Below are 230686 nucleotides of genomic sequence, written 5' to 3' on the forward strand. Positions count from 1 at the left end.
AGCCACTCAACTCTTTCGCCATCCAAAAACTGCCGATAGGGTTCTACGCGGGGACGTTCAAAAATGCGCAATTGATGACCATCTTTAAGCAATCGATCTGCGATGGTTGAGCCGATAAAGCCACCACCGCCAAAAATAGTAATTTTCATCGGGTTAGCCCAATAACGTTTGTTGTAGCATAATGCAAATTATTTAATGAAAGCGTCAAAGGAAACAGTCTTTCCAGCGCATGAAGTGACGTGCCATCGTAAGGCAAGGGTTCTTCAGGATAGTCGTCCCAACCCAGGTTTAAATTCAGTAATGGAACCAAAGCTGAAGCCTTGGCCCAAAACATAGTGCCCACAGGAAAAATAAAATGTTCGGGTAATGTTTCAAGCCCCATTCGTGCTGCTAATGGTTTAGCAAAGGCAAGATTAGTCCCCCAGCCTACTATATAAGGGTCATCAGGAAAAATCATCCCAATTGACACATCGTTATTCATGTGTGTCAAGATGGTATCTGCCATTGGGCGCGATTCACTACCGAGCAAATTTTCCAACAAGAACTGACGCCATGTTTCACCCATCGAAGGATCCTTTACATCGACAGTTTTTTTTGTATGGATATGCCCGATAAAGTCATAGTTAGCTAATATCCCCTGACCGAAAGCCGTAAGCAACGGCCCTATATCCCGACCGCGATTAGGGACAAGCTGTATATCAACAACTTTGCCTTTATAATTTATTAGCTCGCTAACAATCAACTGACGAGTGTTTTCATCGGTGATGCTAACAAACAAGTCAGGGCAAATCCGATTATATGCAAGTTGAGTAATTATTTCATCTAACAACTCAGGGTAGTAAATATGTAAATGCAATGCAATACGATGATTTTCCGGTAAATTATCTACCATGACTTCCGGTGCGACAATCACCGGATAATTCCAAGATCCTTCTGGATGAGCCTCTCGTAAGTAGTCCGCAAATGGGTCTGTACCATGAGTTGCAAGTCCATGCTGCTCTTGGTAAATGCCGGGATGAAAGCCCGGGAAAGGTTTTCGGCGGTTAATCCCGCTTGCCCAGGCGCGAACATAAAGACGAACTTCATCTTCAATCGAATGCACTTGCTGATGTTGAGGGCACGAGAAGTCTTGCCGAAACAGGCCGGCATCGAGAATGGTTTTTGTATCTACCTGCTCTTGCCGCGTACGATTGCAAATCCCTTGTGCCAAAACCTCAAGACGGGTAACGTATTTTTTCATATTAAAGTATGAAATCGAGGCTACACGGCATTGCTCTCCAACGTCCTCACGTAAAAGCTGCGAAGCGGCCAAGGCCAGAATTTTTTGAGCCATATCAGATGAGTCAAGATATTGTGCAACACAATGATCTCGCAGACCACTGTGAATAAGAAAATCCGCTATTCCGGTTGTCTTATCAAAACAAAGTACCGGCATCCCATAAGCCATTGCGTCAATCGCAACATTCGGCAATGGGTCTAGCCGCGACGAAAGCAGTAGCAGATCAGCTTCCTCATAAGCAGTTTCGATAGCGGTGGTTTCATTAATGAACAAAATATGTTCCTGAAGACCTGCACGGCGAACCTGGTCTGCCAGATAAACAGAATACCCGATGTCATTTTCCGGATCATAGCCATTTCCGATCCAAATAAAACGACACCTAATTCCATCGGGCGCACGAATAACACGGGTGGCACATTCGATAAACAGGTCAATACCTTTACGTAACTGCACAGACCCAGCTCCAAGCACAATCACTGTGTTCTCTGCAAGGCCCTTAGGACGTATTAACCGGTGTATATGCTCACTCTCTATCTGGCGTTGCCCCTCACTGAATTCGGTCGGCAACAAACATCGGCCTTGGGGGAGAATATGAGCGGCCCGCTCGCTCAGATCAGGATACTCAGCGAACGCGTTTTCCATAGTTATATTCGCCGAGAAAACAACCTCGCCAGACCAAAAAATGGCGTCTCTGAACGCATCCCGAGGGCGGGTGTAAGAAGCGAATTCATGAATCAAACTGATTGCAGGAACAAAGAATTTGCCCAGAGCTGGCAGCACTACGCGAGATTCTATGCTGTTAACCAAAGCGAATTTGAAATTAAAACTCGCACAGAGTTGGCCAACAATAGCATTTGCTAGGACTGGATTTCTCCTCAGGCAAAACGATTCAATCACTGCTGCCCCCGACAATTTAAAGGCATCGGAAAGTGAACCACCACCCAACAATAATGCAACAACGTTATGATGTTCTGCGAGAGCTTTAACGAGATTAAGACTTAGCACCGGTGCCCCAGTTCTGGATGCATCGTGGCTTACCACCAGTATCGTCTCGCGATCGGCTTTAAAATCATAAACGCCACAAAGATCCATCTCGGGTAGCATGTAAATGCGATCCTCATGATATCCATAAAGTAAATAATGAGTTGCTGGATCCATTCCAGCGGCAGCCACTTCTGGATATAACTTAAGATAAAGATCCCGATTGAAATTATCCGGAAGCTTGCCATACTCGCTACCAATATCCATCTCCGGCAGAGTGTAAGCACGACTCTCTCGACAGCCGTCCAGCAAATAGTGTATTGCTGGATCAAACCCCGCCTCGGCTACGTCTGGATTAAGTTTGAGATAAGCATCCCGATCGAAGCTCTCTGGAAGCTTATCGAGGTTAATGGTTAATTTCCTATAAGCACGCTTCACTAGCAATACTAACTTCAGTCGACTGACTCGGCGTGAAATAAACCGTAATGGTTTCGTTATCTGCCAACTGGTTGAGCGCCGCAAAACAGCAATTTCATGAGCATGGATTGTTAAGGTTTGATTGAGATTGACGATCTGTGCATTTGCAGTTCGTAATAGCGCATCAAATTTTTCTGCCTGGAGCTTGTATGCATTTATCTGTTGTTCGCGTTCAATTAACTGAGACTGTAACTTGTTAGCTGCAACAGAATCGATGGCGTTGATTTCAGCCGTTTCATCAAGAAATATCTGCAGGTCATCAGCGGTATATTGGCGTAATTTAGGTACAGCATCTATATCTTGGATTTTTGAGAAGTCAGTAGCGTTGATAAGCGATTTGTCAGAGTGATATTTGCCGTAATGCGCTCTGGCCAAAAGTGAATGACGCATCAAGTCATCAACCGATATATTACTTGCCATATCAAGCAGATCAGCCTCAGTTCGCCATAGCCAGGCATCCGGATAGGCAAGATCACCGCCCCCATGGAACCGGGAGCGATAGCTTTGATGCATCAGTAAAGGAGTGCCGGCCGCCATGGCCTCAAGAGTCGCTTTTCCACCACCTAAAGGAAACGACGAAATATAAAGATCCACATGGTATTCAATGAGTGCTCTGGCAACCGATGGCACCCACGGGATATTAGTGAAACGCGCAGGGTCGACACCCTCAGCCATAAGCGCATGTTGTAAACCAGCTTCCATATCCGCTGTTAGGCTACCAATGTGAATGTGGCGACCACTGGTCGCAGCCAGTAACTTTGGTATCAGTTTAAAATAGTCGTAAAGGTAATAACTTGCGTTAAATTTATCCGGGCGGCCACTGGAACAAGTCACAAGATGCCCTTCACTTAAAAATTGATCAGACCTTGGCTCTAATGAGCCAAGGTTGATCGTAAGCGGCCAATAGTAATTATTCTTTATACCTAATTCATTCTTGCAATGGAAGAATCCTATATTGTGCGGATCTATATGGATAAAATCCTCACAGGTAACTCCCAAGCATAAATGGTGATCTGCATGATGAATGAAAACCACTTTGCCTGCAACATAGGAGCTTGCGGCTGCGATACCCACACCATCCTGATTATAAGTTAGCAGAACCAATGTAGTCGGTACTGAACTTCGCAAACGATCAAAAAGCCACATCAATCGATCATTAGTGGAGCATACCTTCGCAACCTCAATAGTGACTCCATAAGTTACCGAGAAATTAGTTATTATGTCTTCTTGTGCTCTGTCGAGAATATCTGTTAATAGAATACTAATAGGGGCATCAAATAATTTAAGTCTGATGATATCCTTTATTAACTCTACATGCCCGCCTGCATTAACGAGTTCAGTGGCGAGGATAACAGTACCTTTTCTCTCTAAAGGACAAAGGGAACCAATTCCTGCTTTGCTCGCCGCAATCTTGCCAATATATCGACATAACTTATCAAGATCAGCGCTTGCAAAGACCTTGCCGACTGATCTTTGATTATTAATTACCGCTTCTGAAAACTGGCGGATTGCATCCAAAGCATCTCCAAACTTGCCGCATTCTACCAAAGCGTATACTTGCGACTCCAAGTCAGTAATTGAAGCCCTTTCGGCCTGATGTGTTGTCATTATTTATAGCGCCTTAGTTAGAATTTTACATACTTGATCGATTTGCCAGGCATTGATGTGCGGCCCCATAGGTAAACTCAACAGCTCATTGGCCATTTGTTCCGCAATCGGAAAGGATCCTTTCGTCCAACCATTGTCTTGGTAAGCCATTTGCAAATGAGGAGGAATTGGGTAATGTACCAAGGTACCAATGCCCGCATCGCCCAAAGTACGTTGCAATCGGTCACGGTAAGGGTGACGGATGACAAATACATGCCAGGCCGGGTCACACCAATCAGGGACATAAGGGAGATTTAACGATTTATCAGATAAACAATCAAGATATTGTTTTGCAATTTTAGCTCTGCGCTCATTCCAAGCGTCCAATGGTTTCAGTTTTTCACGCAAAAACGCAGCTTGCAACTCATCAAGCCGCGAGTTAAAACCTTTCACTTCATTGTGATATTTGACACGCGAACCATAATTACCCAGCACACGTATCTTATTCGCCAGATCGGTATCATTGGTTGTAACTGCTCCGCCATCACCGAGCGCTCCAAGGTTTTTTCCCGGGTAAAAACTAAAGCCTGCGGCATCGCCTAATGAGCCTGTACGTCTGCCTTTGTAGCGTGCGCCATGGGCTTGGGCAGCATCTTCAATTACTTTGAGATTATGTTTTCTGGCAATCGTGTTAATGGCATCCATGTCAGCGGGTTGCCCATAAAGATGTACCGCAATAATGGCTTTTGTTTGCTTAGTTATAGCCGCTTCAATAAGAAGGGGATCAATGTTATAAGTCCGTTCATCGGGTTCGACCGGGACCGGTGTGGCACCCGCATAGTTTACCGCCAGCCAGGTAGCGATATAAGTGTTGGAAGGCACAATCACTTCATCACCTTCACCGATACCATAAGCACGCAATATCAAATGTAGCGCTTCCAATCCGTTGCCCACTCCAACGCAATGTTTAGCTTGGCAATAGTCGGCAAACTCTTGTTCAAACTGCTTGACCTCATTACCGAGAATATACCAACCGGAATTAAGCGTGCGATCAAATGCTTCTCGTAATTCTGTTTTCAGCTCTTCGTGCGGAGCCATTAAATCTAAAAAGGGAATAATCATAATTTAGGGTTGGTCAGTGCCAAAAACTCTGAGTAGTCACGAATGTAGTCAGTCGCGTCATATAGTTCTGATGCCAATACCAAACAGACTGAGCCAGGATCAAAATCAACCTCAGCAGCCCAAATCATGGGTGGTATATGCAAGCCTTTCCAGGGACGGTTTAAATGAATTTTTCCTTGAAATTCACCATCGTCAATTTCAACATCAAAGCTGCCTGCAAGGCAAATCAGAAACTGGTGCAGTGTTTTGTGGGCATGGGCACCACGACTTTCTTCGGTCGGAACATCGTAAAGGTAAAAAACACGTTTTATGTCGAAGGGGACGTGATTATTTCCCTCGATAAAGGTTAAATTACCTCTTGGATCTTTGGCTTTTGGTAAAGTAACAACTTTACAGTCGCTAATTGTTATTTTTTGCTTCATTAGATAGCTCCCCTTAAAAAATTGTCTTTGTGAAAAGGTACATAATCGCTACGGGTATGATCACAAAAACCAACAAAGAAATTTACCCAAAAAATAATTCCCAACTTTTTAATTGTAGAACTGATTAACATAAATTTACCTCATAATATTCGTGTGCTATTCCACCACCGCCAAATTCCGATTTAAAACGATATAAGCCATCATTTAGAACCTTGCCGCCATCTTCGTTACTTGTTCCAAAATCGAAATAACGCACACCCACTTGTTGTGCGTCGGTTATTGCCGAATCAAACACAGCATCCAGTGCCGACACGTTGTAGGCAATTTCACTTGCGGCAATATATTGTGCATGCCAGATAGAAGGGGAATTAAAAAATACCACGCCTGCTTCAACATGCCCGTCCATCAAGGCGCAGCGGATAGTAATTAGTTGTGAAAAACGATCCTTAAGCAAGGTAAGTTCAGCCAAAGAGTGTACTGGTTTTGCATTGTGTTTATGTGCCAAATTTTGTGCAATGACAGCCCACAACTCACCTAGTAACGCAGGATCACTTGATAATGTAACCGCTTTTAGTGCCTTCTTTAGTCCGCGCCTTCGCCGCTCACTTAGTGGCTGGCGATTGGTCAAATCTATAGTGCAAGAAAGATCACAACGTATTCGCTGCGCGCCTAAACGAAACAGTGCATATAAATCATCTTGAGCTGGGGTTTTCGTATAAATGAATGGAACAGGCTTATATTGCAATCGTTGATAGCCGTTTTTTCCATAATATTCAGCTAAGGCAGTTAACACCTCAATCATACGCGTTCCGCTGAGCCAACCCTGATGCACAATTCCACCATAAGTGATGCCTGGGTGACTAATAACTAACGTAGTGTCCGATGGAGATTCAGCCGCTGGAAAAACACCTACCAGCTTTCCCGATTGCATTATCAGTACAGACAAATCTTTAAAGCGATCTACGTGATAACTCAGAAAGCCACGTGTATGCAATAACGTAGAATTTACCGCACCTGCGCAGAAGCCTTCCCATGCTGTTTCATGCGCTTGAGTGTAAGCAATAATCTCAATACTCACTTAATCAATTCCGCTACGCCAAAGCCCTGCTCACCAAAATTATTGCCGTTATAGAAACAATAAGTTTTATCGTCAACCGAAATTACTGCCGAATACATAATTGCCTCCGAGTCGAATTTACCCGGCGATACGTCAAGGCCCATTTCTTCATCCTTGCGAATCCAGTTGATACCATCAGTTGATTCGGCATAGCCCAATCTATATGCGGAGAAGGAACGACGACGGATAGAATAGAAAAGTTGGTAATCATTTGGTCCACGCTTGATCACCCAAGGACGGCCAAAACCATGCTCATCTTCGCCTGTGATTGCCATGGAAAGTTTTCCCTCATCAGCCCAGTTAATACCATCCATGGATTCCTGATAACGCAGATCATAAACTGGCATTGATTTACCATTAATATTTGTCCATTCGCTTCCCGCGACATACCAGATCTTGAAGACGCCATCGTCAAACATTACAAATGGACCACCACGAAAAAAAAGTTCATTATCAGTGCGGTCCAATATTGGTGACTGGCTGTACCGAATAAAAGTCATGCCACCATCTTTACTTACTGCAAGACCTGAAAAAATACGGTAGCGGATGTGTGTACAGATTTCGAATCCGGCGTAATACATATACAAGGTATTTGGCTCGGACTGCACGATGCTAATGGCCATCAGACCATTATCGTCAAAGGTACCTGGCTCACCTATATCAAGGATCGCACAAGGAGATACACCAAGCACATGAGTTGGATCATTAGCGGCCACATCAACATAACCAGGTCGACCACGGCCTTGATCATCAAGACAGGTAATAAAAACGCGAATCACCTCATCGTTTAACCGAAATGGGGTAGGCCCCATGCCGTGTGTTTTTGCCCATGCATGTGTGCCATCCGTGTTCCAAACTACCCCTAATTTACGCCACTTCATTCTTTCACCTTAAAAAAGCGTAATGCTGAAATCTTGGCCGGTTCCGGTTGCTCACCTTTGAATAACTGATTTGGCGCGGTATTACGGACAATAGTGACGCCAAGGCCAATCCAGTTGTCTTCGCCGATAGTCACATTATTGGCCAACGTCGCATTAACACCCATGAATGTGTTTCGACCAATATTACAAAATCCTGAGACCACAACATGGGAAGCAAGGAAGCAATTATCATGAATAACCGAATGATGCCCTATGTGGTTACCGCTCCACATCACAACATTATTACCAATCGTTACAAATGGCTGAATTGTGTTGTCTTCAAAGATGAAGCAATGTTCCCCTAATTGCACATTGTGCCAAACGAAAGCACGCGAGCTGACATAAGAGGCAAGCTGATAACCTTTTAGCTTGGCAGCTGCTGCTAAACGTGTACGAAGACGATTAAGTTGGGTATAAACTGTAGCGACATATACCTCATGAGTGCCAGGTGGAAAATGTGTTTCCAGCTCCTCGAAAGGTACAATGGGTAGGCCTCGCATTTCATTTCGTTTTAGAAAGTCACGCTCCACCGCAAACGCTACGACTTCATAGTCAGAATCAATATCAAAATATTCGTGGGCAACTTCTGCAAAGGCAGAATCGCCCACAATGACCAATTTTTTAATTTTATTCACTACAAGCACCTATGGACGGACAATTAAAATATCTTCACGCCGATTTGCCATCGGGAGATTAGGAGGTTGTGGTACGACGAATGCATGGAATCCGGCAGTCCGTGCTCTGGATATGATTGCCGCGATTACCGAGTCATCAATGTGTCTGGGTTCAACACAATTGAATTTTACATCTGGAATCTCGTCCGTACCGGTATAATCCTGATGATGTTTTATCCCGTTTTCACTGGCAAAAAAACGTTTTCTCATCGATACATTGGGGATATCACCGATAAGCATTCGGCCAGAAGGAGCTAGAAGCGCCAGTGACTTGTCAATGAAATCAAAAATATTTCCATCCGCGAAGACATATTGAATGACCGAATAGATAATAATTGCATCTACGCGACCCTGTAATTCAGCCAGTAAATCTGAACAATCGGGGTATTTAGCGGGCACTTTCCTGACGCATGCTACTGAAACATCAGGCAGTTGACTCAGCATTTCAGCAGAATCGAGTAAAACCAAACTCTGATGATTGAGCTCAGCCCGAGTCATAAGCAAGGTCGGCAAATCACTACAGCCACAACCAATATCTAAAATCACACTATTTATTTTGGTTAAAGCAGGAAGCTTTGACTCTATATCATTAAATATAGCGATCTCTTGATCGGCACGATAAGCATCCGGAAACCCAATTTTTTCATAGCGAGACATTTCACGATTAAGTGCCATTTCACGAAAATCTTCAAAATTAAGATTTTCAAACAAGGAATGGTGTTTTTTCATATTCAATTACTCATAGATAGCAAGTACTGTTTGGGATTGTTTATTTGTAATTTGATCTGCATTTGGTCAATTTACATCAATCTTCTGAATACTAATATCAACGTCTTGCCATACTAATGCGGGGAAAATGTCATGAATATCGCTACCAAAACTACTTCGAAACACAATAGCATTTTCAACCACATCAATATACTCATGTGCGATATTTCTTTCCACGATACTTTCAATCCCAAGGGTGAGTGTATATGCTCCTTGAGCGAGTATGTTCTGGCCACGTATTTCAATAAGATAGTTATGGCCGGCTAGCAGATCAGGGACTGTAATACTCGAGTGATTTGTAGTCATTGAGCCTATCAGCTGATTACCCTTAAGATCCTTAAACGAAAATCCAAAAACCGGATTTTCTACATCCACTTCAGCCCACACCAGAAAACGGATCAAAAAATCTTCTCGTAAACAGATTGTTTCGACAGGTAGGGAGTTACTGTTCAGAAGAGCTACATTAAGAATACTGGCTCTACCGTCTCCATAGCGCCGCCAACCTTCGGAAAAAGAGCTATAGTTTTCCAGATCAGCTAAAGGGTCTTTAACTTTAATGGCAATGGAAGATTCCAATTTTATTGAGTCCTCACGGCTTTTTGATAATTCATTATTAATAGATAAATGTGCTTCTGCAACATATTTGCCTATCGTTAACTCGGGATCACCATAGGCTTTCATCTCCCCATTACTCAACCATAGAACTTTTTGGCAAAAATTTCTTACGCTCGACGTGTCATGACTGACAAATAGCACAGTTGTACCCGTGTCCATTAGTTTTTTAAGCCGTGTCATACATTTTGCCTGGAAGGTAATATCACCTACAGCGAGAGCTTCATCAATAACCAATATGTCAGGTTGTACATTTATCGCGACAGCAAAAGCGAGCCGTAACATCATTCCACTTGAATAAGTTTTTACCGATTGTTCAATAAAGTCACCGATGTCGGCAAAGGCAACGATATCATCAAAACGCGCATCTATTTCTTTGTTGCTTAAGCCTAGCACTGAGGCATTCATATACACGTTTTCGCGCCCGGTAAATTCTGGATTAAAACCGGAGCCAAGTTCCAGCAAGGCGGCTATGCGACCATAGGTTTCAACGCTGCCAGCGGTGGGGTTGAGGGTGCCACAGATCATTTGTAGCAGGGTTGATTTTCCGCTGCCATTGCGTCCGATAATACCGACAGTCTCGCCTTTTTTGACTTCAAAAGAAACGTCTCTAAGCGCCCAGAACTCGTGAAAATATTGTTTAGGTGTCTGCCAGGTTAATCGTTGCAAACGTGGGGCGACAAATTGCTTAAGCCGATCACGCGGATTGTCATAGATTTGGTAGCATTTGCTAAGATTTTGAACTTTGATGGCGATGTCGGTTGTGCTCATTTAGTTAATCCGTTGTCATCAGCTGGTTTTGGTTTTGTAATCGCCATATCAGGTTAATTGCGGCGCAGCCATTTTTAAAGAACATCAGCAAAGCCTTTTCTGGTTTTTTGGAATAAAGCAAAGCCTGCCCAAGCAATTATGGTGGCTGCCAGAGTGTATACGCCCAATCCTGCCCAATTTGGCAAATGACCCCAGATGAGCACTTCTCGAGCCTGTTCAATAATAAAGGTGAGTGGATTAGCCATGATAACTGCACGAAATCGCTCTGGCACTGCAGTTATCGGGTAAAAAACAGGAGAAAGAAACATTAAAACGGTGGTAATGATGCTGATGGTTTGTCCAACATCACGCAGAAATACACCGATAGATGCGAGTATCCAGGCAAGTCCTGTGGTTAAGATAACCAGTGGCAGTAATACCAGTGGAGTAAAAACTGCTGTCCATTGTAAGTAGCCGTTAAAGAGTGCAAAGGCAGCCAGTAGTACGCAAAGACTGACAAGGCTATGGAATAATGCCGCTCCCATGGTGATGATGGGCAGAATTTCCAAGGGAAAAACCACTTTTTTGACGTAATTAACGTTGGCAAGGATGAGTGACGGTGCGCGATTTACGACCTCGCTAAACAGACTCAGCACAATCATGCCGACAAACAGCACGACTGCGAATTGTGTTTTACTGTCATCACCACCGACGCCACCCCAGCGGGATTTGAAAATTTCCGAGAATACAAATGTATATACGATCAGCATAAACACGGGATTAAAAAATGACCAAGCCAAACCCATGGCAGAGCCTTTATAACGGCCGACTACTTCGCGTTTGGTCATTTGCGCAATAAGCTGGCGGTTACGCCAGAGGCTTTTGATCAATGCTACTGGGGATACAAGCTGCGCGGCGTGCGGGTTTATTGCTGTTGAGGCATCGTTCATGCTTAATGTTTCACTCTTATTAATAATTTGGCTTGCTGGAATTTTTCAGACAAAAATTGTTTACTGAGATAAATACTTTCCAAGCCGTCAGGTTAAAAAACGCGCAGAGTCTGTCAAGTACATGCCTGGATGAGCCTAAGCTTCGAAGGTGTTTTTAGCAAGCCTTGGGAAACTGTTAAATACCAACTTTTCAATGGAAGGCTTACAAAGCAGAACAATTAGGAAGTAAAATAACTTATAGAAAATCAGATTATACCGTATTCCTGAAAACATAATGAAAAGCTGATTATAGTTCGATAAATTTAATGTATAGCTTAACTTGTATTAACGCTATTTTATCCGATAGCCTTACCTATGTATTTTTCATCATTGCAACAAATTTTGCCAACACTCGGTAAAAGATTCCTTTGAGAAATCCTCGGAGCGGATTCGGGTGCGCACCCTCATTTCTGATAGCCCCGGTTCTGGTTGCAGAAAAATCCCTTGGGTTAGCTCAATCAGCCTGTCTTCTGTATCATAGCAGTACCCGTTCCAGTTATCCTGAATGATAATAGCCGGACCACCGTTGTTAACGACTAAAGGGATTACTCCTGCAGACATCGCCTCGACAACGCTTAGGCCAAACGGCTCGCATTTTTCAGGCTCTGTTGTTGCGTCGACACCAAAACCGACTCCGTGCCAGTAGACGAAGGAGCTTGCATAAAGTGTTGCCAATTTACTTGGTGATGCATCTACATGAAAATGTACGGGTAGCCCCTGTGCCAGGCGCTGACATTCAAGAAAGTACTCTCGATGCTGAGGTTCTGGGTGGATCGAGCCAACCAGATGAAGTTCTGATCTGATACCGGACTCGTATAGTTTTCTAAATGCACGAATCAAGAAGTCTTGTTGTTTGCAATGTCCACCAGTGAAAAATCGGCCGACAGAAATAATGCCGCTACGCCGAATGCCTAAGTTAAAGGCTTGCATATCAACTGGCGGATTAATGATATGTATTACCTGGCTGGGTATACTGTATCGAACTAGCTGTTTAATTAAATGATTTTTAACAAAGTCCGAATAAACAATGAAAGCCTCGTAGTCATCCATCCAATTCGGTTGCTGATTGATTTCATCCTGTGTACACGGGAAGGGAAGTTGGCAACAATAGAAATTTCTTTTTCCCAATGCCTTAACTGGCGCAGTAACTTCGTTACCCATGGCGACAAAAATATCGAAACGCGGCATCGCCTCTGCCATTGTAAGTGTGGTTATAGACAAACCTTGGAGATTGAGTCCTAAAATTGCAGCAATTTTGGTAATGCGGAGATAAGAATATTTCTCTGGAGTTACCAGCCATACCTGATAACCAGCCTGGATCAAGGCTTCTGTTGCGGCTAATAAATATTTTACTTCTCCACCCGGGATGATGCTGCAGAGCGTAAAAACAGCGGCTGTTGGTTTTTTACCCGGTTGCCCTTTTTCGATAATAAGTGTTGAATCTAATATTATGTCAGAGTGCTGGTCGGTCTTTAAATAATTGCCCCAGCGCTGCACAAATTTTTCACGGTTTATTGCGAGAAGGCTATTCAAACGTAAGCCGTTTTTAGGATCGGCGGTAGTAGCATTTTCATGGTGAACGACACAGGCCTCTGAAACATAGTAGGTTTTAAGTTCTAGCTGGGCAATCTTGAGGCATAAATCAACATCCTCGAAATAGCCTGGTTCGTATATAAAATCGAAGCCGAGAACCTTCTCAAAGGTCTTTTTCCGCAGCAGTACCGCAGCTGCTGAAACATAATCGACTTCGCGTCTGTGATTAAACCGGGGGGACTCCGGGTCTTGGAATTTTCCAATTTGAATCGAGCCGCCTTCTTCATCCAAAAGGGCTCCGGCTTCTTGAAGAAGTCCATTAGGATAGATGAATTTTGGTCCGGCTACGCCGCAATCCGGGTAATCGTTAAATGCTGCCATCAGAGGAGCCAGCCAGCCAGGCGTCACGATTACATCATTGTTCATAAAAAGAAGAAATTCTCCCTTTGCCAATTCAGCGCCAATATTATTTCCCTCGCCAAAGTAACGATTCACGTCGAGGCGCAAGAGTTTATAAGCTCCTTTGAATGCCGAAAGAACCTGAAAGTCATCTGATTGGCTTCCATTGTCAACCACTATGATCTCGTAATAATACCCGGAAGTGTATTCCCAGATACTTTGCAAGCAGTCAATTGTCAGATGAGCCTTGTTAAAATTTAAAATAACGATAGAGACTTGTGGGGTATTTTCGCTGTACCAACAAGAAGCAGATGCCATATTTGCAGGATTTATTTGCATATTGTTATCTCTATTGTTTATCGCAGGCGGCGAACAAGATCGTTTAAGTCTCGCAATGGCTTGGTAATTCGCATTGAAAGCGATTGCATAAGCATTTCATTCCCGCGATGGACTTCTTCAATCTCTTGATTTTCTTCACGCAAAGCATTAATTTGTCTTTGGAGCTCTTCGGTTTGCTGTTTCAAAGCAGCGGCAAGCTCCATTTCATACTTATAGGACTCAATCTCAGTTTTGCGTCGGTCAGCAATCATCTGCCTGTTAGCGGAGTCTATTTCGTTTAATTGTGATCTCAACATCGATTCGGTTGCTTGTGCCTCAACAAATTTTCCAAAAGTGGAAAAAGCAAGTCGCACATATGTGGTATCTTCATCTTTCAGGTGACACAAACGCTGAAGACTGTCTGGCACTTTATCGCCAATTATTAGCACCCCAAGACCATCACTATGGATGAACGAGAAGGTGCATCCCGGATACTGCTGTGATAGCTCGTGAAATAATTTCCAAACACCAAATTCTTTTTCCCGAATATTAATATCATGAAAAAGAACGACAGCTTGCGAGCTTAACTTCGGAAGCCAAACTTCAAAATTGTGCTTCACCTCTTCATAATCGTGTTGTCCGTCAATATGGAGCAAGTCGACGCTGCCATCTGCGAAATAGTTAAGCGCATTATCAAATGTGGAACGAACAAGCCGGGAGAAACTGGCATATTGTTCATCGTGATAGTTGGAATACTTTTGATAAATGACCTCGTTGTCTGTGCCTGCTTGGTCATCTTCTTTCCATGCAGCTACTCCGTAGCATGCCGTGTCAAGAGAAAATAACTGAACTGCTTGACAGAAAGCGCTGTAAGAATCACTTTTATGAATCCCGAGTTCAACGAAAATAGACGGTTCTAGTTTCTTTACCAGCCAAAATGCAAATGGAATATGTCCGTGCCAGCTATTGGTTTTAGTCAGGCGTTTGGGTGCAATCTGAAGGGCTTGCAATTCACCAAAAACTAGCTCGCTAGTTGAAGAGTGTGGTTTGGAATTCATATTTCTCTTTGAATAAAAATAATGTGGGATTGGTGCAAGAAAATGCTTTTTTGGCATGATCGATATTCAATTTTCGCGGCGCGACTATCTTGTTTGGTATTGAAGTGCTTATCACTCGAAAATAGATAGCTATAACAGAATCGATATCACCATCCATTCGGATTTTTCCGTGCTCAAGCCAGATGGTACGGCTGCCAATATGCAAAATATCTTCACGTAAATGGCTGGTAATAACGAGTATTTTTGTAGCCTGAACTAACTCCGTCATACAAAGCCCATCATTATGCTTGAAGCCTTTATCATCTAGGTGCCTGTCCGAGAATAGGAACTGTCGCGAGGGAAGACAATTTTGAGTCAGATTTTTTAACCATTTGAAGCATATAGTTGTGCTATTAAACGAAAATGAGCGGAAAACAGGGCTAAAATAGCTTTTCCACTTTAGGTTTTCTATTCCCGGACAGTCTCCTAGCGATATCTCCCAATTCATTATCGTTGGCAATTATCCAAGTAAGGGTGAATCAAGAATTTCAAGTAGATGATTAAATGGATTTAAATCAAGCAAATATAGGCCAGTTTGATGCGGTAGAAGGCTCGTTATCGCTATCCACATGTGGCGTTAGGTAAAATACGAATTGCAGAACACTGGACAATTTGCCGAATATTGCAAAATTTCGCACCAAGACCCCTTAAAATCAAGGCTAGATTAAAAATGGCCAAATAAGCCCAAGGATGCTAATAAATACCAGCCAGCCTACTGGGTTTGCCAATAGCGATAAATAAGAGCCGGATTATCACAATATTATGAGCAAGAATCAACAGATTCTGCCAAATCATGCGTAAGATATGCAAACATAACGGGATGGAGAGTTGTTTAATAATTCCTTCCGCCGCAATAAAGCTGGTGCATCCTTCAATCATAACTGAAGACATAAAACTCTAGCAAATCATACCTGCTGTAAGAAATGGTAGAAACTCTAGTATTATGAGAGTTGAAAATTTGTCCGAAGTATTATTACTAAGGTTCATAACGTTTTGCGTGCTCATGTAATAATAGAGTATAAATCATACCAGTTCGTCCAGCTATTTCAGCGGTACTGATCATGGTGCTGACTTATAACATCATTATAGAGATCAACATACGACCTTACCATCTGATCAGCAGTAAAGTGCTGCCAATATCGCTCCTCAGCACGTTTGCCCATGTCAGCGGCTTTCTCAGGATGCTCCCACAAATAACGCATTGCTTGTCGCAGAGCCAACGGGTCACTGGGTGGCACAACCAGTCCTGTGTCATCCTCAATATTGATAAATGTCGTTCCTGTCCCAATCTCACTGGAGATCATCGGCTTACCGTACATTGCACCCTCCAGCAGCGAAACACCAAAGGCCTCCGAACGTAAATGTGAAGGAAAAACCACCCCATAACATAGTTTTAGTAGCGCAACTTTATCCCCATCAGACTGGTATCCCAAGAAGTGAATATTGCGTAAACCAAGCTGAGTTGCCTGCTTTTTTAGTTGTACTTCAATTGGACCTGCTCCGACAATTACTATCGGGTAATCAGTTCCTTGAGCTGCCTCCAATAAAATATGTAGCCCCTTGTAATAACGGATAAGTCCAACAAACAAGAAAAATTTCTGGCCAACTATCTCTAGCCAAAACCGCATTCGATCTGGTAACGGCTGAGGATAGGTGGCTTTGTCCAACCCTATCGGAATCACGCAGACCTTGTCTTTGAAAAGTTGAAGTACATTACTGCTGGCCAAATAGTTTGGTGAGGTCGCTACAATGCGATCCACACTTCCCAGAAATCTTCGTTTCAATGGCCGATAAAGCTTGATTAGATGTTCTTGGCGAATAATATCTGAGTGATAAGTCACCACTGTCGGCTTTTTTACCCGGGTCGCAAAATGCACCACATCCATAAATGGCCAAGGAAAGTGGTAATGTATGATATCTGCCTTCTTGGCCAATTGCGAGAAACGAAAAAAAGCGGAGGCAGAAAAACCTGTAGAAGCAATTTGAAAATCCAATGGGGCGCGATGCGCCAGATAGCCATCAATTTCGACGGTGCATGCGTTACGGTCGGGTGTCAGTGATAGCACTTCTGTTTCGATGCCCAATTTATTGGTTCCTCTGGCAATCTGGTTGATAACTTGCTCAATACCGCCCATCGTATCCGGAAAGGATGTTCTATAAAAATGTAGAACCCGCAGCGGTTTTTGGCTCACTAAATCACCTCCCGATATACCGCTAAAGTCTCTTCAGCACAGCGTTTCCAGCTAAAACCGGCTGCCTGTAACAAACCCTTTTTTATCGCCTTACCTCGCCAGATTTCATCTTCTAACCCCATTACGATTAAATTACTTAAGGCTTCCACATCCTGCGGTTCACACATTGCTGCAGCATCTCCGGCTACTTCAGGTAATGTTGAGGCATTGGAACAAACGACCGGAATACCAGAAGCCATTGCTTCAAGTACTGGTAAACCAAAGCCCTCATATAAAGAAGGAAACACAAAAACACGAGCGCCTGCATAAATCAATGGCAACTCATCAGTATCTACAAAACCTAAATAATGGACCCAACCCTCTGACACTGCGGCTTTAATGCGGGCATGTAAATGTTCACTACGCCAGCCATGATAACCAATCAACACGAGAGGCCATTGCTGTCTCACAGATGGAGGCAGCAGGGTATAGGCATCCAATAATACGTCCAAATTTTTTCGCGGCTCAATGGTACCCACATATAAGCTGTAGCCATGTAAATTTAAACCATGCTTCCTTAGTACAGGTATTAATTCATTAGCTGTTCTTGGTCGAAAATCAGCTGAACACGCAAGGGGAACCGCACGGATTTTCTCCAGCGGCCAGCCAAAATAAGCCGCGACCTCCTGGCGAGTATATTCTGAATCCGTTATCAACATATCAGTTCTCTTAAGTGTCAGTGTGATTTCTTTACGCATATATTTTACTCGCTCAGGCGGACTACAATGCGCCCAAGTAAACATAGAAAGATCATGAAAAGTGCATACACTAGGCCCTTCAAACGAAGGTAAATAAAAATTTGGCCCGTGATAAACATAATCCGAATAGCCGCGTAATGCATAACGCTTGATGGGCGTTGAAATCAATCGATACATTTCTACCGTTAACGAATTCTTGAGAATTGTCCGACCCAAATTGCTTGGAGAAAAAATATTGGGTTTACTTGATTGCACGGCTTTAGGAAGATCATCAGTAAAACGATAACCAGAGAAAAAACGCAATTGCTCAATTTGAGCTATTTCTTTAAGATGCCTGGCAAGTTCAAACGTATAACGACCGATACCCGTAAGAGGAAATCGAACCGGATCAATTGATAAAATAATTTTCATGCTATACCTGCCGACGTTAACCAGCGTGATGTAACTTCCATAGTTTCAGTCGCATCATTCAGGAGTTGTTCCATGTTAAAAGAAAGTACAGTAATTGTTATCAATGACACTCCGATGTCGTTAACGTAAAAAAATGCCCACATCAGTTTACCAAAACATCATGCTAAAAGTTCTTTATTATCATGAACATTGGCAATTACATAAGGCTCGTTGGTCGATTCCAAATAGTACGGTTAGAAGGTATTCCTTCTTAATGAGTTGCAGGCAATCGTGTTGGCAAATAAAATAGCTCAATAATTATTATTGGAGTAAATTCCGGCTATTTCTACAATCGTTCAAATAGTAGCAGGTTTCTCAAAGTAGATCTGCTGTATATCGTTTGCGGGTAATAAGGTTGGGCTTTTGATTTCGTGTCAGGGCCTATTCTATCATCACTCACGCCCTACCGAAACGTTAAAGGCCTAAGCTATGTTGTCTAACTTGATCAAGTTCATGGAGCCACCATTTCTTTAATCATATCGTCCAGCGTAATTCTATTTAATATTTAACCAATCCAAGTTATTTTGGTATGTTCAGCAATTAAAAGTTATTTACCTGAAAAATATATATGTGAAATATTATAGTGGGTAATTACAAAAACTTTAGTTGTCAGAGTATGCAGAAATGGAATCATAAGTTATTGTTTATCGATACTAATAAAAAACAGCGGACAATGAAGGATAGAGCTTTAATGGCGGGCTGTCAGTGTTCTCCCGTTACTGCCTGACATTGGAAGAAGGGGGGTAAGTCTTCACTACGCGCTAGTGGAAGGCTGGGCGGAAATGGCTGTAGACCATAAGCACCAAGGCTCTCAGAGGATTGTGTTTTACCGGACGACTAATACGCGCTAGCGGAAGGCTGATACTCATGTCTCGACCATAAAAGTGTGATGGTAGTAAATAAAATAGCACGCTGCAATCTCCTGTTCGGCGGCAAAACGTGGGCGTCCTAAAAAAGCGAAGAACGCATTAAACCGTTGACCCGTATTGAGCGGCAAGCCAGTGTTATGGATATGGCGGACATGCTTAACGATTTGCCAACAGCTTACGACGTAGACACCAAGAAAAACAGTAAGGGTTATAAAATCAGTTGGATCGGCTATAAGTTGCACATCGATGTGGCGGATGGCGGCATTCCCATCAGCGTGGTATTGACCTCCGCCTCTACCCACGATAGCCAGGTTGCTATTCAATTAGCAATAATAAGTAATGAGCGCGTTACTAATCTTTATGATGTCATGGATTCTGCTTATGATGTGCCCAAAATTCACGACTTTACCGGCTTTATCCAAATAATAGGCTGAACTTAAGCCGGATAAGCCGGCACCGACAATTAAAACATCTGTGCTATTATTATCGGCATAAACCCAGCCTGATCGGAGATCAAGCATGAGAGTCAAAAAAGAAAGCCATATCAAACGCTGCAGGATATTGAAAAAACCGATTGTAATTTTAGCCTGAACTTGATTAAGTTTATAACTACTCGCCATTTTATTGGAAAATCCATTATTTTTACGAGGCAATACTATTAACTAAAATTCGGGTTTTACCTGTTTCGTTTAAATAATCCCTATAAAAATCATTGTAATTTATCCAATTCATTAGGCAGCAATAGCTGTCAATAAACTACCTTAACTTTTTTTTCAGTCCATAATTTAAAGGGCTGCAAGGCATTTGGCAAGTTTATATGATGCATTGCAATACTGCGTTCAGATGGCGAAATTAAAATCTCATCATAAATAAAACTATCATCAAAATTTGCGGCAGCGGCATCAAAACGACTACAGGCATAATAAACTTTTGAGAGCCTAGCCCAGTAGATTGCGCCTAAACACATAGGACAGGGTTCGCAACTGGTGTAAAGAATACAGTCGTGAAGCTGAAAATCATTAAGCGCTATACACGCCATGCGAATTGCCGAAATCTCCGCATGAGCGGTAGGGTCAAGGGAACTGGTAACTTTATTGCCACTGGCCGCTATCAGGCGTTTATCTTTAACAATAATCGCACCATAAGGACCACCGTCGCCTGAGCTCACATTGTCTGCTGCCAGATCAATGGCTTGCTGTAAAAATCCGTCGTGCATCTTAAAGACCCAAAGGATTATTAGGGTCAACACCCGCCATAAAAGGCAGGCGCCTATCCTGATGTGTAAGTTGATATATCTTGCCTAACCAGTTATTGAAAACAGCCTTTGCCGTATCGCTCCAGGTATTATCAATATGCTCCAGAACCTCGGCCTCAGGAAATACATCCAGTGGTTTACCGGAATGTCTGACTGATCTGACATGTATCTCATAATCGAAAAAAATTTGCTGCACAATTTCATTAAAATAATGTTCGGGGAAAGGTGGATAGTCTGCTATTTCCTTACGATAAAAGCGCATTACTTCGCGTTTATATTCCTTTAACAAACTAATATCATCATATTCGGGATGACCCTGAAAGAAAACAATACGAAAACCATCAGGACTCACCGCAAGATGAACTCCGGCTTCTTTGCTGGCAGCCAAAATTTTAAGCCCACACCGTTCCATATCACTTTGAAATATTTCATTAAACCGGGAATGGGGTACATCAAAGCGGGTGTTAATTTCTGCAACCAGGGGATGGGTACGGTTGATAAGCTTATGAGCAAAAACCCCCCAACGTTTAGCCGATAATCGGGTGCGCTCAATACCATAAAGATATTGAATGACGGCATGAGTGGCAAGGCATGAGCAAAGCACAGAGGTGACATTTTCATTGGCCCAGGAAAAAACTTCCATCAGCGGTTGCCAAAAATCCTCTTCAGGCAGACTGGGATGAGTGACATTGGCACCACTGATAATCAAGGCATCCAGACCATCCAGCTTGATTTGCTCAAAGGACTCATAATATTTATCAATATGTGCCTGAGCTTGGGTGCTTCTTGTAAGACCTGCCACGGTAAAAGGATGAACATGAAATTGAACAATTTGGTTACAAGCTCCCACCAGTCGAAAGAATTGTCTTTCTGTCGCTTCCAGTGCAGCATCCGGCATTATATTAAGAAACCCGATATGCATTTCCCTAATATCCTGTTGGCTGGCTCGATCCGGCGCTAATATTTCTTCACCTTCTTCACGCAGACGTTGAAAAGTGGGCAAATTAATATGAGCGACTAAAGGCATAATAACAACTCTTTGGTTATCATGACTGTTTAGCCAGTGCGTCGGTAATCAACCGGATAAAATCAGCTTCATTCCTGACAGCAGCGGCATCATTAGCATCAACGGTATAACCGTACTGGTCGGCGATGGCCTGATAACGAGGCAATCTGGATTTGAATAACTCAGGAAAAACCCAAGAAACAAAATCATCCGGAGGCATAACATCGGTAGAGGCATAGTTTTTAAGACACAGAAATTCAGCAAGCTTTTCATCAAGAAACGCTTCCCTGTAATACAATGGCTTGGGATCAGTTTTGGCACGCTCAATAATAGTTTGCTCCAAAGCTGGCGGTATTTTGATATAAATAATTAGCGTATTTTGAGCCAGCGTTTCCAACACATCAGGACTGTCCAGTTCACAAACGCTGCCTCCAGCATCGTTGATAAAATGATGGTAACCGTAGATATCTTCAGCTTTATGAATAAATTCAGGGACATCATTCATGGCCGCAATTTCAGCCTGATGATGCAATAGTTGACGACGCTTAAACTCCCGTAAAGATAATCCGGCATGAGCCGGATCACCAAGCTTTCCCAAAAAAGAAGATACCGGGGCCAGATTATCAACGGTTATTTTGTTGGAAATATAAATAGAATCCGATAATAATAAATCACGCAAAAAAGGCACGCTCATTGCCTGACGTTTAATATTATCCAGAATGGGTTCTCGTAAATATTTAGTACCTATCCGATAATCACCTGAATAGTGAAACCATTTGGCTTTAGGTAATTTATTGGCTAATGTCGTTTTTCCGGCGCCTGACATAGCCAGCAAAGTAATTCTTTTTGATGGCCAGTCTAAGAATTCCTGTGGACTCATTTTCATGCAAAAGTTTCCTTACTCGTCCAGATAATTTTCAATGTCCACGTCCTCATCATTAGGCTTGTGGGAATCCGTATCTGAATAGCCCAGATCATCGGTTTCAATATCATCAAAAGGAGCGCTCCAGTCTTCAGGGGCTTCGATGTAATCAAAGGTTGAGTTATACCAACTATCATTATCATATTCGCCAATATCACCATTAAGGTATTGAACTTCAATTGAATCGTCATTTTCATCGATAGCAACAACTTTAAATTTCAGTTTGTTTTCTACGTCTTTGTACCAACTATCGATGATAGGGTCTGTTACTGTTGTCATTATGCTCACCTTAAATGTTAGTCAGAATATTCGATAAGATATAAATTAATCACATGAAATAACTTTAGCGATTTAAAAACACCTATGTCGTTTATCCTAAACCTTTGTACAAAGATGAACTAGCCAAAATTATAAAATGCACATTACCCGGGAGGCTGTCCGAAAATAGAAAACCTACTGCAGAAAAGCTATTTTGGCCATATTTTCCGCTCATTTTGGATTAATAGAATAACTATTTACCTCAAATGACCAAACAATCTGACTCAAAATAGCTTTCCATCGCTACGATTCCTATTCTCGGGCAGCCTCTTGGCAGATATTATTAACCCACTTTAAGCAAAAAAAAATATTATTTTTCAGGAATTGAAATACTCTTACTATTTTTTATTTTTACCTTAAGATATTGCCAAAAACTATCCTGTTTAGAGATAGTTTCATCAGTTATAAAGGAAGTCCGGCTTGCTTGCAAGTATGTAGTCTTGTGCTGACGTTTGTCTGGCGTTTTCATCTTCTGTCAAGCAACAAAAACATTGCCATGAAGACTGCTTACTTGCATTGGATAATCTGAATTTAGCCATTTAAGGAAGCGATAGAGCTGTCGTACGGATTTATAAAAATTATAAAGCATGCTATTGGGTTGGTTTTTACTGATTGACTCTCTACGTACCGGTTTACCTACGCAATACTGGTAAATTTATGATTATAAAAGACCAGAATTTTTCCGGATAAATTTATGAAAATTCATCATTATCCTGTCAAAAAACAAAGACCCACCCGGAAAAATGTTCAGCAACAATATTTAGATTAGTCGGTGCATTGCAAAATAAATATTATGATGGTAAAAATATACGCGCCGAACCACCGGTTTTAAATTTTTATAATACGTGGTATCGACAATCTAAATATTCTAAATAATACCGAGGAGAAAAATAATGAAAAAAATAGCATCCGTATTTGCAGGTTTATTGTTGTGTTTAAGCACAAACGTTTTCGCAGAAGAACACCTTGACGCTGCGTTGGAACATGCTAACGCAGCTGTAGCTGAAGGTAAGGCAGGTAAAGCACCAAGCTTGGTCACACATGCGAAAGCAGCCCTGGATCATTCTCTGGCTGCTTCCCTCGTTACCAAGAGCGTACAAAAAAACCATATAGACGCAGCCTCTGATTCTTTACAAGAAGCCATTGATCATGGCAATTTGAATCATGCACAACCCGCTACAAAATCTGCCGAAGAAGCAGTAACTCACCTTAAAGCGGCTAAATAGTAATACCATCAAGACTTGTAACGAGAAGGCGGGCAGAATATTTTGCCCGCTTTTTTATCGTGCCATGATTTCTGTTGGTAAACAGGATTTAAATCATGCCATTCAAAGCCAAATAATTTTTCCAAGGCTGACTCAACTATTCATAGATGACAAATCCACCGGGCGGAACCGTTAAGCGAACTGCTTTGCCATTTCGTGCTTCAATCCTGACTTCTAAACCTTTCTGTTTGGGATCAGTTGAATAAAGGCATTTTAAAAACGTCGAATTATCCCCATGCAAATTGTTATCAATGGTCACCCAAGCAGTTCGGGATTGATCAACATCGGTGTTAATTGCCAGTACCATTTCGTGATTATTGAAGATGCGCGACCAAGGTACGACAGACAGAATAAGGCCACCAATCATTTGTGGATAACCAAAAGTACCGGCATCACCACTATCAGAAATTTGCCGAAGATACTGCCGCCCTCTACGCAGAGCAATAAACTCTTGTCTGATTTTATTAATGTCCGCAATTATTCGGTAGATTTTATGATCCTCATTAAAAAAATGCAGACCACTACTTTGAATGGAGCCAAATTTTCCACCAAACATACATTCACGCAAATAACGGTCATTATCTCCAGCACCGTTAAAGGCTTGTTCCGTGCCGTAAAACAGACAGGGAATGCCCATCGTGGTGAGATTAAGAGCAACAACAGTTGATAAATGTGCGTAACCATTACTTTCAGCGCAAAAGCGTGCCTTGTTATTACCTTTACGAACTTGATCATGATCATCAAAAAGCGTGACGATATGCTTGCCAAACCACACATGAGAATCTTTTCTGACCAGTATCGAATTTCTAAACAAATTAAAGTAGGATTGCGGATCACGATAACCTTTTGCCAGATATTCCATCTTGTCCGGTATATCATCAATACCCAAAGCCGCATTGAGCCCCGTCGTTTCCATCGTATCAAAGGCAAATTCACGACCTCCGGTGATTTCACCAATCAGGTAGAAGTTTTCCTTACCCAGACTTTGAGCATATTCTTGAATGACTGCGGTGAAGTAACGGGTAGCCCCTGGCTCCATATGTTTGACTGTATCAATACGATAGCCGTCAATGTCGGCGAATGCGATCCAGAATTTATAGATATCACAGAGTGCTGCAAGAGCCGCAGTGGGATGAAAACTATCAATAATCCTGTTGCCATAGACGTCACGATCATGTTCTCCGTGATTAATATCTTTCAGCGTCATAAAATCGCCTTCCCGATATTCAGGATCATAATCCCAGCTTGAAATACGACCTTTGCGGGTGAAAGTCTCTGGATACTGCAACTCTGTCGGCCAGATAGCTTGATCAGGCCACGCTTCAGGATGGGCAACTGTATCAATCCGTGCAAATGGAACATCAGGATTTCCATCAGCATTACGGTAGCCTTTAACCCGATAGGGATTATTATCCCAACGCGGATCCATGAAATGACCTCCATGCCCATCGCCAGTGTAATAGCGGTCAGCATCATAAGCGAATACATCGCCAGAATGATTAAAAATAATATCCAGAATAACGTAGATACCTTGCTTATGAGCGATATCTACCAAGTCCTGCAAATCTTGTCGTGTGCCAAAATGGGGATCGACATCCAAAAAATTCTGTATTGCGTAACCATGATAGGAGTGCTCGTCTTTAGGTTTTTGTTTAAATACCGGACTAATCCAGATCGCAGTGACCCCAAGACGTTTCAAATAACCTATTTTGCTTGCCAGGCCTTTCAAAGTCCCCCCCAGCCAACGGTTACCCTGTTCTGACCATTGCTTCCGATCGGTATTATAGGCATCCCGGTCAAATTGAAAAAGCGGCGTTATTCCGGTAGCTACCGACTTACCGTTATTGTCGACATAACCCTTTTCGTTGCCATCAGAAAATCGATCCAGCAATAAAAAATAAAGAACCTGATCTTCCCATGCCGCCGGTGAAGGATGAAATTCAGGTTTTTTATAAGCCGCCCAATCTATATCGGCAATTGATGATTCAATTTTATTATGGGTTTTATTATCTGTATTTTTCATGATTTTTTAACCTTCATTCTTTAAAAAAGTCATTGCAAAAGGAGCTAAAACGATCTGAAATTACTGCAAGTGATGTTACAATTCCGAAATAGTGAAAAAAGTTTACGAGGTGTAATTCTTGCCTTGTATCAGCATCTATTTCTCATGGTGACTTTCAAAAATTAAACTTCCGGTAAGATCATACAGATAACATCCCTTGAAGGGATGGTATCTGTTAACATCAAAATTATTTATCTGAGAATCTATAGAAAACCTAGAGCCCGAATTTCGTTGTTTGGACATATTTTTCACTGATCAGTGTCCACCAATCCACGGCCAGTCCTTTTAGGACATATTCATACGGTAGCCAACCATAACCCCCATCACCCCAACTGGTTCCCCAGGAATTTCTTATTAATAAAGCCCCTGTGGTTGTCGTACTGCTATTGGCGTTCTTGATGGTCAAGGCATCGTCATAACCGACCGCCATAATGGCATGTCCACCTGCTATCTTATCTTTAGAGGAAGGATAAGGAATTTTGCCTTTGCCTGCACCGTTCGCTTGACTCACAGAATTATAAACCGTAAAGCCAAACATGGAGGGTAAATTAGCCGCCAGATTAGTCTTGATTTGACTTAACAGATTTGCAGGAGTGGTGCCTACAGGATCGAGTCGGTAATAATTAACAGCCTGGAAAGATTGGGCAAAGGCATATAAAAATGCCGAAGGCTCTACATCAAAACTGGCAATTTTATAAGGCCAATACTTTTCCGGTGGAACCCCAAATAATGCCATGGCTCCCATAGTGGTTCGCAAATAGGCACCGGTATCACCAGTCCAGCCCAAAAGATTGCGGGTTGCTTTGTAAAGAAACAATCTGGAGCCGTCCAGCCATTCACCATAGGCTTTTTTTTGATAGAACTCGATCATTCCAACACCGGCATTAGCTGTGCATGACCCCAACTGCCCCTGATCCTCAATAGGAGCACACCACGCACGGAGATCTACTTTAGCGGCTAAAGTTGCAGGCTTGGTCAATACATTGAGCTGTTTAAGCAGTGGTTTAATGTCTTCATGTTCGGGTGAATAATCTCTAAAATCAGGCAGATCCCGTACCCATCCCAAACCATAATTTTCATGTGCTTCGTTCATCATCTTATCTCCAAAAATTAAGTAATATTCTTGATTATTTTTTTAGAAGTTGTTGAGCCACTTTAGTACCTCCTTATAGACTATTTGTTGTCTTGAATTAATTTAGCCGAATAATCATTTCTTTATAACAAGATTCAATTCAAAAATTTTTAAAGGCAGTCTATTTTGCTCAAAGGGTCGATGGAATATCAGCCTCACTATGCTTGTTCCTGCCGCAAGCGCATGCAGTTTTATAATTTCCATCCCAACAGATCCAGGTGCTTTATCGTTGGCAAAAAACTCTGCTTGACCAAGCCCCAGTTTGTTCATATCCAGTGAAACAGGCTCCCAGACATACCCTGTAGTTGGATTTCCTGGTAATATAATTTCAAGTTCGTCGCCAACGAGTATTTCAACTATTTTACCGGTATCGTTCTCTGTTAATTTCATGGATTCGCCCATAGATATATCCATAGATATATAATATTAATCGCATGTTGGAATTCAGAATTTCCCGATGAATAAGGTTATATCAAAAAAATTAATATACCCAAGTGGCCCAGTATCTTTGATTATTTACAAAAACTGCAAGGATGCAAAAGCAGTTGCCAAGATTGAAAAACATTTACGTAGCGTGCTACATAACCGTTTTGACAACTCGGGAAATCACCCAAGTACGTTTCTACGACTCCCCAAGAAATACAATCCATCAAATACAATTCGCATTGATTCGTTAAATCTCCTCTGTAATTTTTTTGCCAGTTTCATAAACCTTGTTAAAAATACAGTCAAAGACTTTTAATCCCGCTTTTGTTATTTTCTTTTCTATGAGCTCTTTTATATAGATTAATTAGAATCATGTCGAATAATGTGCTGTCCGTATTTCAATACCTGTTTTATCCCATAAAGCCTCAAAATAGTCTGTCTTGAGAAGTTACTGACCCAATCCATCAGCAATAAAATGCTTGATTTTTTAATGCCACCGTAAGTAATGTACCCAAAAATTAACTTTGCAACTAAATGTGCCTAACGCATAAACTGCGCCTATTCTATCCAAAGCCTCACTAAAAAAAATTGATGCAGGTTAATTTTTTTAACAAAAAATTTATTTTCATTTAACAGCCATTGATATATTCCAAAAAAACTAACTGAAAGCTATCCGTATTTATACCTATTAAAAACAGATCATTAATCATGTTAGACTTGCGCTTTATAGCTTTTTCATATTGCTATCGGGATATAGGTCACATGTATTTTCGTTCAAATGGATCAAAAGGGCTTTGCTGTACATGCCCTAACCGATATTTCCGCTTTTGCAAAAGCCTGTTAAACAGCTCTTCAACAGAATTTGATCCGCATGCTGTTAAAAATCTGGCAGTTACTGCAAAACAATATTTATATCACCAAGGCGATTTGAATAACGAGTTATTTGTCTTGCAAGAAGGTTGGGTAATGCTGACGAGGCTTTCCGAAGACGGTAAACGTCAGGTGTTTCGATCAGTCCTGCCAGGAGAACTACTCGGATTTCAACAACACTTGCACGGCCCCGCTATCTATTCAGCTATCGCGTTATTGGACAGTTTACTCTGCAAGGTTCCAAACAGTGTTGAGTACTATTCTACACAGCCAGAACTGGCTTTAAGCCTTGCTGTTACAGAAGCTTGTGACAAGATGCTGACCGAGATGTATCTTGGATTCATCACTCATCGAAATGCACGTGAAAGGATCGCTTTTATGGTGCTGGAGCTTTATCATCGACTCATGATGCGTGGCCTGAATAAGGAATACTCCATTCAATTTCCACTCAAACAGGAAGATATAGGAGACACGCTTGGGCTGACTACCGTACATGTCAACCGAACCTTGCACGCCTTTAGGGACGAAGGCGTGTTGCTAATACACAAGCATGAATTAACTATTCTGGATTACGATATGCTTCATTCTTTAGCAGGGTCTACTTTTAAAATTTTAGCACCTGAGGGGCTTGAAAATCCGGTTGAAGCGAGCAAAATTAGCAGTCAGGTCTTTAAATACAAAAGCCCCGAAGACCATTAAGATCGACGAGGCTTCAAAGCGCTGTCGAATAATAATGGTTCAATAGCTATCAAGCTTTACGACATATTGGCAATTCACTTAGTGTGATTGCAATTTATCGAACCATTCTTTTTGACGAGCCACAGAGGTGAGAAATGTTGCATGGTGATCACCTGATTTAACCGGCTCGGTAACAATTGACTGACTACCCATGCTTTTTTGATAAATAGAAGCTAGCTTACCTATTGGAATAGCTATAACTTCATCCAACATACCGTAATACATTTTTACCGGTGTTTTAAATACCCTGCGATAAGTTTGCATGTCGGACAAGATTTTGCCATAGTCAGAATCAACAAAATAGCCGGGGTCTGAATATTTATCATTAAGCAACTTTTTGAAGTCAGTCGGGAGGCTTTTAACTATTGCCTTAAGTTCATCTATGCCACTGTAATCCCGCTCATATATTTTTCGCATGTCGTTATAGTAGGCGGCCTTTATAACGTCTCTGGCAAGACCCTGCTTGGAAAAATAGTTTTCATAAGAGAAAGCAGTAAGGCCAACCAAGGTATTTAACCACACGGCATCGATTTTTCTTGGGTGATAAATCCACCCGTTCAGCGCAGCAAAGATATCATTGGGGGCTGAGGCAGTCGATGCGGCTTTAACAGGGATGTTTCGGCTTTCAAGTTTCTCCAGAAAGGCTGTCGTAACAAAGCCTCCTTGTGACCAACCTGCCAGAAAGAGGTCTGTCTGGCTTAATTTTTTTTCTTGTTTAAGAAATTGAATGGCAGCCTCATACAAATCAATACACGCTTGCTGTTCGCTGGCCTTGACTGAATAGGCTTCAGGTTCTATAGAATCCCCCATACCGAAGTAATCAGCAGCTATTACCATATAACCTTGGCCGGCAAACTGGGCAACCATAAGCCGTGTTTCATAAGCGGCAGGATTAATAGGGTCAGAAAATGAATACGACGGCACATCATGCTTTCCAAATACGGTTCCGTGCTGATAAGAAACGATAGGTAGCGCTGAGGCATCACGAATTTTAGGAATAGCCAATAAGCCAAAAGCCTTGGTTGACTTATTGGCCTGCTCCGGAATAACCGAATCGTAAGCCACTTTAAAAAGCTCTACATCATACTTGGCAGGCGAATAATGTGGCAACTTATAGGTCTTCGGTGTTCCGCTCGAAAAAACATCACGCTCTTTAGTCAGTATCTTATTAAGTTGCGAAATAGTTTGTGGTTCGAGAGGCGTGAATGTAAAGTCCGCATGCACACTCGTGGTAAAAACAAATAACAGTAAGCCAACATATAATTGCATAGTCATTCCAATAAATTATTTTCTGTGATCTTGCCTTATTACGAATCGTCGACCTTATCGGCAAGCAGGGTCAACTGCTTGATTAAGGCCGATAATTGCTCGGTAGTTTCAGTACGTACCGTAGCATGCGCAACTTTACGACCTTGGCGGGGTGCTTTATCGTAAAGATGCAAATGCGCATGAGGTACTGCCAATAATTCTTCGATTTTTGGCAGTCCACCAATAAAATTAACCATCGCAGCATTACTAACGGCGGTAGTTGCACCTAAAGGCAAGTCCAGAATGGCACGCAAATGATTTTCAAACTGGCTGGTTTCTGCGCCTTCAATCGTCCAATGGCCAGAGTTATGTACGCGCGGAGCAAACTCATTGGCAATTAATTTTCCGTCCACTTCAAATAATTCCAGTGCCAACACGCCAACATAATCCAGCGCTTCCATTAAACGAGAAATATAACTCTCGGCTTGTTGCTGCATAGGATCATTATCACAACTTGTCGAAACACGCAAAATTCCGCCGCGATGTAAATTCTGGGATAGCGGATAAAAAACGGTAGCACCGGAAACATTTCGTGCGGCGATGATGGATACTTCCCTGTTAAACGGAACAAAAGCTTCAACAACTCCCTGCATACCGGCCAACTGCTCCCAAGCGGGTTTTAAGTCAGCAACCGATTTGAGCAAGGATTGACCTTTACCGTCATAACCCATTGTGCAGCTCTTTAAAATGGCTGGCCAGCCAATAATTGCCATTGCCTGTTCCAGGCTCTCAAAACTGTCCACAGCGACATAAGGCGAAACAGGAATGTCAATATCATGAAAAAAAGCTTTTTCGATTAACCGATCCTGCGCGACTGCGAGAGCTTTGGGGGCAGGATGCACTTGAGTGTGTGAAGCAAGAAATTCAGCCACATCAGCGGGTACATTTTCAAACTCGTAAGTGACTACATCAGCACGCTCTGCAAGTTGCGCGAGCAAATGCGGATCGTTATAATCGCCGAGTAAATGTTCACCCAGACTGCTGGCACAGGAATCTGCCGAGGGATCAAGAAAAATAAAATCCACACCTAAAGGATAACCTGCTAAAGCAATCATTCTGGCAAGCTGTCCTGCACCCAGTACACCGACTATCATAAAATTTCCTCACGTGGATCAGAATGCGCCAGCACGTTTTCAGTCTGCTCATTTCTAAACGCATTCAATGCGGCCCGAAAATGCGTATGTTTATTGCTGATAATTGCTGCCGCCAATAATGCCGCGTTAATAGCGCCAGCTTTACCAATTGCCAGTGTGCCTACCGGGATTCCTGCCGGCATTTGCACAATAGACAGTAATGAATCCATACCATTCAGAGTCTTGGACTGCACCGGGACACCCAAAACAGGAATCGCTGTTTTTGCAGCGGTCATGCCCGGCAAATGTGCCGCACCACCGGCACCCGCAATAATAACTTCCAGGCCTTTGGACTCTGCAGTTTCTGCGTATTTAAACAGTTTGTCGGGGGTTCTATGTGCAGAAACCACTTCAACTTCATGAGGGATGCCCAGACGTTCCAGTGTTTCAGCTGCAAAGCGCATAGTTTCCCAATCAGAGGTCGAGCCCATGATGATGCCAACCAGTGCTGTCATGCATTACTCCTTGATAGTATCAGTACGATTTGGATAATTTAAAAGGCGCGTAGTATCGCATAAATGGCGTCATGATGCTTTCTAAGTTACAGAAGATTTTTATCGGCTAAACCGGTGATTATTAATCGGATGTGGAAAAGTATTAAAAGGGTAATAACCAATCAAAAAATCATTGAACCAGTACTAATGAATATCAACAATCTAAAGAGAACTAGAACGAGTGCTTATAAAATGATAAAGTCGTTAGATTATTCTGTGACAGATTCAAGGTCCGATTGGTAATCCTTGAGCCTATTAACCCTTGTGATGCAATCTATGAAAACACACACTTTTACAAAAAACTTTTTTTTGGCTGCTTTAACCAGCATTATTATTGCGCTATTAATGACTGGTTGCTCAGATGACAATGATGTCAATAAGGGAAAAAAACCACCGGTTAAAACCGTGTTTAACCCGTTTGATCATTCTCATGATGTCCCTGTGACTGATATTCAAAAGCATAAATTTGAGCATGATTTTGCTGCACAATGTGTGACAAGGGAATTGAAAAATTCCGTGAATGTAGAAGAAGACAAAGAACGCTTTTCTAAATCATGCGAATGTGTTGCGTCCGAGATGATGCAAGATTTAACGGCTCAAGAAGCTGAAAAATTTCTTACCGAACATGAAAATCCACGGTCATTACAAATCAAATATACTGCGGCTGTTTATCATTGCACCCAACAGAGCTCAGTGAAAGGCTTTAAAACTTTTAATACACCCAAACCTGAACCTAAAAAAGAGGAAGGTTTTTTTAGCAAGTTTTTTTAGATCTTTAAGACTTTTACAAGGTAGGGGCAATTCCTTGATTGTCCTAATACTTGCCTCGAACTCAAGCTAAAATAATAATCGTTTTTTCTGCCAGTTCTTTTAAAATCTGCAAACCGCCAGCAATAATGATTTCCGGGTCAGGGTGATTGGATTCTTTTGCGACCTGCTGCAAACAATCTTCCACCAACAGCTTTTCATGTTCCTGAATAATTTCCAGTAATCGGTAAGTCATTGGCGTAATTTCAATAAAATTAACATTATCTTCACTGTTACGGTAAACAATCAAAAATGTTAGTTGTTCAGGTGCTGCCAAAGGTAAAAAAACAGGGGCTATTTTATGAACAGGATATTGATAAGCCAATGGCCAAGCTAACGGTGACAAAGAAACAGACTGTTTAAGGAAATTATTTAAATCCGGGTTACTGCTAACGACCTCCTCTTTGGCAATGGATAAGGCCATTTCTACCCATTCATAATGAGCCAACTCAAGCATAAAGGGAAAATCATCTGAGCTATTCCGTTCATTTTGCAAGTAATCCAGAAATTCTTCCGGAATTTGTGAAAAATGCGGCGATTGGCACGGATGTTTTACAAAAAAATCCTGAACCAAAGCCAACCATTGCTGATCGTTAAGTATCTTTCTTAAAACCGGAAAATTGCCCGACAAAAATCCCTCAATATTATTAAAAAATAACTCCCTGTACATAACCATACGTGACTCTTTAACATCTGCCGGAACAGGGTTTTTTTGAGGATCTCTAATATAAGCAGCAAATTCATCCTGTTTGCTTTTAAAGTCAACACGACCATCGGCTTTAAGCGGATTGTTTTTCATGCTGTGTTCTCCACGCGTTTTGCATCGTTCTGATCGTATCGACTTCTGTTAATAACTCAGGCATAGCGGGAATATTAAAGTCGCGTTCCAACAAAGTTGGAAATATGCCATACAGCTCGTAGGCTTTGCCCAACAATTTCCATACCGGGTCAACAATATCGGCACCGTGCGTATCAACCAGAAAATCCTCAGCTTCAACGTAATGTCCGGCAATATGGGCATAAGCAATACGGTGTGCCGGCATAGCCTTTAAAAAAGCCTCGGCATCGTAATGGTGATTAACACTGTTGACATAAATATTATTGATATCGATCAATACATCGCAGTCTGCTTCTTCAATAACGGCATTGAAAAATTCTATCTCAGGCATTTCCTGTCCTGGAGCGGCATAATAAGAAACATTTTCAATGGCTATTTTTTGCTCAAGAATATCTTGCACACGCTTAATGCGTGCGGCGGCATGTGAAACCGCTTCAGAGGTAAACGGAATCGGCATCAGATCATACATGTGCCCGCCTTTACTGCAGTAGCTCAAATGTTCACTATAAAGTTTCATTTGATGTTCAGCCATGAACTGTTTGACATCATGGACAAATTTTTCATCCAGCGGATCTGTGCTGCCTATCGACAATGACAAACCATGACAAACAAAATCAAAACGTTCAGTCATTGCACGAAATTGTTTACCAAATTTACCACCGATAGTGATCCAGTTTTCAGGAGCAACTTCATAAAAATCGATATTTTTTGGCGTCGTTTCAACAAGCTGACTTAACAAAGGTCGGCGCAGGCCCAAACCTGTACCATGAACGAGATGTTGAGTTGTGTCCATAAGAACACCTGTGATTGATTTACTGGAAACTGGAAGGCATGATGTCATGCCTTCACTATTGCAAGTGTTAGTTGGGGCATAAACTAAACCCTATTAACACTTTTTTATTTTGCTGGAGCAGCTGGAGTTGCAGGCATATTCATTTTATCGCCGCAAGCGCCTTCTTTGCCCTTCATTGACTCGCCTTTGTTCATTTCACCGCAGGCACCTTCTTTGCCTTTCATCATGGCACCACAAGAAGCTTCCATACCGGGCTTCATTTTACCGTCTTTCATCATGTCACCACATGAGCCTTCGGTAGCTTTTGCTGCTGCTGGTGCAGCCGCAGCATGATTTTTAGCACCTGCACAGGCGCCTTCCGGAGCTTTAGGTTTAGCCATTCCGCCCATAGCAGCGCCACAAGACATTTCTGCGGCTTTATCCGCTTCAGCAACCTGCATATAACCAGCCGACAGCTCGGTCATGCCAAATGGATTAACTTCCGCATTAGCAGCAGTTACAGCAAACGTTGAAATTAAAACAGCACCCATAGCAGCAACTAAAGGTGTTTTATTGATTTTTTTCATTTTGACTCCCAAATATTATTATAAAGGTTCGATAAGTAAAACTTATCGAATAAAACCATCATACCAAAGACCGATAAATAAATATCCTTTTACCCGAACATAGTAGCTTCATCCTGACTGTAAAAGTCTTAAAGAGTTCAGCCATCATCACTAAACAGCACTCGGACAAGATGCTAAATAGATACAGATACAAGGCCTATCGCTATCTTTAGCTTGAAAATTTAGCTTGTTTTCTCGTTAAAATCACACAGGTCTTGAATGACACAACTGTAGCACTTTGGTTTTCTTGCAATGCAAGTATATCGGCCATGCAAGATTAGTAAATGGTGAGCGTCTTTTTTATGTTGTTTAGGCACCCATTTATTTAGCTTACGCTCCACTTCCAGAACATTTTTACCCGGCGCAATACCGGTGCGGTTAGAAACCCTGAATATATGGGTATCCACAGCAATGGTAGGATGGCCAAAAGCCGTATTAAGAATGACGTTGGCCGTTTTTCTACCAACGCCTGCCAAGGCTTCCAGTTGCTCCCGGGTTTCAGGAACATGACCACCATGTTGTTCCAGTAACTGCCGGCAAAGCTTTATTATATTTTCACCTTTGGTATTGTATAAGCCGATAGTTTTTATATAGTCTTTTAATTTTGCCAAACCCAATGCCAAAATGCTGTCAGGCGTATTGGCAGCGGCAAATAATAGGGTGGTTGCTTTATTAACGCCCTTATCGGTCGATTGCGCTGATAAGACGACCGCAATAAGTAATTCAAAGGAACTGCTATAATTTAGCTCTGTGGTAGGTTCCGGTATTGCTACCGACAGCCTGTCAAAAATAGCCTGGCGTTTTTGTTGATTCATAATGAGTTTTAAAATAATCCCGTGCGTCATGAACAGTTATTATGGCAAAGATTCTATTCTACACGATCACTATCTTGGCTTTTAGTGGATCAAAAAACCATCAAAAAGAACAGAAAGCATTATAAATAAAATTTTTTCAAGCATTATAAAAAGTACCCCTTGTTCAGATAAATTTCTCTACGGATAGTCGATGGACTCTTAACCTTATCTCGGAACAACTGGAATTTTTTTTCTTATACTGCATGGGTATGGTATCTTTCTCGTCAAATTAGACGGTTGAATGTTCTCAGTGGACGCCTATTTGGTTTTTTTGATCGATAGAGTCTATACCCTCTAAATTTTTTAACAGTCGTTATATTTACCATATGAATTCAAGTGAATTCATAACCATTTAATCACTTTGAACTGTTACAGGGTTTTATGAAAATCACTCAAAATCTGACTTTATTCAACAGATATCGCTCCAGTCGTTTCCCCAATACGATCTTGTTCTTACCTGCTATTTTTGGATTATTGATCAGCGGCTGCGAAAAACCCAAACAACCGGTCGCAGCAAGTTTACCCACAGTCAAAGTCACCCAAGTCGTTCAGCAGGATGTACCCGTAGAGCAAGTATGGATAGGTACACTGGATGGCATGGTTAACGCCCAAATCAATGCACAAGTTACCGGTTATTTAATTAAGCAAAATTACAAAGAAGGCGAGTTGGTTAAAAAAAACCAACTCCTCTACCAAATTGACCCTCGCACTTTTGAAGCGACCCTCGCACAATCAAAGGCTAATCTGGCGCAGCAACAAGCAGTACTGATAACCAATCAACTTGCCATGGACAGAGTCAAACGCCTGTTACCCGAAAAAGCGGTCAGTGTCCTGGACCGTGATAATGCCGTGGGTGCAGTGGCAAGTTCACAAGCACAAGTCTTGGCGGCACAAGCGGCCGTTGAAAGTGCCCAGTTAAATCTGGGGTTTACTAAAATCACCTCACCTATTAGCGGTATAGCCGGCATATCAAAAGCGCAACTTGGTGATTTAGTGGGACCTGGCAGTACCAGTAATGCGCTTACCCAAGTATCCCAGGTAGAACCTATTCGCGCTTATATCGGCTTGAACGAAAAACAATATTTTCATTTGGCTGAGAGCGAAAAACAACGTGGTACAAACCAACCTGAACCCGTACCTTTACAGTTAACACTAGCCAATAACTCTATTTACCCTCATAACGGCACGTTTTACTTTGCCGACCGGCAAGTGGATGTTAATACCGGCACCATTAAAATTGCCGTGCTATTTCCAAATCCCGATAACATTCTGCGCCCCGGGATGTATGCGCGCATTCGTGCCACCACATCGGTCAAGCATGATGCTTTAGTCGTGCCGCAACAAGCCTTGATCAAGTTACAAACAGCGACTCAACTGGCCGTGGTCAATGCCGATAAAAGCATCAGTATTCGTTCGGTAAATCCGGGTGAAACTACTGGTTCTATGGTTATTATTGACGACGGCTTGAAACCTGGTGAGCAGGTTGTCGTTGAAGGCCTGCAAAAAATTCGCGATGGTATGAAAGTAAATCCGGAGCTTTATAAAGAACCAATGCCGACGACTGGCAACAGCGCGGAGCAATAATTCAATGGCCAAATTCTTTATAAATCGACCTATCGTAGCGATGGTAATAGCCATTCTTATGGTTATTCTTGGTCTGGTGGCAATGGCGGGTTTGCCGATTGCCCAGTTTCCCAATTTAGCGCCGCCTGAAATTCAAGTGAGCACCACTTATAACGGTGCTGACGCCCTGACCATGGAACAATCGGTGGCAACCCCTATTGAACAGCAAATGTCAGGGGTCGATAACATGACCTACATGTATTCCATTAACACCAATAGTGGTAATACCAATTTACGGGTCGATTTTGATGTCAGCACTGACCCAAATACCGACCAAATTCTTGCGCAAATGCGCGAAACTCAAGCAGCTTCCCAGCTTCCTTCTGCGGTTAATAATTTCGGCGTAACCGTGCAAAAGTCTACCGTCGCCCCACTATTGATGTTTGCCTTGTATTCACCCAAAGGCACATATGACAATGTTTTTCTGGCTAATTATGCTTACATCAATCTTAATGACAAGCTGACCCGTATTAAAGGGATCTCCACGGTTTCAGTTTTTGGTGCCGGTCAGTATGCCATGCGTATTTGGGTAAAACCCGACAAGTTGGCATCGCTGGATATTACTATCCCGGAAATTGTTAATGCCATTCAAGCGCAAAACACGGTTAATCCGGCCGGACAAGTCGGCGGCGAACCCATACCTAACGGTCAGGAATTTACCTATGCCTTGCGCGCACAAGGACGTTTGCAAACCGAAGAGGATTTTGGCAACGTTATTTTACGTGTAGATAAAACCGGCTCAACGGTACGTATTAAAGACGTTGGTCGAATTGAATTAGGAGCACAAAATTACGCAGTTTCCAGTCGTTTAAACGGACAGCCCACCGCACTAATTGCGCTTTATCAATTGCCCGGCTCCAATGCTCTCGATGCCGCTAACGGTGCCAAGGCCTTAATGGCCGAACAAAAAAAGAGCTTCCCGGCTGATTTTGATTATGCCGTAGCGCTGGATACTACGCTGGCAGTGACTGAGGGGATTGATGATATTGTGCAAACGCTATTTGAAGCCTTGGCGCTGGTTATTATCGTCGTCTATCTGTTTTTGCAAAGTTGGCGGGCTACGCTGATTCCCTTACTGGCTGTGCCGGTGGCTTTAATCGGTACATTTGCATTTTTTCCAATGTTTGGTTTTTCCATTAATACGTTATCCCTGTTCGGTCTGGTACTGGCTGTCGGTTTGGTGATTGATGATGCGATAGTCGTAGTGGAAGCAGTAGAGCACCATATCGAGGAAGGTCTATCGCCTAAAGATGCTTCGTTTAAAGCCATGGAGGAAGTTTCAGGTCCGGTTATTGCCATTGCCATAATTCTGGCTGCGGTATTTGTGCCAACGGCTTTTATTCCAGGCATTACCGGACGTCTTTATCAGCCGTTTGCATTAACAATAGCCATATCAGTGGCACTGTCGGCATTTAACGCCTTAACCTTAACACCGGCTCTGTGTGCCTTACTGCTTAAGCCAAAACCAAAGCAAAAAAGCACCAATCTGTTACAACGATTTTTTGATAGCTTTAACCGTATTTTTGGTCGCATTACCGACGGTTACGTTGGCGTTTGCGGTACCCTCATTCGTCGCAGTTTTTTTGGATTAATGCTTTTGCTGGCGCTAACGTTGTGTGCCGGTTTCTTAGGCAATAAAATCCCTGCCAGTTTTTTACCGGATGAAGACCAAGGCTATATCTATGGTGCCTTACAACTGCCAAATGCCTCATCGCTGCAAAGGACTAGTGAAATGGCCAGCCAAGTTGAAGAAGTGTTAAAAAACACCGCGGGTGTTCAATACTATTCAACCGTACTTGGCTACAACATGCTTAGTCAGGCCAACACGACCTACAACGCATTTTTCTTTATTACCCTAAAAGATTGGGCAGAGCGTAAAGCGCCAAATGAGCAATACACGGCCATTAAATTAGCCATTAATAAAGAATTAAGCAAACTGCCCGGAGGTGTCGCTTTAGTATTTCCACCGCCTGCCATTCCGGGTGTAGGAACCTCGGGCGGAGTCAGCTTTGTGCTTGAAGACAGAAGCGGTGATACCGTTCAGTTTTTAGCCGACAATACTGAAAAATTTATTAAAGCCGCGCAACAACGTCCTGAATTGGCGGGGGTTTTTACGACACTGATAGCCGCAACTCCGCAATTATATGTCGATGTCGATAAAGATAAGGTTATTAAACAAGGTGTAAATTTGGCTGATGTTTATCAGACCATGCAGTATTACATGGGTAGTGGTTTTATTAATTACTTTAACCGCTTTGGTCGGCAATGGCAGGTTTATCTCGAAGCTGAAGGCGAATACAGAAAAACACCAGAGCCCTTGGGTCAGTTTTATGTCCGCAATAAAAATGGTACAACCGTGCCTTTATCGGCATTGACCACTGTTCGTGAAACCAGTGGCCCGGAATTTACCATGCGTTATAACCTGTATAGAAGCGCCCTGATTAATGCCTCAGCCAAGCCGGGTTATACCTCGGCACAAGCGATGCAGGCACTGGAGGAAGTCTTTGCCGAAACCATGCCATCAACAATGGGCTACGACTACATGGGCATGAGTTATCAGGAAAAAATTGCCCAGCAAGGACTATCACCAATGGTTATTTTTGGTTTTTCATTACTGTGTGTATTTTTGATTTTAGCGGCGCTTTATGAAAGCTGGAGTTTACCGTTCAGCGTTTTATTGAGCACGCCTGTTGCCATATTTGGTGCCTTTGCAGCCTTGATGCTGGGACAGTACGCCAATAATGTTTATGCACAAATCGGCTTGGTCATGCTGATTGGTTTGGCGGCCAAAAACGCCATTTTGATTGTAGAATTTACCAAGATGGGTGTAGACCAGGGCAAGCCGTTGGTTGAAGCAACCTTGGCAGGAGCGCGTTTACGACTACGACCTATTTTAATGACCAGTTTGGCGTTTATTTTAGGCTGTGTACCTTTGGCTTTAGCCGATGGTGCCGGTGCTTTGGGACGACAAGTTATTGGTTACGTGGTCATTGGCGGTATGACAGCAGCCTCGTTTATTGCTATCTTTTTGATTCCCTTAAGTTTCTATACGGTTGAAAAGCTGTCGAATCGAGGCAAACCGGAAGCTGTAGCCGACAGCCAACAGGAGCACAAAAATGACCAGGAATAAATTACTGTTGTTGTTACTTGGCATCTCACTAACCGGTTGTTTTAAAGTAGGGCCTGATTATAAACGTCCCGATATTGATACCCCCAGCCATTGGCGTAACAATGAAACCGATGCACTGCTTAATGCAACCAATAATCAATGGTGGCAACAGTTAGGCGACCCGGAACTGAATCGCCTGATAAAACAAGCGATTCAGGGCAATTATGATTTAAAAATAGCCATTGCCAATGTTGAACAATATATGGGTTTGTACGGCTCAACACGCGCCAATTTATTTCCACAGATTACCGGCTCGTTTAAAACCCAACATCCACAACCGGCTACCTCGCCACAATTTAGGCCGGACGGTGATTCTTATAATCTGAACGGAGGCATGAACTGGCAAATTGATATTTGGGGGGAATTAAGACGTGCCAACGAAGCGGCAATGGCAAACCTTCTCAGTCAGGAAGCAACGCGCCAAGGCGTAATGTTAACCCTGGTCAGTCAAGTTGCCAAAACTTACATTAATTTACGTGAACTCGACAAACAACTGGAAATAACCAAAGAAATCGTGGCAATTCTTAAAGAAGGCTTGCGCATTAACACCATACGTTTTCAAGAAGGCTACACCTCTGAACTGGAAGTTGAACAAACGGATTCTGAATATCAACTACAAAGTGCGCAAATCCCCCTATACGAGCAGCGCATCGCCTTAACTGAAAATGCCTTAAATGTTTTATTGGGAAAAAATCCAGGCCCCATTGCACGCGGCTTGACCCTGGATAAACTTAAACTTCCGGCGATACCGGAAGGCTTGCCTTCCGATCTGTTAATAAGACGACCTGATATTGGCCGGGCAGAGCAACAATTGATTGCTGCAAATGCGCGAATCGGCGTTGCCAGAGCACAATATTTTCCGAATATTTCCCTGACGGGTAGCGTAGGACAAATCAGCTCACAACTTGGTAGCCTTTTTGCACCCGGTGCCAATTTCTGGACAATAGGCTCGGCGATAGTCACGCCTATATTTACTGCGGGTAAAATTGCAGGACAAGTACAAGCCGCCGAAGCCGTTCAAAAAGCCGCGTTAGCTAATTACAAACTAACCATTATTACCAGCTTTAGCGAGTTTGAAAATGCACTGGTTAGTCTGATTAAAACGAAAGAACAAGAAGGTAAGCAAGTTGATCGAGTGGGTGCCAATAGTCGCTATTTCAATCTATCACGTATTCGTTATCAAGAAGGCTATGTTGATTACTTGAATGAACTGGATGCGATAAGACAATTAGTCAGTGCCCAGATTGATCTTACCACTGCGCGCGCATCGACTTTTAACTCTGCCATTGCTTTATACCTTGCCATGGGTGGCGGATGGATAGTTGCCGAGGAGAAGTCGGCCAATATACCCAAACCAAAACCGGCCGCCTATTTTCCCTAGCTTTTGCAGTTCCTCATAGCGCCAGTTATTATCCCTGGCGCTATGGCACTTTATTTCTGCTAATTACGATTTATCGTCGCTGCCGGATCTTGTAGATCTCCGGCTAAATGCGCATCGCGGGCTGGCAGGACATCTGCAACCATTTCCAGACGCTTCCAGTCTGGTGCGGGTGTTTGACAATGTTTTTTGGGAACAAAAGATGACTCTTCAACCAATACCATTTTGTGAATATAGCGGGGGCAATTAGGAAACATTTCCCGCAAGGTTACCCGCAAGACTATTTCTGCCTCAGGCCAGTGAGCCAATAACGGGTCGTTTTCCTGTATAAAAGCACTGCCGTTTAAGCGCAGGCGTGCCTGTCTTTGAAAATCGATGAACAATAAACCAACATGTGGATTGACCAAGACATTGCCAGCGGATAGATACATGCCGTTGCCATCGTAAATTGGAAAGGCCACCGTGTATTCATCGATAACTTTAACGAGGCCGACACCACCGCCTTTATAGGAACAGTTTGGCCGTCCCTCCTGATCAACCGTCGCCAGAAAAAACATGTTTTGTTCCTCGATGAAAACCTTATCTTCGGGGCTGATCTGATGAGAAATAATGGTCTCGGCCAGACGATCAGCCATGGGCTGCGTTTCAAACTGATTTTGTAATTTACGACTACCTTCATGAAAAAATTTACTCATCGCTCCTCCCGGGAGTTAACTATTGTGGAGATCTGTTAATTTAAAAATGCTTACCGCAAGTTGTCCTCAATAAGTATGATAGCCGCCTGCTTGGCTTGTATAGCCGTACCCGAATGACGCTCTATTTGTTCCCAGACAATAGCGCCTTCAATCAGCAAGCTTAATTACAGAGCCAAATTCTCAGGAAACTTGGAACCGCATTGCCTTGCCAAGTCGGCAATATAGTTCCGAAATTTATCATAGAACTCTATGGACACTTGAGGCACAGGATTGCCTTCAAGCGGAAATTCAGCGGCAGCGTTGATAAAAGCGCAACCTCAAGCCACATCAAAAATCGCCAATAACTTGGCTTTTGGGTTATCCGCTTTGCCGTCAACCTGACCTGTAAACTACGTTCGAAAATCCTCATCTCGTTTCCGCAGGAAAGCTATCACCAGATCAACCTTGGAAGGAAAGTACTTGTAAATGCTCATTTTTGTGGTGTTTGCAACTTTGACAATCGCATCAACTCCTGTGGCTCTAACACCTTGGTTATAAAAAAGTTCTGATGCAGCAACCAAAATTTTTTCTTGAATAGTTATAGGCATAAGCAAAAAGACGGATGACTGATAATGTTTCGGCTATACCGATCGGTATACCACAGTCAAACAATTTGACCAGTCAGTCTACATAATTATAACAAACAATTTAAACAACAAGAGACGTAATGAAAATATTCTTAATTGGTGCTGGCTGGTTGTCATTGGCGGAATTGCCAATCCTTGTGTCTTTGTTATCGCTGCATTTGATACCGGTTTTTGGGAGAAAACCCTTTGGAAAGTCTATACAGCGCTTAGTTTTATTATTACAACCATTGGCTTTGCCTGGGTTGGCATAACATTATTAAATTACGCCTTGTCAATATAGCAATTAACTGCTGCACAGACCTTTCATTAAGGTGATTTTGCAGCCTTTTACGACTTGATACCGGATATCGTAGATTTTCTCAATCATCTATCAACTGCACTTTCAAGTTTAATCGACAATAATCACCTGAATCTGGCATCATAACGCATCAAGACACCTTGTATCCCACTTGGTTGAGACAACCTATGTTAAGGTAAAAAGTAATGAGTAACCTCCCCAAATGCCCTGCCTGTGATTCAGAATTCACCTACGAAGATGGTAGCCAATATATCTGTCCTGAATGCGCACACGAATGGCCAAAAGACGGGGCAACTGAAGATAACACCGATGCCAAAATTATTAAGGATGCAAATGGCAACGTCCTGCAAGACGGCGATACCATCACCGTCATCAAAGACCTTAAAATCAAAGGTACATCACTGGTTGTCAAAGTCGGCACTAAAGTCAAAAATATCCGCCTGGTAGACGGTGATCATGATATTGACTGCAAAATTGATGGTATTGGTGCCATGAAACTTAAATCAGAGTTTGTTAAAAAAATCTAATATCTGAAACTCTCCTGATTATAAAAACAAGCGGTGGGAAACTTCTCCACCGCCTGCCATTTTTAATATGGCAGTTCAAATCGTTTGGAAATCAAGCTGTTTTCTGTCAGAGAATTTGTAAGAACAACCTGAAAATATTTAAAGACTGATAAGGTTAAAAGGTCAATCATCGGCTATTGATGTGTCCTCTTACCTCAATAGCATCTTATTACTTTATTACCTTCGCTATTCGCTCCAGTTGATAAGTATAGAGCTGAATCAGCCGCTCGTTGCCGTGAGATGGTGCAATATATTGAAAACCAATACGATATTTGGTAGAGCCGTCTTTAACAGGCATTGGCTGGATACGTTGTACTTGCAGGGCGAGACTAGCCATCCCTATCTCTGGACAATCCATTTTGCAACCAGTAAATACAGTGCCTATTGATATTGCAAGATCTAATGGATCGGCGGCTATCATGCCAACACCACCCACGCTAATATCAACAAGAGGAAGTTCTAATATCTTACTCATCTCCGCATTAGTTTCATCTAATATAGGTATATGGCACAGCACAGGTGTTTCAATCGGAGTGTCAATACGATAAAACTCGCGGCGCTGCAAACGGACCATACTTTTAGGTAAATCTATTTTGATTGCGTTACTGCCAGCCAGATTGGTCATGGATAATTTTGTACTGACCCATCTGATTTCGATGCCATCTTCTTTGATGAACCTGACATGTTGACTCGCTATTAACCTGTTGTTAAAAGCTTCGTCGCAGCCAATATCAAGATGCACGGAAAGGTTTTTCTCATCGAGAGAAATGACTGTAGTTGAACAGACATCATTGACGTTATTGGCGTTGTTGAATGACACATTAAGCATGGTATTGTCATTCAATAACCCGGTCAATATTTGGATGATGGCTTTCACATTGCGAATAACGTACTGCTGTTCATCCGGAAACTGGGTACCGTCTTCCATCAATTTCATCTTATATTTTCTCTATTACTGTTAACGGCTACAGTATAAAAGGTTTTATTGACTTAGCCAGCATATTAAATTGCATCAGTTGTTTATCATCAAAACCGTTCTGATATTCAAGGCATTTGTTTGAATATCAGGCATCTGGTTTGGTCATCTCATCAGTCGTTAACAAGTACCATACCTACACTATATTCTTCAACCATCAATCCAATAAAAAATTGACCTGCTGCTGATCATCCAGTCCCGTGTCCGTTGTTTCGTCTTTTAAATTAACACCAGAAAACTGACATTTTTCAGACTTATTGATTAAAAACAGCAATTTCTTTAACGCCTGCTCATAACTTAATCCGTTGTTATGAATATTGGAAATACAATTGCGGTCGGCATCGGTGCTTATACCCAATTTGGCCTGATAGGTGTAGTAAATACCCATGCTGTCAGACGAGCTTAAACCGGGGCGTTCACCAATCAAGATTATGCTCAATCTGGCGGCATAATATTCTGCGATGGCATCGCCGATGGCTACCCGACCGTGTTTAACGAGACACACGGGTGCTAGTCTGTAGGCGTTTGCATGCAGTTGTGGTAGCAATAAACTTAAGAAAGGTTCTGCGTGACGGGCTATGGCTTTTGACGATAAGCCGTCGGCAACCACGACAACCGCATCCACATGGCTTTTTCCGGTATGCAGTAAACAGCCCATCGCCAAGGTATTTAACAAGCGTCCAAGATCAGGGCGTTGAAGGTACATGGACTGGTTTTCTGCCTGAGATTGCAAGATCTGCGTTTGATAACCCAGCAAGTTTACCTGTTTTTCCAGGCGCGTAAAATCTAATGGAATATGGACGGCATCGCGGGCCAGAGCATGCGCTAACTGAAAGTCCAGACAGGCGCGGGTTGGCAGGCTTATACCTGTGCGTCCCAAGGCAATACGCGCGGAAGTAAATTGGCTTAAGTTGTGCCAAGGATCAAGGGCAATCCCTGTTTCATTATTTTTACTCATCGCCTTACTCACTTAAGTTTTTGCACGGCCGATTTAAATAATGCGGGAACATCCGCATGTTGAAGTAACTGATGATCTGCATTGAAAATTTGATGTTGTTGTAACCATTGCTCAAACTCGGGCGCAGGTCTAAGTCCCAACACTTGGCGCACATACAGTGCATCATGAAATGAAGTCGATTGATAATTAAGCATAATGTCATCAGCCCCCGGAATACCCATAATAAAAGTACCACCGGCTGCGGCAAAAGCAGTCAGTAACATGTCCATATCATCCTGATCGGCTTCGGCATGGTTTGTATAGCAGACATCACAGCCCATCGGCAGACCCATTAATTTGCCACAGAAATGATCTTCCAGACCGGCGCGGATAATCTGCTTGCCGTTGTAAAGATATTCCGGTCCGATAAAACCGACCACAGTATTAACCAATAGTGGTTTAAATTTGCGAGCGATGGCATAAGCCCTGACTTCACAGGTTTGTTGATCCAGTCCTTCATGAGCATTGGCAGACAGCGCACTGCCCTGTCCGGTTTCAAAATACATGCAATTATCGCCCAACGTTCCTCGTGCCAGTTCCAGTGCAGCACTATGGGCTTCTTGTAATAACGTCAAATTAATGCCAAAGCTGTCATTGGCTTTTTGCGTTCCGGCTATGGATTGAAAAACCAAATCAACCGGCGCACCGTGTTCGATGGCTTTTAAGGTGGTGGTCACATGGGCCAGCACACAGGATTGCGTCGGAATTTGATAACGATCAATCACGTCACTCAGCATGTGCAGCAAACGTAAGGTTGCTTCAAGATTATCAGAAGCAGGATTAATGCCAATGACTGCATCGCCGCAACCATACAACAAACCATCCAGAAGACTGGCAGCAACACCGGCGGGATTATCGGCAGGATGATTGGGTTGCAAACGCGTAGACAAACGGTTTTCAAGGCCGATAGTGCCTCGGAAGCGGGTAATCACTCGACATTTTTTGGCAACCAGAATCAAATCCTGGATTCGCATAAGCTTGGATACAGCGGCCACCATTTCCGGTGTCAAGCCTGGGGCGATGGCAGATAAAATATGTGTGGTCGCGTGCTCAGATAATAGCCAGTTACGAAAATCGCCGACTGTCAGATGACTGACAAGGGCAAATGCAACACTGTCATGCTCGTCAATGATCAGGCGAGTCACTTCATCTTGTTCATAAGGCACCAGCGCCTCATTAAGAAACTGTTTTAACGGGACATCAGCAAGTACCCATTGCGCAGCGACCCGCTCAAGATTATTGTCAGCCGCTACCCCAGCTAAATAATCGCCCGAACGAGACGGTGATGCCTTTGCCATTAAATTGCGCAACGTTTTAAAATCGTAGGTCAGATTTGCTATATGCACTTTATACATGATTGACTTATCCTGAGCTATTCGGGATATTCAAGATAGCATGATATTGTAAAAATGTTATTACATAGGGCTATAGGCGTTAAACTTGTAGCAGAAAAATACACGGCCAGCCAAATCAATCAGATTATTTTTGCTGGCGTTATGTTAATCAAGCAAAACTGGCCACGATAATTGTGTATAACGTTGATAGAATGGCTAATGGCCGGCACATAACCACCCAGGCATTCGGGTTGCGCTGGATAGCGGTTGAATTGACAAAAATAAGTTAAGCGAAGTAATCAGTAGCGCCAAACCAATCTACCGTATTTTGATGAGTAGTCGCCGGATTTTCACTAACTAACTCATCAAGGACATATTCCAGCCCATAAAAATTACCATTATCAAAAGCCTGATTTATAAATGCGACAAAATTACTTGGCGCTTCTACGTTTTGATTAATCATCTTGTACCTTCCTGTTTTACTAACTAATGAGCAGATTTAAACGATATACAGATAAATTATCCAGCCATGATCAGCGATAATTTCTGTAATTACGGTCTACAATATGCTTTGTTAACTGAACAGAAACTGAAGGTAGTTTTATAGAGCGAAACTTAAAATGCTCTATCTTTATCTTAAATAACGGAGATATCGGTGCAATACTGCCAATACCTGTTACACCCAATGATTATCACGGGTTTCACGCATCAGATATACGGCAAAAAGACTGATAATAGCCGCCAGCGAAACATAGCCACCAACCCAGGCTAAACCGCCTACGGTAACCAGGCGTTGCGCAATATAAGGCGCAAACGAAGCACCCAGTATGCCACCCAGATTATAGGCAGTTCCGGCACCGGTATAGCGTAAAGCAGGCGGGAATAGTTCCGGCAATAAAGCTCCCATGGGCGCGAAGGTGGCTCCCATTAAAAACAACTCCAATGACAAAAAAGCGGTAATTATCAATGGAGAGCCGCTTTCCAACATGGGTTGTAAAGCAAAACCGGACAGAAATGCAGCGCTACCGGCGACCAGCAAAACAGGACGGCGTCCGAAACGATCACCAGCCCATGCCGATAAGGGCGTGGCGGCTGCCATAAACAATACCGCCACACTTAACATACCCAGAAATTGCTGACGTGGGATATGTAAGGTAGTGGTGCCATAACTTAAAGAAAACACCGTTGAAATATAAAACAAGGCATAGCAAACTACCATCGCCAATGCTCCCAACGCCAAGGGGATAAGATGATGCTTGACTATTTCTTTAACCGGTAAAGCTACCCGTTGGTGCTGCTGCAGTACGTTGGTAAATACCGGCGTTTCCGCCAAAGCCAGCCGGACATAAAAACCGATCATTACCAAAACCGAACTGGCAATAAACGGTAATCGCCAGCCCCAGTCTTTAAACTCTTGTTCACTCAAGAAATTAGCAAGCAACAAAAAACTGCCGGTTGCGAAAAGAAATCCAACTGGCGGCCCTAATTGGGGAAACATGCCGTACCAACCACGCTTGCCAGCGGGTGCGTTCTCGGTAGCCAATAGCGCCGCACCACCCCATTCTCCGCCCAAACCAATACCCTGACCAAAACGTAATAAACACAACAAGACGGGAGCCCATGCGCCAATCACATCATAGCCAGGTAAAAAGCCTATTAATGTTGTAGAGATACCCATTACCAGCAATGATGCGACTAGCGTTGTTTTGCGGCCGATACGGTCGCCAAAATGCCCGAACAACATCGCACCCAAAGGCCGGGTAAGAAAAGCGATCGCAAAGGTAAGAAAGGCACTTAATGCTTGAGTAGTTGGATTACCGCCGGGGAAAAATACCGGCCCAATAACCAATGCCGCTGCCATGCCATAGATATAAAAATCATAGAATTCAATGGCAGTACCAATAAAACTGGCAAAAGCAATACGTGTAACGGAGGTGGTTTTGGACAATTGATCGCCTACTGTTTGATATTATGAAGTAAATGAAGGGAGTCGCTATTTTTGCGAAAGATTTTTCCGGGCTTCCTGCTCGAAAAATCAGCAAAAAATTACGCGACCGCCAATGCCTTCGGCTGCCCCGATTCGTCCTCGTCACCTCGTTTCTACCCAACAAGGGGGCGAAACATAGGTTCCAAAGACTTGACGCTGTTTCGTAAAGCCTGCATTTTATCGGGTCAGAGGAGGCCGCAGCCTCCGACTGCCCACAGAACCGTGCGTACGGATCCGTACACGGTTCGTCACGTAAGGCGTATCCATTGTGAAACTTCAAACCAATGTGCCATTTTCTGGTCGGATCGTACTTTCTGTCCTTTCAGGTTAATAAACCAACTGTTGGGATAAGCCCGCGTTACCGCTCGCTCGGCTGAGAGCACCCAACGGCTGTTATTTGAAAAGACGGCATTAGCTGCCTGTTTTAGTGGTACAGCCTGCTTGACCAGCGAGTGATAAAGAGGCTTTTTACGCTTTTGCTGATAAACCAACCGTTACCTTAATCGTCGCCGAATGTGGGCTTCAATTTTCATCAATTGGGATGGGTAATTGGTCAATCAGTAATAATTTGACCAACCCACGTACCATTAATTGATTTCTTTCAAAGTGGTATCTAGCGTTTTATAGGTGCCTCGCGGCGTTAGCACCTTGACTTTAGCCATGGCAGTTTGCTGGGCTTTATGCTCAATGGCAATCGTCCCATTAACCACGGTAAAACCCAATAACTTTACCTTATCAGATAAAGCGACTCTGCTTTTATCCTGATTCACCTGAAGTTTAAGCGTCTTTTCAATGAACCGGCTGATCGTTTCCATCACTCGCTCCGCCGCCTTTTTCGACTTGACCAAGAGGTTACAGTCATCGGCTAACCGACAAAATTCCAGTCCGTGTTTTTCCAGTTCCTGATCAAGTTCATCCAGAACGATGTTGCTCAGCAAAGGGCTTAAGGGGCTGCCTTGCATCGCTCCTTCCTTGCTGGGATTGACGACACCATTGATCATAACACCACTACGCAACAATAGGCCAATTAAGCGTAGTACGCGTTTATCGGCTATCTTCTGCCCCATACGGGCTATAAGCCGATCATGGTGAATACGATCAAAGAATTTCGATAGATCAATATCCACCACAAAAGGCTTACCACTGTTGATAATCTGTTGCGCTGCCTGCACCGCTTGATGCGGACTCCGCCCAGGGCGGAAGCCAGAGCTGTTCGGTGAAAAATTCGGCTAAAAAATCGGTTCCAGCAGCAGTTTTAAAGTTGTCTGTACCACACGATCCCACACCGTCGGAATACCAAGCAAACGTATCCCTTTGCCATCCGGCTTCGGGATTTCTACTCGGCGTACTGACGAGGGTTGATAAGTCCACGTTGTCAATTCCTGTTGCAACTGGCTTAGCTCTTCGTCCAAAGTGGCTTCAATGTCCGTTATACCCACGCCATCAATGCTGGGTGCGCCTCGGTTTCTTCTGACCAATTCTCGGCAATTGCTCCTGCATTGCTCTACCTCCTGCATCCATGCAGTCGAAAGCCTACGCCCAAATATAAAGTTGAGCAGAGGGTTTCAAAGAGTCTGGGTTCTTCAATTAATTGGCTCATGGTCGCTTACTTCACGCTTGTTTACAGAGGGCTTTCATCAATCTCGCACGGCTAATTCGTTCACTGTTTACAACGCGAATAGTTAACCGCTCCTATCAGGCTAATCTCAGTCCTCCAGTCTCTAATCAACGGCCATAGCCGCTTACGTGTTTCGCCCTTCACCTCCAACATCCTGTCGCTGATTCGATGCTTTACCCTCGTCCATGTCACCATAAATTCATCGGCACCGAACTTTACGATTACTACGGCTTCATCTGTAGATCCCCGATTCATAACGTCAACATCACTGCTGCGCTTAGGGCTTAAGGTGTCGCAGTTACACCGACCCAAACCGACGGCCCTTCACTGGGTAAGATAGTCACCTTTGTTTCGATCCACCTACCTTCAATACGACAACTCGTTACGGTGAGAATATCGGGCTTCGGTGGTTGCGGGCACCTTACCCCCTTGTTGCCGCCTTACGAAGATTCACTTTCGTTTAGGTGAACGATTTGGTTTCAGCTTCCTTCAGATTCCTCATTGGCTCTCAATAACCGTGCTTCCCTATTGGGTAGCTACGCAGAGTTTCTTTGGACACCCTTGCCTTCGCCTACATTTTCCCTTCTCACAGGGCAATGGCTGGACTTCCACCAGCTAGCTGACTAACATGCCAGTCGCACCACTGTCGCTCCGTTTCCCAGATTTTCAGATTTTCAGATTTTCAGATTTTCAGATTTTCAGATTTTCAGATTTTCAGCGAAGGAGTTTAAACGGTACTATTACCGTCAGCATTCCTTAATTATAGCAATGACTGACGGCACAAAGAATATCTTAGGAACAGCCCCTTTTTTCTAGGTTCTGTTGACGTTTCACCTTAGCTATAAAAGCACCGAGGAAAATGACAACATCCCCATGTAGTTAATAGCTTTTTTATCATATCGTGTAACAATTCTGCGATAGTGTTTAAATTTACCAAATATACATCAATGGCATGCCGCTCCTTATAATGCCAATAATCGCACTCAATATCTTCTTTTCGGTTCGATTTAGGTGGGATAACCGCTTTTATTTCACGACTGGCTAACCACTCCCGCAACTCGTTCGTGTCGTAGGCTTTGCCTGCTAAAACAGCTGAAGCATTAACATTTTCCAATAAAGATATGGCTTGCTTGCATTCAGTCTCCTGCCCACCCGTCAGGAAGAATTTGATGGGCATGCCCAAGGCATCACAAAGTGCGTGAATCTTACAACCAAACCCACCTTTGGAACGCCCAAGCGCTTCATTCTCAGCAGAACTATATGCCGCTCCAGTTGCGCAGGCATGTGCTCTAATAACTGAACCATCCATGGAAACATCCTGTAAATCAGCGTCTTCAGCAAGATGGCAGAGAATTTTACCCCATATACCATTGATGCACCAACGTGAAAAACGCTTGAAAATGCTATTCCATTTACCATACGTTGACGATAATACACGCCACTGTGATCCCGTACGTAATATCCACAAAATGGCATTAACAAAATGTCTTCAAATATCGGGTAATCCGATATGAACTCCAGGCAATTTTTTTAAGCTTGCCAAAATACAAGCCCACTCTTCATGGCTTAATTTTATCCGCTTCATTTCATTCGATACTTCGGATAGTTTACGCGGCGATAGCCCCATAGTTACAGAGGGCTGCAAAGCCCGGGCTGGATTTTATGACAGTAAAGTCGCCCCCTAAGTGGCAAGAAAATCTTTCCAATAAATGGGCATTGAATTTACGGGTATTTCAAATGGCGATGGAAATGACGTTACGGCCCACACCTTCCAAAGCTTGCTGCCGGTCTTCCAGACGCAGCAAATTCAGTGCGGTCAGTGAAGCATTGAATCGGAAGTCGCTTGGCAATAGCATAGTCCAGTGTACTGCTTGGCATCGCGAAACACGAACTCAATCTGAAATCTTGCTTTGTAATAGCGCAGGATGTCCAGCGCCGCACAGCCAGTGTCAGTGCAGAATAATAATGCCGTGTAGGTTTTGCCTTTTTCTTGTCGCACGATATAGACAATCCGCAGATTACGTTTGAACGTCGGCGAATTGACGGCAGCGGTATAGACGCGCTGGCCATCGATTTCTCCTGCCAGTTCAAAGCGTGACAAATCATCAAAACACACTTTGCCTGCAAACTTGCGAGGTCGACCTTTGGCTTTTTGTTCACCGGTATATAACCAGCGCAGATCGGCATCATGCCGTAACTTACTGGCCACGTACAGGCCATGTTCCACCACGCTATTAATAAACTTGGTCTTGGCGCAAAAACTGTCAGCAACCAGATAACGGATTTTCCCCAACAGTTGCTTGGTATCACGTTTGAGGTGATCAAGGTTAATTTCTATCCGGGTGATCCGACGTTCTTTAGGTGTTTTCATTGGCTTTGGTCTTGGATTTCTTATCGGCGTCTTGAGCCACCTTGTCTTCAGTATTGACGGCCGATTCTTTGACTACTTTAGGTACTTTGGGCAAAGCGGGAGCTTGGTAAGCAGATAAGGTATAGGCCATTTTGTGTGTTACATCCACCAAGGCCAGCAGTGAAATTTCCAGTCCACGTTCCGCTTGTCCCTGTGAACCGTTGCAAAACCAGTCCAGTCCGTAACTGCTGCGACCGCTTTTGGGTAAAAATGGCATCAATTGCTGATATCCATTCATCCTTATCCGTTAAATCTTTCAAGCTCAGCAAACTGAAGGTAACAAAATCGAACGAGCGATGAAACCATCTTGAAAAGGTTTTTTCATTCAGAGAACTATAACGGCCAAGGTTTCGGAAATTCATCCGTCCCGGCAGATATGTCAGGGCTGTTAGCAAGATGAATATAAACTTACGCTGCGGTTTTTTGCTACACTAGACATTTAGTGCAGAATGGGTTCTATTAAGTTCATGGAGGCCTTTAGCGTGTTGGGCTGTTATCGTCTTTGACTACATCTTCCCACGCTGGAGGCTTCCAGACTATTTTTAATCAAATCAAAACTGTCCGAAGTATTGATACCCAAATGGCGCAGTATATTTGTTGATTACCAGACGTAAAGTAAGTCTATATTGTGATTTGGGTAATTGTTTTTACCACGTAGGGAATAGATAAAATGACCACCAAGTAAGGTATATTCTTTGTAGAAAATTACCTTAACCCTTCTTTTAAATTTTAGCGAGGATTTATGACCGCTCCAGAAGCCCTATATCAATCAGCACTGTCGTCTCTAAAGCTACGCGCTCGCGGAAAAGTGCGTGATATTTACGATATTGATGATAAGCATATGTTGATCGTGACCACCGACAGACTTTCAGCCTTTGATGTGATTTTGCCTGATCCGATTCCGGGTAAAGGTCGAGTATTAACCCGAATTTCAAATTTCTGGTTTGATAAATTACAATCCATTATGCCCAATCATATTGCGGATATTCCGTTGGAGCAGGTAGTTCCTGATGCGGTTGAACGTGCTGAGATTGAAGGCCGTGCCATTGTGGTCAAGCTGTTAAAACCACTGCCGGTTGAAGCCATTGTGCGTGGTTATCTTATCGGTTCCGGCTGGAAAGATTATCAAAAATCAGGGGAGGTGTGCGGTATCAAATTGCCTGCCGGTCTGCAGCAAGCCCAGCAATTACCGGAAGCTATTTATACGCCATCGACAAAAGCCGCTGTTGACCAGCACGATGAAAATGTTGCTTTTGAAAAAACCGTTACCTTGATGGGGGAAGAACTGGCAGGACAAGTACGCGATGCCAGTTTGAAGTTGTACAAAATCGCCGCAGACTATGCCAAAGAGCGGGGCATTATTATTGCCGATACCAAATTTGAATTTGGGGTTGATGATGCCGGTGTTTTATATTTAATTGATGAGGCTTTAACGCCTGATTCATCAAGATTTTGGCCTGCAGATCAGTATCAGGTAGGCATTAGTCCACCCAGCTTCGATAAACAGTATATTCGTGATTATCTGGAAACGCTAGACTGGGATAAAACAGCTCCCGGCCCTTCACTCCCTACCGAAGTGGCAGCATTTTGTGCGGAAAAATATCGCGAAGCGGAAATCAGGTTAACTCAAAATTCATCAAAATGAGCAAAAAAATATCACAACAACAGCCATTATCCAGTAAAAGCAACGTGCCTGATGATTCTGTACCGCTTTTTGTCGATCTTGACGGAACACTTATAAAAACGGATTTGTTAATGGAAAGTGCTTTTATCTTATTAAAAAAGCAGCCGTGGATGTTGTTGGTTATGCTGTACTGGCTGGTATTTGGTATAGCTCGTCTTAAAGAAGAAATAGCGATACGTGCGGTAGTGGATTTTAGTGTTTTACCGTTACAAAAAGAGTTTATTGCTTTTTTAAAAAATGAGGCCAGGCAAGGGCGGACTTTATATCTGGCGACAGCCTCTGATCGTGGTTTGGCTGAGCCGGTGGCAAAACAACTGGGTTTTTTTAAGCAGGTATTAGCCAGTGACGGGCATCGTAACCTAAAAGGCTCAAACAAGCTCGAAGCTATCCTGACTTGCTGTAATGATGCCGCATTTGACTATGCGGGCAATGCGCGTGCTGATCTTGCTATTTGGGCTAAAGCGCGCCGAGCTATTATTGTTAATCCGGATGTTGGCGTAACTGCTACCGTCAGGAGGCGTCATTATCGCGTCGAAAGAGTATTCGATGATCGTCCTCCGCGTATAAAAACGTGGCTGCGTGCCTTTCGATTGCATCAGTGGGGCAAAAATGTGTTGCTTGGTGTACCTGTTTTTACCGCACATGTCTTTGATTTTTCTGCAATCACTCAGGTCGTGGTGGCGTTTATGGCTTTTGGCCTGATTGCATCCGCTACTTATTTATTAAATGAGTTGTTTGATGTCTCATCAGATAGGCATCATCCGCTTAAATATCAGCGCCCGTTTGCAGCAGGAGATATTGGACTGGATGCCGGTGTCTTGGGGATGGTCATGCTGTTCGGCGCAGGGCTTGGCTTGGCAGCTCAGATATCCAATAGTTTTCTGTTTATACTGTTGGCCTATTTTGGCTTAACGGTTAGTTATTCATTTTACTTCAAGCGGTTTGCGTTGATAGATGTGTTGATGCTCGCGATACTTTACACTTTTCGGATTATCGCGGGGGCTTATGCCATAGAAGTGCCGGTATCATCCGGGTTACTCGAATGCTCCCTGTTTATTTTTCTTAGTTTGGCACTGGTTAAGCGTTGTTCAGAATTAATAGCCATTCAAAGTGGCTCGCTGGAAACCGTCAAGGGCCGCGATTATAGGGTTTCCGACTATCCCGTACTTGGTGCAATGGGTATTGCCGCAGGGTACATATCAATATTGGTATTGGCTTTATTTATTGGCAGTCCTGAGAGCGCTGCAGAATATACCTACCCAGATTTATTATGGCTGTTATGTCCCTTAATGGCTTATTGGGTGTCCCGCTTGTGGCTAAAAACAGCGCGTGGCCAAATGCATGACGACCCACTGGTCTTTAGTTTAAAAGACCAGGCAAGTTGGATTGTTTTAATTATGATACTGATGGTTACTCTCGTATCGATATGAAAAGTGATGACCATTTTCTGAGCGATTGTAACGCTGATTTTTATCAGCGTTACAACAATGAAGGTCATAACAATACGAATTGTTTTAAGTTATTACAATTACAATACTTCGGATAGTTTACGCGGCGATAGCCCTATAATTACAGAGGGCTGCAAAGCCTTGGCTGGATTTTATGACAGTAAAGTCGATCCCTAAGTGGCAAGAAAATCTTTCCAATAAATGGGCATTGAATTTACGGGTCTTTCAAATGGCGATGGAAATGACGTTGCGGCTCGCACCTTCCAAAGCTTGCTGCCGGTCTTCCAAGTGCAGCAAATTCAGTGCGGCCAATAAGGCATTGAAATGGAAGCTCAATTTTGCTTCGGAAGTCGTTTGGCAATCACATAGTCCAGTGTATTGCTTGGCATCGCGGAACACGAATTCAATCTGAAATCTTGCCTTGTAATAGCGCAGAATGTCCATGGCGGCACAGTCAATGTCGGTGCAGAGTAATAATGCCGTATAGGTTTTGCCTTTTTCTTCCCGCACGATATAGACAATCCGCAGATTACGTTTGAACGTCAGCGCATTGACGACAGCGGTATAGACGCGCTGGCCATCGATTTCTCCTGCCAGTTCAAAGCGTGACAAACCATCGAAACACACTTTGCCTGCAAACATGCGAGATCGACCCTTGGCTTTTTGTTCACCGGTATATAACCAGCGCAGATCGGCATCATTCCGTAACTTACTGGCCAACGTCAAAATAATATTTTTTATCACCAGTTAGAAAAATATATATCAACATGAAAAGGTGGCTGTGTTAAGTGCATTTCTTTTTTTATTATTGAATATTTCGAAGAAGACGCGTTTAACCTATTAATAAATATGCCGTCTTGATTCAGACAAGGCTTTACCGTCAAGTAATGTTTAGGAAAGCCTAAAGGTCGTTTTACCCTATTTCATTACCGAAACGGATTAGCTTTTTAACCTGTTCAGCCACACAGAAAACCTGTAAGGCTGAAGCATTCCTTGCAACCGCTTGATTATCAAATTTGGTTTTAAAACTTGCAATCAAGGGATGTGGTTATGCCTTCTTTGTCAGTAGACAACAGCGCTTTACCGTTCTGATAAGTGATAACCCAAATACTGTCAAAATCCTTACCATCCCAAGTCGGCGGATTATTTACTCCCAGCTCCTCAGCCAGCGGTGCAATGGCGCTATGCTCCCAGACCATAAAAACGGTACCGGTTTTTTCCAATATTTTTTTGGCTATCGTTGAATAATCCTTTTCATCGTATTTACTGTTGATCGTCAGATTATACTTAATGGCAAACGGGGTGACGGTCTGAAACATTCTGGCGTGCTTTGTCGATTTATCCAGCCCCAGTGACGGCACGTAAGTATAGTCCGGTACGTTAAATTTCTGGTATAAAACAGCAGGAAGTTGCAGAGCTCGGCTCTCTCCCTGACATGACAGATTATCGCCATTTTCCGGCTTTTCTCCATGCCGGATGATAACTATCTTCAAGTTATTATCCGGTGCTGCTTGCACCATACCGGAAAACGCCATGACTGATACGGCGACTCCAGCCCAAACAAGTCTTAAAACAAATTTTTTCATAACAGGTTTTCTCTTTAATTAATGCGGTATGCGATACATATAGTCTTTTAGAAATTAAATTTCCATTCACGTCGTTGTAAGCTCATACAGATAACATCCATTGAAAGGATAGTATCTGTTGGCATCGAAATTATTTATCTGAGAATCTATAACTACGTTACAGCCTCGTTATTATTATCCTCATCATCCAGAACTTTATCGTAAACCTCGCGCAGACTGAGAATGCAATCAATGCTTTCCAGTGGCATGGAAGCATCTAACCCTAACGCTTCCGTTAATATCCAAACCTCGTCTTGTCGTACATAACGCTCTATACTCGCCTGGTCTTGCGTCACCAACAAATATTCCTGCAAGGACGCTATTTTACGATAATGAGCGAACTTACCGCCCCGGTCATAAGCTTCAGTAGACGGCGACAGTACTTCAATCAGCACGGTAGGGTTAAGTAAAGTATCAACAAAGGCATCCTCAAATTGCGGTGTGCCGCACACAACAACTATATCTGGGTAATGGTAACTACGTGCCTGGACTGCCTTGACCCGCATATCATTCATATAGGCTTCGCAAGGACGTTTTTTGAGTTGCACACTTAGTTCTCGTGCAATATTAACCGTTATCAAATTATGCTTCCGGCTTGCACCGGTCATCGCATAAATTTCACCATTATGAAATTCACTTTTAGACGATGCACTCCGTTCCAGTACCAAGTATTCTTCTGTGCTGTAATGGCTTGGGTTAAGTACGGCAAACATAAAACACCTCGATTAAGAAATTATTTACCAAGCGTTAAGCATATCATGGCGCTTGGTTACGATATGACGACTATTTTCAGCTGTTTTATAACGCTTAACGCGATTGTTATAAAGGTCTGGTTATAATGGCCTTATTATTTTTGCCTGCTTTTTTTATCGCCATAATCCTAACACATGCAAATTTCATCGAAAAATTATTGGGATTTGCTCCCGGCTATTGCGGGTATTTTCTTCACCCTGGCTTTTTCTCCTTTTAATTATGCCTATCTGGCACCCCTAGCACTGGGCTTGCTGTTTACTTCATGGCAAAACGTCACCCCCAAACGTGCGCTGTTGAGAGGATATCTATTTGGCTTGGGCTCGTTTGGCTTGGGCGTATCCTGGGTCTATATCAGCATTCATGATTTTGGCGGTGCCGATAGTCTAAGTGCCGGCTTGTTAACTTGCCTGTTCTGTAGTTTTTGGGCTTTGTTTCCGGCGCTGGCAGGTTATCTTTCCGTAAAGATACTGCCGGTTAACAAAGGGCTTGTCTCGGTGATAGTGATGCCGGTTATTTGGCTGTTAGTTGAATATCTTCGTGGCTGTCTGGTGCTTAATGGTTTTCCCTGGCTACAAATCGCTTACTCGCAATTGGCAACGCCTTTGGCAGGTTATATCCCTATAGTGGGTGTTTATGGTACCGGGTTTTTAACAGCATTAACGGCAGCTGCCCTGGTAGCTATGTTACAAAGCAAAAAACACCGGCTGTTATTGACTGCGGTGCTTGCTGCCTTGTGGATTACAGGCAGTGTTTTACAAACAATAAAATGGACTGATGCGATAGGCGAGCCCATCCGTGTGTCATTGATTCAGGGCAATATTACCCAGGATAAAAAATGGCGACCGGAAAATAAGCTTGGTACCCTGCAATACTATAAAACGATGACTGAAGTACATTGGGATTCTGACGTTATTGTTTGGCCTGAAACCTCCATTCCGGCTTATTTATCGGAAGTTAATGAGTGGTTTTTACTACCTTTAAGTAAAGCTGCCCGCCAACATCATACCGATTTAATTGTCAGTCTTCCGGCGCATGGAGACTCAACGGCTGAAAAATATAATGCCGTTATGACACTGGGTAAAGAAACCGGCATGTATCGAAAAAAACATTTATTGCCTTTCGGTGAATATTTGCCCTGGCAACCGGTGTCCGGTTTTATTTTAAACAGCTTGGGCATAAAACTGGGTAATTTTACTCCAGGCAGCATCGACCAACCCTTATTAAAAGCCGGTGGTTATGCGTTTATAACTTCTATTTGTTATGAAGATGCTTTTGGTGATGCCGGTTTGATAAACTTGGCTGCTGCGGCTTATCTGGTTAACGTGACCAACGATGGCTGGTTTGGCGATTCAATAGAGCCACATCAGCATCTGCAAATTGCCAGAATGCGAGCTATGGAAACCGGACGCTTTATGTTGCGATCTACCAATACCGGTGTCACAGCTATCATTGCACCGAATGGCAAAATTATCAGCCAGGCTCCGGTATTTAAAGAGGCGGTATTAACTGATTGGATAACGCCCATGCACGGCATGACTCCTTATGCAAGACTGGGCGATCAACCGGTTATTATTGCCCTGATAATACTGCTTTTTTGCCTGATTGTTTATCTGCGCTTGTTATCGAACAAGCCGCTATCAACAAACCGGTAACCGATCAGGCTTTAGTCAAACAGGGAATTGCGAAAATCCGGTTACATGTTATGGAACAATATTATAAAAATGTTAGAATGGTCGATTGTTTGCAATCTGAAGACCATCGAACTTATCCATGCCTACTACCTTACAGCTTCCACTTGAGTCACTGAAATTAAACGTCGATTTGACCGGCTATGAATTCCCGGAAGCACCCCGGTTGCAAAGTGGCATTTTAGGGCAACCAAGAGCGCAGTCAGCATTGGAGTTTGGTGTTGCCATGCCCAATCCCGGTTACAATATTTTTGTGATGGGTGAGCCTGGCTTGGGTCGATTGACTATGATTACCGACCATCTTGGCGCACTCGCCCAATCTCTGCCAGCACCGCCATGCTATGCTTATGTGGATAATTTTGAAAACTCCAGAGAGCCTGTTGTCGTTGAATTACCTGCCGAATACGGTCAGGTGTTCAGTAAGGATATTGAAAAATTAGTTGATGATTTATTGGCAACTTTTCCGGCGGCTTTTGAAAGCCCCGCTTATCAGCAAAAAAAATCTGCACTTGAGCGGCAGTTTGGCCAGTGTTACAACAACGCCATTGATCTGGTTGATAAAAAAGCCCAGAAAAACAGCATCGCCCTGTTCAGGGAAAGCGAGTCTATTACCTTTGCTCCAATCCGGGATAATAAATCCCTCAACGAGGAGCAATTCACTCAATTACCGCAAACTGAACGCGAAGCTTTTCACAGTCACGTTGAAAAACTGGAAGAATATCTGAGTGACGTCTTGCTGGAATTACCCCAGTGGCGCAGAACGATGGTTGAAAAAATTAAGCAACTTGATAATGACACCATTAATTTGGCAATAGAGCCGCTGTTTTCGGAATTGAATGATAAATATCAGAATGTTGATGATGTCATCACTTATCTATCAGAAATCAGAAAAAACCTGGACAACACGATTGCCGATTATCTGATGCCGGGGCGGACACTGGAACCCCGCGAGACTATCGCAAAACGCTTGACGCTAACTGAACAATACGTGCCCAATATTCTGGTCGATAATAAACAGGAAAGCGGCGCGCCGGTTGTTTATGAACCACATCCCATTTACCAGAATCTGTTTGGCCGTATTGAATATGTCAGCGATCAGGGTACTTTAATTACCAATTACCGAAAAATTTGTGCAGGTTCTCTGCATAAAGCCAATGGCGGTTATTTAATTCTCGATGCCGAAAAATTATTGACCTATCCCTTTGTATGGGAAGGGCTTAAACGGGCCTTACAATCAGGTCGCATTGAAATTGAATCGCCATATTCCGAGCTGGGCATCAACACCATTACCTTAAAGCCGGAAGTAATTCCGTTAAATGTAAAAGTGATACTGGTCGGTTCGCGGGATATTTATTATCTGTTGGAAGAAATGGATAGTGAATTTAACGAGATGTTTAGAATCCTTGCCGACTTTGATAGCCATATTCCACGGACCAATGAATCCATGCAGGGATTTGCCGTATTAATGCTTAAACAGGCAGTCGATTCGGGCGCCCATCCATTAACACGAGCAGCGATTGAAGGCTTGATTGAGCACAGTTGTCGACTGTCAGAAAATCAACACCATTTTTCTGCACACATCAAAGATTCCTTGGACATTATTGCTGAAGCCAATCTGTTTTGTAAGCAAGCCAAGCACAATGAAATCGACAGATTCCATATTGAACAAGCTCTGGCAGCGAGAGAACACCGTAACGGCAGATTATCTCAGGCCATACTCGATGAGATGCTTGATGGTACCATCCTTATTGATACTGAAGGTGCAGCAGTTGGCAAAATAAACGGCTTAACCGTACTGGAAATAGGCGGTAGCAGCTTCGGCGCACCGGCACGTATCACCACGACCGTTTATCCCGGCTCCAGAGGTATCGTTGATATTGAAAGAGAAGCAGAACTGGGTCAGGCCATCCACTCAAAAGGCGTATTAATTTTAACGGGTTATCTGGGCCATTCTTACGCGCAGGAATTTCCTTTAGCCATATCCGCCAGTATCGCCATTGAACAATCTTATGGTTATATTGATGGCGACAGTGCTTCGCTGGCTGAGCTATGTTGTCTTATTTCTGCACTCACACGAATACCCATCAAGCAAACGTTTGCGGTTACCGGTTCAATTAATCAATACGGTGAAGTGCAAGCGATAGGCGGGGTAAACGAGAAAATAGAAGGTTACTTCAGGCTTTGTAAGGCAAGGGGACTTAATGGGCAACATGCCGCTATTATTCCTGCCGCCAATAAACGCAATCTGATGTTAAAACAGGAAGTGATTGATGCCGTTGCCAATGGCTTATTTGCGGTTTATGCAGTAGCGAGTGTTAATGAAACCCTAGAACTATTAACGGGAGAACCTGCTGGCGAGGTAAATGACGAAGGTTTATATCCTGATAACAGCATCAATTTTAAGGCGATATCCCGATTAAAAGAGATTTCCGATATGACCTCTGATGATGATAGCAGTGATAAAGAGGAAGGCACGTAAGTAAGGCAACCCGAAGAGACGCAACATTCTGCGTCTCTTCGATAACTCTATTTTGTCCCGGCTTTTTAAGTTACCGCTACTTATTGGCCGGTTTCAGTAACAAGCACATCAATACCATTCTGCCTTAGCCTCGCCCTGATAGCATTGACGCTATCAGTCTGGGCATAAGGCCCCATTTTAACGCGATACCAGTTTACGCTACCGACTTTTGCTTTCTCGACTTTGGATTCTATCCCCATTAAAGCAAGCTTTGCCCTTAACCGGTCAGCTTCTTTAAATGTCTTAAAAGAACCGGCCTGCATAAGGTAATGAGCTTCTTTGGCCTTACCCACACGTTCTTCGCGTGTTCGGGTTTTAATTTCGTACTCCGGCACAACCACTTCTTTGTCAGGCAAAATCGTGTAAAAATCAAACTGAGGCAGTTTAGGGCCTGGCTTAACTTCAGGTTTTTGTCCTTCTTTAGGTGTTACTCCATTTTCCACACCTGTCTTATTGGCTATCGTTTGTGAAGCCTGCTGAAGATTGTCTTGTTCCGATCCTGAGCTACGTAAATAAACCAAAAAAACCACAAAGGCAATAATTATTGCGGAAATCAGCATCCATTTCCACAAACCAATACCTGATTTCTGGTCGAATTTTTTTCTGCTCTGGCTGGCAGATCTACCTTTCGGTCTTGGTTTATAATCTCTGGACATTACATGGATTCAGGTGTGTTGATATTTAACAAGCCCAAGCCGTTTGCGAGAACCTGTCTTACCGCACACACCAAATTTAATCTGGCATCGCGAATACAAACATCTTCAACGAGAAACTGATGGGCATTGTAGTAAGTATGAAATTCATGAGCCAAATCACGCAGATAAAGAACCAGTTGGTGCGGCTCATACTGCAAAGCCGCACGTTCAACAACTTCAGGATACCGCGCCAAAGTACCCAGCAACGAAATTTCGTGTTCTTCAGTTAACTTCGACAGGTTTTCCATGCCCTGTAACTGATTTCTTTCCAGACCTTTTTCATCAAGCTGACGTAATACACTACAAACTCTTGCATAAGCGTACTGTACATAAAATACCGGATTTTCATTGGATTTTGAGGTCGCCAATTTCAAATCAAAATCCATGTGCTGTTCTGACCTTCGCATCACATAAAAGAAACGTGCCGCATCCTTGCCAACTTCACTACGCAATTGACGCAAAGTAACAAATTCACCTGAGCGGGTAGACATTTGTACTCTTTCCTCACCTCGATAAAGGACTGCAAATTGTACCAACAATACCTTTAATTTGGACTCGTCAGCACCCAGAGCCTGAATGGCTGCCCTGACTCTGGGGACATAGCCGTGATGGTCTGCGCCCCAAATATCAATCACTTGATCAAAGCCGCGATCCAGCTTGTTCATATGATAGGCAATATCTGAAGCAAAATAAGTATATTGGCCGTTCTCTCTAATCACCACACGATCTTTTTCATCGCCTAACTTGCTGGACGCAAACCAGGTCGCGCCATCTTGCTGATAAAGATGACCGCCAATGCGTAAGCGTTCAAGGGCTTTTTCAACCGAACCGTCATTCATTAAATCGCGTTCTGAAAACCATTGCTGGTAATCAACCCCAAATTCCTTCAAATCAACCTTGATGTCATCCAGAATACTGTTGAGCCCGATTTGAAAAAAATCACCATACAGCGGCATACCCAACAAGGTTTTCGCCCGGTCAATAAGCGCATCAATATGCGTATCTTTATCGCCACCTTGGGGCTCATCAGGTGGTATGTTTTCCAATACCAACTCTATCGGTCTGCGATAATCATTGTTGTCGTTTTTATGAATATCCCTGGCAATTTCACGCACATAGTCGCCGCGATACCCATTGCTGGGAAAATGTACCAGTTCGCCGCATTCTTCAAGATATCTTAGCCAAACGCTGGTAGCCAATATATCCATTTGCCGGCCGGCATCATTGACATAATACTCACGATGCACGTCAAAACCGACCGCTTTTAATAAATCAGCTACCGCAGAACCATAAGCCGCTCCCCGACCATGACCTACATGCAAAGGCCCGGTAGGATTGGCTGAAACAAACTCAACCTGAACTTTTTTGCCAGCACCCACAGTGCTCAAACCAAATTCTCGTCCCTGATCATGAATCTGACTGACAATCTGATACTGGGAATTGGGATTAATAAAAAAATTAATGAACCCCGGTCCCGCCAACTCCACTTTAATGACTGCATCATGCTGAGGTAATGCCGCGATGATTTTTATCGCCAGTTCCCGAGGATTTGCTTTCGCTGGTTTTGCCAGCATTAAAGCCAGATTTGAAGCAAAATCACCATGTTGTGCATCACGGGTGCGTTCTATCGATATATTCGGAATAATTTCCATACCAAGAATACCCTCAGTCTTAAGAGTTTCAACGGCTTGTAAAATCAGTTCCTCTATTTTTTGTTTCATTGCTTCACTGCGTAGTTAAATCGGATAAATAGTCGCTTATTATCCATTAAAACCCCCCGATTATCCATTCAAACAATATCAGTACAAATCCACCGGATCAACATCCAGCGACCAGCGTACTTTTTTTGCCTGTTTGAGCTTGGCAATTTCCGGTATTAATAGCGCCAGTAAAACATGCAACTCCTTGCGGCGACTGTTTTGCAGCAATAATTGATAACGGTAAAGCCCGGCACGTCTGGCCATGGGAGCAGGTACGGGACCCAAAACCTGGGTATGACCCGGATTACATTTCTGTACCAATACGCTGACGGCTTCAAAAAACAACAGCGGCGTCTCCTCATTGCCTGCTTGTACGCGCAATAAGGCCTGATAACTAAAGGGCGGCAACAATGCTTCTTTACGCTCTGCCAGCGCTGTTTTGGCAAAACTGCGATAACCTTGTCGAATTAACGTTGTTAATAAAGGATGTTCAGGCTGACGGGTCTGCATAATGACCTTACCCGGTTTTTCAGCGCGTCCGGCACGGCCTGAAACCTGAACAATCATTTGCGCCAGTTTTTCGGAAGCATGAAAATCAATACTGAATAAGCCGCTATCCACATCAATAATCGCCACCAGGGTTACATTAGGAAAATGATGACCCTTAGCCAACATTTGCGTCCCTAAAATAATATCGACTTTACCTTGATTTATTTGCTGTAAATAGTTTTCTAGCGAACCTTTACGCTGCGTGGAATCACGATCCAACCTAACCGTTACCTTATCTTTAAAAAGCTCCGCCAATACTTTCTCGACCCGTTCGGTACCCAGTCCCAACGGTGTCAACTCACCGACCTTGCAGGCAGGACAATGCTTAATCAAGCGTTGTTCCTTACCGCAATGATGGCAACGCAGACACTCTTCATCGAAATGAATGACCAAATTGGCATCACAGCGTTGACAACGTGCAACCCAACCGCAGCCATGACAAATAAGCGTGGGTGCAAAACCGCGTCGATTTAGAAACAGCAAGACCTGTTCATTTTTTGCCAAGGTTCTGCGCATTTCCTCAATCAGCCCTTCAGACAAGCCTTCCCGGATTCTTTTATTTCTGATATCCATTAATTGCAGAACCGGCTCTATTGCATTTCCGGCACGCTCCGGTAAATGTAATAATTGATAACGCTGTTTATCAACGTTATGCAAGCTTTCCAGGGACGGTGTCGCAGAACCCAACAAAACCGGAAGATGTAACATCTTGCCACGCACAATGGCAATATCCCTGGCAGAAAAACGAAAACCTTCCTGTTGTTTGAATGAGCCATCATGCTCTTCGTCAAGAATAATCAATCCCGGGGTTTTTAATGGCGTAAACAATGCAGAACGAGTACCCAGCAAGATCGAACATTCACCGCTCTGCATCTGCAACCAGGCTGTTTGTCGTTGAAGATCGGTGAGTTTGGAATGCGATAAGGCAATATTGACGGCAAAGCGCTGCCTAAACCGATCCTCAAGCTGCGGAGTCAGGGTGATTTCCGGTACCAGTACCAAAATCTGTTGTCCTCGCTCCAGCACCTTGTGAATAATCTGTAAATAAACTTCTGTTTTACCGCTACCGGTAACGCCCTCCAATAAAAAAACTCCAAATTGCCCGAGACTTTTACAAACCGCGTCTATCGCCACTTGCTGCGGAGGATTGCAAAGCAAGGCAGTATTTTTTATTAACACCTCCGGTCTACTCACCTTGGCATCGCTCAATTCAACCTGAAGCAATTGCCTGAAAATTAACTGTTTCACCGCAGATCGCCAGTTATTATTCCATAGCGAGAGCTCGGCTTCTGATAAACAAACGGGAGAGGATTGAAACTTTTCCAACACACTTTTCTGTTTGGGTGTCCGAAGCAAGTCGGTACCGGGTGTTATTTTGCCTAAATCCGTCAGTGCATAATGTTTTTCTGTTTTTAAGACTACTGACTTTCCCTGCCGGAGTGCCGCCGGAAAAGCCGTACTGATCACTTCGCCCATGGGATGATGATAATAATGACTAGCCCACGTCAACAACCGCAAATCTTTGCTCGATAATAACGACTTATGATCCAAAATTCGTAAAACCTGTTTTAATTTACCGGTTTCAATCTCGCTGTGACCAACAACTTCAAACAGATAGGCAATCTTTTTACCTAAGCCAAAAGGGACTTCCACGCGCAGTCCGGGCTTAATGTTATCGAGATCAACATTATCAGGAGCCAGATAATCAAATAAACGATAAACAGGGATGGGAATAGCCACTCTAAAAATCAGTAAGGCGCCGGAATGCAACTTAGCCATTATTGGTAGAGTCTCGCTTTTGTAATCCTAACTGTCGCATGTATCCGGGATTCCAATAAATCAATGGGCCGTCATTTAGGCTGGGCTGAACAACAGCCGTAACCCATGAAGACGTTAAATGTTGGGTTATTAAAGCAATTGGCTAATAATTAACGGGGTACAACCAAATCGCTTCTTGTTCCAATGCCTTGCCGTAACGTTGCGATAGACTACCCAATTTAATAAAATCAGAGTTCAATGCATTCTGCACAGTCAATTTTGCAAAAGCATTTTTAAATTGTACCCGAGTTTTCAACCAAATTTCGGTGTTGCCAAATTTTTCCAATTTATTTTCCCAATCCGGTAACCAGTAAAACTGTAACGCAGATTCAGGGTGAAGTGCACTAACCAAGCGGGCGTAGTTGGTCAAACCAATACCGTCATAATCCGGAAACAATGTCACTTCATCAGTGCGTTTTTGTTCAGAAAGCCATTGCAACAATACCTCAGAAAGCTGACCGGCATAATAAGCCAAACACCCCTTAAAATCTTGAGGCAACCAATCACACTGGTCAAACAATGCCTGATTTTCAACCAATAACAACGGTCGGTTACATTGCCAACCTAGCCCTGAACTTAATCCCGCATTGATTTGTAAGGCAGCAACGCCAAAACGCGCAGTAAGATCAGAAGGCCGCATCCGGTCATTGGCATTCTGCCAAACGACGTCAGAATCCCACGCTTTCATCAATAAATACCAACAATCGTGACCGATTTGACCGGTCTTGCTATTGCGATCCATGCCAATATTGCGGCTGCGTGTCGGCAAACCGTCAGGCAAGGAAGCCTCATCCAGAGGATGCAACTGACGTAGATAGTTAAGAACACTTTGCCGATTAATGACCTGATAAATAGTTGCCCGACCTTGCTTTTTAAGTTCAATGAGACGGGTTTCACGCGCAAACTGCTCAAGACATTTTCTCTGGCCAGGTGTAAAAGCCGATACCATTAACGGCTGGTCAATGCTTACCAGACGTTTTAATGCATCGCTTAACATGCTCATGATAATGGCTTGAGATCAGCATTATTAATAGGTTCCAAAATTTGCCAATTAAACCGACTGATATGATTTTTGCCATTGGTTGTGCCGATGGGTACACAATACCGTGCGGTAATTTGTGGTTCAGGTGAAGCAAAAATCAATGTAAAACCAAATTCCGCCGCTATTTCTATCAAATTGCGCTGATTGTGTTGATCCAATGACGCCGCTTCATCGAGATAACATGCGGTTTTTATGGTTTTGCGAGGGTCTTGCATTTGATTGAGCATCGCCAAACCAGTAATCAGCTTTGCCATCAGCACGGTACCGTTGGAAGCAGCGCTATCGATGTCTTCAAATTCAGCAGGCGTTTGATTTTCTTTGGCGATAATAAAAACCAGCCGGAATAAATGTTCAACCCGCAGTCCGCCTCGCGCTTCACCTTCCTTGATTAGCGTATCCTTGGCATTATTGAGTTCTTTATCATCCAGCACCGCATTATGGTCGAACAAATCGAAAGAGTTTCCCGAGTCAACCTGTTCAGACGTGGAAATTAGGGTCTGTATCGCCTTGACCAAGGCTTCTTCTTCACGGGGTTCGATTTTAAACACCTTAAGATCAGAAAGCTGGCGGCGATTGATTTTGTTATTAAACTCGCGCATCCGCCGTTTAAGCGTTTCCAGACTGTCCCGCAAATCCCGCAAAATAGCCGCAATCTGTACCACCGCAGAACGCGCCTTGCGTTCAATAGCTGATTGCTCCTGACTTAAATTTACCGTATAGGCAAACAACGCATCAAGCTCTTGTTCGGAAGAATCCTGCGTTTGAAACTTACTCAAACCGTCCCGGTGCAAATCCATCAATTGCCGGTTAAGCTCATCGTCAAGCGTATTCAATTTTTGGCAATTGCGGTTATAACTTTCAATACGGTCAGCCAAGACGGGCATAGCTAATTCAGCCATTTCCATGCACGGTAAAAAAGGCAACTGCTCCAAAAAATCAAACGGTGCGTATTGATCCAAACGCTGATGACGGGCATTTTTAATACGTTGATGCTGACTTTGTAGCTCTTTTTGTGCGACTTTATTATTATCCTGATATTGGGCGTTGCTACTTTTCTTATCGGTTAGCGTTAACTCTTCCCGTTTAAGAGATTCCAGTTTTTGCAGCACATCCGCTATGGTTTGCAGCCGTTCTGACCGATTGGCCTGCATCAACAGTAATTCTTCGTAGTCTTTTATATCGACATCCAATGCAGCGATTTGCCGCTCCAACTCCTGTTGCTGATGTTTTTGTTGGGCCAACGTTTCAACTGTCAGTAACAGATTTTGCCATTCGACCAACTGACGCTCACAATCGTTGATTTCCGTTTCCAGTTCTTGTGCTGTTTTAAGCGTCAGATTGGGCTCCAACGCCGACAAATCCAGCGACAAACCAGGCAGTTCCAAGCGTTTGGCGGATAATTTGTTTTCCAGTTGTGCAGCAAACGACGTAAAAGCAATGGTGTCGTCCAGTTTAACTGCACTATTTTCAGTGACCGGTAAACTTAAAACAGACTTTGCCAGCAAGCGGGTTAACAGCCCAAAACTGTTTATCGACAACAATTTTTGCAGTTGCAGATATAAATTATTATCCAGACTGGCTAACTGGCGTTGCAAATCGGCTTTTTCTTTACCAATTTTTACAATATTGCGCTTGATCGAATCAGATGATTGTTGCTGCTCGGCATTTTTAATAACCCTAACCCGTTCGTCGCGTTGTTCTTGCAAGTTTTGTCGTTGGTTTTGCAATTGCGGCATATCGCTAACAAACTGAAAACGCAGCGTGAGTTCCTGGCAGCGCTGTTCTATTTTTTGCTGACCTTTTAAAAGATTATCCGTTTCAGCTTGATCTTTATAAACGGCTTTCTGGCGATTTTCCAGCGCCTGAATATCTCCAACTAAAGCCTTAAGCTCCTGTATCAGTTGTTCAAACGTACTGTTGTAATAAGCTTCCCATTCATTCAAGCCTTGATCAATTAAAGGTCGCCACAAAATAACCTTACCACGTAAAGTGCGGCGTGTTTGCTGGCTATCTTCCATACCGGCAATACGCACCTGGTTGCGAAACACCGCGTCATACTGGGATTTGTCGTAGTTGACATCGGCAAAGGACTTATCCCATTCATTTTTAAAATCGACACTGCGATCCTGCAAGTCGTTTTTAAAAATTTCCAGCAAATAGTTTTTCACTTCCTTGCTGTCCAAACGATCCAGGCGCAACGTTCGGGTCAGAATCCGTTGATACGTCACTGCTTGTGACGTAAATTCCAGTGAGAAAATAGTAAAATCGGGGTCGTCCGAACGTTGTTTTTGACGATTACCGTACAACAAGGCGCGTAACTCGGCTTGTGGGTATATTTTGGCCGGCTTGCCCCGCTCAAACAGACGGCCGATTAACTTGGGCTGGGTAACCAACTTACCATCATCCAACCGGTAATCATCAAGATCAAGATTACCTTGATAGGCAAAGTACTCATAATCATGGCTTAAGCCCTTGCCGACACAGCCAATCACTGCCATGCCTGACGGCAATAACACTTCCAGTAGAATATAGGCACTGTTGTCCGGAAAATAAAAACGTCGGGTATTTTCAAAGCTGTGCGCCCCAAATTCCATGTGCTGTTTATTAAGGATAAGCAGAAACTGCAAGGCATTAATCAAACTGGTTTTGCCGGTATTATTCGGGGCGATAATCGATACTGAATCGTCCAGCGGCAATTCAGCACGACTGTAACCTGCGCTGTTTAATAATACCAACTTTTGAAAGCCGTACTGTAAAAGGCTCAAAGTAAATCCTCCTCAACGTATTCCGCCTGAAGCTGATCAGGTCTGTCAGCTTGCGCCAGTTCCTCAAACAAATCCAGGTAACGATGCACGGCGGTCAGCAGGCGATAGGCTTGGTCTTCAAACACCAAAAAACCGACGCGTGCCGCACTGTCCAAAATGTCTTTTAACATTTGCGGACTATTCATTTCTTCGGCTTCCAGGATGGCGTGATATTGCTGCCACAGCTTTTCAAGCAACGACGTATCAAGCCGCCACTGCTGAAACTGGAATAAATGCAAACCTTGATCGGCTTGATATTCAAACAGCAACATCAACAGCAAAGCGAGTCGACGGGTCAGCTTACCGGTATAAGAACTGGCTTGATCGGTTTTAAAATAAGCAAAACCCCGCCCATCCACTACCAATACAAAACCTAACGCGGCAAACAAGTCCTGATAGTGGCTTTGCTGATTTTCCAGTTCAACCCAAAGTTCGGTGTCCTGCAAACGGTTTAAATGAGTCCCTGAACTTAATAGTTTAAAGAGTGGCTTTAGCTGGGTCAGTTGAGTCGAATGAAGTGTCATAAAGACGTAATTGTATGGCTGTGTAAGCGAATCGCGACCTGCTTGAGAGCAATGCGTGTTTCTTTGGGGTCGGGAATGGCGACAATATCCGCCAAGCGAATAAACGTGTGGTAAAGCCTTAACAAAGTGATGTCCTGATAATGTCCATAATGGCCGGTTAACCAGTGCATCAAGTCCTTTAACGGCAAGCTATGATAAAGGTGTTCCCGGATGGCGTCCTCATCAACCTGTTCCAACTGAATATGGGTGTCCTCAGTGGTCAACTCCGGAAAATCAACGGCTTTAGGCTGATAATGCCGCACTTGTTCCATTAACGTCAATAACTCCGGCCCGATGGCAACAGATACCGCGCGCTCTTTACGCCAAATTGGCAAATCCTGTTGCGAAAATGTTCTACGCAAACCTTTTTTGCGCACGTCACCCAATAACTGCCCAATCGCGGCGCTTAGCCGGTTATGTCGACGCAATTCTTCTCGCAGTGGCATCAAGGTATTGGTGCATTGTTTCAAGGCGAGAAGTCCGCTTTGCCGTAATTCCTTAACCCTAAAACCTATTTGTCGCAACAAACGCTGATGACTGTATAAACCTCCTTGAATAAGTAATTGCTGTGCCAGCGCTTCCAATACTTTTTCAGCATCTTCCAGCAACGGATAAAAACTCCCCCCCGCGCCGGTATCCATTAACTCTGTCATGGGTTGAACATAACGGTCATAAGCTTCCAGAACCTCACGATAACGCTTGGCCAACGGCATTTTCTCGTCAGCGGCTTTGGCGCGTTCAGCAATGTCCTGAATGGCATGGGTATCTTGGTCAAGTTGTTGTAAAATTTGCCGAAGTTGATTGTCAATACGCACTGCACCTCGTTGCAATGCCACCATATCCCGATCCTGCACGGCCTGCTGTAATTGCTCCAGACCGGTTTTAATATCAACAATCCGGGCTTTTAAAATATCCGACAACCCCAATTCATGCTCATGTAACAAACTACCGACAAATTGACGGACATTTTCGTTAAGCTGCAACGTATTGCTATGCGACATTTCAACCAACAATTCGGCGTTAACCAACTGTTGCAAACGCTCTACATGCTGTTCAGATGATTCATGAACATAGACTTTAGCCATTAACGCCAAAATCTCGTTACGCTCATAGGCGATTTGATCGCGGCCCAATAACACGATACGCTCTATTACGTCCCAATGTTTTTCAAGTGCTCGAATCAGGCTGCGAGGGTTAATCATATTAAAATATCAAGCTCTGGTTCAATAAAAAATACGGTAAACATAAAATATTTTTTCCTGTTGTTTTAATGCCAGCAGGATTTAAAGACTCTGCTCTACTGCTTCACGTTTTAAGTTAATCCCTGTCAATTTTAAAACATTCGCCAAAAGATCATCATTGATCATAATATTAATAGACATAATAATCTCCTGTGACTGTTTTATAATTATACACATCAAATCTGAAAATCAGCTCATCAACGGGATGCAACTTGGCCATAGGAGTTAAATTATTTTTGAGGTTTTATGGCTAAGTAACTATGCCACCTAAACTATTTGAGTTACCCACAGAAGCTGTGGATAACTCTGTGAATAACTTGTTTTTAACCAGCCTTACTAGCGGTTTTTATTACATATTTGTCAGATTGAACAACTTTAAGCCAGTAATTATTTTTACTTTATTTTCAATTAGTTAGCAAATAATTGTTGACAGAAAAACGACCTGTATTGATTTTCTTGTGTTATTATTTTTTACAGGTCTTGATATGTGTATAAGACCGACCATGAAAAGGCCGTAGAGCGTTTTTTTCTGATGCCCATACTTCATGTTAGACAGCACTACATGATGATAAGGCTTACTGAAGGCACCTAGATTCATTTCCATTTCTTAAAGCAAGGGCAGTGATACAAAAATGTAGATTTAAAATCTCTATATCAATTTCATCTTTATTCGACTATTATTTAGTGTCGAATGATTTTACGGATAGCATCCTTTCAAAGGATGCTATCCGTCGCAACTTAAGTTGGTAGTCTTTATTCAGGCTTGATAAATTTAATGGTCATCCGGTCACTTTCACCGATGGCAAGGTATTTATCACGATCCTTATCTTTTAGCGCTAAAGAAGGCGGCAACGTCCAAACGCCTTCGGGATAATTTTTGGTATCCTTACTATTGGCATTAATTTCAGATTTCCCCAAAAATTCAAAACCGGCATTTCTAGCCAATGCGATAACATAATCTTCACTAAGATAACCGGACTCTGCTTTGGTATCTTGTGGCTTTAACAGGTTATTTCTATGCTCCACAACACCCAAAATGCCTCCCGGTTTTAATGCTTTGTACATGGCTTTAAATACCGCCGAGGCTTGATCATTTTTCATCCAGTTATGGACATTACGAAACGTCAAAACTCTATCTGCGGAGCCATCCGGCGCAACTTGCAATGATTCCGGTGGCTCTAGTGCAGTTAGCTCAACTTTATCGTAAACCTTAGGCTGTTTGTGCATTTTATCAACAAATTTTTCCAGGCCTTTTTTGTGATAGGCCAGTTCTGCATCGGCTGAAAAATGCGCCGCATAAAGTTTACCCTTATCTTTTAAATAAGGTGCCAGAATTTCGGTATACCAACCTTCACCCGGCCAGATTTCAACCACGGTCATATTTTCTTTAACATCAAAAAATTTCAACGTTTGCAAAGGGTGCCGATAGCTATCACGAGCTTTATGTTCCGTAGATCTCTGTTTTCCCGAGATTGCACTCTTTAAAGAATTTGAATCCCCGACGGCCTGTACAGATGAACAATTTATTGCCAGCAACAATACCCATAAAATTTTTTTCATTCAACTATCTCAATTAAAAAATGACTACAAACAAAAAATTAAAAACACTATACCTTGAACCTTGAACCTTGAACCTTGAACCTTATTATTTTTTTTCACAATTCCAGATTTGCAATAAACTTAATGTTGCCAACATTAAAAACGCCAGCAAAGTCCAGACGGGCATACTAAAACCCAGTAACGTCCAGTCTATCTTGGCACAATCGCCGGTACCACTTAACATTAATTTGAGAGTATCGAATAAGGGGAAATATTGAAACATATAATCTAATCCAGGGCCGCACTCCGGCACTTCATCGGGCGGTAAATGTTGTAACCAAACATGTCGGGTTGATATGGATGCGCCTAATAGTGAGGTGATGGTACCCAAAACAGCATAACGTGTTACCCCTGTCTGTCCGGGATTATGTAGCCCCGCAATTAAAAAAACCAGTCCAGTCAATAAAATAGCCAGACGCTGGGAAATACATAAGGGACAAGGCTCCAAACCATCAACCAATTGAAAATAAGCCCCCATACCCAACAAACCCATGCAACCTGTGAAGCCCAATAAAAACCAGATTCTCGAATTAAATTTTAGCACTCTACACATGATCAACTTCTTTTATTAAAATACCTACAACCCAAGATGGGACCAATGTAACTTTATGATAACTTGTATCTCACCACTAACAGGCGGCACTGCAATCTCACAAAAATATCAATTTTCAGACATTTTCTTTCCTAAACGGCCTCAACTTCTTCTTTAAAAGCTCTGATTTCTCTTGATGGCCCCAGCACAATCAAAACATCACCTGTATTGAGGGTATACTCTTTTTCACCAATGGCAAAATGTAGTGCTTCACCTGAGTCGCTATCGACTACGCCGACGAGAATTAAATTATATTTTTCATTTAACCTTAATTCACTGGTTCTGGTATTTTCCAGACAAGATCCTTTACCAATTTCTATTTGCGCAATATGTAAATCATGTCGCCCAAACACCGTGGCATCGAGGATATTGGTAATATCCGGTTTGGCCAACATGTCATGTGTTTTTCTGCCACAAATTTCATAAGGATCGATAATCTTGTTAGCCCCGGCCGCCAACAGTTTTTCTGCGGACTCGGGGTCATCAACAATAGCAACAATAGTCAGCGATTTATCTATAGCTCGCGCTGAGATTGTTAAAAACACATTATCAGAATCTCTCGGATAAAAACAAAAAATGATATCAACATCAGCGCCTATACCAATTGATTTTAGTTCGTCATCATTACGAAAATCAATGATTTTAACTTCAAAACCTTTTTCTGCGACCAAATCTGCTTCGAACTCATCTTTCCCGATAAAAACAAGGCTGTATTCATCCTCATTTAACCGGCTCATTACCTCTAAAGACATAATACTATAGCCAAATATGGCAATTCTCTTCATCGTCTGTGCCCGTTTTTTACCTGGCTTTTTTCAATTTGATCCCGAAAATAATCAATACCAATCTCTCTGCCTAAAACCACCAATAAATCACCGCCCCGCAAGACAAAGTAAGGTTCAGGGTTAAAATAAAAATGCTCATTTTTTAATTTATAGCTATTTTTATGCTTACGATGTGCCGGATTAGCACTGATTACACCGATCAGCATTAATTTTCTGCTCTCAAAGTCAACCTCAGAAATTTTCATGCCATCAATTACAGAACCTGAATAGACGCACAACGCTTCCATGATGAACTGTTTTTCTTCGCGAATAATACCTAAAATAGCCTCAAAAGCAACCGGTTGACCAATGTACTCGGCTACAACCATTGCCGCTATTTCAAAAGGCTGAATAACATTATCAGCCCCCGCCTGATAAAGTTTTTTAACATTTTCCTGATTATTTGCCCTGGAAATAATGCGAATATCCGGATTTAGATGCCGACTGGTCAGGGTAATATAGACATTAATCACATCATCACCGGTCGTGCATAAAACAGCGCTCGCTTTATTTTTAATACCGGCATTGATTAAAACTTCATTTTTGCTGGCATCTGCATGAATAACCAAGTAGCCAAGCCGCCTTGCCTTAGAGGCATTAACTTCTTTGCTATCAATGATAACGAAATGTTGTTGGTGTTTTTCAAGCTGCATGGCGATATGCCGTCCGACCCTGCCGAATCCGCAAATAATAACAAAACTCGGATAGCCTTTTAGTTCAGCATAGGTTCTGTTTTCCCGTAAGTCCTGCATTTTGTCACTAAATGCCGAAACGATAATGGAGATAAAAAAAGATAAAACACCCAATCCGGTCAAAATCAATGCCATGGCAACTAACCGGCCGCCTGTAGTTTGCGGTGCAATATCTCCATAGCCGACCGATGAAACGGTCACTATCGACCAATAAGCCGCATCAAATAAATTACTGACCTGTCCGGCATTAGTTGGATGTTCAAAAAAATAAATCCCGGAACTACCGATAAATATCAGAAAACCCAACAAAATCGCCAAATTATAAAGCTCAAAGCGCTTGCTGTTTAAGACTTCGGCAAATAATTTCAGGCTGGTAAAATACCGTAATAACTTAAATAATCGAAAAATAAGTAATACGCGCAGCATGCTTACTGGTCGGTAACTCGGCAAAATAGCTAGTAAATCGATCACCGCCAACGGCGTAAAAACATACTGTATTTTCTTGGCCAAAATTAGCCGGGCAACCTCACTCAGTCGAAAAGGACTATTTAAATACTTGGCCTTTTCGTAATGCTCCAAAACAATTTCATGGGAATCGTTATAAAGCCAGACTCGCAGTAAGTATTCAATGATAAACAAAAAGATGATGACCTGTTCAAATAGTTTTTCAAACCGGGTCAACTGGGTATCTACTTCGTAAATTAGTAAAATAACACTAAATAGAACCAGGCAAATCATCACAATATCAAAATTTGATTTAATTCTACTATCCGGATTGTCCAGTAGATTATAAAAAAAACGCTTGGTATTTTTATAATGCGAAGATGTTTTTAAAGAGTAGGCAAAACAAACAATCAATCGAGTTAACATAGTATGAGCATTTCTTAAGGCAATAAGCTTACCTGTCAGTCAATAATAACGAATGTAGCGTTTTCAATAACTCTTCATTAGTAAATGGTTTGGCTAAAAAACTACAAATAATACCATCATCAATGGCATGACGAACTACGGGATCATCTTGATAATGATAACCCGAAACCAACACTACCCGAGGTCTGTTTTGTATCATGGTACTTGCGCGTCTGGCGACTTCCAAACCATCCATATCAGGTAGTTTGGCATCCAAAAATACCACCGAAAAATCGCCATTGGCTAACTTAAAACAGGCATCTTCACCGCTATAAGCGGTGACAACATTCAAGCCTTGTGATTCAATGATTTGGGAGATAACCCAGCACATGTCAGGCTCATCATCAACGATGAGAATAGGTGTGATCATAATTTCAAAGCAGCGGCAGGGTAACAATAATGGTAGCGCCTTGGCCATAGCGGCTTTCCGCCTGAATAGAGCCAAGATGTTGGCGAATAATACTATAACAAATAGACAAACCCAAACCGGTTCCTTGCCCTACCGGTGATGAAGTATGAAACGGGTCAAAGATTTTATCCAAATCACCGGCAGGAATACCGACACCCGTATCCAAAATACGCACAATAACACGATCTTCGACCATATTAACTGTAATACTTAATACACCACCGTTTGGCATCGCATTAATGGCATTAAGAAAAATATTCATGAATACTTGCTGTAATAAACCCGATACACCCGACACCAATATAACTGTTCTTTGTAAGGTTAACTGAATTTGAATTTTCTGCACTTTGGCTTGATTAGCGACAAGCTCGATGGTTTCGTTCAGTACGGTAACCAGATCGACTTCGCCCATTTCAGTATCCAGAGACGAACGCGCAAAACGGAGCAGATTCTCAATAATCGCGGAGGCTTTTTGTATATTGGCCTGTATTTTTCGTGCGCATTCTTTGTGAAATTCAACGGTGATATTATTTTCAAGTAAAAATTGTGCCGATGACGAACACACCGCCAACGGATTACGAATTTCATGGGCAATCCCACCGGCCATTACACCTAGTGCCGTTAATTTCTGTGATTGTCGCAGTTGTAATTCCAACTTACGTCGTTCCGCCAAATCACGACCCACGACTACTGTGCCTACAGCTTTGCCATAATCATCCAGCATCGGTGAAAATACCCAGGAAATCAAAATACTACCGCCTTTACTAGGCGTTAATAAATGAAACTCTGTGGTATGCGGTTCATTACTGGTTTTCATCCGCTGAAAAATCAACCGTACCACCTGTTTTTGATTAGCGTCGCAGAGATCATAAAAAAAGCGACCATGAACTTCCTGTACACTTAAACCCGATAGTTTTTCCGCCGCTGAATTCCACGTCAATATTCGCCCTTCCGTATCAGTCGAAAGCACAATATCACTTGCGCTTTCGACTACTGATGCCAGATGCCGCTCAACTCGACGTACTTCTTCAGAGAGCCGAACCTGCTCAGTCACATCTTCCATAATCAGCATCACCTGATCATTGGGAATGGGTAGAATAGAGTAATAATAAATTCGTAGCGGCACTCCCGGAGCACGATAAGTCATTTTCTGTCCCTTGATTGCCAAGCCACTACGAAACACGTTGCGTATGCTTTCTTCAATTCCGGTACTTTGCAAAATAACCATGGGAAATACTTCCGCTAAAGGGCGACCAACGGTATTCTCTTTGCTGCGTTGACTTTTTAATAAAAAATTATCATTTACTGACAGCACCTGTAGCTTTCTATCCACCATCAACACGGAAGACGGAATAGCGTTCAAGAGCATATCGTAGCGAACTTCAAAGTTCTTTTTAAGGGAATTATCTGACATAACGGTATCTTGTTAGTTAGCCAGTTAACTGGCGAAATTATAGGGTGGCCAAGGTCCACTAATAAAACCCAGGTCGGTTATGCTTTCAGCCAAGGTATTGAAGCGCTCACAAAACTCTGGTAACTTTATGCGTGGCACTAGATAGCTCAACAGATAAGTATACTGTCCATTAAAAACACTAAGATCCGCGCAGTGCTGCCTATAAAGACCTGCCAAGGCCTTATTGATTAATATGGCTTGCTGCTCTGCCTGTTCAGGTATGGCGTAAGCACGTTTTCGTGCCAGTAAATAGTTATGGCCACTAACAGGCAAGGGCTTGGTAATAACTTCATCCTCGGCAGTCAAGTCTAACGTTATCCGTATACCCATTTCTTCGCAATTATCCAGCTCAGCCAAACGTACTTGGTAACGCACCTTATATTCGTGTAAATGCTGTATAACTGTGTCTTCGTCTGCCAACACACTGCCGTAGCGCATGGGAATTACTGTAGTTTGTTGATGAATACGCATTACCTGATCACCAAAAGCCAACACTAAAGCCGGCTCTCGACTAATTTCTGCTTCGCAGACAGTAAAGATTGCTGCCAAACCTGCCGCCTTAATTAGTCGCATGGTTGGGTCAACAACCAACAGTTCATCGTCGTCAGCAATAATGCCATACAGTAACAAGCTCATCATTCAGTAAGCTGCGAAAAACTATAAGCCGCCCACGGACCTGTCACCCGAAAATTAAAACCGTAAGCTTCATAATGTCTGCTAATGGCATTGACCTGCTGTTGAAATACCGCGACTTTTTCCACCGGCAATAAATAGGCCCAATGCAACACTTTATCGTCTGATAGACGCCGCGAATGAAAATCGCGCATGAAGGGGCTCAATTTATCTTGCAAAGAAGTCAGGCATTTTGCCAACCAGGTATTTAACTCTCCGGTCAGCGTGCGGCGTAATTTCTGCTCTTCCAAATGGCGGCGACCGGCACTGTCGGACAAACAAAAGCGTCCCGATTGCAAGCCTTCAGCCAACAAAGTATCAACTGCCTGCTTACGATCCAGCGTTGCCTCCAGTGACCATTCCTGACAACCCGCTATGTGCTGCAACACTGCCAATACCTGGGTAGAACGACGCTTCATTTCCTGTTCTAATGCACTCAAATTGGAAAACAAGGTACCGAATGATAACGGATATACGGCACCTTGCTCCATCAGTTTATCGATGACCAGCCCATGTCGGCAGGCACGTGGCGTTAACCACGCGATATTCTGTACATTTTTTTCTCCAACATCACCAGTATAGTCGCCTAACACCACGGAACTGAACACTGCATTCAAGCCAGCGTATTGGTGGGCGCTGATTAAATGCTCATCATCAACGCCTAAAATAGATGGAACTACTAAATCGGGCGAGGTAAAACCGTACAAATAAATAGCCAGTTCAGGTTGTGCATCAGCGGTCACCGAATAGCCTCATCGCCAAACATCTCTGCAATCACAGTATAAAAATCATATTGCTCTATACGTACATCGAGTTTTATTGGTACTTCATCATTGTAATTTTGTTGTACCGTGCGACGTAATGCAGCAAGGGCTGCACGGTTACATAGCGCTGCTAATTCAGCACCACTGGCATCAATGCAACGAGCAGCCAAGTCTTCAACATGAATATTTTCCCCCAACGGTTTATTACGCAAGTGCACTGCCAGAATTTGTTGCCGCGCCTCTTCATTGGGTAAACCCAGCTCAATGATCTCATCAAAACGCCCTGGACGTAACATCGCAGGATCTATCAAATCCGCACGATTGGTCGCCCCCATGACAAAAACCCCTTTAAGCTCTTCCAAGCCGTCCATTTCCGATAAAAATTGACTCAATACACGCTCGGCTACATGAGAGTCAGTCGAGCCTTCGCCACGCGCGGGCACGACTGAGTCCACTTCATCCAGAAAAATAATACACGGTGAAGCTTGACGGGCTTTGTGAAACAGTTCTCGCACACCTTGTTCAGAATCACCAACATAACGCGACATCAAGGCAGGACCTTTAACCGAGATGACGTTAACGCCACTTTCGTTGGCAATGGCTTTAGCAATCAGGGTTTTACCAACACCTGGAGGGCCTGCCAACAACAAGCCTTTAGGTGGTTTAACGCCAGCTTGTTGATAAAGCTCAGGGTATTTAATCGGCCATTGCACAGATTCTATCAAACGACGACGTAAATCATCCAGGCCACCGACATCTTCCCAACGCACATCAGGAATATCAACAAATAGCTCACGAATGGCTGATGGTGAGACTTCACACAAAGCGGCACGAAAATCGTCCATCGTTACCGTCAACGCTGCCAGTCGCTCATAAGGTATTTCTGCCGCACTAAAATCAATTTCAGGCAGTAAGCGGCGCAACGCACTCATCGCAGCTTCGCGGCATAAGGCTTCCAAGTCAGCACCGACAAAACCGTGGGTGACATCGGCAACGACGTTCAGATCAACATCGTCATTAAGCGGCATGCCTCTACTATGAATTTCGATAATTTCACGGCGACCTTCGCGGTCTGGAATAGGAATAGTAATTTCTCGATCAAAACGCCCTGGACGGCGCAAAGCCGGATCAATAGCATTAGGCAGATTGGTCGCCGCAATAACAATAACTTTGCCCCGGCTCTTCAAGCCATCCATTAATGCCAGTAATTGAGCGACGATACGTTTTTCTACATCACCGACGACCTTATCACGATGCGGAGCAATGGAATCAATTTCATCCAGAAAAATAATACTGGGGCCTTTACTCCCTGCTTCCTCAAAAATTTTGCGTAAATGCGCTTCACTTTCACCGTAAAACTTGTGCACGATCTCCGGACCGCTGATAGTAAAGAATTGGGCGTCTGTTTCTTGTGCAATAATGCGGGCTATCAGCGTTTTACCACAACCTGGAGGGCCGCTAAGTAGCACTCCTTTGGGTGCATCTATACCTAGACGTTCAAATACCTCAGGATAACGCAAAGGCAGTTCAATCATTTCCCGAATACGTCGTACTTGACCTTTAAGACCTCCAACATCTTCATAAGACAAGCGTTGTTTACCAGGCCCCGCTCCCTTAGCTTGACCCGAACTTCCAATCACCAACGTTGTGGTTGGATTAATCAGGACAGCTCCTTCGGGTACAGTGCTGTCGACTTTAAATTCTGCAGAACGACTACCAAATAAATGTGCGCGTAACAAATCGCCTTTTTGTACCGGCAGGCCATCAAGTAAACTGCCAATATAATCCATGTCTCGGGGACTCGGTGTAATCGTCGTTGGAATTAAGGTAATTCGCGTCGCGTGTTTACAGGGAATCGATTTAATGTCAGCTTTGTCATCCAAACTCAGACCTGCATTGCTTCTGGTCAATCCATCCAACTGCACAACGCTTTTACCGCGCAGGTCAGTATACGTTGGCATTAATTTAGCAATGCCTTTACCTTTATTACTGCTTAATTGAACGATATCACCGACTGACAGATTTAGTTTAGCCATATCAGCAGGATCTAAACGTGCGTAACCCCGTCCTATATCTTTTGGCAAAGCCTCAACGACTTTAAGTTTAAGTTCTTCAGACATGACCGCCTCACATTAGTAATTTAATTTCCAAAATTCCGTTATGGCAAGAACTTTTCATAGCCTTGCCGTCAAACAAACGCGGCAACACAATTTCTTTATGATATTTCTTGCTGTCTTTTTCTGCATTTAACACCAAAATATCTCCATTTAATTCTAAATGGACATCTTCATCAGCGACCCCCGGCATTTCTGCCAATATTAAAAGATGGTCACTTTCTTCAATAATATCAATCAGCGGCTCAGAAACCTCCTGGACAGTTGTTTCACCTGTTTCTTCATCACGATGGACATTGCCGAAAGGTTCTACGCGTACTTCCTGGTTACCATCCAGGCCCATTTTTACGGAAAAACCGTAGACTGCCTTGGTATTTTTACCGCCCCCCGTGTCAATATCGAATGACCCACTGCGCTTCAATTGTTCGCCTTTTTCTGCCAAATTACCTAATTTTTGTACCAAATCGCCCAAGCCACGTAAAATGCCTTCGACATTACTTGTTACGTTATCTTTTTTGCTGCTCATAATCATTTCACCTCAAGGTTATTAATTTTTTTGAGTTTGGCGCGCAATGTTTTATAGTCAATATTTAAACGCCGCGCAGCTTCCGCTTTGTTGTTCCCAGTTTTTTTTAGGGTATCTTGAATAATAATCCGTTCTATTTCATCAATGTTTAACTGAGTAATTTCTCTGAGAGTTGCCCCTTCCGGGTAAAAATTTTGCATCAAATCGGGATAATTTTTTTTTGTTGGTGACGGTAATACACTCTCTCTTATCACCAAGCCCAAATCATCAATACCAACCGCTATATCAGAAACCAAGGCAGCACGACGAATAACCGTACGTAACTCTCGCACGTTACCCGGCCAAGGATAACGTAGTAACGCCTCTTTAGCGGTAACCGAAAAATCAAGCGGTGCTTTACCTAATTCGATACAAGTTTCTGTCAAAAAACGATGCGCCAAAAATAGAATATCCTCATGACGGTTGCGTAACGGTTGAAGACGAATGACGTATTCATTCAGACGATAATACAAATCCTCACGAAATGTGCCGTTAACGACTGCCTCCAGCAAATCTTCATTACTTGCAGCGAGTAAACGTACATTAACGGGGATGGATTTAATTGCTCCAATACGATAAATAACACGCTCTTGTATTACGCGCAGTAATTTGGCTTGTGCCGATAAAGACATGTTGGCGATTTCATCTAAAAACAAAGTACCGCCATTGGCAGCTTCAAATTTACCTACGCACACATGATCGGCACCGGTATATGAGCCTTTTTCATGGCCAAATAATTCGTTTTCGATTAACGACTCAGACATGGCACCACAATCAATTGGAATAAAATCAGCGGCGGCACGACGACTGGCCAAATGAATGTTTTTTGCGATCAATTCCTTGCCTGTTCCTGTTTCACCTTGAATAATAACGGAAAAATCTGTTTGCGCCACACGTACGATATCTTTTATAATTCTTTGAGTTTCCGAACTATTTCCCATTATGGCAAGAATACGATCAGAAGTATCTTTACTAACTTTGTCATTCGCATCGCATTTTTTCTCGCGCGTTAGCACAGCACGATTCACTAATTCCAATACGCGATTATTATCAAATGGTTTGGGAAGATAATCCCACGCACCTGCCTTGATGGCACAAACTGCACCCAGAATACCTGCAGTACCCGTAATAATGATTACGCGAAGTTGCGGGTACAAGACGCGAGCCTTAGCCAAAACAGCCATACCATTAGGCTCAGGAATAACGCTATCGAGTAGCAATACATCAGGTTCACGTTGTGATAATAATTTTATCGCCGTAGCACCGTCATAACCTTGTTGGGTATGATAGCCAGCCCGCTCCAGCAGATGCGCCAGAACATCACAAATATCTTTGTCATCATCAATTATTAAAACATAACCTGAATCAATAGCTTTCATTGACTACATTCCTTTGTTAATTTTTTTCATTGAAAGTGTTTATAGCGTTCTTAAGGGCAACAGCAATATAATCCCCGATAGATATAAGGCATGCATGAACTATAATTTGAGTAGTTATATAAAGATTATTTTTTAAATACTTATTCACAATAACATCACAGCCCTGTTCAAATAAGTTACAAATACCGGGGTAGAAGTTAAGAGCTTATTATTTTGACATAGATTATAAGTTAATTACATATAAAAACGGACTCTAACTGTTAGGCAAAAGATACTGATTTACCTATGATGTCAAATGCTGCTTACGAAACAAATATGCTGATTTATTTCCAAGTGATTAGATATTCCCTACTGAACCAAGTGGTTTCCCTAATGGTTGAATAAGAACAATATCTTTGGGCAATTTCGTTTCAATATTGTGCATCAACCCCAGAAAAAGTATAGCCATTTCATTATCTTGTAACGTTTTATCAATACGTTGAGCAATATACTCATCTCTCTTGTTCAATAATATTTGCGCTACTTCCAAAGAGGATTCGGTTGACTTCCGGGGCTGTAGCAATTTCGTCGCCAAAGCATGTTCTTGTACCAGCAGCTCAGGCGATTCTGTTCCCATAAGCACGGCACCTTTTTGCATTAAAATTTGCAGTAATTTATAATTTTTACTACCAGACTCAGCGACATCAACAACTATTTGCTTTTCTTTTCCGCACACAGGCAGACCATCCTGATAAAGTTTCAAACTTGTATAATCCAGGCCAAAATCTTCAATGGTAGTTTCGACCATTGCCCAAAAATGTTCAACGGCAGCAAGATAATTGTCCGTTTGTTTATCCGTTCGCAAGTCACTGACTGCTTTATCTAGCGTCCCTAAATCCTCAGGGCTATGTATAATGGGAAAATAAATCAACGCGCGCATGAGAAAAATAATCCTTACTTACGTGTTTCTTCGATGATGGGCAATACGGCTTCCAAACGAGCTTCCAGGCGCTGCAAGCGATCCTCTAGCTCTATAGTCGGTAATGGCGCGGTTATTCTGGCTCTGGAATCAAACGCCGGGTTGCCCGTCCACCAATCTAAACCCATTTCCAGAGCTTTGTCTACCGAGCAAATAAGCAGGCGGATTTCCAGTGTCAGCAATTCGACCTCAACCAAGCGAATGCGAATGTCACCGCTGATAACGATACCTTTATCAAGTAGTCGCTCCAACAAATCGGCCACGGTAGTTGAATTCGTTGAGTGGGTTAATTTCTTATTGTCGTTCACGGTGTAAATCCTTAAAATTAGTTGTCCTAAAAAACAACGCAAATGCTGTCCCTTACGCCACAATGCCGAGCTTTAGTCCTGATTAAACAGAACGCTACAGTAAACTAAAGCTTATACAGCCGCTGTTAGCGCTTGCTCAAGTCGCTCAAGCACATCCATGGATAATCGTAACAAGCCGTCCTGCTCGTAACGTTGGGCAATGGTTAACAGCGTAGTTTGAGCGGTTTGACTTTCCTCACTGCCAGGATATTCCTCAATAATTTTTAAATAAACATCCAAAGCTTGCCGAAGTTCATCTTGTTCAAACCAAGCATTACCCATACGCAAAAGAAAGCCGCGAGTTGCCAAACTTGTATCAATAGTCGTATTAGCCATAAAACACCTCCCCTACCGGAAATGTACTAACGGTGCACCTATGGGCAATCCATAATAGTGGTATATTTTTGTTCATTATATGCACCTTTATAATAATCGGCCCAAAGGGCCTAAATTAAAATTCAAATCTTCGTCTTTGAGTCCAAAAAGCTCACGCAATTTATCCAATTCCTCAGCTTGATGCATTAGCGTCGTCCCCAACTGTTCAATTTCTTCATCACTAAGTGATCCGGAATCCATACGTCTGATAGCCTGACGCTCCAGTAATTCGTGCAACAGTTTGATCAGCGTCAGGACAAGTTGTGCCAAACCATTACGAACGCGATCACCATCGATTTCTAATTTGTGCTGAGTGCCCTGAGCAACTAATCGTTGTGTTATTGGTGGTGATAATTCCTTCATGGAAGCATGTGGTAACTGTTTATTCGTTGTCATTATTTTACTCCCTACCCCGTAAACGTTTACCGGTTTCTACAGAAGCTACCAAAGCCTGCAGGCTTAAATAAATCAAATCAATATTAGCTACAGAAATGGTTACATCAGCAACGACAACCGCACCTTTGTTCAATAAGCGATCCAGCGCCTCGCACAGGGAAACTTGCTGCTGTTCATCCTCATACTGCGTATTTATTGACATAATATTTACTCTTGCCGTCTATAAAAACAATACCGAACCCAAAGCCATTAGCTCAGTCACACCAGTAGGGGCGTTTTGTCGAAAAATAAATGCTTGTGGTTGGTTAGGAAAAATGTCGTGCACCTGTTTAAGCTGCTCTGATTCGCGAATGGTAATTGCCTTGCATAACGGACAATCGCTGTCAGGAGTAATCTGATTGATAAATAACGCTTTAACCGCTATATCCAGACGCTGCAAGGCGCATGTCATATCGTAGGTTTTTACTATTGCCAAATGAGTGGGGATAGTCACTGCATATAATTCTGTTTGTTCACTATTTTGCAAAAGAGCACGTAGATTTTTCAATTCCCGTGAGAGCTTTACCAAGCGTTCAGATAGATGAGGTACGCGCATAACTTTACGATATTTAAGTAATAATGAAAAGAATATTTTTAGCCAATCTCGAATCAATTCAGGCAGCTCCAGTAAACGCAGTAGATGTCCGCTAGGCGCGCCATCTACAACTATCATGTCATAGCGACTACTGTCGAGATGATCCATAATCGAGGTTAATGCCATAATTTCATCCAGTCCGGGGGGAGCCAGATCGAGCAAGTGTTCCATCACTTCACGATCAAAAGTAATGTCTATATTAGGTAAAATATCCTGTAAAAAATTTTCTAGTTCTGCCCGATAGTCGCGCCGAATTTTATCAAAATCTGCTTGTGCATTTATTTCTTGTGCATCGATTTTAAGCGAGACTGCTGTAGGATAGGCTTGTACACGCAAACCCAGACAATCGCTCAGCGAATGCGCAGGATCTGTCGAAAATAATAAAATACTTAATTGTGGATATTCCTTGTGCAAGCGCAATGCCGTTGCACAGGCCAACGTTGTTTTTCCCACGCCGCCTTTTCCTGCGAAAATCAATAATCTCAGAGTATTAGCAGGTAGCGGGATAGATGTTTCCACATATAAGGGTAATTTATGGCTACCGTTAGTAACGTTAACCTTACTTTGATCAAGTAAATGTAACTTGGACCATAATGCGTTAAGTAACTTGCCGCATGGTTCCTCGGCAAGTAAAGGCAGTGTCCAAAAAACCTGTCCAGGTAATCGTCTGAGTACGCTTTTAAGTGCCTGCATTTGCCTGCTACGTTCAGTACAACAGATGGGACAGTCATTTTCGGGAAACAATTGATTAACGATCAAATCGGGCATGAATACCCGCTTTTGATTTAAAGCCGTGACGAGATCAATGCTTTCTTCCACAATCATGGCTTCCGCTAACATCACTACAATAAAACAGCAGCGCTCGGTATCGGTCATTACAGATTGCATAGTTTTTAAAGAATCATTCATATCCAACAGAAAAGAATCCAAATGATCCAGGCGTTTATCACCGCCAAAATGGCTGCGCATATAGCGGTGTTTAGCCAGTAACGTATCCAGTGCAATTAACCAACGATGAATTAAATCAGGCATTTCCAGAAGCCGTAATGTATGACCTGTAGGAGCCGTATCTATAATAATACGATAGTAGGTATCTTCTTTAATCCATTTGGCAATTTCAAGATAAGCCGCCAATTCGTCCATACCAGGTATTGCAGAATCCATTAAACTTTGAATGTCTTCCTTATCAAGGAAGGTGCCACGATCAGCTATTTCTTTCAGGAGCTTATCATGCTGTAATTTAAAATCATGCAAAGCAATGGCGGCATTTAACTCCCGTACCTCCAAATTCTTGGGCACCACTAAATTAGAGAATAAATTTTTCAGGGAATGCGCTGGATCTGTAGAAACTAATAAAAATAGATGCTGTGGCTGTTCTTGCGCCAACGTTAAAGCGGTTGCACTTGCACAGGTGCTTTTTCCTACACCACCCTTACCGCCAAAGAAAACTAACTTCAGTGATCCTTTCTGTAAAAATTTTGGATAAACCATCGGTTTCATTTTGCCTCATCCTCATCCTCATCCTCATCCTCATCCTCATCCTCATCCTCATCCTCATCCTCTTCTATGTCATCTTCATCTCGACTATTATCACCGATAACATCATCCTCTTCATCTAACGCATCCAGCCTGTCTAGTAACACAGCTTCCTGCTGCTCAAATTCTTCTTCGGTAATATCACCTGTTTCTAGTTGCATGTAAAGCTCAGTCAGATTTTCACGAATACAATCTGCCTCCCCGGATAATTCTTCTTCCGCCAATTCATGAATTTTTTTAAAAATCCAATTAATGCCCTTGATGGGAGAAAATAGTATGTCATCGACCAGCAACATTGTTAATCTCAATCAGAATGACCAGTACTGCCAGCTAACACTTTCTTTTTTGTTGGTACATGTAAATCCAGAGTAATGAAATTATGTGGTGCCCATGGCCCTGTATAATCAAACAAATAGATGTTATCAAATAGCTTGGAGGCTTCAAAAACGCCTTTGGCAAAATCATCCAAACGCTGCCGCTCTACTAAACATGCCAGATTCATTACATCTTTTTCTCGTTTAACCGGTGTTTCAACAATGTCTTCGCAATAATCCAACAACACGTCTTTTACTTTTTCGGTAAATTCTTTTCTATCTGCATTACGTAATGACTGATATAAATTACCTAACCGTATCTTTTCATCGCGGTAATCAGCGTTATTGGAGTTTCTATCCCAGATTTCATCCCGTGCATCCCTTAGAACTGGATGTGAGGCAACATAATATTCATAAATATTAACGACATCCCAAGAAACACGTAAACCCATTTCTACACACCCATTCAGGCGTTCAAAATGTTCTCTAATAGTTTCTTGATTAGCGGCCAGTAAATTCTGTACAGCTTCAGCACTGCGAGCAATGACACCAAAACGCATGGGTAGTACGGTCTTATCTTCTGTCAGCGAGTGCAATACAGCCTGATGCGCACTGATATTACGTCGATCCGGACGTAAGCGGGTGCTAAGCGTATCACTAACCACCGCTCTTAAACCATTTTGATCAATCGCATAAACCGGTGCAGATTCCAGTCCCCGTATGTCGTATCTAGGCTTTGCATCATCGGAAGCACACAGAGCATAAAGTACTTTAGCTCGACCGCTTCTGGATTTATCAATGGTCACAATGCTCTCCTCAGTAAAATACATTTGTCACGGGCTTGTTGAAGGCGATTTAAACGCTGATATTCTTGTGAACAAATTCGTCCGAAATCAGCAAGAATTTGTGACTTACCCGTCATGTTGATACAACTACGAAAACCTTTTAGCATGCGCGGTGTACGGATATGAGCGATGGTAGAAATTTTGTTCATGATGACAACCTCAATACTTGATACGCAAACCGGAAGGCTTTTTACTCTCAGTTGATTCTTCCGATTTACCTTTGTTGTAAATCGTTGCACAGGCTGTTGCTGCATCTGCCAGCAGCTCCTCTTTTTCTTTATCAATATCCGTGATACGACTATCAATGCTGGCAATACGCGATGCAGCAACATTACGCTCGAGTGTTCTCCGCCAACGCTCCAACTCAAGTGCGCCAACCTGAAAATAGTCACGGTATATTTGATGATCACGACTCGCTCGTCCTGAATGTGTCTTTATATCTGAGACTGATCGCGGAGGACGTGTAATTATTGTCATAACTTACTCCACTACTTTTATTTTTGTCGAAACTTTAATAGCCTCTGAACCCACTGGAGGACAAATTTTACGAATAACATCATCAACCATTTTATGAAATATCGACTGTCCGGCATGTTGTATTTTGGCAGTTTCCATACTCAAAACATCTTGGCAAATAGCATGAAATAACTTGTCGCCATAACGCGCTTTCATACCTTGTATTTGTAGAATACGAGCGATAGCAATGCCTGCACGTAATCCATGCTTGGTTTCGTGATCATTACCACGCAGCTCTCTAACTATATCCACAATATACGCGGACTCTTTCAAATCTAATTCGGAACGCGCATGAAGTATCTGTAATTCGGTATCCCTATCTGCAAGACCAACATTAATAGTAATCATGCGATTCATCAGGGCATCCTGAGTTTTATGCGTACCCGCATATTCTTCCGGATTAGAGGTAAAAATAGCACGAAAATCAGGATGTACATCCATATAACCCTCTCCAGCACCACGTAAACCGGGTAAGTTTAAAATACCTTCTGACAAAACTGATAACAAAACATTGTTAGTGTCTGCCCTGGAACGATTAAACTCATCATAAATTAACGTATCGCCATTTCGACAGGCGGTAGTCAGGCGATTATCCACCCACATGCGGTTCATTTGTTCTTCAGTTTTAAGCACTGAATGAATGTAATTATCAACTAAACTGCTTTTGCGATAGCCAATATCTTTTCCTGTTAAATCGGAACTGACGAATTCCTCATTACCTTGCAATAAGGTAACAGGCCGTCCCCATTGTGCTGCGAGATGAAAGGCTAACGTTGTTTTTCCAGTTCCGGATGGCCCGGCAAAATGGACGGGATAGCCCGCGTTCAAATAAACCAATGAGCGCTCTATAATCTCTTTCACATACGAAGTTACTACAAAATGATCACTCGCTTCTGGCACGATAAGATCGTCTTCTACTTCATAATGTGAACTTGAAACGGTTTTATTCTTAATCATGAATGCTCCTGTGCCAAACGGCCTCTGTCCATCCCAATAACAAGGGATAAAAAAATCATCAGAATTATCTTGGTAAAGTAATAATGCAATTGCTCAATACACATGCCTATAAAACCATAAATGGTTAATTAAAACACTAACATCTTAAAAGCGCCGCAATATTACTGACTAGACCTTTAGCGACATGAATGACACTAAAGGTCTATAAAATAAACACTAATCGGCAATTGTCCTCAATTTGCATCAAGTCACTATTTGCCTTTCTTCATGCCTAAAAAATTTTTAGGTGGTTTATTAGGTTTTTTGATTTTACTGCCTTCTTTATGCTCAAAAATAGCAGCTTCTACTTTTTGATCGGTGACCTTCGTATGTGGTGAGGATACATTTGTGTGCGTCTCATCAATAATACGAATAGCTATACTAGGAATGCCACTTTTTTTTTACTAGCTCCAAAAAAAACAGTGTGAGCACCTGCTCTATCTTGTGAAGCTTCGCCAATAAAAGCCCCAACACTTTTCTTGTTAGTCGCAACAAAATGGGCTCTTTCTTTAGCGCTATGTTTAGCCATGCTTTTATGGGCAGCATGGAAATCGTTTAATAAGCCTAGTGTTTTCTTTGATACATCATTCACGAAGGCAGCACGCTCTTCACGGCCTTGCCGACCCATCATTTGATGGTGATGATGAAAAGAATTTAGCAAGCGACTAACATCATTTGCGTTATCAGCGACAAATGTCGCGCGAGCATTGGCATCTTGCAATCCATTTCTTACACGAGTTAAAGCAAAGTCAGCTATCTGAGCACTGACACTTGAAATCCGTGCATTTTGTTGAGCCAAGCGATTTTCACGTGTATTATCAATGTTTCTTCGCAATTGCCCCATATCATCTGTTAAGCGTCCCATAGGTTTTCTCCTTAGGTTATCACTTTAAACAAAACCTCAATTAACTATCTTGAGGCGGTGGAAAGTGCCCACTGTTGAATAGACAACACTTGGGCACTCTTGCTCTTTACCTTAATCAGGCTGGTGTAGCTGCGCTGGCGGTAAGGCCAATTGCTTCTGCGTATTTCAAATAAGTTTCAACAGAAGCAATAACAACGCGAGCTTCTATGGATAACAATTCGATACCGACCAGTGAAACTTTAACCCAAGCATCAATAACAATACCTTTGTCAAGAATACGGTCTACGACTTCAGCCAAGCTGGAAGAGTCGGTTGATTTTTGTACTTTGGCCATGATGGCGTCTCCTGTAAAATATTAATTTACTATTTACGCTGGAGTAGCTGCACTGGCAGTAAGGCCAATTGCTTCTGCGTATTTCAAATAAGTTTCAACAGAAGCAATAACAACGCGAGCTTCTATAGATAACAATTCGATACCGACCAGTGAAACTTTAACCCAAGCATCAATAACAATACCTTTGTCAAGAATACGGTCTACGACTTCAGCCAAACTGGAAGAGTCGGTTGATTTTTGTACTTTGGCCATGATGGCGTCTCCTGTAAAATGTTAATTTATTATTTACGCGGGAGTAGCTGCGCTGGCGGTAAGGCCAATTGCTTCTGCGTATTTCAAATAGGTTTCTACAGAAGCAATAACAACGCGGGCTTCTATAGATAACAATTCGATACCGACCAGTGAAACTTTAACCCAAGCATCAATAACAATACCTTTGTCAAGAATACGGTCTACGACTTCAGCCAAGCTGGAAGAGTCGGTTGATTTTTGTACTTTAGCCATGGTGTGAATCTCCTAAAAGTGTTACCACATTACAAATAAAGCTAGTTTTTATGCAATAAAAAATTGCATATTAAATAACAAAGCAAGCAGTGCGCCAAGCGATCTCAGTATCGATTTTTTAGACAGGATAGTTTTTATTTTCCTCATTTAAAATTTAATAACCCTATGAAAATAAATAGATTTGTTATTTATAACCACTCAAAGAATAATAGTAAATAAACTATTATTCCTGAAAAAATCCTGGGGTCACGCGACCAATCGTTGATTAATATTACCCTATCAGTAGGGCGTTAATTACCTATATAGGTAATTAACGCCCTACTGATAGGGTAATAACTTAACAGTGGTTCAATATAAGATACTGCCTTAAATGCGCAGAAACAGAAGATGAAGCATACTATGGGTGCCGAAACAAATATCTTCCCAAGCATTTCTTATTTCAAGATATTTTTATCAAAAATGGTTGTAAATAACCTATCACCCTACTCTTTAATTTAAATTTTTTTAAATTTCACAACTTTGTTTAAAGGACTTAAATTAATTTCATCAATCACCATCTGCGTCCGTGAGCCAAGCACATAAGATACTGCTGCAGCCACATCCTCCGGTAAAATAGCGTTACTTTCATGATCGCCCGGTTCAAAAGCCAGCTCTTCAAAAAATGCTGTTTTCACCATACCAGGATTAATCAAACAAACCCGCACATTACATTTACCACAATCTTCGCGTAACGCTTGGGTAAAGCCACGTACAGCAAACTTGCTGGCACAATAAACAGCGCCTTTTCGACTACCTTTTAACGCTGCTTCAGAACCAATAAAAATTAAATCACTGTTAGCTTTACGCTTTAAAGCTGGCAATAAAGCCTTTGTTAAAAAGACCTGACTGGTAAAATTTATAGTCATTAAAGCTTCAATTTGTGGATAAGAAAACTCTTCCACTGAACCAAACTGTCCGATCCCTGCCGAAAAAACCACGGCATCAATTTCCGGAAATCTTTGCTGTAATTGACGAATTTTTTGCGGTAACTCACTTAACTGACTTAAATCTATTTCCACGGAACTAAAGTGTTCCATTTGCCGGGTAAATTTCCGGCAATCGCGTGATACACCAATAACCGTGTGCCCCTGTTGCAATAAGTTTTGAGCAACGGCCCGACCTATCCCGGAACTGGCACCAGTCACCAGAACGGTTCGCTTTATAATGTGCATGGGAAAAACTTGATCTCGGGAATAAACGTTAGTAATTGTTTGGTGCAAAAATGCATCATTTCCTGTTCCAGCTCTTGTTTGTAGGAAATCATCCCCTGCTGATTTTCTAACGGACTGGCAAATAATTTTTCATCGGGATAAAGTTTATGCACTTTTTTAAAGTATTTCTCCGGCAACCTGAAAGCTCCAAGACTGACTGAATGCAACTGATCCAAATTAATGAGCGAAAATACCTGCTCAAATAATTGCTGGTACTGCTGCTGGTAACCGGTCTGATAAATCATCGGATCAAAACGCAAGCCTATTTGCCAACCATGTTGCTGTAATTTACTCAACGCATCAAGACGACGCTGCAATGAGGGTGCTTTAGCCTCAACTTTTGTCGCTATTTCATCGGGCGTCAAACTAAAAGCGACAATGCAGCGAGGAAATGGCTCACGATTTAACAGACTTCTAACTTGAGTGCTTTTCGTTCTCAGTTCCAGCCAGGCATTCGGGATTTTCTCAAAAAACGGCAAAAACTGTTCGGCAAATCGAGTTACCGGTTCCAAAGCCAGGCTATCACAATCATAGCCTGAGAAAAAATGCATTGCCTCAGTCGGCGTTTCGGCACACAGTTGTTTTATTTCATCCTGAAAATCTTCATAATTAACAAACAGCACGTAATTGGCTGATTGGTACATACCTTGTAAAAAACAGTACCGGCAATCGTATAAACAATTAAGCATGTGGGAAAAATAATAATTTTTACTTGCCCCAATGCCATAACCTGATGGTACGACCATCGCAAAATGTTTGTATTTTTCTGCCAATATTAATGCCGGCTTTTGTTTTTGTAGTCTAAAATCTTGTGCTTTAGGATTAAAAACTTCGCCATACCGACCACAGGTAATTCTTTTTGCTTGCGGAAAACGGGTAATAATCTCGACAACACGCGGATGTTGCAAAATCGCTTCTTCTATATAAATCGTTTCAATCATAAGCTCTGTTTATCGCCGATAAAAAAGTACCGTAGGAGTGCATTTTATAGGAAAAGTATTGTGATTGTTTACGCTGCCCTCATATAGGTTAAAATACTTTTAACCTCACCCACAGATAACGAACATGAATATACAAAAAATTGGTTTTATCGGCGGCGGCAATATGGCGTCTAGTCTGCTTAGCGGCTTGATTGCCAGCGGCCATTCTCCACAGCACCTTTGGGTATCTGATATTAATCCGGACACACTGAAAACGCTGGCAAAAAATCTTAATGTTAATTCGTCGGCAAGCAATGATGAGCTGATTAATGCCGTTGACGTCGTAGTACTGGCGGTTAAGCCGCAGGCACTCAGTTCGGTAGCCAAAAGTTTAGCCACTTTAATTCAGAAAAAAAAATCGCTGGTCGTTTCTATTGCCGCAGGTATTAGCCAACACAGCCTTAGTCAATGGTTAGGTGCTGATACCGCAATTGTTCGCTGTATGCCCAACACACCTGCATTGGTTCTAACAGGTGCTACGGCACTCCATGCCAATGCCCAAGTAAATGTTGAACAACATGATTTGGCAGAAAATATCATGCGTTCTGTTGGTATTGCACTGTGGGTTAATGATGAAAATGAATTAGATGCCGTTACCGCCGTTTCCGGTAGTGGTCCTGCATATTATTTTCTGCTCATGGAAGCGATGGAAAAAGCCGCTTTAGAATTGGGTTTAAACGAAGTGACTGCACGTTTGCTGGTTCAACAAACCGCCTTGGGTGCAGCCAAAATAGCACTGGAATCATCAGAATCGCCTGAACAATTGCGCAAACGCGTCACTTCACCAGGCGGTACCACGCAACAAGCCATAGAAACGTTTGAGAAAGGCGGATTTACTGAACTGGTTTCAAAAGCATTACACGCCGCACGAGACCGCTCTATCGAAATGTCCAAACATTCGGAGAATAACTGATGGGTTCTAATTATATGAGCGATCCGATTATTTTTTTAATCGACACACTGTTTTCTCTTTATATTCTGGCGGTGTTGCTGCGTTTTTTATTGCAATGGTGCGGAGGTGATTTTTATAATCCTATCTCCCAATTCCTGGTCAAGATAACCCATCCACCCTTAAAAATCCTGCGTCGATTTGTACCATCTATCGGAAAAATAGATACATCAGCGCTAATTCTTGTACTTGTCTTACAAATGCTTGCTGATTTTTCCATATTGTTGCTGAAAGGCGTCACTATCAACATCGGTGCATTGACTATTTTATCCATTACTCAACTAATATCTTTACTGATTAATGTATTGGTATTCGCCGTCTTTGCCAGAGCACTACTTAGTTGGATAAATCAGGGGTCTTTTAATGCCGCCGCGTCAATTTTGGCTACATTGACAGAACCTTTACTTGATATGTGCCGCAAAGTTATTCCCAGCATGGGTGGCATAGACTTATCACCGTTAGCAGCGTTGTTACTGTTACAGCTGGCAAAAATGGTCATTTTGCCGCCACTACACGAATTAGCAAATTTAATTGGTTAAGCCTCAATTTTTAAGTTGCAAGGTAAACTTTCAACTACTTAATCAATAAAACACCAACCTAAATTCCGCACTTGAAGCCGTTGGTTTTTAGGTTTATGGTAACGCTTAAATTATCTGCCTAACTGGCCGTGTTACAAACCTGTAAAATCCAAAAACCGTGTCAGTAAAGCAAAAAAAATTTATATCGACTACCTTTATTCTATAATTTTGAACTTGATAAGCAATTATTGAAAACTATGCGAATACGTATTTTTCGAACTATTATTTTTTCGGCCTGTTTGATTTGCCTGCTGGGAAGCCAATCAATACTCGCAAAAAAAATGTACCGATGGGTAGATGAAAATGGCAATACTTATTTCTCCGACCAGGTGCCACCAGGACAAGCCAAACACAGCAGAGCCTCTCTGAGTAAAACCGGTAGGGTTCTTGAAATCACCGAAGAAGCAAAAACAACAGAACAACTGGAACAGGATAAGCGCCTGGACGAACTTAGAAAAGAACAGGGAAAGCTTATTGCCAATCAAAAAACCTATGATAAGGCATTATTAAGCACGTTCCGCTCCAAAGAAGATATGCTCCTTGCAATGCAAGTAAAAACAGAATCGCTTAACAAGCAAAAAAATATTATTGAAGGCAATTTAAAGCGCTTTACCGAACAACTTAAAAAACAACAAAAAGAAGCGGGTGAATTCGAGCGTAATGCACAACCTGTCCCAAAGAAACTACTTGATGAAATTGTATTAACCCAGCACCAAATTAACTATACACAAAGTGCACTACAAAGCCATGTTGAAAAACATAATCAAATCAAGAAAATTGATGAAGCGGATATTGCACGGTTTTTATTTCTGACCCAATCGACAAAAGACAAGCCCCCCAGAGCAAAAATACCCAGTATTAAAGAAGCCAACGAACTGGGCTTGTTTTATTGCGAAAATGATCATCAATGTAGAAAAGCTTGGGAGATTGGACGTATTTTTGTCAACTTCCACTCAACTACAGAAGCGGATGTTTATAACGAAGAACTGATCATGAATCGCCCGCCACCCACTGATGCAGATATTAGTTTGTCGTTATCCAAACTAGCCATCAATGAAGATGACTATCAACTTTTTCTCGACATCCGCTGCAGAGACTCATTGGCTGGCAAACAATTATGTGCCAGCCAGAAAGTCAAAGACATCCGCTCTTCATTTAGGGCTTATGTCAATGATGCTTTATCGCGTGATGCCCTTAGCAGTAAAGTGCCGACACCCTGATTGGTAAAAAGCTCAAGCAATACAGCATGTTCCACTCGTCCATCAATAATATGGACACTGGTTACGCCCCCATTTAGCGCATCAGTAGCGCAACGGGTTTTAGGAATCATGCCGCCCGATATGGTGCCATCATCAACCAAATCGTCAATGTCCTTGATTGATAAACCTGTAAGTAGATTTCCCTCCTTATCCAGGATACCGGCGGTATTGGTTAATAACATCAATTTTTCAGCTTTTAATACTTCAGCAATCTTGCCGGCAACCAGATCGGCATTAATATTGTAAGATCGGCCATCATCGCCAACACCGATGGGTGCAATAACAGGAATAAAATCACTACGTCCGAGCATATCAACAACCGCAGGATCTATGCTGGTCACCTCGCCGACATAACCCAAATCAATTATTTCGGAAACATTTGCTTCCGGTGCCGACTTTTTCAGATGAATTTTTTTGGCCCTGATAAAATCACCATCTTTACCGGTTAAACCCACGGCTTTACCACCATTCCTGTTGATCAAATTAACAATTTCCTTATTGACCAGGCCACCCAATACCATTTCAACCACATCCATAGTCTCGCTATCGGTGATGCGCATTCCATCAACAAAACCGGTTGTTTTTCCCAATCTCGCCAATAATTGGCCAATTTGAGGTCCGCCACCATGAACGACAATCGGATTCATACCAACCAGCTTCATCAAGACAATATCCCTGGCAAAACTTTGCTTAAGCGCTTCGTCAACCATCGCATTACCACCAAATTTAACCACGACGGTTTTGCCTTTAAAGCGCTGAATATAAGGTAGCGCCTCGATTAGCACATCAGCTATTTGGTGAGCGGTTCTTTTTTGCATCATTTTCTGGCTTTCCATTATTAAAAAGGGGCTACTAACGTATTGCAGGACTGTTTTGAAGTAATACACAATAATCTGACTATTGCCGGTTATTGAAAAACTGCTCTTTCTACCCAGAGTTTAATAAAAAATACCACTACTTATGATGGGTTCTTAACATCATTTATTATCAGTATTTTTTGGGTTCTTTGATATCGTCATCTGTATCCGTTACCAAACCTTTAAATTCATTTTTTTCACTGGCCTGCTCATCAAACTCCATAACAAGGCCACCATTGACTATAGCTTTATCGTTATTATGTACCTGAACCCGTTTAAATTTAACCAACGCAGTAATAATGACCCGGGTTTCAGTCAAGTTCACGGGATAACTACCCAGTGGCTTACGTGTCATCATATCTTCAAAGGCAGTTAGAACCATGCTTAAATCTTGGACTATTAACCCTGAAATCCGCAGATAGCCAATAAAAGAAGCCAGAATAACCAATAATAGGGCAATAAAGATAGCACTAACCATGAGTATAATTTCAGATAAAGCTACTCCGCCGGGATAATAGTAAAAAATATCCCAATTAGTGCCGGCAACCTTCTTTTGTAAACTTTCACTCTGCCAGGTATCGACTCGCTTTCCTGATGAACCTAACACCAGTTGCGCTTGCCTTAATTCTATATATCCGTCTTTGACTGCCGCTGCCTCTATGCTTTTATTAAAAAAGTCATAGTTCAAACTAGCCAAAATAACACCAACAACCTGATTATTGACCATAATTCTACGGGTCATCGCCAGATGCCGGTCTGCACCGGCATAACCCTGTATTCCAGGCGGCTGATTGTTAGTCAACGTTTCACGTACCATATCAAGATCAGCAAATCCCATACGGGGCGCAGTCTTTTCATCAAGCTGACTAACTCCGGGCAATAACAATCTGATTTTTAAGGCATCCGGAAAATACTTTTCAAGCTTTTCGGCTACCGTGATGATTAAAGCAGGGTCTGCACTGGTAACGGCAATCAAAACATCTGGATCCTGCGCCATTTTGTTCAGAGTTCTGTTCAGCAGATCTATCTGCTCGGATAGCGTTAATGCCACAGCATTGACAACCGTAGTCGCAGCGTCTCGCTCAACTTCAGTGACCCTTGAGCCAGACCACCAATAAATACCGCCACCAACAATCAAAATCATGAATATCGCGAATGTCGTTAGCAAAAAAAATACTCGCCTCATCAACCTACCCCATCAAAAAATCAGCTTAGGAACGCATATAAAATTAAGTTGAACAACTTGAAATACCGGCTTGGTTAGTCCCAATCCCTTAATTTGTAATCAGGAGAACCTTGCAAAAGATCAATTTGCTCAAGTGATGTTATACACGTTATTCAATGTCGACCAGTATGACCAAAACCACCCTCGCCTCTATCGGTCATCGTGGTAAAATCTGTAACCAGTTTAAAAGCGACTTGAACCACCGGCATAAACAGTAATTGTGCAATCCTTTCGCCTGGCTGAACAATATAATCATTAATGCCGTCATTGTGTAGAATTACGCCTATTTCACCAAGATAATCTGAATCGATAATACCCAAGCCTTGTCCTACACGAACCTGATTATTCAGACAAAGTCCGCTTCTACTTGCAACCACTGCAACTAATCCGGGATCCTGAATGTTGACAGATAAACCTGTTCCAATCAATTTACTCATGCCCCCGGCAATCACTATAGCTTCTTCAATGCAGGCAACCAGATCAACTCCTGCAGAGCCTTTAGTTTTATACGCAGGTATACCGTATTTTTCAAGTAAAGGGTTTACTATTTTAGTTTCGATTAGTCTTTTCATCTACTACAAGTCATTAAAAAAAGGGTTATTATAACCCACTCTTTACGGAACACTATTAAGGTTACAGTTATTTAAAACTCCATAATTTGGTAATTTCAACCTAGGTTCTGTTGACGTTTCACCTCAGCCATAAAAGCACCGAGGAAAATGATAGCATCCCCATGTAATTAATAGCTTTTTTCTCATATCGTGTAGCAATTCTGCGATAGTGCTTGAGCTTACCGAACATACATTCAATGGCATGCCGCTCCTTATAATGCCAATAATCGCACTCAATATCTTCTTTTCGGTTCGATTTAGGTGGGATAACCGCTTTTATTTCACGACTGGCTAACCACTCCCGCAACTCGTTCGTGTCGTAGGCTTTGTCTGCTAAAACGGCTGAAGCATTAACATTTTCCAATAAAGATATGGCTTGCTTGCATTCAGCCTCCTGCCCGCCTGTCAGGATAAATTTGATGGGCATGCCCAAGCCATCACAAAGCGCGTGAATCTTACAACCAAATCCACCTTTGGAGCGCCCAAGTGCTTCATTCTCAGCAGAACTATATGCCGCTCCAGCTGCGCAGGCATGTGCTCTAATAACTGAACCATCCATGGAAACATCTTGTAAATCAGCGTCTTCAGCAAGATGACAGAGAATTTCACCCCATATGCCATTGATACACCAACGTGAAAAACGCTTGAAGATGCTATTCCATTTACCATACGTTGACGGTAATACACGCCACTGTGCTCCCGTACGTAATATCCACAAAATGGCATTAACAAACTGCCTGCAAATATCGGGTAAACCGATATGAACTCCAGGCAATTTTTTTAAGCTTGCCAAAATACGAGTCCACTCTTCATCACTTAATGTTATCCGCTTCATTTCATTCAAAACGACTTATTCTACCGGATTGGTGAAACGTCAACAGAACCTAGCTATTTATAGAAAAAAACTGCTTAAAAACCATTACAAAAAATAGTAAATCCTGTCCGGTTATTTTAGTCAAGCAATCTGCCAAAAACTATAATAAGATAGCGCCAGTATTTACCATAAAAGAGCCACTACCATGCGTCGTTTTATTCTATTGAGTTTCCTTGCTTTTCCGGCATTTGCCATTGATGAAAAACCTCCGACTCTTGAAGCCGTCCCAGAAACTCCAGAACTACCTCTACCGGTACAAAGTGGAGAGACACTGGAACCTGACATTACCATTATTCGTAAAGGTAAAAAAACCATACAAGAATACCGCAGAGGCGGGAGACTTTACATGATTAAAGTAGTACCGGATATTGGCCCTCCATATTATTTTATCGATAATGATGGTGATGGCAAAATGGATGTTCGAACTAATGATCTGGATAACGACAGTAACATTAATATGTGGAAAATCTTTGAATGGAATTAATCTGATTCAGTGTCCGTTTATACACCAATAACCCATTCACAACTTGAACAATTCTTTAGTAACTTCGCTCTCGGTGAAGTCATCAGTTTTGAGGGCATACAAGATGGCATTAACAATACCAATTATTTCGTAGAAACCACCAAGGGCTATTTTGTTTTAACCTTGTTTGAAACACTAACAGCCAATGAGTTAACGCATTTTATGCGACTACTATCCCATCTTGTCAAACACAATATCCCCTGTCCGGAACATCAGTCAGACCGACAAGGCAAGGTATTGCATGAACTTAATAATAAGCCGTCAGCAGTATTCAAGCGATTATCCGGCATAGCAACCCTGTCACCATCAATCGAACAATGTCAGCAAATTGGCAGGCATTTGGCCAATGTACATCAGTGCACACAAGACTATATTTTCCCGGTAAAAAATAACAACGATCCGGGCTGGTGTAAAACACTATTGCACAGAATCAACGCCCGGTTATCGACTACAGACCTTGCCTTGATTAAAGACGAACTGCTTTTTCAAGCCGCAAACAGTTCGGCAGATCTCCCTCAGGGCTTTATACATGCTGATTTATTCAGGGATAACGTCCTGTTCGTTAATAACCAACTCAGCGGCATACTGGATTTTTATAGTGGCTACACGGGAACACGATTATTTGATATTGCAATAACGGCTAATGACTGGTGCTGTGAAAACGGAAAGATTAATCCCGATAAACTAACCACATTACTCTCTGCCTATGAAAGCCTGAAACCGCTGGAACCACTGGAAAAACAACATTGGCAAACCATGCTCAGAGCCGCCGCCTTACGTTTCTGGCTATCCCGATTGGAGCACCAAATTTATCCTCGCTCCGGTGACCTAATCCAGCAAAAAGACCCGCTGTTTTTTCGACAACTACTACAGCAGCATAGACAACAAATCTGTTGATAACCTGCGTCCACTCAAAATAATCAGTGTATTTCAGACAACAACATTGCCGTCATACTCTCGGCTTGTCGCAAATAACTGCCACCAAATAAATTCAGGTGGTTTAAAATATGATACAAATTGTAGAATTTTTTTCTAACGGCATAACCATCGTCTAACGGCCAAACAGCCTGATAAGCCGCATAAAAATCCCTACTAAAACCACCAAACAATTCCGTCATTGCCAGATCAGCTTCCCGATCCCCATAATAACAGGCAGGATCAAAAATAACCGGAATTCCCAACTTATCAACAGCCGTATTACCTGCCCATAAATCGCCATGCAATAACGAAGGTTGTGGCTGGTAATGTTCAAAAAATGCCGCGCTATTGCAACAAAGACGCTCACCATTGGCTTGCAGTCTGCCGCCATAACCGTTATTTTTCGCGAGTTTTAATTGCAATCCCAAACGCTGTTCACACCAAAAAGCCGGCCAATCACGGCTTTGACTGTTAATTTGTAAGGTACTGCCAATGGTATTATTCCGATGCCAGCCAAAATACGGCTGCTGTTGCTGATGCATAAGCGCGAGTTGCTGTCCCAATAAACGCTCAGCGCCTTTACCGGGACAGCCAAATTCAAGATATTCCAGCACCAAAAATGAATGCTCGCCGGTTTTACCGCAAACAACCGGCGTAGGGACACGAACTGATTGAGTTTTTGCCAGCTCCTGTAATCCTGTAAATTCGGCTTCAAACATGGCCAATAAATCAGCATCATTCAACTTAATAAAATACGAGCTATCTGCACCTTGCAGTCGAAAAGCAGAATTTATGTCGCCGCCAGAAAGCCTGTGAGCAGAGACAACGTTAAATGGCTGCCTGCTCACTGATTCAATCTGTTGTGATACAGCTTGCCAATGCATCGATAAAAAATCCATAACCGTTAAAGCGATTTCCTGCGAATAATATACCCGGCTTGCCCGTTTTCTTAATTCTTGGGTATCACCAAAGTTGACTAATTCGCGAGATTTTTTTTATAAATAATAGATGACAGAACCGACAACCCAATCATAATGGCACCAATCAGCCCCGTAATTACTTCAGGAATATGATAAGTCATGCTGATTAACATGATGGCAGCCAGTGAACCAATTGCATAATGAGCACCATGCTCCAAAAATACATATTCATCCAGAGTACCTTTACGCACCAAATACACTGTCAAACTTCTGACAAACATTGCGCCTATCGCCAAACCCAACATAATAATAACGACATCTTGGGTAATCGCAAATGCACCGATAACGCCATCAAATGAAAATGAGGCATCCAATACTTCAAGATACAGAAAACTCATTACACTGCCTTTTTTAATGACTTCCGAAACTTCTTCGCCTTCTTCTTCATCTTCAAATAAAGTCGCCAAACTATCGACGATAACATATAAAATGACGCCGGAAATACCGGCAACCAAGGCATCCAGGCGAATCGCATCGGGCAACCAGTTTGGGGTAATTAACAGCACGCCTAATGCCAGAATGATTTCAATCGATTCAAGCTTGCCAAATGATGCCATTTTTTTTTCTATATACCCCAGCCAATGCAATTCCCTGTTTTCATCAAAAATAAACGAGAAAAAAACCATTAACAAAAACATCCCGCCAAATGCGGCAATTTGTACATGCGAGTCATTCAAATGCTGCGCATAAGTGACAGGATCGTGCAGCGCCATATCGGCAACACCTAAAAAACCAAGCCCTGTCGCAACGGCAACAATTAAAATGGGAAACAATAAGCGCATGCCAAACACGGCAATTAAAATTCCCCAGGTTAAAAAGTACTGTTGCCAACGCTCATCCATGCGCTTTAATATCGAAGCGTTCACAACAGCGTTATCAAATGATAAACTCACCTCAAGAACTCCCAGAATAAGAGCGATTAACGCGCCCATTATTCCACCCCAATAAACAGCTACAGCCAAGCAAATGGCCGTAACGATAAAAGAAAGACGAAAATACTGCATAAAATACCTTTTGGTTAGTGTTTTTGTTCTGCAACTATAAGACTATTTAACTGAAAATCAACCTAATGAATGATAACGACGCTTTTATTTACGCCACCCTGCAATTGATTGATGCCGGACGCTTTATTGACAGTAAAGGCTGGGTTCCGGCAACCAGCGGTAATTTTTCCGCGCGATTGCCTGACGGGACTATTGCCATTACCGTTTCAGGCAAACATAAAGGCCAGTTAAAACCTGAAGATATTATGCAAATTGATGCCGAGGCCAATTCTTTGGACGGAAAAAAACCGTCGGCAGAAACGGTACTACACACCACCTTATATAAACGTTTTCCAGATATTCAGTCTATATTGCATCCGCATTCTCTTAATGCTACCTTGATTTCAAGAATTTTTACATCTGAAATCGTCCTGGAAGATTATGAGCTGTTAAAAGCGCTTCGTGGTATCACCACACATGAATCCCGATTTGTAGTGCCGATTTTCCCCAACGACCAAAACATCCCTCGCCTGGCAGAGCTTGTAGAGTATTACCTGGATAGCCACGGAGACTGTCAGGCCTATATCATTGCCGGACATGGGCTTTATACTTGGGGCAACTCGGTACAAGAAACGCTACGCCATCTTGAGGCACTGGACTTTTTATTTGATTGTGAACTACGACTGCATGGAGTCAAAAACTGATGAGCGCATTAACTATTTATCCTGATAACCAGCCCCAATACGGTGAACAATACACCGACTTTAGCTCTATCCAAAAACAACTTGGCAATATAGGTGTGCAATTTGAACGCTGGGAAGCCAAGTATACACTGACTGACACTGCCGATCAGAAGTCCGTACTTGAAGCTTACGCTGACTCAATAGACAAATTAAAGCATCAGTGCAGCTTCCAATCGGTAGATGTAATGAAACTAACGCCAGATCACCCGGAAAAAACTGCCTTTCGAGAAAAATTTCTGGCTGAACACATCCATGATGACTTTGAAGTGCGTTTTTTTGTCGAAGGCCGTGGACTATTTTATTTACACAGCGAAGATAAAGTCTATGCCGTATTGTGCGAACAAGGTGATTTAATTAGCGTACCTGCCAATACTACACACTGGTTTGATATGGGTGAAAACCCTAAATTTACCTGTATACGCCTGTTCACCACAGCCGATGGTTGGGTAGCCAATTTTACCGGTAGCGAAATCGCCAAAACATTTCCGACATTTGATGAATACGTTGCCGAACTCTTATGATTAAAGCCATCGTCACCGATATTGAAGGCACAACCTCATCATTGGCTTTTGTCAAAGAAGTATTGTTTCCTTATGCACGGACAAATCTGGCGGATTATGTCCACCGTCATGCACAAGAGCCAAAAGTTAAAGCATTACTCGCAGACTCTTGCCGGGAAGCAGGTACAGAACTTGATACCGGGCAGATAATTACACTGCTTATACAATGGCTCGATGAAGATAAAAAAGTGACGCCATTAAAGTCATTACAAGGTTTGATCTGGGAAGCAGGTTATCAAAAAGGTGATTTCAAAGGCCATATTTATCAGGATGCCGCAGCTTGCCTCAAGATATGGAAAGCCAAGAAACTGGACTTATACATCTATTCATCAGGCTCCGTGCAGGCGCAAAAACTATTATTTGCCCATACTGAATATGGCGATTTAACCCCCTTATTTTCGGGTTACTTTGATACTCATATCGGTGGCAAAAAAGAAGCAAAATCCTATGAAAACATAGCCCGACAGATAGGTTTTCCTGCAAATCAGCTATTGTTTTTATCGGATATTAAAGAAGAACTTGATGCCGCCAAAACCGCCGGCTTTAAAACTTTGTGGTTAACCAGGGATAGCACTCCCGATCCACAAGCCGAACACCGGCAGATAAGCAGTTTTGATCGCGTAGTTTTGAATGCTGAAACATCCAAATAAGTGATTAAAGAACTTAAAAGCATCTGCGGATAGTTGGCGCGTACGGCACACGCTAAGTATTCCTCTTTGTGCTGTAACTGGAATCGCTATCGCCTTTACCCATAATTCCGCTGAGTCTGACTGTAATACTGACGGTAATTAATCCTTATCAATGTCATAATTTATTTTTACCCGTTGCGAGGTGCCTGCCTGGGTTTCAATATTTATGGCCTTGGTAATTTTATATTTTGATACCATGCCACCCTGTTTGTTAAATAAACCTACCTTGGCACCCACGTAAAAATCCGGGGTCAGATATTGACCAACAGCAACCAGGGTATCCTGTAGCGTCTTACCTTCTTGAACTTCAAACTCATCTATCCCCAGCTTATCGGTAATCCAGGCAGCCTTCCCGCCACCGTAGGATATTGCCGCAGCAGCCAGCATATTTCCTTCTGACTGGCTTACCTGATTTAATGGCCCACCGGTAACCAAATAAGCCAGTGCTTCCGATTCCGGTAATGCTGGCTCTGAAGATATTCGGGTTTGCGGCGCTTTTAGAGAACCCGTCAATTCAAGAATGGCAGTAAACCTTTTACTTTTTGAAATGCGAATAGCCTCTACATCCAGCCAGGGATTATCAACAGGGCCGTTAAATATAAAGCGGCCCTTGCGTACGGTAAGATCCTGCCCATAACTTTTGTAACGGGCTTTAACCATATCAACATTACCGCGCATGGCCATTTTCTCGCCAGCCGTTACAATATTTAAATTACCGGTCAGGTTAGTTTCCAGTCCTTGCCCGGAAAAACTGACTTGCTTGCCAAGATCAACAGCTATATTCGTATCAATACGGATAGCGACAGGTACATTTTCCTCAACTATTTTTTGCCCGAGTATAATTTCATCCGGACTGACTTTTACGGCATTTTCAGGAATATCCTCCAGCAACATGACCGCTTTTTGTACTTTTAATTTACCGCTAACCATCCCTTGTGCATCAGCAAATACCAGCTTTAAATCCGGCGAAACAGCTATTTGCGCTTCAGGCAACTTGGCAATCTCAAATTTCTCACCTTTTAGCATTAATTCAACAAGCCCGCCTGCTTGCGCCTGCAAACTTGCAAAACCATCAAGATTGATTAACCCTTCACCCGACTTTGCCGCACCGGTTATCTGAATGCGGTCACTACTGTCGCCCGATGCCAATACCTGAAATTTAACGTCACGAAGGCTGATACCTAAATCACCAACATCGGCACCACCCTCTGTAAAGCTTATTGCACCACTAGCTCCCGGTTTGTTCAAAGTACCTTGTAAAGCCACATCTGCATTCAGTTGTCCTTTAATATTCGATAACTGGAGTACAAAAGGATTTAGTAATGCAAACTCATGCATTGATGCGGCTATGTGACCGGACAGGGCCTGCGTTTTACCGGTATCGATTTGCACTTGGGCTCGTAAATAATCCTGACCGACCAGCTTCATATCCATATCTGCCGATACCTTATCACCATTAATGGTGCCTGAAAGAGAAGATGCTCCCAAGGGAATTTTTGTTACCGCGCCACGCGGGCCTGATAAAATCGTCATCGGCGGACTATCAATTCGATAATTTCCGGAAAGCAGTCCTGCTTGCTGCTGCAGATCTGCATTGATATTAACCAGACCGTTTAGCTGCACTTGTTCAGATGAATCAGCCGACTTTAGTAGCGCAGGTAACACAGAACCGTTAATTTGAATACGATTGACTTGTCCGCCTGAGGCAATAGCATGAAGATTAAAATCACGAAGGCCAAACTCCTGCCCGGTAATATCAACAGATCCATTAGTAAGGTCTATCTGACCCGATATAAGCGGTTTTTTTACAGAGCCTTTCACGCTTAAGTCTGCGGTTAATAAGCCTTTAGTCCCGGACAATTGTGGAACAAATGCTTCCAACAGGGCAAACTCACGTAGTGATGCTGATATCTGACCACTAACAAACTGACTTTTACCGGTATCCACCTGTAACTGACTACGCACATAATCCTGGCCTGCCAACGCCAGATCAATATCTGCGGAAACAATATCATTGTTAAGTTTCCCTGACAGCCTCGATACATTCAATGCGACTTCTTTACCTTGTAATAAAAACCGGCTCGGTGACAGTTCAAGTTGATAATCACCCGTCAACAAACCCTTTTGTTTTTGTATTTCCGTATTGGCATTAAGTGTCCCATTTAGCTGTATTTGCTCAGGTAAATAAGCCTTAATTAACGTAGAAGGTAATGCCATCGCTTTAAGCGCAAAATTAAGATCACCGTTACCAAGATAACTTCCATGCGTACAAAGTGAGGCAGTTTTTTGAATCAGACAGGCTTCATCAACAACCACATCAAGCCCTGAAGAACTTTGAGTCAGATTAACAACCAGATTTTTTTTCAGTCGCCAAAAACCTAAATCCCGGGAATCTAAATCCAGATTGGAAACGTCACCATGCCAGTTACCCGCGTTGAGACTCCCGGTTAATACTGTCGATAATTTCCCCTCGACGGAATTGATATCCGCTTTAAAACTGTGCTGTAGTTGTGTACCCAAACCATCAAGCCGGATTGAGTCAACTTGCACGGCACCACTTTTTACCGCGCTTGCTGACAACTGTATTTTCGAGGTTTTTTGCGGCTCTTGAGAATAATCAATATTGATGGCTAACTGCCGGGCGCTGTGTTCAGCGAAACGCAAGCGCTTGCCCTGAGCCTGAAATTTTACAGTCGGATTACTCCATACCCCCTGCAATTGCCCTTCACCTTTCAGACTACCGCTCAAAGTTGGCCACAACGCCTGTAAATCCGGAGTATCAATAGACAGTTCAAGCTTAGCCTGCTCTTGTCCCATGGTGCCATTGACAGCAATTTTATTGGTACCGGAATTAATGTGCAATCCATCAACTTTCAGCACATCACCGTTTATAACCAAGTTACCGTTTGCACTAACGGGTTTGCCACGTAATTGCCCCGACAGCTTGTTTATAGTGGCGTCAATTTGTAACGCCTTGGCATCCAATTGACCTTTAACATGACTATTGAAAGTCAGGTTTCCGGGCAATTCGGGAAGTAATATTGCCGGATTAAAATCCTGTCCCGTTGCAAGTAAATCAAAAAAGGGCGAATCCTGCCAGGAAACATCCCCACTGATTTGAAATAATCCGGTCTTTGATTGTAGTGCCAATTTTTCAATGGCAAGAGCAGTCTGGCTACCTTTACCCTTAAATGACACACTGGCCTCAGGTAAATACTGCTGGGTTAATTGCCCATTTAAGATCACCTGGTAATCGCCAAGCAAACCCGCCAGCTCCACACTACCCTGTTCACTTTTTATCTGGGGTACTGGACTGGTAATTGGCCAGACGACTTTACTCCAATCCGCACGCGCAGTTATTCGTGGCCTGGTTTGTAAATCATCCAAATGACCTTTTAAAGCCACTTTAAAGGGCGAGGATAAGCGGTTATCGAACAAAAGCTTGTTAATGTCACCAGTAATTGTTGTTGAACCTTGCCATAAGCCGTTTTGTTCGGCTTTAACCTGCCAATCAGACGTTACGCTAAAAGGAAAGCCTTTACCTAACGTCATCTGCCCTTTTACTGTTGCCGCAATAGCTTGTGCATTAACAGTCAGTGCAGTGATTTTAAGCTGATCACCTTCAGTCGCCAGCGCTAGCTGTAGTTTTTCAAGTTTTTGCACAGCATCATTTTGATGAAACTGCATATCCGTGAGCAGAAAATTATCGATAACAATCTGTAGCGGTATCAACCATTTGGCATTCAAATCAAAAGTACTTTTTTCTTGCGGCTCTTTTGTTTCGGTAACACTGACATTTACATCTGTGACTACTACGTCAATAATTTTTAAAATACCCGAAAAAAGTTGCTCAGGTTGCCAGGCAAAAACAAAGTTATCAATGGCTATTGTTTCCGTAGCACTCTGATAATGAAAACCTTTCAACGACACGCGATCCAGAAACCGGCCTTCTATTGTTATAACCGAAACTTGTGCAGGAAAAACCAGAAAAACCCTGCGTAACAGCCAGTCAGTGCCGGTTTCACTACTCATCAAACCCAATAAGCCAACAGGAACAACCAGTACTATCCAAATAATCATCAAAAGAGCCAGGCGCTTTTTCATATTCTTGCACCTGCCGCAAAATGGATCTGAAAGGAAGAATTCGATTCATTCATGGGCATGGCAAAATCAACCCGAACCGGGCCAAAGGGCGAATACCAGCGTACACCCAAGCCTACACCGGTTTTTAACACGATATTGCCCAGATTAAAGGCATCACCACTATCAACAAAAGCAGAAACTCCCCAGTCATCAAAAACAGCCTTTTCATATTCAAGGCTGAGTACCGTTAAAAACTTACCACCCATGACATAACCCTGACTATCCTTTGGCCCCAGTTCTTTATAACCATATCCGCGAATACTGTTAATACCACCGGCATAAAACCGATAGGTTGGTGGTAATTTATCAAACTGATCAACCAATGTTGCACCCAGTTCTGTTCGTCCAATAAACGTACTTCGCCAAGGTAACGGGTACATCCATACTGCAGACAAATCGCCTTGAAAAAAGCTGACCTCGGACAACGGATTTTTATAACTGCCACTAACATCAAACTTTGCCCGATAGCCTTTATTTGGACGTAGCAAGTTATTCGAGACCGACTTAAGCCAACTGCCGCCTGGGACCAATAATAGTGTCTGGGTTGCTGTTGTCCCTATTGTAAAATCTTCATAATCAAGATCGAGAAAAAGCGTCTGCTTCCAGCCACTGTCCAGAGCATGTTTTAAACGCCCCGAGATTATCACTGAAGCCATCTTGAAACTGGAAGTATCTTCACGTTTGAGTCCGCCGCCAAAGCTAAAGAAATCGCTAACCGGATTATTTAAAGGGACATTGTATTCTACGCTGGCAGTCGATAATACCGGTGAAAGATCAAACTCTGAGGTAAGAAAATGGCCTTTACGATTCAAGCGTCGATTAATATACGATGCACTCAACAACGGACCGATATCGGTATCAAAACCGACTCCAAATGAATAATGATGCTTCTTCTTGGGCTGTAGATTAATCGTAACCGGCACTTGCCCATCAACAGTGTCAGTATCTGGATCTATGTCTACCATCTCAAAATAACCGGTTTTCGACAGATTGTTATGCGTTTTAGCCAATTGTTCGCTGGTGTAAAATTCTCCACTTTTTATCGAAATGTATTTTTCTACAAACTCAGGATTCAAAATATCCTGCTTAATGACAATCTTGCCAAAAACCATGCGTTTTCCGGCGTCAAATACTAACTTGATTTGCGCTTTATTAAGCTGTTTATCAATGATCAATTTTTTTTCTGTAAACGTCCCTTTCAAATAGCCTTTTTCCAGGGCCAATGCTTCAATTCGACTTTTCATCTTTTCGTATTGGCTATGATCAAGAGGACTACCTGTTACTTTAACAAGTTTATCTCGCAACTTTTGAAACTCAGGGGCGTCATGGGCAGTGCCATTAATAGCGATATCAACATCAGCGATATAAACCTGTGGACCTGGATCTATAGTAAAATCAGCGGTCCAGCACGCCTCACCAAAAGCCAATGATTTTTTAACTACCGCATGGTAATAACCTAATGCTCGTAACCCTTTATCAATTTCTTGATCGGCTTTGACATATAAGCGACGTATTTTCCATTCCGGTGCCTCACACTTTTCCTTTTCCATGGACAACATAAGGCGAACATTATCGTTAACGTTACCTTTAAGCCCTGAAATATTTACTTCTGCAAAAATAGCAGGTGCGATAAAACTCAACACCATTAATAAAAATGCTATCCTCATTGATCTCGAAATTTTCCACATTAATAGTGTATGACATGTTGTTTTTTATATTACCAACGCCAACTATACCCTTCTTTTTGATCAGCAGGGAAAGGTAAATAGAGGATTTTCCTGCAAGTGACTAAATTATTATCAATGAAAAAAACATTTTAACGGGCACCGTTTTCTATGTAGCAGGAAGGTTTACAAGGTAAATCACTATCCATCTAAAGAGCATTTATTTTCATGTAAAAAACAACAATACCAAAAGAAAATCATCCGGTTTTATTTACATAAAGCTTAAGCCTTATATTTTTTATAAAAAAATAAGCATGTACATAGAAACTGACATCCACCCAGTAATATCAGCCTTATCGTTTAAAATTTGTCTCAACAATCAAGGTAGCTTTGCCAATGAGCATTAACAAAAAATTTATTCCATTTCTTAATAAATTGCCAATCAACTTAGCTTTATTAACTTTTATTGCCTTTTGTCTTTCTAAAAACAGTTATGGAGAACCCTCTCTTGCAAATACCTTGGCAGCCCTAAAACCGGGTATCGTCGCAGTGGGAACCTATATGCCAAAACGCAATCCCAAGGCAGTTTTTCTGGCTACGGGGTTTGCAGTAGGTGACGGTAGCCTGATTGTTACCAACGCACATGTCATTCCAGACAAGATTGATAATGAGCATATGGAACAACTTGCGATTTTCTATCATAAAGATAATGACGATAAAGCTATCCTGGCAGTAGCGGTAGCTATAGATAAAGAACATGATCTGGCAATTTTAAAAATTACTGAAGAGCGCTTGTCACCACTCAAATTAGGCTCTGTGTCATCAGTACGCGAAGGACAATTGTATGCTTTTACCGGTTTTCCTATCGGTATGGTTTTAGGGCTTTATCCGGTTACTCATCGAGGCATAGTTTCGGCAATCACGCCTAATGTTATACCGATGATCAGAGCAGAACAGATCAATGCAAAAATACTCAAACGACTGCAAGATCCGTACAATGTCTTTCAGCTAGATGCAACGGCTTATCCTGGAAATAGTGGCAGTCCTCTTTATGATCCTGATACGGGACTCGTTATAGGAGTCATTAATAAGGTTTTCGTACAGGAAAGCAAAGAAAACGTCTTATCAAAGCCTAGTGGAATTTCTTATGCAATACCGGTTAACCACGTTGAAAATATTCTTAAAAAAGCGTTGTAGTGACCACAGCCAATGTCTTGTCAGTACTTCATTTCATAAATACCAAGAATAGAGAAATGAGGTTACTTTACAGATAACATCTCTTCGAGGGATGTTATCTGTCCGGACTGAAGGTGATAGCCTAATCCATTACAAAATAGTTCTGTTCAGATCAAGAATAATAAATTATTTTCGTTCAAACAGGTTATAGGCAAAAAAACCCACATAAATTGTCACCACCAGTATAACCGGCTCCAATGACAATAATCCAAGTCCGGTAACAGCAGGGCCGGGACAATAACCACTCATACCCCAGCCAATGCCAAAAATGGCGGCGCCCAATACCAGTGATTTATCAACCAACAATTTTTTTGAAAGGTGAAAACTCTCTGCCAATAATGGAGTCGGGCGTTTAAGAATCCACCGGAAAGAAATAAAAGCAACCGCCAATGCACCGATCATGACAAATATAAGACTGGGATCCCAGTTACCGGTAATATCCAGAAAATTGATTATTTTATTTGGATTAATCATCTGTGCAAGCGACAGGCCTATACCGAATAGTATGCCGCAGAGTAAAGCGATTAGATTTTGCTTCATACGGTAAGCTCCAGGCTATGACGAATAATGTAAACCGTTATCATGCCTGTCACCATAAAGGTCAGTGTGGCAATTAATGAACGAATCGATAAATTGGCAATGCCACAAATACCATGTCCACTGGTACAACCGCCGCTCATACGCGTACCAATACCAATCAGAATGCCACCTGCCCCCAATAAAAACAGCGGATAATTTTGGCGGGGTAGATTAAAATTCGGCATCACTAATTGAAAAATAACAGCGCCAAGAACCAGCCCGAACAAAAAAATCAATCGCCACATCCGATCGTTTTTTGGCGCAAAAAAAACGCCGTTCATGATACCGCTAATTCCTCCAATACGGCCGTTAAAGAGTAAAAGTAAAGTAACGCTGATGCCAATCAAAGCACCGCCGCCTAATGCCGAAAAAGGCGTAAAATTTTCCATATCTATCTCAAAATAAAGGTTAATATCAAGTCTGCCAGGTCGTTAAGCTTATACCTGGCAATAAAAACAATATTAGCATACACTACTATACTTATTGAAATTTATCTCATTACTCATGCCCTGCCTTGGTTTTAAGCCCTACGCTATAAACTCAGACCTGCTTGGTTACAGTTATACCTCAAGTTAAAAGTCGACAGCTTAAAAGAAAATGTCCGTTCTATCCGTTAACCATAAAATCAAGAATTCTAAAAAAAGGTGTATCCAGCTACAATAGCCCCATTTAAACCCAGACCAGAAGTTAAAAATGGACGTCATCCAACGTATTGCCGAAGAATTATCTGTTAATAGCAAACAAGTCAAAGCAGCCGTTGCGTTGCTTGATGAAGGAGCTACCGTGCCTTTTATTTCCCGCTATCGAAAGGAAATTACCGGAGGACTGGATGATACGCAATTAAGGCAACTGGAAGAACGTTTACGTTATTTACGCGAACTCAACGAGCGGCGCAAATCTATTCTGGCCAGTATTAGCTCGCAAGATAAACTGACGCCTGAACTGGAAAAGGCTATTACCGAGGCTGATACCAAAACGCTATTGGAAGATTTATATTTGCCCTACAAACCCAAACGCCGAACCAAAGCACAAATCGCTCGTGAAGCAGGGCTTGAGCCACTGGCTGATTCCATTCTTAATGACCGCAACCTGATTCCCGAAGACATCGCCCTCGCTTATATTGATGCCGACAAAGGCGTAACAGATACTGCTGCCGCTCTGGATGGCGCAAGACAGATCATTATGGAACGCATTTCTGAAAATGCCGAATTATTGGCTGAACTACGCGAAAGGGTCTGGCAAAAAGGACTTGTTCACGCCACCGTCGTCACGGGTAAAGAGCAAGTTGCCGAAAAATTTAAGGATTATTTCGATTATCAGGAAGCTATCAACAAAATTCCTTCGCACCGGGCATTGGCTTTATTTCGGGGACGTAATGAAGATTTATTATCCCTAACACTTAAACCCGGCGCAGAAGACAAAGAAGAGCATACACTTTGTGCCCAGTTTGTTGCCCGGCATCTTGCGATTAAGGACATATCAAAACCGGCTGATGCCTGGCTGGCAGAAACCGCCCGCTTTGCCTGGAAAGTTAAACTATTCACACGTATAGACCTGGACTTAAAGCTCAGACTCCGTGAAGCCGCTGAACTGGAAGCTATTCGCGTTTTTGCCAGTAATTTAAGAGACTTGCTATTGGCTGCCCCTGCCGGCCCCAAAGCCACGATGGGTCTGGACCCAGGCATACGGACCGGAGTTAAGGTTGCCATTGTTGATCCTACCGGAAAAGTGCTGGCCACCGAGACTATTTATCCACACCCGCCACGTAAAGATTGGGATGGGGCAATGGCTACCCTGGCAAAACTGATTCAAAAACACCGTGTTGATCTGGTTAGTATCGGTAATGGTACTGGCTCCAGAGAGACAGATCAACTGGTTGCCGATGTTATGAAACAGCATAGTGAACTTAAGTTTACCAAAATAACTGTTTCAGAAGCCGGTGCCTCGGTTTATTCGGCCTCCGAACTTGCTGCCAAAGAATTTCCCAATATGGATGTGTCACTGCGTGGTGCAGTTTCTATTGCCAGACGCTTGCAGGATCCGCTGGCAGAGCTGGTTAAAATTGATCCAAAATCCATCGGTGTTGGTCAGTATCAGCATGATGTCAATCAGTTTCAATTGGCCAGAGGGCTTGATGTCGTCGTCGAGGATTGTGTTAATGCAGTCGGTGTCGATGTCAACACGGCCTCCATCGCTTTGTTAAAACAGGTCTCCGGTTTGTCAGCCAGTGTGAGTGAAAATATCGTGGCTTTCCGCGATGAAAACGGCCCCTTTATTAACCGCAAGCAATTGAAAAAAGTACCTCGATTGGGCGATAAAGCTTATGAACAAGCCGCAGGATTTCTGCGTGTCATGAATGGGGATAACCCGCTGGATGCCTCTTCAGTCCATCCCGAAGCTTATCCGGTTGTTGAAGCCATCATAGCCGACACGGGTAAATCTATCCGTGATCTTATCGGCCAAAGCGGTTTTTTACGTACACTAAATCCTGCAAACTATACCAATGAGAATTTCGGTCTACCGACTGTTACTGATATTCTACAAGAACTGGAAAAGCCGGGACGCGATCCACGGCCGGAATTTAAAAGCGTGGAATTTAAAGCCGGTATCGAGAAAATGTCCGATCTTAAACCGGGTATGAGACTGGATGGGGTAGTGACCAATGTCGCCAACTTTGGAGCCTTTGTTGATATTGGCGTGCATCAGGATGGCTTGGTACATATCTCTCACTTGTCAGATACTTTTATCAAAGATCCCAGAGAGGCCGTAAAAACCGGCGATATGGTGAAAGTTAAAGTACTGGAGGTAGATATTGAACGCAAGCGTATATCCTTATCCATGAAAACCAATGCCGATAGCGTTGAAGCCAGACCTGAACGAAATAACCAAAAACCGGTTACTAAACCCCGGCAACAACAAGTGCCGGCGCAAAATTTAATGGCCAATGCTTTTGCAAAAGCATTGAAAAAATAAATAACAATAGCTCTGCTATGCTTGAATCTAATTAACATACCCGCAGGATTTGATATGATTAAATATAATCGCTTTTATGTTTTTCTTCTTTTCATCTCCCTGTTTATGGCCTATATGCCAACAGCTCATGCAGATATGCCGCAACAAAGCTATGGCAATCAAGCCGGTGTAAACTTACAGCAGTCAAGCTATGGTGAAAAAATTGGTAATAAAGCACTAAATGCCTTTGCCAATTTAGCTACCAGCCCGTTGGAAATACCCAAAAATATTATTAACACCATGAACCAAAGCAACTTTTTTTATGGTGTATTTGGCGGGTTTATAAAAGGTCTGGTTAATACTTTGGGGCGAGCCGGTTGCGGCATTGCTGATTTAATAACCCTGCCAATACCGACCCGGCCGATCGCTCACCCTGTGTATATTTGGGATGATTTTGATATGGATACAACTTACGGTGAAGTATTGCGTCTTGATAACACCAAAAAAACAGATCAACCGATTATCGAAACCCCCATAACACAGGCAGCTCCAATCTCAATACCTGTAGCAACACCAGCAAAGACAGCGGTAGTTGATCGTTCAAATCAGTACAATCATCAAACCAATAAAAATCTGGATATGCTATTTAATAATAAAATGCAGAAATAACCTCAGTGCAACCCGAATCATGCTGATAATTAAAAAACAAAATAACTGAAAACCTCTGGTTTAATTTTATGTTGCTTATTTTTGCATTGGCGTGGCATTGAGATTTAAAGCATCAAGTGATGAGTACATTCAGTAGTTTCGTTACATGGGCTACAAATTCGACAGCGCAAACCGCAAGTTTTAATTCTGAAGCTGTTCGGATTCGATAATACATTCACCCGATTGTTCTATCAAAACTCCTTCCAGTAGGGCAAAAGCAATACGCTCTGCTTTAACTGGCCGATAGTGAAGCGGGACCAGTGACCGTAAAATTCGTGCAACGATCAGGCCTGTTTTTTCCCCAAGACGCACTTCTTCACGTACAGCGTCAATCAACGATGGCCTTACTATCGTAAAACTTGGATAGTTGATATTGCGAATGCCTGCTTCTGCTTCAGCCTTGGTACGTAGGTAAAAATTTCCGGCAGGATTAGCACCCAGAGAAGAGTTTAGCGCAAAATGCGTAGCACCCGCAGCTCTTGCCAGCGTTGCCACTTGAATTGGAAAATCGCGGTCAACCGCAGCAAAGGCCAACTGCGAGCCAGCCGCCTTAATTGTCGTACCTAACGTGCAAATTACTGCATCAACATTCCACCAGGATGCATCAACGGGTAAATGGGCAAAATCAATAATTGGATTGTATAAATTTTCATGGTTGGGCAACGGACGACGAGTAGGTGCAATCACCTGCTTGATACGCGGGTCGGCAAGGGCCAAAGTCAGTACCTGTCTGCCCACGGCACCGGTAGCACCGACCAAAAGTAGACTCAATGGCTTATTAAAATGTGTCATGTCAGTCCTTCAATAGTTGGTAAGGGGATTAATGTCTAAAAGACTTTTCCAACAGGTGCCATTCTCAATAGTTTAACGCTAAATGACCTGATTAATTGAAAATCATCTAAAGGCAACCGGTAATTGATACCGCCCAATGTGCCTTATTTACTGGTTTTTACTGCGAAAGAACGGTTGGGTGCTTACTAAAAAACAGGGACAAGAAGGCTTTAGGAAACTCATAAAGCCTTCTTCATCACATAATAAATATCTATCAAGAAGCTTTTTTCAACTCACTCATACCATTCGGTTTTTTAACCATTTGAAGCTGGGTTTTAAAGCGTTTTTGTATGGCTTCAACATGAGAAATTACACCGACGGTTTTTCCGTGAGTATGTAAATTTTCCAGGGTACTGATTACGGTATACAGTGAATCGGCATCGAGATTACCAAAACCTTCATCGAGAAACAGTGAATCGACAGAGCGCCCGTTATTGGCTAATTCTGAAAGTCCCAAGGCCAACGCCAAACTGACTATAAAGCTTTCGCCACCCGATAACGTCTTGGGTAATCGCCGCACATTAGCTTGATAAGTATCCTCAACTTCAAGCCCGAAGCCTTGCTCACCAAGTGCTTTTCGTATATAGTAACGACCGCTAATTTTTTCCAAAATGCTATTGGTTTGAGATAATAATTTATCGGCAACCTGTCCCTGAACCCGACGACGAAAAGCCATACCGTTTTCTGCTGTTATAAGCGCTGCGTCAACCAGGTAGGGCTGTGACAAAGCTTCTTGCTGTTGCACTTGCAACTGCACGGCATCATAAGTCTGTAGTAGTTGCTGTTGTTCGCTGAGTAAGCGCTCCAGATGTTGAACTTCCATACTCGCTATCTCAACCTTCTCGGCAATAAGCGTCAACTGTTCATCAACATCGGTTTTATTTAAGGTCGCATCTGGTAGTGAGAAATCAGCTTGTAACTGCTGATGACTGGCTTCCAATGCTATATTTTCGGCATCAATTTCTTGCTGCAATTCTGCTTTTCTGCGCTCCAGTTTTGGCTGACTTTCTATCAGCTTTAGTGCTTGGTTAATCTCATGCAAACCGGTAAATTGAGTACCTTGCATTTTTTCCTGCAATGCCTGATGCAAGTTGGCGGCTATAAGCTCCTGCTGAACAAGAAATTGTTCTTTATCAGCAATCAGCTTTTGCTTTTCAATGAGTGCCAAATGCAGTGCGATAGTTTCTTCACTTTGTAGTTGACTGGTATAAATTTCCAAAAACTCATTACAGCGTGTTATTTCGGCTTGACAAGTCACCTGTTTCAATTCCAAAGCTGCGAGTTCTTCTGTCAAATTTTTGTGACGGAAAGCATAACCATGGTAATCTTGCCGACGCATATTAAGCTTGTCAAACAACGCATCTTCCTGGCCCTTGCCAGGCATTTTCTCGCCCAACAACGTCAACTGCTCGAGCACTTTATCGGCCAGCTGTTTTGCTTCCTGCTCGCGCCTCGCCAATGCTGCTTTAAGGTCTGTCTCCTCCTGAGTAACTCCTTGACTATTTGAGCCCATTTGCTGAGCACTTATTTGCAATTGCTCAATAGTAGTAACGCTCTTGGCAATTGAAGTCTTTGCTTTTTCAATACTCGCCAGTTTACCCCAATATTTCGTAGCCAAACTGGCAATATCGGCTAATTCAGCTTTCTCTTTTTTTACCAACTCCTTCATCAATCCCGACTTTTTGATATCAAGATCATCACTGACGATATTTAGTCGGTTGCACAGAGTTAACCACTGCGCTCTAATCTGTTGTAGTTGCATTTGCCTTGCCTGATTTTTTTCAGACTGATTTTGTGCATTACTAATTTTAAATCCTATGTTGGCGGACTTCTCAATTAACGCTCTTATTTTTGTTTTTTGATCAATCAAGGCCTGCCTGGAATTGCTCACTACCGGCGGGTGTTTGGCGTAAGGGTGTTGCAAGGCTCCGCAAAATGGACAGGGTTTACCATCAATAAGATGGATTCTGTCGGGTGCCATTTTTTTTAATAACGATTGATGGATAATCGACTCATCAAGTACGCGTTTAATATTTTCTTCGCGCTTTATTTCCAACTTTAGTTTTTCAAGCTCAAGACTTAGTACATCAACATCATGCTCCGGTTGTTCTTTACGGGTAAATAAAGAGAAAAAACCACCCCCGCCAGTTAATGTTTGATGTTTTTTGGCCAGATTGTAAAGTGTTTCAAAGTCCTTGACACGCTCTTGTTGCTCTAACCTTAAAGCATTAATCTCATCAATGTTCTTGCCTTGTGCTATTGTCTCAAGCTCTTTTTCATCAGCCTGTAACTTGAGTTTTAATTCGGCCTGTTTGTTAATTTCTTTGGCAAGAGCGGCGTTATTATTATTGAGTGAAGAGGTGGTTTTTTTTGATTGCTTGGTAAATAATGTTTTCTTTGTGCTGAGTTCAACCATCTCGGTGCGAAGTTTTTTTAATTTACCCAGTTCAGGAAAATCTGTTAGCAGTAACGCTTCCGGTGCATGTTCTTCCAACCATGTTGATACCGTTACCAGCACAGCCTTCTTTTCCTCTGCCTGCGCCATCAAAGACTGCCTTTGGGCTGTTTCTGACTGCTTGTTTAAGCCAAAGCGACCAACCTGTTCCCGGGCATTATCCAGTTTTTTCTGCTGTTCAGTAAACGATAGCTCTGCCAAGTTGTCAGGCGCTGTTTTATTATCGCCAAGCTGATCTTTTAATTGCTTAAGTTCACTCTGAAAATCATCCAGAGTTGCTTTGCCTTGATGAATAACGTGGCTTATTAACTTGTGGGCTTCAATGTCATCCTTGAAGATTAACGCGCCTTGAGCGGCAGCAATCTGGTCCAATAAATCTTGTGTGTTTTCAACCTGTTGTTTGGCTTTTTCCAGGTTCTTTTCCTGCTCAACAATTTGCTTTTTTATCGCAGTTATTTCTGTTAGCAAGGCTTGCTGTTGCTTTAACGTATTTTGTTCAGCCTGTAACCCGGAAAATTGCTCTTTAAAATCGCTTAAATCATGCTCACTGGCTTCCCTTTTTTCAGGATCCATAAACTGAATAGCCGCTAACTTTTGTTTTAAAAGATCCAGTTCCTGTTGTGCATTTTCAGCCTTATCAAGTATGTCTTTTTTATAATCGGCATAAATATCGGTGCTGATTATTTTTTCCAGTATATCCATACGCTCACTGTCCAGCGCATTCAGAAAAGCCGAAAAATCACCCTGTGCCAACATGATTGAACGCGTGAAGTTACGGAAATTCATACCGGTAATTTCAGTCATCTTTGCACACACCTCATGATGCGTGCGGGCTAAAATCTCGTCATCTTTCAAGCGGATTAATTGCATTTCCGGCGGCATCAATTCACTGTCCGGATTACTCTCGGTACGTTGCACATGCCAACTGGATTTATATCTTTCACCACCCAGAGAAAACTCAATAGCTGCAAAACACTCTGTCGTGCGCTTGGTCATTACATGGCTTGCCGGCCGATTAAATCGAAAAGTTTCACCATACAAACCCAAAGTAATCACATCCAAAATACTGGATTTGCCTGACCCGTTAGGCCCGGTAATCGCAAAAACCCCGGTATCGGAAAAGGGCGCTTGCTCAAAATTGACCTGACTCTCGCCTTCCAGTGAGTTGATATTCTTGAAATGAATGTTGAGTATTTTCATAAACCTTTGTTTTATATAGCGATAGATCGGCACTATGTAAAAGTTGGTACCCGCATTGGTACTCAATTTTACCGTGCTTACATCATACACGATGCGAACGCCTGAGAAAACACAGCATAAAAAAGCAATTAATCACTAAGAAGATTCCGCAATCGCTGCCAAAACACCAGGCATAAAAAAGCCCATATTACATGGGCTCCATCTTGTTAGTATTCTGTAAAAAGACGGCCGCCCAACTAAAGCGCCGTTTTAATTGTCTTGCTATAATAATAATTATTTTGCCGCCTCTCTGTAAGCTTGTTTGACAAGTCTATCTTTGAGGTCTTCAGGTATGGTTCTAAAAGTTTCTAATCGTTTTTCTGCTTGTACTTTTTCCGTTGAAGATCATCCTTCAACGATTGGGCGGCAGAAACTACGGTATATACCGGCGAAGTCGTTGAAATGTGTTTAGCGCACACCATAAAAAATCAAGCAGAAGCGGCTTACAGGCGTGGTGACTTACTAGAAAAACGTATGCATTTAATGAATGACTGGGCGCGGTTTTGTTACACTAAAAAAGCTCAAGGCAACAATATTACATCAATCAGAAAAGTAATATAACACCATTAATAATTAGCGTAGCAACCAATATCCAAGATGCTCCTTAGCCGACAATTACCAGCCACTTGGTCAGATAGGTCATCTTTACCGACAGATTTTTCCCCAAAACTTTCAGCATGTCGTCCGACTCACGCAAATTGATGCGGCCATTGATTTTGAATTCACGCAAAGCATTGTCCTTGTAAACTACCACACCTGTTCTATAGCGACGAATCTGGCCAATGACGCTTTCCAGTGTGGCATTTTCAAACACCAGAAAGCCGTTCACCCAGGAGGTTTTCAGCGCCGAATCCAATAACAGCGTTTCACCAAGCCCTGAGACATCTACTGATACAGACTCGCGATCATGCAAAATTACCGACTGACTCAAAGTACGCAGATCTGTTACTTCAACGCGACCTGATACTACTTTAACTTCATCGCTATCGCTCTTTTCATGGACGAAAAATCGGGTTCCCAGTACACGGGTCGTCGAATGATCGGCTTGGACAATAAACGGCCTGTTGGGATCGGGTTTAACCTCGAAGTAAACCTCGCCCTTAAGCAAGTCTACCCTGCGTTGAGGGCCATCCATGCTAACTGCGATGGAACTGTCGGTATTGAGCATCGCAGTAGAACCATCACCGAAATAGACAGTTTTTCGCTCACCTACTCTGGTCGAGTAATCGCTTTCCATCAAGACCGCAAAATCGTTGCGGAATAAAAAGGCCAAAAATAGACAAGCCGCTATCGCTAATGGTAGTTTCACATAAGTGTAGGTTGTTTTCTTTTGCGGTGCAATATGATGTTTTTGAGCAGCATCATCAAGCGCTTTCAATAGGTCTGTGTCGCCCCACAGCTTACTGATTTCATTAAAAGCATCGCGATGCATATTGGCCTGATTCAGCCATCGCAGAAATGACGCCTTTTCATCGCTGGTAACATTATCCGCCCGTAAACGTATAAACCAAGCCACAGCTTGCTCGTCAATGTCATTATTAAGTTCTGATTCCAAGCTGTTCGTCTCGTTGTTCTGATTCATAGATAACTACTCCAGTCTCTGTATAGAAAGCTCGCTATAGCTCGAAAACATATGCAATATTGTACAAAATATTGCATTTTATATGACACCCTTCATTTTGAAGCAAAAGTAGTGAACAGTTTAGACATATAGTCTTGTCAGATAAATAATTTTCAGGTCAACACGGTAAGTATGACGTCAGTAATCGCAAGATTCTCGCGCATTTTCTCATCACACACAACACTTTACTGGCATTATGCAAGTACGTTTTGAAGGTCGTTATAACTATCGCCATTAAAGCGTCCCGCTACTTTGGTATGCTGTAAGATAACAGCTTGATATTGGCTGATTAACTGGCTATCAGCCATCTCCCTTAACGCTTTTAGGAATAACCGTTGGATGGGATATTCATCACTTTTAAGGTCTTAAGAAGCGCCAACAATTCGGTAGGTAACTCAGCCTCTTTCAACAACTTCAGTGATTTTGGTTTTAACCGATAAGCCAGCGATTATTGGTATTGAAAGTTACCGCTTTTAAAGCTCAATAGTACCGAACATGTTCAGGCCTTTACGGATACCTGTTGTTTTAACCATGGGTTGCTGGCCTATCGGTGCCCGATGTTCGCGGCAATGTCCCCCACATAGCAAATGAAACTTCATCACCAAATAAAACCACACTGTTGTCTTTGCATCACTTTACATACTACGGTAACTAGAAAAGTCTTCTATTACTCTCGAATAAAACCGTATTTTATTGGCGTTCTTTCGGAAAGAAGACTGCTTCCTTTTTTACTCTAAAGGGAACCTTGTAATATTTCGCGGGGCAACCGTAAAGGTTCAACTTCTTTACGTAACCGCGCTAACTCACCTTTGATCAATCAAGTTCAAAACACTTTTCTTGGTGGCCGATGGTTATATCGGTTCTTGCTCGGCTCTCACCCATCGTCCAATAGCGCTAAGAGAAACGCCTGAATTATTGGCTGCTTGCTTTTGCGTATAGCCTTTTCCATTAACTAACTTGGCAGCATCTTCTTTAAACTCAATCGTGTAATTGGGTCGTTTTTGTTTAGTTTGATTACTCATGTTCACCTCTGTTGACATGATAAAACTGTCTTTAGAAGTGCCCCATTCAATTAAACCATTTCAAAAAATCCATATCACAACACTTGGGAAGATTTTATTAATCTGTTAACTGAAAAATGAAGGGGCTGTTATATTGCTCACGCTATCTAAAACCCATTACTTATCATATTCAACCGGAATTTTATCAACACTTAAGGCTGCAACAGCAGCCTATGTTCGGGCTTTCCGGCCGTCAATGGCATTGATAACCCCTTTAGCCAAAAGTCCTGCTGATCCCGATAATAAGGCGACAAGGGCTGGCCCGATTGGCCGCCAGGCATATGCAAAATGGCATCGTCGAAATGGCCTGGTGCAACCACCAGTCTCTCACTAGCTCCGAAACCGGGTCCTCCCGAGCGCACGCAAAAAACGCAGCCCGGTAAAGCTTCGCTCGGCATATCAAGCAAACTACCCAGTATCGGCAAGGCCTTGGAAAACGGATGCATGTTCTTGACCTTATTTATACTACCCCAGTTCAACTCCATTAGTGCCACCCCTGGATGCTGAGCTTGCAGATGCTTTATACTGCGCTGCAATTGACTAAGAATAAAGCTGTCCCAGTTTGGATAATGTGCCGCATCGGGCAACGCGTGTAACGGTTTCTCATTCAGCAGGGCCTGCAACGGCGTATCGATATAACTCCATCCATAACTGAAATTTTTATCAGCCTGTCGGCTGGCCGATAAAAACGGCGTGAACACCGACTTGATCAATTCTTTGCGGAACTCGACCAACAAGGCAAAACCTAGACTGTCGACATCACCGCGTCCGTCCCAAGCCAGCAGGTAATCGCGCACTTGAGCCAGCTCCGGTTGCCCCGCAATGGCTTCCTTGGTCAGGATACTTAAGGCCAACTGCTGATAAAAGACATAAAGCTCGCTTTCGGTATCCAATTGCAAATTGAACATAGCCCATTCATCTATCTTAGGCGTTTGCCTAAGCTGCTGGGTAATCCTGTAAGCGCGGTAGCCGTTACCGAACTGGTGACCGATTACATACGGATATTTTTTGCCCAGGCGGCGATCATTGGCCGATGCCAAAATACCCTCAGGCGGATCGATGACCCGCGGTAAATTTTCAGGCTCAACATACCCGTTCCAGCCCACGCTACCATCTGCCCAAGAGCGGCTAACCAGACCGTCATTGCCAAAGCGTTTGGGGACTTTACCCATTAACGTCCAAGCGATGTGACCTTTATCGTCAGTCAACAAAACATTCAACTGCGGACCACCGGTGCTGTTAACGATTTTTACCGCCTGCTCCAGAGTTTCGCCCTGCTCCAAATCAAACAAATTAAGGTTGATGGCATCAGCATCCAGCGCCACCCAATGAATTGCCACCGGCCGATCTAGCAACGGCTGATTGGCAACCGGCCCCCAGATCGTCTGTTTGACCAAGATCTGTTTAGCTGCACTTCCTTTGACGACTATGGTTTCCGGATACTCGTCAAAATGTTGCCATCGGTCACCTATCCGGTATTGATCGGGATAGTCGGGATTGATGTCGAGCTGAACCAAATCCAAAAAATCACCGGTCAGATTGGTTACTCCCCAGGCAACATGTTGATTACTGCCGGCAATTAACAACGGCGTACCGGGCAACGTTAATCCTGCAGCATGTGTATCTCCATAATTCAGCTCGATGCGATACCATGTATTGGGTACCGATATACCCAAATGCATGTCGTTAGCCAGAATACCACGCCCATCCTTAGTTTTCTTGCCACTGACCGCCCAGGCATTGGAACCGGCCATGAAGTCGGACTGCTGCACCAACTGCGCCAACACCGTTTTATCCATCGGCTGATCAGCCAATGCGGTCGCCAAAGCCTCTATGGGAATCACTTGTGCCGGACGCAACGATTCGGCCTGTTTCAACAGCTGTTCGGTATAAAAATCGGTATCCGGCGTCAGAAATCGCACTAAAGCATCCGGCAAGGTTTTTTCCATCACACTCAACATACGCTCACTGCGCTCCTCCCAGACAGTTAAGTTATCGCACATACCTAATACCACTAGTAAACTATCATCAGGCGTCCAAGGCTCCGGTTGATAACCCAAGACTGTAAACTCGAAAGGTAGCTTACCGGATTCCGTCATATAGCTGTTGACGCCGTCTGCATAGCTTTGCAGATACTGCTGATGGGCTGGCGGCAGTTTTGCTAATATAGCTTTTGTCTCCCGATGAAAACCATAAGTCCGAGCCTTGATGTCGCTGTCCAGCGCCATGTCGCCAAAAATTTCTGCCAGCCGCCCCGCGCTTTTACGGCGCATCAGCTCCATCTGAAACAAGCGGTCGCGGGCGGTGACATAGCCTAATGCCCGAACTGCATCGACACGATTAGCGGCATTGATAACCGGCATGCCGTGCGCATCGGTCTGTACGCGAACCTCCGCCGTAAGCCGATTCAACTTCACTACGCCGTCAAGTTGCGGCATGGACTTATGCAAAACCCAAAAACCGCCGCCGATGGCTATCGCCGCAATGCTTACCAGTCCCAATCCGGTATATAAAACAAATTTTAGAATGTTCACTGTTGCCTTCTAATAATGTGAAATTGTAATTTACCTGGTTCCCACGAACTACGTTTATAGTTATACATAATTTTCTCGGTGCATCGTCATACCGGCATTCCTGCCAGAATGAGGTGTCCCGTAGGCACTTGTACATAAAGACAAGCGTGCTGCTAAATAACCATTTAGCCTCACCATAATTAACTTATCTGGATTGACTGCTTATATCCGTCACTACCGGCTTTTCCATGGCGACAATCTGACCTTCTTCCAGCTTGATACAACGATCCGCCAAGTAGAAATAGCGATCGTCATGGCTGATGGCCAATACTGTTTTTCCTCGGGCTTTCAAGGCAGGCAAAAGCTCCGTATAAAATAAATGTTTAAATTCCGGATCTTGGTCTGCCGCCCATTCGTCGAAAACATAAAAAGGCCTGTCTTCCAGATAAGCGACCAATAACGCCAAGCGCTTGCGCTGGCCTTGTGATAAATCTACCGAGGAAAATCGCCCGCTTTCAATCCGAACTTTATGGTGCAAATGCAAGCGCTGCAAATAATCGTCAATCATCCTATCGTTGTTCCCATTATCAACCCCATACAACTCATCAAACAGATAAAAATCCGAAAAAATCACCGAGAAATTTTGCAGGTAATCATCCCGATTAACGTCGTCGACGATCTTGCCGTCCCAGCGAACAAGCCCATTTTCCGGCGTGTATAGCCCGATCAGCAGCATTGCCAATGTCGTTTTTCCGCTACCGTTGCCACCGACTAAAAATACCAACTCTCCGGGCTTAAAGGCCAGATTTATAGGCCCCAATATGAAATTGCGATTTTCCTTTTCCCGATGGAAACTGTGCGTCACATCTTGCAGAGACAGCCCGGAAAAACTTTGACAAGTCTCCATTTTACATGGTGTATCGACCTGGGCCACCTGTCTTTTGAGCTGATCGCCTAGCTGCCCGACTTTTTGTAACGAAACATTGGCTCTACTGAAAATAGGCAAACTGGTAGTGAGTATGGTCAACGGCGACATCATGAACAAAAACACCAGTGCATAACCTCCGATCACCTTTTGATCGATATCCTGCCACACAGGAAAAACATAGAGAATCACACCTATGGCCACGTAATACAGTAACTGCGCCCACTGATTAACCACCAAAAAAGCCATTGCACTTCGGAAAGAATACTGGCGATAAGCCAGTGTACTGGCGGCCAGTGATTGCGCCATAAACGCATCGCTACGCTGCCTGTGTAATTTCAGCTCGCGAATGCCTTCCGTCAAAGCCCGGAAATTGCTGCTAAGCACATCGTATTCATTCCTTGTCTTGACCACGGCTTTTTTCGGCCACTCCCTGAATAAGCTTGAACTCAGTACCCCAAAAACAATCACACCGCCCAAAATCAGTGCTAGATGCCAGGACAGCAAACTTAGATAGACCATACAACCAACCACGACCGCTAAATTAATACAAACGACTGGCAATACCTGACTAGCCATAGCTATCGCCGTAATATCCTCGGTCAAATTAGCCAATAACGCCGACTTACCGAGCTTTTGCAGACAGGGATAAGGCACGGTCAAGATTAAGCGGCTGATGTGAATACGAAGATCGCAAACAATCTTGGTGCTGAGCAGATTAAGTAGATAATGCGATAGAAAACCGCTGGACAATACCACAATAGACAATCCGCAAAATAGCCATGGTAAGAGCTTGGCATCCAAGCTATTCGCCAACGTCGCATTAATCAGCGCAACCAAAGCCGCACTGCTTAAGCCACTGATAATACCCGCAAGCATTACGATAACAATCGTTAGCCAGGAAGAACGGCACAAAAAAACTATCATAAAATATTTTCCTTTAAACTTGCATGTGCATAATTAAATACGTTAATACAAATTCTATGTCACGCATCAGGACTCAAAGCCAAAGTGAGTATAAGTAGGCTGTCAGAGAATAAGAATCGTAGCGAGTAAAAGCTATTTTTAGTCAGATTTTTTGGTCATTTGATATAAATATTTTGTGCGTGTAACAAAAATGGGCGGGAAATCTGGTAGAAATGGCTTTTCCGCAGTAGATTTTCTATTCTCGGACGGCCTCATAGTAATAAGACGCCTTATGGCTTATTTAACCTCATTCGTTCGACTAAAAAATTCTGCCGAATACTGAACCCTACACGGTCAAATTCATGAAAAAAGTCCGCTATTATTTGCTGTATCGTATCGTCCGCAAGAGTAACGCCCATACCCCGCTTTAAAAAACTCTGTTATTTAACGTATTAAAAATACGTCATATGCCTTGTTTTTCAAATTCACGGCCTGCACTTATAGCTAACCTATTGTAATTACTTAACTTAAAAACTGGCATACTAATTGCTTTATTAAATCGTGACTATGCAATAAACACATCAGTAAACTCCGACAACTCGGCTTGCCATGCAGACTCGACATATTACAAACTGCTTGCCTATGTGGCGCTAGCCACAAACTAATAAAACAAAAACTGGATCCACCTATGTTTAATCAATCCAATGTCAAACAGCCGAGGCAAATCACAATGCGGCTAGAACCAAATATACTAAATCGCGCCCTTATCCCAATACCACCAGAGTAGCAAAATAAACATTCCTAAAACCATAAAAGAGGGATTTGAACTTGAACCTAGAAGCCATTTACTTAAATCACCAGTCCGAATTGCAGTTTCATTTGACCCGGATTGTTAACTGCCCGGAAATAGCTGCCGATATCGCTCAAGAAAGCTTCATTATTTTTTTCCGCGAAAGACAAAAACAAACCATTGTTCATCCACGCGGTTTTCTGTTTAAAGTTGCAAAAAATCTTGCTTACGATCACATCAAGCATCGAAAAGTAACCGAAAATTACATTCAAACGAAAGAACAATCTCTACCGTCTCCAAACGAATTCCCATCTGCCGAAAAACTCGCATCCATTGATGAAAGGTTAGCCGCTATCATCCGGATACTGGATGAACTACCTTTGCGCACCCGTGAGATATTTGTCCTGAATAGAGCTTACGGCATGACCTATGCCGAAACCGCTAAAGAACTCAATATATCCGATAGCGCCGTTGAAAAACACATGGCTAAGGCCCTGTTACACTGTCGAAAACATTTCAAGACCCTCTGCCTTGATTAACACGACAACTGAGGTATTTTAGCTCTTCCATCGTCTGCTTTATGGAAACCATCCCATCGCACAAATGACAGGGTGTGTTACAGCAACTACATAGCAACGGAGAAAAACAATGGCTTGGAACGACGACGAAGACACAACCATTTATCAGGTTGTAGTCAATCACGAAAAGCAATACTCAATTTGGCCTGAATACAAAGAAATACCGGGCGGCTGGAGAACAGCCAGCAAAATCGGCAACAAACAGGAGTGTTTGGATCACATCAAAGAAGTGTGGACGGATATGCGTCCGTTAAGCTTGCAAATACATATGCAAGAAACGGCATCGCAATAGTCAATGAATGGTAAGAGGCGGGGATTACACCCCGTCCTTTTTACCTTGGGTTGAGCCGTCTAAGCTCGAATCCTGCATAACATTTCGCAGGAACCGTCAGCGCAGCGCCAATACCGCGGCCAAAATCTAAATCGACCAACGCCCAATCTCCAGCCGAACCATACTCCTCAGGCACCGACAAAAATCTCGCAGCCCCAATCACCGAAGAAATAACCTTGGAAACATCTAATCCAAGGCCTACACCGACGGCTTTTACAAAGCTTTCCTTCCTTGTCCAGAGTCGATAGAAAAACTCGTCTTTACCGCTTTTTGGCACCCCCCAAAAAAAATGGCGTTCAGCTTCGGCAAAACAGAGATTAGTAACCGAAATCGTATCAACCCTATCGTTCCAGACTTCAATATCGACACCTATGTTGGTATCCAAGCCCACTGCCACCAGCATATTATCTCCGGAATGCGAAAAATTGAATTCAATGCCCTGCTCCAGGCCATTAACAATGATAACCGGCTTGCCAAAGGCCTGCTCCGCATAACCGATCTTTTCAGGAGGCATATCCAGATATTCTGCCAAGATCAGTCTGAGCTTACCATGACTGGCAACATAACGCCTGCCATGCATTGTCTGTACAAAACGCACGGATTTATCTTGTTCAACCTTGTCCAACAACGACCAATAATATCTATACTCTTCATCGGTAACTGTTAATTGTTCAAACCATACATCGATAGCCATGCACTCATCATTAATACTCATATGATGGAATTTCACTTAATTTACAAAAATAGTGCTCGAAATAAATATTAATCCAACTTGATTCTTTTCGAAGCCTTTTTAAATAATGTTTCGCTACATTCAATTTCAAGAAAAAAGCAAACGGCCTAAATTGGTTAACGCCCCGTTATCGTTAACACCTGTTATTTCGATCACACCTTGATTAATCGCTTCGACCGAACTTCTTTTGCCATTCATAATATCGATTAACAACGCAGCAGAAAGGGACAATGAAAAGTCCGCCTTGGAATCACCCGATTTAATCACGCCTTCTTGACCTGATAAATCAATGGTCCAAACTCCATTTGGCACACCAGTGACAATTACCTTCCATATGCCTTGAAGTGTAGGGTAGAGATGCCGGTTTCTTTTAACTGCATTCATAAAACGGACATCAAATATTTCCGATATTTCAGAAAACTTAGAGGTTTCGCACTTTTTCTTGGAGCTAGCGACAGGCAGATTATTCTGGGAGTAATAAGCGTCTATTGTCAGGTAACCCAGCTTACTGAGCAAATCGTCAAGCGCCGGTAGAAATTTGTTTGGGATGCCCGATCGCGGCACTTCCTTGCCTCTCCCTACAGAATCCTGTCGGATTTTGCTGGATAATGTAGCTTTACCGTCACCCTCCCCCGCATCATGCGCCACAGAAAAGACACGCTCCGACAGCCCAGCTTCCCAGCCAACACCTAAGAACTCAAATAAAGGTTCCAGTGTTTCTTCAAACTGCGTAACTACAGACTCATACTTTACCCGATAGCAACGTTCTGGATGCGCAGCTTCGAACTCCAACAACCTACCGGTTTTTTCCAGCCAATTTTCCGTCATTGCCGCAATAATATTTTCCGGGTTTCTATGCACATACGGCATATGTTCAGGAAGAAAACGGAATTTACTCATATTAAGACTGGAATTAACCACATCCATACAATTACGGTACAGACATATATATTTTGCATCAGGGAAATGCGCTTCTAATACAGACAGATATTCCAAATTCATCGGCGTCTTCTCGCACCAAATTTGCTTGCCTTTGGCTGTGGTATAACGCTGCATGATATTAACAACCATGCTGCGAGTTTCGCTTAGCGCGTACTGTCTTTTAGATTCTTCGTCTCGCTCCCCATGAGTCTGTGCAAGTGTGCCGAACAAGGTACGATTTAGACCTTCACACAAGCTGCCAAGATACAAATGACCGGGACAGGCTATTTTTGAATGCGTATCCATGATGTACCTGAGCATGGTGGAACCGGAGCGCTCGCAAGAGAGAATAAAAATGGGTAGGGCAAAGGTTTCTTTCATCATTTTTCTCCATAAAATAAAATTCATATTGTTTTGATCCATGTTTTAATACTCCCCATAAACCAAAAAAATCAGTTGGAGCGTGTAAAACCGTACCTGCTGAACTTATCGAAATAAGAGCAGTTTTTTTCACACTCTAGTACTCAGTCAGTATTGATATATCAGGGAAAATTAGCGTTACAAAGCAGTAATTTTTCATACCCCACCCATCAAAACAAAATTGACTAAGTTCTTTATATCAACGGAGAAGACACCACTCCTTATCGAGTTGTGGTTAATCACGAAGAGCAATATTTAATTTGGCCTGAATATAGGAAATACCGGGCGGTTGGCGAACGCTCGATAAAATCGGCAACAAGCAGGAATACCTGGATTACATCAAAGAAGTTTGGACAGATATGCGCTCGTTAAGCTTGCAAATACACATGCAACAGACGGCACAGCAATAGCCCATGAATGGAGAGACGCAGAAAACATGCCAATATGCGAGACCTTCCAGGTTTTCTAAACTTGAAAGGTCTGCTCGGTTATTTCAGAGCACGCGGCGGCTCGTGACCACCGGCTGTTTTGCTCTGATCTCTTTTAATTGCTTTACCTTGCGTTTCTGCTGCCAACGAATCAGGCCGGTGATGTACAAAACGAGTGGCGTCAGGCCTGTGACACACCACAAAACACGGCCAAAAACCCCGAATGCTTCGCCACTGTGCAGGGGCCACAGCACATTTAAAAACGTTTCGCCGGCAGTGAACTGATTAGGATCCTCGACGGCCAGCACTTTACCGCTGTACTGATCTATCCAGACCTTGCTGCGTGGCCGGGTATGGCTGGCTTCGCCATCCTGTCGTTTCTCGATGACGTAAACACCATCCTTACTGCCCGGAGTTTCTAGCCAGCGTAATACTGCGCCCGGAAAAATCTGGTCAGCTATCGCAACAGCGTTATCGATGGAAATTGCTTTGGCTTGATTCAGATAATCGGATTTAACCGTTGTAGGCACTTTGAAGCGTTCGGCCTTAACCTCTGAAAAACAACTGACCAGCGATTTGACTTGATCATGGTAACCGAACGCAAAACCGCTGAATGCCAGAATGAGCAATATGATAGAACTGTAAAAACCAACCGTTTTGTGCAAATCAAAGAAAAACCGCTCAGGACTCGCTCCACTTTTAATAGTGACTGCCTGCCTGTATTTGCCAGAGCGAGGCCACCACAGGTAAAGCCCGGACAGGGCCGAAACAAACAAAAACACACCGAGAAAACAGATAACCTTGAAGACCACCTTCGCAATTCGGGCATCCACTTTACCCATCGCCAAAGTGGCATGTACTTCGTAAACCAGGCTCCATATAGTGCGCCCCCAAAAGTTTTCATGAACTATCTTTCCCGTATACGGATCAATTAATACTTGCAGCGGCGCAAATAGCTCACTAGCAGTTTCTTCGGGTTTTGCATACGATGCCCATAAATACTCATGATTATCGCCTGGCAGGTACAGATTCCATGCCCCCTGCCTTTGCGGATGAGTAGCCCTGACGATCTGCATAATGTCATCGAACGAGAGCGGCTGAGCGTTCACTTCTTTATGCACGCCCGGTAATCCCAGCTCTTCCAGTTCATAATAAAACACATTTAAAGCGCCGGTCAGGCCGAGAATAACAAACATAAATCCCAGCGACAGAGCGATATAAATATGTACACCCAACCAGAATTTGCGTACAGTTTTAAGCCATGACCGCCGGTATATCGGTTTTCTGTCATCAGGAGCGGATTGAGTGTTTTCAAAAATAATCTTCTCTTTCATCGATTCATCTATTAGCCAATAATTAACCTCATCCAGCGATAAGCAACCCGCCCGTAGCCTATGAGTATTAATGCGCTTATCCGGCACCACTTGGAAATAGATGCGCGAACGAGGCAATATCCTCACCTCGAAAAAAATATCAGGCTGGCAGGAAAGAAAGATAGCACCTTCGCAGCATAAACCTGTCGAACCGTTAAAGCGGTTCTCCAAATAGCAGCCTGCCAAACTCCAGTGCCAACTGCGTATTGCCATCACCCCATATCTCTCCATTTTCATAGGCATTGACCACCGTCCTTTTGCCTTCAATAAGCTCGCAAAAAACACTGTATGTTGTGGAAATTGTGCAATCGCTGAGTTCATTATCTTCTTTTATCGACAACCCGGAAGTGTCGCTCCCGATAATCCATACCCCTCCTTTTAATCCGGTTACGACTAATTTACAAACACCACGCAGCCGAGTGAACTTATCAACTTTTGCCAAGGCTTGCTGCATAAGCCAATTCCGAAAAAAATCATCAAAGTCCAACAATTGATCCGTACTTTCTTTTTTTCCGGGCCGTTCAGCATATAAAGAATTCAGCGTTAGATACCCTAACTTTTGATGCAAAGTATCAATATCCGGGATCAGTTCCTCAGGAATGGCCGCCAATGGAATGGTTGTCCCGTTGCCGACAGAATCTTTATTAATTCTGCCGGAAAACCAAACTTTTGGATCACCATCACCCAAGTCATGAGGAACTTGAAAAACCGAATCAATCAACTTTTCATCCCAAGATTCCCCCAAAAAATCAAACAGTTTCGACAGGACATGTTTAGGTTGCTGAACCAAGGACTCATAGTTAACCCTGATGCACTGACCGGCATGAGCCAGTTCGAATGCTATCAGCAAATTGCTCCGCTCCAACCAGTTATCAATCATCGCCGCAACAAAATTACCCGGCCGTTTACGTATATAAGGAGCTAATTCGGGCATATAACCAAAGGGGCTAATTTTAATACAGGAATGTACAACATCCAGGCAATTTCGAAATAAACAGATATAGTTGGCATCTGGAAAAACTTTTACCAATATATCCAAATACTCAATATTAATAGTCGATTTTTCGCACCAGTTTTTTTTGCCTTTCCCTAGTGCGTAACGATCTAATAAATCCTTGACCACGCGCCGGGTTTCTTTAATCGCTAATTGCTCCCTCTGCTCTTCAGTCGTTATATCCGGCAATTGCCCCAAGGAAAAATACGCCGTTTTGTATAAATCGGTGCATAGAGGACCCAAGTGTAAATGGCTGGGACTGCACAAATTAGGATGTGTATCGATAATGCAACGCAGCATAGTTGACCCGGAACGAGCACAAGACAGAATAAAAATCGGTTGCTTACCCGATACCAGATGATCATTTATGTTTGCCATTATTCATGTTCTCTTATTCAAGTTTCCAGCCAGAGCAAAAATCATTTCCTCAAAGCCGAATATTTTCGTTGTTTTGGAAAATTCCCAATATCAGGCACCCCATCTAAAACTCAGGAAAAAAGTAAGCGCCCAAAACTAATTAGCTGTGTTTCATCGTTAATTCCATCTGTTTGAATTTCACCCCTTATAAAAGCCTCTATCGCGTCTCTACGGCCATTGACCATGTCCATCAGCAAAGCTCCTGAAAGGGAAAGCTTAAAATCCGCTAATAAATCATCCCGCTTAATCACTCCTTTTTGATTCGAAAAATCTATACACCATGTCTTGTCCGTCCGCCCATCAATCATTATTTTCCACATACCATCAAGCATCGGATATAGCGCTCTGTTCATATCGATTACATTCTGAAAACGGTTTTCAAATAGATCGGTGATAGCATCGACATCAGTTCTATCAGCTTCAAATTTATGTGGCACAATTTGGGTACTATTTGAATAATAAGCATCCAACGAGTCATAGCCCAATTCATTAAGCAAATTGTCGATTTCTTTTAAAAATTGATTTGGAATTCCCGAACGCGGCACTTCCAAACCTTTACCTACCGCGTTTTGCCGAATAGTGCTTGATAAAGCCGCTTTACCGTCGCCCTCACCTACATCATGCTTGGATTGAAAAACTCTCTCCACCAATCCGTCTTCCCAATCAACCTCTAAAAATTCGAACAAAGGCCTTAGCGTTTCTTCGGACTGCATGACAATGGACTCATAGGTGACGCGGAAGCAACACTTCGAATGTGCCGCTTCGAACGCCAAAAGCCTTGCGGTTTTCTCCAACCAATTCTCGGTCATGGCAGCAATAATATTCCCAGGATTTTTATGCACGAAAGGCACATGCTCGGGAAGGAAGCGATACTTGCTCAAATTAATACTGGAATGGACCACATCCATGCAATGCCGATAAAGACAGATATATTTAGCGTCTGGAAAATGGCTGTCCAATATGGATAAATAATCCAAATTCATCGGCGTTTTCTCGCACCAGAATTGCTTACCTTTAGCCTCTGTATAGCGGGACATTATATTGTCAACCATGTTCCGCGTTTCAGTTACTGCAAACTGTTTTTGTGCTTCTTCGTCCAAGCCAAAATGTATCTGAGCAATAGTTCCGAATACCATACGGTTTAGATTTTCCAGCAAACTTCCTAGGTATAAGTGACTGGGACTGGCAATCTTTGAATGGGTATCAACAATATAACGAAGCATTGTTGACCCTGATCTTTCACATGAAAGAATAAATATTGGGGAAGGATTTTTATCCATCATTTCACCGTATTGTTGTTAACCTTTTTATGCAATGCAGCATAGTTGTCTCAATCACCAGCCATAACCGCCATTTTTTTCCGGGCTTTTCGCTTTTGCAGCCAACGTATCACTCCGGTCACATACAAAACCGGACAAGCCAGTCCGGCAATCAACACCAGAATTCGTCCCGCCCAACCAAAAGCATGACCGCTGTGCAACGGCCATTGCCAGTCCAGGAAAGCATCACCGACACTGCCGGTTCCCCTATCGTAGACCTTGAGTATCTCGCCGCTGTATTGGTCGATAGCAAAATCACGGTAACCAGTAAACCGACTTACCTCGGTTACCTCGTTTTTCATGATCTTATAGGCATCCGTACTATTGTTCGGGGCAATAAGCATCCATAACTTACCAGCAGGAGAGCGTTTCTGCACAATGGCTTCCGCTTCCGAAGCGCTAATTGCCTGTCGACCCGCTTGCGGATCGCTACGAATCTCTAACGGGATAGAGCTAAAGGCATTAGGGCGTTTGATCGGCGAGAACAACTTAATCAGCACATTGACCTGATCCGGCAAATTAAAGTAAATCCCGGAAAAAAATACCGACAACAATACGACGGCCGAATAAAAACCGATAGTTTTATGCAGATCGAAGTTAAATCGCACTGCGCTAGCATTGCGCTTGAAGGCTAAAGCCTGCTTGAATTTTCTGGTCAACGGCCACCAGACGATCAGACCTGTCAACAAAGAAAAGATCGATAACACCGCCAAAATGCCGTTGATAATGCCGCCGCTTTTGCCTAGCAATAAGCACCAGTGCAGTTGCATTATAAAACTGACGAAAGGCCGGCCCCAGTATTTGTCGTGGGGATGCCAGAGTTGTACTCCCTGAACCTGAGCGGCGTAAGGATCGACAAAGATGTAATAGCCGTCGCCGTTGTTCACCTGGTTTGCGTCCCTGACAAAATACAGCAGCTTATAGGCGATATCGGACTGACGGGGATAATACAACTTAAAAAAACGACTACCTTGCGGTTTGGCTTTTTCTGCCGCAGCTACGATGTCATCCAAACTCTGTAATTTTGTCCGGTTTTTCGGTAGAGTCGAAACCATAGCCAGCTCAGGATTTATAGCTTCCTGCATTTCCTGGTAAAATACCAGCATACCGCCAGTCAAGCCGACCACGGCCAAAATCGCACCGGCAATTAAGCCGAGATACAAATGTACAGACAACCACAATTTACGCCGCGCTTTGAGTTTGGCCAGATGGGCATCGATTTTCGGTATCGTCATCGCGCTAAGCATAGAAAATCCTCAAGAGCTTGTTACATGATTTTTTAAGGTAACTACTGACACAGTAGATATGCTCAGTAATGCCGAGAAATAAACTTCTCGACATTACCTAAAACATACCAGCTATACCGGTTAAAACTCGACCTTCACCGATCCCATCAGTGTCCTTGGGGTACCCCAGGTAGTCCGGGTTTGCAGGGTCGGAGAATTGGATTGAATAAAACCATCGTGGATATACTCCTTATCCAGCAGGTTGTTGACGTTTAATTGAAGAGTTACTTTCGTTTTAGCCACGTTCCGTGTGTAGCTACCCAACAGATTAACAACGCCATACCCGGCAAAATCAAAATCTTGATAATTGAAAGTTGCTTTTCTTGAGCTGTATAAGTCCACCCCTGCACCTACCTTAAAACCACGTAGATAATCTTGCTGAAAATCGTAAGTCGTCCATAAGGCAGATGTATTTTTAGGAATACCTCTAAGTGGACTACCAACCGGGATGCTGTTAGGGTTGTTTTCTTTAAGCACCTCGGTTTCGGTATAGGCATAAGTGGCTATAGCGTTCCATCCCGGTAAAATTTCTCCTCTAACATCAACTTCTACGCCGCGGCTTTGCGCCTCGCCGGTTGCAATGCTGAAGGTCTGATTAGCAGGATCGATAGTAGGAATGTTTTGCTTGGTCAAATTAAAGTAAGCAATGGTGGTACTTAACCTATCATCGAAAAATGAGGTTTTAAATCCACCTTCCCATTGCTGAGCCGTTTGCGGCGGTAAAAAAGTACCGTTTTGTCCCTGGCCATTGGTGGCACCGAAATTCTCCACATAGTTTCCGTATAGGCTCAGCCATTTTATGGGTTGCCAAAGCAACCCCACCTGCGGCGTTACCGCATCGGCTTTTTGGCCGATATGCTTGGTAAGAACATTGTATTGCTCGACATACTGGTAACGGAAACCACCCATGACATGAACGTTATAAGGCAACTTAATTTGATCCTGCAAATAGATGCCGTACAAATCCGTGGTCGAGTGAAACGATTGGCTGGCGCGCGTCGTTGGGTTTACAGCCGGAAGGCCTGTGTAGACGGGATTGTAAATGTCAATAGTGCTTGGAACGGTGCTGCTGTAGCCGACGGAATTTTCATCTTGAAGGTAATAATCGCCGCCGACCAACAAGGTGTGTTTAAGGCCCCACGTGTCGAAATGGCCGGTCAAATTGGTTGTGGTGAAATAACTGTCGTTGGTATAAAAGTCGCTGGTAAGCAATTGCCTGTTCAGTGTGCGTTTGTCGGCGTTTAAAGCTCCGGAATTCATGGCTGTCCGCGTTCTATCTAATAGATTGATGCCGAGTTGCTCGGACAACGTCCAATCGTCATTGAATTGATGGTTCACACTAAAGCCTATAAATTCATTATCGAGAGGATTTTTATTGTCTGGCTCTATCAAATTCCGTTCGCGGGGGATTTTCGCCAGACGCGGGTTAATCCAGGTACCGTTAGCTCTTTTCCCATCAATGATTAAAGCGCCTGCCCCCGGATCGTAACTATTATTTTCGTGACGGTATTCCATCTCCAGGATTGCTTGTGTCTGCGGACTGATATTCCATTGCAAGACCGGCGCGACAAATACTTTTTCGGAATCGACAAACTCGCGAAACGAACCGCTGTTTTCATAGGAAACATTCATCCGATACAGTAAGTCCTTATTGTTGGTCAAAGGCCCAGTCGCATCGATACTGGTGCGATAGAAATCATAGGATCCGGCTTGTTGTTGTACCGAATAATACGCAGTCTCCAATGGCTTTTTAGTGACGACATTAACCATTCCGCCCGGTTCGACCCGTCCGTACAGCATTGCCGCCGGCCCTTTGAGGACTTCCAGGCTTTGTACGTTCGCCATGGCGCGCGTTCCGTCTGAGCCCCCGTTAGTATCAATTCGCATGCCATTACGAAAGTAATTATTGTTAAAAAAACCGCGAATGGTAATTTGATCAGAAAGCCCACCAGCACCTTGACCGGTAGTCACACCGCTGACTAATTTTACCGCCTGATCAATTCTGGTAGCTTGTTGATCATCAAGCACCGCTTTCGGAAGTACTTGAATATTCAGCGGCGTTTCCATAATCAGCGTGTCGGTTTTGGTTGCAAAACTGGAATTGGGAACTGCATAATGATTGTCATAAGGATCGGTAGCGTCGTATTTACTCTCCCCGGTTACCGTCATTTCTTTCAAGGTGACGCTATCTGATTTAGTATCCGTATTAGTCACTTTCTGCAAAGTCACGCTATTGCCTCCGGTCATACGATAGGTCAGGCCGGTTCCCTGTAACAGTTCGCTCATGCCTTCTTGTATACTGTAACCGCCTTTAAGCGGCTTGGCTTTTAAGCCGGCTACCATAGCAGTGGGATAACTTAATTCCATGCCCGTTTGCTCTGCGAAACGGTTCAATGCCGAAGCCAAATCAGCAGAAGGCAGGTTAAATTGAATTTTTTGGGCTTTGTCTGCATCCGATAGTACCGGAACAGCGTAACAACACGTCAAAATAAAAACCCCTTTTACGAAACATCCTTTGAGCTTTTTTCCGGGATTAAGCGCAATTTCACCGGACAAAACATTTTTCTTTTTATTAATCATTCTAAAATTTTCCTTAGTCGTTTCGTGCTTGGGTTAATTCCTAAAAAACCGAACTTATTACTTGCCGATAGAGTTGTTAGTACAAGCTATGCGTTTACCCAAAGGAGACGAGCGAACTTGAAATTTACCTCATCTTAAAATTCATTTTATTGACATTAATTCCGCGTTGTAATGCTCCGGCTCCAGAATAAAGCCGCTACGCAGAAAATATTCCTGATAACGCGCCAATAACCCACTATCCAGCAACGCGCAGTCAATACCTAGCTTAGATAAGACGGCTCGTGTCACGCCGCAATCGTAGCGGACGATCGGCTCTTCCGATAACTCCGGCTGATCTTCATCCCGACCCTGCTCCGAAAACATCGACAGAAACGGCAACAAGGCAAAATCCTGTTCATCGCTCTTGCCGGTCTCCAGCACCTTATCCGCCCAGTCGCGATAAGGGATGCGTGCCAAGCGGTAACCCACCCGGCTAAAGCCGTCGACCAGCTCATCGGAATAAGGCGGGAAGGGATGATTCAAGTGGAAACAAGCGCCAACAGAATCCGGCTGCAACGATAACGCGACAATGGCCCGACTTATGTAATCGACCGGCGCAATATCCATACGCACGCGTTCAACAGGCGCACAGCCCATTTGCAGGCATCCTTTAATTAAGCGGCACATAAAATCCTCAGTATTCCAGCTACCGCTATGGCTGTCACCGGAAACGGTGGCAGGCCTATAAACTGTGGTTTGAAAGCCTCTTTCCCCGGCCAAACCAATCAATTTTTCCGCAACCCATTTACTTTCTGCATAACCGTTGCCCAAGTTGGCGGTGGATTCCAGCTTATCGCTTTCCAGATGGCCTTGCGGATGATGGGACGCATCGCCAAATACCGACAAGGTCGAAACATAATGAATGGCTTTGGCTTTGCGATGACCGGCTAGCCATAGAACCGCTTCGGTCCCCGACACATTGGCGGCTTTTAAGGCCTGATATGGCTGGATAAAGTTGACCAACGCGCCGTTGTGGTAGATTGCTTCAACCTGCCCGGCTATTTCTTCATAGCGTATTGCGGACAGCCCCAGCCGAGGCTCGGACAAGTCGCCGCATACCGCGATGACCCGGCTCCAATCGATGCCTTCTTGCAAACCGTAATAGCCGGTTTGGCCTTGCAATCGGGCCAAGGCTTGTTGCTCGTCGCCAGCCCTGACTAGGCAATAGACTTTGGCTTGAGTTTGCCCCAGCAATTCCGCCAGCAAAAACACCCCGAGAAAACCGGTCGCTCCAGTCAAAAACAGCGCTTTCGCCGCCGCCATGATAATTGGTGCGGACGGCAATGGAACAATCCCCACATCCAGCGCGGCTTCGGCGTCAAGATTAATAGCAACTTCCCCGCTATCGCCGGTGTCTATTAGCCTCGCTTGCCCCGCCAATGTCGGCAGCTCGAAAAAGCGTTTCAACGGCAATTGAATACCGAACTGTTGTTGCACTGAAAGTGGAAGTTGCGTCGCCAGCAACGAGTGTCCCCCCAAGGCAAAAAATTCGTCGTGCCTGCCGACTCTTTCAACGCCGAGTATCTCGCGCCAAATCGCCGCAAGGGCTATTTCCGTTGCTGTCACAGGTGCTGTGTAGCGCTTGTTTGCAACATTATCCCGATCCGGCTCAGGCAAGGCATTACGGCCGATTTTGCCGTTTGCGCTCAACGGCATCCGCTCCAAAAACACCAGCGTGCCCGGCAACATATAGTCCGGCAATGAGGCTTTAAGATTTTCCGTTAACGCATCCGCCGTCAGTATGGCACTGCCGACAACATAAGCGACCAATTGCTTATTTCCGGCCCGATTTTTTTTAACCATAACGACAGCCTCAGCAACACCAGGCTGCTCAAGTAAGCTCGCTTCGATTTCCCCCAACTCAACCCTGAAACCGCGTATTTTCACCTGCTGATCGATACGGCCTAAGAAGTCGATATTACCATCCGAGCGGTAACGCGCCAGGTCGCCTGTTCTATACAGCCTGCCGCCATCCACCTGGAACGGGTCTGGGATAAACTTATCCGCCGTCAGTTCGGGACGCCGCCAATAGCCGCACGCTACACCTTCGCCACCAATATGGAGCTCGCCCTGTACGCCGACCGGAACTGGGTTGTCGTTACGATCCAGGATATAAAGCCGGACGTTGTTGATTGGCCGGCCTATGGCTAACGGCCTGTCCAGATCGTTTAAGCCCGCCAGATAAACGCTGCTCCAAACCGAGCCTTCGGTGGGGCCGTATTCGTTATAAAGCGGCACCTCTGACAAGGCCTCGTAGTGCTGCCTGACCACTTCAGTTGCACAAGTTTCTCCCGCAACGATGGCAGTTTTCAAGGTTTGCAGCTTGGTTAACGGTTGTTTAAGCAGCAAGGCGTAAAAAGAGGGCAAGGCCAGCAGATGCGACACCCGCCTGTCTGAAATAATGTCAGCCAAAGCCGCCGGGTCTTTGGCATCGTCATCGTTCGGTAAACACAGGCAACCGCCTTGCCCCAATGTCCAAAACAATCCAGCCACGGAACTATCGAACGCAAACGAGGACAGCAACAGGTAAGCGCGTACCGGCTCCCGGTAGCTTTTAAAGCGCGCGGTTGTCGAATGCACTGCGTTTCGGTGCGAGACCATCACGCCTTTGGGCTGTCCGGTGGAACCGGAGGTATAGATGATATAAGCCGGATCGAGCGGATGATTGCTTAAGACCGGATTATCAGACGGATATTCGGCAACGTCCGTCCAATCGCTATCCAGACAAATCGTGTGCTTTGCCCTGTGCGGCAATGTTTCCGCCAACGTTTGTTGGGTAAGCAACATGGTAATCCGCGCATCATCCAGCATATAGGCGATGCGCTGCTCGGGATAATTGGGGTCAATTGGCACATAAGCGCCGCCCGCCTTCATTATGCCCAAAATGCCGACCGTCATTTCGATCGAACGCCTGACGCAAAGGCCGACCAACACCCCCGCCCCAACGCCTTTGGAACGCAGGCAATGCGCCAGTCGGTTAGCCTTGGCATTGAGTTCGGAATAGCTTAGCATCCGTCCTGAAAATGCCACCGCCGTTGCGCCCGGTGTTTTTTTAACCTGCGCTTCGAACAAATTATGCAGACTTTGTTCGGCAGGATAATCCGCCGCAGTGTCGTTCCAGTCTAACAGCTCCTGTTTGCGCTCAACTTGGGTCAGTAATGGTAATTCTGAAACCCGGCATCCCAGTTGACTCACCATACCTGCCAGCAAGTTTTCAAAATGCCCAGCCATGCGGGCAATGGTCTGCTCTTCGAACAGTTCCGTACTGTATTCAAACGTAAGCGCCATGCTGTCGGCTGTTTTTACTATCAGTAAAGTCAGGTCGAACTTTGCTGTGACACTTTCCTCCCCCATCAACTGAACGTTCAAACCGGGAATCTCAGGCAAGTCTAACGGGCTATTTTGATAACTGAACATAACTTGGAAAACCGGGTGCAGACTCAGGTTTCGTTCAGGGTTAAGCTCTTCGACCAACTGCTCAAAAGGAAAATCCTGGTATTTTTGCGCATCCAGCAAGTTACGTCGCACTTGAGTCAAGAAATCTTCGACCCGAGAGTTGCCGTTCAACTGCGAACGCATCACCAAAGTATTGACAAAAAAACCGATCAGTTTTTCCAGTTCGGGCTTATTGCGGTTAGTGGCCGGATAACCTATACACAGGTCGTCCATTGACGTGTAACGGTGCAGTAATAATGCAAAAGCCGCCATCAAGGTCATGAATGGGGTCATGTCCAAGCTCCTGCCGAACCGCATAATTCCGTCACTCAATTCCTGCGGCAATACAAGCGAATAATTTGCTCCTCGGCTAGTCTGGACAGTCGGCCTTTGAAAATCCGTCGGCAATGCCAAAACTTGCGGCGCGCCGAACAGCAAATCCAGCCAGTAGCACAGTTGCTTGTCGCGTGTTTCACCCTGCGCATTGGAGCGTTGCCAGCTGGCGTAATCGGCATACTGAATGGCCAGTTCCGGCAACGAGGACTGTCCACCCTTCATAAAGGATTGATAGAGCTGCCCGATTTCGCCGACCAGCAAACGTAGCGACCATTCATCGGAAACTATATGGTGCATACTCAGCAACAGCACAAACTCCTGCGTGTCTTTCAGTAACAGCGTCATGCGCAACAATGGCTCCGTCCCGCCCAACACAAACGGCTTTTGCAACTCAGCCATTATCAGCCTGTCTTGTTCTTTATCCTTGTCTGGCAACGGCAAAGCACTCAAATCCGACAACGACAGAGGAACCCGACTATGACTTAACAAGACTTGTTCAGTCTGTCCGTTCACAGCTCTAAATGTCGTGCGCAATACTTCGTGCCTGCGTACGACCTCGTTGACACACTGTTCCAGTATCGGGACATTCAGCTTGCCGGAAACCTGAATCGCTCCCGCCACATTGTAATTCGGGTTTTCAGGATCGAGTTGCGCCAGAAACCACATGCGTTCCTGAGCAAAGGACAAAGGTGAGCCGTCTTCCTTAGGCCGTTTCGGAATGGCTAGCCCATTAACTTTGATCCTATTTTTTAACAGACTGGAAAGTAGCGCCCGTTTCTGTTCGGATAGATTTTCGATTCGTTCAGCAGTGCTGTTCATAACTGGGTTTCCTATGGCTATCCTTTATTTCGATTTTATTTATCGTTTATCGTTCCCATGCTCCAGAAACTGTGAAAGTAATATCCAAATTTGGCTAAAAAATATTTACCACGGAGAATACGAAGAGCACTGAGAAAATAACAATATTAATTCAATGCATTAAAAACTCCGTGTTCTTCGTGGTTATTTTTTATTTTTTATAAAAGCTAATACTTTGACCGTTTCTCCAGCGTGAGAACGATGGCTGGTCGCGTTAGCGCAACCCGGACGCGCCACTACCCCTTAAGCATCATGTCCGCCTCTTCGTCGCTGAGCCGCTCCATTTCCTCCAACAGCGCAGACATATCCTCATCGGCCAATTGCCCGAGTTGCGCTTGCATAACCAAGCCAGCCAATTCCTTAATCGTGGTGTTCTGAAAAATATCCTCCATCGCCAGTTCAATGCCGAAATGCTCTTGAATGCGTGATACAACCTGGATCGCCAATAACGAATGACCGCCCAAATCAAAGAAATTCTGGTTTACACCGACAGCCATTATACCTAGCAGTTCCATCCAAATAGCCGCCAAAGCCTGTTCAATAGGATCGGCAGGTTTATCGACCGGGCGACCATCAATAGCCGCGACATAACTATCGGGCGGGAGTAGCGCTTTTCGGTTGACCTTGCCGTTGGCGGTCAAAGGAAATTCATCCAAAAACACATAAGCCGACGGCTGCATATAATCCGGCACGCTTTGCTTGATTGCATCACGCAAGACATCTTCCGTTAACGCCGCGTTATCTCGGGCAATGACATAAGCCACCAGTCGCTTGTTTCCAGGCTGGTCTTCCCGCGCCAATACGACAATCTCAGCCACGCTGGGATGGCCAATCAACTTGGCCTCGATTTCCCCCAACTCTATTCTGAATCCGCGAATCTTCACCTGCTGGTCGATACGACCTAAAAATTCGATATTGCCGTCCGGGCGGTAACGCGCCAAGTCTCCGGTCTTGTACAGTCTGCCGCCATTGGCTTGAAACGGATCCGGGATAAACTTTTCTGCCGTCAACGCGGGGCGTTGCCAATAACCCCGCGCCACACCTGCGCCGCCGATATAAAGTTCGCCCTGTACGCCGATCGGTGCCGGGTTGCCACTGCGATCCAGGATGTAGAGCAGGGCATTGGCAATAGGTCTGCCTATAGCTATCGGCCTGTCCGTATCGTCCGACCCCGTCTGGTACACGCTGCTCCATACCGACGCTTCAGTAGGGCCATATTCGTTGTATAACGGCACATTCGGCAAGGCCGCGTAGTGTTGTTTAACGACTTCGGCCGGACACGCTTCCCCGGCAACGATGGCGGTTTTCAGGGTTAGTAATTTGCTTGCCGGTTGCTTGAGAAGCGAGGCGTAAAAGGACGGCAAGGCTAGCAGATGCGACACCTGCTGGTTTGCAATGATGTCCGTCAAGACTGCCGGGTCTTTGGCGGCCTCATCCGACGGCAGGTACAGGCAACCACCCTGCCCCAATGTCCAAAACAGCCCGGCCACCGAACTGTCGAAAGCAAACGAAGACAGTAGCAAATAGGCCCTTACCGGTTCCCGGTAAGCTACAAAGCGCGCGATTGTCGAATGCACGGCGTTGCCGTGCGAGACAGTCACGCCTTTTGGCTGCCCAGTGGAGCCGGAGGTATAAATGATATAAGCCGGATCAAGCGGATGATTGCTTAAGACCGGATTATCCGCTGAATATTCGGCAACGTCCGCCCAATCGCTGTCCAGGCAAATCGTGTGCTTTGCGCTGTGCGGCAATGTTTCCGCCAACGTTTGTTGGGTAAGCAGCACGGTAATCCGCGCATCATCCAGCATATAGGCGATGCGCTGCTCGGGATAATTGGGGTCAATTGGCACATAAGCGCCGCCCGCCTTCATTATGCCCAAAATGCCGACCGTCATTTCCATCGAACGCCTGACGCAAAGGCCGACTAAAACCTCAGACCCTACGCCTTTACCGCGTAGGTAATGCGCCAATTGGTTGGCTTTGGCATTCAGTTCGCCATAGCTTAAGGACTGCCCTGCAAATGCCACTGCATCTGCATCCGGTGTTTTTTCTACCTGTACTTCGAACAGCGCATGCAAACTTTTTTCGACAGGGTAGTCAACGGCAGTGTCATTAAAATCGAACAGAACTTGCTTGCGCTCAATCTCGGACAGGATTCCGATCGAATCCACCGACTGCTGCGGCTTTTGCTCAAGCGCCGTTACCAAACCTTCGATGGCGGTACGCAAATATACGGCAATCCGCGTGGGATTAATCCCGCCGATGCTTTGTACGGTCAAGCCAAAGCCTTGCCCCAAATCATCGACTGACAGCGTCAGCGGATAATTGGTGCGTTCTTCGCTGCTTATCACGCGCATGCCCTCCCATTCGAGCAATGCGGATTGATCCGATGCGACAATCATGTTCGAGTGCCGGTAATTCAGTAGCGCGGTAAACAGGGGCACCGAAGCAGGCACTGCGCTGCAACGCTGGGCTAATGCCAGCGAGGCTTGCTCATGCATCAACAACTCGTTCAAGTTGAGATGAGTGATTCCGACCAATTCGCGCACCGTCCGGTTCAACGAAATCCGTATCGGCAAAGTATTAATGAACAGGCCCACCGCCTTATCCGCTCCGGCACCACCGCCTTGCAACCGGCCGGATAGCACGGTACCGAAAACAACATCAACACGGCCGCTGCATTGCCCCACTACCAAAGCCCAAGCCAGATGAAACAAGCTGGCCGGAGTCGCACTGTGTTGCCGCGCACTGTTACGTATGCGTTGCGCCAAATCAGACTCCAGCGACAAAACGGCTTCAAAAACCTGTCCGCCGCTACCTTGCACATTAAGCAGTCCGAATGGTGCAGTCGATTCATCAATGTCGCCGAGTTGCCGACGGAAATAACTCTCATGATCCGCCGGGGAATCCGCCCGCATTTGGGCGATGAAATTCCGGTACGGCTGTATCGGCGGCAATTGCTCGTCCAAGCCGCTAAGCAACAGCCGGATTTCCGACAAAATCAGCTGTAGCGTATAATTGTCGTCCACCATATGATGGTTGAGCATCGCAAACCAGCATTCATCCGATTGGCTATCCTGAACCGCATACCCAGCCAGCAACGGCGCGTACTGCAAATTCATCCTGAGCTGCCGTGGATCTGTGCGTTCCAGCAAACACTGTTGTATCAGGTCTTTCTCAACCGACGCCAGTTCCTCAACCGGCAGCAATGCATGACGATGCACTACCTGCACCGGCTGCGACAGCCCATCCCAACGCACCGAACTACGCAATATGTCGTGCCGGTTGATCACCGTCTGCAATGCGCCCAAGAAGGCGTCGAGACGCGTGCGATTATCGAATACGATGATGGAGCGGGTGATATACGGGTCACCGTGGGTTTCCAATAAATGATGGAATAATATGCCTTCCTGCAAAGGTGCCAATGGATAAATATCCTGAATACCGGCTGCGCCCTCCGCTACACTATCGACGATCAGATCGATTTCATCCTGGGTCAGACTGACCAGCGGCAGCATATCCGGGGTTATTTTCAGCAGTATCGCCGTATGCCCTTCCATAACCACGCCATTCCTGAGCGCGGCCAGCAAATCCTGTTTATGGACTTTCAGTCTAGCCATTAATGCCTGGTTCATAGCTCCTTGCGGTGCACGGATGACGAGCTCGCCGTCCAGCTCGCTGACGACAATATTTTTTTCCTGCATCGTTGCAAAAACTTCCTGCAAACTCATAAACGAAACTCCTCGAGAACGGGGTTACTTAACGAATACCCGAAATGCTCGGGTATCAAATTGGGCGGCATTTCAAAAGTTGGGCTATCGCTCTGGTTATCAGCTATCGCCGCCGCCAGCGCTGATAGTATCGGATTGGCAAATACGGCTCGAGGCTCCAATGCCCAGCCCTCCCTGCGCAGACGTTCGACCAACGTAAGCGCCATCAAAGAATGTCCGCCCAATTCGAAGAAATGATCGTTGCGGCCAACGCATTCCAGTTCCAACAGCTCCTGCCAGATGCAGGACAACGCGACTTCTATCGCTCCTTGCGGCGCTTCGTAACGATGACTAATCACCGAATCTGCGTCAGGCGCAGGCAACGCGCTACGATCCAGCTTGCCGTTGTCGGTCAGTGGCAACACAGGCAAAACAACAAAGGCGCTCGGCAACATGTAATCAGGTAAAGCCACAGCCAAATCGGCGCGAAGATCGGCAATCGACAGTTCGCTGCCACTGTCTTGAGTTAAATACGCTACCAGACGCTTATCGCCATGACCGTCTCCACGTGCGATAACAATCGCCTCCCGCACACCTATACAAGCACAAAGCCTGTTTTCAATCTCGCCCAATTCAATCCGAAAACCGCGAATTTTGATCTGGAAGTCGTTGCGACCCAAATAGTCGATAGTGCCATCCGGCCGGTAACGGGCCAAATCGCCGGTTTTGTAAAGTCGGCTACCAATCGAGCAGTAAGGATTGGGGATAAATTTCTCCGCCGTCAGTCCCGGATGGTTGAGGTAGCCTCGACCCAAACCGATGCCGCCAATATGCAGTTCGCCGGGCGTACCCGCTAATACCGGGTTAAGTTGCCGGTCAAGGATATAGAGAGCAATGTTGGCGATAGGCCAACCTATAGGAATCGCCGTTTCAGTGCTGCCCGGCAAACAGGGCCAGTAACTGACATCAACCGACGCTTCGGTAGGGCCGTAAAGGTTATGCAGTTCGGCAGGAAGTTTTTGCAAAAAGCGTTGAACCAAATCGGCCGGCAAGGCTTCACCGCTGCAAATAACGCGCTTTAACGACGTGCAATTTTCCACACCCGGCGTATCGATAAAAACTTGCAGCATCGACGGCACAAAATGAATTGTCGTGACTTGCCGGTGGTTGATGGTACTGATCAGCGCCAGACTATCCTTATGTTCCTCGGATCTGGCAATGATCAATTGTGCACCGGTCATCAACGGCCAGAAAAATTCCCAAACCGACACATCGAAACTGTACGGGGTCTTTTGCAATATCCTGTCGGTTTGATCCAATCCGTATTGCTGCTGCATCCATTGCAACCGGTTGAGAATGCCTTGATGCGGTACGCCCGTTCCTTTCGGTTGTCCGGTTGAGCCGGAGGTGTAAATGCAATAGGCCAGATTTTCTGGCCTCAATGGAATGTTGAGATTGGCGTCACCGGCACTTGCCACCTTATGCCATTCGCTATCCAGGCACAGAACAGTCACCGTGAAAGCCGCGATTTTTTCCCTGCATGTTTCTTGGCTAAGCACTATCGGCACATCGACATCGTGTAGTATGAAGTCCAACCGGTCTTGCGGATAACCGGGATCAAGTGGCACATATGCGCCTCCTGCCTTCATGATACCCAATAGACCGATCACCATCTCCAGCGACCTCTCAAGGAAAATACCGACCAACACATCTGGTCCGACTCCCTTAGAACTCAGGTAATGCGCCAGTTGATTGGCTTTGGCGTTCAATTCGGCATAGCTTAACCTTTGCTGTTCGAACATCACCACAACAGCGTCCGGCGTTTTTTCCACCTGCGCCTCGAACAATTGGTGGATGTATCGGTCTTTCGGATAGGCGGCTTCTGTCGCATTCCAGTCAATCAGAATCTGCTGTTTATCCGCCGCACTCAGCAGCGACAATTCGGACAACCGTGCTTGCGGTTGCAAGATAAACGCTGCAAGCAGGAATTGCAAATGCTCCAACATCCGCTTAACCGTTTTGACTTCGAACTCGTCTGTGGCGTAGGTGATTTCCAGATGCAGTTCGGTTCCGGGAAATGCGGAGATGGTTAACCGGTAATTGGTTTGATCGATCACGCTAATTTCGTCGACAGTCAAGCCATCGGCATGTTCGGCCAATGCCTGATTGATTGGATAGTTCTCGAAAACCAGTAAACTTTCAAACAAGGGCGTACCGCGTGGCACTTCAGACCAGCCCTGGACTTGCGTTAACGGCGTGTATTCGTAGCTGCGCATGTCCTGGTTTTGCGTAAACAGCGCTTGCAACCAACCCAGTACGATGCTGTCTGGCGTTATCTTGAGACGCAAAGGCAAACTATTAATAAATAAGCCGACCATGCTCTCGACGCCGATTAACTCGGCGGGACGTCCGGACACGGTAGTACCGAAGACAATGTCGGTCTCGCCGCTGTAACGGCTGAGTAATAAGCCCCAAGCACCTTGTACCAGCGTATTCAAGGTCAGGTGCTGCTGTTTTGCGAAAACCAGTAATGTATCTGTCTGTTCCGCCGATAAAGTCAAGCCGTGTTTGGCATAATCGCTTACTGGATGTTGCCCCGTGTTGTCCGCCGGGTTATCCGCAAGCAACGGCGTCGGTGCGGTAAAGCCGCTCAGCGCGGATCGCCAGTAAGCTTCGGCTGCGGCCATATCTTGATTTTGGAGCCAAGCGATATAGTCACGGTAAGGCCGAACAGTCGGTGACAATGTTGCATTCCCTCGCTGTATCGTCTCATAAGCGGAAAACAGCTCTTTTATCAGCAATGGGCCGCTCCAGCCGTCCAATAATATGTGGTGATAGCTCCATAGAAAGTAATACGTCTGATCCGAACATTGCACCAAGCTTAAACGCATCAATGGCGCACGGGTAAAATCGAATCCGTGCATTTGATCGTCGGCCTGTAGCTGTTGCCAGCGTTGTCCTTGCTCTTGTACCGGATAGGCACACCAATCGTATTCCGTGATCGGCAGTTGCACGTTTCTTTGTACAATTTGTAATGGCTGATCCTGATTCTCGAAATGAAAACGTGTGCGCAGAATCGGGTGGTACTCTACTAGCTGTTGCCAAACTTGTTTAAATGCCGGGACATTGAGTTCGCCCTGTAAGCGGCAACCGATTTGGATGCAGTAAACGCTTGATTCGGCAGCATATAGGCTATGAAACATCAGGCCGTATTGCAGCGGAGCTAACGGATAAACATCTTCAATCTGTCGAGGTTTCAAGGCCAAGGCATCCAGATCGAATTGTGCTAGGGCGATTAACGGAAAATCGACCGGGGTGTAGCTGCCAGAGTCAGGCAATAGGCAATGCGCTATCAGCGCTTTAAGATGCTGCATGTAATGCTCGGATAAAGTTGTAATAGTAACTTTACGGTAGCGTTCGCGGCTGTACCGCCAGCTTAACTGCATCCGTCCGTCGGCAATACTGCCGATAATGGCGAATTCATGAGCCCGGATGTCGGCCGGATCGCAGTTTGCACCGACCGCTTCACGGGTCAGTATGAACGGCGCATCGGCAGCCATGGCATTGTCGATTTGGCCGAGGTAGTTAAAGATGATTTGCGCTTTGGGCTGAGCGGACAGTTGCGCTTTGATCTCACTGTCTGGCGATAGATAGCGCAATAAGCCGTAGTTCAGCCCTTTCATCGGAACGGCCCGTAGTTGCTCTTTGACCGATTTCAACGCGTCGCCCAAGAACGAGTCGCTGGAAATGTTCAACAGCATGGGATAAACGCTGGTAAACCAGCCAACGGTGTGGGAAACATCCACGTCGCTGGCGATGTCCTCACGGCCATGGCCTTCCAAATCGATCAATACCGATTCACAGTGCATCCAGTCACGCAGTGTGAGCGTCAACGCGGTCAACAACAGTTCATCTATTGTTGTGCGATAAGCGGCTGGCGCATCTAGTAATAAGGCACGCGTTTCGACTTTACTCAAGATAACCGTGACCTCGTCTTCCGTTGCAAACTGGTTGCTGCCAGTCGGCTCATCTACCAGGAATACAGGCACTGTCTTACGACTCAGGCTCAGCCAGTAGGAAGTATCAAATGCCAAGTCGCTTGCGCCTGTTTGATTAACGAGTTGTTCCGACCAGTATTTGAATGAGCTGGTTTTTGCTGATAATGCCGGTGTCCGCCCGGACATCAATTGCCGACAAACGCTAGCCAAGTCTTCCAACAAAATCCGCCATGACACACCATCCACGATTAAATGATGGATCGCAATCAAGACACGATCACCCCGTCCTTCGCCTAAGTTAAACCAGACCACACGCATTAAAGGGCCTACGCTTAAATGCAGTAGCGCTTGCTGAACCGATGCCGCCGATTCAAGTATCTCTGATTGCCGTTCTAGTGCGACGTCGGATAAATCGATACGTGCGAAAACAGCTTGGGATTCGTCCTCGGACAGGTATTGTTGCCAGCCGCCACCTTGTTGACTAAACCGCATCCGCAACGCATCATGATGGTTCAGTAATTGTTTAAGGGCTGCCTCTACAATATTCGAAGTCAGACCGGGTTTGACTTCCAGTAATAATGACTGATTCCAGTGATGGGGGTTGCTCAAGTTTTGCTCAAAAAACCATTGTTGGATCGGCGTCAATATTACAATACCTGACACCAACCCTTGCTCGGCAGATAAATGCTGTATCTGTTCAGCGGCCACCGCCAAAGTACTTATCGTTTGATTCTGAAACAGCTGTTTCGGTGTGATCACGACACCGGCCTGTCTCGCCCGGCTGACGACCTGAATACTCAGTATCGAATCGCCGCCCAGTTCGAAAAAGTTATCCTGCCGCCCGACGCGCTTGACAGCCAGCAATTCGCGCCAAATATCGACCAATATCCTTTCAACTGGAGTTTGCGGTTCCTGATAGTGTTGCGCCGACATCCCACTCATATCCGGTTGCGGCAAACGCTTGCGATCCAGCTTACTGTTGGCGCTAAGCGGCATACTGTCCAGCATCACAAAAGCGGTGGGAATCATGTAATCCGGCAGCGCTTCCTTGAGCCTGGCTTTTAACTGATCAAGGTTGATGATTGATACTGTTGACTTAAGATTGCGCTCTCCTTCTCCCTCTGAAGAGGACTTTGTACTAATCAATTCAGCAGTATTGACAGCAGGCTCCGTAGCAGCCACCAGATAGGCCACCAACCGTTTGTCACCAGGCTGGTCTTCCCGTGCAATGACGACTGCCTCCTTGATACCTGATATTTCAAGCAGCCTGACCTCGATTTCGCCCAACTCAATTCTGAAACCGCGAACTTTCACCTGATGGTCGATACGACCTAAAAACTCGATAGCACCATCCGGGCGGTAACGTGCCAGATCTCCGGTTTTATAGAGCCTGCCTCCGTTTTGCTTAAACGGATCAGGGATGAAGTTTTCCGCAGTTAGTTCTGGGCGCTGCCAATAGCCTCGTGCCACACCCTCACCACCGATATGAAGTTCGCCCTGCACGCCGATCGGTACCAAATTTCCGGTGCTATCCAAGATATAAAGCCGGCAATTACTGATTGGACGACCTATGGCTAACGATCTATCCAGGTCGTCCTGAGTTGCCTGATAAACGCTGCTCCATACCGTGGCTTCGGTCGGGCCATATTCGTTGTACAACCGCACCTGCGGCAACATCGCACAGTGCTGCTTGACCAATTCGGTTGAGCACGTTTCTCCCGCAACAATGGCCACTTTCAGGGTTTGCAATTGGACTCCCGCTTGATTCAACAGCAAGCCATAAAAGGATGGCAGCGCTAGCAAATGCGTTACCTGATGCCTTGCAATTAAATCCGCCAATGCCGCTGGATCCTTAATCTGGTCGTCCTCCGGCAAGCACAGGCAGCCGCCCTGCTCCAGCGTCCAGAACAGCCCGGCCACCGAACTGTCGAACGCAAATGAAGACAGCAATAGATAACAGCTAACCGGCTCCTTATAATAGGTATCTCTGGCCCAAGTCGAATGCATCAGGTTGCCGTGACTGACCACTACGCCTTTGGGATTTCCGGTCGAACCTGAGGTGTAAATAACATAGGCCGCGTGGTTTTCATCCAACGGGATTTCCGGGTTATCGCTGCTATAATTGGCATAATCGTCAACACCATCCACACACATCGTCGCCATATCACCACAGTCTAGGCTAGGCAGCAGCGCAGTGCTGGTCAACAGCCATTCGCAACCGGCATCCTGTAGTAAATAAGTCTGGCGATCTTTTGGGTAAGCTGGGTCAATAGGTATATACACCGCACCGGCTTTAAGTATGGCCAATATCCCAATCACCATTTCCGGACAGCGCTGGATACAAAGAGCGACGCGCTTTTCCGGCCCAGCACCTTGCGCCAACAGACAATGAGCCAAACGGTTGGCCTGCGCATTGAGCTCGGCATAGCTAAGACGCCTTTGCTGATAAACCAACGCAATAGCTTGCGATTGTTGCCGAACAACATCCTCGAAAATACTGTGCAGGGTGCCGTGCGGATGATCGATACCGGTTGAATTCCATTCAGCCAACTGTTTATACTCGAACATACTCAGTAGTGGCAGTTCCGACAAGCGGCTATCGGGTTTAGAGAGTATGCCGTGCAGCAATTGCTGATAATGACCGATAAACTTTAAAACCATAGCATGAGACAACAGGTCGCTACGGTACTGGAACGAGGCAGCCAAGCCCTGCTTGGTCTCCGCCATCAGCAAGGTCATATCGAATTGTACCGCGACATCGTCTAGCTCATAACTTTCGGCAGACAGGCCAGCCCAATCCAGCGCGATACCCGGTATGCCCAAGGCCAATTCAGCAGCATCGTAGATAGTTCTGGCCCCGCTTTGCAGTCCAAACCAAACGCTGTAAAACGCCGACGCCCCATGTTCGCGCTCGGGTTGTAATTTCTCTACCAGTAGAGAAAACGGATAGTTTTGATGTGCCTGCGCATCCAGCACGATGGCATTGACCTCGGCCAGATAATCGCTAAAATACTGTTCTGCTACAGGGTGCGAGCGTAACGCCACCGGATTAACAAAATAACCGACGGTATCGGCAAATTCCCGTTTCGGCCTGCCCAAAGTCGGTGAACCAACGATGATATCCTGCTGGCCGCTGTAGCGATAAAGCAGGATTTTGAATACAGTCAGCAGCAGCGTATAGAGGGTCGTGTGTTGCTCGGCAGCTAATCGTTTAAGCTTTTGTAGAATATCCGGTGCTATATTAAGTGTTTCCGCACGGCCTCGGCATGATGGTGAAGCCAACGTTTCCCGCCCGGTAAGCAGAGCCAGTTTCGGCAGATCACCGGACAACTGATCGCGCCAATATTGCCAATCCTGCCCGGCTTGATCGCCCATCAAATAAGCCGATTGCCAAGCGACATAATCGCCATAATTTGCCACAACCTTTGGCAACTCAGGATCATGTCCGGCTACCAGTCCTTGGTAAAGTGCCTTAATTTCTTCCAACAGGATCAACAAAGAGCGAAAATCGACGACAATGTGATGTGCGCAAAATACCAATACATGATCATCATCGGCACAGCTGAACAAAGCGGCTTTCAGTAACGAGTCGTGTTCTAAATCGAACGGTTTACACACGAAAACGGTGATATTTTTACTTCGTTGCTCCTCGTCAAAGCAATTCACGCTAATCAACCGAGGTTTTGTCTTCACCATAGGAATACGCACCGGCCGCGTATGTTCGCTAAGCCGAAAGCCACTACGTAATTGCGCATGACGCTCGAACAGCGCCGCTAATACATCATGCAATACTATTTTATCGAGCTTGGCATGGATATGTATTGCAACCGGCATGTTATACAACGAACTGCCTGCTTCTATACAATTGACGGTCCACAGCGCCTGCTGCCCGAATGATAATGGCTGCTCGCCGTTGATCTCTTCGGCCGCCATCACAGGGATGATTTGCCCACCGCCAGATTTCGCCAACTTCAGCGCCTGTTCCGCGCAAGTCGCCAAAGAATGATTGCCTAGTAACTGAACAACAGGCAAATCGATAGCCAACAACTCATCGATAAAATATTTCAGCTCCACCGCTTTTAGCGAGTCCAGGCCCAGACTCGACAACGATTGCGAACTATCGATAGCTTCGATCGCCAAGCCGGACAAAGCAGCCGCTTTTCCAGCCAGAGCCTGCGCTAACAAACTAGAACCTTCGGCATCTGCAACCGACAATAAGGCTTGTCTCGCTTGTACTGGTTTCCGATCTCCAGATTCGGAACCTAGAACACGATTTTTGCCATTCAGTCCATCAACTGCAACAATCTTAAGCTGTTGTTGTTCGAAGGCTTGCCGACAAGCCGAGCGCCTTATTTTGCCGCTACTGGTTTTTAAAATAGAACCCGGTTTCAACAGCATGATGGTATCGGCCTGTATACCGCATTCCTCGACCAACCGAGTGCGCATCAAGGTAAACTCGGCCCGGTAATCAAGTTGCCTTAACCGGTTGCGTTTCAATTCGGCCAACACAACCAGTTTCTCTCCGTCACCTCCATTCACCGCAAAAGCAACTGCACAGCCTGGGTTTAACGCATCTGTCGCCTCTTCGATTGCGTATTCCAGATCGTGAGGATAATAATTGCGGCCTCGGATTATGATCATATCCTTCAGCCGTCCTGAAACGAACAATTCGCCGCGCTCAATAAAGCCTAAATCGCCGGTTCGCAGCCAACGGTTTTGACCGTCGGCATCACTGATAAACACCTGTTTGGTGGCCGCTGAATTTTGCCAATAGCCTATACTGATGCTAGGGCCGCCGAGTTGAATTTCGCCAATTTGATCATCCCCGCACAGTTTGTTTGTCTCTGGATCGACGATGCGGATCTGCTGTCCGAAATTAGCATCGATAGCCCCGCAACCAACCAAACTCCGACTCAACTTATCGCCATCAATGGCAGGACGCACACTGCCTTGCTCCAGACCGGCCTTATAAAATGCCGCCACGGTAGGTTCGATATTTTTGTCGCCGCCAGTAGCCAGCAAAGTTGCTTCCGCCAAACCATAACAGGGATAAAAAGCTTTACGACTGAATCCGCATTCTGCGAAAGCGGCGGCAAAGCGATCCAAGGTCTTGGAGTTAACCGGTTCTGCACCGTTGAAAGCCAAACGCCAATTGCTAAGATCCAGCCCCACTTTTTCTTCATTGGTGATTTTCGTTGTGCATAGCTCAAATGCAAAATTCGGACCACCACTAGTGTGGGCGCAATAATCACTGATCGCTTGCAGCCAGCGGAGCGGCTTTTCCAGAAACGCCATCGGCGACATTAAAACCGCGCTAGCTCCGCAATACAAAGGCTGCATGACATTACCGATCAAACCCATGTCATGATACAGTGGCAACCAGCCAACAACCGTCGACTGCTCATTGTGGCCGAAGCGCCGTTTAATCAATTGCTGATTAGCCATCAGATTGCCGTGACTTATTATCACGCCCTTGGCGTTACCGGTGGAACCTGAGGTATATTGCAAAAAAGCAGGATCATGTTTATGCAATGTCGGTAATCGCCAAGCACTTGAATCGACGGTGTCAAAATCATCAGTAATCAGCCAACGCCTATCTAACAACTCAGCACTGCCGCCTGCAAATTGGCGCACCGCATTGGCAACGCTTTGCGTGCTGAGTATCACAGCCGCCTGACTGTCATCAATTATCACTTGCAAGCGCGGCATGTGCCGACCATTGGTTGGCGGATACGCCGATACCGCTATCGTGCCGGCGTAAAGACAGGCGAAAAAAGCCACAATATAGTCTAATCCTGGAGGATAGAGTAAGATGGCGCGTTCGCCCGGCATACCCAAAGCCTGCAACTGGACGGCCAACTGTCTGGCCTGCAAATCAAGTTCGCCATAAGTTAACGATTTAGTGGGGTATTCGCCATGTCCCAGGAACGTGTAAGCCGTACATTGTGTTTGCCGTTCCGCACGCAGCCTCAATATATCAACCAAGGATGATGCACTACCTAGCAATGCATCATCATCGACGCCCTCAAAACTGTGTTGTTTGTTTAACATATATCGCCCTACTCTCGTTGAATGAGTCGTCTGTTGAATTCCAGTTTTGTACTGGCCGGAAAAGCTTCTGCTCGCTTACCGCCCTTCAACAAGCTCAGGACGGTCATGGATGGACTTATTCCTACATTGCTGATTCCCCGTACCACATCGACGTGGTGACGCTAAAATCCTGATGTAAATAGACCACGGCATCGTCCGACAATGCTTGCTGCACTTGCCATCCTGAAAATTGATCGAACGCTTTGGCAAGATAAGCCTTACAATACTGGCGGGCCGAGCTCTCTGATGCAATGCCGCTGTTTTGCTTCGTCTGCTGTAACAGAGTTGCGACTTCGACCTGCGCGAACTCCAGCGCGATTTGATAAGGTGTTCTGAGATCGCGACCACTATTGACTGCATTGACTCCGGCTTTTAGCAAAAGCCGGACAATGGCAGAGTCACCACTACCAGCGACCCAGTTCAATGCCGTCCAACCGTAATCGTACTTTTGTTCCAAATCCACGTCTTCTTCAATTAAGACTTGTACTCGATTAATATCACCTGCTTTCGCGGCCTTGATTAGTTGTAATCCATTCATAAACCTTTCCAAATATTAGGCGGGAAATTATGCTCATTCCGGAGCTAATTCACTCCAATACCTAGAGGACGATTGACCGTAATATTTTCCTCATAGTTGAGCTTTAACTATTCAATCTGCTGATCATAAATACCGCTTATACTTTTTTGCTGCTTTCATGACTAAAATTTTCAACGTTGATAATGCCGTACTGCATCATTTTACCGACAACTTGGTGCACACAGACATCCAACTCAGCTAGGCCGGTTTGCACGGTGAGCTCACAATTTTTAGGTACTTCGTAAGGAGAGGTGATGCCAGTGAATTCAGCCAACTGCCCAGCCCTGGCTTTTTTGTAAAGGCCTTTCACATCGCGCAACTCGCAAATCTCGATAGGTGTGTCGCAATAGATTTCGATGAAGTCTCCACACTCAACTATACTGCGTACGCGCTCACGGTCTGCACGATAAGGAGAGATAAAGGCGGTAAGTACAATGACGCCTGCCTCCATAAAAATCGTTGCCATTTCACCGATGCGGCGAATATTTTCCTGGCGGTCTTTCGCTGAAAAACCCAGATCGCCACACAAGCCATGGCGGACATTGTCGCCATCCAGCACAAAGGTACGACAACCCCGCTGATGTAACTCGTCTTCAACGGCATGAGCCAGCGTAGATTTTCCCGACCCGGATAATCCGGTGAACCATATAATCACGCCGCGATGACCATTTTGTGCTTCACGCCTAGCGCGAGTAACGGTAGCACGGTGCCAGACGACGTTGGTTGATACTGGTAGCTGTGTAGTCATCTCAGAAGACATCCGCAACCCCCTTTATGTTTTTTTGAGTTACTGCTGTCACCCACTTAACTACCCCGACAATTTGATAAGGCACCCTGAAACCACCGCCACTATTGACTGTATCAGCTCCTGATTCCAGAAAAATTCTGAAAATTTCCGCATCGCCATAAATGGATGTCCAGTTATATGCCGTCCAACCGTAATAGTCTTTTTGCTCTAAATTCCCTCCACATTCAATCAAGGCTTGTACCCAATTAACGCCACCTACTTTCGCGGCTTCGATCAGCTGTAGTTTATTCATAAACCGTCCAAATATATGTGGAAAATTTAATACTCTTCTGGAACTAAATAGCACCAATATTTAGTAGACGATTGATAGTAATCTTTTCCCCATAGCTGTTTTCGATACACTTGATCTAGCTGCGACAAGCAGACAACATAGGAAAGTTTTCACTAGTCACCCTTCAGTTGATTAATCTGATCACTCAGCTTCTGAGGGCTAATTTTCAGGCTGTCATTTTCTCGCGCTAACCGTTCAATGATAAACAGTAGTTTTTGACAATACTCTGCTCAACGCCACTTTCTAAGTAAACAGCTCGTTAATTGATTGAGCTTGTCACTAACGGCTATCTTATTGAAAATGAAATAGGAACAATTATTGATGGTATACATGGCAGAAAATTCTGGAACCTTAATTATGTGGATTGAACCCAGTCAATTCTCAAAAAAAAACTTGTCTCCCCTGCGATTTATAAGAGAAACAATCGCAAAATAGCAAAAATTGCAGCCCATTTTAATTCTGAAACCAGTATAGGTAAACTTGAGGATGCAAATCTTTCGTTAACACACCAACAAAAAATTTTGACTTGGTTTTCTCATATTGGCGAAAAAGATCAGCACCTGAATTCAGGAGCCATAAGTTCAGACAATTTCAGGATAAGTTCAGCCATTAAACTTTGCTACGGCGAGACTTTCAGTCGACGCATAAACTTCTGAACAATCAAACACAACCTTTATCACAGAAAAATTTTTCTTAAATCAGAATTATAATTTACGGCTTAAATCATTATTATTTTCGCAGGCATCAAGGTAATTTGACCAAAGCTGTAAAGCCTCTTTACGATCTTCAAAAAAATGATACCGGCCATAAGTTCCACTAATACCAGAAGCTTTATGGTTAAGACAACGTTCACTTGCATCGTCATTAATACCTAGCTCCTGTAGTTTAGTCTTTGCGGTTCGCCGTAAATCGTGGACAGTAAAATGCGCAATATTATTTATTTTACCAAGGGCCTTGTTAAGCGTTGCCTCACTAATATGGGTTAACTTTCTGTGCTACGCGCTCCGGGCTGGCAATAGACTGTCACTATCTGCTGACCTGATAAATAGCTCATTAAGTGCGTCAACGGCTTGTGTAGGCAATGGTATAACAATAGTCCTTCCCTTATTATTGGAACTGGTTTTTATTAACTCCCAAGTTCCACCAACAAGATCAAAGTCAGATTTTAATGCTTTAATAAGCTCCGACTTGCGTACACATAGAATCAGTAATAATTTAACGGTAAGGTAGTTATCACGACCAAAGCCTTTCGCGGTCGCCATATCGGCAAACAGTGCTATTAACTCATCCCTGCTTAAGTTGCGCTCTCTGGACTCTTGTTGTCCACCAGCATAAGATATATCCAGCCATTGCACGGGGTTATAGGGTATTAAGTGTTGAGCGGTTGCATAACCAGACATCCATTACAACGCTGACAAGTATAATTCCCCAATCTATCAATAGAAAAGATTGTGTATTTAAAATTTTTCACACCGTAAATCAGGCAAATGCTTATAAAGAAAGACTGTCATTAAAAATCAGAACCGTTTCTCCGCTCTCTGGCGCCGTACTTTTCAACAACTTCGATCTATTTTGATACTCGGTCACTGAAAACTACCAAATGCTGATGCTCTTTTTGACCTTTAAGCCAGTCTATCAATTGTATGTTGATTGATAATTCATTATGATTGCAACCTGAATAGCCAACTTTTTGCTCAAAAATATCAGGAGATAAGATGAAATTAATTACAGCTATCATTAAACCGTTCAAAATGGATGATGTTAGGGAAGCTTTATCTGAAATAGGGGTTGCAGGGGTTACGGCAACTGAAGTTAAAGGCTTTGGCCGCCAAAAAGGTCATACCGAACTTTATAGGGGCGCCGAATATGTTGTTGATTTTCTGCCTAAAGTTAAACTGGAAATTGCTGTTGCTGATGATATGGTAGAAAAAGCGGTTAGCACTATCGTTAAGGCAGCCAATACCGGCAAGATTGGTGATGGAAAAATATTTGTGTCTAATTTGGAAGAAGTTATTCGTATCAGAACGGGTGAAACTGGAGAGGATGCGATTTAGAAAGATGGCAATTACTACAACTAAAAAGTTAATTTCAGGCTTGTTACTACTTCCCGAAATAGCATCAGCAAATCAATTAAATCAAGCGAATACGGCATGGATTTTAACTTCTACTGCGCTGGTTTTGTTTATGACTATACCCGGCTTGTCATTATTTTATGCCGGATTAGTAAGAAGTAAAAACGTCTTATCGGTATTAATGCAGTGTTTTACCATTACCTGCATGGTTTCCATTCTTTGGCTCGCCGGTGTTTACAGTTTTATTTTTGCTGATGGTGGCGAACTACAAAAATTTATCGGCGGAACCTCTAAAGTCTTTCTTCCGGACATAAACACGACTGCATTAACAGGCGATATACCTGAATCCGTTTATTTTATGTTTCAAATGACTTTTGCCATTATTACGCCGGCTTTAATTGTTGGCGCTTTTGCCGAGCGCATGAAATTTTCGGCTATGCTTTGGTTTAGTGCCTTATGGCTGATCATTGTTTATTTACCCGTCTGTCACTGGATATGGGGCGGAGGTTGGTTGGCTGATCTGGGCGTAATGGATTTTGCCGGTGGTATTGTAATTCATGTCAATGCAGGTGTTGCTGCATTAGTCGCGGCTCTGGTTCTTGGCAAAAGAAAAGGTTTTCCAACAACGGCAATGCCACCACATAATATGACCATGGTGGTTACGGGCGCAGGTATGTTGTGGGTCGGTTGGTTTGGTTTTAATGCCGGCAGTGCTTTGACAGCAGACGGCCGTGCCGGAATGGCCATGCTGGTGACTCATATTGGTGCAGCTTCCGGGGCTTTAACCTGGATGTTTATTGAATGGCAGCGTTTTGGTAAACCCAGTGTTTTAGGCATCGTTACCGGTATGGTGGCAGGATTGGGTACTATTACCCCGGCATCGGGTTTTGTTGGCCCGGCGGGTGCCTTGGTCATGGGTATTACTGCAGGGCTAGTATGTTTTTATGCGACCCAATATATAAAGCGTACCTTAAAAATAGATGACTCCTTGGACGTATTTCCTGTTCATGGCGTAGGCGGCATTACCGGATCATTATTGACCGGTGTTTTTGCTGCCGGCAGCTTGGGTGGACTCGGTTTGGCTGATGGTGTTTCCATCATGGATCAGGTTGGCATTCAAGCTTTAGCTGTTTTTGTAACCGCTGCCTGGAGTGCCTTGTTCAGCTTTCTAATTTTGAAACTACTGGATAAATGGATAGGTCTGCGAGTAACAGCAGATGAAGAAGTACAAGGGCTTGACACCGTTCTGCATGAAGAAACAGGCTATCTTGATTTATAAGTCTTAAGGGCTGGATTATTCAGGAGAAAAAGCGGCCTTGGAGGCCGCTTTTTTATTTAAAAAATGATAACAGGTAACACCAATAAAATACTGGGGCCTTATGGAAACTCGACGCATATTAGCCAAAATTAAAAAGCCTTTTATCATCGTAGGCAGTATTTTAATACTTTATGCCGGGGCCAGTATTTATGTCTTACCTCCACTGTTATTATCAAAAATACCTGAAATTATCTGGCAGGAAACCGGACGAAATGCCTTGATTTCAAAAATTCAGGTGCAACCATTCCCATTAGCTATAGAGCTACAGGGCTTTGAGCTTCAGGAACAGGATGGCCAGACTTTTGCCAGATTTGATAGTTTTTATTTTAAACTTTCCCTACTGCAATCAATAGGCCGGTTGGCGCTTGTTTTTGATGAAATAGCACTAAAAAAACCTTTTGTTCACATTGCCAGGCAAAAAAATGGCGCTTTTAATTTTCAGGATCTGCTTAACAACAAAGTGGATGAACAAAAAACACAAGACAGCCAACCATTCCCTGTCAATGTTACAAAACTATCCCTATCAGAAGGAAAACTGATATGGGAAGATGCCAGCGTTAACAAACCGGTCATGGAAGACATTGATTTAATAGATCTAAATATTGAAAATTTGACGACTTATGGTGATAAGCAAGCCCTTTTGGTGTTGTCGCTGGCGCTCAAATCAGGTGGTCAGTTGGACTGGAAAGGTACAGCCAACATAAAACCATGGTCTTCGGAAGGCCATATCAAGTTCGATAAGGTAAATCTGAAAACCATCCTGGCGTTAGCTTTGCCAGACACAATGCCTTTTAATCTGGAAGGCTACGAGCTGCTTGATACCGATTATAGTGCCAACTATACCGAAAACGGCTTGAAGTTTAGCACTAATAAAGGCAAAGTTGAGCTTCGCGACTTTCAATTTTTGGAGCAAGGCGAGAACAGGTCACTGATTAAAATACCGGTTTTTTCCTTGCAAGGAATTACTATAGATTCTGAAAAACGGCTGTGTGTAATTGAAACTATTTCAGCCAATGATGGTGACTTTCAGGCCTGGTTGAATGCTCAAGGTACCATTAACTATCAAAGCTTGTTCCCGACTGCCAACCCCGCTATCAACAGTACTAATAAAACCACGGCCAACTCCGTTCAACCTAACGAAACACCCTGGAAAGTCATGGTTAACGCTGTTGAATTGACTAATTTTGGACTAGCGTTTGAAGACCGGAGCACTAAAAAGCCTGTCGTTATCAACCTTAAACCCATTAATTTCAAACTGACCAATTACAGTAGTGAGTCTGGTACAAAAGTACCTTTCCAGCTCAGTACCGGGTTAAATAAGACCGGCTTAATCAACCTCGCTGGCGATACCGTTATACAACCTTTTTATGCAAAAATAGCTATTACTGCCAAAGATATAGCTCTGAAAAACTTCGAAGCTTATGCCGATAAATTTGTACAAATGGAGGTTGCTGATGGAAAACTGGCCATAGATGGCAATATCATCGTCGCCATACCAGAAAAAAAGCCACTGGATGTTCAATTTTACGGTAATACCAAGATAGCCAATTTATTAATTCGCGATCAACTGCTTAAAGAAAATGACCAAAACAAAACATTAATTAAGGCACCTGCGTTTGCCTTGAACGGCATCAATTTTAACTTGGATAACAAGACGCTGGCACTGGACTCTATTTTAGCCAATGGTGCCGACTTGCAGGCATGGTTGAATCCCAAAGGCGTTATTAACTATGAAACCTTGCTTCGAATCTCTAACGCCGACAAAATCAGTATTAATGAAACCATAGCAGATACCATCAAACCTAAAACAGCAACCTGGAAAATCAAGGTTAACGATATTGCCTTAACTAATTTTAGTCTACGTTTTGAAGACCAGACACTTGAAAAACCTGCCTTTATAAACTTTAAACCTATCAATCTTAAGCTGAGCAACTACAGTAATCAAAGTGGTACAAAATTACCGGTTGAACTCAGCATAGGCATGAATAAAACCGGCCAGATAGCACTTAAAGGCGATACCGTGATTGAACCACTGTTTGCCAATTTAGACCTTGATGTCAAAAATATCGACATGGAAAACTTTCAGCCATATTTCAACAAACTGGTGCGTCTGGATATCATAGACGGGGATATTAATATTGACGGTAAAATAGCCATCGCAAAAAAAGGGCAGGATAAACTGGATGCCAAGTTTAACGGCAATACCGGTATTACCCGTTTATTAACCCGTGATCAAACGCTTCACAAAGACTTTGTAAAATGGAAAAGTTTGACTTTAAAAGACATGGATCTTGATTTATTGGCAAACCGCTACACTGCAGCAGTACTTGTTATCGATAAGCCTTATGCCAGGGTAACTATCGAAAAAAACAAAACCGTTAACTTTAAAGACATTATTGTCAGCAACAAAAGTAAGCCTGAATTCCCCGCCAAAACAGCGCAGAACAAACAATCTGACTTGAAAAAGCCTTATTTTAAATTAGGTAAAATTGAAGTAACGAACGGCTCTTCGGATTTTGCAGACCTTTCGTTAATTATGCCCTTTGCAGCGCAAATTAAAAATCTGGATGGCGGTGCAACCGACCTGTCCTCAGAACAACAATCAATCATTAAAATTGCTTTAAAAGGTAGCGCTTACGACTTGGCTCCCGTAGATATCATCGGTAAGATTAGTCCTCATCTGGGCGATTATAAAGTGGAAATGAATTTTAATGGCTTGCCCATGCCATTGATATCGCCTTATATGGTGCAATTTGCAGGCTATAAGGTTGAAAAAGGCAAGATGACGCTCGGACTAAAATACCATGTTGCCAATAAAAAATTGACTGCGTCCAACAATATATTGATTGACCAGTTTGAACTGGGAGAGAAAGTTGAAAATCCAAAGGCAGTTTCATTACCACTTAAACTGGCTGTCGCATTACTGAAAGATTCGAGTGGTAGAATAAAAATTGATGTACCCATTACCGGCAGCCTTGATGACCCCCAATTTAGTATAGGAACTATTGTTACTGATGCATTAATGAATGCGCTGAGTAAAGTGGTTACCTCACCTTTTCGAGTCATTGGCTCGTTAATGGGTAGTGAAAAAGATATCAGTACCATTAATTTTACCCCCGGTTATTCAGCATTGAATGATGAACAACAAGAAAAACTGGACACCTTATCCAAGGTACTAAAAGAGCGTCTGGTTTTAAATTTAGATATTAAAGGTGCAGCTTTTCAGGATCAGGATTGGCCAATTATTAGAGAAGACGCATTATATGAACAACTTAAAAAACGACGGGCAATTGAACTCAATAAAAATAATGATAGAAAAATACGCGATCAATATGTCAAACTCTCTGATGATGACTATAATCGTTTGCTGGCAGAGATGTTTATTGAAAAATTCCCTTTGTTGGCAGAAAAATCATTTTTGGGTACACCACAATTGATGAATCCCCAAGCTGGGGATTTTTATAAAATCGCCAAACAAAAGCTTTTTACCATTATTAAACCTGAACCAGCGCGTCTAAAAGATCTTGCCACAGCCCGGGCACAAGCTATTGCAAACTATATCGTTATCAACGGTGGGATAGCACGCGAAAGAGTTTATATTCTTGATACCGCAATTGATCCTGAAAGAATTAATAAAGAGGTCTCAGTCACCTTGTCCTTGAATGCAGGTGATTAAAAAGCTATCAATAACAACTCAGGTGATTTCCTGCGAATAATATATCCAGCCTGCTGGTCTTTTTATTTATTTACTGCTCTGTCAATATAGTTACGTAGCCAGCTACCCGGCTATATTCGGCCTTGTAAATAAACAAAAATCCTGCACCATCCGGGTTATTAAATTTTTGGATATCACCTTATCCACCTGTCAATACAGTCCTTCTGATTGATGAAACTTTTAATCAAAAAATATAATAATGAGCTATCAATCTTTACTAGCAACGTTACAGGAAAAAAATAAACTTTCCGCTTCGGAACTGAAGAAAGTTGAGCGGGTAAAAAAAACGTCAGTAGCAGAAAGCTTACCGCAGTTACTGGTTAAACTGGGTTTATGTTCCGAGCTTGATGTGGCTGATGCATTTGTCGAGTCCGGTCATTTTGAAAAAATTACATCGGATCAATACCCGCAGGAAATGCAGTTAATCGAATCGGTATCCTTACGTTTTTTAAAGAATTATCATGTCATTGGTTTAAACAGTACTGAAGATGAGATTACTGTGGCGATGATGGACCCCGAAGACCAGTTTACTATCGACGCACTTGGATTGGCGACTGGAAAATCGGTCATTGCCAAAGTAGGTTTACTTTCAGAAATTGATGCGGCACTAGATATTCAATATGGTGAAGACCGGTCGAAAATGGATAAACTGATTGATGACCTGGCTATTGATGATTTGGGCGAAGAAGATTTAGAACATTTGAAAGACTTGGCCAGTGAAGCGCCGGTTATCAAAATGGTTAATTTAATTATGCAGCGAGCCATTGAAACCAGGGCATCAGATATTCATATAGAGCCTTTTGAACAAACCCTAAAAGTGAGGCTGCGCGTAGATGGGGTTTTGCAAGAAATTGATGCACCCAATGTAAAATCAACCGCAGCAGTAATTTCACGCATCAAGATTATGGCCAAATTGAATATTGCCGAACGGCGACTGCCTCAGGATGGTCGAATTAAAGTGCAAATGTTGGGTAAAGAGCTCGATTTACGGGTATCGACCATACCTACCATGTACGGTGAAAGTGTGGTTATCCGCTTGCTGGATAAAGAAAACACCGTACTGGATTTTGCCGCATTGGGTTTTGCCGGACGGCATCTACAGCAATTCATTGATGTATTATCGCAACCGCATGGCATTATTCTGATTACCGGCCCTACCGGTAGCGGTAAATCAACCACAATGTATGCGGCATTAAAGCAACTCAATACCCCTGAACGAAAAATCATTACCGTTGAAGATCCAGTAGAATATCAAATGGAAGGCGTTAACCAGATTCAGGCAAAGCCACAAATAGGCTTAACCTTTGCCTCAGCCCTGCGCTCGATTGTTAGGCAAGATCCTGATGTTATTATGATTGGTGAAATGCGTGACCTGGAAACTGCAAAAATTGCCGTGCAATCAGCTCTTACCGGACATTTGGTGTTATCGACTTTACATACCAATGATGCCGCCGGCGGTATAACCCGCTTGCTTGATATGGGTCTGGAAGAGTATCTGCTGACTTCTACCGTCAATGGCATTTTAGCGCAGCGTCTGGTTAGAAAGTTGTGTCCAGCCTGTAAAATAGGTGCTATCGCCGCACCGGAAATGGTGAAAGAACTGCGTTTGCAACGCTTTGCTCCCGAGGGCGATATTGTAATATATAAACCGGTCGGTTGTTCTGCCTGTGCAGCTACAGGCTACCGGGGACGACTAGCCATTATTGAATTTTTGCCAATGACTGATCCCATACGTAAATTAATTATGATGCACGAAGAATCTGGCGCTATTCAAAAGCTCGCTATTACCGAAGGTATGCAAACACTTTATGAAAACGGTCTGGTCAAGGTAATACAAGGTATTACTTCCTTGGAAGAAGTTATGCGGGTCACGTCGGAAACTTAAGATGCCTTTATTTACCTATAAAGCAATTAATAACCTGGGCGAAACGGAAGAAGGCATTAAAGATGCCATTGACGAACAACAGGTGATTGCAGTATTGCAGTCTGAAGGTTATATTCCGATTCGGATTGCACCTGCCAACAGTCGATCGTTTTTTAGTTTGGGCTTAGGCAGTAAACGCTCCAAATTATCACAAAAAGATATTGCCTTATTGACCGGAGAGCTGGCAACCTTACTGGAGTCAGGTTTACCTTTGGATAAATCCTTACTAGTGTTAATGGATCTAACTGAAGACAACATTCGCTTGAGTAAAATAATCGCCCGGGTTTTGGAAAAGGTTAAGGCCGGTGCCTCACTCGCTGATTCGCTGGAACAGCAGTCAGGTGTTTTCAGCAAATTTTATTTGAATATGATTCGCGCCGGTGAAGCCGGTGGCAGCCTTGACGAAGTATTGAAGCGTTTATCCGAGTATCTGGAACGCTCTCAGGAACTTAAAGATACAGTCAGTACGGCATTAATTTATCCTGCCATATTACTGGTGATGTCCTTGGCTTCTTTATTTGTAATGCTGACTTTTGTAGTACCCCAATTTACCGAAATGTTTGAAAGTGCAGGCAAGGCACTCCCCGTCTCAACCCAGATTGTGGTGGGCTTGGCAAACTGGTTACAAAGCTATTGGTGGGCATTACTGGCGGGTATTATTTTTATTTCAAGCTATATGAAATTTCAGCTGGCCGACCCGGTAACAAAAAAGGCGTGGGATGCCCGTTTTCTGAAATTACCTTTGGCAGGCACTATTATTACCAATAAAGAAACTGCCAATATCAGTCGTACCCTCGGTACTTTACTCGGTAATGGCGTTTCAATATTATCAGCGATGATTATTGTTCGGGAAACCGTCGATAATATGGTAATGGCTGCTGCCATTGCTGATGCGGAAGAGCAATTAAAACAAGGCAAACATTTATCGGCTGCTTTACTGGAAAAGCGCATATTTCCTAAAATGGCGATGCAAATGATTAAAATGGGCGAAGAAACAGGGCGTCTGGAAGAAATGCTACTTCGGGTAGCAAATATTTATGATAAACAACTAAGAGTAGCTATACAACGAATGCTGGCTTTTCTTGAGCCAGCGTTAATAATTAGCTTGGGATTAATGATAGCAGGTATCATCGTCTCGATTTTATTGGCTATCTTAAGTGTTAATGATTTGGCCACTTAACGGAAATAATAACTATGAAACATATTAAAAATCATCCACAAACAGGTTTTACCTTACTCGAGTTACTGGTCGTACTTGGTATTATTGCCATGCTGGCGGGAATTGTCGGCCCACAAGTAATGAAGCATATGGGCGAATCCAAAACCAAAGCGGCCAGAGTACAGATTGAAGACCTGGCTGCTACCCTTGATATGTATAAGCTGGATTTAGGTACTTATCCAACGACCGAAGAAGGTTTAAAAGCATTAATTGAATCACCTGATAGTGCAAAGCGTTGGAATGGACCTTACTTGCGCAAGTCAAAAATACCACTGGATCCATGGCAACAAGAATACCACTATGTCTCACCCGGCGAGCACGGTAAGTTTGACTTGTTCACTCTGGGTGGAGATGCTAAAGAAGGCGGCGAAGGCGAAGATCAGGATATTCTTGGTTGGCAGTAATGCATAAGGCTCAAGGTGTAAGACTCAAGGTAAAAAAACCGCATCACTTACACCTTGCGCCGTCGCCTCCACACTGGAATAAAGGTTTTACTTTACTTGAGTTGATCGTTGTTCTGTTTATTGTCGTATTAGGATTTTCCGCTATCGGCATTAATCTTTCGTCGGGAAATGACTCAGCAGAACTTAAAGTTGCTGCCAGAGATATAGTTTCTGCCCTGCGTTATGCGAGGGGACAGGCTTTAATTTCTCATCAGGAAACAACGCTTACACTTAATCTTGTCGAAAACAGCTATACCGTAAGTAGTCGAGACAAGGATTATGCTATCCCTAAAACCATTAAGATCACCTTGGTCACTGCGCAAAGCGAGTTAAATAACGATGAAGGCCTTGGCAACATTCGTTTTTTTGCCGATGGCTCATCAACAGGCGGCAGAGTTACTCTCTCTCGCGGTCACGCTGCCTGGCAAATCGATATAAACTGGTTAACCGGACAAATTGAACTTAATGATACCGATACCATTAAATAAACAGCAAGGTTTTTCTTTACTGGAAATGCTGATTGCTTTTTCCATTCTCGCGGTTTCATTAACCATATTGTTAAAGATATTTTCTGACGGCGTTAATACTGCTGTCGTTGCAGAAGACTATACGGCAGCGGTTCAAATTGCTGAAAGCTTAATGGTTACAACAGGTGTCGAAACCCCCTTGGTGGCAGGCCAGAATTCAGGACTGGAAAATGAAAAATATCATTGGCTGATTGAAATCAGTCCGTTTGAATTTAATCCTGAGAATGTTGATAATGCAACGCAAACAGCAGTCCTTTTTAAAGTTAAAGTCATCGTAAACTGGGGTAATGGTAATGCCAACGACCGGCAGATTAAGTTAACCACTTTAAAATTAATCAATAAAACCTTATGAGAATAAATAAGGTAACAACTGCCGGTTCTTTTGACCATTCACACCTGCGCGGATTTACCTTGATTGAAGTACTCATCGCCATGACGCTGTTAAGCATTATGATGGTGTTATTGTTCACCAGTTTAAAAATTTGTGCTGACAGCTGGGAGAGAGGTGAAAGCAAAATAACCGATGTTAATGAAATGGCCGTTGTTTATAATTTTTTTCAACGCGATTTGTCGATAGCAAAGCCGTTATGGAAGGATCTGCCCGCTGAAGAAGAGAAATCTTTTTCTTTTCAAGGCAGTAGTCAATCCTTGCAATTTGTATCGGCTTTCCCTGCCAGTGCAGGTAGATCCGGTTTGCAGATGTTTTCCTTAAACCTGTCGGAAGAAAATAATGAGCAGGTGATCAACGTGACAATCGTTCCGTTTATCAGGATCGCTGAGGGCGCAAAATTACAAAAGGAAGAGGTTACGCTATTAAAGCACGTCAGTGATTTTACGCTGTCTTATTTTAGTTCAGCGAATGAGATCAGTGAAGGTACCTGGGCGGATGAATGGCTGAACAAAGAAGCACTGCCTCGTCTGGTTAAAATCAACATCAAACTGGACAATGGCATATACTGGCCGGCGATGATTATTGATCTTAAGGTCACCGGAACAACTGACAACGCAAACCTTGGCACAGAAAGTACAGCAGATATAAATCAACCCGAGTCTTTTCAATGACGCCGCAAAAAGGTATGGCACTGGTTTTGGTACTGTGGATATTAAGTTTATTAACCATAATGGCAGGAAGTTTTGCTCTCAGTATGCGCAGGGAATCAGCGATTGTTGCGGGCATTAAAAATAATGCTCAAGCCAGCGCTGTTGCAGAGTCAGGGATTGCAATGGCCGAAATGATGTTACTAAATACTGACCCTGTTAAAGGCTGGCGGGCGGACGGCAGTATTTATGAAATAAGTACTGCGGATGCCACAATCCGGGTACGACTGTCATCTGAAGCAGGTAAAATAGACATTAATAAAGTGGATGAAAAATTATTAAATAACCTGATGATCAACGCTCCAATAGATGAAGAACAGCAAACCAAGATGGTCAGTGCCATTCTTGACTGGCGTGATGAAGATGATCTGGTGCATATAGATGGTGCCGAAAAACAGGAATATAAAGATGCCGGCTTAAACTATCAACCGGGAAACAAGCCTTTTCAGTCCATTGAAGAATTACAGCTGGTCTTGGGCATGAATAAATCTTTATTTTTATGGCTTGAGCCGTTAATCACTATTTATTCCGGTCAGCCACAAGTCAACCTGCAAGTTGCTACTAAAGAAGTTTTGTTGGTAATGCCAGATTTAGATCAAGGCTTGGTAGATTCCTATGTTACTGCCAGACTTCAAAGCGCGATAAATAACCTGCCTGCTCCTCCATCTCCATCAAGTTCAGGAATAAATCCTACCGGGCAAAACAATATGCTTACCATTGTTTCAGAATCAATTATGGATGATGAATCAAGAGCCTCGGTAACAGTGGTAATTAAAAAAAAATCCGGAGACACCCAAACGACCCCAACTCCGTTTGAGGTATTTAAATCGCAGCATGCAACGGTAAATAGCACATCATTATTTACCGATGCGATGAGTGAATTATTAGTGAAACAGTATGCTGAACCTGAACTCAACAATTAATCTGAATTTTAAGCAGTTATTTCGCTGGTGGAAGCGAGAACTTGGCTTTTTAGTCCCTGAAAAAATAAGGCAGTTTTTTAACGGCCAACAAGGCTTCATCATCGCCTCTCTTGATGGCCGTGATTTAAAGCTGACCTATATAAATAACGGGCAAACTACAGCACTGGAGTTACCGGAAAGAGGTGCCAGAGATCTGACATTTCAAAATCTTTGTGAAAAAGATGAACGCTTGGCCAAGGCCAAGGTAATAATCAGGTTAACGGATCACAATGCAATCCAAAAAGAACTTAGTTTTCCGGCTGCAGCAAAAGAAAATATTAATCAAGTTGTTGCTTACGAGCTTGATCGCTATACGCCGTTTAAGGCAGAACAGGTTTATTTTGCTGTTAAACTGCTGCCTGGTATGAACGAGCCAGGACAACTCAAGATTCTGCTAATATTAACAACCAGAGAAGTTCTTGATGGCCTCTATAAGGATGTGAAAGCCCTGGGTTTATCGCCGCTACTTGCCGATTATCAGGGTTGTGCAAATAATCTTGATGAACTGGATCTCGCTTACAATCTTTTACCGGAGAAGCTGGGGCAAAAAACGGCACAGTTACCGCAATTGATTCACTGGGCTCTGATAACCTTGACCTGCTTGTTACTGATGGCTGTTATAGTGGTGCCGGTATGGTTTGAATATCAAACCGTTAATGAATTACAGGTAACAGCAGATTCCCTGGAAAAAGAAGCCAAAAAAGTTAAAACATTACAATCAGAAATTGATGCGGTAATAGACGAAACCCGTCAGTTAATTAAAGAAAAAAATGCGACGCCTGAAGTAATTGTTATATTAAATACATTAAGCTCACTGATTAAAGATGATACCTGGTTAAGCTATGCACAATACTCAGACGGACATTTGCAAATACAAGGAGAATCACCCGAGGCTTCAGCACTCATTGCCGTTCTTGAAGCATCTGAATTATTTGTTAATGCCCGATTTGCTTCGCCAGTGACTCAAGATAAAATCAGTAAACTTGAGCGGTTTCAGATTACTGTTGATGTTGCCAATCCAGGAGACATTAGCCGTGAGTAAAAACGAAAAAGCCACTCTATTTACACCTGAACGTCAACAACGCTGGATTGCCGTAGGTTTATTAATCACCATAGTAGTGATTACTATATTAGTTATTGTTGTACCTGTATTTAGCAAGGAAATGGAGCTACATGAAGCTAAAAACAACCTTATTTTCAGACTGCAGCAATATGAGCGTATTTTAGCAAAAAAAGAGGCGGTTATTGCCAGTGTAATTAACATAAAACAGCAACAAGAAAATCAAGGTTATTTTAACAGCCAAACAACGGATGCTTTAGCGTCCGCCGAGATGCAGGAATTTATAAAAAAAGCAATTGTCGATGCAGGCGGGCAATTAAGCAGTACTCAGGCACTTCCCGCAAACAATAAAGACAAGTTTAATCGAATAACCGTCAGAGTAAGAATGACCGGTAATAGTGAAGTATTGCGGGCCGTACTTTACAAGATAGAAACCTCCACACCATTGATTATTATTGACCAAATAGATATAAGACCCATGCGTGGCATCAGAAACCGAATAACCCGCCAAATCGAGTCCAGTAACGAATTAAATGTTAATTTTCAAGCGGTTAGTTTTATGAGAAAACAATCCAATGAATAATAAATTGATGTTTATTTTGACCTCTTTTTGTCTCTTGTGTATCTTCCTTATTATCGTTGAGTGGCTCTATGCCGAGCAGTCACAAAAACAGATCCTGACGTCATCAAATCCAACAGAAATAAAAATAGCCAGCGATGAAATGCCTAACATAGAGCTTACCAGGCAGTCCGAGGAAAGTTATGCTGATCTGATTGCCAGACCCTTATTTATTAAAGGCAGAAAACCCATAGACGAGCCCAGTCCTGAAGAAATCCAAAATATGGCTGTAGCCAATATCTTTGATTGGCAAGTTAACGGAATTTATACAACAAAAAAAGGCCTGTCTGCTCTGTTCAGTCGCTCTAAATCCAAAGTTGCCAAAGATAATCATCGAAGGGTTCTCATCGGCGGTGATCTTGATGGTTGGAGGCTGACAGAAATCCACTCGGACAAAGTCATACTTAATCAAGGTAATGAGCAGAAAGAATTATTGCTCAGAAAACCAAAGTTAAAAGATTTATCCAAAAAACCCAATCAACCCAATGCTACTCAACCAGAAGATAGTCAACCACAGCCCGCAGAAGGCGAACTTGAGAATACAAATGAATAATTTTAACAAAATAACAACAGCATCCTGCTTTCTGGTTATGGGTTTATCGCTGGCCAGCTGTGAGTTATTAGGCCCTAAACAAGTCGCCAAACTACCGTTAAATCCGGTAAAAAAAGAGCAGCCGGGTGTCGTTTTTCACCAATTGCAAAACAAACCACCCGCTAGTGCATCAGCCAAATTAACCAGCGAACTGTATCCGGGGACAGATAATTTTGTATCCACCACTCCGCAACAAAACAGAAAAACCAGTACAACAGGCACAGGCTCTTACAGTCTAAATTTTGACGAAGCGGACCTTGGTGAAGTAGCAAAAGTTATTCTGGGCGATATACTTGGACAAAATTATGTATTAAGCCCGAAGGTTGCGGGCAAAGTCACCTTGCAAACCACTGAGCCCTTAACTAAAGAAGAATTGCTACCTACCCTGGAAATGGTTCTGCGGATGAATAATGCTGCCTTGGTTAAAGATAGCAAAATTTATCATATTGAACCGGCCACAGAAGCTTTATTTATTTCTGATCTAAATAGCCGTTCGGGCTATCAAACCCGGGTTATACCGGTAAGAAATGTAGCGGTTCAGGATATTGCCGATATCATGAAACCTCTGGTACATGAAAAAACCATATTGAATGTTGATGGCCCCCGCAATATTCTGGTGGCTTCCGGGACGGCCGATGAAATGGCCAGGGTAATGGATCTGGTCAGCACTTTTGATATTGATGTGTTAAAGGGGCGTTCATTTGGGTTATTCACCTTGGCCCATGTTGATCCTGACACCATCATTGAAGAACTGGAAAGTGTTTTTTATCAAAAAAGTAAAGAGGGTAAATCAGGAGAGTCGACCTTCTTTCAGTTTATACCGATAGAGCGCTTAAATGCCGTTTTAGCAGTTACTCATCAGGCACACTATCTCAATGATATTGAAAGCTGGATATTCAGGCTGGATAAAGCCAATACAGCGAGTGGCGGTGGTGTTAATGTCTATAAAGTCCAGCATGTCGATGCGGAAGAATTATCAGATACCTTAAATGCAATTTTCACTGGTGAGGCAAAAAAAACCAAATCTGCCAAGGTTGCGCCTGGGGAAACAGCCTCGACCATGTCTAATCGGGATCCGACCAATACAGGCAGTAGCTCCTCCAGTTCCGGTAGTTCGATGTCCAGCAATCTGGGAACCTTCGCCTTGAATGAGCTTGATGAAAAATTAACGGCAGATAATGCACCATCCGATAATTTAGGAGCCTTCGCCTTAGGCGGGTCTAATGATAAATCATCGGCAAGCGGTGGCGGGGCTGGAGATATTAAAGTATCCAACGTCGGCAAGGTAAAAATAATTGCTGATGAACCCAATAATTCAATCATTATTGTTGCTACTGCACAGGACTACGAAATCATATTGCCCGTTATTAACCAGTTAGATGTGATGCCATTGCAAGTCTTGATTGATGCGACAGTAGTACAGGTTAAATTGACCAATAAATTGGAATATGGCATTTCCTGGTATTTATCTCAGGGAAATAGCCAGACCCTCATCAACAGTGCAGTAGGACTGGCAGGGGCGTCTGCTGCGGCAGTTGCAACCAGTGGGCTTAGCACTTTTTATAATGCGGGCTCGGTGAAGGCGCTTTTAAGGGCAGAAGCCAGTTTAGATAATATCAATGTAATTTCTTCTCCCTCATTAATGGTGTTAAATAATCAGAAAGCAAAAATAAATGTGGGCGATCAAGTACCCATATCAACCGGCAGCACACAGGTTCCTATTGCTGGAGGTTCTACCGGTGCGAGTATTGCGCAATCCAATTCAATTCAGTATAAAGATACCGGTGTTACGCTGGATGTAACCCCCAGAGTCAATGCAAACGGCCTGGTTATTATGAAACTTAAACAAGTTGTTAGTAGTGTCGTGCCAGTTACCGATCCAACGTCCACTCAAGCCAGTTCACCCACCATCAATAAAAAAGAAATCGACAGTTCCGTGGCGGTTCATGATGGCGAAACGATAGTATTAGGTGGCTTAATTTCTGATGATGTTAGCGACAATAAAAACGGGGTGCCTTTTTTATATAACTTGCCGGTAATAGGCTCATTATTTGGCGGTACAAAAAAATCCGATGTCAAAACAGAGTTGGTTATCTTGATTACGCCAAGAGTAGTAAAAAGCAAGCAAGACTCCCGGATGATCTCTAATGAATTTAAACGTAAATTAACCGGGATTTATCAGGAAGAAGTATCGCAAGATCCGACAACCTTAGGTGAACCACAAAAAATCTTTCATTAATTACTCAGGTAGCCGTGTGATGGGCAAATAAGCATTGCCCGTCACACGTCAAAACTAATTACTGCGTAATAACTTCATTGCCTTTGCCGATTAACACGACATCAGCAGGGCGCAGCGCAAAAAGACCGTTGGTAACAACGCCGGTAATATTGTTGATGATCTGTTCCAGCTTGATTGGATCTAAAATAGTCAGATTATGAACATCAAGAATAACGTTGTGGTTGTCGGTAATAAAATTTTCCCGCCATACGGGTTGGCCACCCAATTTAACCAACTCTCTGGCAACATAACTTCTTGCCATGGGAATCACTTCAACCGGTAAGGAAAATGCACCCAACACATCAACGCATTTAGTTTCGTCGACAATACAAATAAACTGCTTGCTGGCTGCGGCAATAATTTTTTCACGGGTTAAAGCGCCACCGCCACCTTTAATCAAATGCTTGTGAGGACTCACTTCATCAGCGCCATCAATATAAACATCCAGCGTACCGACTGCATTCAAGTCAAATACCGGAATACCGACTTTTTTTAATTGTGCAGTACTGACTTCAGAACTGGAGACGGCACCCTCAATATCGGCTCTAAAATCGGCCAAAAAATCGATGAAATGTTTTACTGTAGAGCCTGTACCTACACCGATAATGGCAACATCTTTAATGTAATGCAAAGCAGCTTGAGCCACTTTTTGTTTTAATTCGTCTTGGGTCATGGTGCGCTTCCGTAATAAAGTAAATGGTGTGCGATAATACCGCAGAACCAGATATTCTTCAGCCGATTTTTTAATAAATGCCCCCAAACTACATAGAAAAAATCTTACGCGCCAAAGTTTACGATGTTGCCATAGAAACACCTCTGGATTTTGCCCCTTCACTGTCAGAGCGCCTAGTAAACCGCATTTTTTTAAAACGGGAAGATTTACAATCGGTATTTTCGTTTAAATTACGTGGTGCTTATAACAAAATATCCATGCTGGATGAGGCTTCCAGAGCTAAAGGTGTAATTGCCGCTTCTGCCGGAAATCATGCTCAAGGCGTGGCATTGGCTGCAAAAAAACTGGCGATTAAAGCCCTGATCGTAATGCCGACCACAACGCCGGAAATCAAGATAAAATCTGTTATGGCAATGGGTGCCGACATCATTTTATTCGGTGATTCGTACAGCGAAACCTATACCTATGCACTGGAATTGTCGACACAAAACGGGATGGTGTTTATTCATCCCTTTGATGATCCGGATATTATTGCCGGGCAAGGTACCGTTGCAATGGAAATACTAAGGCAACATCCCGGTGATTTACACGCTATTTTTGTACCGGTTGGTGGGGGTGGATTAATCGCCGGTATTGCCGTCTATGTAAAGTTTGTACGTCCCGATATAAAAATCATTGGTGTTGAGCCGTATGATGCCGATTGTCTCAATCGTGCCTTAAAAGCCAACAGCCGCGTCATTATTGATCAGGTTGGCTTATTTGCCGATGGCGTCGCCGTTAAACAAGTGGGTGCAGAACCTTTTCGACTGGCGCAAAGCTTTGTTGATGAAGTCATTACCGTTAATACCGATGAAATATGTGCCGCCATTAAAGATATTTTTGATGACACCCGTTCGATAGCAGAACCTGCCGGTGCGCTGGCTATCGCAGGCTTAAAGAAATATATTGAGCGCGAACAACTAACCGGACAAAACTTGATTGCTATCGACAGTGGCGCCAATATCAACTTTGACCGTTTACGCTATGTAGCCGAACGAGCGCAAGTCGGCGAACACCGGGAAATTTTGCTGGCAGTCAGTATTCCTGAAGTTCCGGGCAGTTTCTTGGCATTTTGTAAATTATTAGGTGGTCGCAGTATTACCGAATTCAATTACCGCTATTTTGACGCTAGCATGGCGCGGATTTTTGTCGGCATTTCCAGCAGTGGCCTTGAATCAGATCGTGCGACCGTCATCGGGCAATTACAGCAACAAGGCTTTCAAGTCACCGACATGACGGCCAATGAACTGGCCAAGGAACATAGCCGTTATATGGTAGGTGGACACGCCCCCCCTGAACTTAACGAACTGGTCTATAGCATCCAGTTTTCTGAACGACCTGATGCTTTATTAAAATTTTTAACCCAGCTTGGTGGACGCTGGAATATCAGTTTGTTCCATTATCGCAATCATGGCGCGGCTTTTGGCAAAGTGTTAATGGGTATACAAACAAGCCATGCAGAACAACAAGCCTTTCAACATTGCCTTGATGAACTGGATTTCACCTACAGCGATGAAACAGAAAACCCGGCTTATCAATTATTTTTCGGCGGCATAAAGTAATATCCATGAATTAATAAATCCAACTAGCGCAGAATTATTATTTATTTACAACGACTACAAGCATGCAAGAGGCAGTTACCAAGGCGGAAAGATAGGCACGTAACTGGTATTTTGAAAGCACAGTAAATGCATAACAAGACCGGCAAGGCAGGTGTATTAATTCCTGGAGATCACCTTATTTAAGAAAATCATCCAACATAATATCTGCATTTACAATTAACGTAAAATTAATAGATTAAGTTTTTATATAATTTTTTTATATTTTTTTACTGTTTTAACTAATTGTTTATAAATGGCTTTTATTTATATGTACTACGCCTGACTATAAAGAGTCCTTGCTTTACTTCAGTTAATGCATAAGATGTAAGCTGCATCACTAGTTTTACGTAGGTCTGTTCTTACTTTTGTGTTCTCAACGTTCGCAATTAAAGCGTTTGCCAATTGCAGTATTTATTCCTATTTTAGCTACGTTACTTCAGTAGGCTCTGAAGAGCTATAGTGAAGAGAGTGAATCGGATATTATCAACAGTTTTTTAAACGAGAATGACTATACCCAAGTGGTGCTGAATTTTTGTTTATTTACAACGACTGCAAATACTTAGAAGTAGTTGACGAGGCGGGAAAATAGGTGCGTAGCTGACTACGTAATTTTTTGATACCGCAGTCAATGAATAAAAAGACCGGCAAGCCGGGTATATTATTCGCAAGAAATTACCCAAGTCTTTTCTTGTCCATTATTCGACTAATCACTGAGATTTCCTCTCGTTTCAATATGAATGCGCTAAAGACTTTTCCTAAACCATTTAAATTGCTTGTTTTTATATTGATTCCGATGTTGGCCGGGATCATAAAATGGCAAGTACCGTCATATTTACCCGAAGGCAGCTGGGTATTTTTCTACGCAGCCGTGTTTTTTTGCTCTTCATTGAGTGGCTTTATTGGTGGTTTAATTGCAATCGTAGTATCGATTACAATCAATGCCTACTTCTTTATTGCACCGATATTTTCGCTGCAAATCACCGATGAACGCATGGTTTTCTCGACAGTCTCTTTTATGATTTTGAGCCTGATCGTCAGTGTAGTATTTGAGAAATTATACCGTTCGAGGATAAGACTAAAACATTTAAGTTCACTTCAATTAGATGACACTCAACATCGCTTGACATTAGCTCTGTCGGCTGCCAATGCGGGCCTTTGGGAATGGAATACACAAACCCATAAACATGAATGGACCAACAGCATTTGGGAATTATTTGGCCTGGATCCGAACAATCAAGCTGCCAGCTACGAACTCTGGCGTAGCATCGTTCATCCGGCAGATATAACTGCTGCTGAGTTGATACTAAATAAAGCCATTAAAAACCCTGATGACTTTAGTTTTGAGTGGCGATTGGCATTACCTGTACCAGGCAATGAGCGCTGGTTAATGACTCGTGGTCAGCCAGACTATAACAGCAAAGGCGAACTACAACTATTCCGTGGCCTGATCATCGACATTAGCGATCGTAAGTTAATCGAAAAACAGCTACTTGATAACCAACAGCGACTTAACTTTGCTTTAGAAACGCTCAAAGCCGGAGCTTGGGAACTAAACCTGATTAATAAAACAACCTTCCGGACACTTCAACACGACCAGATTTTTGGCTATAACACCTTGCAGCCAAAATGGGATTATGGGACTTTACTCAGTCATGTACTGCCTGAGGATCGTCCGATAGTAAAAAAATGCTTCACTGAAGCTCAAACTAATCATAGCAATTGGGATATAGAATGTCGTATTTGCCACGCTGACGGATCAATCCACTGGATTTCGGTTTTGGGTCGCCACAAGTTCGATAAATCAGGACATCCGTGCACTATAAGCGGTATGGTTCAGGACATTACCGCACGTAAACAAGCAGATGACCTTCGTAATTTACAAGCGGCAGCTTTGGAAGCTGCTGCCAATGCCATCATGATTACCGACCCCGAAAGTGTTATCGAATGGGTCAATCCGGCATTTATAGCGATGACAGGATACACATCGCTCGAAGCGATTGGTAAAAAACCTGCAGACTTGATTAATTCGGGTAAACAAGATCCTTCTGTCTACATTGATCTTTGGCAAACGGCCAACAGCGGTCAAATATGGCATGGTGAACTCATCAACCGTCGCAAAGATAATTCACTGTATGTGGAAGAGCTGACTAACACACCCGTCATCAATGATCAGGGTGAGGTTCAACATATTATTTCAATTCAGCAAGACATTACTGATCGAAAAAAGCAGGAAGAAGAGTTACTTCAATACCGTGATCATCTTGAAAAGCTGGTTAACAACCGTACCGAAGAACTTAACGAGGCACGCAAGCAAGCCGAACATTTGTCTCAGGTAAAAAGTAACTTTCTCGCAAACATGAGTCACGAAATTCGCACACCCATGAACGCCGTATTGGGCTTCAGTTATCTGTTGGAGCAGCAATCGATAAGTCAGGATGCCCGCAATTTGGTGCGCAAAATTAATGGTGCAGGCCAGTCATTATTAATAATCATCAATGATATTCTCGATTTTTCCAAAATTGAAGCAGGGAGATTGGAGGTTAAAAAGGTACCCTTTCTATTATTGGATCTTCTTGATAATTTAACCGTACTGATGTCGACCTTGGCTAACAACAAAGATCTGGAACTAAAAATTTTGCCACCTATTGATGTAAATTCATTAATCGGTGATGGGTTACGTATACAGCAAGTTTTGGTTAATTTACTCAGTAATGCAATCAAATTCACTGATCTAGGCGGGGTGGTATTACGCGTGACTATTGAAGCAGAGTTGGATGAGCAAATCAAACTGCGTTTTGTGGTAAAGGATACCGGTATCGGTATCTCCCTTGATCAGCAAAAACATCTGTTTTCTGCATTCACTCAGGCTGACAGCAGCATTAACCGCCGTTTTGGCGGCACCGGCCTTGGTTTAACCATTAGTCAAAAATTGGTAAATCTAATGGGTAGTGAACTGCAGCTCAATAGTATTATTGGTGAAGGTAGCGAATTTTCGTTCGTGCTGCAACTACAGAGAAATACTGAAATAGAGCATGCACCGTCCAAACTTACTAATCTTAATGTTCTGATTATTGATGATAACAGCATCGCTCGTGAAGCGCTGCTAACGACAGTCCGCAGCTTGGGATGGCATGCGGATGCAGTTGAATCAGGTCCACCTACGCTATTTCACATACAGGAGTATATTAATAGTCAAAGACCTTACGATTTAGTACTACTGGACTGGAAAATGTCGGGACTGGATAGTTTGGAAACAGCTCACGCCGTTCGTCAGATGATAAGCAATAAAAGTAATCAGCCAAATTATATCCCCATTATATTGTTGGTTTCTGCCTATTCCCAAGAATCCCTCAAATCACTACCTGCTATTAGCCATATTAATGCACTATTAAGTAAACCGATTTCGCCATCCACACTTTATAAAATCGCCTTGGACTTACTGAAAGACTCCGATATAAAAGCGCTGGAAGTACCTATAAAAATATCTGGCCAAAAAATTCCCGGTGTCAGGGTATTGGTGGTCGATGATAGTGAAATTAATCGTGAAGTAGTGAAAAGTATTCTTGAGGGGGAAGGTGCTTTGGTCAGTACGGCTAATGATGGCGAGGAAGCACTGCATTGGCTATCAAAGTATCCCCATAGTGTGGATATCGTCCTTATGGATATTCAAATGCCGCGTATGGATGGTTATGTTGCAACCCAAAAGATACGCCAGAATCCTGATTTTGCAGAGCTACCAGTTATAGCATTGACGGCAGGCGCTTTTGAGAGCCTGAAAAATGATGCATTGGCTGCGGGCATGAACGATTTTATAGCCAAGCCTTTCAACGTGCCGGAGTTAATGACACTGATTCAACATTGGACGAAATATCCCCAAATATTATCTAACGTAACTGAATAGACTACCGGTAAGACTGGATCTTGATTTTCAGCCTAATCAATATCCGCTGTCGTAAATCAAGCATTGAACCATTATGAAAAACGAGATGGTAGCTGCTTTGGCATTCCTGAATCAGCCCGAATTGTAGCACTCGCTGATGTATTTGACACATTGGCCATGCTCCGCCCTTACAAAGAACCTTGGGTGTTGGAAGCTATTTTTGCAACTATACGAGAGGGTTCCGGGAAGCACTTTGATCCAAGAGTCGTCAGTTGTTTTTTTGATATTCAAGCGGAAATCCTTGAGATTAAGGATGCATGGGCGCCACTTTATGGTGACATTTAATCTCGCACAGAGCGCCTCTGTCTGCTTGATGGTAATGATTAAAAGTAGAGAATATATATGTAATCCAATCTTCACGTTTTTAATTTTCCAAAGCGTGGCAGGATTTGCAATCCCGCCACTCTTATTTTCAAAGCGATGTTATTTAACAGTCACCGGGCTACAATTCGTCCTGCAGGCGTTGATAAATACCCCCAAAACTGCCGTTACTCATTAATACAAAATGTCCGCCTGAACGCGCTTCAACTTTAAGTTTGGCAATAATATCATCCAGCGACTGACAGATTTCAATATTGTTGGCGTAATTTTTCAGCTTGCTTAAATCCCAATCCAGATTTTCCGGCTGATAAATAATAGCCAGATCAGCATCAGCCAGCGATTTTGCCAGCGTTTCTGTATGCACACCCAAACGCATGGTATTTGATCTGGGCTCTACAATAGCAACAATACGCTCCTGCCCTACCTGTTTACGCAAACCATCCAACGTTGTGGCAATTGCGGTCGGATGATGGGCAAAATCATCGTACAGCGTTACGCCATTAATTTTGGCAATCACTTCCATGCGCCGTTTAACATTGATAAATTGACCTAAAGCGGCTATGGCATCTTTTGGCAAAATACCGACATGATTTGCCGCAACGATGGCAGACAGCGCATTGTAAACATTATGCTCACCGGTCAAAGGCCAATCGACTATACCTTGCTCCGTATTTTCAAACTCTACCGAGAATTGGCTACCATCGGCTTTAAGCAGTTTTGCATTCCATAAGGCATCGGCATTAATCGAAGTTTTTTCAACAGGCGTCCAGCAACCCATAGCCAAAACATCGTTGATATTGGCATCACTCTCAGGACTGATAATTAAACCTTCACCGGGAATGGTTCTAACCAAATGATGGAACTGGCGTTTTATCGCGTCCAGATCAGGGAAAATATCAGCATGATCAAATTCCAGATTATTCAGTATTGCTGTGCGTGGTCGGTAATGAACAAATTTTGAGCGCTTGTCAAAAAAAGCGGAATCATATTCATCAGCTTCAATGACAAAAAAATCGGGCTTATTTTTCAGTTCAGAGCCCCCCAAACGTGCTGAAATACCAAAATTTAGCGGAATACCACCGATTAAAAATCCCGGATGAAAGCCTTGATGCTCAAGTATCCAACCCAGCATACTGGCTGTAGTGGTTTTACCGTGAGTTCCTGCCACACCCAGCACCCACTTATCTTGCAACACATGCTCTGCCAACCACTGCGGTCCCGATACATAATGCAGGCCTCTATTTAATACCGCTTCAACTTCCACGTTACCGCGTGACAAAGCATTGCCAATAATGACCAGATCGGGATTGCCATCGAGATTTTCAGCGCGATAGCCGTCCATCAATTCAATACCCTGTTGTTGTAATTGTGTACTCATTGGCGGATAGACATTTTGGTCAGAACCACTGACCTGATAGCCCAACTGCCTTGCAATCACGGCAAGTCCGCCCATAAATGTTCCGCAAATACCTAAGATGTGAATATGCAATGTCGTGTCCTGATAATTGTAAAAAAGAAGAGGTTTTTCATGGCTTATTTATTGATATGAAATAGTTACTTGCGTTTAATGATAAGTTGCTGTGAAATATTCATAAAATAATCCCTATATGATCTGATAATGACCGAAAAAAACAAAATAATAGTTGAAGCGACACCCTATTTCATAGCCGAACAATCGGCTCCTGAAAAGGATCGTTATGTATTCGCCTATACCATCACTATCACTAACAAAGGCACTGTGCCTGCACAACTGCTTAATCGTCACTGGTTAATTACCGACTCCAATGGTAAAGTTCAGGAGGTAAGAGGCGATGGCGTTATTGGCGAACAGCCTTATCTTAAACCGGGAGAAATGTTTCGTTACACCAGTGGTGCAATACTTGAAACTCCGGTTGGCACCATGCAGGGCCAATATACAATGCATTCGGATGAAGGTGATAATTTTAATGCCCAAATCCCCCAATTTACTTTATCCATTCCAAGAACACTGCACTAATTAAATGTCTATTTATGCTATTGGTGATATACAAGGCTGCTTTGATGATTTATTAAGACTACTTGATACCATTTCTTTCAATGAAAACACCGATCAACTGTGGTTTGCAGGTGATCTGGTTAATCGTGGGCCCAAGTCCCTGGAAACCTTGCGCTTTGTTAAATCACTAGGAAATTCGGCCGTTACGGTGCTTGGCAACCATGATATGCACTTACTCGCCGCATCGTGTTTACCCAAAGTGGCCGATAAAAAGAATACTCTCTGTCAAATACTTGAAGCACCTGATCGGGATGAGTTAATTGATTGGTTAAGACATCGGCCACTGTTTCATTATAACGATGATTTCTGTTTACTTCATGCCGGCTTACCGCCTCAATGGGATTTTAAAAAAACTCAAAAAATGGCCTTGCTGGCAGAAAAGACTTTAAAAAGCCCTGATTATCAGGACTTTTTAAAACAAATGTACGGAAATAAACCTAATATCTGGTCAACCAGCTTAAAAGGCGTCTCAAAATTACGTTTTATTATTAACTGTTTTACGCGTATGCGTTATTGCGATGTTAATGGCCGCCTTGACTTTGCCAACAGCGGTCCTTTAGGTTCCCAGCCTAAAAATTTGTTACCGTGGTTTGAAGTGCCAAAACGTAAAAATGCTGATATGCGCATCATCTTTGGACATTGGTCTACGTTGAGCTACTACGAAGGTCCCAATTGTTATTCCATTGATACCGGCTGTTTGTGGGGCGGACAACTGACCGCAATAAAGCTGGGTGAACAGGTACAGCGAATCAGTATTGATTGTAAAGGCTATAAGAAACCCAACAAAAATGATTATATTGTCACACCTACGCTTGAAGAAATGACTTAAATGACCCGTTTGTTGAGAGAAACCGGGTCATTATTACTACTTTTTAAACCATAAAACCGCAGCTTCCGGGACTTATCTTTCAGGCACCGAAAACAGCGGTAACGTATTGTTTAAAACTTGTAACCGGCCTGCATAATGAACGTGCGTTGTGGTAAGGGATGGTTGAAAAATGCCTGATAGTCGTTGATATTGTCTATACCTGCAGACACATGACCTTTTTTATCATTGAAATGGTAAGTGGCTTTTAAATCCACATACACCGATTCATTAAAGGCTGCATAATAAGGAAGTTGTAAGTCCATATTATCCAACTGCGAATACATTCTGCCCTGATAACGGGTGCCCACCGAAAAATCCAGATCCCTGCCATAGTGATAAGTCGCCAACAGGTTGGCCCGAAAATTAGGCAGCAACGGAAAACTTTTGCCAACATAATTAAGGTCATTATCGTTTTTCAGAATTTCCGAGTTTAGAATAGTTGTATCGAGTTTAATATCAAAATTGGAATTAAAAACCTGGTTTTGATTAACGGTAAAATCGATACCATTAATCTCGACTTCACCAATGTTGGACAGCGAGCTGGTATAATTGCCTGCGGGTACTTTGCCAAGCGCCGAGTTTGATATGTACGAGCTATAAATGGCATTACTCACGTTCTCATGAAACAGATTCAATCGAACATAGCCGTTATCAAAATCATATTCTCCCAACAAGTTGTGATGCATGCCATCTTCCGGCTTAAGTGCGGCATTACCAACCGTTGAACTACCGGTTAAACTATTGGAATTGTCAAATAATTCGCCCACCATTGGAAACCGGTAAGCCTGACCCAAAGAGTAACGAAATTTCATGCGTCCCGGCTCGTAACCCAAGGAGAATTTAGGAGAGAAACCCGATGACTGTTGATTTGCCGGCGCATTATTTACTGTCTTGGTAATCGCATTTGCGGCATTAAGCGTGTTGGACGTGTATACGCCGTCGGACATATTCCAACGCTCCAGACGGGTACCAAAAGTCGCATCCCAATCCGACATAAAACGCCAGGTTAGTTGACCGAATATGGCATGCGTATCGGTTGCGCCACCACTACGTAGTGAGAGATTGGTTTGTTGACTATCGAGATAATTATTCGAACCATATTGACTGGTATACATTTTTGAGTGTTGATACTCGTAGCCGGTAGCAAATGACAACGATTTAAAGCCCAAAAATTCCTGGTTATCGAATTTTGTCGACACATTAACCCAACCCATACTATCAACATTGGTAACCTGACCTTTATTGCTATTTAAGGGATCATTGGGATTTAACGTCGATGAAACCGACTGATCGTTAATTACATCGAACCAACTGATATTGGTGTTGGTATTCCAGTTGCCAAATATGTTGCCTTTTAAACCGCCACCCAGCGTAAACGTCTGTCTATTCTGTTGACTGGTTCCAAAGCTGTTATTTGCAGGAACTAATTTCAAACCATTGTAGTTATAAGCCGTAGACCCATTACCATAAACCGGTTTGCCTGCGGCATTGGTCAGATAAGTCTGGCCGGTACTGTTTACATCAAGCTCTTCAAAAGCCGTGGTAAACAAGGCATCCAGTTTTGGGGTGATCGCATAACCACCTTTCCATTTATAAAGATTGTCTACTGAGTGGCTGATACCCGCATCGCCATAAGAAATACGTGGCTGGCCGGCATAACCACCTTGATTTGCCTGCGTGCCAATGGCTTTGGGATTTTGTTCCATATAAGCACCATTGACTACGCCAGCACCTCTAGCGGCGGGTAATAATGGCCCGCCGTTAGGTCCGGCTGAATTGGAATAGCCATAAGTTGTCATTGGCTGGCCTTCATTCTCCAGATGGTTATAGGAAAAATAACTACTGAAATCACCAAACTTGTCGCCGTAAGAACCAAAGGTTTTAAACCCTTGCAGATTTTTATCCGTTCCCTGATATTTATACGGTTGCAATATATAGGTTGCTTCTGTGTAAACCTCGCGCTTTTGTGGTAGCAGAGTATTGATATTGATAACGCCGCCCATCGCATTACCGCTATATTCAGCTGAAAAAGGTCCGGAAAGAATATCAACCGACTTAACCTCTCCAGGTCCAACCAAACCCCAGCGCGGAGAGCCGTTAAAGCTATACTGCAATGAATTCCAGATCGGCATGCCATCCATCATCACCATCACCCTACCACCCTGATAAGGATTGGAGCCACGCATGCCGACAGGGGCATTAGGGTCCCCAATATAGCGTTGACGAACAACAACACCAGATTCGTATTTAATGGCATCCGAGGTAGTGACGGCATTGGTTTTCTCAATGTCTTTTTTGGTCACCGTCGTTTTAGGACTTGCAAAATCGGTTTTTGAGGGCGTTTCAGGTCGACCATCTTCAGAGTCCGAGACACCGGTGACAACCATATCTGACAATGCCATTGCAGCGGCTTTTTTCTTTTTATCTGTAGAGGCTTCCTTGTCGGTAGGCTCGCTATTTTGTATGATTTCGCCCAAGGCCAGAGGAGAGCTCATTATAAGCACACAAAGCAGGGTATTTCGCATATTACGCGGAAAAGGTGGATTACTATAGGCCATCGTCAAATGTTCCATTTTAAAGTTAAAATAAAAGCTACTTTTTTTCTATTTTATCAGTAGCGACAAATATTTTAAGCACTATTTATGCCAATATTATCTATCGCCTTATTTTAGAGGGGTAGCTTTGATTTATATTAGCCACAGCGCTGTAAGCTACCACTTACCTTTACAAAACCGTGTCATATGACACAGTTTTTAAAAAAAATAGGTCATATAACACAGTTTTTATAAAAACATCTTTGCCATAAATGACTAAATAAGCTGTTAATAAGGGCTGTAAAGCTTTGGCCTGATATTTGCTTATATCAAGATTCAATATTAACTCTTAGCCCGGAAATTTAAGATGACTTCTATCAAGCCACCTTTCCCGCTTAATTCACGACACGCACTAATCTGTTTACTGATACTGACAACACCATTGGCTGTTGCAGAAACCCAAAAAACCGTTACCGGCAAAAAAGCTACCGCAGATAATGCGAAAGCAGAAATGCCAACCATCACGGTCACGGAAAAAATAGCACCTACCGCCACTGCCAAAGAAGTCTACCGACTGCCAACTACGACAGAGAGCGTGACCAGCGAAAAAATTGATAACACCATCAATGCGATGACTGCGGAAGATGTTATTAAATACATGCCCAGCATTCAGGTTCGCAAACGTTATATCGGTGATACCAATGCACCGGTGGGTTGGCGCACGTCGGGCACGGCTGCTAGTGCTCGCGGCTTGATCTATGCTGACGGCATTCTGCTGTCATCCTTGCTGGGCAACAACAACGGCAATACCGGGTCACCACGCTGGAATATGGTATCGCCCTCGGAAATTGAGCGGGTTGATGTCATGTATGGGCCTTTTGCCGCAGCCTATTCCGGTAACTCAATGGGCGGCGTGATTGATATTAAAACCAAAATGCCGGAAAAATTTGAGGCTGGTGGTGATATAAAATCAACCTGGCAGGATTATGGTTTTTATGGCAAGAAAAATACTTACGACAGTCAGGAATATTCTTTCAATGTCGGGGATCGTTACAAAGACTTTGCCTTCCGTTTTGATGTAAGTCATCTGGATAGCCATAGCCAGCCGATAACTTTTATTAATCCATTGGCAACCGCTTATACGAATACGGTAGTAAATGGCAGGGTTACCAGAACAGCAGCCCAGAACAAAGCAACTGCTTTAGCTGGAGCAACCGCAGTCACTGGAGCCATTGCCAATAAAAACCCGTATGGCGTTGATGCGCAAGTATTGGGGGCAGGAAATCTTAATCATACCGTGCAGGACAATTTCAAATGGAAATTTGGCTACGATATTACTGACACCATCCATGCGGCTTATACGCTGGGTTTATGGCAGAATGACAACAATGCAGGCTTTGAAAGCTATCTACGTGATAGCGCCGGTAATGTGATCAATAGTGGTAATGTTAAAGTTGGCGGAAATGTCTACGCGACCAGTTTTGCAGAAACCAGAGCAGAACAAATGCATTGGTCACACGGCATGAACCTTAAATCCGACACCGGCGGAAAATTTGATTGGGATTTGGCAGGCAGCGTGGTTGAATATGGTAACGATTTAAGTCGAACATCGACACAAACGCCTGCGCAAGCGGCCAACAGCGGTGCCGGCACAGTTACCAGTCTAACCGGAACCGGCTGGAATACTGCCGATGCCAAGGGCATATGGCGACCCGGCGTTAGCCTGTTGGGCACGCATGAAGTCAGCTTTGGTTTTCACCATGATTTATACAATTTGGATAATCCGCAATATAATGTTAGTAACTGGCAGGCCAACGATACTGGTGTCATGAGATCCAATTCGCAAGGCAAGACCCAAACCGAAGGTTATTGGCTACAGGATGCCCTGGATTTCAATAAAGACTGGAATTTTACCTTGGGTGGACGTCTGGAAAACTGGCATGCTTTCGATGGCTATAATTCCGCTTTAGTCGGCACTACACTGCAAACAGTGAATCAGTCGAACCGTAATGATTTGCAATTTTCGCCCAAGGCAAAATTGACCTGGAAGCCTTTGGAACGAGTACAGACCGGCCTCGCCATCGGTCAAGCCTATCGCTTTGCGACGGTAACCGAGTTGTTTCAAACAACTACCGTTACTTCTGGTGGCGTAACCAACATTATCAATGGCAATCCCAACCTCAAGCCAGAAGAAGCGCTGTCTTCCGAATGGTCTAACGAATATTTTCTGGATAACGGAAAATTGCGTCTTAGCTTGTTTCAGGAACGCGTAAAAGATGCTATTTTCACGCAACAAACTTTATTGTCCAATAATAGCGTTTCCAGTGTCCCTTCAAATGTCGGAGAAACGCAAACCTACGGTATTGAAGTTGCTGGTGAAGCCACTGATGTCGGCATACAAGGTATTGATCTTTACGGTAATGCCACCTGGGCTGATTCCAGAATTACCGACAATGCCGAGGCCGATGCGGCTGCTGTTATCGCCGGCCCTACTGCCGCCAACCCCAATGCCAATCAGCCGTCAACCGGCAAACGTCAACCCCGGGTTCCCGAGTGGCGTGCCAGCGCAACGGTTGCTTATCGTCCGACCAACAAGATTACCACCTCAGTCAGTGGGCGCTATAGTAGCGCACAGTTTAGTCAGTTAAATAATAGTGATATCAATGCTGCTACTTATGCATCTGGTGGTACGGCTTACTTTATTGTTGATTTACACGCCAAATATCAAATCACCAAACAAGTGAGTGCTGCCGCAGGTATTGATAACGTTAACAACCAAGAGGTCTGGTTATTTCATCCCTTCCCGTCACGTACTTACTTTGCCCAGATAAAGTATAATTATTGAGCATAACATAGTAGGGTGGGTAGACATTTGTTTGCCCACCACACACATTTATTAAAAATATCATGATAAAAACGACTACTGCTTTGCTATTACTTGCACTATTGACCTTAACCGGTTGTGCAACAGGGACGGATATAAAATCCGCCGACAACGCGAAACCCATGCATCAACATGGCCTGCCGCCAACCAAAAAAGCCATTTGTGCCAATCCTGCTGCGGCACCATCAAGCCAGTGCTCTGAATCTGCTACGTCTACCTTTGACAGCAAAGGCGTACTCTGGGTTACCTGGGTAAACAATGACTTTCTTTATGTGCAATCATCGCCTGATAAAGGCTTAAGCTTTACTACACCGGTTAAGGTCAATGCCGTCGCTGAAGCGATTGCGGCCAAAGGCGAAAGTCGCCCAAAAATAAAGCTGGATAATAACGGCGTGATTTATTTAACCTGGGATCTCACCCTGGATAAAAAGCGCAGTACCCATATACGCTTTAGTCGTTCAACCGATGGCGGCCAACACTTTTCCAGTCCTGTTACCGTTAATGATAATATCGAGATAATACGACATCGCTTTAACAGCATGGCAATTGGCAAAAATGGCGAAGTTTTTATTGCCTGGCTGGACGCACGTCATACCGAGGCCGACAAGAAAGCCGGTAAAGAATTTAAAGGCCTGACCCTTTATTACACATGGTCTGATGATGGTGGTAAACATTTCCAGCCAAGTAAAAGTATCGCCGACCATGCCTGTGAATGCTGCCGTATAGATACGGCAATGGCTCCAGACAACACGCCCGTTATTATTTGGCGGCATATTTTTGATGGCAAAATACGTGATCATGCCCTCGTTAAATTTAAAAACTGGAATACCCCGGGTCAAGTAACTCGTTTAAGCCATGAAAACTGGGAAATTGATGCCTGTCCTCATCATGGTCCGGCACTGTCCATTACTGAGGCCGGCACCTATCATGCCGTATGGTTTAGTAACGCCGAGTCCAGACAAGGTTTGTTTTATGCTTACTCTAAAGATGCCGGACAACGTTTTTCCGAACCGGTGAACTTTGGTAATGACGGTGCCAGTCATCCGCATGTTTTGGGATTAGGTCTTCAAGTGGCCGTGGTTTGGCAAGAATTTGACGGCACCAACAACACTATTCAAATAATAAAATCAGGAGACGAAGGTAAAACCTGGAGCAACCCAGAAGTGATAGCCCAATCAACTGAAATGATTGATGAACCGTTTCTGGTCAGCGATGGACAAGCTATTTATTTATCATGGCACTCACTGCAACATGGCTATAAATTAAAACACCTATAAGGTAATGTCCTGCGAATAAAATTCTTGGATATCACCGAACCAGATTGTCATTAGTTAGTATAAATAGAATTCGCAGCCATTGTTAACTTCTCAATATTTGCCAGATAGTCGCAAACCCGGTTTTAAAGTCTGCGTAGCTTTGGCAAATACACCTGGTCATTAATGAACAATGACTCGTTACCTAAATTTAAGTCGTCATCATGCCATCTATTAAACCCGTGCTTGAAGCCAGAAATCTTGTCGTTAACTATAAAAACCACCGCGCCATTGACGGCCTTAATTTATCGGTGCCGGCAGGTACTGTTTATGCTCTTCTAGGCGGTAATGGCGCAGGAAAAACCTCCACTATCAGTACTTTTTTGGGCTTTAATAAACCAAGCAGCGGCAATGTCTATATAGACGGTGAGTCGCCTGACGAAAATCCGGCAGGAGTTCGTGCCAAATTGGCTTATTTACCGGAAAATGTCGCTCTCTATGATTATATGAGCGGACTGGAAAATCTGACTTTTTTCTGCGCCTTGGCGGGTATTCAAGTGTCGCGTCAACAAGCGCATGAACAGCTCTTAAATGCCGGTCTGCAAGCTGATGCCCATGACCGACGCGTATCGACCTACTCAAAAGGCATGCGCCAAAAAGTGGGCCTGGCTATCGCCTCGGCAAAACATGCGAAAGTTATGCTGTTGGATGAACCTACCTCAGGCCTTGACCCCAGCGCAGCAAACGATTTTGCCAAACAGATACGTACAGCCGCAGATTCAGGACTGGCGATATTAATGGCCACCCATGATCTGTTCAATGCAAAGCAAGTTGCCGATCGCATCGGTATTATGAAAGCCGGACGTCTGGTCGAAGAATTTGATGCCCATACAGTGGCACATGATGAACTGGAACAAAAATATCTGGCACATGCACGGGGCTTGCAATGATCCTGTCGATTGTACGCAAAGAGATGCTCTCGGTACTTAGAGATGGCAGACTTTTGCTATTGGCATGTTCAGTGTTTGCGGTATTAACCGGCTTTTTTCTGGCGTCTGCCAATGAACAACAACAGCTACAACAAGAAAAACAGAGGGTAGGCCAGACCGCCAAGGAACAATGGGATAGTCAGGGTGTCAAGAACCCTCATGCCGCTGCGCATTTTGGTATTTATGTATTCAAACCCGACTCCGCGCTGGCATCGATTGATCCCGGCTTAAGGCAATATACCGGTCAGGCACTCTGGCTGGAGCCGCACAAACGCAATCGGGTGCGCTTTAGTCCTGCCGCCGATCAAGGTCTGGCAAGTCGTTTTGGCCAGTTAACGGCAGGCTTTGTATTATATGCCTTGCTGCCATTATTGATCATTGGCCTAGCTTTTAATGCCGTAACCCAAGAGCGTGAGCAAGGTACGTTGCGAATGCTGTATAGTTTGGGTGTATCAGGCACCAAACTTTTATTAGGCAAATTTACCGGCTTGTTATTTGTGTTTGTGGTGGTGTTGATGCCTGCCATGCTGGTCGCCATACTCATTTTGTATCAAAATTTTGCTCTCACTGGTGACGATCTGCTCAGATTGCTTGCCTTAAATAGTACTTTTTTGGTTTATTACGCGATATTTGCCGCTTTGGCCATGGCGGCTTCAGCGTGGCTTAAAAGCAGCCGACAGGCACTGTTTATCTTGCTGGCATTTTGGTTGGCCAGTGTTTTGGTTGCACCACGACTGGGTGCGACAACGGCAGAGATAATACTACCCATACCCACAGCGACGACATTCTGGAATGCCATCAAACAAGACATTCAGCAAGGTTTGGCAAGCGATGGCGATCATGATGCACGAGCTGCGCTATTTAAGGCCCAAACACTAAAAGATTACGGCGTAACGAGTGTTGAAGAATTACCTGTAGGCTTTACTGCGCTCAATCGCAACTTTAATGATCGCTATTCCAGCCGCGTTCACGCACTGCATTTTGATAACCTCAGTGAGCTATGCCAGCAGCAAAGTCGCCTTATTCATATCGCCTCACTACTGGGCCCGACCATAGCAATGCGCTCAATATCCATGACCCTTTCCGGTATGGATTTGGCACACCAACGTCATTTTGAAGATGCTGCCGAAAATTATCGACATTACTTTATTGATTTAACCGATACCTGGGATGGCGAACGTAGCCACGGATCAGGGCACAATGCTCAAGGCCATGATGCTGACTGGCAAAGCGTAAAGGCATTTAATTATGCCTCGCCTTTGCTGGGCTTTGCCCTGCATACTGCCTGGCTGGATCTATTGGTCTTGCTGTGCTGGCTGATGGCTGCGCTAATACTGTTGTTACTGTCGGCAAAAAGGCTTAAACCATGATGTTATTACTACATGCCGAGTGGATACGCTTTATACGTAACCCCATCAATTTATGGGTCATTGGCGTATTTTTTATTTTATTGGCCAGTAGCGCAATCTGGTCAGGGCTTGCCGCCAGCCAATTTCGGGAGCAGGCTCTGCAGCATCCGGTTAAATCTGCCAGCCGGCAAGTACAGGCAGAAATGCACGATGCTCCCGGTAACAATCAACATCAGCATAAAGAATCATCGGCATTATCTGTCAGCAATACCGCCGAACCGTTGCGTCTTGCTACCTTGGGGGGACTGGCCCTGAGTGTACGACAAGCAGACTTGTCTGGTACCGAGATAAATATATCAACCCGCAGTCGGCATACCGATGGACGCAATAGTGATCAATTGTTTAACCCGTTATTACGTGAACTGGGATTACTTGATTTTGCTACAATACTGGCATTATTATTGCCATTAACCGTCATTGGACTTACCTATGGATTAGTGCAGGAAGATAGGGAGAAAGGCATATGGAGCCTGGTTTGTGCACAAATGACACGACCCTGGCTATTGGTATTTGCGGCACTCTTCGTGCGCCTGATGCTGGTATTACTACCGTCAATTGCAGCGTCACTGCTGGCATTTTCTCTGGATTCAGGCGCTACCATGCAGGCAACAATTCATTGGGTCGCCTTTATCACTGTATTCACCGGCGTGTGGATTCTGGTTTCCGGACTTTTTCTGTTGTTGCCGGTTTCATCCGGAGCAGCAGCGGTGGGTATGTTGGGAGTATGGTTGATTGCGACTTTTGCCGTGCCGGCGGGTTTAAGCTGGGCGGCCAACAACCATGACCCGATGCCGTCCCGTTTAACAACCATTGTTGATATTCGACAACTTCAGGAACAATCGTCAAAACAACGAATGGAGTTATTATCAATCTGGTATCAGACACATCCTGATCATCCACCGTCTGTGCCCTTGCAGGAACTACCCCGTGAAATTGCTGCGATGCCTGCCAGTCTGGAGCTTGATAGCAAAATAAGACCATTAATGTTCCGCTTTGATAGCGTTCGTAAAGCGCATTTTGAATTTATGGAGCGTTGGTCGGCGTTATCACCCGGACTGGCAACGGTATTAATGGCAGATCGTTTGGCGGGTATTGATGCCGCGCGTTATGCTGAACATATCCAGGCCGTTAATCAATTTGAAGATCAGTGGCGGACCTTTTTTGTCCCTCGCATCATGCATAATGAAAATTTGTCAGCGGCTGATTATGAAAAATTACCCGCATTCCAAACTATTTCGGCATCAACAGATCAGAAAGAATGGTCGGTAATCTTAAAACAGTTACTCAGTGGAGCGGTATTATTACTGCTATTGCTGGTTTTACGTAAAAAATTTGGCAGCCCTTAAAATATAGGGGCAATGTTGGTTATACCGGTTTTTTCCAAGAAACAGTTATAACAAATTTATTTGATGCATGTTCCTGACAGGCTATTTAATTAGCAATTGGTTATAATTACTTGCATTGATACACAACTACACACTTATAAACAGTTATTGCTTATGTCTTCATTAAATACTTTTAATTTCAATCACTCAACATTTAACCCCGCAGCACAACAGAAAAAATCGCGTCTGGTTGCAGGAGTTCTATTGCCGGTGGTGGTTGGGTTACATCTCGCCTTGGCGTGGTATTTATTAAGCGCGCCGGCACCAGAACCCAAAAAGCCACTGGTGGTCATGGAAGTGGTGATGTTGAAACCTGAGCCGGTTTTAAAACAAGCGCCCAAAGAACCTGCGCCCGCACCGCCAGCTATCAAGAAAGAACCTATAAAACCCAAGGCCGTCATAACACCACCCAAGCCGGTTAAAAAGCCGGTCGTGATAAAAAAACCTGCGCCGCTACCTAAGCCGAAACCGACAGAAATAAAAGAAGTGGTCGCTTTACCTAAATTTGAGCCAGTGCCAATGCCGGCGGCGGCACCGGCAACTTCGGCACCATCAACATCAAGCGCAAAAACAAAAACGTCAACCACAGGACGGGGAAGCGGTGACAGCGGCCCGGTTGTTTCCGGTGTCGTGGCGTTGGTGCGCGTACCGCCAAAATATCCGCCTCGTGCAGCCAGTCGACATATTGAAGGCTGGGTAACTGTCGAATTTACTGTGCAAACAGACGGCTCAGTGGATGATGCTGTTGTTGTCGGAGCAGAGCCCGAAGACACTTTTGATGAGGCGGCACTCACCGCCATTAGCAAATGGAAATTTAAAGAAAAAATTGTCAACGGTGTCGCAGTAACGCAACGCGCGGTGCAAAAATTACAATTCAAACTTGAACACTAACTCTCACTTTTAGAAAATTTTATAAAGGATAATAACTGCATGCTTACCCATATTTCCCCCCAAATTATTATTAATGGAACGCTTTATACCTTGCTGGTTTTTTCAGTAATAACATGGACGCTAATTTTTTTTAAACTCTGGCAATTTATTAATAACAGCCGTTGTAATGAACGTTTTGAAAAAGCGTTTTGGAATTTGCCCGAGTTACAGCAAGTTAAAAAACTGTCACCTGACCTGGCCAAAGGCTCACAAGCCCGACTGGCTTATGAAGGCGTAACCTGGCTGGATGAACATCAACGTTTGGCAGGAACAAAACTTCAACATTGTGGCGATTCGGCAGAATTGCTGGAACAAGCCCTGCGCGTTCAGTTACAACAAGAGCAACATTCCATGGAAGGTGGCTTAACATTGTTGGCCAGTATCGGCAGCACAGCGCCCTTTGTCGGTTTGTTTGGTACCGTATTGGGCATAATGCATGCCATGCATGAAATTACCGCCAGCGGCTCTACCAGTTTGGATGTTGTTGCCGGCCCGATTGGCGATGCCTTGGTTGCTACCGCTATTGGTATTGCAGTCGCTGTACCTGCGGTTTTAGCTTATAACTTTTTACTGCGCCGCGTAAAAATACAACGCACGCGCCTGGAAAACTTTGTGGCCAGCTTTCTCAGCGTGGCATTAAACACTAAAAACGAGCAGGCATAACTGATGGCATTTAAACCTCAATCTGACGATGAAAGTGCGTTAAGCGAAATTAATGTCACGCCGTTAGTGGATGTGATGTTGGTGCTGGTAATTATTTTATTGGTTACTGCGCCACTACTGACACAATCAGTACATGTGACGTTACCAAAAACCGTTGAAACGACGGCCAATATCGATGATCAGCCCTTACAACTTGGTATTGATGCGCAAGGCATCATGACCATCAATAAAAACCCCGTCACTGATTTAGCCGCACTTGAAATTGCCTTAAAAGCCGAACTGGAAAAAAATCCCGAGATTGGCGTACATTTATACGCAGATCAAAGCGTGATTTATTCCAAGCTTGCAGAAGTCATGGCAGCGGTTCAACACGCGGGGATAACAAAATTATCGTTCGTAACTGAAGAACAATAAGGCAAAATGCAAAAAGAAAGCACCACTTTTATAGGATGTGCTGAAAGACAGTGAAGCGCATCATTCGTGATGACACAGATAACATCCCGCTAACGGATGTTATCTGTGTCATCTAAAGAAACGTGCTAACCTGCGTCGGCTCTTATTATATCGGGGTTAGTTGCGGCAGCTTTACCCCGACTTTCATTGACTTTGGATAACAACGCCAGGCCGATAATAAAAAATGCCAACGTCGATAGCAACGATAGTCGATGATTTCCATCGCTCCAGTAATTAATCAATCCATAGCTCAATGGCCCTACTATAGCCGATAACCGATTAACCAAACCCCATAAACCTAAAAATTCACCTGCCCGCTCAACCGGCGAGAACTTGCTGACCAAAGCTCGTCCGACAGACTGACTGGCACCCATGGCCACACCAATAATATTTCCGGCTATCCACATATGTAAAGGCTCACTGGCCAACAACGCCACGATCACCGCAACAATCCAAATCAGCAAAGTCATTGCCAGCGTAGGCACCGATCCAATCCGGTCTTGTAAATACCCGCAAATAAAAGCACCAATTGCAGCCGTCACATTAACAACCATAATCAGTACAATTAATGATGGGGTATCAAAGCCCATAACTTCGTGTGCATAAATAGCCGCCAGAACCACTACCGTGCTAACACCTGATTGGTAAACGCCCAGAGTTATCAAAAACCAGAGTAGATCGCGAAAGCGGGCCGCTTCTTTAAAGGTATGCAGCAATCGCGTATAACTTACTTGCAAATTAGACAGGCTCTTGTCCCAAAAAACCGGTATCGCTCGTTCACGCAACCAGATAAAAGTTGGCGCGGCTGTTAAGGCAAAGATTGCAGCCGTGATTAGTAAGGTAACAGGAACAAAATGTGTTTCCGGTAACCCCTGTTGTTTGGCCCAGGTAATATAAGCCAGACAAATGCCTAAAGTCAGCAAGCCCCCAAAATAACCCAGACTCCAGCCATAACCGGACATTCGGCCCATATTTTCTTCAGGCACTATTTCCGGTAAAAAGGCCGCAATCAAATTTTCGCCACTGGCAAACATAATGGCGGAAAGAGTCACCAGCACCATTCCCAGCCATATATCGCCGGGGCCTACCAATGCTAGTAAAGCTGTTGATACAATACAACCCACAGAAGATATCAGCAGAAATATTTTCTTACAGGCCCGATGATCTGCAATTGCACCAACTAACGGCCCGCTAATCATCACTATAAAATTGGCGATGCCAATAGCCAACGACCAAAGCAAGGTCGATAAACCCGGTGTAACGCCTTGTGCCATACCCGCAACGACACCAACAAAATAAGTGCTAAATATAGTCGTTTGCACTACGGTGGTATAACCGGAATTGGCAAAATCATAAAAAGCCCATGCCAATAATTCTCTTCGCCCTGCCCTGTCCGTTAATTGATTTTTTTTATCAGTAGACGGTTTATTCTGGGTACTATTCATATTAGGAAAACCAATAACAAGTGTTAACAGTCATTATCCTTTAATATGAAGAAAAGCTGCTATTTAATAAAATTTGTGCGCCACCCACTGATAAAATTCCTGATCAATAAAACCAGTGTTTCTTCTATATCATAAATACGGGTCTTATCATCCTGTCCAGTTAATGAAAGAAGACAAATACCATGAATAGCAAACCATAAAGCTCGTGCGGCTCGGTTGCTGTTATCCCCGGAAAGTTCTGGTACAAGTTCTGCAAACTGCGCTTTAAAAGGGCTAAAAATATCGGTTACTTTCTCCTGATACCAATCCGGCGTTACTGTCTTTTCTGTGGGGGCATAATCAAACACAGTGCGCCAGCGATTAAAGTTATCACTGGCATAATTTAAGTAAGTCATGGCTAGAGCTTCAATTGAATGCTCTGCACCGCACGCTTGCACTTGCCCTAACTGTGCCGAAAGTGCATCCAGTGTTTTCGCATTAACATGTACAATCAAATCAGCCATATTGATAAATACCATATAAATACTGCCAACGGTATAACCAATCTCGGCCGCAATCCTGCGTACTTTTAACGCTGGAAATCCTTCCTCAATAACAATTGTTTCTGCCGCAGACAAAATCAACGCCTTTAATTCTTCCTGAGTATGCTCACTTCGTTTTGCCATAGTTAACCAATTTTATTTTTAAGCGAAGATGGAATATTGCATTAGCAGCTATTATTTTTTGATCCTTCTCAACTCCGTAATGTTTTTAACGATAAAATGGCAAGCATCTTTAATACCGAAGGTAAGCTGATTTCCTGCGAATAATATACCCAGCTTGCTGTTTAATTACTTGGATTATTATAGTAGACTTTTGTGGGGTAGTTTTTTTGGCGCTTGGCTTTTTATGCCTTGCTGATAAGGCCAAACCGCCTGTTATTACCCGATAATCCCACAATAATAAGAGGTATTTATGAGTAAAATTGTTAATGACGTTTTAACTGCAAACAGAGAGTATATGAATAACTTTGGCGACAAAGGTGATTTACCTATGCCACCAGGAAGACATTTTGCTATTTTAACCTGTATGGATGCCCGTCTGGATCCGGCAAAATATGCAGGCCTGTCCGAAGGCGATGCTCACGTTATTCGGAATGCTGGCGGACGTGCCAGTGATGATGCCATCCGCTCACTGGTTATTTCCTACAAATTACTGGGTACACGAGAATGGTTTGTTATTCATCATACCGACTGTGGTATGGAAACATTTACCGATGAGATCATGCGTGACTTGTTGGGCAGCAGCTTAAAAACGGCTTCCGTCGATGCAAACGGCTGGCACGACGGCTGCGAAGGTCCAGGTTCTGCAGAAGGCAAATATATCAGTTGGCTGACCATTAGAGATCAAGAGGTAAGTGTACTGGAAGATGTTATTCGCATTAAGAACCATCCTCTGGTTCCTTCTGACATTCCGGTTTACGGCTATATCTACGACTGTAAATCAGGCCGGTTAATTGAAGTGCCTGCTGCAACAGAAGCGGGTAAAGCAAGCTAAAAACGACTTTTAATCCTGCCCATATCCTGAGGTGTGGGCAGGGTTAAATTGTATGATTGCTTTTACAATCACTTTACCGCTGAAAATTTATGGCCGTTCAAGCCGTAAAAAGCAATATAACAGTAACCAAGTACAGGGATAAAAAAAGCCGCTTGAATACCGATACGATCAGCGAAAATACCCTGCACAACAGGTAAAATAGCGCCTCCCACTATAGCTGCACATAAGATTCCTGAACCCTGCCCGGTATGTTTTCCCAAGCCGTTAATAGCCAGTGAAAAAATGGTGGGAAATAATATGGAATTAAACAAGCCTACCGAAAGAATTGCCCACATGGCAACAGACCCGCTACCCATAATAGCAATTAAAACCAGGGCAGCTGCTGTTAGCGCATTAAATGCCAGAGCTTTACCGGGTTTAATTTTTTGCATGACTGCCGCTCCGACAAAGCGTCCAACCATAGCGCCACCCCAGTAAAATGAAACATACTTGCCGGCTTCCTGTTCCGTTAATCCGGCAATACTAGCTTCGCCCAAAAAATTAATCAGAAAACTGCCAATACAAACTTCACCACCGACATAAACAAAAATACCAATAGCACCTAATACCAGATGCTTATATCCCCAGGCACTGTCATGGCCACCGTCAAAAGAATACTCTTCGGCATTTACAGGCGTTTGTTCAGTCGATTTAATTTCAGGTAATTTGATCATGACAAAAATGATCGCCACACAAAATAAAACCGCTGCCAAAAGCAAATAAGGATTTTGTACGGCTGCAGCTTGTGCTGCTTGATACACCGATAACTCCTCCGCATTAAGCAGATTAATTTCTTCTGCGCTTTTAACTGCCGTAGAAAGAATCAATAAAGTGCCAAAATAAGGGGCAATAGTCGTACCCAAAGAATTAAATGCCTGTGTCAGGGTTAAGCGACTGGAGGCAGTTTCCGGTTTGCCTAAAATAGTCACGTAGGGATTTGCAGCAACCTGCAATAACGTGATTCCCGATGCCAACACAAAAAATGCCCCTAAAAACAACGGATAGGAATGCTGGCTTGCGGCAGGATAAAATAATAAACAGCCTATGCCGGCTATTAATAATCCGGCAATAATTCCGCCTTTGTAATTAATTTTTTCAACCAGATAACCGCTGGGAACAGAAACCACAAAATAAGCGATAAAAAAACAAAATTGAACCAACATGGCTTGCGTGTAGCTAAGGGTAAATACCGATTTCAAATGCGGAATTAAAATATCATTTAAACAGGTTATAAACCCCCAGATAAAAAACAGCGATGTTAACAGAGTTAATGAACCCAGATAAGAATTCTTATCGACACCATCCGATAAATTATCCGGTAACATTTTTGCGTCAGTTGTCTTGACCATGTAAATCGTGTCTCATTTTATTACCGCGAAATTAGCCGTTTCATTACCGACCATTACTTTAAAATCACCCGGTTCAACAATTCGTTTAAGATCAACACCAATAAATGACAAATCGTGTGGCGTTAAAGTAAAGATTAAGTTTTCAGCCTGGCCCGGATTAAGTTCTATTTTCTTAAAGGCTTTTAATTGCTTGTTGGGTCTGGTGACGGATGCGGCAACATCATTGACATAAAGCAAAACGGTTTCCTTGCCTTTTAACAATCCTGTATTTTTAACCGTCACAGTAACCGTTATATTTTCGCCGCTATTGATCTTGTCTTTCTCTGTCTTCAAGTCGCTGGTTTCAAAGGTCGTATAACTTAAGCCATGACCAAATGGATATAACGGATTAAAAATATTCTGTTCAAACGATTCCATGGGCTTGTAATCATACGGCGTAAAACCGTTGGTATCTCTGGGATAGGTAATTGGCAATTTACCATCGGGATTATAATCACCGTACAAAATATCGGCAATGGCTACACCACCCTCCATACCCGGCAAAAAGCCTAAAATAACTCCTGGAACCTGTTCAGCAATCGCCGTAATAATGCGTGGACGACCACCCAAAGTAACCAAAATAACCGGTTTTCCGGTTGCTATCATGGCGTTGGCAAGATCAATTTGAGCTTGATCAAGATTTAACGAGTCAATATTACCCGCCGTTTCTGTATAAGGTTTCTCGCCCAGACACAACACTATCGTGTCATGGTTTTTAGCCTCCTTAACGGCTTTTTTAATATCAATTTCGGCATCATATGACGTTCCGCCAACATAAGTGACTTTACCGGCAGATTTCTTTTGTATGGCTTCAAAAATCGTTAACTTGTCCTGAGGATATAAACTTTCATTGTCACCTTGCCAGGTAATCGTCCAGCCGCCATTCATTACATTCAATAAATTTGCGGTAGGCCCTGTTACCAAAATACTGGACTCTTTTTTTAGTGGCAGACTATTGTTGTCATTTTTGGCCAGTACAATAGATTCTCTGGCTGCCTGAAGATTAACCTCTCTATCTTCAACAAGTTGAACGGTTGTCTCTACCGGTAAAGCCGGCGCATTGGGTTCAAATAGTCCTGCCTGGTATTTTACGGCAAGTATCCTGGATACCGCTTCATCTACCCTTGATAGTGGCACCTCGCCTTCGTTAACCAGTTCAATCAACAGATCATAAAATGAGAAATCAAACGGCACCATACTCATATCAACGCCTGCCATCACTGCAATTTTAACCGCTTCTTTTTCCGTAGCCGCTAATTTATCTCGCGTATAAAGACGCTTAATATCTCCCCAGTCAGAAACAGTAAAGCCTTTAAAACCTAGTTCATCGCGTAAAATCGTGGTTAGGTAATGATAGTTTGCATGTCCCGGAATACCGTCAACTTCAGCGGAATTGACCATAATGGTTGGTGATCCGGCTTCAATACCCGCCTCAAACGTGGGCAGAAAATATTCACGAAGCATTCTATCGCCAATCCAGGCAGGCGTTCTGTCTCTGCCGTTAATCGGAAAGCCGTAACCCACATAGTGCTTCAAACAAGTCAGTCCCTTATTGGGAGCGGAAAAATCATCACCTTGATGACCTTTTATAAACGATGTGCCCAAAACAGTGGCCAGATGAACATCTTCCCCATAAGTTTCCCATAAGCGTGGCCAAAGCGGCTGACGGCCAATATCCATTACCGGCGAAAAATTCCATTGCAGACCGGAAACGCGCAATTCTCTGGCAGTAATTTCTCCTTCCTTGACGCTCAATTCAGGGTTAAAAGTAGCCGCCATACTGATGGCTTGAGGAAATAACACCGCATTTTGCGTATAAGTAGCGCCATGTATGCCATCAATTCCGTATATTACCGGAATTTTTAAGCGTGTTTTGTCGGCAACTCCTTGCACTGTCTGCATCAGTAGTCGCCATGTCTGAACGGATTGTGCCTTGTTATTCGGGGTAACGGGCGTATTAAGAATGGAACCTACATGATGCTTTAATACCGCATCTTCCAACTTCGCCTGATCAATAAAATTACCGTCAGTTTGGCCTTCCGGAACAGCAACAACAGAAAAGTCAACCTGTGTCATCTGCCCCACTTTTTCTTCAAGCGTCATCGTTGCCAGCAGCTTTTTGACTTTATTTTCTATGTCTCCGTTCGCTTCTTGATCACTCACTGAACACCCCGCCATGACAAATAGTGTAAAAACCAAAATGCTATTTTTTATATGCAACTTTTTTCCTGCTAGTTTTTATGATCCAAAATCCGCTATTTACGGCATTTCAGATAGAAGAGCGCTTATGCTGTTTTCACTATCAGTATAAACTTACAAAGCATGACACTGTTATTTTTTACACCAACAAATATTCGCTAATTTCTGATTCAGTACTTAAAGTGAGTACTGAGACACTGATTTAATTGATACTCACGTGATGATCATAAGCGCTAACAACGCTTAAACCAAAAATTATTAACGGTTATGGCCCACTGCGGACATAAGCTGTGGCCAGATAAATTTCACTAATAGACATCTTTCCTAAATACAGCCATAGCGTAAGTTAACAAGAGCAGCCACTAAATTCCATGTCAAGGAGTAATGCTTGTGTTTGCCCCGATAAACATCTTTGGCAATCCTGAAAATTTTGCATCGGCGATTAACATGCTCAATAAAAATACGCTGTTTTGATAGTGCCTTATTATCGGCTTTGTCTTCTGCCGAAAGCGGTTGGCCTTTTTTCTTTTTAACCGGTAGAGTCGAGTTCTGATGGTGTTTCTTTATCCCTTGGTATCCGGAATCCGCCAACAACAGGGCATCAGGATGTAACAATAGACGGCTATCTTTGAAGATCGAAAAATCATGCTGTTGACCTTTACCTATCACTACGGAGAGTATAGTCATCGTCAATAGGCAGATCACGAGTTGGACTTTGATCGTGTGGCGTTTTTTTTCCTGAAAAGTACGCTTTCTGGTTTTTAACAGGGCGCTCGATAGGCTGCTCCGAAACATCAATGACCACGGTAGCTGCGGGATCTTCCAACAGTGCTTTGCGGTTGGGCAGTTTTTCGATTTTGATCAATAGTCTTACAGTGCGAGTATAGATTTTATGGCAATACGATTCGCTGATGTCGAAGACCGCAGCCAGATTTATCAACGTCGGATAGTGACGAAGATAATAGAGTGTCAGTAACAAGCGGTCTTCCAAAGCCATCTTGGAGTCTTTTCGTCCCCGTCTAGTCAGTGGATTAAGGACTTTTTGTTCGTCCAGGTAAGTCACCAGCTTACCGTGAAGATGCAGAAAATCTTCTGGTGACAGGCCGACAGTCCTTAAAAATTCTTCAGGCTTGTGTCTTGGCAATTGGGCATAAGGAGTCATGGCTATCCGTGTTTTCAGAGGTAGATCGCTATTTTAACCCTATCAAAGCCAAATTCTATGTCAATTATTTAGGAAAGATGTCTAATGAAAAAAATTAACGCCAAAATCAAGCTCAACATGGCGATAACAAACAACGAAGCGATAGGAATTGCCATATTAACGACAATAAACGAATCTAGAAAAAGAACGGCAATTACCGAACAAACCAACAGCACACAAGTAGTACACAAAGCAATAGCCCAGTTGATTAAACGGGTACGCCGGGTTAGCACGGCCAATTCATCACGGATTTTCTGGCCTTGTTTTTCCTCATTAAAAGACAAGAGTTTACCGTGCAGCAAGCGCGACCGGTCGATGATACGAGCCAAGCGGTTTGTTAAAACTGACAAAATACTGGCAACACCAGTTAGTAAAAAAACAGGAGCAACAGCGAGTTGAATCGCATGTGCAATGTTTGTAGTGGGTAGGTCGGTGAACATAACGGATCGGTGTAAGTAAGTAATAGTGACTTTTAATTGTTTTCTGACTGTAAGTCCATTCGGCGCAATTTGCAATGCTTATAGATTAATATAACCTGAAATGTATTAACAATACCTTCGCCAATTGGCATGAGTAATTTATAGATATCGGAGGAAGAAGAAGGGCAGGATGAATTTTCTGGCGCAGATGATCGCGCCCTGGACACCGAAGACGCATCGAAACCGAATCCGAGGAAAAAGCACCGGTCTCCGGCTTCACTAAAAAAGCCATTACTGACTGGGCTAAAACCAATCTTGCACCTAGTTGCTCCGTGCTTTCTGATGGCTTGAGTTGTTTTGCTGCGGTATCCGAGGCTGGGTGCCAACATCGGGCTATTATAGTCGGCGGTCGAAAACCCAAAGATATACCGGAATTTCTTTGGATTAATACGATATTAGGTAATCTAAAAACTAGCTTGGGTGGTGCTTATCATGCTTTTGGTTTCACAAAATACACCTCGCGCTATTTGGCAGCATTTGCCTATCGCTTCAATCGCCGCTTCCAACTCGATAAGCTTCCATCGCGTCTTCTTGTCGCGGCTATTGCCATTCGGCCTCGTTCAGAGGTATGGCTTCGGTCGGCTGAAGCATCTTGCTAATCAGGAAAGATTTTACTTTAACCCCCTATTATTAAGTTGGCTATTCAGACCATATCAAGATGCTGCCAAGGCCTGTTCCAGGTCTTCCAGAAGATCGTCAATATGTTCAATGCCGACAGACAAGCGCACCATCTCTTGGGTAACGCCAGCTCTGACAAGCTCTTCAGGTGATAACTGTCGATGCGTGGTGGATGCCGGATGACAAGCCAGCGATTTGGCATCACCGATATTAACCAGTCGGGTAAACAGTTTTAAAGCATCCTGAAAATTCTCGCCTGCCTTACGTCCTTCTTTAAGGCCAAAAGTAAGAATACCGGAAGCGCGTCCGTTCATGTACTTATCGACCAGAAGTTTGTCTTGATGATCATCAAGCCCGGCATAATTAACCCACCCGACCTTACTGTGACTTTGCAGAAATTGCGCTACTTTGATGGTATTTTCACAAATCCGGTCCATGCGTAACGCTAGCGTTTCAATGCCTTGCAGAATCAAAAAAGAGTTAAATGGCGAAATAGCCGCACCGGTATTACGCAACGGTACTACGCGTGCCCGTCCAATAAAAGCGGCAGCTCCCAAGGCTTCAGTGTAAACCACGCCATGATAGGACACATCAGGCTCGTTAAGGCGGCGAAAACGGGCTTTATGTTCAGCCCAAGGAAATTTACCGCTATCGATAATAATCCCGCCAATGCTGTTGCCATGGCCGCCCAGATATTTTGTTAGTGAATGCACGATAATATCGGCGCCGTGCTCAATCGGCCGACACAGATACGGGGACGGTACGGTGTTATCGACAATCAGGGGTATGCCGTGACGATGGGCAATCTCTGCCAAGACTTCAAAATCGGTAATATTACCCAGCGGGTTACCAACCGATTCGCAAAAAATAGCCTTGGTTTTATCATCAATCAATTGCTCGAAAGCAGACGGCTCCCGATAATCGGCAAAACGTACATTAATACCGTATTGGGGCAAGGTATGGGCAAACAGATTGTAAGTGCCGCCATATAAAGTAGCAGCAGAAACGATATTATCGCCAGCTTCGGCAATGGTCATAATGGCATAAGTCGTTGCGGCCATACCGGACGCCACAGCCAACCCGGCCAGACCACCCTCCAGTTCGGCCACCCGCTTTTCCAGTACATCGGTAGTCGGGTTCATGATGCGGGTGTAAATATTGCCGGCCACTTTCAGGTCGAACAGGTCGGCCCCATGCTGGGTATCATCAAATGCGTAAGACGTCGTTTGATATATGGGTACCGCCACTGCTTTGGTGGTTGGGTCGGGGCTGTAGCCACCATGTACGGCTATTGTTTCTAATTTCATGGAATCCACTTAGGGTCAATGTGACTTTGTTAAGGCATTCCCGATACCTTGGTACGGGAATGCCTGCATGACAGATCATTTCAAGGCTGGTAGCGCAGGTTAACTAAGCGTCAGCAGTAGTCGGGTCAATCATTGTTTTTATTTCAGAAATGCGGTTGGCAGGAAATCCGCCTTGTTCAGCATGTGCTTTTATGGTCGCTTGATCAGGTGCAATATAAACGCAGTAAACTTTATCGTCGGTTACATAGCTTTCTACCCACTGAATTTTAGGTCCCATCTCTTTAAGAACCCCGCAGGAAGTTTGCGAGATGCCTTGCAACTCTTCTGCGGTTAATGCACCTGCTCCAGGAATGTCACGTTCGATAATATATTTTGGCATGGTAGTCTCTTTTGGATTAAGTTAAGTTACATTTAAAACGACTGGTCGTCTCAAAAATTATAATAACATCAGGCTTTAAACAAATCACCTAATAAATTATCGTAACATTGTTTCAGAGGTATTACTGATTGTTCTATTTTCATTCTTAATAAAGCACCTTGCCACATGTTAACCAATAGATCAGCCATGTCTTCTGCTGACTTATCGATTCTTACCGTGCCTTCCTGTTGTGCCTTGAGCAACGCTTCCTGCAGTAAGTTTCTATAGCGATGTACGGCCAATTGCAAAGATTTTTTACACAGTTCACTGGTATCGCTAATTTCGCCCATTAAATTACCTAATAAACAACCGCCTTTGTAATCTGTTTTTTCTAATTCGGTAATCAGTTCATTAAAATAAAGTTGTAAAGCAGTATACGCATCATTGTCGGGATTTTGTAAATGCCCGGTTAACTGTTCTATGAAAGGATTAATATAATACTGGATCGTTTCTGCGGCAAAATTCTCTTTGCTGCCAAAATAATTATAAAACGAGCCTTTGGGAATTTGCACGGCGTCGAGAATTTCTTTCAGCCCCGTACCATGATAACCTTGCTGTGTAAGCAAAATCACCCCTTGGTTTAACAGGTTTTCTCTATTGGTTAATTTTTTTGATGTTTTAGGCATAGATAAATAATACGACCGGTTGTCTTGTTTTGTCAAAAAATATTTAAGCGGTTTATATAATCGGTGAATTCAGCGATAGCAAGCCTTAATCCCGGGCAGGAATAAGACTACCCAAGCGTAATGCGTGATGGCATTTCCGGCACTTTTATAGCGTATACCAGAAACACTTATTCCCACTTTCACCTGAAATGTCTTGTTACGGGCACGAAACTAGAGACAAAATATAACGGCTTAATTTTACTATCCCGACTCTAACCTTTATTACAGCCTGTCGGAATCATCCAGGATTGTGCCGGTTTATCATGTTTGGCGTAATCTGCGACCGGTATTTTTTCACCTGTCAAATGCTCCAGCTCATCAACGCTCACCAAATATTGATCCAAATGTTTTCTGGTAGCATCTTGATTATTGGGAACAATCCAGGCAATCACGCGCTCATCCTGACCGGTTCCCCTGACAATGACCTTCCAAAAAGCATCGGGAGTTTTTACACCATGTGATTGCAGAAAATAATCATCTGCCGGATTATTACCCCAAATAACACCACCGATGATCAATAATTCATCAATATCACGGTAACATTCGGTAATTTCTTCTGTTTGCAACCATGCCCCGCGATTCATAATTGCCGCCTGGGGCAAAATATTGGTCATCGTGTTGGTCGCCTTAATAGCCGCATCCGAGACGTCAAGATGATTGGCCGGTACCTGATGACCTCTATCGTATTCCATCCCGTAAGCCTTGGCTGTTCTTTGCTGACATTCAGCAGGAACATTTGCATCAAGAAAAAACCTATTATACCGTTTAGCATTGCCATTATCACGCTGGGCAACATACTGAAATTTTATGGCGCCTCGTTGAGAGCAGTCCAGCCAAACGGTAAAACCTGAATAATCAAGTTTCAGGATATTACCTGAGCGCAAAATTTTAGTATTATTGTCAATGATAGCGAAAGTATTTAACACTGCCTGAGTGGCAACAGGAGCCGTATGTGCTTGTGACTTGCCCGCGATATAAGCGGAGCAGTCTTTGCTTGATTGACTATAACTCCCGTCATTACAGACAAATTGAGGGCCGTTGCAATGTGAAATACCGGCTTTTTTACCGGAACAGGGCAACGCAGACCAACAGGCAAAAGGTAGCAGTAATAAAGCTAACGCTATAATTTTATTCATATAAATAGTCAGGGAAATTTGATGTAACGGGAATGACTGTTAGCACTTACCTTCGGCTTATAAGTGCAATTGATAACAGTCGTATTTGAAGAAAGCTGGCTGACAGGTTTTCGTTTTTTCAATCAGGGATAAGATTAAAAAAAGTACGTAAGAAGCGACAAGACGCCAAGCCCGGCATCAAGATAACAGATTAAGGTAAAAAAAAAGCAGGAAAAACCGGAAGGGGATAAAAAGCTACCAGGATTTACAAAGAAGTAACGAGAGAATAAAGTGAAACGAGGACAAAAAAAACAGTGACCACTAAATCTTTTACACTCGATGTTCAAGTTTTTTTAGCTTGACTGAGACGAACTCAGATAAATCAAAGTCTTTTCCTCAATAGACTCAAGTGCCACATGATCTTAATCATGACTGTAAGGCTCGATTCAACGAGCTTCTCTAAAATCAAGAATTAAAAACTTGAACATCGAGTGTGTGCCGCAGGAACACAAGCTTGCAGCAACTTGTAGTTGCTGCTGTATTTGTGGATAAGCTCACTGGAAGATGGTGGAAGGCCCACCAGAGTATGCTGTCGGAAGCTGATTTCAAACCACCTCAAGCTGTTTGCATTAAGAGTCTAGTACTCAGTCAGCGTTGATATGTCGAATGACAGCCCCATATAATGGCTTGACACTGTCATTAATAAACACCTTTGAAAAAGAAATACATAGTACGACTAACGGAAGATGAACGCGCTTATTTGGGGAATTTGATCCATACTGGAAAAGTGGCCGCTCATAAAAGGTAACACGCTGAAATACTACTCAAAGCGGATATTAGCGAGTTAGGCGAAAAATGGCTGGACCGGCCAATAAGTGAAGCTTTTGGTATTTCAAGACGTACCGTTGAACGAGTCCGGGAGCGACTGGTTCAAGAAGGCTTGGAATCGGCTTTAAACCGGGCAAAGTCAATTCGGGTTAGAAGTCGTACTATTGATGGAGAGAATGAAGCCCGTTTGATCGCGTTAAGTTGTGGCGATGCACCTGAAGGGCGTAGCCGCTGGACATTACGTTTACTTGGACAGAAGATGGTTGAGCTGGGTTATATTGAAAGTGTATCGTATGAAACTATCCGGCAAACCTTAAAAAAAACGAATTAAAACCCTGGCAAAATAAAGAGTGGTGTATTCCGGCTAAAAAAAATGCTGAGTTTGTTTGGGCTATGGAAGATACGCTTGAGGTTTACAAGCGACCTTATGATGAAGCGCAACCACTGATTTGCATGGATGAAAGCAGCAAGCAACAGATTAAAGACACGCGAACACCAATACCGGCAAAGCCTGGCACGGTCGCTCGGTACGACACGGAATATGAGCGTAATGGCGTGAGCAATGTTTTTATGTTTTTTGAACCCTTGCAAGGCAAACGGTTTGTTGAGGTGACCAATCAAAGAACAGCCATTGACTGAGCGCATCAAATACGTAACCTGGTTGATGTCCATTACCCGCAGGCTAAACGTATTACCCTGGTTATGGATAATCTGAATACCCATACTGGTGCCTCTTTATATAAGGCCTTTGAGCCAAAAGAGGCGAGAAGAATTCTTGAAAAACTAGAAATACACTACACGCCCAAGCATGGCAGTTGGTTAAATATGGCCGAGATAGAATTAAGCATCTTGTCACGGCAATGTATGGATCGCCGCATTCCAGATCAAGAAATTTTAAAAACAGAAATTTCTGCGTGGCAAGAAAAAAGAAATACTATTGCTCGGCCTATGAAATGACGGTTTACCACGGAGGATGCGCGGATAAAACTGAAGAAACTTTATCCGACATTATCAGATTGACTGAGTACTAGGTAACCTGAGTTCGGAATAAGAAAAGTTGGCAGCCTTTATAAAAAGCTGAAAAAATAAACAACCAAGATTATATTTTTCAAAAGGCTGCCGAATGATGATTTTAACGCGATTATTTTGTGATGTGGACGATTTTTGTCAGATATTTATTCCAGAATGGGAAAAACGTTAATAGAAACGGAGGAAAGAAAAAGAAAAAAACAACTACGTTGTATTGGCTATAGCGAAATCATCACTCTTATTGTTTACTATCATCAGTCAGGTTATCAACCCTTATAAAGGGTTTTATCAACGCTATTTACTTAAACATTTAATAAAATATTTTCCTAAGACACCGATTTATAAACGTTTTATAGAATATATATTGGATATTCTGGTTCCCTTAACTGCCTTTATGCAATCGCGATGCGGTCAAAGTAAGGGAATTGTCTTTGTCGATTCAACACCACTATGTGTTTGTAAAAACATTCGGATTTCACGCCATAAAACCTGCAAACAGGAAGCCCAACGCGGCAAATCTTCTACCGGTTGGTTTTACGGCTTTAAATTGCATATCATTGTTGATGATTGCGGTGAAATTTGTCGTTTTCGATTACTAAAGGCAACATTAATGATCGGAAACCGGTACCAAAACTAGCTAAAAATTTGATTGGTAAGCTTTTTGGCGATAGAGGTTATATCTCTAAAAAGCTCACTGAACTATTGGCAACTGATGACGTTGAGCTAATTACAATACTCAAAAAGAATATGAAACCTAAAATTATCGCCGCTTTTGATGCCCTTTTACTGAGAAAACGCAGTATTATTGAAACGATCAACTCAAAAATATTTTTCAGCTAGAGCACTTCAGGCATCGTTCCCTGACAAATTATATGATCAATATTATCGCCTGTTTAGTGGCTTATTCTTACCAAGACAAAAAACCTGCGCTCAATTTACGAAGAGAGGATTTGTTGCCATTATTATGAATTCTTATACTGAACTCAGGTTAATTAACGAAAAGTTACCCTATTGCCAATACGAATAATTTTCTAGCTGCCAAAGTGCTTTTGATAATCAGCCATAGAGCGTCTAATTACTTCATGGGCTTCTTCACGCCCATAAACATTGGTTATTTCACAAATATTCTTCTCGCTCGGAAGATGCTTGTATGTCAAAAAATAATGTTTAAGACGATTTATATAGGATTCCGGACAATCCGACACATCATTCCATTGCCGATAAAATTCATCACCCTTCATTACAGCGATAATTTTATCATCAGCTTCACCGCCATCCAGTAAACGAAAGCCCCCGATCGGAATAGCCTGTAATAAAATATCACCATGCGTTACGCTACGCTCACTCAAAACACAAATATCCAAAGGGTCACCATCTCCCTTGGCGACTTCTTTTCCTGATCTCAATGAAGCATATTCGGCAATTTTTTCGGCACAATAAGTTTGCGGAATAAATCCATAAAGTGTGGGAATCATATTGGAAAATTTTTGTGGCCGGTCTATTTTAAGATAGCCACTTTCTTTATCGATTTCATACTTAACTGTATCGGATGGAACAATTTCGATAAAGGCGGTAACGACAATCGGTGCATGCTCCCCAGGATTAATTCCATGCCAGGGATGTGCTTTGTGTTGTGCATTCATTTTTGATGGCTCTTTTTAATTTAATTAAACAGAAATAGGTGCCTTGATATGTTTATGCGCCTGATAATTTTCGATTTCAAAATCTTCATACCGGTAATCAAATAGTGATTCCGGTCTGCGATTTATGGTTAATGTTGGCAGTGGATAAGCTTTGCGGGTCAATTGCAACTTGGTCTGTTCCAGATGATTCAAGTACAAATGCACATCACCACCGGTCCAGACAAAATCTCCCAGTGCCAATTCGCTTTGCTGGGCCATCATATGCGTCAATAAGGCATAACTTGCTATATTGAAGGGTAAACCCAAAAATGTGTCGCAACTGCGCTGATAGAGCTGACAAGACAGCTTGCCGTCAGCCACATAGAACTGAAAAAACGCATGACAGGGTGCCAAGGCCATTTTACCCAGTGCTACATTCTGTTGTGGACTGATACTTTCATCCGGTAAATCGGCCACATTCCACGCTGAAACAATCATTCGCCGACTATTTGGATTTTTTTTCAGTTGTTCGACTATTTGCTGAATCTGATCAATATGCCGACCATCAGGGGTAGGCCATGAACGCCATTGATGTCCGTACACCGGACCTAAATCGCCTTTTTCATCAGCCCATTCATTCCAGATATTGACCTGATGCTCATGCAAAAAACCAAGGTTAGTTTCACCTTTTAAAAACCACAGTAATTCATAAGCTATTGATTTTAAATGGATTTTCTTTGTCGTAACCAAAGGAAAACCTTTAGCCAAGTCAAAACGCATCTGATGTCCAAAAATAGACAAGGTACCACTACCGGTTCTATCGCCTTTCAAAACTCCTTCGGTACGTATTTTATCGAGTAATTCCAAATATTGCTGCATGTGTATTTTCGTTCATCGGATTTTAAAAGGGATTCCAAAGTTATTCATAATCAATAAAATACTAAAGTGATCAGTTAGCCGGCTTTAAATATGAAATGGTTTTGATAACTCAGAACCGTACTTATTAATTTATTTTTTTTTATAAGCAAAATAAACCAACGCAGCACCAATAATAATCATGGGGGCTGATAATATTTGGCCCATGGTCACCCAGTTTAAAACGAGAAACCCCAAATGTGCATCCGGCATTCTGAAAAATTCAACAAAAAACCGGAAGCAGCCATAAAAAAGCACTGCCATACCGGTAGTTGCCATAACCGGTCTGGGTTTACTTGAATACAACCAGAGTACAACAAACAACACAAACCCTTCTAAAAAGGCTTCATAAAGTTGCGAGGGATGACGGGCGAGCGGTCCGCCATTAGGAAATACCATGGCCCAAGGCACATCAGTCGTTCTACCCCACAACTCGGAATTGATAAAGTTACCAATACGCCCTGCGCCTAAGCCTATCGGTGCCAACGGTGCGATAATGTCGGTTAACTGAAACAGGGTACAGTGCTGTTTTTTTGCAAAAAACCACATCGCAATAAAAACCCCTAACATGCCTCCATGAAAGGACATGCCACCTTGCCATATTTTGAACAGAATGATGGGGTTATTTAAAAATTCACTAAAATTATAAAACAGAATATAGCCTATTCTGCCGCCCAAAATTACACCTACAGCACCATATGTGACCAGATCTTCTATAGCTTCCGGTTTAATGGGTGACCAAGGAGATTCTGCACGTTTTTGACCTAAAAACCAGACAGCAGCAAAACCTATTACATACATAAGCCCATACCAATGAACTTTTACAGGTCCCAAGCTTAGTGCAACGGGGTCAATTTGAGGATAGCTCAGCATATATCATTCCTGAAAATAGTAAAAAATTCTAATTATTCCGACACCATGGTATCGTTCGCATTAGTTCACGAGCATTAAGTTAAGCTTTGTAATAGCTGAGCATGCCCACAAAGGATGTGTGCCACCACTTATAATTGTTACAGTGCTTTCAAATTAGGTTAATGACATTAAATTTATGCGGTGGAGTGCAAACCTAGGTTTGCACTCCACCGCATAATTAACTGATATTGAAACTGCTGTATCATTGTATCGCGGGCATGGCCCGCTCCTACAGAAATCAATTAAGGCAGTGTAACCAACTTAAGCAGGAGCAATCTACGGTTAATCCCGCCAAGTTGTCCCGGTTTCAACGAGAGACTTATTTTTTATAGTTCGCCTTGATTTAAACGTCTAAATTAGTGACGTCAAGAGCATTTTTAACAATAAAATCACGTCGAGGTTCTACAACATCACCCATCAGGGTAGTAAAAATCTCATCAGCGGCAATCACGTCTTCAATTCTGACTTGTAGCAATCTACGATTATTGGAATCCAGTGTAGTTTCCCATAATTGTTCAGGATTCATTTCACCCAAGCCTTTATAACGCTGTATATGCTGGCCTTTTTTAATTTCCTTCATCATCCATTCAAAAGCTTGTTTAAAGGTGCTGACTGGCTGTTGTCTTTCCCCCATTTGCATGTATGAGGCTTCATTAAACATGCCCGCCGTATCAGTCGCGTACTGGGCAATTTTTTGGTAATCTTTGCCGTTAAAAAAAGTTGATGGCAAAACAAAGGTTTTAGTGATGCCGTGCAGTTTCTTGTTGACCACAGCGGAAAAATCATTGCTCGCTCTGTAATTGAGTTCTATCGTAAACACAGCTTTACTTTCACAATCCCTCAGTTGTTGTTCCATTTTGGCAAACCAGGTAATGAGTTTTTGCTGATCTTGTTTAATCTCGTCGTTAATCACTTCCATATAAGAAAATTGTTCCAGAAAAACAGCATCGTAACGTCTGGATAAACGATTGACGACACTTTCTACTCCGGTAAATTCTTTGGCAAGTTTTTCCAGACCCTGCCCCTGAATAGGCGGCGTTGTTTCATCAGTAAAAAGCTGGGCTTTATCGAGTGCTAACTGAATCAGGTATTCATTTAATTGAACATCATCCTTAACGTAATGTTCTTGTTTACCTTTTTTAACTTTATATAACGGCGGCTGAGCAATGTAGATATAGCCCTTTTCGACTATTTCCGGCAATTGTCGATAAAAAAACGTCAACAATAATGTCCTGATATGTGATCCATCAACATCCGCATCAGTCATGATAATGATGCGGTGATAACGTAACTTGGCCAGATTGTATTCGTCTTTACCTATTCCACATCCCAATGCTGTTATTAAGGTACCGACTTCTTCTGAAGAAATCATTTTATCGAAACGCGCTTTCTCAACATTTAAAATCTTGCCTTTTAAAGGCAGGATAGCTTGAGTACGACGATCTCTACCCTGTTTCGCTGAACCACCCGCAGAATCTCCTTCGACCAAAAATAATTCAGATAACGCAGGATCTTTCTCCTGACAATCAGCTAATTTTCCCGGCAAACCGGCAATATCCAACGTGGTTTTACGACGTGTCATTTCACGTGCCTTACGTGCAGCTTCTCTGGCACGGGCTGCATCGACAATTTTACCAACAATCGTTTTAGCTATTTGTGGTTTTTCCAGTAGAAATTCCTGCAGCTTTTCATTCATTGTTGATTCAACCAGTGGCTTAACCTCTGATGAAACCAGTTTATCTTTTGTTTGTGATGAAAATTTGGGATCGGGTACTTTAACTGAAAGCACTGCCGTTAAACCTTCTCTGGCATCATCACCGGTTGTTTGTACTTTTTCTTTTTTAGCCAAACCACTGGATTCAATATATTGATTGATAGTCCGTGTTAATGCGCCTCTGAATCCGGCCAAATGACTTCCACCATCACGTTGTGGAATATTATTGGTATAGCAGAATACATTTTCCTGATAAGAATCGTTCCATTGCATGGCAACTTCTACCGTCACGCCTTCTTTTTCAGCAATAAAATAAAAGACTTCAGGAAATAATGGTGTTTTGTTTTTATTAAGATGCACAACAAAAGCCGCTATACCACCTTCAAATTCAAAAACATCACTTCTATCAGTGCGTTCATCGTGCAAACTGATGCGTACACCTGAATTTAAAAATGATAATTCTCTTAACCTTTTCGCTAAAATATCGTAATGAAATTCAACGTCTGTAAATGTTTCAGTACTGGGTTTAAAATTAATCAAGGTGCCAGAGCCTTCAGTAGGACCGAATGCTGCCAATGGCGCTACCGGATTTCCCATACGATACTGTTGCTTATAAAGCTGACCATTTTTTCGTACTTCCAGATTTAACTCTTCAGACAAGGCATTAACTACAGAAACACCTACACCGTGTAAACCGCCAGATACCTTATAAGCATTATCATCAAATTTACCGCCTGCGTGCAGAATGGTCATAATAACTTCTGCGGCTGACCGTCCTTCTTCCTTATGAATATCAACAGGAATGCCTCGACCATCATCAGAAACAGAAACCGATCCATTACTATGGATAATTACCTTAACTTCTTTACAGTAACCGGCCAGTGCCTCATCAATGGAGTTATCAACAACTTCAAAAACCATATGGTGCAAACCGGAGCCATCATCAGTATCGCCAATATACATACCCGGCCGTTTTCTTACGGCATCCAGACCTTTTAAAACTTGAATATTAGAACTATCGTAGTGATCGTTATTGTTACTCATGACTCTCCTGCTTTTCCTGTTGTTGTGAATGTTCCACGTGGAACATTACACTTGCTTTATATTTCCATGTTCCACGTGGAACATTTTGTAATTTTGTATTTGACTTAAATCGCCAAAGTCAGCTATTTCAGTTGCTGTTATAAATACCTGACAACCCATTTTTGATAAATAGTGTAATAATTTCGCACGGTTGGTAACATCAAGTTCTGCTGCAAAATCATCAATCAGAAAACACCCCATATTACTGTGTTCATTAGTCAGTAATTGTACCTGGGCCAGTTTTAAACTCATTACCAATAACTTTAGTTGACCTCGTGAAACAAAATCCTTCGCTAACCGGCTACCAACCAGTAATTGAAAATCACCACGATGTGGACCACTATGCGTAAATCCATAGCGAAGATCTTTATCCAGGTCATCAACCAAAATTTGCTGAAATTCGGTAGAGGTATCCCAACCTGATATAAGCTTTATATCTAAATCATCAATATCAAGAAACTTGTTGATGATATCAGTGAACACAGGCAACAGTTTTTGCACATAGCATTGCCGGTAGGTATTGACTATTGTACCGTAATAAACCAGTTCTTTATCCCAAACATTAATATGTTCAGGTCGCCGGGTTTTTAACAAAGAATTTCGTTGAGCCAACACTTTTTTAAAATTTCGCCAAGCAGATAAAAAATCGGCATCATCATTGAAAACTCCCCAATCTAAAAACTCTCTTCTTAGCTGTGGTCCTGCATCAAGTAGCTCATAACTTTTAGGATGGATAATTTGCAACGGCAAAGCATAAGCGAGATCTGACCTTTTTAGTGTTGTTTCTTGATTAATACGATAACAAAAATTTTTAGTATCCAGCTGAATACCTAAATGTAGAGTACTGCCATTGTCTTGCAATATTTGGGCTGACACAATCAAATGATCTTGTGCAAAATTAATAACAGACTTGATAGACGCAGAGCGGAAAGATTTAGCGCGTCCTAAAATAAATATCGCTTCAATAAATGCACTTTTTCCACTGGCATTTTCTCCAACAATAAAATTAATTGTCGATGCGGGATTGATAGTCTCTTTTTGGATATTTCTTACTGCATAAATATCCAATTTAAGTAATGTCATTACAGTAAATCTTAAAGTCTCATGGGCATGACGATAAATTTATAAACACATTCGGTAGGTTCATCTATAAAACAACTACTGGAATTACTGGCGATCGTTAATACGGCAAGTTCAGAATCCAGATTTGCAACGGCATCCAGTAAGTATTGAGCATTAAAAGCTATTGATAATGGCTCACCGGCATATTCGATAATTAACTCTTCTTCTGCTTCATCATGTTCTGGATTGTGTGTACTGATTCTTAAGCTATCAGGAGTGATGTCCAGAGTAACCCCTTTAAATTTCTCATTAGACAAAATGGCAACACGGGTTAACGCATCTTTTAGTACTAATTTTTGAATATGAATGGGATTAAAAAATTCCTGCTGAAAAACTTTGCCAAAATCGGGATATTTTGAATCCACTAATTTTGCTGAAAAAATTAAATTTTTAATAAAAATTCTAATATTATTGCTGGAAAATTCAATTTTTAATTCCGCATCAGCATCATCAAGTAATCGACTGAGTTCTAAAACAGCTTTTCTGGGAAAAATAATACGGGCTTCATAACCAGTACCTTGGTCTAAAGAATCTTCATAAATAGATAAACGATGGCCATCAGATGCTACCAGTTTAATTTTACTATTGGATATATTCAGTAATAAACCATTCAAGTAATAACGAACATCCTGATTTGCCATACAAAATACAGTTTTATCGAGTGCTTTTTTTAATTTACCGGCATTAATAAAAAAGTGATTCTCTAGCTCGGATTCAGAGAATTCAGGATAATTATCAGCAGGCAAACAACTTAAAGAAAATCGGCTCCTATTAGATAATATCTTTACTTTATCGTCATGCTGTTCAAATTTAATTTCTGCACCATTTGGTAAAAGTCTGCAGATATCCAAAAATTTTCTGGCTGGTACCGTAATAGAACCAGGCGTTGCCAATTTGATATCAATTTTAGCGATAATTTGAATTTCCAGATCCGTGCCCGTCAAAATTAATTGATCATCCTCAATGACAATTAATACATTCGAAAGAATAGGCATCGTTTGTCTTTTTTCTATGACACTAACTATTTGTTGCAAAGGCGTTAAGATTTCTTCTCGATTAATGATAAATTTCATATATTTTTTACTATTGGATTGGCTTAATAAATCTGTGGATAACGCTATTTTTTATCTATAATTCAATAACTTGTTTTTGAATAACATTGTGGATAACTAGGGTTTAATTATAAAAATTTATCAATGTAAATACCTTATGCACAAGATTACTCACAAGATCAATGGATTTATCCACAGTATTATCCACATGTATAACAAAATGTTTAATTGTTGTTGGTAAATTAAGTGTCTTAAAACAATCCAGCTTAAAATGGATATTTTTTTGAATACAGACATTTATTTTAAATAACCTTATTTTTACAATTAATAATATAATATTACTTAGTATTATTTATTACTATTAGTAACGTAATAATCTGTGGATAACATATTATTTACTATATTAATCAATAGTATATTTATTTTAATATGTTGTTGTCGGCTTGTGTATAACGACTGTTTAAAAAAATAGCCATTTTTAACTTCTATTTTTATGCACAATATTATCCTCAGTAACAATAGCCTTATCCCCAAAGTTATCCACACAGGCTTTTGTATATGTAAACCAAAATAGTAAACAATAATAAGGGTTATTCGCCTAAGTTCTTAACTTGCTGAATAATATATTCGACCTTTGAAAAAAGAAATTTTCATTAAGGTTTAATTTAGATTTTTAAACAGTAAAACTTTTAAAATTGAAATCCATTTTGTACACAATGTCTGATTCTTTCAAAAACGGTTAATTTTTCAATTAATAATATAGTATTACTTAATCTTATTTATTACTATTAGTGAATAAATAAACTGTTGAAAAGTCAATTTTTTAGATAATAATCAGTGCATTATGTATTTTTATAAATTGTTGTCAGGTTGTGGATAACTACTGTTTAAAAAATAAGAATTAAAAACATTAATTTTTGTACACAATATTATCCTCAGTAATAATAGATTTATCCCCAAAGTTATCCACAATGCATGATGTAAAATTTAAAGTTATTTGATCTAAATAAATTTTCAATGTGAAAGGGTTCTTAGAAGATTCGAGTAATCTTCTGCAATTTTGTGGTCGGATTCCTTGAGCTCATTAATTTTTTTACAGGCATTCATGACTGTTGTGTGATCTCGGCCACCAAATGCATCACCAATTTCGGGAAAGCTGTGTGAGGTTAATTCTCTCGCCAAACACATAGCCATTTGTCGTGGGCGGGTAACCGTTTGTTTTCTATTTTTTGATGATAAATCGGCAACACGAATTTTAAAATATTCAGCAACTGTTTTTTGAATATTGTCCATGTTGACAAGTTTGTCTTTTAAAGAAATCAAATCATGTAAGGCTTCTTTGGTAAATTCGGTAGTGATTTCACGCCCGGTAAATTGTGCATTGGCTATCACACGTCTTAAAGCACCTTCAAGGTCACGGACGTTAAAAGGAATTTTTTTGGCAATAAAAAAAGCAACTTCCTGAGGCAGTGCAACATTAACTTGTGCGGCTTTTTTCATTAAAATGGCTGCCCTGGTCTCCATGTCGGGAGGTTCAATTGAAACAGGAAGCCCACAACCAAATCTTGATTTTAATCGATCTTCAAGACCTATAATTTCTTTGGGATATTTATCACAAGTTAAAACAATTTGGTGTTTTTTATCCAATAGTGTGTTGAAAGTATGAAAAAATTCTTCCTGAGAGCGCTCTTTTCCTGCAAAAAATTGAATATCATCAATTAAAAGTACATCGATACCACGGTAATATTCTTTAAAAGAGTTAATGGAATTTTGTTGTAACGCCCTGACCATGTCTTGAACAAATTTTTCAGAGTGAAGATAAACAATTGTGGCTGATGGGTTTTTTTTAAAAACAGCATTGCCTATGGCATGCATAAGATGTGTTTTACCTAAACCGGAACTACCATAAATAAGTAGAGGATTATAAGCTTTACCTATATTTTCAGAAACCTGAAGCGAAGCAGCCCTTGCCAATTGATTGGACTTACCTTCAACAAAATTATCAAAAGTAAATGCTTTATTAAGGAAATTAGGACTGGTTTTTTTTATTTCAACAGGTTTTACGCTGGTTATTACCGCGGGTGTTGTCGATTTTTTTGAACCAATTTCAAGATTCAGGTCCAATTTCCCATTTGAAAACTCGTGAATGGATTCTTCAATCTTGGCAAAATAATGTTGCTTGACCCAGTCCAGAACAAACCGGTTTGGAGCGAGTAATTTTATTTGCCCATCACTTTCTATGGCCTGCAAAGGCCGTATCCATGTACTGAAATCAGAACCGGCAATTTCATTTTCAAGTTTAGTAAGGCAGTTATCCCAAATTGAGCTCATTGAATTAGGTAAGGTATTGGTATGGGTTAGTGAGGAGGAATTTGTTTTTAATCACTATACAGTAATAAAACATTGCACTACAGAATTGACAGGCTATACATATTATTTTATCATCCGTAGTCTTTTTTATCTGTTTTTGTTAACACTCATCTGATTAGGCTTTAAGTAATATGAAAAGAACATACCAACCCAGTAAAATTAAACGTGCCAGAACTCATGGCTTTCGTGCAAGAATGGCAACTGTCGGTGGCCGTAGGGTTATCAATGCTCGTAGAGCAAAAGGCCGTGCTCAACTAACGGTTTAGTTGACACTGGGTGACAGAGCACAATTTTAGTTTCCCCCCACAGCTACGGTTAAAAACCCCGGCTGAATATAAAAAAGTTTTTGCCAAGCCTGTAAAATCAAGCGATACCTATTTTACCCTTTTAGCCATAAAGAATGATCTTGATCATCCTCGGCTAGGTTTGGCAATTGCTAAAAAAAATATAAGAAAGGCAGTACACAGAAACGTGATTAAACGCGCTGTGAGGGAAAACTTTAGAATACAACAGCAAAGCTTGGGAAATATAGACATTGTTGTTCTGGCTCGCAGGGAAGCAGTAGATGCTCCACCGGAATTATTAAGAAAGTCATTGCAAAAGCATTGGCTTAAACTGGTATCCCGATGCGCTTAATGCTGATGGCAATAATAAAGTTTTATAAATACTTTATTAGCCCTTTGCTTGGCTCTAACTGTCGTTTTTATCCAAGTTGTTCAAGTTATTCCTTAGAAGCAATTCAGCGCCACGGTGCTATTATTGGCTCCTATCTCACTCTCAAAAGATTATTAAAATGCCACCCTTTTCATCAAGGTGGCATTGATCCCGTTCCAGAAAAATTTGGTAATAAGAATGGATAATATAAGATTTATACTCGTCGTCACTTTTGCAATGCTTGTGTTTATGTTGTGGCAGGCGTGGGAGCAAGACTATGGCCCAAAACCTGAAGTTGCTGCAATTGTAAGTCCGGAAGGCACCAAGGCTAAAGAAGATCTGCCAATGACAGCAGATGCATCAGCACAAACAGGATCTAGCCTGCAAAATCCGGTTTCTGTTCCCGTTTCAGCAACAACATCAGTTGCCAAGACGGTAAAAATAAAAACCGATGTTATTGCATTTGAAATTGACGTACAAGGTGGCACAGTCACCAATCTGGATTTATTAAGTTATCCGGTAGAAAAAGCCAATCCGATCATCAATAACCTACGTGAAATGGTTGGAATGGAAGTCCCTGTAACAAACACTGCGCCGGTACGTTTATTTAATAACAATGAAGAAAAAATATTTGTTGCGCAAAGTGGTTTAATAGCTGGCAGTGGTTTAGCGGCTGCACCAAATCATTATACGGTTTTCACCAATGAGCAAGATAGCTACACCTTGCAACCTGGCCAAGATAGCTTGACCGTTCCATTAACTTGGACTGACAACAATGGTCTGATTATTACCAAATTATTTACTGTTAAACGTGGAAGCTACGAGATAACACTGGATCAAAAAGTCCAGAATAATTCCGGAAAAACCTGGTCAGGCAGACAATATACTCAGTTATTAAGAGCACCGGATACTGAAAATAAAGGTAATATGCTAACGGGCGGTATGAGAGCTTATGATGGTGGTGTTATTTATACCGAAAAAAACAAATATCAAAAAATAAGTTTTGATGATATGGCAGATGAGACGCTTGATATCACCAGTAACGGTGGTTGGACTGCAATGATTCAACATTATTTTGCGTCTGCCTGGATTCCACCTGCCGAGCAAGAGAATCATTTTTATACCAAAGAATTAAAAGACGGACGTTACGTTATTGGTACGTATTCTCCAGCTGTTACTGTTGAAGCAAATACCAATGCTGAATTTGTTTCCCAATTATTTGCCGGCCCGAAAATCCAGCCTATGATGGAAAAAATTGCAACAGGCCTTGAACTCACCGTTGACTACAGCGTTTTAACCTTTATTGGCAAACCAATTTACTGGTTACTTAACAAAATACATAGTGTTATTGGTAACTGGGGCTTGGCTATTATGGGAGTAACATTCTGTATTAAACTATTATTCTTTCCATTATCACAAGCCAGTTTCAAGTCAATGGCTAAAATGCGTAAGATTCAGCCACGTCTTAAAGAATTACAAGAACGTTTTGCTGATGACAGACCGCGTTTTAATACTGAAATGATGGGGCTGTATAAAAAAGAAAAAGTTAAT

Annotated in this window: 189 protein-coding genes and 4 pseudogenes (2 of these 193 running past the window's edge); 62 read left to right on the forward strand and 131 right to left on the reverse strand. The window is 43.2% G+C overall.

Annotated elements, in window-relative coordinates; all coding sequences use genetic code 11:
• From KKZ03_RS04335 to KKZ03_RS04405, 15 genes are all read right to left on the reverse strand, one after another.
• Positions 1 to 149: the 5' end (the start) of an NAD-dependent epimerase/dehydratase family protein gene (locus tag KKZ03_RS04335; RefSeq protein WP_243220301.1), read on the reverse strand. The gene continues 784 nt to the left of window position 1, outside the view; only the first 149 of its 933 coding nucleotides appear in the window; its start codon is at positions 147 to 149; its stop codon lies beyond the left edge, outside the window.
• Positions 146 to 4345, reverse strand: a complete 4200-nt coding sequence (locus KKZ03_RS04340; RefSeq protein ID WP_243220303.1) for a rhamnan synthesis F family protein — start codon at positions 4343 to 4345, stop codon at positions 146 to 148. Before KKZ03_RS04340 ends, KKZ03_RS04335 begins: the two co-directional genes overlap by 4 nt.
• A 3-nt stretch (positions 4346 to 4348) precedes the next feature.
• Positions 4349 to 5422, reverse strand: coding sequence for a DegT/DnrJ/EryC1/StrS aminotransferase family protein (locus tag KKZ03_RS04345; protein WP_243220305.1), 1074 nt, complete (start codon positions 5420 to 5422; stop codon positions 4349 to 4351).
• A 20-nt stretch (positions 5423 to 5442) separates the two neighbouring features.
• Positions 5443 to 5868 (reverse strand): FdtA/QdtA family cupin domain-containing protein, encoded by a 426-nt coding sequence (locus KKZ03_RS04350; RefSeq protein ID WP_243220307.1) that lies wholly within the window; start codon positions 5866 to 5868, stop codon positions 5443 to 5445.
• Positions 5869 to 5992: 124 nt separating this feature from the next.
• Positions 5993 to 6946 carry a GNAT family N-acetyltransferase gene (locus tag KKZ03_RS04355; RefSeq protein WP_243220308.1) on the reverse strand — a complete coding sequence of 318 codons (954 nt, stop codon included), beginning with the start codon at positions 6944 to 6946 and terminating at the stop codon, positions 5993 to 5995.
• Positions 6943 to 7866 carry a hypothetical protein gene (locus tag KKZ03_RS04360; RefSeq protein WP_243220310.1) on the reverse strand — a complete coding sequence of 308 codons (924 nt, stop codon included), beginning with the start codon at positions 7864 to 7866 and terminating at the stop codon, positions 6943 to 6945. The genes KKZ03_RS04355 and KKZ03_RS04360 overlap by 4 nt, the downstream gene beginning before the upstream one ends.
• The gene (locus tag KKZ03_RS04365) at positions 7863 to 8540 is read right to left on the reverse strand and encodes an acetyltransferase (RefSeq protein ID WP_243220311.1); all 678 of its coding nucleotides are present in this window, start codon (positions 8538 to 8540) and stop codon (positions 7863 to 7865) included. Before KKZ03_RS04365 ends, KKZ03_RS04360 begins: the two co-directional genes overlap by 4 nt.
• Before the next feature lie 9 nt (positions 8541 to 8549).
• Complete coding sequence (locus KKZ03_RS04370) at positions 8550 to 9308, reverse strand: class I SAM-dependent methyltransferase (RefSeq protein ID WP_243220313.1); 759 nt, start codon at positions 9306 to 9308, stop codon at positions 8550 to 8552.
• A gap of 66 nt (positions 9309 to 9374) precedes the next feature.
• A complete protein-coding gene (locus KKZ03_RS04375) occupies positions 9375 to 10730 on the reverse strand; it encodes an ABC transporter ATP-binding protein (RefSeq protein WP_243220315.1) in 1356 nt (451 codons plus the stop codon).
• A 74-nt stretch (positions 10731 to 10804) separates the two neighbouring features.
• Positions 10805 to 11659 carry an ABC transporter permease gene (locus KKZ03_RS04380; RefSeq protein WP_243220316.1) on the reverse strand — a complete coding sequence of 285 codons (855 nt, stop codon included), beginning with the start codon at positions 11657 to 11659 and terminating at the stop codon, positions 10805 to 10807.
• A gap of 366 nt (positions 11660 to 12025) precedes the next feature.
• A complete protein-coding gene (locus KKZ03_RS04385) occupies positions 12026 to 13969 on the reverse strand; it encodes a glycosyltransferase (protein ID WP_243220318.1) in 1944 nt (647 codons plus the stop codon).
• Positions 13970 to 13986: 17 nt separating this feature from the next.
• Complete coding sequence (locus tag KKZ03_RS04390) at positions 13987 to 15006, reverse strand: class I SAM-dependent methyltransferase (RefSeq protein ID WP_243220320.1); 1020 nt, start codon at positions 15004 to 15006, stop codon at positions 13987 to 13989.
• On the reverse strand, positions 14978 to 15274 hold the full coding sequence (locus tag KKZ03_RS04395; RefSeq protein ID WP_243220321.1) for a hypothetical protein: 297 nt from the start codon (positions 15272 to 15274) through the stop codon (positions 14978 to 14980). Before KKZ03_RS04395 ends, KKZ03_RS04390 begins: the two co-directional genes overlap by 29 nt.
• 817 nt (positions 15275 to 16091) lie before the next feature.
• Positions 16092 to 17237, reverse strand: coding sequence for a glycosyltransferase family 4 protein (locus KKZ03_RS04400; protein ID WP_305852367.1), 1146 nt, complete (start codon positions 17235 to 17237; stop codon positions 16092 to 16094).
• Positions 17237 to 18385, reverse strand: a complete 1149-nt coding sequence (locus tag KKZ03_RS04405; protein ID WP_243220323.1) for a glycosyltransferase family 1 protein — start codon at positions 18383 to 18385, stop codon at positions 17237 to 17239. The genes KKZ03_RS04400 and KKZ03_RS04405 overlap by 1 nt, the downstream gene beginning before the upstream one ends.
• Positions 18386 to 19400: 1015 nt before the next feature.
• On the opposite strand from KKZ03_RS04405, the gene KKZ03_RS04410 reads away from it, so the two are divergent.
• Positions 19401 to 19727: a transposase gene (locus KKZ03_RS04410; RefSeq protein WP_243220325.1), complete on the forward strand. Its 327-nt coding sequence runs from the start codon at positions 19401 to 19403 to the stop codon at positions 19725 to 19727.
• 314 nt (positions 19728 to 20041) lie between these two features.
• On the opposite strand, the gene KKZ03_RS04415 is transcribed toward KKZ03_RS04410, so the two are convergent.
• The 4 genes from KKZ03_RS04415 to KKZ03_RS04430 are packed head-to-tail and all read right to left on the reverse strand — an operon-like array spanning position 20042 to position 22755.
• Positions 20042 to 20509: a nucleoside deaminase gene (locus tag KKZ03_RS04415; RefSeq protein WP_243220327.1), complete on the reverse strand. Its 468-nt coding sequence runs from the start codon at positions 20507 to 20509 to the stop codon at positions 20042 to 20044.
• Between the two features lies 1 nt (position 20510).
• Positions 20511 to 21575 (reverse strand): homoserine O-succinyltransferase, encoded by a 1065-nt coding sequence (locus tag KKZ03_RS04420; RefSeq protein ID WP_243220329.1) that lies wholly within the window; start codon positions 21573 to 21575, stop codon positions 20511 to 20513.
• A 19-nt stretch (positions 21576 to 21594) separates the two neighbouring features.
• Positions 21595 to 22440, reverse strand: a complete 846-nt coding sequence (locus KKZ03_RS04425; protein ID WP_243220330.1) for an ATPase — start codon at positions 22438 to 22440, stop codon at positions 21595 to 21597.
• A 12-nt stretch (positions 22441 to 22452) separates the two neighbouring features.
• The gene (locus tag KKZ03_RS04430) at positions 22453 to 22755 is read right to left on the reverse strand and encodes a DUF6763 family protein (RefSeq protein WP_243220332.1); all 303 of its coding nucleotides are present in this window, start codon (positions 22753 to 22755) and stop codon (positions 22453 to 22455) included.
• Positions 22756 to 23687: 932 nt separating this feature from the next.
• Between KKZ03_RS04430 and smbP the strand changes: the two genes are divergently transcribed.
• Positions 23688 to 24020: a small metal-binding protein SmbP gene (gene smbP, locus KKZ03_RS04435; protein WP_243220333.1), complete on the forward strand. Its 333-nt coding sequence runs from the start codon at positions 23688 to 23690 to the stop codon at positions 24018 to 24020.
• A 136-nt stretch (positions 24021 to 24156) separates the two neighbouring features.
• On the opposite strand, the gene KKZ03_RS04440 is transcribed toward smbP, so the two are convergent.
• The 3 genes from KKZ03_RS04440 to KKZ03_RS04450 form a co-directional block, all read right to left on the reverse strand.
• Complete coding sequence (locus KKZ03_RS04440) at positions 24157 to 26082, reverse strand: alpha-amylase family glycosyl hydrolase (protein WP_243220335.1); 1926 nt, start codon at positions 26080 to 26082, stop codon at positions 24157 to 24159.
• A 253-nt stretch (positions 26083 to 26335) separates the two neighbouring features.
• Entirely contained in the window at positions 26336 to 27217 is an 882-nt protein-coding gene (locus KKZ03_RS04445; protein WP_243220337.1) for a C1 family peptidase, read from the reverse strand.
• A 111-nt stretch (positions 27218 to 27328) separates the two neighbouring features.
• Positions 27329 to 27655: a protease inhibitor I42 family protein gene (locus KKZ03_RS04450; RefSeq protein ID WP_243220338.1), complete on the reverse strand. Its 327-nt coding sequence runs from the start codon at positions 27653 to 27655 to the stop codon at positions 27329 to 27331.
• Between the two features lie 786 nt (positions 27656 to 28441).
• Here KKZ03_RS04450 and KKZ03_RS04455 point away from each other — a divergent pair.
• Positions 28442 to 29248 carry a Crp/Fnr family transcriptional regulator gene (locus KKZ03_RS04455; RefSeq protein ID WP_243220340.1) on the forward strand — a complete coding sequence of 269 codons (807 nt, stop codon included), beginning with the start codon at positions 28442 to 28444 and terminating at the stop codon, positions 29246 to 29248.
• Between the two features lie 78 nt (positions 29249 to 29326).
• Here KKZ03_RS04455 and KKZ03_RS04460 read toward each other — a convergent pair whose 3' ends face one another.
• Genes KKZ03_RS04460 through purE form a run of 3 tightly spaced genes read right to left on the reverse strand, consistent with a single transcriptional unit; the run spans position 29327 to position 32183 of the window.
• Positions 29327 to 30556, reverse strand: a complete 1230-nt coding sequence (locus KKZ03_RS04460; RefSeq protein WP_243220342.1) for an alpha/beta fold hydrolase — start codon at positions 30554 to 30556, stop codon at positions 29327 to 29329.
• A gap of 38 nt (positions 30557 to 30594) precedes the next feature.
• A complete protein-coding gene (locus KKZ03_RS04465; RefSeq protein WP_243220343.1) occupies positions 30595 to 31689 on the reverse strand; it encodes a 5-(carboxyamino)imidazole ribonucleotide synthase in 1095 nt (364 codons plus the stop codon).
• Positions 31686 to 32183 (reverse strand): 5-(carboxyamino)imidazole ribonucleotide mutase, encoded by a 498-nt coding sequence (purE, locus tag KKZ03_RS04470; RefSeq protein ID WP_243220345.1) that lies wholly within the window; start codon positions 32181 to 32183, stop codon positions 31686 to 31688. Before purE ends, KKZ03_RS04465 begins: the two co-directional genes overlap by 4 nt.
• A gap of 285 nt (positions 32184 to 32468) precedes the next feature.
• Here purE and KKZ03_RS04475 point away from each other — a divergent pair, with 285 nt between their 5' ends.
• A complete protein-coding gene (locus tag KKZ03_RS04475) occupies positions 32469 to 32993 on the forward strand; it encodes a hypothetical protein (RefSeq protein WP_371744842.1) in 525 nt (174 codons plus the stop codon).
• Positions 32994 to 33054: 61 nt separating this feature from the next.
• On the opposite strand, the gene KKZ03_RS04480 is transcribed toward KKZ03_RS04475, so the two are convergent.
• The 4 genes from KKZ03_RS04480 to nth form a co-directional block, all read right to left on the reverse strand.
• Positions 33055 to 33828 (reverse strand): DUF2063 domain-containing protein, encoded by a 774-nt coding sequence (locus tag KKZ03_RS04480; protein ID WP_243220347.1) that lies wholly within the window; start codon positions 33826 to 33828, stop codon positions 33055 to 33057.
• On the reverse strand, positions 33809 to 34660 hold the full coding sequence (locus KKZ03_RS04485; protein ID WP_243220349.1) for a DUF692 domain-containing protein: 852 nt from the start codon (positions 34658 to 34660) through the stop codon (positions 33809 to 33811). The genes KKZ03_RS04480 and KKZ03_RS04485 overlap by 20 nt, the downstream gene beginning before the upstream one ends.
• Before the next feature lie 104 nt (positions 34661 to 34764).
• Positions 34765 to 35226, reverse strand: coding sequence for a hypothetical protein (locus tag KKZ03_RS04490; protein WP_243220350.1), 462 nt, complete (start codon positions 35224 to 35226; stop codon positions 34765 to 34767).
• A gap of 221 nt (positions 35227 to 35447) precedes the next feature.
• Positions 35448 to 36080: an endonuclease III gene (gene nth, locus KKZ03_RS04495; RefSeq protein ID WP_243220351.1), complete on the reverse strand. Its 633-nt coding sequence runs from the start codon at positions 36078 to 36080 to the stop codon at positions 35448 to 35450.
• Between the two features lie 420 nt (positions 36081 to 36500).
• Between nth and KKZ03_RS04500 the strand changes: the two genes are divergently transcribed.
• Genes KKZ03_RS04500 through KKZ03_RS04510 form a run of 3 tightly spaced genes read left to right on the forward strand, consistent with a single transcriptional unit; the run spans position 36501 to position 42292 of the window.
• Positions 36501 to 37703 carry an efflux RND transporter periplasmic adaptor subunit gene (locus KKZ03_RS04500; RefSeq protein WP_243220352.1) on the forward strand — a complete coding sequence of 401 codons (1203 nt, stop codon included), beginning with the start codon at positions 36501 to 36503 and terminating at the stop codon, positions 37701 to 37703.
• A 4-nt stretch (positions 37704 to 37707) separates the two neighbouring features.
• Entirely contained in the window at positions 37708 to 40872 is a 3165-nt protein-coding gene (locus KKZ03_RS04505; RefSeq protein ID WP_243220353.1) for an efflux RND transporter permease subunit, read from the forward strand.
• Positions 40859 to 42292: an efflux transporter outer membrane subunit gene (locus KKZ03_RS04510; protein WP_243220354.1), complete on the forward strand. Its 1434-nt coding sequence runs from the start codon at positions 40859 to 40861 to the stop codon at positions 42290 to 42292. Before KKZ03_RS04505 ends, KKZ03_RS04510 begins: the two co-directional genes overlap by 14 nt.
• 59 nt (positions 42293 to 42351) lie before the next feature.
• On the opposite strand, the gene KKZ03_RS04515 is transcribed toward KKZ03_RS04510, so the two are convergent.
• Together KKZ03_RS04515 and KKZ03_RS04520 are read right to left on the reverse strand one after the other, a co-directional pair.
• The gene (locus KKZ03_RS04515; protein WP_243220355.1) at positions 42352 to 42984 is read right to left on the reverse strand and encodes a pyridoxamine 5'-phosphate oxidase family protein; all 633 of its coding nucleotides are present in this window, start codon (positions 42982 to 42984) and stop codon (positions 42352 to 42354) included.
• A 389-nt stretch (positions 42985 to 43373) separates the two neighbouring features.
• The gene (locus KKZ03_RS04520) at positions 43374 to 43571 is read right to left on the reverse strand and encodes a TetR/AcrR family transcriptional regulator (protein ID WP_243220356.1); all 198 of its coding nucleotides are present in this window, start codon (positions 43569 to 43571) and stop codon (positions 43374 to 43376) included.
• A gap of 119 nt (positions 43572 to 43690) precedes the next feature.
• Here KKZ03_RS04520 and KKZ03_RS04525 point away from each other — a divergent pair, with 119 nt between their 5' ends.
• Together KKZ03_RS04525 and KKZ03_RS04530 are read left to right on the forward strand one after the other, a co-directional pair.
• Entirely contained in the window at positions 43691 to 43861 is a 171-nt protein-coding gene (locus KKZ03_RS04525) for a hypothetical protein (RefSeq protein WP_243220357.1), read from the forward strand.
• 232 nt (positions 43862 to 44093) lie between these two features.
• Positions 44094 to 44435, forward strand: coding sequence for a zinc ribbon domain-containing protein YjdM (locus tag KKZ03_RS04530; RefSeq protein ID WP_243220358.1), 342 nt, complete (start codon positions 44094 to 44096; stop codon positions 44433 to 44435).
• Between the two features lie 208 nt (positions 44436 to 44643).
• On the opposite strand, the gene KKZ03_RS04535 is transcribed toward KKZ03_RS04530, so the two are convergent.
• The 10 genes from KKZ03_RS04535 to KKZ03_RS04580 all read right to left on the reverse strand — a co-directional run bounded on the left by KKZ03_RS04535 (position 44644) and on the right by KKZ03_RS04580 (position 54034).
• Positions 44644 to 45411: a flagellar brake protein gene (locus tag KKZ03_RS04535; protein ID WP_243220359.1), complete on the reverse strand. Its 768-nt coding sequence runs from the start codon at positions 45409 to 45411 to the stop codon at positions 44644 to 44646.
• A 196-nt stretch (positions 45412 to 45607) separates the two neighbouring features.
• Positions 45608 to 46408, reverse strand: coding sequence for an ethanolamine ammonia-lyase subunit EutC (gene eutC / locus KKZ03_RS04540; RefSeq protein ID WP_243220360.1), 801 nt, complete (start codon positions 46406 to 46408; stop codon positions 45608 to 45610).
• Between the two features lie 8 nt (positions 46409 to 46416).
• A complete protein-coding gene (locus KKZ03_RS04545; RefSeq protein ID WP_243220361.1) occupies positions 46417 to 47802 on the reverse strand; it encodes an ethanolamine ammonia-lyase subunit EutB in 1386 nt (461 codons plus the stop codon).
• Positions 47803 to 48067: 265 nt separating this feature from the next.
• Positions 48068 to 48244, reverse strand: a complete 177-nt coding sequence (locus KKZ03_RS04550; protein ID WP_243220362.1) for a hypothetical protein — start codon at positions 48242 to 48244, stop codon at positions 48068 to 48070.
• Between the two features lie 213 nt (positions 48245 to 48457).
• On the reverse strand, positions 48458 to 49729 hold the full coding sequence (locus KKZ03_RS04555; protein ID WP_243220363.1) for an MFS transporter: 1272 nt from the start codon (positions 49727 to 49729) through the stop codon (positions 48458 to 48460).
• A 626-nt stretch (positions 49730 to 50355) separates the two neighbouring features.
• The gene (locus KKZ03_RS04560; protein WP_243220364.1) at positions 50356 to 50940 is read right to left on the reverse strand and encodes a reverse transcriptase domain-containing protein; all 585 of its coding nucleotides are present in this window, start codon (positions 50938 to 50940) and stop codon (positions 50356 to 50358) included.
• 57 nt (positions 50941 to 50997) lie between these two features.
• Positions 50998 to 51246, reverse strand: coding sequence for a hypothetical protein (locus tag KKZ03_RS04565; RefSeq protein WP_243220365.1), 249 nt, complete (start codon positions 51244 to 51246; stop codon positions 50998 to 51000).
• Positions 51247 to 52221: 975 nt separating this feature from the next.
• Positions 52222 to 52854 (reverse strand): IS5 family transposase, encoded by a 633-nt coding sequence (locus KKZ03_RS04570; RefSeq protein WP_243220366.1) that lies wholly within the window; start codon positions 52852 to 52854, stop codon positions 52222 to 52224.
• Positions 52855 to 53202: 348 nt separating this feature from the next.
• On the reverse strand, positions 53203 to 53757 hold the full coding sequence (locus tag KKZ03_RS04575) for a transposase (RefSeq protein ID WP_243220367.1): 555 nt from the start codon (positions 53755 to 53757) through the stop codon (positions 53203 to 53205).
• Entirely contained in the window at positions 53744 to 54034 is a 291-nt protein-coding gene (locus KKZ03_RS04580; protein WP_243220368.1) for a hypothetical protein, read from the reverse strand. The genes KKZ03_RS04575 and KKZ03_RS04580 overlap by 14 nt, the downstream gene beginning before the upstream one ends.
• A 504-nt stretch (positions 54035 to 54538) precedes the next feature.
• On the opposite strand from KKZ03_RS04580, the gene KKZ03_RS04585 reads away from it, so the two are divergent.
• Both KKZ03_RS04585 and KKZ03_RS04590 read left to right on the forward strand, forming a co-directional pair.
• A complete protein-coding gene (locus tag KKZ03_RS04585; protein WP_243220369.1) occupies positions 54539 to 55441 on the forward strand; it encodes a phosphoribosylaminoimidazolesuccinocarboxamide synthase in 903 nt (300 codons plus the stop codon).
• Positions 55438 to 56910, forward strand: coding sequence for a UbiA family prenyltransferase (locus tag KKZ03_RS04590; protein WP_243220370.1), 1473 nt, complete (start codon positions 55438 to 55440; stop codon positions 56908 to 56910). The genes KKZ03_RS04585 and KKZ03_RS04590 overlap by 4 nt, the downstream gene beginning before the upstream one ends.
• Positions 56911 to 57153: 243 nt before the next feature.
• Here the strand turns inward: KKZ03_RS04590 and KKZ03_RS04595 are convergent, their stop codons facing one another.
• From KKZ03_RS04595 to KKZ03_RS04605, 3 genes are all read right to left on the reverse strand, one after another.
• Positions 57154 to 57672 carry a transposase gene (locus KKZ03_RS04595; protein WP_243220371.1) on the reverse strand — a complete coding sequence of 173 codons (519 nt, stop codon included), beginning with the start codon at positions 57670 to 57672 and terminating at the stop codon, positions 57154 to 57156.
• A 278-nt stretch (positions 57673 to 57950) separates the two neighbouring features.
• Positions 57951 to 58514 carry a histidine phosphatase family protein gene (locus KKZ03_RS04600; protein WP_243220372.1) on the reverse strand — a complete coding sequence of 188 codons (564 nt, stop codon included), beginning with the start codon at positions 58512 to 58514 and terminating at the stop codon, positions 57951 to 57953.
• A gap of 152 nt (positions 58515 to 58666) precedes the next feature.
• The gene (locus tag KKZ03_RS04605; protein ID WP_243220373.1) at positions 58667 to 59266 is read right to left on the reverse strand and encodes a Uma2 family endonuclease; all 600 of its coding nucleotides are present in this window, start codon (positions 59264 to 59266) and stop codon (positions 58667 to 58669) included.
• 174 nt (positions 59267 to 59440) lie between these two features.
• Here KKZ03_RS04605 and lnt point away from each other — a divergent pair, with 174 nt between their 5' ends.
• The gene (lnt, locus tag KKZ03_RS04610) at positions 59441 to 60958 is read left to right on the forward strand and encodes an apolipoprotein N-acyltransferase (RefSeq protein WP_243220374.1); all 1518 of its coding nucleotides are present in this window, start codon (positions 59441 to 59443) and stop codon (positions 60956 to 60958) included.
• A gap of 118 nt (positions 60959 to 61076) precedes the next feature.
• The gene (locus KKZ03_RS04615) at positions 61077 to 63473 is read left to right on the forward strand and encodes a Lon protease family protein (RefSeq protein ID WP_243220375.1); all 2397 of its coding nucleotides are present in this window, start codon (positions 61077 to 61079) and stop codon (positions 63471 to 63473) included.
• Positions 63474 to 63553: 80 nt separating this feature from the next.
• Here KKZ03_RS04615 and KKZ03_RS04620 read toward each other — a convergent pair whose 3' ends face one another.
• The 36 genes from KKZ03_RS04620 to KKZ03_RS04795 all read right to left on the reverse strand — a co-directional run bounded on the left by KKZ03_RS04620 (position 63554) and on the right by KKZ03_RS04795 (position 96707).
• Positions 63554 to 64168 (reverse strand): SPOR domain-containing protein, encoded by a 615-nt coding sequence (locus KKZ03_RS04620; RefSeq protein ID WP_243220376.1) that lies wholly within the window; start codon positions 64166 to 64168, stop codon positions 63554 to 63556.
• A complete protein-coding gene (gene argS / locus KKZ03_RS04625) occupies positions 64168 to 65928 on the reverse strand; it encodes an arginine--tRNA ligase (protein WP_243220377.1) in 1761 nt (586 codons plus the stop codon). Before argS ends, KKZ03_RS04620 begins: the two co-directional genes overlap by 1 nt.
• A 78-nt stretch (positions 65929 to 66006) precedes the next feature.
• Positions 66007 to 68235 carry a primosomal protein N' gene (locus KKZ03_RS04630; RefSeq protein ID WP_243220378.1) on the reverse strand — a complete coding sequence of 743 codons (2229 nt, stop codon included), beginning with the start codon at positions 68233 to 68235 and terminating at the stop codon, positions 66007 to 66009.
• Positions 68236 to 68377: 142 nt separating this feature from the next.
• Positions 68378 to 69277: a hypothetical protein gene (locus KKZ03_RS04635; protein ID WP_243220379.1), complete on the reverse strand. Its 900-nt coding sequence runs from the start codon at positions 69275 to 69277 to the stop codon at positions 68378 to 68380.
• The gene (locus KKZ03_RS04640; protein ID WP_243220380.1) at positions 69274 to 72081 is read right to left on the reverse strand and encodes a hypothetical protein; all 2808 of its coding nucleotides are present in this window, start codon (positions 72079 to 72081) and stop codon (positions 69274 to 69276) included. Before KKZ03_RS04640 ends, KKZ03_RS04635 begins: the two co-directional genes overlap by 4 nt.
• The gene (locus tag KKZ03_RS04645; protein WP_243220381.1) at positions 72078 to 72644 is read right to left on the reverse strand and encodes a hypothetical protein; all 567 of its coding nucleotides are present in this window, start codon (positions 72642 to 72644) and stop codon (positions 72078 to 72080) included. Before KKZ03_RS04645 ends, KKZ03_RS04640 begins: the two co-directional genes overlap by 4 nt.
• Complete coding sequence (locus KKZ03_RS04650) at positions 72641 to 73885, reverse strand: hypothetical protein (protein ID WP_243220382.1); 1245 nt, start codon at positions 73883 to 73885, stop codon at positions 72641 to 72643. Before KKZ03_RS04650 ends, KKZ03_RS04645 begins: the two co-directional genes overlap by 4 nt.
• An 81-nt stretch (positions 73886 to 73966) precedes the next feature.
• Positions 73967 to 74065 (reverse strand): type II toxin-antitoxin system VapB family antitoxin, encoded by a 99-nt coding sequence (locus tag KKZ03_RS04655; RefSeq protein WP_243220383.1) that lies wholly within the window; start codon positions 74063 to 74065, stop codon positions 73967 to 73969.
• A gap of 612 nt (positions 74066 to 74677) precedes the next feature.
• Positions 74678 to 75484 (reverse strand): class I SAM-dependent methyltransferase, encoded by an 807-nt coding sequence (locus tag KKZ03_RS04660; RefSeq protein WP_243220384.1) that lies wholly within the window; start codon positions 75482 to 75484, stop codon positions 74678 to 74680.
• A gap of 85 nt (positions 75485 to 75569) precedes the next feature.
• Positions 75570 to 76076 (reverse strand): disulfide bond formation protein B, encoded by a 507-nt coding sequence (locus KKZ03_RS04665; protein WP_371744848.1) that lies wholly within the window; start codon positions 76074 to 76076, stop codon positions 75570 to 75572.
• A 131-nt stretch (positions 76077 to 76207) separates the two neighbouring features.
• Positions 76208 to 76900, reverse strand: a complete 693-nt coding sequence (locus tag KKZ03_RS04670) for a TrkA family potassium uptake protein (RefSeq protein ID WP_243220385.1) — start codon at positions 76898 to 76900, stop codon at positions 76208 to 76210.
• Positions 76897 to 78501, reverse strand: a complete 1605-nt coding sequence (locus KKZ03_RS04675; RefSeq protein WP_243220386.1) for an NAD-binding protein — start codon at positions 78499 to 78501, stop codon at positions 76897 to 76899. The genes KKZ03_RS04670 and KKZ03_RS04675 overlap by 4 nt, the downstream gene beginning before the upstream one ends.
• Positions 78502 to 78529: 28 nt before the next feature.
• A complete protein-coding gene (locus tag KKZ03_RS04680; RefSeq protein WP_243220387.1) occupies positions 78530 to 78958 on the reverse strand; it encodes a response regulator in 429 nt (142 codons plus the stop codon).
• Complete coding sequence (locus tag KKZ03_RS04685) at positions 78915 to 80363, reverse strand: PAS domain-containing sensor histidine kinase (protein ID WP_243220388.1); 1449 nt, start codon at positions 80361 to 80363, stop codon at positions 78915 to 78917. Before KKZ03_RS04685 ends, KKZ03_RS04680 begins: the two co-directional genes overlap by 44 nt.
• A 24-nt stretch (positions 80364 to 80387) precedes the next feature.
• Entirely contained in the window at positions 80388 to 81041 is a 654-nt protein-coding gene (locus KKZ03_RS04690; protein WP_243220389.1) for a GvpL/GvpF family gas vesicle protein, read from the reverse strand.
• The gene (locus tag KKZ03_RS04695) at positions 81038 to 81817 is read right to left on the reverse strand and encodes a GvpL/GvpF family gas vesicle protein (protein ID WP_243220390.1); all 780 of its coding nucleotides are present in this window, start codon (positions 81815 to 81817) and stop codon (positions 81038 to 81040) included. The genes KKZ03_RS04690 and KKZ03_RS04695 overlap by 4 nt, the downstream gene beginning before the upstream one ends.
• Positions 81814 to 83958 (reverse strand): CDC48 family AAA ATPase, encoded by a 2145-nt coding sequence (locus tag KKZ03_RS04700; protein ID WP_243220391.1) that lies wholly within the window; start codon positions 83956 to 83958, stop codon positions 81814 to 81816. The genes KKZ03_RS04695 and KKZ03_RS04700 overlap by 4 nt, the downstream gene beginning before the upstream one ends.
• A 7-nt stretch (positions 83959 to 83965) precedes the next feature.
• Positions 83966 to 84478, reverse strand: a complete 513-nt coding sequence (locus KKZ03_RS04705) for an Hsp20/alpha crystallin family protein (RefSeq protein ID WP_243220392.1) — start codon at positions 84476 to 84478, stop codon at positions 83966 to 83968.
• A gap of 2 nt (positions 84479 to 84480) precedes the next feature.
• Positions 84481 to 85896: a sigma-54 dependent transcriptional regulator gene (locus KKZ03_RS04710; protein ID WP_243220393.1), complete on the reverse strand. Its 1416-nt coding sequence runs from the start codon at positions 85894 to 85896 to the stop codon at positions 84481 to 84483.
• A 337-nt stretch (positions 85897 to 86233) separates the two neighbouring features.
• Complete coding sequence (locus KKZ03_RS04715) at positions 86234 to 86815, reverse strand: hypothetical protein (RefSeq protein ID WP_243220394.1); 582 nt, start codon at positions 86813 to 86815, stop codon at positions 86234 to 86236.
• A gap of 14 nt (positions 86816 to 86829) precedes the next feature.
• Positions 86830 to 87162, reverse strand: coding sequence for a gas vesicle protein (locus KKZ03_RS04720; RefSeq protein WP_243220395.1), 333 nt, complete (start codon positions 87160 to 87162; stop codon positions 86830 to 86832).
• Positions 87163 to 87273: 111 nt separating this feature from the next.
• A complete protein-coding gene (locus KKZ03_RS04725) occupies positions 87274 to 87537 on the reverse strand; it encodes a tol-pal system YbgF family protein (RefSeq protein WP_243220396.1) in 264 nt (87 codons plus the stop codon).
• An 87-nt stretch (positions 87538 to 87624) separates the two neighbouring features.
• On the reverse strand, positions 87625 to 87972 hold the full coding sequence (locus KKZ03_RS04730; protein ID WP_243220397.1) for a gas vesicle protein K: 348 nt from the start codon (positions 87970 to 87972) through the stop codon (positions 87625 to 87627).
• 4 nt (positions 87973 to 87976) lie between these two features.
• The gene (locus KKZ03_RS04735) at positions 87977 to 88174 is read right to left on the reverse strand and encodes a gas vesicle protein (RefSeq protein ID WP_243220398.1); all 198 of its coding nucleotides are present in this window, start codon (positions 88172 to 88174) and stop codon (positions 87977 to 87979) included.
• Between the two features lie 18 nt (positions 88175 to 88192).
• Positions 88193 to 90106, reverse strand: a complete 1914-nt coding sequence (locus KKZ03_RS04740) for an ArsA family ATPase (RefSeq protein ID WP_243220399.1) — start codon at positions 90104 to 90106, stop codon at positions 88193 to 88195.
• The gene (locus tag KKZ03_RS04745; RefSeq protein WP_243220400.1) at positions 90103 to 90438 is read right to left on the reverse strand and encodes a gas vesicle protein GvpG; all 336 of its coding nucleotides are present in this window, start codon (positions 90436 to 90438) and stop codon (positions 90103 to 90105) included. The genes KKZ03_RS04740 and KKZ03_RS04745 overlap by 4 nt, the downstream gene beginning before the upstream one ends.
• An 8-nt stretch (positions 90439 to 90446) precedes the next feature.
• Positions 90447 to 91262 (reverse strand): GvpL/GvpF family gas vesicle protein, encoded by an 816-nt coding sequence (locus tag KKZ03_RS04750; protein ID WP_243220401.1) that lies wholly within the window; start codon positions 91260 to 91262, stop codon positions 90447 to 90449.
• Positions 91259 to 91450 (reverse strand): hypothetical protein, encoded by a 192-nt coding sequence (locus KKZ03_RS04755; protein ID WP_243220402.1) that lies wholly within the window; start codon positions 91448 to 91450, stop codon positions 91259 to 91261. Before KKZ03_RS04755 ends, KKZ03_RS04750 begins: the two co-directional genes overlap by 4 nt.
• Positions 91451 to 91460: 10 nt before the next feature.
• Positions 91461 to 91778, reverse strand: coding sequence for a hypothetical protein (locus tag KKZ03_RS04760; RefSeq protein ID WP_243220403.1), 318 nt, complete (start codon positions 91776 to 91778; stop codon positions 91461 to 91463).
• A 3-nt stretch (positions 91779 to 91781) separates the two neighbouring features.
• Positions 91782 to 92774, reverse strand: coding sequence for a gas vesicle protein GvpN (gene gvpN / locus KKZ03_RS04765; RefSeq protein WP_243220404.1), 993 nt, complete (start codon positions 92772 to 92774; stop codon positions 91782 to 91784).
• Between the two features lie 415 nt (positions 92775 to 93189).
• Positions 93190 to 93678: a hypothetical protein gene (locus KKZ03_RS04770; RefSeq protein ID WP_243220405.1), complete on the reverse strand. Its 489-nt coding sequence runs from the start codon at positions 93676 to 93678 to the stop codon at positions 93190 to 93192.
• Positions 93679 to 93793: 115 nt separating this feature from the next.
• On the reverse strand, positions 93794 to 94012 hold the full coding sequence (gene gvpA / locus KKZ03_RS04775) for a gas vesicle structural protein GvpA (protein WP_021013972.1): 219 nt from the start codon (positions 94010 to 94012) through the stop codon (positions 93794 to 93796).
• Between the two features lie 33 nt (positions 94013 to 94045).
• Entirely contained in the window at positions 94046 to 94264 is a 219-nt protein-coding gene (gene gvpA, locus KKZ03_RS04780) for a gas vesicle structural protein GvpA (RefSeq protein WP_021013972.1), read from the reverse strand.
• 33 nt (positions 94265 to 94297) lie between these two features.
• Entirely contained in the window at positions 94298 to 94516 is a 219-nt protein-coding gene (gene gvpA, locus KKZ03_RS04785) for a gas vesicle structural protein GvpA (protein WP_021013972.1), read from the reverse strand.
• A 494-nt stretch (positions 94517 to 95010) separates the two neighbouring features.
• On the reverse strand, positions 95011 to 95727 hold the full coding sequence (locus KKZ03_RS04790; RefSeq protein WP_243220406.1) for an SDR family oxidoreductase: 717 nt from the start codon (positions 95725 to 95727) through the stop codon (positions 95011 to 95013).
• Entirely contained in the window at positions 95715 to 96707 is a 993-nt protein-coding gene (locus KKZ03_RS04795) for a spore photoproduct lyase family protein (protein WP_243220407.1), read from the reverse strand. The genes KKZ03_RS04790 and KKZ03_RS04795 overlap by 13 nt, the downstream gene beginning before the upstream one ends.
• 124 nt (positions 96708 to 96831) lie before the next feature.
• On the opposite strand from KKZ03_RS04795, the gene proC reads away from it, so the two are divergent.
• The 3 genes from proC to KKZ03_RS04810 all read left to right on the forward strand — a co-directional run bounded on the left by proC (position 96832) and on the right by KKZ03_RS04810 (position 99493).
• Positions 96832 to 97659, forward strand: coding sequence for a pyrroline-5-carboxylate reductase (gene proC / locus KKZ03_RS04800; protein WP_243220408.1), 828 nt, complete (start codon positions 96832 to 96834; stop codon positions 97657 to 97659).
• Complete coding sequence (locus KKZ03_RS04805) at positions 97659 to 98234, forward strand: YggT family protein (RefSeq protein ID WP_243220409.1); 576 nt, start codon at positions 97659 to 97661, stop codon at positions 98232 to 98234. Before proC ends, KKZ03_RS04805 begins: the two co-directional genes overlap by 1 nt.
• Positions 98235 to 98470: 236 nt before the next feature.
• Positions 98471 to 99493: a DUF4124 domain-containing protein gene (locus KKZ03_RS04810; protein WP_243220410.1), complete on the forward strand. Its 1023-nt coding sequence runs from the start codon at positions 98471 to 98473 to the stop codon at positions 99491 to 99493.
• On the opposite strand, the gene argB is transcribed toward KKZ03_RS04810, so the two are convergent.
• The 4 genes from argB to KKZ03_RS04830 form a co-directional block, all read right to left on the reverse strand.
• Positions 99436 to 100350: an acetylglutamate kinase gene (gene argB / locus KKZ03_RS04815; RefSeq protein ID WP_371744885.1), complete on the reverse strand. Its 915-nt coding sequence runs from the start codon at positions 100348 to 100350 to the stop codon at positions 99436 to 99438. The two genes, KKZ03_RS04810 and argB, sit on opposite strands and share 58 nt — an antisense overlap.
• Before the next feature lie 169 nt (positions 100351 to 100519).
• Positions 100520 to 101575, reverse strand: coding sequence for a hypothetical protein (locus KKZ03_RS04820; protein WP_243220412.1), 1056 nt, complete (start codon positions 101573 to 101575; stop codon positions 100520 to 100522).
• Between the two features lie 152 nt (positions 101576 to 101727).
• Positions 101728 to 102186 carry a dUTP diphosphatase gene (dut, locus tag KKZ03_RS04825; RefSeq protein ID WP_243220413.1) on the reverse strand — a complete coding sequence of 153 codons (459 nt, stop codon included), beginning with the start codon at positions 102184 to 102186 and terminating at the stop codon, positions 101728 to 101730.
• Positions 102187 to 102304: 118 nt separating this feature from the next.
• On the reverse strand, positions 102305 to 103060 hold the full coding sequence (locus KKZ03_RS04830) for an IS5 family transposase (RefSeq protein WP_243217187.1): 756 nt from the start codon (positions 103058 to 103060) through the stop codon (positions 102305 to 102307).
• A gap of 184 nt (positions 103061 to 103244) precedes the next feature.
• Between KKZ03_RS04830 and KKZ03_RS04835 the strand changes: the two genes are divergently transcribed.
• Both KKZ03_RS04835 and KKZ03_RS04840 read left to right on the forward strand, forming a co-directional pair.
• Positions 103245 to 103583 carry a DUF2782 domain-containing protein gene (locus KKZ03_RS04835; RefSeq protein WP_243220414.1) on the forward strand — a complete coding sequence of 113 codons (339 nt, stop codon included), beginning with the start codon at positions 103245 to 103247 and terminating at the stop codon, positions 103581 to 103583.
• A gap of 9 nt (positions 103584 to 103592) precedes the next feature.
• Positions 103593 to 104519, forward strand: a complete 927-nt coding sequence (locus KKZ03_RS04840; protein WP_243220415.1) for a homoserine kinase — start codon at positions 103593 to 103595, stop codon at positions 104517 to 104519.
• A gap of 23 nt (positions 104520 to 104542) precedes the next feature.
• Here KKZ03_RS04840 and KKZ03_RS04845 read toward each other — a convergent pair whose 3' ends face one another.
• Together KKZ03_RS04845 and KKZ03_RS04850 are read right to left on the reverse strand one after the other, a co-directional pair.
• Entirely contained in the window at positions 104543 to 105439 is an 897-nt protein-coding gene (locus KKZ03_RS04845) for a fructosamine kinase family protein (RefSeq protein WP_243220416.1), read from the reverse strand.
• Positions 105440 to 105516: 77 nt separating this feature from the next.
• Positions 105517 to 106524, reverse strand: a complete 1008-nt coding sequence (locus KKZ03_RS04850) for a DUF475 domain-containing protein (RefSeq protein WP_243220417.1) — start codon at positions 106522 to 106524, stop codon at positions 105517 to 105519.
• A 65-nt stretch (positions 106525 to 106589) separates the two neighbouring features.
• On the opposite strand from KKZ03_RS04850, the gene KKZ03_RS04855 reads away from it, so the two are divergent.
• From KKZ03_RS04855 to mtnC, 3 genes are read left to right on the forward strand one after another with little or no spacing between them, the layout of a single operon-like run.
• The gene (locus KKZ03_RS04855) at positions 106590 to 107207 is read left to right on the forward strand and encodes a methylthioribulose 1-phosphate dehydratase (protein ID WP_243220418.1); all 618 of its coding nucleotides are present in this window, start codon (positions 106590 to 106592) and stop codon (positions 107205 to 107207) included.
• A complete protein-coding gene (locus tag KKZ03_RS04860) occupies positions 107207 to 107767 on the forward strand; it encodes an acireductone dioxygenase (RefSeq protein WP_243220419.1) in 561 nt (186 codons plus the stop codon). Before KKZ03_RS04855 ends, KKZ03_RS04860 begins: the two co-directional genes overlap by 1 nt.
• The gene (gene mtnC / locus KKZ03_RS04865; protein ID WP_243220420.1) at positions 107764 to 108456 is read left to right on the forward strand and encodes an acireductone synthase; all 693 of its coding nucleotides are present in this window, start codon (positions 107764 to 107766) and stop codon (positions 108454 to 108456) included. The genes KKZ03_RS04860 and mtnC overlap by 4 nt, the downstream gene beginning before the upstream one ends.
• 138 nt (positions 108457 to 108594) lie before the next feature.
• Here the strand turns inward: mtnC and KKZ03_RS04870 are convergent, their stop codons facing one another.
• Positions 108595 to 112599, reverse strand: coding sequence for a translocation/assembly module TamB domain-containing protein (locus KKZ03_RS04870; protein WP_243220421.1), 4005 nt, complete (start codon positions 112597 to 112599; stop codon positions 108595 to 108597).
• Positions 112596 to 114305 carry an autotransporter assembly complex family protein gene (locus tag KKZ03_RS04875; RefSeq protein WP_243220422.1) on the reverse strand — a complete coding sequence of 570 codons (1710 nt, stop codon included), beginning with the start codon at positions 114303 to 114305 and terminating at the stop codon, positions 112596 to 112598. Before KKZ03_RS04875 ends, KKZ03_RS04870 begins: the two co-directional genes overlap by 4 nt.
• Before the next feature lie 393 nt (positions 114306 to 114698).
• Here KKZ03_RS04875 and KKZ03_RS04880 point away from each other — a divergent pair, with 393 nt between their 5' ends.
• Positions 114699 to 115499: a serine protease gene (locus KKZ03_RS04880; protein WP_243220423.1), complete on the forward strand. Its 801-nt coding sequence runs from the start codon at positions 114699 to 114701 to the stop codon at positions 115497 to 115499.
• A 165-nt stretch (positions 115500 to 115664) separates the two neighbouring features.
• Here the strand turns inward: KKZ03_RS04880 and KKZ03_RS04885 are convergent, their stop codons facing one another.
• Entirely contained in the window at positions 115665 to 116078 is a 414-nt protein-coding gene (locus KKZ03_RS04885) for a DUF6691 family protein (RefSeq protein WP_243220424.1), read from the reverse strand.
• Complete coding sequence (locus KKZ03_RS04890; protein ID WP_243220425.1) at positions 116075 to 116506, reverse strand: YeeE/YedE family protein; 432 nt, start codon at positions 116504 to 116506, stop codon at positions 116075 to 116077. The genes KKZ03_RS04885 and KKZ03_RS04890 overlap by 4 nt, the downstream gene beginning before the upstream one ends.
• Positions 116507 to 116810: 304 nt before the next feature.
• On the opposite strand from KKZ03_RS04890, the gene KKZ03_RS04895 reads away from it, so the two are divergent.
• The gene (locus tag KKZ03_RS04895) at positions 116811 to 119090 is read left to right on the forward strand and encodes a Tex family protein (RefSeq protein WP_243220426.1); all 2280 of its coding nucleotides are present in this window, start codon (positions 116811 to 116813) and stop codon (positions 119088 to 119090) included.
• Between the two features lie 54 nt (positions 119091 to 119144).
• The gene (locus tag KKZ03_RS04900; protein WP_243220427.1) at positions 119145 to 119738 is read left to right on the forward strand and encodes an exosortase system-associated protein, TIGR04073 family; all 594 of its coding nucleotides are present in this window, start codon (positions 119145 to 119147) and stop codon (positions 119736 to 119738) included.
• Positions 119739 to 119918: 180 nt separating this feature from the next.
• On the opposite strand, the gene KKZ03_RS04905 is transcribed toward KKZ03_RS04900, so the two are convergent.
• The 6 genes from KKZ03_RS04905 to KKZ03_RS04930 form a co-directional block, all read right to left on the reverse strand.
• Positions 119919 to 120569, reverse strand: coding sequence for an NAD(P)H-binding protein (locus KKZ03_RS04905; RefSeq protein WP_243220428.1), 651 nt, complete (start codon positions 120567 to 120569; stop codon positions 119919 to 119921).
• Positions 120570 to 120822: 253 nt separating this feature from the next.
• Entirely contained in the window at positions 120823 to 124263 is a 3441-nt protein-coding gene (locus tag KKZ03_RS04910) for an SbcC/MukB-like Walker B domain-containing protein (RefSeq protein WP_243220429.1), read from the reverse strand.
• Positions 124264 to 124906: 643 nt separating this feature from the next.
• On the reverse strand, positions 124907 to 125884 hold the full coding sequence (locus KKZ03_RS04915; protein WP_243220430.1) for a FecR domain-containing protein: 978 nt from the start codon (positions 125882 to 125884) through the stop codon (positions 124907 to 124909).
• 890 nt (positions 125885 to 126774) lie between these two features.
• On the reverse strand, positions 126775 to 126945 hold the full coding sequence (locus tag KKZ03_RS04920; protein WP_243220431.1) for a transposase: 171 nt from the start codon (positions 126943 to 126945) through the stop codon (positions 126775 to 126777).
• A 191-nt stretch (positions 126946 to 127136) separates the two neighbouring features.
• Positions 127137 to 129518 (reverse strand): penicillin acylase family protein, encoded by a 2382-nt coding sequence (locus KKZ03_RS04925; protein WP_243220432.1) that lies wholly within the window; start codon positions 129516 to 129518, stop codon positions 127137 to 127139.
• 184 nt (positions 129519 to 129702) lie between these two features.
• The gene (locus tag KKZ03_RS04930) at positions 129703 to 131349 is read right to left on the reverse strand and encodes a cyclic peptide export ABC transporter (RefSeq protein WP_243220433.1); all 1647 of its coding nucleotides are present in this window, start codon (positions 131347 to 131349) and stop codon (positions 129703 to 129705) included.
• A gap of 807 nt (positions 131350 to 132156) precedes the next feature.
• Here KKZ03_RS04930 and KKZ03_RS04935 point away from each other — a divergent pair.
• Both KKZ03_RS04935 and KKZ03_RS04940 read left to right on the forward strand, forming a co-directional pair.
• Complete coding sequence (locus tag KKZ03_RS04935; RefSeq protein ID WP_243220434.1) at positions 132157 to 132657, forward strand: RNA polymerase sigma factor; 501 nt, start codon at positions 132157 to 132159, stop codon at positions 132655 to 132657.
• A gap of 109 nt (positions 132658 to 132766) precedes the next feature.
• Entirely contained in the window at positions 132767 to 132988 is a 222-nt protein-coding gene (locus tag KKZ03_RS04940) for an MbtH family NRPS accessory protein (protein ID WP_243220435.1), read from the forward strand.
• Between the two features lie 40 nt (positions 132989 to 133028).
• Here the strand turns inward: KKZ03_RS04940 and KKZ03_RS04945 are convergent, their stop codons facing one another.
• Complete coding sequence (locus KKZ03_RS04945) at positions 133029 to 133742, reverse strand: 4'-phosphopantetheinyl transferase superfamily protein (RefSeq protein WP_243220436.1); 714 nt, start codon at positions 133740 to 133742, stop codon at positions 133029 to 133031.
• Between the two features lie 105 nt (positions 133743 to 133847).
• Positions 133848 to 135104, reverse strand: a complete 1257-nt coding sequence (locus tag KKZ03_RS04950; RefSeq protein WP_243220437.1) for a sulfotransferase — start codon at positions 135102 to 135104, stop codon at positions 133848 to 133850.
• A gap of 195 nt (positions 135105 to 135299) precedes the next feature.
• Here KKZ03_RS04950 and KKZ03_RS04955 point away from each other — a divergent pair.
• Positions 135300 to 135511, forward strand: a pseudogene (locus KKZ03_RS04955) (MbtH family protein).
• Positions 135512 to 135594: 83 nt separating this feature from the next.
• Here the strand turns inward: KKZ03_RS04955 and KKZ03_RS04960 are convergent.
• The 12 genes from KKZ03_RS04960 to KKZ03_RS05015 form a co-directional block, all read right to left on the reverse strand.
• Positions 135595 to 137115: a PepSY domain-containing protein gene (locus KKZ03_RS04960; RefSeq protein ID WP_243220438.1), complete on the reverse strand. Its 1521-nt coding sequence runs from the start codon at positions 137113 to 137115 to the stop codon at positions 135595 to 135597.
• Complete coding sequence (locus KKZ03_RS04965; protein ID WP_243220439.1) at positions 137057 to 138274, reverse strand: sulfotransferase; 1218 nt, start codon at positions 138272 to 138274, stop codon at positions 137057 to 137059. Before KKZ03_RS04965 ends, KKZ03_RS04960 begins: the two co-directional genes overlap by 59 nt.
• 110 nt (positions 138275 to 138384) lie before the next feature.
• Positions 138385 to 139596 (reverse strand): sulfotransferase, encoded by a 1212-nt coding sequence (locus KKZ03_RS04970; RefSeq protein ID WP_243220440.1) that lies wholly within the window; start codon positions 139594 to 139596, stop codon positions 138385 to 138387.
• 47 nt (positions 139597 to 139643) lie between these two features.
• Positions 139644 to 140867, reverse strand: coding sequence for a PepSY domain-containing protein (locus KKZ03_RS04975; protein ID WP_243220441.1), 1224 nt, complete (start codon positions 140865 to 140867; stop codon positions 139644 to 139646).
• A gap of 132 nt (positions 140868 to 140999) precedes the next feature.
• The gene (locus KKZ03_RS04980) at positions 141000 to 143498 is read right to left on the reverse strand and encodes a TonB-dependent receptor (protein WP_243220442.1); all 2499 of its coding nucleotides are present in this window, start codon (positions 143496 to 143498) and stop codon (positions 141000 to 141002) included.
• A 141-nt stretch (positions 143499 to 143639) separates the two neighbouring features.
• The gene (locus KKZ03_RS04985; protein WP_243220443.1) at positions 143640 to 148127 is read right to left on the reverse strand and encodes an amino acid adenylation domain-containing protein; all 4488 of its coding nucleotides are present in this window, start codon (positions 148125 to 148127) and stop codon (positions 143640 to 143642) included.
• 275 nt (positions 148128 to 148402) lie between these two features.
• A complete protein-coding gene (locus KKZ03_RS04990; protein ID WP_243220444.1) occupies positions 148403 to 151897 on the reverse strand; it encodes an amino acid adenylation domain-containing protein in 3495 nt (1164 codons plus the stop codon).
• Entirely contained in the window at positions 151894 to 161925 is a 10032-nt protein-coding gene (locus tag KKZ03_RS04995) for a non-ribosomal peptide synthetase (protein ID WP_243220445.1), read from the reverse strand. Before KKZ03_RS04995 ends, KKZ03_RS04990 begins: the two co-directional genes overlap by 4 nt.
• A gap of 121 nt (positions 161926 to 162046) precedes the next feature.
• Positions 162047 to 162502 (reverse strand): ankyrin repeat domain-containing protein, encoded by a 456-nt coding sequence (locus KKZ03_RS05000; protein ID WP_243220446.1) that lies wholly within the window; start codon positions 162500 to 162502, stop codon positions 162047 to 162049.
• A 136-nt stretch (positions 162503 to 162638) separates the two neighbouring features.
• Positions 162639 to 163289 (reverse strand): adenylyl-sulfate kinase, encoded by a 651-nt coding sequence (cysC, locus tag KKZ03_RS05005; protein ID WP_243220447.1) that lies wholly within the window; start codon positions 163287 to 163289, stop codon positions 162639 to 162641.
• A gap of 1 nt (position 163290) precedes the next feature.
• Positions 163291 to 163581 carry an ankyrin repeat domain-containing protein gene (locus tag KKZ03_RS05010; protein WP_243220448.1) on the reverse strand — a complete coding sequence of 97 codons (291 nt, stop codon included), beginning with the start codon at positions 163579 to 163581 and terminating at the stop codon, positions 163291 to 163293.
• A gap of 1034 nt (positions 163582 to 164615) precedes the next feature.
• Entirely contained in the window at positions 164616 to 165020 is a 405-nt protein-coding gene (locus KKZ03_RS05015; protein ID WP_243220449.1) for a hypothetical protein, read from the reverse strand.
• A gap of 315 nt (positions 165021 to 165335) precedes the next feature.
• Here KKZ03_RS05015 and KKZ03_RS05020 point away from each other — a divergent pair, with 315 nt between their 5' ends.
• From KKZ03_RS05020 to gspD, 14 genes are all read left to right on the forward strand, one after another.
• Positions 165336 to 165674, forward strand: a complete 339-nt coding sequence (locus KKZ03_RS05020) for a P-II family nitrogen regulator (protein WP_243220450.1) — start codon at positions 165336 to 165338, stop codon at positions 165672 to 165674.
• A gap of 4 nt (positions 165675 to 165678) precedes the next feature.
• Entirely contained in the window at positions 165679 to 166971 is a 1293-nt protein-coding gene (locus KKZ03_RS05025; RefSeq protein ID WP_243220451.1) for an ammonium transporter, read from the forward strand.
• Between the two features lie 100 nt (positions 166972 to 167071).
• Entirely contained in the window at positions 167072 to 170686 is a 3615-nt protein-coding gene (locus KKZ03_RS05030) for a DUF748 domain-containing protein (protein ID WP_243220452.1), read from the forward strand.
• Between the two features lie 238 nt (positions 170687 to 170924).
• Positions 170925 to 172610, forward strand: a complete 1686-nt coding sequence (gspE, locus tag KKZ03_RS05035; RefSeq protein WP_243220453.1) for a type II secretion system ATPase GspE — start codon at positions 170925 to 170927, stop codon at positions 172608 to 172610.
• A gap of 1 nt (position 172611) precedes the next feature.
• Positions 172612 to 173829 carry a type II secretion system F family protein gene (locus tag KKZ03_RS05040; RefSeq protein WP_243220454.1) on the forward strand — a complete coding sequence of 406 codons (1218 nt, stop codon included), beginning with the start codon at positions 172612 to 172614 and terminating at the stop codon, positions 173827 to 173829.
• 14 nt (positions 173830 to 173843) lie between these two features.
• Positions 173844 to 174272, forward strand: a complete 429-nt coding sequence (gene gspG / locus KKZ03_RS05045; RefSeq protein WP_243220455.1) for a type II secretion system major pseudopilin GspG — start codon at positions 173844 to 173846, stop codon at positions 174270 to 174272.
• Positions 174263 to 174799, forward strand: a complete 537-nt coding sequence (locus KKZ03_RS05050) for a GspH/FimT family pseudopilin (protein WP_243220456.1) — start codon at positions 174263 to 174265, stop codon at positions 174797 to 174799. The genes gspG and KKZ03_RS05050 overlap by 10 nt, the downstream gene beginning before the upstream one ends.
• Positions 174777 to 175190 (forward strand): prepilin-type N-terminal cleavage/methylation domain-containing protein, encoded by a 414-nt coding sequence (locus tag KKZ03_RS05055; protein WP_243220457.1) that lies wholly within the window; start codon positions 174777 to 174779, stop codon positions 175188 to 175190. The genes KKZ03_RS05050 and KKZ03_RS05055 overlap by 23 nt, the downstream gene beginning before the upstream one ends.
• Positions 175187 to 175900 (forward strand): prepilin-type N-terminal cleavage/methylation domain-containing protein, encoded by a 714-nt coding sequence (locus KKZ03_RS05060; RefSeq protein ID WP_243220458.1) that lies wholly within the window; start codon positions 175187 to 175189, stop codon positions 175898 to 175900. Before KKZ03_RS05055 ends, KKZ03_RS05060 begins: the two co-directional genes overlap by 4 nt.
• Positions 175897 to 176859, forward strand: coding sequence for a general secretion pathway protein GspK (locus KKZ03_RS05065; RefSeq protein ID WP_243220459.1), 963 nt, complete (start codon positions 175897 to 175899; stop codon positions 176857 to 176859). The genes KKZ03_RS05060 and KKZ03_RS05065 overlap by 4 nt, the downstream gene beginning before the upstream one ends.
• Entirely contained in the window at positions 176834 to 177940 is a 1107-nt protein-coding gene (locus KKZ03_RS05070; protein ID WP_243220460.1) for a PilN domain-containing protein, read from the forward strand. The genes KKZ03_RS05065 and KKZ03_RS05070 overlap by 26 nt, the downstream gene beginning before the upstream one ends.
• Positions 177933 to 178541, forward strand: a complete 609-nt coding sequence (gene gspM / locus KKZ03_RS05075; protein ID WP_243220461.1) for a type II secretion system protein GspM — start codon at positions 177933 to 177935, stop codon at positions 178539 to 178541. Before KKZ03_RS05070 ends, gspM begins: the two co-directional genes overlap by 8 nt.
• Complete coding sequence (locus tag KKZ03_RS05080; protein WP_243220462.1) at positions 178534 to 179130, forward strand: hypothetical protein; 597 nt, start codon at positions 178534 to 178536, stop codon at positions 179128 to 179130. Before gspM ends, KKZ03_RS05080 begins: the two co-directional genes overlap by 8 nt.
• Positions 179123 to 181408 carry a type II secretion system secretin GspD gene (gene gspD, locus KKZ03_RS05085; RefSeq protein WP_243220463.1) on the forward strand — a complete coding sequence of 762 codons (2286 nt, stop codon included), beginning with the start codon at positions 179123 to 179125 and terminating at the stop codon, positions 181406 to 181408. Before KKZ03_RS05080 ends, gspD begins: the two co-directional genes overlap by 8 nt.
• Positions 181409 to 181466: 58 nt before the next feature.
• Here the strand turns inward: gspD and rpiA are convergent, their stop codons facing one another.
• Positions 181467 to 182120 (reverse strand): ribose-5-phosphate isomerase RpiA, encoded by a 654-nt coding sequence (gene rpiA, locus KKZ03_RS05090; RefSeq protein ID WP_243220464.1) that lies wholly within the window; start codon positions 182118 to 182120, stop codon positions 181467 to 181469.
• A gap of 77 nt (positions 182121 to 182197) precedes the next feature.
• Between rpiA and ilvA the strand changes: the two genes are divergently transcribed.
• From ilvA to KKZ03_RS05105, 3 genes are all read left to right on the forward strand, one after another.
• On the forward strand, positions 182198 to 183721 hold the full coding sequence (gene ilvA, locus KKZ03_RS05095) for a threonine ammonia-lyase, biosynthetic (RefSeq protein WP_243220465.1): 1524 nt from the start codon (positions 182198 to 182200) through the stop codon (positions 183719 to 183721).
• Between the two features lie 667 nt (positions 183722 to 184388).
• A complete protein-coding gene (locus KKZ03_RS05100; protein ID WP_243220466.1) occupies positions 184389 to 187661 on the forward strand; it encodes a response regulator in 3273 nt (1090 codons plus the stop codon).
• Positions 187662 to 187724: 63 nt separating this feature from the next.
• Positions 187725 to 187985 carry an HD-GYP domain-containing protein gene (locus KKZ03_RS05105; protein WP_243220467.1) on the forward strand — a complete coding sequence of 87 codons (261 nt, stop codon included), beginning with the start codon at positions 187725 to 187727 and terminating at the stop codon, positions 187983 to 187985.
• Positions 187986 to 188142: 157 nt separating this feature from the next.
• Here the strand turns inward: KKZ03_RS05105 and mpl are convergent, their stop codons facing one another.
• Entirely contained in the window at positions 188143 to 189510 is a 1368-nt protein-coding gene (mpl, locus tag KKZ03_RS05110) for a UDP-N-acetylmuramate:L-alanyl-gamma-D-glutamyl-meso-diaminopimelate ligase (protein ID WP_243220468.1), read from the reverse strand.
• Positions 189511 to 189639: 129 nt separating this feature from the next.
• Here mpl and apaG point away from each other — a divergent pair, with 129 nt between their 5' ends.
• Together apaG and KKZ03_RS05120 are read left to right on the forward strand one after the other, a co-directional pair.
• The gene (gene apaG, locus KKZ03_RS05115; RefSeq protein ID WP_243220469.1) at positions 189640 to 190017 is read left to right on the forward strand and encodes a Co2+/Mg2+ efflux protein ApaG; all 378 of its coding nucleotides are present in this window, start codon (positions 189640 to 189642) and stop codon (positions 190015 to 190017) included.
• A gap of 4 nt (positions 190018 to 190021) precedes the next feature.
• Positions 190022 to 190885 (forward strand): symmetrical bis(5'-nucleosyl)-tetraphosphatase, encoded by an 864-nt coding sequence (locus KKZ03_RS05120; protein WP_243220470.1) that lies wholly within the window; start codon positions 190022 to 190024, stop codon positions 190883 to 190885.
• A 110-nt stretch (positions 190886 to 190995) separates the two neighbouring features.
• Here the strand turns inward: KKZ03_RS05120 and KKZ03_RS05125 are convergent, their stop codons facing one another.
• On the reverse strand, positions 190996 to 193482 hold the full coding sequence (locus tag KKZ03_RS05125; RefSeq protein ID WP_243220471.1) for a TonB-dependent receptor: 2487 nt from the start codon (positions 193480 to 193482) through the stop codon (positions 190996 to 190998).
• Positions 193483 to 193825: 343 nt separating this feature from the next.
• Between KKZ03_RS05125 and KKZ03_RS05130 the strand changes: the two genes are divergently transcribed.
• The 8 genes from KKZ03_RS05130 (at position 193826) to KKZ03_RS05165 (ending at position 203385) form a co-directional block, all read left to right on the forward strand.
• On the forward strand, positions 193826 to 196303 hold the full coding sequence (locus tag KKZ03_RS05130) for a TonB-dependent receptor (RefSeq protein WP_243220472.1): 2478 nt from the start codon (positions 193826 to 193828) through the stop codon (positions 196301 to 196303).
• Between the two features lie 62 nt (positions 196304 to 196365).
• Positions 196366 to 197619 (forward strand): sialidase family protein, encoded by a 1254-nt coding sequence (locus KKZ03_RS05135; protein WP_243220473.1) that lies wholly within the window; start codon positions 196366 to 196368, stop codon positions 197617 to 197619.
• Between the two features lie 200 nt (positions 197620 to 197819).
• Positions 197820 to 198545, forward strand: coding sequence for an ABC transporter ATP-binding protein (locus KKZ03_RS05140; protein ID WP_243220474.1), 726 nt, complete (start codon positions 197820 to 197822; stop codon positions 198543 to 198545).
• A complete protein-coding gene (locus tag KKZ03_RS05145) occupies positions 198542 to 199954 on the forward strand; it encodes a DUF3526 domain-containing protein (protein ID WP_243220475.1) in 1413 nt (470 codons plus the stop codon). The genes KKZ03_RS05140 and KKZ03_RS05145 overlap by 4 nt, the downstream gene beginning before the upstream one ends.
• On the forward strand, positions 199951 to 201339 hold the full coding sequence (locus KKZ03_RS05150; protein WP_243220476.1) for a DUF3526 domain-containing protein: 1389 nt from the start codon (positions 199951 to 199953) through the stop codon (positions 201337 to 201339). The genes KKZ03_RS05145 and KKZ03_RS05150 overlap by 4 nt, the downstream gene beginning before the upstream one ends.
• Before the next feature lie 153 nt (positions 201340 to 201492).
• Positions 201493 to 202269 carry an energy transducer TonB gene (locus tag KKZ03_RS05155; RefSeq protein ID WP_243220477.1) on the forward strand — a complete coding sequence of 259 codons (777 nt, stop codon included), beginning with the start codon at positions 201493 to 201495 and terminating at the stop codon, positions 202267 to 202269.
• 39 nt (positions 202270 to 202308) lie between these two features.
• The gene (locus KKZ03_RS05160; RefSeq protein ID WP_243220478.1) at positions 202309 to 202971 is read left to right on the forward strand and encodes a MotA/TolQ/ExbB proton channel family protein; all 663 of its coding nucleotides are present in this window, start codon (positions 202309 to 202311) and stop codon (positions 202969 to 202971) included.
• Between the two features lie 3 nt (positions 202972 to 202974).
• Positions 202975 to 203385 (forward strand): biopolymer transporter ExbD, encoded by a 411-nt coding sequence (locus KKZ03_RS05165; protein ID WP_243220479.1) that lies wholly within the window; start codon positions 202975 to 202977, stop codon positions 203383 to 203385.
• A gap of 125 nt (positions 203386 to 203510) precedes the next feature.
• Here the strand turns inward: KKZ03_RS05165 and KKZ03_RS05170 are convergent, their stop codons facing one another.
• Together KKZ03_RS05170 and KKZ03_RS05175 are read right to left on the reverse strand one after the other, a co-directional pair.
• The gene (locus KKZ03_RS05170) at positions 203511 to 204869 is read right to left on the reverse strand and encodes an MFS transporter (RefSeq protein WP_243220480.1); all 1359 of its coding nucleotides are present in this window, start codon (positions 204867 to 204869) and stop codon (positions 203511 to 203513) included.
• A gap of 59 nt (positions 204870 to 204928) precedes the next feature.
• Positions 204929 to 205534 (reverse strand): TetR/AcrR family transcriptional regulator, encoded by a 606-nt coding sequence (locus KKZ03_RS05175; protein ID WP_243220481.1) that lies wholly within the window; start codon positions 205532 to 205534, stop codon positions 204929 to 204931.
• Between the two features lie 289 nt (positions 205535 to 205823).
• Here KKZ03_RS05175 and KKZ03_RS05180 point away from each other — a divergent pair, with 289 nt between their 5' ends.
• Positions 205824 to 206405, forward strand: a complete 582-nt coding sequence (locus tag KKZ03_RS05180) for a carbonic anhydrase (protein ID WP_243220482.1) — start codon at positions 205824 to 205826, stop codon at positions 206403 to 206405.
• Positions 206406 to 206473: 68 nt separating this feature from the next.
• On the opposite strand, the gene fucP is transcribed toward KKZ03_RS05180, so the two are convergent.
• From fucP to KKZ03_RS05205, 5 genes are all read right to left on the reverse strand, one after another.
• A complete protein-coding gene (gene fucP / locus KKZ03_RS05185) occupies positions 206474 to 207793 on the reverse strand; it encodes an L-fucose:H+ symporter permease (protein ID WP_243220483.1) in 1320 nt (439 codons plus the stop codon).
• 12 nt (positions 207794 to 207805) lie between these two features.
• Positions 207806 to 209995, reverse strand: coding sequence for a glycoside hydrolase family 3 N-terminal domain-containing protein (locus KKZ03_RS05190; RefSeq protein WP_243220484.1), 2190 nt, complete (start codon positions 209993 to 209995; stop codon positions 207806 to 207808).
• Positions 209996 to 210355: 360 nt separating this feature from the next.
• Positions 210356 to 210736 (reverse strand): transposase family protein, encoded by a 381-nt coding sequence (locus tag KKZ03_RS05195; RefSeq protein WP_243217090.1) that lies wholly within the window; start codon positions 210734 to 210736, stop codon positions 210356 to 210358.
• A complete protein-coding gene (locus KKZ03_RS05200) occupies positions 210690 to 211193 on the reverse strand; it encodes a transposase family protein (RefSeq protein WP_243217091.1) in 504 nt (167 codons plus the stop codon). Before KKZ03_RS05200 ends, KKZ03_RS05195 begins: the two co-directional genes overlap by 47 nt.
• A 68-nt stretch (positions 211194 to 211261) precedes the next feature.
• The gene (locus KKZ03_RS05205) at positions 211262 to 211672 is read right to left on the reverse strand and encodes a DUF2721 domain-containing protein (RefSeq protein WP_243220485.1); all 411 of its coding nucleotides are present in this window, start codon (positions 211670 to 211672) and stop codon (positions 211262 to 211264) included.
• A 242-nt stretch (positions 211673 to 211914) separates the two neighbouring features.
• Here KKZ03_RS05205 and KKZ03_RS05210 point away from each other — a divergent pair.
• A pseudogene (locus tag KKZ03_RS05210) lies at positions 211915 to 212310 on the forward strand (transposase); the annotation flags it as partial.
• Between the two features lie 54 nt (positions 212311 to 212364).
• On the opposite strand, the gene KKZ03_RS05215 reads toward KKZ03_RS05210, so the two are convergent.
• From KKZ03_RS05215 to KKZ03_RS05230, 4 genes are all read right to left on the reverse strand, one after another.
• Positions 212365 to 213636 (reverse strand): O-acetylhomoserine aminocarboxypropyltransferase/cysteine synthase family protein, encoded by a 1272-nt coding sequence (locus tag KKZ03_RS05215; RefSeq protein WP_243220486.1) that lies wholly within the window; start codon positions 213634 to 213636, stop codon positions 212365 to 212367.
• 103 nt (positions 213637 to 213739) lie between these two features.
• Positions 213740 to 214015, reverse strand: a complete 276-nt coding sequence (locus tag KKZ03_RS05220) for a DUF4242 domain-containing protein (protein WP_243220487.1) — start codon at positions 214013 to 214015, stop codon at positions 213740 to 213742.
• 68 nt (positions 214016 to 214083) lie between these two features.
• The gene (locus KKZ03_RS05225; protein ID WP_243220488.1) at positions 214084 to 214680 is read right to left on the reverse strand and encodes a TetR/AcrR family transcriptional regulator; all 597 of its coding nucleotides are present in this window, start codon (positions 214678 to 214680) and stop codon (positions 214084 to 214086) included.
• 251 nt (positions 214681 to 214931) lie between these two features.
• Entirely contained in the window at positions 214932 to 215855 is a 924-nt protein-coding gene (locus KKZ03_RS05230; RefSeq protein WP_243220489.1) for a DNA/RNA non-specific endonuclease, read from the reverse strand.
• Positions 215856 to 216546: 691 nt separating this feature from the next.
• Here KKZ03_RS05230 and KKZ03_RS05235 point away from each other — a divergent pair.
• Both KKZ03_RS05235 and KKZ03_RS05240 read left to right on the forward strand, forming a co-directional pair.
• Positions 216547 to 217682 (forward strand): annotated as a pseudogene (locus tag KKZ03_RS05235) (IS630 family transposase).
• 103 nt (positions 217683 to 217785) lie between these two features.
• Positions 217786 to 218659 (forward strand): annotated as a pseudogene (locus tag KKZ03_RS05240) (IS982 family transposase).
• A gap of 63 nt (positions 218660 to 218722) precedes the next feature.
• Here KKZ03_RS05240 and KKZ03_RS05245 read toward each other — a convergent pair.
• The 7 genes from KKZ03_RS05245 to dnaA all read right to left on the reverse strand — a co-directional run bounded on the left by KKZ03_RS05245 (position 218723) and on the right by dnaA (position 228442).
• Positions 218723 to 219334, reverse strand: a complete 612-nt coding sequence (locus KKZ03_RS05245; RefSeq protein ID WP_243220490.1) for an inorganic pyrophosphatase — start codon at positions 219332 to 219334, stop codon at positions 218723 to 218725.
• Positions 219335 to 219358: 24 nt separating this feature from the next.
• The gene (thyA, locus tag KKZ03_RS05250; protein ID WP_243220491.1) at positions 219359 to 220192 is read right to left on the reverse strand and encodes a thymidylate synthase; all 834 of its coding nucleotides are present in this window, start codon (positions 220190 to 220192) and stop codon (positions 219359 to 219361) included.
• A 129-nt stretch (positions 220193 to 220321) separates the two neighbouring features.
• Positions 220322 to 221101, reverse strand: a complete 780-nt coding sequence (gene lgt / locus KKZ03_RS05255) for a prolipoprotein diacylglyceryl transferase (protein WP_243220492.1) — start codon at positions 221099 to 221101, stop codon at positions 220322 to 220324.
• Positions 221102 to 221483: 382 nt separating this feature from the next.
• Positions 221484 to 223898, reverse strand: coding sequence for a DNA topoisomerase (ATP-hydrolyzing) subunit B (gene gyrB, locus KKZ03_RS05260; protein ID WP_243220493.1), 2415 nt, complete (start codon positions 223896 to 223898; stop codon positions 221484 to 221486).
• A gap of 45 nt (positions 223899 to 223943) precedes the next feature.
• Complete coding sequence (recF, locus tag KKZ03_RS05265) at positions 223944 to 225020, reverse strand: DNA replication/repair protein RecF (protein ID WP_243220494.1); 1077 nt, start codon at positions 225018 to 225020, stop codon at positions 223944 to 223946.
• A gap of 11 nt (positions 225021 to 225031) precedes the next feature.
• On the reverse strand, positions 225032 to 226132 hold the full coding sequence (gene dnaN, locus KKZ03_RS05270; protein ID WP_243220495.1) for a DNA polymerase III subunit beta: 1101 nt from the start codon (positions 226130 to 226132) through the stop codon (positions 225032 to 225034).
• A gap of 993 nt (positions 226133 to 227125) precedes the next feature.
• On the reverse strand, positions 227126 to 228442 hold the full coding sequence (gene dnaA / locus KKZ03_RS05275) for a chromosomal replication initiator protein DnaA (RefSeq protein ID WP_243220496.1): 1317 nt from the start codon (positions 228440 to 228442) through the stop codon (positions 227126 to 227128).
• 170 nt (positions 228443 to 228612) lie between these two features.
• Between dnaA and rpmH the strand changes: the two genes are divergently transcribed.
• The 4 genes in view from rpmH to yidC are tightly spaced (at most 10 nt apart) and all read left to right on the forward strand, a layout consistent with a single transcriptional unit that may run on beyond the window.
• Entirely contained in the window at positions 228613 to 228747 is a 135-nt protein-coding gene (gene rpmH / locus KKZ03_RS05280; protein WP_243220497.1) for a 50S ribosomal protein L34, read from the forward strand.
• Between the two features lie 10 nt (positions 228748 to 228757).
• A complete protein-coding gene (gene rnpA / locus KKZ03_RS05285) occupies positions 228758 to 229117 on the forward strand; it encodes a ribonuclease P protein component (RefSeq protein WP_243220498.1) in 360 nt (119 codons plus the stop codon).
• Complete coding sequence (yidD, locus tag KKZ03_RS05290; RefSeq protein WP_243220499.1) at positions 229108 to 229341, forward strand: membrane protein insertion efficiency factor YidD; 234 nt, start codon at positions 229108 to 229110, stop codon at positions 229339 to 229341. Before rnpA ends, yidD begins: the two co-directional genes overlap by 10 nt.
• Positions 229334 to 230686 carry the 5' portion of a membrane protein insertase YidC gene (gene yidC / locus KKZ03_RS05295; protein WP_243220500.1) on the forward strand. 363 nt of this gene lie beyond the right edge of the window, so only the first 1353 of its 1716 coding nucleotides appear in the window; it begins with the start codon at positions 229334 to 229336; its stop codon lies off the right edge, out of view. Before yidD ends, yidC begins: the two co-directional genes overlap by 8 nt.

It is taken from the genome of Methylobacter sp. S3L5C, assembly GCF_022788635.1.
Taxonomy (GTDB): Bacteria; Pseudomonadota; Gammaproteobacteria; order Methylococcales; family Methylomonadaceae; genus Methylobacter_C.

What these genes read in the sequence shown, in the direction of transcription:
- argB (WP_371744885.1), bottom strand. Translation starts at nt 100,350, where the DNA reads ATGCAAAAAAGAACCGCTCACCAAATAGCTGATGTGCTAATCGAGGCG.
- KKZ03_RS04965 (WP_243220439.1), bottom strand. Translation starts at nt 138,274, where the DNA reads ATGGCAAACATAAATGATCATCTGGTATCGGGTAAGCAACCGATTTTT.
- KKZ03_RS05040 (WP_243220454.1), top strand. Translation starts at nt 172,612, where the DNA reads ATGCCTTTATTTACCTATAAAGCAATTAATAACCTGGGCGAAACGGAA.
- KKZ03_RS05055 (WP_243220457.1), top strand. Translation starts at nt 174,777, where the DNA reads ATGATACCGATACCATTAAATAAACAGCAAGGTTTTTCTTTACTGGAA.
- KKZ03_RS04650 (WP_243220382.1), bottom strand. Translation starts at nt 73,885, where the DNA reads ATGATTAACCCTCGCAGCCTGATTCGAGCACTTGAAAAACATTGGGAC.
- KKZ03_RS05230 (WP_243220489.1), bottom strand. Translation starts at nt 215,855, where the DNA reads ATGAATAAAATTATAGCGTTAGCTTTATTACTGCTACCTTTTGCCTGT.
- KKZ03_RS04485 (WP_243220349.1), bottom strand. Translation starts at nt 34,660, where the DNA reads ATGGACACAACTCAACATCTCGTTCATGGTACAGGTTTGGGCCTGCGC.
- KKZ03_RS04915 (WP_243220430.1), bottom strand. Translation starts at nt 125,884, where the DNA reads ATGAATCAGAACAACGAGACGAACAGCTTGGAATCAGAACTTAATAAT.
- KKZ03_RS04790 (WP_243220406.1), bottom strand. Translation starts at nt 95,727, where the DNA reads ATGCACATTATAAAGCGAACCGTTCTGGTGACTGGTGCCAGTTCCGGG.
- KKZ03_RS05160 (WP_243220478.1), top strand. Translation starts at nt 202,309, where the DNA reads ATGCTTACCCATATTTCCCCCCAAATTATTATTAATGGAACGCTTTAT.
- KKZ03_RS04675 (WP_243220386.1), bottom strand. Translation starts at nt 78,501, where the DNA reads ATGTTAACTCGATTGATTGTTTGTTTTGCCTACTCTTTAAAAACATCT.
- KKZ03_RS04385 (WP_243220318.1), bottom strand. Translation starts at nt 13,969, where the DNA reads ATGCAAATAAATCCTGCAAATATGGCATCTGCTTCTTGTTGGTACAGC.
- smbP (WP_243220333.1), top strand. Translation starts at nt 23,688, where the DNA reads ATGAAAAAAATAGCATCCGTATTTGCAGGTTTATTGTTGTGTTTAAGC.
- KKZ03_RS04805 (WP_243220409.1), top strand. Translation starts at nt 97,659, where the DNA reads ATGGGTTCTAATTATATGAGCGATCCGATTATTTTTTTAATCGACACA.
- KKZ03_RS04440 (WP_243220335.1), bottom strand. Translation starts at nt 26,082, where the DNA reads ATGAAAAATACAGATAATAAAACCCATAATAAAATTGAATCATCAATT.
- KKZ03_RS05015 (WP_243220449.1), bottom strand. Translation starts at nt 165,020, where the DNA reads ATGTCTGGTTATGCAACCGCTCAACACTTAATACCCTATAACCCCGTG.
- KKZ03_RS04680 (WP_243220387.1), bottom strand. Translation starts at nt 78,958, where the DNA reads ATGGCCAAGGCGCTACCATTATTGTTACCCTGCCGCTGCTTTGAAATT.
- KKZ03_RS04880 (WP_243220423.1), top strand. Translation starts at nt 114,699, where the DNA reads ATGAGCATTAACAAAAAATTTATTCCATTTCTTAATAAATTGCCAATC.
- gspG (WP_243220455.1), top strand. Translation starts at nt 173,844, where the DNA reads ATGAAACATATTAAAAATCATCCACAAACAGGTTTTACCTTACTCGAG.
- KKZ03_RS05150 (WP_243220476.1), top strand. Translation starts at nt 199,951, where the DNA reads ATGATGTTATTACTACATGCCGAGTGGATACGCTTTATACGTAACCCC.
- KKZ03_RS04390 (WP_243220320.1), bottom strand. Translation starts at nt 15,006, where the DNA reads ATGAATTCCAAACCACACTCTTCAACTAGCGAGCTAGTTTTTGGTGAA.
- dnaA (WP_243220496.1), bottom strand. Translation starts at nt 228,442, where the DNA reads ATGAGCTCAATTTGGGATAACTGCCTTACTAAACTTGAAAATGAAATT.
- KKZ03_RS04870 (WP_243220421.1), bottom strand. Translation starts at nt 112,599, where the DNA reads ATGAAAAAGCGCCTGGCTCTTTTGATGATTATTTGGATAGTACTGGTT.
- KKZ03_RS04575 (WP_243220367.1), bottom strand. Translation starts at nt 53,757, where the DNA reads ATGAAAACACCTAAAGAACGTCGGATCACCCGGATAGAAATTAACCTT.
- KKZ03_RS04350 (WP_243220307.1), bottom strand. Translation starts at nt 5,868, where the DNA reads ATGAAGCAAAAAATAACAATTAGCGACTGTAAAGTTGTTACTTTACCA.
- KKZ03_RS04995 (WP_243220445.1), bottom strand. Translation starts at nt 161,925, where the DNA reads ATGTTAAACAAACAACACAGTTTTGAGGGCGTCGATGATGATGCATTG.
- KKZ03_RS04820 (WP_243220412.1), bottom strand. Translation starts at nt 101,575, where the DNA reads ATGAGGCGAGTATTTTTTTTGCTAACGACATTCGCGATATTCATGATT.
- KKZ03_RS04445 (WP_243220337.1), bottom strand. Translation starts at nt 27,217, where the DNA reads ATGATGAACGAAGCACATGAAAATTATGGTTTGGGATGGGTACGGGAT.
- KKZ03_RS04745 (WP_243220400.1), bottom strand. Translation starts at nt 90,438, where the DNA reads ATGTTGCTGGTCGATGACATACTATTTTCTCCCATCAAGGGCATTAAT.
- KKZ03_RS05070 (WP_243220460.1), top strand. Translation starts at nt 176,834, where the DNA reads ATGCTGAACCTGAACTCAACAATTAATCTGAATTTTAAGCAGTTATTT.
- KKZ03_RS04655 (WP_243220383.1), bottom strand. Translation starts at nt 74,065, where the DNA reads ATGTCTATTAATATTATGATCAATGATGATCTTTTGGCGAATGTTTTA.
- KKZ03_RS04725 (WP_243220396.1), bottom strand. Translation starts at nt 87,537, where the DNA reads ATGGCTAATACGACTATTGATACAAGTTTGGCAACTCGCGGCTTTCTT.
- KKZ03_RS04755 (WP_243220402.1), bottom strand. Translation starts at nt 91,450, where the DNA reads ATGAACAAAATTTCTACCATCGCTCATATCCGTACACCGCGCATGCTA.
- KKZ03_RS04980 (WP_243220442.1), bottom strand. Translation starts at nt 143,498, where the DNA reads ATGATTAATAAAAAGAAAAATGTTTTGTCCGGTGAAATTGCGCTTAAT.
- KKZ03_RS05030 (WP_243220452.1), top strand. Translation starts at nt 167,072, where the DNA reads ATGGAAACTCGACGCATATTAGCCAAAATTAAAAAGCCTTTTATCATC.
- KKZ03_RS04645 (WP_243220381.1), bottom strand. Translation starts at nt 72,644, where the DNA reads ATGACACTTCATTCGACTCAACTGACCCAGCTAAAGCCACTCTTTAAA.
- KKZ03_RS04860 (WP_243220419.1), top strand. Translation starts at nt 107,207, where the DNA reads ATGAGCGCATTAACTATTTATCCTGATAACCAGCCCCAATACGGTGAA.
- KKZ03_RS04430 (WP_243220332.1), bottom strand. Translation starts at nt 22,755, where the DNA reads ATGACAACAGTAACAGACCCTATCATCGATAGTTGGTACAAAGACGTA.
- KKZ03_RS04970 (WP_243220440.1), bottom strand. Translation starts at nt 139,596, where the DNA reads ATGATGGATAAAAATCCTTCCCCAATATTTATTCTTTCATGTGAAAGA.
- argS (WP_243220377.1), bottom strand. Translation starts at nt 65,928, where the DNA reads ATGAAACAAAAAATAGAGGAACTGATTTTACAAGCCGTTGAAACTCTT.
- KKZ03_RS04505 (WP_243220353.1), top strand. Translation starts at nt 37,708, where the DNA reads ATGGCCAAATTCTTTATAAATCGACCTATCGTAGCGATGGTAATAGCC.
- purE (WP_243220345.1), bottom strand. Translation starts at nt 32,183, where the DNA reads ATGACAGCACTGGTTGGCATCATCATGGGCTCGACCTCTGATTGGGAA.
- KKZ03_RS04900 (WP_243220427.1), top strand. Translation starts at nt 119,145, where the DNA reads ATGATTAAATATAATCGCTTTTATGTTTTTCTTCTTTTCATCTCCCTG.
- KKZ03_RS04730 (WP_243220397.1), bottom strand. Translation starts at nt 87,972, where the DNA reads ATGACAACGAATAAACAGTTACCACATGCTTCCATGAAGGAATTATCA.
- KKZ03_RS04615 (WP_243220375.1), top strand. Translation starts at nt 61,077, where the DNA reads ATGCCTACTACCTTACAGCTTCCACTTGAGTCACTGAAATTAAACGTC.
- KKZ03_RS04690 (WP_243220389.1), bottom strand. Translation starts at nt 81,041, where the DNA reads ATGATGAGCTTGTTACTGTATGGCATTATTGCTGACGACGATGAACTG.
- KKZ03_RS04450 (WP_243220338.1), bottom strand. Translation starts at nt 27,655, where the DNA reads ATGGGCGAATCCATGAAATTAACAGAGAACGATACCGGTAAAATAGTT.
- lnt (WP_243220374.1), top strand. Translation starts at nt 59,441, where the DNA reads ATGCAAATTTCATCGAAAAATTATTGGGATTTGCTCCCGGCTATTGCG.
- KKZ03_RS05020 (WP_243220450.1), top strand. Translation starts at nt 165,336, where the DNA reads ATGAAATTAATTACAGCTATCATTAAACCGTTCAAAATGGATGATGTT.
- gvpN (WP_243220404.1), bottom strand. Translation starts at nt 92,774, where the DNA reads ATGATTAAGAATAAAACCGTTTCAAGTTCACATTATGAAGTAGAAGAC.
- KKZ03_RS04620 (WP_243220376.1), bottom strand. Translation starts at nt 64,168, where the DNA reads ATGTCCAGAGATTATAAACCAAGACCGAAAGGTAGATCTGCCAGCCAG.
- KKZ03_RS04535 (WP_243220359.1), bottom strand. Translation starts at nt 45,411, where the DNA reads ATGAAATTGATGGAAGACGGTACCCAGTTTCCGGATGAACAGCAGTAC.
- KKZ03_RS04415 (WP_243220327.1), bottom strand. Translation starts at nt 20,509, where the DNA reads ATGCACGACGGATTTTTACAGCAAGCCATTGATCTGGCAGCAGACAAT.
- KKZ03_RS04910 (WP_243220429.1), bottom strand. Translation starts at nt 124,263, where the DNA reads ATGAAAATACTCAACATTCATTTCAAGAATATCAACTCACTGGAAGGC.
- KKZ03_RS05175 (WP_243220481.1), bottom strand. Translation starts at nt 205,534, where the DNA reads ATGGCAAAACGAAGTGAGCATACTCAGGAAGAATTAAAGGCGTTGATT.
- KKZ03_RS04685 (WP_243220388.1), bottom strand. Translation starts at nt 80,363, where the DNA reads ATGTCAGATAATTCCCTTAAAAAGAACTTTGAAGTTCGCTACGATATG.
- KKZ03_RS04530 (WP_243220358.1), top strand. Translation starts at nt 44,094, where the DNA reads ATGAGTAACCTCCCCAAATGCCCTGCCTGTGATTCAGAATTCACCTAC.
- KKZ03_RS04345 (WP_243220305.1), bottom strand. Translation starts at nt 5,422, where the DNA reads ATGGCTCCGCACGAAGAGCTGAAAACAGAATTACGAGAAGCATTTGAT.
- KKZ03_RS05065 (WP_243220459.1), top strand. Translation starts at nt 175,897, where the DNA reads ATGACGCCGCAAAAAGGTATGGCACTGGTTTTGGTACTGTGGATATTA.
- KKZ03_RS05060 (WP_243220458.1), top strand. Translation starts at nt 175,187, where the DNA reads ATGAGAATAAATAAGGTAACAACTGCCGGTTCTTTTGACCATTCACAC.
- KKZ03_RS05200 (WP_243217091.1), bottom strand. Translation starts at nt 211,193, where the DNA reads ATGACTCCTTATGCCCAATTGCCAAGACACAAGCCTGAAGAATTTTTA.
- KKZ03_RS04830 (WP_243217187.1), bottom strand. Translation starts at nt 103,060, where the DNA reads ATGAAGCGGATAACATTAAGTGATGAAGAGTGGACTCGTATTTTGGCA.
- KKZ03_RS04990 (WP_243220444.1), bottom strand. Translation starts at nt 151,897, where the DNA reads ATGAGTTTGCAGGAAGTTTTTGCAACGATGCAGGAAAAAAATATTGTC.
- dut (WP_243220413.1), bottom strand. Translation starts at nt 102,186, where the DNA reads ATGAAAAGACTAATCGAAACTAAAATAGTAAACCCTTTACTTGAAAAA.
- KKZ03_RS05165 (WP_243220479.1), top strand. Translation starts at nt 202,975, where the DNA reads ATGGCATTTAAACCTCAATCTGACGATGAAAGTGCGTTAAGCGAAATT.
- KKZ03_RS04480 (WP_243220347.1), bottom strand. Translation starts at nt 33,828, where the DNA reads ATGAAAAACAATCCGCTTAAAGCCGATGGTCGTGTTGACTTTAAAAGC.
- KKZ03_RS04670 (WP_243220385.1), bottom strand. Translation starts at nt 76,900, where the DNA reads ATGAAGAGAATTGCCATATTTGGCTATAGTATTATGTCTTTAGAGGTA.
- gspD (WP_243220463.1), top strand. Translation starts at nt 179,123, where the DNA reads ATGAATAATTTTAACAAAATAACAACAGCATCCTGCTTTCTGGTTATG.
- yidD (WP_243220499.1), top strand. Translation starts at nt 229,108, where the DNA reads ATGCGCTTAATGCTGATGGCAATAATAAAGTTTTATAAATACTTTATT.
- KKZ03_RS04605 (WP_243220373.1), bottom strand. Translation starts at nt 59,266, where the DNA reads ATGTTTGCCGTACTTAACCCAAGCCATTACAGCACAGAAGAATACTTG.
- KKZ03_RS04975 (WP_243220441.1), bottom strand. Translation starts at nt 140,867, where the DNA reads ATGACGATACCGAAAATCGATGCCCATCTGGCCAAACTCAAAGCGCGG.
- KKZ03_RS04810 (WP_243220410.1), top strand. Translation starts at nt 98,471, where the DNA reads ATGCGAATACGTATTTTTCGAACTATTATTTTTTCGGCCTGTTTGATT.
- KKZ03_RS04515 (WP_243220355.1), bottom strand. Translation starts at nt 42,984, where the DNA reads ATGAGTAAATTTTTTCATGAAGGTAGTCGTAAATTACAAAATCAGTTT.
- KKZ03_RS04735 (WP_243220398.1), bottom strand. Translation starts at nt 88,174, where the DNA reads ATGTCAATAAATACGCAGTATGAGGATGAACAGCAGCAAGTTTCCCTG.
- KKZ03_RS04760 (WP_243220403.1), bottom strand. Translation starts at nt 91,778, where the DNA reads ATGACAATAATTACACGTCCTCCGCGATCAGTCTCAGATATAAAGACA.
- KKZ03_RS05170 (WP_243220480.1), bottom strand. Translation starts at nt 204,869, where the DNA reads ATGAATAGTACCCAGAATAAACCGTCTACTGATAAAAAAAATCAATTA.
- proC (WP_243220408.1), top strand. Translation starts at nt 96,832, where the DNA reads ATGAATATACAAAAAATTGGTTTTATCGGCGGCGGCAATATGGCGTCT.
- KKZ03_RS04360 (WP_243220310.1), bottom strand. Translation starts at nt 7,866, where the DNA reads ATGAAGTGGCGTAAATTAGGGGTAGTTTGGAACACGGATGGCACACAT.
- KKZ03_RS05205 (WP_243220485.1), bottom strand. Translation starts at nt 211,672, where the DNA reads ATGTTCACCGACCTACCCACTACAAACATTGCACATGCGATTCAACTC.
- KKZ03_RS04740 (WP_243220399.1), bottom strand. Translation starts at nt 90,106, where the DNA reads ATGAAACCGATGGTTTATCCAAAATTTTTACAGAAAGGATCACTGAAG.
- KKZ03_RS04600 (WP_243220372.1), bottom strand. Translation starts at nt 58,514, where the DNA reads ATGAAAAAATTTGTTTTAAGACTTGTTTGGGCTGGAGTCGCCGTATCA.
- KKZ03_RS05100 (WP_243220466.1), top strand. Translation starts at nt 184,389, where the DNA reads ATGAATAAAAAGACCGGCAAGCCGGGTATATTATTCGCAAGAAATTAC.
- KKZ03_RS04835 (WP_243220414.1), top strand. Translation starts at nt 103,245, where the DNA reads ATGCGTCGTTTTATTCTATTGAGTTTCCTTGCTTTTCCGGCATTTGCC.
- KKZ03_RS04950 (WP_243220437.1), bottom strand. Translation starts at nt 135,104, where the DNA reads ATGGATCAAAACAATATGAATTTTATTTTATGGAGAAAAATGATGAAA.
- rpiA (WP_243220464.1), bottom strand. Translation starts at nt 182,120, where the DNA reads ATGACCCAAGACGAATTAAAACAAAAAGTGGCTCAAGCTGCTTTGCAT.
- KKZ03_RS04710 (WP_243220393.1), bottom strand. Translation starts at nt 85,896, where the DNA reads ATGAAAGCTATTGATTCAGGTTATGTTTTAATAATTGATGATGACAAA.
- KKZ03_RS04885 (WP_243220424.1), bottom strand. Translation starts at nt 116,078, where the DNA reads ATGAAGCAAAATCTAATCGCTTTACTCTGCGGCATACTATTCGGTATA.
- nth (WP_243220351.1), bottom strand. Translation starts at nt 36,080, where the DNA reads ATGAATCAACAAAAACGCCAGGCTATTTTTGACAGGCTGTCGGTAGCA.
- KKZ03_RS04855 (WP_243220418.1), top strand. Translation starts at nt 106,590, where the DNA reads ATGAATGATAACGACGCTTTTATTTACGCCACCCTGCAATTGATTGAT.
- KKZ03_RS04550 (WP_243220362.1), bottom strand. Translation starts at nt 48,244, where the DNA reads ATGATTAATCAAAACGTAGAAGCGCCAAGTAATTTTGTCGCATTTATA.
- KKZ03_RS05025 (WP_243220451.1), top strand. Translation starts at nt 165,679, where the DNA reads ATGGCAATTACTACAACTAAAAAGTTAATTTCAGGCTTGTTACTACTT.
- KKZ03_RS04890 (WP_243220425.1), bottom strand. Translation starts at nt 116,506, where the DNA reads ATGGAAAATTTTACGCCTTTTTCGGCATTAGGCGGCGGTGCTTTGATT.
- lgt (WP_243220492.1), bottom strand. Translation starts at nt 221,101, where the DNA reads ATGCTGAGCTATCCTCAAATTGACCCCGTTGCACTAAGCTTGGGACCT.
- KKZ03_RS04510 (WP_243220354.1), top strand. Translation starts at nt 40,859, where the DNA reads ATGACCAGGAATAAATTACTGTTGTTGTTACTTGGCATCTCACTAACC.
- KKZ03_RS04795 (WP_243220407.1), bottom strand. Translation starts at nt 96,707, where the DNA reads ATGATTGAAACGATTTATATAGAAGAAGCGATTTTGCAACATCCGCGT.
- KKZ03_RS05120 (WP_243220470.1), top strand. Translation starts at nt 190,022, where the DNA reads ATGTCTATTTATGCTATTGGTGATATACAAGGCTGCTTTGATGATTTA.
- KKZ03_RS05225 (WP_243220488.1), bottom strand. Translation starts at nt 214,680, where the DNA reads ATGCCTAAAACATCAAAAAAATTAACCAATAGAGAAAACCTGTTAAAC.
- gvpA (WP_021013972.1), bottom strand. Translation starts at nt 94,012, where the DNA reads ATGGCCAAAGTACAAAAATCAACCGACTCTTCCAGCTTGGCTGAAGTC.
- ilvA (WP_243220465.1), top strand. Translation starts at nt 182,198, where the DNA reads ATGCCCCCAAACTACATAGAAAAAATCTTACGCGCCAAAGTTTACGAT.
- eutC (WP_243220360.1), bottom strand. Translation starts at nt 46,408, where the DNA reads ATGAGTAAAAATAATGAAACAGGGATTGCCCTTGATCCTTGGCACAAC.
- KKZ03_RS04845 (WP_243220416.1), bottom strand. Translation starts at nt 105,439, where the DNA reads ATGGATTTTTTATCGATGCATTGGCAAGCTGTATCACAACAGATTGAA.
- KKZ03_RS04715 (WP_243220394.1), bottom strand. Translation starts at nt 86,815, where the DNA reads ATGCGCGCGTTGATTTATTTTCCCATTATACATAGCCCTGAGGATTTA.
- KKZ03_RS05220 (WP_243220487.1), bottom strand. Translation starts at nt 214,015, where the DNA reads ATGCCAAAATATATTATCGAACGTGACATTCCTGGAGCAGGTGCATTA.
- KKZ03_RS04705 (WP_243220392.1), bottom strand. Translation starts at nt 84,478, where the DNA reads ATGAGCAGCAAAAAAGATAACGTAACAAGTAATGTCGAAGGCATTTTA.
- KKZ03_RS04340 (WP_243220303.1), bottom strand. Translation starts at nt 4,345, where the DNA reads ATGACAACACATCAGGCCGAAAGGGCTTCAATTACTGACTTGGAGTCG.
- KKZ03_RS04960 (WP_243220438.1), bottom strand. Translation starts at nt 137,115, where the DNA reads ATGGCAATACGCAGTTGGCACTGGAGTTTGGCAGGCTGCTATTTGGAG.
- KKZ03_RS05140 (WP_243220474.1), top strand. Translation starts at nt 197,820, where the DNA reads ATGCCATCTATTAAACCCGTGCTTGAAGCCAGAAATCTTGTCGTTAAC.
- gyrB (WP_243220493.1), bottom strand. Translation starts at nt 223,898, where the DNA reads ATGAGTAACAATAACGATCACTACGATAGTTCTAATATTCAAGTTTTA.
- gspE (WP_243220453.1), top strand. Translation starts at nt 170,925, where the DNA reads ATGAGCTATCAATCTTTACTAGCAACGTTACAGGAAAAAAATAAACTT.
- KKZ03_RS04665 (WP_371744848.1), bottom strand. Translation starts at nt 76,076, where the DNA reads ATGTGTAGAGTGCTAAAATTTAATTCGAGAATCTGGTTTTTATTGGGC.
- KKZ03_RS04465 (WP_243220343.1), bottom strand. Translation starts at nt 31,689, where the DNA reads ATGATAGTCGGTGTACTGGGTGCAGGACAGCTTGCCAGAATGATTGCT.
- KKZ03_RS04520 (WP_243220356.1), bottom strand. Translation starts at nt 43,571, where the DNA reads ATGCCTATAACTATTCAAGAAAAAATTTTGGTTGCTGCATCAGAACTT.
- KKZ03_RS04525 (WP_243220357.1), top strand. Translation starts at nt 43,691, where the DNA reads ATGAAAATATTCTTAATTGGTGCTGGCTGGTTGTCATTGGCGGAATTG.
- KKZ03_RS04875 (WP_243220422.1), bottom strand. Translation starts at nt 114,305, where the DNA reads ATGAGGATAGCATTTTTATTAATGGTGTTGAGTTTTATCGCACCTGCT.
- KKZ03_RS04940 (WP_243220435.1), top strand. Translation starts at nt 132,767, where the DNA reads ATGGCTTGGAACGACGACGAAGACACAACCATTTATCAGGTTGTAGTC.
- thyA (WP_243220491.1), bottom strand. Translation starts at nt 220,192, where the DNA reads ATGCAGCAATATTTGGAATTACTCGATAAAATACGTACCGAAGGAGTT.
- KKZ03_RS04770 (WP_243220405.1), bottom strand. Translation starts at nt 93,678, where the DNA reads ATGGGACGCTTAACAGATGATATGGGGCAATTGCGAAGAAACATTGAT.
- KKZ03_RS05010 (WP_243220448.1), bottom strand. Translation starts at nt 163,581, where the DNA reads ATGAATAAACTACAGCTGATCGAAGCCGCGAAAGTAGGTGGCGTTAAT.
- KKZ03_RS04460 (WP_243220342.1), bottom strand. Translation starts at nt 30,556, where the DNA reads ATGCAATTATATGTTGGCTTACTGTTATTTGTTTTTACCACGAGTGTG.
- KKZ03_RS05145 (WP_243220475.1), top strand. Translation starts at nt 198,542, where the DNA reads ATGATCCTGTCGATTGTACGCAAAGAGATGCTCTCGGTACTTAGAGAT.
- KKZ03_RS04380 (WP_243220316.1), bottom strand. Translation starts at nt 11,659, where the DNA reads ATGAACGATGCCTCAACAGCAATAAACCCGCACGCCGCGCAGCTTGTA.
- KKZ03_RS04370 (WP_243220313.1), bottom strand. Translation starts at nt 9,308, where the DNA reads ATGAAAAAACACCATTCCTTGTTTGAAAATCTTAATTTTGAAGATTTT.
- KKZ03_RS04405 (WP_243220323.1), bottom strand. Translation starts at nt 18,385, where the DNA reads ATGAAAATTATTTTATCAATTGATCCGGTTCGATTTCCTCTTACGGGT.
- KKZ03_RS05155 (WP_243220477.1), top strand. Translation starts at nt 201,493, where the DNA reads ATGTCTTCATTAAATACTTTTAATTTCAATCACTCAACATTTAACCCC.
- mtnC (WP_243220420.1), top strand. Translation starts at nt 107,764, where the DNA reads ATGATTAAAGCCATCGTCACCGATATTGAAGGCACAACCTCATCATTG.
- gvpA (WP_021013972.1), bottom strand. Translation starts at nt 94,264, where the DNA reads ATGGCCAAAGTACAAAAATCAACCGACTCTTCCAGTTTGGCTGAAGTC.
- fucP (WP_243220483.1), bottom strand. Translation starts at nt 207,793, where the DNA reads ATGGTCAAGACAACTGACGCAAAAATGTTACCGGATAATTTATCGGAT.
- KKZ03_RS05000 (WP_243220446.1), bottom strand. Translation starts at nt 162,502, where the DNA reads ATGAATGGATTACAACTAATCAAGGCCGCGAAAGCAGGTGATATTAAT.
- KKZ03_RS04425 (WP_243220330.1), bottom strand. Translation starts at nt 22,440, where the DNA reads ATGAAAATGAGTCCACAGGAATTCTTAGACTGGCCATCAAAAAGAATT.
- apaG (WP_243220469.1), top strand. Translation starts at nt 189,640, where the DNA reads ATGACCGAAAAAAACAAAATAATAGTTGAAGCGACACCCTATTTCATA.
- dnaN (WP_243220495.1), bottom strand. Translation starts at nt 226,132, where the DNA reads ATGAAATTTATCATTAATCGAGAAGAAATCTTAACGCCTTTGCAACAA.
- KKZ03_RS04580 (WP_243220368.1), bottom strand. Translation starts at nt 54,034, where the DNA reads ATGAATGGATATCAGCAATTGATGCCATTTTTACCCAAAAGCGGTCGC.
- KKZ03_RS04700 (WP_243220391.1), bottom strand. Translation starts at nt 83,958, where the DNA reads ATGTCTGAAGAACTTAAACTTAAAGTCGTTGAGGCTTTGCCAAAAGAT.
- KKZ03_RS04500 (WP_243220352.1), top strand. Translation starts at nt 36,501, where the DNA reads ATGAAAATCACTCAAAATCTGACTTTATTCAACAGATATCGCTCCAGT.
- gvpA (WP_021013972.1), bottom strand. Translation starts at nt 94,516, where the DNA reads ATGGCTAAAGTACAAAAATCAACCGACTCTTCCAGCTTGGCTGAAGTC.
- KKZ03_RS04930 (WP_243220433.1), bottom strand. Translation starts at nt 131,349, where the DNA reads ATGATAGTTTTTTTGTGCCGTTCTTCCTGGCTAACGATTGTTATCGTA.
- KKZ03_RS04920 (WP_243220431.1), bottom strand. Translation starts at nt 126,945, where the DNA reads ATGAGTAATCAAACTAAACAAAAACGACCCAATTACACGATTGAGTTT.
- KKZ03_RS04585 (WP_243220369.1), top strand. Translation starts at nt 54,539, where the DNA reads ATGACCGCTCCAGAAGCCCTATATCAATCAGCACTGTCGTCTCTAAAG.
- KKZ03_RS04630 (WP_243220378.1), bottom strand. Translation starts at nt 68,235, where the DNA reads ATGGCTAAGTTGCATTCCGGCGCCTTACTGATTTTTAGAGTGGCTATT.
- KKZ03_RS04545 (WP_243220361.1), bottom strand. Translation starts at nt 47,802, where the DNA reads ATGTATAAAGTGCATATAGCAAATCTGACCTACGATTTTAAAACGTTG.
- KKZ03_RS05215 (WP_243220486.1), bottom strand. Translation starts at nt 213,636, where the DNA reads ATGAAATTAGAAACAATAGCCGTACATGGTGGCTACAGCCCCGACCCA.
- KKZ03_RS04490 (WP_243220350.1), bottom strand. Translation starts at nt 35,226, where the DNA reads ATGAAAAAAATCAATAAAACACCTTTAGTTGCTGCTATGGGTGCTGTT.
- KKZ03_RS04635 (WP_243220379.1), bottom strand. Translation starts at nt 69,277, where the DNA reads ATGAGCATGTTAAGCGATGCATTAAAACGTCTGGTAAGCATTGACCAG.
- KKZ03_RS04660 (WP_243220384.1), bottom strand. Translation starts at nt 75,484, where the DNA reads ATGAAAAAAATTTTATGGGTATTGTTGCTGGCAATAAATTGTTCATCT.
- KKZ03_RS05130 (WP_243220472.1), top strand. Translation starts at nt 193,826, where the DNA reads ATGACTTCTATCAAGCCACCTTTCCCGCTTAATTCACGACACGCACTA.
- KKZ03_RS05125 (WP_243220471.1), bottom strand. Translation starts at nt 193,482, where the DNA reads ATGGCCTATAGTAATCCACCTTTTCCGCGTAATATGCGAAATACCCTG.
- KKZ03_RS04375 (WP_243220315.1), bottom strand. Translation starts at nt 10,730, where the DNA reads ATGAGCACAACCGACATCGCCATCAAAGTTCAAAATCTTAGCAAATGC.
- KKZ03_RS04905 (WP_243220428.1), bottom strand. Translation starts at nt 120,569, where the DNA reads ATGACACATTTTAATAAGCCATTGAGTCTACTTTTGGTCGGTGCTACC.
- KKZ03_RS04420 (WP_243220329.1), bottom strand. Translation starts at nt 21,575, where the DNA reads ATGCCTTTAGTCGCTCATATTAATTTGCCCACTTTTCAACGTCTGCGT.
- rpmH (WP_243220497.1), top strand. Translation starts at nt 228,613, where the DNA reads ATGAAAAGAACATACCAACCCAGTAAAATTAAACGTGCCAGAACTCAT.
- KKZ03_RS04985 (WP_243220443.1), bottom strand. Translation starts at nt 148,127, where the DNA reads ATGAACAGCACTGCTGAACGAATCGAAAATCTATCCGAACAGAAACGG.
- KKZ03_RS04395 (WP_243220321.1), bottom strand. Translation starts at nt 15,274, where the DNA reads ATGACGGAGTTAGTTCAGGCTACAAAAATACTCGTTATTACCAGCCAT.
- cysC (WP_243220447.1), bottom strand. Translation starts at nt 163,289, where the DNA reads ATGACTACACAGCTACCAGTATCAACCAACGTCGTCTGGCACCGTGCT.
- KKZ03_RS05180 (WP_243220482.1), top strand. Translation starts at nt 205,824, where the DNA reads ATGAGTAAAATTGTTAATGACGTTTTAACTGCAAACAGAGAGTATATG.
- KKZ03_RS04590 (WP_243220370.1), top strand. Translation starts at nt 55,438, where the DNA reads ATGAGCAAAAAAATATCACAACAACAGCCATTATCCAGTAAAAGCAAC.
- KKZ03_RS05245 (WP_243220490.1), bottom strand. Translation starts at nt 219,334, where the DNA reads ATGAATGCACAACACAAAGCACATCCCTGGCATGGAATTAATCCTGGG.
- KKZ03_RS04850 (WP_243220417.1), bottom strand. Translation starts at nt 106,524, where the DNA reads ATGCAGTATTTTCGTCTTTCTTTTATCGTTACGGCCATTTGCTTGGCT.
- KKZ03_RS05080 (WP_243220462.1), top strand. Translation starts at nt 178,534, where the DNA reads ATGAATAATAAATTGATGTTTATTTTGACCTCTTTTTGTCTCTTGTGT.
- KKZ03_RS04455 (WP_243220340.1), top strand. Translation starts at nt 28,442, where the DNA reads ATGTATTTTCGTTCAAATGGATCAAAAGGGCTTTGCTGTACATGCCCT.
- KKZ03_RS05135 (WP_243220473.1), top strand. Translation starts at nt 196,366, where the DNA reads ATGATAAAAACGACTACTGCTTTGCTATTACTTGCACTATTGACCTTA.
- recF (WP_243220494.1), bottom strand. Translation starts at nt 225,020, where the DNA reads ATGACATTACTTAAATTGGATATTTATGCAGTAAGAAATATCCAAAAA.
- KKZ03_RS04895 (WP_243220426.1), top strand. Translation starts at nt 116,811, where the DNA reads ATGGACGTCATCCAACGTATTGCCGAAGAATTATCTGTTAATAGCAAA.
- KKZ03_RS04945 (WP_243220436.1), bottom strand. Translation starts at nt 133,742, where the DNA reads ATGAGTATTAATGATGAGTGCATGGCTATCGATGTATGGTTTGAACAA.